Origin of the sequence: Prauserella oleivorans (genome assembly GCF_042685745.1) — a bacterium.
GTDB lineage: Bacteria > Actinomycetota > Actinomycetes > Mycobacteriales > Pseudonocardiaceae > Prauserella_A > Prauserella_A oleivorans.
The window spans coordinates 5173890-5402415 of record NZ_JBHUNT010000001.1; the positions used below are offsets into that span (position 1 = coordinate 5173890).

Genomic DNA, 228526 nt, shown 5'->3' on the forward strand with positions numbered 1-228526 from the left:
TTGCCGTCGCCGAAGCCCGACGCGGCACTCACCACGACGTCCATCCCCGGCTCGCGCGACGCTCCGACGGCGGTGGCGAGCACGTTGAAGAGGGTGCGCCGCGCCTGTTCCGTGACCCCGGCAGGCAGCGGCTGCCTGCTGTGGGTGCTGATGAGCCGGGCGAGCTGGGCCAACGGGGTCGACATGGTTCTCCTTGTTCACTGAGGTTCGATGAGATGGACGGGGCTTCAGAGACCGACGACGGGGGCCATGAGCAGGACGCCGGTGACCAGGACCGCCACGCCGAGCACGTCGAAGACGAACCCGCTCCGGAGCATTCTCGTCATCGGGACCAGTCCGGAGCCGTACACGATCGCGTTGGGCGGAGTCGACACCGGCAGCATGAAGCCGTACCCGGCGGCCGCGGCCGCGACGAGGCCGGGAACCAACGGGTTGACGCCGACGGCCACCGCGATCGGCACGACGATGGGCACGACGATCCCGGCGCTCGCCGTGTTGCTCGTCGTCTCCGAGATGACGAGTCCGGCGACCGCGGCCAGGATGGTGATGGCCGTCAAGGACGAGACGCCGAACCGATCGGCTAGCGCGCTCCCGAGCGTGTCGGCGAGCCCGGTCTCCGACGACAGCGATCCGATCACGGTGCCCGCGCCGAAGAGCAGGATCACGCCCCAGTCGATCTTGGCGGCCTCGGGCCAGCTGAGCGTCGCCGCGCGGCGACCACCGGGGCCTGCGGACTCCCGGCCCAGGGGCAGCAGGAAGAGCACCGTCGCGGCGAAGATCGCGGCGACGCCCTCGGTGACGTGCTCGTGCAGCCACGTCACGATCCCGTTGTCGTCACCGAGAATCAGGCTCGCGACGCCCGGGGCTGTCCACAGGAGCACGGCGAGCGCGAACGCGACACACGTGTTCAGCTCACCGCGGGAGAACCGGCCCAGCTCCGTCCGCTGCCGGACGACGTACTCGCGCGCACCGTCGAGTGTGCTGACCTCGGGCCGGTTGAGCCGGAGCAGCACCAGGCACAGGACGACGAACATGACCAGCACGATCGGCGCGAACAGCAGCACCCACTCCACGAAGTTGATGGTGAGGCCGGTCTGTTCCTCGATCAGGTCGCGGCCGATGAGCTGGTGCGGCGCGCCGATCGGGGTGAGCAGGCCGCCGATCGACGCGCCGTAGGCGATCACGAGCATCAAGGCGACGGCCCAGCGGGAGTGGCGCAGGTCCTGGCCGCCGTTCTCCTGGCTGATCGCACTCACGGCACCGACGATGCCGAGGCCGATGGGGAACAGCATCGCGACGGTGGCGGTGTTGGAGATGAACGCCGAGATCACCATGGCCATGGCGCCGAAGCCGATCACCGTGCGGGCAGGGGATCGCACGACCGCTCCCACCGACAGGACCCGCAACGCGATGCGCCGGTCGAGGCCGTGCACGGTCATGGACCGCGCGATCACGAACCCGCCGAGGAACGTGAAGATCGTGTCGTTGCCGAACGCGCCGAAGACCGTGTCCTCGTCGGCGACTCCGAGGAATACGCACAGCACGATCGCGAGGAGTGCGGTCGCGGCCAGCGGGATCGCCTCGCTCACCCACCAGACGACGACCAGCGCGAGGACGCCGGCGAGTGCTCGTTGTTCCCACGGCAGTCCACCCGTGGTCAGCAGCACGACAGCGAACAACACGGGCCCGAGCACCAGCCCGGCCTGCCCTCTGATCGCGTCGAAACGGTGCTGCCGGTCCGCCGCCGGCGGTGCCGCGTCGTTGCGGTCCCGAGTCTTCATGCGCCCTCCATTGGGTGCCCACGATGCGATATTGCGTTTCGTATTACGGGCACCTTAGGCGGTGGGCCGCCGCCCGCGCAAGCTCGGGCGCAGGGGCGCATCGTTAGGCTGAGCACCGTGAACGCAGGGGAAGACGCCGTGGACGACACCGCCGGGCGCGCGTCCGGAGTGCAGTCGATCGACCGTGCCGTGGCCATCCTCACGGCGTTCTCTCGAGCGCGTCCCGTGATCGGGATCAGCGAACTGGCCAAGCACACCGGACTGTCCCGGGGCACCACCCATCGCCTCGTGAGCGCGCTGGCCGCACACGGCATGCTCGCCCAGGTCCCGGACTCCAGCGCGTACTCGCTCGGCCCCCGCCTGCTGGGGCTGTCCGAGGCCGCCCGCGACCAGTTGTCCCTGGACGTCCAGGCCCGCCCCGTGATGACCTGGCTGCGCGACCGCACCGGCGAGACGGTGGGCCTGCACATCCTCGACTCGCTGCCGAGCCGCCGGACCATCGCGCAGGTGGAGTCGCTGCAGGCGTTGCGCCGGACCTACACCGACCTCGGCGCCGCGAAACCGCCGTACCAGGGCGCGCCCGGCAAGCTGCTGCTCGCCCACGCGCCGGAGGACGTCTCGGCAGGCGTGCTCGCCGAACTCGAGCGCTCCGACGCGGACATCGCCGCCCGACTGAAGGACGAGTTCGCCGACATCCGGCGGGACGGCTACGCCATCTCGCTGCAGGAGCGCGTCCCCGGCGTCGTCGCCGTGGCGGTGCCGGTGTGGGACCACACGAACGCGGTCGTGGCGGCGTTGAGCGTGTCGGTGCCCGCGGTGCGCGCCGGCCGGGAGGAGCTGGTGGCCATGACACCGGCCATGCGGGAAGCCGCGGCGACGCTCTCCTCACGACTCGGGCACAGTCCACAGGAGAACGCGCGCTGACTCACGACGCGGCGTCGAAGCGCTCCTGGAGGTCCTTGCGCGCCTGTCGAGTCACGGCGTGTAACGATCGCCTTGATCGACACGACGGGGTCGATGCCGCGCCCACGTGGGCGCGCATACTCGCGAAAGTCATCCATGAGCATTCCCTCCGCCGTTCGCCCTGCCCGCAATCCACACACCCGCCGGGGCAAGGGGCGCGAATCCACGACCGCCATCGCGATGCTGGCCGGCGCTCTCGCCCTCCTGACCGCGTGTGGCGGTACCCCTCGGACCACCGATGCCCCTCGGCCGACGACACCCGGCCAGGCCGCCGCCGCAGACAGTCCACCGACCACCACGGAGTCGACCTCATCCAGCGAGTCGGTCGACGCCTCCGCGACCGAGGCCGGCGATGCGACGAACGCCTTGACCGGAAACGCGCTTGGCGACGTCGGCCGAGCGTTCACCCTCTCCCCGCCGGGGGAAGAAACCGGCGGCCCCGGCACGACCATTGTCACCCTCACGGAGATCTCGCGCGGCGAACCTGCCTTCGACGGCGAGCCGACCGTGCGGGTCTCCACAACCGTCGAGACCGGAAGCGACGACGCCGTGAACGAGGAGGTGCTCTACTCGTACTTCTGCGACTCGGCGGGCAGCATGGACCCGGACACCGGCGAGGAACTCGACGGCCAGGGCGGGATGATGGTCAGCGAGAATCCTCCCGCCAGGTTCGGCCGGAACATGACCTACTCCTGCACATTCGACGTGGTCGGACTGCACGACCACGGCCTGCTCGTCCTCGGCGACGGCTGGTCGCAGGGCATCGAGTTTCCCTACGACCTCCGCTGACTCACGACGCGGCGTCGAAGCGCTCCTGGAGGTCCTTGCGGCCGCGGTCGGTCAGCGCCCCGAACAGGCGCAGCCGTGCCATGCCGCCGTCGGGGTAGATGTCGAGCCGCACGTGGGTCGCCTCGCGCGCGGCCGGCACGACGAACCGGTGCCGTGTGTCGGGCTGCAGCCGCGTCGTGGGCAGCAGCTCGAACCACGCGTCCCGGTCGTCCATGGCGGCAACCGCGTCCACGTCGGACGTTCCGGACAGGGAAGCCCAGCCGGGGGCGTTGCCGCGAAGGTTGCTGGTGTCCAGCTCCGCGAACCGGACGACGCCGGCGCCGGCGAGCCGCACGATGGCCCAGTCGTTGCCGCCGTCGCGCCTGCGCGCCGTCTCCCAGCCCTCGGCCTGGTTCGCCGCGAGTCCCGCCGCGAGCAGGTTGTTCGGCGACGAATAGAACATGTCACTGCACCCGGTACACACCGCGCCGTTCTCCAGCGCCGCCAGGTCCAGCGCGTCGAGGTCCAGCAGCGCCGGGTCCGGGATCACCTCGCCGTGCACGCGCAGCCGCGCGATCCCGCCGTCCGGATGCATGGTCAGCCGCACGTGGGTGTAGCGGCGCGGCGAGCCGACGGGGAAGAAGTTCTCCGCGTGGCCGGACACCGGCTGCCGCGCGACCAGCGTGTCCCACTCCGCCTGCGCCACCTCGGCCGCGCTCGGATACCCGGGCAGCGCGCACGCCTCCACCGACACGAACGGCGGGTAGTTGCCCTTGAAGAACGCCGTGTCCACGACGACACCCGAGATCACGCCGGGCAGGCCGAGCCGGACGATCGCCTGGTCGTCACCGGGTTCGCGATGCCGCCGCGTCTCCCAGCCGTCGTAGACCTGCCCCTTGGGACCGAACGTCTCCGGCTGGTGACGCGGCGTCCACGGGTTGATCAGGTTCTCCTTCTCGGCGAACAGCTCGTCGCTGGCCCACATGACGGTGCCTCCGGACCGCCGCGACGCCAGATCGGTCAGTGCTGTCCACTCCGGACGATCGGTCACCATGCCTCCTGTGTCGTGCACCCGGACCCGTGTTGTGCGGAACACCCGCACCCGGCTGCCCGGGTCATCGCGCATCCCTGGTCAGCAACCTGCCGTGGGGCTCGTCGCCGGTGATCCGCCTGCCGCGCAGCCAGGTGGAGTGGACCACACCGGCCAGCGGCCTGCCGTGGTAGGCACTGACGGGGTTACGGTGGCGCAATTTCGCCGCGTCCACGACGAACGCCTCGTCGGGCGCGAACACGCAGAAGTCGGCGTCGAATCCCTCGGCGAGACGGCCCTTGCGGCGCAACCCGGCCTGTTCGGCCGGCCGCTGCGCCATCCAGCGCACCACGTCGGTGAGCGTGAACCCGCGCTGCCGCGCGCCCGTCCACACTGCGGGAAGACCGACCTGCAGGCCCGCGATGCCACCCCACGCCTGACCGAAATCGCCGGTGTCGAAGCGCTTCAGCTCGGGCGTGCACGGCGAGTGGTCACTGACCACGCAGTCGATCACGCCGTCGGCAAGCCCCTGCCACAGCCGCTCCCGGTTACCCGCCTGCCGGATCGGCGGGCAACACTTGAATTGCGTGGCGCCGTCTCCGATCTCCTCGGCCGTGAAGCTCAGGTAGTGCGGGCACGTCTCGGCGGTCACCGCCACACCGTCCCGCCGCGCGCGCTCGATGAGCGGGATCGCCTCCGCCGAGGCGAGATGCAGGATGTGCACGCGGGCACCGGTTCGTCCGGCCAGCTCGATCACGCGCGCGATCGCGGTGGTCTCGGCGGCCGGGGGCCGGGAGCCGAGGAAGTCGGCATAGCGCGGGCCGTGCGGCGCGGGTGCGTGCTCAATGGTGTCGGCGTCCTCCGCATGGACGATGAGCAGGCCGTCGAAGCTGCTCAGCTCGCGCATCGCCGCCTCGAGTCCGGCGTCGTCGAGAGGCGGGAACTCGTCGACGCCCGAGTGCAGGAGGAAGCACTTGAAGCCGAACACGCCCGCGTCGTGCAGCGGCCGCAGCTCGGCCCGGTTGCCCGGTACCGCGCCGCCCCAGAACCCGACGTCGACGTGCACGCGCCCGAGCGCCGTCTTGCGTTTGACCTCCAGTGCGGCGACGTCGACCGTAGGCGGCAGGCTGTTGAGCGGCATGTCGACGATCGTGGTGACCCCGCCCGCCGCGGCGGCGCGCGTCGCGGTCTCGAAGCCCTCCCACTCGCTGCGGCCGGGGTCGTTGACGTGCACGTGCGTGTCGACGAGTCCGGGGAGCAGCACGACGTCGTCGCCGAGCTCCACCACCCGCTCGGCCGGGATCTCCGCGTCGTAGGGCTCGACGGTGGCGATCCGGCCACCGGACACGCCGACGTTGCACGCCGTCTCGCCGTCGGGGGTGACGGCCCGGGGTGCCCGGATCACGAGGTCCATCCTGCTCATCTCCCTATTCTGCGAGCGCCACGACCGATTCGGCGAACCGCACCGCGGCGGCGACCGGATCGACCACCGGTACACCGACGGCCGCCCGCACCGCGGGCGCCATCCCCGCCATGCCACCACACCCCAGCACGACGACGTCGGCGTCGGCTCGCTTGGCCACGTCGGTGACCACCGCGAGCGCGTCCTCGCGGCGTCCGACGAGCTCCGGCACCCCGAGCCCGGTCGGCAGCACCCCGGCGCAGCGGCCGTCGAGGTGCAGCGCGTGCAGCCGGTCCTCGACCACCGGCACGGCCTCCTCGGTCGAAGTCACCACGGCGTAGCGCCTGCCGAGCAGCTGGGCCAGCGCGGGCCCGCACTCGGTGATGTCGAGCACCGGCTTGCCGGCGAGCTCCTGCGCGGCCTCCTGGCCCGGCTCGCCGAAGCCGGCCAGCACGATCGCGTCGGCGTCCTGCCCGAGCTCCTCCACGCGGTCGAGCACGCCCATCGCCGAGCGCAGCACCTCAGGGCGGCCGCTGAGCACGACGGGGCCCGAGGCCGGGGCGGTCGCCACGACCTCGGTGCCCGGTGCGGCCGCGCCGGCGGCGACCGCGCCGATCAGCTCGGTGCAGGCCTCGACTCGGTTGGGGTTGACGACGAGGATGCGCAACTGATCACCTCACTGGGCAGGGGCGCCACGCGAATCGTCGCGCTGCGCCGGTAATAGATCACTCCGGCGATGACCACCCCGAGCACCCACGAGAACGGGGACACGACGGAGAACGCCGGCACGAGGGCGAGCACGCCCGACACCACGGCCGCGGGGACGAACGCCTGCAGCGCCACCGGGTTCACGCCCCGGCGGTAGTAGTAGGCGCCCGCGGGCTCGGCGGTGAACAGCTCGTCCAGGTCGATCCGGCCGCGCCGGACGAAGTAGTAGTCGACGAGCAGGATCGCGACCAGCGGGGCGAGGAATGCGGCGAGGCCGCCAAGGAAGTAGTTGACGACGACGGGGTTGGAGTAGAGCTCCCACGGCATCACCAGAATCGCCAGGACCGCGCTGATGAGCCCGCCGCGCTTGAAGGTGAGGTACTTGGGCGCGAGGTTGGCCAGGTCGTAGGCGGGCGAGACGAAGTTGGCGACGATGTTGATGCCGACCGTCGCGGTGATGAACGTCAGCGCGCCGACGACCGTGACCCACGGGTTGTCGATCCGCGCGACGATCTCCACCGGCTCGGTGATCGCCTCGCCGAACACCGCGATCGCGCCCGCGGTGGTGAGCACGGAAGCCAGCGCGAACAGCGAGAAGTTCAGCGGCAGGCCCAGCAGGTTGCCGACCCGGTAGGCGCGATGCGACGTGGTGAACCGCGCGAAGTCGGCGTAGTTGAGGATCAGCGTCATGAAGGTCGCGATCGTCAGCCCCACGGCGGCCACGCTCTGGTGCAGCTGCTGCCCCGGCGAGAGATCGGTGAGGCTGTCGGTGAGCGAGATGTCGAAGTCGGCTTTCACGAGCAACCAGCCCGCGAGGAACAGCATGATGACCCACACGAGCGGTCCGGTGGCCCAGTCCTGGACCTTGCGGATGGTCTCCATGCCACGCGACAGGATGACGAGCTGGATCAGCCACATCAGACCGAACGCCGCCCAGCCCACTGTGGACAGTCCGAGCACGTCGTTGGTGGTGTAGGGCCGCAGGCCCGGCCACAGCTGGACGGCGAGCACGACAAGCGCCACCGAGGCCAGCCAGGTCTGGATGCCGTACCAGGCGATGGCGATGATCGCCCGGACGAGGGCGGGGATGTTGGCGCCGTACACGCCGAAGCTGACCCGGGCCAGCACGGGGAACGGGACGCCCGTGCGATGCCCGGCATGCCCCATGAGGTTCATGCCGGCGTAGACGATGGTGATGCCGACGAGCAACGCGAGAAAGACCTGCCACGCGGTGAGACCGAGCACGAAGAGGCCGGCGGCGAAGGTGTAGTTGCTGATGGCGTGGGTGTCGGCCATCCAGAGCGCGAAGATGCTGTAGGTGCCCCACGTGCGCTTGCCCGCGGGTGCGAGATCGGCGTTGTACAGGTGCGACGCGTAGGAGTGGGGTACTGCCGGACGGTGCTCTGCTGTCGTGCGTGCGGGAGTGGCCATCGCCGTCCTCCGGGCTCGGGTGTGTTCAGCGTAGCGAGAGTGAAGCTATAACTGAACAGTTCGTGAAGGGTTTCCTTCACGTAACAACCCGCCCCAGCGGTGTAACAGCCTCGTAGACTGGCCGCATGCTCCCCGGCGCGCCGCCCGACGACGAGGAACTCGGGGCCCGGATCCGGGCACTCCGCCTCGAGCGCGGAATGTCGCTGCGTGCGCTCGCCACCGCACTCGGCATCAGTCCGAGCGCGCTGTCGCAGATGGAGCGCGGCAAGATGCGGCCGTCGGTGACCCGGCTGTTTCAGATCGTGTCGATCCTTCAGGTGCCGCTGGCCGCGGCCTTCGGCGAGGACGTGCCGGCACCGGCGGCGGCCGAGCCGGTGGAGGTGAAACCCGACGAGGTGGTTCTCGCCCGGTCCGGCGACGTCCCCGCGCTGTCGCTGGGGCACGGCGTGGAGTACCGCAGGCTGACGCCGGTGCCGATCCCGGGGGTGGAGATCTTCGAGTCGGTGTACCCGCCGGGGTCGAGCTCGAGTCAGGACGCCGAGTACCTGCGGCACAGCGGCCACGAGATGGGCAGCGTGCTCTCCGGAACGCTCACCCTCGACATCGGCTTCGAACGCTACGAGCTCGGCCCAGGCGACTCGATCCGGTTCCCCTCGACCACGCCGCACCGCATCCGCAACACGGGCGACGTTCCCGCCGTCGCGGTGTGGGTCAACCTGCCCTAGCCCGCGAACTCACGGGGCCGGTTCGAATTCCACCACGTTGTCCAGCGCGGTACCCATGGCGGCGTTGGCCTCCCGCTCGATCATGATCTCCACGAGCACGGGCCGGCTCGTGCGGTCGGCCTCCTTGCGCGCCCACTCCAGCGCCTGCCGGATCTCGCCGGGATCCAGCACGCGCGTGCCCGAGCAGCCGTAGGCCTCCATGATCTTGACGTTGTCCGTGCCGCGCTCGTCGTAGTGCAGGTCGACCTGGAAGTTCATCTCGTAGCCGCGCTCGGCCTGCCGGATGAGACCCAGGTACTCGTTGTTCAGCATGATGAGCACGAACGGCACGTCGTACTGCGCGGCCACCGCGAGCTCCTCGACGAGGAACTGGAAGGAGTAGTCGCCGACCACCCCCACCACCTCGGCGTCCGGGCGGGCCTTCTTGACGCCGATGGCCGCCGGGATCTCCCAGCCGAGCGGACCCGCCTGCCCGCACACCTGGTAGTGCCGTGGCTTGTGCGCGCGCTGGAACTGGCCCGACCAGATCTGGTACAGCCCGATCGCGGTGACGAAGTAGGCGTCCTCGCCGTAGAACTCGTTGATCTCCTTGAACACCCGCGGAGCCTTGATCGGGATCGAGTCGAAGTCCTCGCGCCGCGGCAGCTCGCGTTTGAGTTCGGCGATGCGGTTGACCCACACCGGCACCCCCGGATCGATCGGCGCGCCCCGATCGTCGATCGCCCGCAGCAACGCCGTGAGGAACGCCCCGGTGTCCGACACGATGCCGAGGTCGGGACCGAAGACCTTGCCGATCTGCGTCGGCTCGATGTCGACGTGGACGAACTTGCGCTCGCCCCGGTAGACGTCCAGCGCGCCGGTGTGCCGGTCGCCGAAGCGCGCGCCGAGCGCGAGCACGAGGTCCGACTCGAGGAACGCCGCGTTCGCCCACCGCTGGGAGGTCTGGATCCCGGCCATTCCGGCGAAGAGCGGATGGTCCTCCGGGAAGCTGCCCTTGCCCATCAGCGTGACGCCGACGGGCACACCGAGCCGTTCGGCGACGGCGCGCAGGGGTTCGCTCGCCTCGCCCAGCACCACCCCGCCACCGGCCAGGATGAGCGGCCGGCGCGCGGCCAGGAGCATGTCCAGTGCGCGCTCCACGCGCGCGGGCGACGGCGTGGGCACGGTTACGGGGAACGGCGCGTCGATGGCCGGGTCCCACTCGATGCGTTCCTTCTGGACGTCGAGTGGCAGGTCGATGAGCACCGGGCCGGGCCGGCCCGACCGCGCGATCCGGAACGCCTCACGGAAGATCCACGGCGCCTGCGCGGCCTCCTTCACCTGCACCGCCCACTTCGTCACCGGCTTGGCGATCTCGACGATGTCCACCGCCTGGAACGCCTCCTGGTGCAACTTCGTCGACACCGCCTGCCCGGTGATGCACAGGATCGGGATGGAGTCGGCCTGCGCGGTGTAGAGCCCGGTGATCATGTTGGTGCCCGCCGGACCGGACGTACCGATCGCGACCCCCACCTTGCCGGTGGTGCGCGCCCAGCCGTCGGCCATGTGCGTGGCGCCTTCCTCGTGCCGGACCACGAGGTGGTCGATGGCGCTGCCCTGCATCGCCTGGTAGAGCGGGAGAATCGCCGCGCCGGGGCAGCCGAACGCGGTGTCGACGCCCTCGGAGACCAGCACGTCGACGACGGCCTGCATTACGGGAACCTTCGCCATGGCACGCCCCTCACCCTCGGCCGGAGAGTTGCTCGGTGACCTTCAGCAGTGCGGAGTGGTCGAGCGAGCCGTGACCCATGGCGCGGGCCGCGGCGACGAGCTGGGCGACGAGCCCGGTCATCGGCAGGGACACGTCGGCCTGCCGGGCCGCGGCGATCGCGATGCTCATGTCCTTGTGGTGCAGGTCGATGCGGAAACCGGGCTCGAACCGGCGCGCCACCATCGACTCGCGTTTGAGGTCGAGGATGCGGTTGGCGGCCAGCCCGCCCGCCAGCACGTCGAGACCCGTCTTCGGGTCGACGCCGGAACCCTCCATGAGCACGATGGCCTCGCTCACCAGCGCGTAGATTCCGCCGACCACCAGCTGGTTGGCCGCCTTGACCACCTGGCCGGCGCCGTGGGGTCCGACGTGGACGATGGTGGTGCCGAGCGCGGCGAACAACGGCTTGGCCGCCTCGAAGTCGGCCGCCTCGCCCCCGACCATGATGGACAGCGCGGCCTGCTTCGCACCTGCCTCACCACCGGAGACGGGTGCGTCGAGCACCCGGATGCCCTTCTCCGCCGCGGCGGCCGCCACCTGGAGCGAGGTCTCCGGGCGGATCGTGCTCATGTCGGCGAGCAGCGTGCCCGGCTTGGCCGATTCCAGGACGCCGCCCGCGCCGAGGACGACCTCTTCCACCTGCGGGTGGTTGGGCAACATGGTGATGACGACGCCGGCGCCCTCGACGGCGTCGGCGACCGATGTCGCGGCGTGCCCGCCCGCGGCCACGAGTCGCTCGACGGCCCCGGGCACCACGTCGTACCCCGTGACGGTGTGGCCCGCGCGGACCAGGTTGGCGGCCATCGGGGTGCCCATGATCCCGAGGCCGATGAATGCGACATCTCTGACCGGTGTCATGACGCTGCCCTTCGCTCGCGCGGCAGCCAGTCGAACGACGACTCGCTGTCGCTGGTCGGCTTGTACTCGAGGCCCACGTAGCCGCGGTATCCGGCGGCTTCGAGCGCGGCCAGGTGACCGTCGAGGTCGACCTGCCCGCTGCCCGGTTCGCCCCGGCCGGGGGCGTCGGCGATCTGGACGTGACCGATGCGCGCCGTGTGCTCGGCGATCACGGAGTCGACGTCGTCGCCGTTGACGGTGAGGTGGTAGAGATCGGCCAGCAGGGTGAGGTTGGTCCTGCCGACCTTGTCGATCACGGCGAACGCGTCGGCCGCCGTGTGCAGCGGGTACTGCGGCGCCGCCGACAGCGGTTCGAGCACCACGGTGGCGTCGAGCGCGGCCGCCTCCTCGCACACCCAGTCCAAGGTGGACAGTGCGAGCTCGTCCTGCGCGGCCGGCTGGACGCCGGGGAGCCGGTTGCCGTACAGCGCGTTGAAAGTGCGGGTGCCGAGCCTGCGCGCGATGTCGAAGGCGACGGCGACGCTGTCGCGGAACTCCCACTGCCGCCCGACCCAGGAGATCAGCCCGCGGTCGCCCGCGGGCATGTCGCCGGCGAAGAAGTTGAGCCCGACCAGCCGCACGCCCGCGTCGGTGACGGCGGAGACGAAGGCGTCCACCTCCGCGTCGCTCGGAACAGCGGTCGAGCCGAAGGGCCACCAGAACTCGATCGCGTCGAAGCCCGCGGCCTTGGCCGCCGCAGGCCGTCGCAGCACCGGCAGTTCGGTGAAGAGCATCGAGAGATTGACGTCGTAGCGCAGGCCGTGGCGCGCGCCCGATTGACCGCCCATGGAACCACACTTCCGATCCACGTTGATCCGACGATATTTCGTAATGTGGAACTTTGTTTTCGTACTATGACAGTAACGGTGTCATCCTGGACTCGTCAACGGGCCCGCGGGGAGATACGTTGCAGGCGTGGAGCTGGAAGCCGAGTTCACGAGCGAGCCGTTCCGGGGCGAGGGGGAGCCGCCTGCCCACGCCGTCAAGGCCCGTGAAGCCGCCGAGCTCGCCGGCCTGCGGACAGAGTTCGGACCCCTGGGCACGTCCGCCCGCGGCGACGCCGACGCCGTGCTCGGCGCCCTCCCCGCGATCGCCCGCGCCGCGCTCGACAGTGGCGCGACCCGGCTCACCCTGCGCGTCCAGCCGCCCGGCAGCACCGCCACCGACCGCCAGGAGACGGGCAGCGTGCTCGACGGGATGGTCCGCGAGGTCGAGGCCGAACTGGGCAGCACGCTGGCCGAACTGGACCGTCCCGGCAAGCAGCGCGCCGTCCGGCTGCTCGAGGAACGCGGCGCCTTCCAGCTGCGGAAATCCGTGGCGGCGGTGGCCGAACTGCTCGGTGTCACCCGCTTCACTGTCTACAACTATCTCAACCGCGGCTGACGAGAATTCAACAAAATGTTGACTCGGCAGCAGGCATCGCCTTAGTTTTCCCGGAATGAGCCAACTCCGGCTGACCGAGTTCAACTCCGCCGATTCCGATCGACTCCGTCCACTGCTGACGGACTGTCTCGCCGTGCCACGCTGGGTGGACACGGTGCTGGCCGGCCGCCCGTATGCCGACCGGAACGCCCTGCTCGCCGCCGCCGACCTGGCACTGGAGCCGGCCGAGATCCACGCGGCGATGGCCGCCCATCCGCGGATCGGCGAGAAGCCGGCCGGTGGTCACTCACGCGCGGAGCAGTCCGGTGTGGACGAGTCGGACGCGGAGCGGTTCCGCGCCGCCAACGCCGAGTACGAGAAGCGGTTCGGGCACGTGTTCCTCGTCTGCGCGAATGGTCGCAGCGGATCGGAACTGCTCGCCATTCTGCAGAAACGGCTCGGTAACACGGCGGAAACAGAACTCACCATCGCGGGCGAGGAACTCGTCAAGATCGCCCGGCTGCGCCTCGACAAGGCGGTGTCCACATGAGTCACTCGACGACCGCCCAGCATCGCAAGGCCACCAAGGCCCAAGGAGCGCAGGCGGAAGGAGTCGGGCCATGAGCCGCCCGACGACGACCGACCGGCATCGCAAGGCCACCAAGGCCCAAGGAGCGCAGGCGGAAGGAGTCAGGCCATGAGCCGCCCGACGACGACCGCCCAGCATCGCAAGGCCACCAAGGCCCAAGGAGCGCAGGCGGAAGGAGTCGGGCCATGAGCCTCGTCACCACACACGTGCTCGACAACGCGACGGGGCGACCCGCGGCCGGGATCCCGGTGCGCCTGGACGCCCGTGACGACGACTGGTCGCCGCTTGCGTACGCGGAGACCGACGACGACGGCCGGATCCGGGAACTCGGCCCCGACAGCCTGCCCGCGGGCGTCTACCGGCTGGTGTTCGACACCGCGTCCTACCTCGGCCCCGACGCGTTCTACCCCGAGATCACGGTCACCTTCCGCATCACCGACCCGGCGGCCCATCACCACGTTCCCGTGCTGCTGAGCCCGTTCGCCTACTCCACCTACCGAGGGAGCTGATCCGCGTGGCCATCACCCTGGGCCCCAACCAGTACGGCAAGGCCGAGGTCCGGCTCGTCACCGTCGACCGCCAAGGTCCGGTGCACCACCTCAAGGACCTGACGGTGTCCACGTCGCTGCGCGGTCACCTCGAGCGCACGCACCTCACCGGCGACAACTCCGACGTCGTGGCCACCGACACGCAGAAGAACACCGTCTACGCGTTCGCCAAGGACGGGGTCGGCGAGATCGAGGACTTCGCGTTGCGCCTGGCCCGCCACTTCACCGGCTCGTTCGAGCACATCACCGGCGCGCGGATCCTGATCTCCGAGCACGGCTGGAACCGCATCGAGGTGGACGGACGGCCGCACGACCACGCGTTCACCCGCGCGAGCGACGAGCAGCGCACCACCGCGGTCACCGTGCAGGACGGCACGGCGTGGGTGGTGTCCGGGCTCACCGGCCTGGTCGTGCTGAAGTCCACCGGATCGGAGTTCCACGGCTTCCCGCGCGATCGCTACACCACGCTCGCCGAGACCACCGATCGCATCCTGGCGACCGCGGTCACCGCGCGCTGGCGGTACCGGGGCGCCGACCCCAGCGGCATCGACTGGAGCAAGTCGTTCGCCGACATCCGCCGGGTGCTGGTCGAGACGTTCGCCACCAAGCACAGCCTGTCGTTGCAGCAGACCCTGTACGCGATGGGCGAGGCCGTGCTCGAGGCCCGACCCGAGGTCGCCGAGATCCGGCTCTCCCTGCCGAACAAGCACCATTTCCTCGTGGATCTGGCGCCGTTCGGACTGTCCAACGACAACGAGGTCTTCTACGCCGCCGATCGCCCGTACGGGCTGATCGAGGGCACCGTGCTCCGCGACGACGAGGACGGCGACGACGCCGGGCTCGCCTGGCACACGCTGCCCGCCTTCTGAGAACCCCTGGAGTCCCATGCACCCCGTCGACCGAAAACCCTCTGTCGCGCAACTGATCGCGGGCGGCCTGCAACACGTCGCGGCGATGTACGCCGGCGTCGTCGCGCCGCCACTCATCATCGGCGCGGCGGTCGGCCTGTCCCCCGGGCAGCTGAGCCTGCTCATCAGCGCGAGCCTGTTCACCGCGGGGCTGGCGACCCTGTTGCAGACGCTGGGCGTGTGGCGGTTCGGCGCCCGGCTACCGCTGGTCAACGGCGTGACGTTCGCGACCGTGGCCCCCGTGCTCGCCATCGTGGAACAGCACGGGCCGCAGGACTCGCTCGGTGTCGTCTACGGCGCGACGCTCATCGGCGGCCTGCTCGTCGTGCTTGCGGCGCCGTTCTTCTCCCGGCTGACGCGGTTCTTCCCGCCGATCGTGACCGGCACGGTGATCACGCTCATCGGGGTATCGCTGCTGCCGGTGGCCGTGGGCTGGATCGCCGACCAGGAGGAGTCCGCCGACGGCACCGGACTGCTGCTGGCGGGCATCACGCTCGCCGCGGTGCTCGCGTTCAACCGCTACCTGTCCGGTTTCTGGAGCCGGATCGCGTTGCTGCTCGGGCTGGTCGTCGGCACGCTGGTGGCGTGGCCGCTCGGTAAGGTCGACACGTCGACGCTCACCGAGGCTCCCGCGTTCGGCATCGCCACGCCGTTCCACTTCGGAGCGCCGGCGTTCGACATCGCGGCGGTGGTGTCCATGGCCATCGTCATGCTCGTGGTGATGGCCGAGAGCACGGCGGACATGCTGGCGCTCGGCGAGGTGGTCGACCGGCCGACGTCCGAGCGGACGCTGGCCGACGGGCTACGCGCCGACGGCTTCGCCACCGCGGTGGCGACGGTGTTCGGCGGCTTCGCGTGCACGGCCTTCGCGCAGAACGTCGGTCTCGTCGCGCTGACGCGCATGGTGAGCCGGTACGTCGTCGCGGCGAGCGGCGCGATTCTGGTGCTGCTCGGCATGTTTCCCGTCACCGGCGGTGTGATCGCGCTCGTGCCACAGCCGGTGCTGGGCGGGGCGGGCCTCGTGTTGTTCGGCAGTGTCGCGGTGGCCGGGGTCCGGACGCTGGCGAAGGCGTCGTTCGAGCGGCCCGCCAACATCACCATCGTCGCCGCCGCGCTCGGCATCGGCCTGATCCCGATCGCGGCACCGGAGTTCTACGCCGGATTCCCGTCGGCGGTGCGCACGATCCTGGATTCGGGGATCAGCGCGGGGTGCCTGGCGGCGGTGGTGCTGAACCTGCTGTTCGGCGAGCGCCGCGCGAAGAATACGCCGGCGCAGCAGCGGGAACCGGAGGTGGCGGCCGAACGCGCGTGAGCGGTCAGGCCGCCGCGAGCATGGCCGACGCGGCGGGGTTCTGGTACGCCCGCCACAGACGATCCGTTCGCCGCACAGGCGCACGACCACGACGAACGGAGCCGACGCCCGTACCCATCGGTGCCGCGGACGGCGGCCACCGTGTCCGCCGTCCGCGTCGCCGTGTCCGCCATCCGCGTCGCCGTGTCCGCCATTCCGGTCGCCGTGCCGGCCCTAACCGGTCAGACCGCCGATCGCGAAGTACACGAGGAACACCGCTGCCAGACCACCGACGAGCCGGCCTGCCTCGCGCGGTCTGCCCTTGCCGAGCTTGATCAGGACGTAGGCGATCAGGCCGGCGCCGATGCCGTTGGTGATCGAGTAGGTGAACGGAATCAGCGCGGCGATCAGGAACACCGGGATCACCACGTCCGGGTCCTGCCACGGGATCCGCCTGCATTGCGACATCATCATCCCGCCGATCACCACGAGCGCGGGCGCCGCCGCCTGCGCGGGCACGACCGCCGCCAGTGGCGTCAGGAACAGGGTGAGCATGAACAACCCGCCCGTGACCACGCTGGCGAGCCCGGTCCGGGCGCCCTCGCCGACGCCGGTCGCCGACTCGAGGAACACCGTGTTCGGTGACGCGCCCGTGGCGCCGCCGGCGACGGCGCCGATGCCGTCGGCAAGCAGGATGCGCCCCATGCCCTCGACCTTGCCGTCGCGCACGAGACCGGCCTCGTCGGACACACTCGTGATGGTGCCCATCGCGTCGAAGAACCCGGACAGCACGAGCGTGAACAGGAACACCGACGCCGTCACCACGCCCGCCGAGGCGAAGCCGCCGAACAGATCGAGGTGGCCGAGCAGACCGAAATCCGGGGTCGCGACGACGTCGGTGGGCACCGCCGGCTCGACGATCCCCCAGCCGTCGACGTCGAACACGGACTCGACGACGATCGCGAGCACCGTCGCCACGGCGATGCTGACCAGCACTGCTCCCGGAACGGCTCGGCTGACCAGCACGATCATCAGCAGCAGCCCAACGCAGAAGATGACGACGGGCCAGCCGACGAGGTGGCCGTCGGTGCCCAGGCGCACCGGCACGGTGGACTCCGCCGAATCCGGTGTCCGCGTCACGAACCCGGCGCTGACCAGGCCGACGAGTGCGATGTAGAGACCGATGCCCACCGTGATCGCCGTCTTGAGCGCCGCCGGGATCGCGGTGATGATCCGCTCCCGCACCCCGGAGACCGCCAGCAACACGATGCAGACGCCTTCGAGCACGACGAGCCCGAACGCCTGCGCCCACGTCATCGCAGGTGCCAGCTGGAACGCCACGATGCCGTTGATGCCGAGACCGGCCGCCAGCGCGAGCGGCGCGTTGCCGATCAGTCCCATGAGCACGGTGGTGATGCCCGCGGCGAGCGCGGTGGCCGTGGTCACCTGCTCGGTGGTCAGCCGTGCGCCGGTGATGTCGGCGGACGCGCCGAGGATGAGCGGGTTGAGCAGGACGATGTAGCTCATCGCGACGAACGTCGTGATGCCGCCGCGGACCTCGCGGCCGAGCGTGCTGCCACGCCGGGAGACACGGAAGAACCGGTCGAGCGGCGACTGCGGCGACGGGGAACGCCGGTCCGCGCGCGGCTGAGTCATGACGACCTCCCACAACAGGGGCGGGGCGGAGCTCCGGGTACCCGCCGCGTGCGCACGGGTGACGCGCACACGGCAGGGTCGGGCGGCCGGCCGCCCGGACGCGGGTGTCGCGCCGGGCCCGGCTGACGGGTGACGGGTGACGGGTGACGGGTGGCCGATGTCTAGACGATGTGCTCCGGGCGTACCGGAACGCGGCCCAGTTCCTTACCGGTCGCCGCCCGGATGGCGGCGACGATCGCCGGGGTGGACGAGATCGTCGGCGGCTCGCCGACCCCGCGCAGCCCGTAGGGCGCGTGCGGGTCCGCCAGCTCCAGCACGTCGATCTTCATCGGCGGCATGTCGAGCACGGTGGGGATGAGATAGTCGGTGAACGACGGGTTTCGGATGATCCCGCCCTCGGTCTGGATCTCCTCCATCACCGCGAGCCCCAGTCCCTGCGCGGACCCTCCCTGGATCTGCCCCAGCACGGCCTGCGGGTTGATCGCCTTGCCCACGTCCTGCGCGCAGTCCAGTGCCACGACCTTCACCAGGCCGAGCTCGGTGTCGACGTCCACGACCGCTCGGTGCGCCGCGAACCCGTACTGCACGTGGGCCAATCCCTGGCCGGTCTCCGGATCCAGCGACTCGGTGGGCCGGTGCCGCCACTCGACGGTCTCGTCGAACACCTGCTCCCCCACCACGTCAGCGAGATCGGCCAGCACACCGTCGCGTGTGGACATCAGCTTGCCGCCGACGACGCTCAGGTCGGACGACGTGCGCCCCAGCGACCCGGCCGCGTGGGCGAGCAGCGCCGAACGCACCTTGAGCGCGGCGGCCCGCACGGCTCCCCCGGTGACGTAGGTCTGCCGCGACGCCGACGTCGAACCCGCGCTGCCGATCGAGGTGTCCATCGGCAGGATGGTCACCCGCTCGACCCCCAGCTCGGTGCGGATGATCTGCCCCAGCACGGTGACCAGGCCCTGGCCGACCTCGCACGCCGCCGTCTGCACCGTCACCGCGGGCTCGCCGCCGAGGAGTTCCAGCCGCACGCGCGCGGTGGAGAAGTCGTCGAATCCCTCGGAGAAGCAGATGTTCTTGATGCCGACGGCGTAGCCGACACCGCGCACGACACCCTCGCCGTGCGTGGTGTTGGACACCCCGCCCGGCAGCAGGCGCAGGTCCGGCTCCCCGGCAGGCTCCTCCGGCAACGGCATGGCCGCCACCCGCCGCACCAGCTCGGCCACCGGCGCGGGCGAGTCGACCACCTGCCCGGTGGGCATGACGGTGCCCTCGCTCATCGCGTTGCGGACCCGGATCTCCACCGGGTCGAGTCCGCACGCCTCGGCCAGCTTGTCCATTTGCGACTCGTAGCCGAACGCCGCCTGCACCGCACCGAACCCACGCATCGCGCCGCACGGCGGGTTGTTGGTGTAGGTGCCCCAGCAGTCGACGGTCACGTTCGGCACGTCGTAGGGGCCGACGCCGAGCGTCGCCGCGTTGCCGCTGACCGCCGCGGTCGTCGACGCGTAGGCGCCGCCGTCGAGGTAGATCCGGGCCTTGACGTAGACGAGCCTGCCGTCGCGGGTGGCGCCGTGCTCGTAGTACATCGTGGCCGGATGCCGGTGCACGTGCCCGAAGAAGGACTCCTCGCGGTTGTAGACCATCTTCACCGGCTTGCCGGTGCGCAGGGCGAGCAGGCACGCGTGGATCTGCATCGACAGGTCCTCGCGGCCGCCGAACGCCCCGCCGACCCCGGCCAGGGTCAGCCGCACCTGCTCCGGCGACAACCCGAGCGCGGCGACGACCTGCTGCTGGTCGACGTGCAGCCACTGCGTCGCGATGTAGAGGTCCACGCCGCCCGAGCCGTCGGGCACGGCGAGCCCCGACTCCGGGCCGAGAAACGCCTGGTCCTGCATACCGACCTCGTACCGTCCGCTTACCACGACCTCTGCGGTGACGTCCGGCGAGCCGTGCCGGATCGGCACGTGGCGCACCACGTTCCCACCGGGGTGCAGCTCGGGTCCCGCGCCCGCGGCGGCCGACTCGGCGCTGGTGACCGGCTCGAGAACCTCGTAGCCCACCTCGATGCGCTTCATGGCCCGCCGCGCGGTCTCCGGGTGGTCGGCCGCGACGAGCGCCACCGGCTCGCCCTGGTACCGCACGACTCCCTCGGCCAGCACCGGCTGGTCGGGGTGTTCCAGCCCGTACCGGTTGACGCCGGGCACGTCCTCGTGGGTGAGCACCGCGTACACACCCGGCACGGCCAGGGCGGCCGAGATGTCGATGCCCGTGATCCGGGCATGCGGGTGCGGGCTGCGCAGGGTGACGCCCCACAGCATGTCCTCGTGCCAGAGGTCGGAGGAGTAGGCGAACTCCCCGCGGACCTTCATCGTGCCGTCCGGCCGGGCCGGGCTCGTGCCGATGCCGCCGGCCTGGCCGACCGACTCCGATGTGGACACTGACGTACTCATCGCAACCTCCCGCTCGCCGCCCGCAGCTCACGCGCGATGGCGGCCTCGTCGGCGGTTCGCAGTTCGCCGTCGGCGACGACGGTCTCGCCACCCACCAGCAAGAGCTTCATCTCCGGCACCGTGCCGAGGACGAGCGCGGCCACCGGGTCGGTGATGCCGGCGTAGCGCAACCCGGCGAGGTTCCACACGGCGAGGTCGGCGAGTTTGCCCGGTTCCACCGAGCCCAGCTCGTCCTGCCTGCCGAGGCAGCGGGCGCCACCCATGGTGCCCATCCACAACGCCTGCCGAACGGTCAGCGCCTGCGGCCCGCCGCGCTGGCGTGCCTGCAGCAGGGCCTGGTGCAGTTCCTCGCCCAGTCCACCGGACTCGTTGGACGCCGCGCCGTCGACGCCGAGCCCCACGGGCGCGCCCGCGTCGAGCAGCTCCCGCGCCGGCGCGATGCCGGTGCCCAGCCTGCCGTTGGACGTCGGGCAGTGCGCCGAACCGGTTCCCGTGGCACCCATGCGGCCGACGGCGTCCGGTGCGAGGTGCACGGTGTGGGCGAGCCAGACGTCGTCGCCGAGCCAGCCGAGCTTGTCGGCGTACTCGGCTGGCGTGCAGCCGAATTCGGCGAGGCACTGCCGTTCCTCGTCGAGCGTCTCGGCGAGGTGGGTGTGCAGCCGCACGCCCTTGCGGCGCGCCAGTTCGGCCGCGTCCGTCATGAGCCGTTCGGTGACCGTGAACGGCGAGCACGGTCCGGCCGCGATGCGGATGCGCGCGTTCGGCGCCGGGTCGTGATAGGTGTCGATGGCCTTCTCGGTGCCCGTCAACGCCGACTCGAGGTCCTCGACGAGGTGGTCCGGCGGCAGCCCGCCGTCGGACTCGCCGCGATCCATGGAGCCGCGCACGAGATGTCCGCGCACACCGACGCGGTGCACGGCGGACACGAGCGCGTCCATCTGGTCGCCGCCGTCGCGGGGGAAGACGTAGTGGTGGTCGGCCACCGTCGTGCAGCCGGTGAGGGCCAGGCGGGCCAGGCCGGCGGACGCGGCGGCGTGCGTGATGTCGGCATCCAGCCTGCCCCAGATCGGGTACAGCTCGACCAGCCACTGGAACAGCGTCGAGTCGGCCGCGAGTCCGCGGGTCGCCCACTGGTAGAGGTGGTGGTGGGTGTTGACCAGGCCGGGTGTGACGAGGCATCCGGTGCCGTCGACGCGGGTGCCCCGGTACCGCGCGGGCGCGGCGCCCTCCCCCACGGCGACGATGTGCTCGCCGTCCACGACGACGTGGCCCGTGCGGTGTTCGGTGCCGGCGGCGTCGACCGTGGCGACGGCGGCGTTGTCGATGATGATCATCGGGCCGTCGCCGCCATCCGCACCGCGTCGAGGATCTTCTCGTATCCCGTGCACCGGCAGAGGTTTCCCGCCAGGGCCTCGCGGATCTCCTCGTCGCTGGGGTTCGGCACGCGCGCGAGCAGGTCGTGCGCCGCGACGACGAGGCCCGGGGTGCAGAACCCGCACTGCACCGCTCCGGCGTCCACAAAGGACTGCTGGACCCGATCCAGCTGCTCGCCGTTCGCGAGCCCCTCGACCGTGCGGACCTCCCGGCCCTCCGCCTGCCCCGCCGCGACGAGGCACGCGCACGCCGGCACGCCATCGAGGTAGACCGTGCACGAACCGCACTCGCCCTGCTCGCACGCGTTCTTCGACCCGGGCAGACCGAGCCGCTCGCGCAGCACGTAGAGCAGGCTCTCGCCCTCCCACACGTCGTCGGCCTGCCGCCGCTCACCGTTGACCGTCACGTTCAGGCGCACGCCCGCTCACCCCTCTTCCGGTAGTCGTTCCACGCCCACGTCAGCGCGCGGCGGGCCAGCACGCTCAGCGCGTGGGTGCGGTAGCCGGCGCTGCCGCGCACGTCGTCGATCGGTTCGGCTGCGCCCGCGACCAGCTCGCCGAACCGGCGGCCGAGGTCCTCGGGCAGCGGCGCCGCGGAGTCCCACGGCAGCTCGGTGGCGAGGAGACGCTCGGCCTCGGCAGCCCGGCGCGGCGTCGGCGCGGCCGAGCCGATGGCGGCGCCGACATAGCCGGGCCGCAGCACGATCGCGAACGAGCACACGGCGATGACCATGGCGTTGCGGGTGCCGACCTTGGCGAACTGCTCCCCGCCGGAGGCCACCGGCAGGCGGATGGCGGTGATGAGCTCGTCGGGCGCGAGCGCGTTGCGCTTGACACCCGTGTAGAACTCCGATGCCGGAATCCGTCGCGTACCGCGCACGGAGGCGACCTCGACCTCGGCGCCCGTGGCGAGCAGCACCGGATGCGTGTCACCGGCGGGCGAGGCGGCGCCGAGGTTGCCGCCGACCGTGCCGCGGTTGCGGATCTGCGGCGAGCCGACGGTGCGGGACGCCATCGCCAGACCCGGCAGCCGCTCGCCGAGTTCGGTGATGACCCGGGTGTAGGGCACGCCCGCGCCCAGGCGGACGTGCCCGTCCGATGTGGACCACTCGGCGAGTTCGCCGATCCGGGTGAGGTCCAGCAGCGCCGCGGGGCGCCGGTGGTCGAAGTTCAGTTCGACCATGACGTCGGTGCCGCCCGCGATGGGCACCGCGTCGTCTCGCTCGGCCTTGAGGGCGAGCGCCTCGCCGAGCGTGGCCGGTCGGAGGAAGTCCACAGCGTTTCTCCTGGTCGTGAGGTGTGTCCCAGTACACACACCGCACGCGCGCACGGCAACGGCGCGCGGACATGAAACAACGGGCCCCCGACGGCGGGGGTTTTGTGTTTTCCTACAAACCTCATGACGCTGGTGAAAACTCTGCTGGAGCTGCCCGGGCTGCGCCTGCGGCTGCGGGCGGGCGGCGACCTGCTCGAGCGCGAGGTCAGCCGGATCTACGTGACCGAGCTGCCCGACCCGAGCCGGTACCTCTCGGCCGGTGAGCTGGTGCTGTCCGGGTTGCTGTGGTGGCGCGAGCCCGGCGACGCGGAGACGTTCGTGGCCGCACTGGCGCGGGCACGCTGTGCGGCGCTCGCGGCGTCGGGCGCCGACACTGGCGGGATACCCGACGATCTGGTCCTCGCCTGCCGCAGGCACCGCATCCCCTTGCTCGAGGTGCCCGCCGATCTGTCGTTCGCGGTTATCACCGAACGCGTCGTGCTCGCACTCGCCGCGGAGACCGACGGTGCCCGCAAACGGTTGCTCTCCGCGGCCGCCGATGACGCATCGCTGCCCGCGTTGCTCGCCTACGGCGCGACGGAACTCGGCGCGGACTGCTGGGTGGTGTCGGCGACCGGCCGGGTCGTCGCCGCCAGCGCCCCGGGCCGTCCCCGGGAACGCACCGTGCTGCCGGTCGGCGGCCGGCATGCCGTGCCGTGGTCGCTCGTGGTCGACGCCGACCTCGGCCCCGGCCCCGCCGAGGTGGCCGACGAGCTGGCGAGTCTCGTGGGACTGGCCCGGGCACGCGAGGACGAGGTGCGCCGCACCCGGATGCGGATCGCCGCGCCGCTCATCCGGCTGCTCGCCGATCCCGCGAGCAGCGCCGCCGAGCTCGCCACCGCGTTCACGGCCACCGGGCTGCCCGCCGACACGCCGCTGCGGGTGCTGCTCGCCCGCACGCCCGGCACGCGGATCGGTGCCGAGGTCCTCGGCGAACTGCTCGCCGACCATCCCGCGACCACGTTCATCGGCGAGGTCGGCGAGACCGGTGCCGACGCCTACGCGCTCGTGCGGGCCGACACGGCGTGGCCCGACGACTGGGTGGGCACGGCCACGGCGACGCTGACGAAGCTGGGCACCGGCCGGATTCTCGTCGGCGCGGGCGGTCCGGCGACGGTCTCCGGGCTGCGCGGCGCGGGTGAGGAGGCCCGGCACGCCGTGCAGGCGGCGGCCCGCCGGTCCGAGCGGGTGGCCGTGGTGTCCGGCGAGGAGATCGGCATGCACCGCTTGCTGCTCGCCGGCGCCCCGGACGAGCTCCGGCGCACCCTGCGCGAGCGGGTCCTCGGCCCGTTGCCGGAACACCCCGAGCTGCTGCGGACCGTGCGGGTGTACCTCGAATGTTCCGGCTCACCCGCGAAGGCCGCCAAGGCCCTCCATGTGCACGTCAACACCCTGCGCTACCGGATCGCGCGCGCGGGCGAGCTGCTCGGCGTGGATCTCACCGATTTCCGTACCCAGGTGGACGTCTACCTGGCGCTGACCATCGACACCTGACCCGCGTGTCCGCTGCCTGCGTCACCGTGTCGGCCATCCACGTCGCCGTGGCGGCCGCCTGCGTCACCGTGTCCGCCGTTTCCGAAGACCGCCCCTACGCGAACGGGCGGATCGTGACACCGGCCTCGAGCAGTCCCTCCCGGACGCGGCGAGCCAGGTCGACGGCTCCCTCCGTGTCGCCGTGCAGGCACAGCGACCGCGGGCGCACGGCGACGACGCTGCCGTCGACGGCGGTCACCGTGCCCTCGGTCGCCATGCGGACGGTGCGCTTGACCACCTCGTCGGCCTCGTGCACCACCGCTCCGGGCTCGCGACGCGACACGAGCCTGCCCTCCGGCGTGTAGGCGCGATCGGCGAAGGACTCGGGCACGGTCGTGATCCCGGCCTCCCCCGCCAGCCGCAGCAGCTCGGAGTCCGGCAGCCCGAGCACGGGCAGTTCGGGATCGTAGCGGCGGATCGCCTCGACCACGGCCTCGGCTTGCGCGGTGTGGTGCACCACGGCGTTGTAGAGCGCGCCGTGCGGCTTGACGTAGCGCACCCGGCTGCCCGCGATGCGCGCGAAACCGTCGAGGGCGGCGATCTGGTAGATGACGTCGTTGACGAGTTCGCGCGGGTCCATGTCGATGAAGCGGCGGCCGAACCCGGCCAGATCGCGGTAACCGACCTGCGCCCCGATCACCACACCGCGCTCGGCAGCCCGCTCGGTGACCCGGCGTAGCACGGACGGGTCACCGGCGTGGAATCCGCACGCGACGTTGGCGCTCGTGACCACGTCGAGCAGGGCCTCGTCGTCGGTGAGCGGCCACACCCCGAAACCTTCACCGAGATCGCTGTTGAGATCGATCACCGTGTCCGTCACGGCTTCAGGGTAGGCGGTCGGCCAGCCGCTCCAGTGCCTGCCGGTCGAGCGTGGTGAGCCGCTCGGCCTCGCTCTCGTTCACGGCGCCGCAGTCGAGCCCGCGGATCAGGTAGACGGCCAGTGCCTGCGCGGTGGCGGGTTCGTCGAGGACGCCGCTGCCGGTGCGCCCGACGTAGTCGCGCAGCCGTTGCGCGGCGGCGGGCACACCCTCGCGGAAGAACGTGTAGGTGGCCGCGAACCGGCTCGGCAACTGGTGGGGGTGCAGGTCCCAGCCCTGGTAGAAGCCGCGTTCGAGCGACCGGCGCACGAGCCGCAGATGCTCGGCCCATGCCGCGTGGACGGCGTTCGCGTCCCCGACCGGCAGCCGGTTGGTGGAGCCGTCGGAGAGCCGCACGCCCCGTCCGGCGGCCGCTACCTGCATGAACTGCTTGGCGAAGTCGGCGGCCGGGTGGTCCATGCTCTGGTACGCACCGCTGATGCCCAGGCCCGCGCTGTAGTCGTAGGTGCCGAAGTGCAGTCCGCTGCACCGGCCGCCGGCGGCCCGGACGATCCGGGGCAGCGCGACCGTGCCGTCGTCCGCGAGCACCGACTGCGCGGTCTCCACCTGCACCTCGAACCGCAACGTCCCCGCGGCGAGCCCGTAGGCCTTCTCCAGCTCGCCGAGCACCTCGGCGGCGGCCTCCACCTGCTCGACGGCCGTCACCTTCGGCAACGTCACGACGAACCCGGGCGGCGGTTCGCCGAGCGCGCCGAGGAACACATCGAGGGTGCGGATGCCGCGCCTGCGCGTGAGCGCCTCGAAGCTCTTGAACCGGATGCCGCAGAACGGCGTCGCCGGGGCGGCCGCGAGCTCTCGTGCCGCGCGCACCGCCTCGGCGTCCTCGATCTCGTCGCCGGGGCGGCCGTAGCCGTCCTCGAAATCGATGCGCAGGTCCTCGATCGGCTGCGTGGCCAGCTTGGCCCGCACCCGGTCGATGACCTCCGGCGACACGTCGAGGGCGGCGCCGTGCTCCTCGAGCACCGCCCGCGCCCGCTCGCCCCACTCGGCGACCAGCCCCGCGTGGTACCGGTTCGCCGGGACGTAGACGGTGTGCACCGGCTGCCTGCCGGCCGGCTCGCCGGGGTACGACGCGGCGACGCGCGCGTCCGCCTCGGCCAGTCGTGCGTCGATCCGCGCGTAGAGCTCCCCGGGGAGCCGACCGGCTTCGCTCATGACCCGGTTACTTGATGCGCTCGTAGGCGGGCAGGGTCAGGAAGTCGGCGTACTGCTCGGCGAGCGCGACCTCCTCGAACAGCTCGACCGCCGGGGTGAGCAGGTCGGCCGGGATCTCGCTCGCGAGCTCCTGCCGGGTCTCGTCGAGCACCTGGCGGACCAGCTCGCGCGTCACCTGCTGCCCGTTGTCCAGCGTGATGCCGTTCTGCACCCACTGCCACACCTGCGAGCGCGAGATCTCGGCGGTGGCGGCGTCCTCCATGAGGTTGTGGATGCCCGCTGCGCCGTTCCCGCCCAGCCAGGAGGCGAGGTAGCGCACGCCGACGTCGACGGCACCGCGCAGCCCCGCCTCGGTGGCCGCGCCACCGGCCGAGGCGATGTCCAGCAGCTGGTCCGCGGTGACCGAGACGTCCTCCCGGAGCCGGTCCACCTGGTTGGGCTTGTCACCCAGGACCTTGTCGAACTCCTCCTTGCACAGCGCGACCATGCCGGGGTGTGCCACCCAGGAGCCGTCGAAGCCGTCGCCCGCCTCGCGGGCCTTGTCGTCGCGGACCTTGGCGAAGGCCTTCTCGTTGGTCTCCGGGTCCTTGCTCGGGATGAACGCCGCCATGCCGCCGATGGCGAACGCCCCGCGCTTGTGGCAGGTGCGCACGAGCAGCTCGGTGTAGGCCCGCATGAACGGCGCCGTCATGGTGACGCTGTTGCGGTCGGGCAGCACGAACTTCTCGCCAGCGTCGCGGAAGTACTTGATGATGCTGAACAGGTAGTCCCAGCGGCCCGCGTTGAGGCCGGAGGCGTGCTCCCGCAGCTCGTAGAGGATCTCCTCCATCTCGAACGCGGCCGGGATGGTCTCGATCAGCACGGTCGCGCGGATGGTGCCGTGCGGGATGCCGAGTTCCTTCTCGGCGTGGGTGAACACGTCGTTCCACAGCCGCGCCTCGAGGTGGCTCTCCATCTTGGGCAGGTAGAAGTACGGGCCCTTGTCGTTGGCGAGCAGCGCGCGCACGTTGTGGAAGAAGTACAGCCCGAAGTCCACGAGCGCGCCGACGGCCTTGCGCCCGCCGAACTCGAGGTTGCGCTCGTCGAGGTGCCACCCGCGCGGGCGGACGACGATGGTGGCGTGCTCGACGTCGTCGCGCAGCGCGTAGTGCTTGCCGTTCGACTCGAGCTCGATGGTGCCGCGGATGGCGTCGGCCAGGTTGACCTGCCCGGACACCACGTTCTCCCAGTGCGGCGTGTTGGCGTCCTCGAAGTCGGCGAGCCAGACCTTGGCGCCGGAGTTGAGGGCGTTGATCGTCATCTTGCGGTCGGTGGGCCCGGTGATCTCCACCCGGCGGTCGCGGAGGGCGGCCGGAGCCTCCGCCACCTTCCACTCGGACTCGCGGATCTCCTTGGTCTCGGGCAGGAAGTCCAGCCGTCCGGTGCGCCTTGCCTCCTCGCGACGCTGCTTGCGGGCCTCCAGCAGCTTGTCCCGAGTGGTCGCGAAGGCGTCGTGCAGGCCGGCGAGGAACTCCAACGCCTCCTGGGTCAGCACCTCGTCGCCGCGCTCGACAGCGCCGCCGAGCACCCGAACTTCAGACATGCGAACACCTCAAACAAGGTCAGTAGGTTGGCCGATCCGGCCGTGGGACTGTCCCCGGCCACCTCAGCGTGACGATCATCTTGTTTTACATCTCGGACTATAGTTTCTACATTGCGGAAGCTCAACGCGAGAGGAGACGGTGTGGCCGCCGAGAGGTCTGGCAACGGCGGGGTGCAGTCCCTGCAACGCGCGTTCGAGCTGCTCGAGCGGCTCGCGGACACCGGAGGGGAGGCGAGCCTGTCCGAGCTGGCGACCTCGTCCGGACTGCCGATGCCGACGATTCACCGGCTCATCCGCACCCTCGTCTCACTCGGGTACGTGCGGCAGAACGCCAACCGGCGCTACGCGCTCGGGGCACGGTTGATCCGGCTCGGAGAGAACGCGAGCCTGCAGTTCGGCACATGGGCCCGGCCGCTGCTGGCCGAGCTCGTGGACGAGGTGGGCGAGACGGCGAACCTCGCCGTGCTGGAACGCGACGAGGTCGTCTACGTCGCACAGGTGCCCTCGAAGCACTCGATGCGCATGTTCACCGAGGTGGGCAGGCGGCTGCTGCCGCACGGCACCGGGGTGGGCAAGGCGATCCTGGCGCACCTGCCCGCGGACGACGTGCGGGCGCTGCTCGGGCGCACGGGCATGCCGTCCTACACCGAGCACACCTACACCGACGTGGACGTCTTCCTCAAACACCTGGAGGACATCGCCGAGCAGGGATACGCGCTGGACGAGAGCGAGCAGGAACTCGGCGTGCGGTGTGTGGCCGTACCGGTGGTGGGCGCGCCGACCCCGGCCGCCGTGTCGGTGTCCGGGCCCGAGGGCCGGTTGACGAAGGAGGCCGTCACCCGCATCGCGCCCGTGGTCCAGCGGATCGCGAAGGACCTGTCCGATCAGCTGGCCACCCGCGAGGAGCCGAGCTGACGATTCCGACCGCGCGTCAGTCGAGCAGGGCGTCGACGAACGCGCTCGGCTCGAACGGCGCCAGGTCGTCCGGCCCCTCGCCGAGTCCGACGAGCTTCACCGGCACGCCGAGCTCCCGCTGCACCTGGAAGACGATGCCGCCGCGAGCGGTGCCGTCGAGCTTGGTCAGCACGATGCCGGTGACATCCACGACCTCGGAGAACACGCGCGCCTGCGCCAGGCCGTTCTGACCGGTCGTCGCGTCGAGCACCAGCAGCACCTCGTCGACCTTGGCCTGCTTCTCGACCACTCGCTTGACCTTGCCGAGCTCGTCCATCAGGCCCGTCTTGGTGTGCAGCCGGCCGGCGGTGTCCACGAGCACCGCGTCCACCTGGGTGTCCACACCGCGCTTGACGGCGTCGAAGGCGACCGACGCCGGGTCGGCGCCCTCCTTGCCCCGCACGACCTCCGCGCCGACGCGCTCCGACCAGGTCTGCAACTGGTCGGCGGCCGCGGCCCGGAAGGTGTCGGCCGCGCCGAGCAGCACCTGCCTGCCCTGGGCGACGAGCACGCGGGCGAGCTTGCCGGTGGTGGTGGTCTTGCCGGTGCCGTTGACCCCGGCGACCAGCACGACGGCGGGCTGCTTCCGGCCGTCGACGGTGTGCGGCAGCGCCCGCACGGACCGGTCGGCGTCGGGCTGCAGGGCCTCGGTCAGCACGTCGCGCAGGGCCGCGCGCGCCTCGTCGGAGGTGCGCACACCCCGCACGGACAGCTCGGTCCGCAGCTTCTCGACGATCTCGGTGGTGGTCGCCGCGCCGAGGTCGGCGACGAGCAGCGTGTCCTCGACCTCTTCCCAGGAGTCCTCGTCGAGGTCGCCGGCACCGAGCAGGCCGAGCAGCCCCTGACCGAGAGCGGAGCGGGACTTCGAGAGCCGGCCGCGCAGTCGTTCGATGCGGCCCGCGGCGGGCGCGACCTCCTCGACCTCCGGGGCGGGAGCGCGCTCGGCCTCCGGAGCCGGCGCCGGCTCGGGCACGGGAGCGGGCGTGGGCTCCGGTGCGGGCTTCTCGACCTTCTCTGGTGTCTCGGGAGCCGGCGCGGTGTCCGGCGCCGCCTCCGCCTCCGGAGCCGGGGCCTGCTCGGGGGCCGGCGCAGGCTCGGAGGGCTCGGGCTCCGGAGGCTCGGGCGCCGTCTCCGGCTCGGCGGGTTCGGCAGGCGGAGCCACCTGCTGATCGGGCAGACCGACGTCGACGATGCCGCGGCGCGGCGCGTCCCTCGGGACGGCGGCGTCGTCGCCCACGCCGGGCTGGCCGTCGACCTCGGTGCGCTCCTCGACCGGATGCGGCGGCAGCTCGGTGTCGGTGCCGCCGCCCGGCGCGAAGGAGATACCGCCTCCGGCCTGGTACCGGCCGCCCTTCGGGAGCTTGCGCTCCTCCTCGCGCTCCCGTTCCAGGCTGATCTTGCGCCTGCGCGAGAGGGTCAGCCCGGCGACGAGCGCGACCAGCAGCACGGCGGCCACGACGACGATGATCCAGATCCAGGTGGTGCTTGACACGCTGCCATCCTCGCATCTACCAAGCCGACGAGCGGGACAACCCCTGAGCGAAGCCGTGGGAAGTCCACGCTCGGAGAACAATTTCGGCCAAATCTTCACCGAACCGCTTGCGCGGGCCGCCGACGTGGACTAGACCACTGCCGTGGCAGATCGCACGGACGCCCTGCGCGTGGCCGGCCTCCTCTCCGGGACGTCGGTCGACGGCATCGACGTGGCCGTCGCCGAGCTCTCCGCCGCCGACGGCGAGCTCGTGCTGACCCCGCGCGGCCAGTGGGAGCTGCCCTACCCCCGCGGACTGCGCGAGGACCTGCTCGCGGCGCTGCCTCCGGCAGGCTGCAGCGTCGAGCAGCTCGCCAAGCTCGACACCCGCGTCGGCCAGGCATTCGCCGCCGCCGTGCGCACCGCCGAGGCGCACACCGGCCCCGCCGACCTCGTCGCGTCGCTCGGCCAGACCGTCTTCCACTGGGTCGAGCACGGCACCGCCCGCGGCACACTGCAGATCGGGCAGCCGGCCTGGATCGCCGAACGCACCGGCCTGCCGGTGGTCGCCGACTTCCGCGTCCGCGACGTCGCGGCGGGCGGGCACGGCGCGCCGCTGGCCAGCACGCTCGACGCCCTCTGGCTCCGCCCGGTCGTGGAGCGCGAGGGACACCCCGCCGCCGCGCTCAACATCGGCGGCATCGCCAACCTCACCGTCGTGCACCCTGGCGGCGAGGTGCTCGCCTACGACACCGGGCCGGGCAACGCGCTGCTCGATCTCGCCGCGACCCGGGTCACCGGCGGCTCCCAGCACAGCGATGTCGACGGAGCGCTCGCGTCGCGCGGCACGGTCCGCCGGGACCTGTTGAACCGGCTGCTCGCCGACCCGTACTACGCCGCCGCACCGCCCAAGTCCACCGGCAAGGAGCACTTCCACGCCGGCTACCTGGGCGAGGCCCTCAAGGGACTGCCGCCGATCGAGGACGCCGACCTCCTGGCCACGCTCACCGAACTCACGGCCACCACCGTCGCCGACGCCTGCGCCCGGCACGACGTGCACACCGTGTTCGCCTCCGGCGGCGGCGTCCGCAACCCGGCACTGCTGCGCGCGCTCGGCGCCCGCCTCACCGTCGTGCCCAGCGACGAGCTGGGCCTGCCCGCGGGCGCCAAGGAGGCCTACCTCACAGCGGTGCTCGGCTGGTTGACCTGGCACGGTCTCGCGGGCAACGTGCCCAGCGCCACCGGTGCCCGTGGCCCCCGATTGCTCGGCAGCATCACCCCCGGCGAGAAGCCGCTCGCCCTCCCGTCCTCACCGCAGCCGCCCGTCTCCCGGCTGCGAGTGGCCAACCCGACCGAGAAACGGTAGGAGAGACCAATGCGCGCACTGGACCTCGCGATCATCGCGATCTTCCTGCTGGCGACCCCGCTGCTGGGCATCGCACTGGGTGGTAAGCAGAACTCGTCCAGCGACTACTTCGTCGGCAACCGCCAGGTCCCGTGGTGGGCGGTCACGTTCTCGGTCGTCGCGACGGAGACCTCGACCCTCACCGTCATCAGCGTGCCCACGGTCGCCTACCTCGGCAACGTCACCTACCTGCAGCTCGCGATCGGCTACCTGATCGGGCGCGTGCTGGTGGCGTTCGTGCTGCTGCCGCGCTACTACGCCGGCGATCTGGTGAGCGCGTACGGGTTCCTCGGCAAGCGGTTCGGCAGCGGTCTGCAGGGCACCGCGTCGGTGACGTTCCTCGTCACCCGCCTGCTCGCGGACGGCGTGCGGCTCTTCGCCACGGCGATTCCGGTGAAGATCGTGCTCGAGGGGCTCGGTCTGGACGTCTCCTACTGGATCATCATCGCCGCGATCGCGGTGTTCTCGGTGATCTACACCTACGTCGGCGGCATCCGCGCGGTGATCTGGGTCGACGTCGTGCAGATGGGCATCTACGTCCTCGGCGCCGTCGCGGCGGTGTTCGTGCTCGCCGGCCGACTGCCGGACGGCTGGCTGGGCGCGGCCGCCGACGAGGGCAAGTTCCAGCTCTTCGAGTTCGGCTCCAACATCCTCACCGACCAGTACGCCTTCATCACCGCGGTCGTCGGGGGTGCGCTGTTCGCGATGGCGTCCCACGGTGCCGACCAGCTCATGGTGCAGCGCCTGCTCGCCTGCCGGACGGTGCGCGACAGCCAGAAGGCCGTGATCGCCAGCGGGCTCGTCGTCTTCGTCCAGTTCGCACTGTTCCTGTTCGTCGGCGCCATGCTGTGGTCGTTCTACGACGGCGCGACGCCGGACGAGCTCGGCCTGTCCAACAGCGACGAGCTGTTCCCGACCTTCATCGTCGAGCACCTGCCGAACGGGCTGGCCGGGTTGCTGATCGCCGGCATCCTCGCCGCGGCGATGAGCACCATCTCCTCGTCACTGAACTCGCTGTCGACGTCCACCATCAGCGACCTGTACCAGCGCTTCACCAAGAAGCAGCCCTCGGACGCGACGGTGCTGAAGCAGGCCAAGCTCTGGACGCTGATCTGGGCGGGCGTGTTCGTGGCGTTCGCCTCGATGTTCACCAGTACCGAGCAGCCGATCGTCGAGGTGGGCCTGAGCATCGCGAGCTACACCTACGGCGCGCTGCTCGGGGCGTTCTTCCTCGGCATCCTTGTCAAACGCGCCCGGCAGGCCGACGCGATCGTGGCGTTCGTCTGCACCATCGTGGTGGCGGCCGTGTTCGTGCTCGGCGTCGAGTTCACAGTGGACGGCGAGCAGGCACCGCTGGCGTTCCCCTGGTACGTCCCGCTGGGTGTGTTCGTGACGCTGCTCGTGGGCGGCCTGCTGTCGCTGCGACACCGCACGCCGGACCCCAAGGCCACCGAGCCTGCGCCTCAGGAGGTCGGCTGACCGGCGAGGTCACGCCTCGATGGGCTCCGCCTGCGCGGCATGCCGCTCGGTACGCATGCGCTGCGAGATCACCTTTGTGATGCCGTCGCCCTGCATGCTCACGCCGTAGAGCGCGTCGGCGATCTCCATGGTCGGCTTCTGGTGCGTGATGATGATGAGCTGCGAGTTGTCCCGCAGCTGCTCCAGCAGTCCGATCAGCCTGCGCATGTTGGTGTCGTCGAGCGCGGCCTCGACCTCGTCCATCACGTAGAACGGCGACGGGCGCGCCCGGAAGATCGCCACCAGCATCGCCACGGCCACCAGCGACTTCTCCCCGCCGGAGAGCAGGGAGAGCCGCTTGACCTTCTTGCCGGGCGGGCGTGCCTCGACGTCGACACCGGTGGCGAGCATGTCGTCCGGCTCGGTCAGCACCATGCGGCCCTCGCCACCCGGGAAGAGCACCGAGAACACGGTCTCGAACTCGCGTGCGACGTCGTGGTAGGCGCTGGTGAAGACCTCGAGAATCTTGTCGTCGACCTCTTTGATGACCGTCAGCAGGTCCTTGCGAGTCGCCTTGAGGTCCTCCAGCTGCGTGGAGAGGAATTTGTACCGCTCCTCCAGCGCGGCGAACTCCTCCAGCGCGAGGGGGTTCACCTTGCCCAGCAGCGACAGGTCCTTCTCCGCGCGCTTGGCACGGCGCTCCTGGGTGGCGCGGTCGTAGGGAATGGGCTGGGGCTCCATCACCGTCTCGCCGCGTTCCTTGGCGGCCTCGTACTCGGCCAGCTCGCCGGGACCGGGCGGCACCGGGACATCCGGGCCGTACTCGGAGACGAGGTCGTCCAGGCCGATGCCGAACTCCTCGGTGATCTTGGTTTCGAGCTGCTCCAGCCGGAGCCGCTGCTCGGCGCGCAGCACCTCGTCGCGGTGCACGGCGTCGGTGAGCTTCTCCAGCTCGCCGGTCAGTTCCCGCACCCGGCTGCGCACCTGCGCGAGCGCGCTCTCCCGCTGCTCGCGCCTGGCCTGCGCGGCATCCCGCTCGGCGGCGGCCCGCTGCAACGACGTCTCGATGCGCTCCAGTGCGATCTCGCCACCGTTGACCACCGCTGCCGCGACCTCGGCCCCGCGCTTGCGCGCGATGCGTGCCTTCTCGGCTCGTTCCCGGGCCTGCCGTTCGGCTTCGGCGGCACGGCGCAGCGAGTCGGCCTTGCCCGCGATGCCGCGGGCCCGTTCCTCCGCGGTCCGCAGGGCGAGACGCGCTTCGACCTCCTCCTGGCGCACCTCGGCCAGCGACTCGGCGGCCTCGTCGCGCTCCGTGGTGTCGGGGTCCTCGTCCACCGGCTGCTCGGCCACAGCCGCCAGCCGCTCCTCCAGCTCGGCGAGCTGCGCGAGCACGTTCTCGCGGTTCTGCTCGACCTTGGCCCGCTGGTTCCGCAGCCGGTCCACTTCGGATTCCGCCGAGCGCGCGGCCTGCTCGAGGCTGCTGAGCCGCTCGCTGGAGCGGGCGCGGCGGACCTTGGCCTCGTTGAGCGCTTCCTTGGCCGCGGCGACCTCGGCACGCCGGTCCTGCTGTTCGGCCCGCGCACCTTCCAGTTCCGCCGACGCCCGCTGCAAGGCACGCTCGGCGGCGGCGAGCCGGTCCTGCGCCTCGTCGACGGCCGCCTGTACCTCGATCACGCTCTCATCGCGCGCCGAACCGCCGACCGCCCAGTGCTCACCGAACACGTCACCGTCGCGCGTCACGGCGGTGACACCGGGATGGGCGGCGACGAGGTCGCGCGCGTCCTCCAGCCGTTCCACCACGGCGACCCGGTCGAGAGCCCGTTCCACGGCCGGCCGCAACGGGTCCGGCGCCGCGACGACCTCGCGCGCCCAGCGCGCTCCGTCCGGCAGCGCGGGCCAGTCCGAGGTGTCCACAGTGGAGCGTGCGGCACCGAGCAGCAGACCGGCCCGGCCGGACTCGTTGTCCTTCAGGTACCGCAGCGCGGCAAGGGCGTCGTCGCCCGCCGCCACCGCGACGGCATCGGCCACCGGGCCGAGCGCGGCGGCCAGCGCGACCTCGTAGCCGGTGTCGACCGTGAGCAGCGCGGCCACCGAACCCAGCAACCCGGGCAGCTCGTCGGCCGCGCCGAGCAGGGCGCCCGCGCCGTCCTTGCGGTTGAGCCCCATCGACAGCGCGTCGACCCTCGCCTTCTCCGAGGCGATGTCGCGCTCGGCGGCACGTTCGGCCTTGACGAGCTCCTCGACGCGCTGTTTGGCGGCGTTGTTCGCCTCGACGGCGCGGTCGTGCCGCTCCTGCAGCCCGGCGTCGTCGGTCTCCTCGACCCCGCCTTCGGCCCGGGCGCGCTCCAGCTCCTCGGCGGCAGCCTCGGCGCGGGCCTCGGCCTCCTCGATGCCGGTGGTGAGCCGTTCGATCTCCTCGGCCGTCGCGTTGTTCTTGCTCCGCAACGCCTCGACCTGCCCGGTCAGCTTGGCGATACCCTCCCGCCGGTCGGCGATGGCCCGCACGGCCGCCATGTGCGCGCGCTCGGCCGCCTGCACGGCCTGTTCGAGGTGTTCGCGCCGCTCGACGGTCTCCGACAGCATCGCCCGCGCCTGCGCGACGGCCTCGTTCAGCTCCTCCTCGCGCTCGGCCGCTCGCTGAGCCTCGGCGAGCAGCTCCTCCGGGTCCCGGCCCGAACCGCCCGGGTCGATCTCCGTGGACAGGTGCCGCTGCCGCTCGACGGCCAGCCGTACGGTGCCACGCAGGCGTTCGGCCAGAGCGGAAAGCTTGTACCAGGTGTCCTGGGCAGCGGCCAGCCGTGGCGCGTCCTCGGCCAGCGCGCCTTCCAGCTCCGCCTGCTCCGAGCTCGCGACCTCGAGTGCCTGCTCCACCTCGGCCCGGCGGGCGCGCGCGGCCTGCTCGTCGGCCTCGTCCTTGGCGATTTCGGACCGCTGGGTCACAAGGTCGTCGGCGTGCAGCCGCAGCTTCGCGTCGCGCAACTCCGCCTGCACGACCTGTGCCTTGCGTGCGATCTCGGCCTGCTTGCCCAGGGGTTTGAGCTGGCGGCGCAGCTCGGTGGTCAGGTCGTTGAGGCGGTCGAGGTTGCCCTGCATCGCGGTGAGCTTGCGCAGCGCCTTTTCCTTGCGCTTGCGGTGTTTGAGCACACCGGCGGCCTCCTCGATGAACGCGCGGCGCTCCTCGGGTTTGGCCTGCAGGATCTCCGACAGCTGTCCCTGGCCGACGATGACGTGCATCTCCCGGCCGATACCGGAGTCCGACAGCAGTTCCTGGATGTCGAGCAGTCGGCACGTACTGCCGTTGATCTCGTACTCGCTCGCGCCGTCACGGAACATGCGGCGGGTGATCGAGACCTCGGTGTAGTCGATGGGCAGCGCGCCGTCGGAGTTGTCGATGGTGAGCGTCACCTCGGCGCGGCCCAGCGGCGCCCGGCCCGCGGTGCCGGCGAAGATGACGTCCTCCATCTTCCCGCCGCGCAGGTCCTTGGCGCCCTGGGTGCCCATGACCCAGCGCAACGCGTCGAGCACGTTCGATTTGCCGGATCCGTTCGGCCCGACCACGCACGTGATGCCGGGCTCGAACCGCAGGGTGGTCGCCGACGCGAACGACTTGAAGCCTTTGAGCGTCAAGCTCTTGAGGTACACGCGGCGCGACCTTTCCCCTCACCGACTCCCTTTTCCAATCGGCAGATGCTACCCGGCACCACCGGCGGGTCGTGGGACGACGGGCCGGGCGAGCTCCACCGCGACCTGCCACTTGTGCCTCACCTGTCACAGGCGCCGCCTGCGTCACCGGCGCCCCAGAGGGGCGGTCAGCGCTCGACGAAGCCGCTCAGCCCGCCCTTGGGCTCGGACCAGTGCTCGGCCACGTGATCCACTCGACCGGGTGGCTCGCCGGAACGCAGCAGCTCCAGCAACCGCTCACAGTCGTCCTTGGGCCCTTCCGCGACCACCTGCACCCTGCCGTCGGCCAGGTTGGTCGCGCTGCCGACGAGCCCGAGCTCGAGCGCCCGGCTGCGCGTCCACCAGCGAAAACCGACTCCCTGCACCATGCCGTGCACCCAGGCTGTCAGCCGGGTCGTGTCCTGTTGCTCCGCCACGGCCCCATGGTGCCGCACGACGGTGGTCGCGCAGAGTTAACCCAGCGCGCTGGATCACTCGCCCGCCGTTACCCGGCGGTGGTACTGTGCCGCCGTCCGCCAATCGGGTTATCTGTACCACTCCGGAGGAGTCCCGCATGACCCCCTCGCCCGGGTCACAGTCGCGCGCCGAGGTCGCGCCACCCCGCGAGTCCACGGGACGTCTGCAGCGCACCGGCTACATCGCGCTCGCCGCCAGCGGTCTGGTGCTGGCGACGGCGTTCGGCGCGGTCGCACAGGTCACGGGCGGCACCGCGGCGCAGGAGTCCGCCGGCGGCGTCCAGTCCAGGTCGGCCCAGGGCACGGGCGGCGGCACCGGCGGCCCCGAGTTGGTGCCGGGCCAGGCGATCCCGGGCCGGACGACCGTCGTCGTCGACGGCGTGGCCGTCACGGGCACCATGCCGGCCTCGTCGACCTCCCCGACCACCGTGGTCAGCGTCGGCCCCGACGGCAGGCCCACCACCACGGTCATCACGCCCACCTCGACCGCGACGAAGCCGGGAACGGGGACAGGGACCTCGTCCCGTTCGGACCTGCCCTCCGGCGGCCCGGACGAGCCGACCTCGACCACGACGCGGCAATCCACGACGACGCCGCCACAGACATCGTCGCCGACCACAACGGCCTCGATGACCGTGTCCCCCACCACGACCACGACATCGACCTCGGATCCAGCCGACACCTCGTCGACCACCCCGTAACCCCCGGCACGGGGACGCCTGGGCAGGCTGAGAAGAGGCTGTGAATTCCGCCCGCGCGGGGACGATCGGGGCCTCGTCGTACGTTGGAACAGTCGTAAGACACCAACAGCGACACCACCCTCGAGGTGACAACGACATGACCACAGCGTTCTCGCAGGCCGCCTTCAGCACCGGAAACCGGGTGCCGCAGCTGCCCACGATGCCGACGGGTTGGCCGATTGGTTCGTACGCCACGTACGAGGAGGCGCAGCGCGCGGTCGATCACCTCGCGGACAACGACTTTCCGGTGCACGACGTCACGATCGTCGGTGTGGAGCCGATGCTGGTGGAGCGCGTCGCCGCGCGGCTCACGTGGGGCAAGGTGCTCGGCAGCGGCGCCGCGTCCGGCGCGTGGTTCGGTCTCTTCGTCGGCCTGCTGCTCGGCATGTTCACCCCGGGCGCCGCGCTTGCCCCGATCCTGATCGGACTGATCTCCGGTGTGGGCTTCGGCATGGTGTTCGCCGCGATCAGCTACGCGGCCACCAAGGGGCGCCGGGACTTCGTCTCGCACAGCCAGATCGTGGCCACGCGGTACGACGTGCTCGCGCAGCCGCGCAGTGCCGAACAGGGCCGCGACATGCTCGCCAGGTTCGCCATGAGCTCGGCCGCCCGGTGAGTCAGGTGCCGCTCGGCATGGTGGACGCAGCGGCGGCACCCGGTCCCGGGTTCCTCCGTCGCGGCCTGCCGAGCCGGAGCAGCTGACGCCACTGGCGGGGATCGTGGGTGGCGGGCGCGGTCTCGGTCAGGAACGCGCGCAGCACCCGGAGAAACCGGTCCGGCTCGGAGTGGTGCGGGAAATGTCCCGCGCCGGGGAACACTTCGAGCCTGCTGGCCGGCATCGCCTGATGAGCCAGCTCCGCGTGTGGGGTGGGCACGACGTTGTCGCGGCCGCCCCACACCAGCATCGTGGGCATGTGCTCGGTGAGATAGCACCGGTCGAGCATGTTGACCACCTGTCCCCGCCAGTCCACCACCGACCGCAGCGTGCGCAGAAACGCTTGCCTGCTCGGGCTTTCGCCGAGCCGGGCGTAGCGATCGAGCACGTAGTCGAAGTCGTCCCCCAGTCCCAGTGCACCCGTGGTCCGGACCAGCTCACGCATTCCCCGGAACAGCGCCTGTGCCACCGGGGTGCCCGCGAGGGGATGAGCAGTTCGGCGCCGGGCGCCGCAGCAAGCCGCAGCAGCGGATGCACCTGCTTGGCCACACCACCTGACGACACCAGCACCAGCCGCTCGCACAGCTGCGGGAACTGATAGGCGAATTGCATGGCCACGCCGCCACCGAGGGAGTGGCCGACCACGCTGACGCGCTCGATGTCCAGTGTCGCCAGAAGGTCCCGCATGCCGCAGGCATAGGCCGCCACGGAGTAGTCCGCACGCGGCTTGTCCGAACCGCCGTGGCCCAGCAGGTCCGGCGCGATCACGGTGAACTCCCCCGTCAACGCGGCGAGCACGTCCAGCCAGGTCGCCGAGTCGTCACCGATTCCGTGGATGAACAGCACCGCGGGGCCGCGCCCCGCCATGCGGTACGCGCGCCGGTACCCGTGGATGACGCGGTACCGCAGGCCGAGCGGGTCCGCCTCTCCGCCCGCGAGGGTGAGATCCGGCCGGTCGTGTGTCCGCACCCGTCCAATGCAGCACGGCGACGTTACCGACCGCGTTTCCGCCGTGTTGCTTCTTCACGGCCCGGGCGTGGCGGCCGGACCGTTCAGCGCCGGACCCGCGGCTTGGGCTGGCAGCGCGGGCAGGAGAAGGACGACCGGTTCATGAACGGGTCCCGCCGGATCGGCGTGCCGCACCGCGCGCACGGCTCACCCTCCCGGCCGTAGACGTTGAGCGACCGGTCGAAGTAGCCCGACTGGCCGTTGATGTTGACGTACAGCGCGTCGAACGACGTGCCACCCGCGACCAGGGCCTCCCCCATGACCGCAGACGCCGCCGTGAGCACGCTCTCGGCCTGCGCCCGGGTCAGCCGCGTGGTCGGGCGCGCCCAGTGCAGCCGGGCCCGCCACAGGGCCTCGTCGGCGTAGATGTTGCCGATCCCCGAAACGAGCGTCTGGTCGAGCAGCGCCCGCTTCACCTCGGTGCGCCTCGACCGCAACGCCGCCGCCGCGGACGGCAGGTCGAACAGCGGATCCATCGGGTCGCGCGCGATGTGGGCGATGGTGGCGGGCACCAGGGTGCCGTCGGACTCGGTGAGACCGGCCAGTGCCAGGCCGCCGAACGTGCGCTGGTCGACGAACCGCAGCTCCGGGCCATCGTCGGCGAACCGGAACCGCGCCCGCAGGTGCTTCTCGTCCGGCGTGCCCGGCGGTTGGACCAGCATCTGGCCGCTCATGCCGAGGTGGGCGAGCAATGCCTCACCGTCGGCGAGTTCCAGCCAGAGATACTTGCCGCGCCGCCGGGCCGCGTCGATCTTGACCCCGCCGAGCCTGCCGGTGAAGTCCTCGACACCCGGCACATGCCGACGGATGGCACGCGGATGGAGGACGTCGACCGAAGCGATGACACGCCCCGCGACGTGCCGTTGGAGGCCGGCGCGGACGACCTCGACCTCGGGCAGTTCGGGCACGGAATCAGCGTAACCGGACGGGCCCTCAGGCCTGCTCGTCCAGCTTGAGTTCCTCGGACAGCGCGCGCCAGGCCGACTCGGCGGCCTTCTGCTCGGCTTCCTTCTTCGTCGTGCCGTCGCCATGGCCGAGGTCGCGGCCACCGACGAACACGGTCGCGCTGAACTCCTTGCGATGATCCGGACCGGTGTCCTCGACCTTGTACTCGGGCACGCCGAGTCCCGCCGAGGCTGTCAGCTCCTGCAGGCTGGTCTTCCAGTCCAGGCCGGCGCCGCGCAGCGGGGCCTCGGCGAGCAGCCGGCCGAAGAGCCGGTGCACGAGCTCCCGTGCGGTCTCCATGCCGTGAGCGAGATACGTCGCCCCGATCACGGCTTCGAGACCGTCGGCCAGGATGCTCGCCTTGTCCCGGCCACCGGTGAGCTCCTCGCCCTTGCCGAGGAGCAGGTGCGCGCCGAGACCGCCCTCGCCGAGCCCGCGCGCGACGCCGGCCAGCGCATGCATGTTCACCACGCTGGCGCGCAGTTTCGCGAGCTGACCCTCCGGCAGGTCGGGATGACGGCGGTACAGGTGATCGGTGACCACCAGCCCCAGTACCGCGTCCCCGAGGAACTCCAGCCGCTCGTTGGGTGGCAGCCCGCCGTTCTCGTAGGCGTACGAGCGGTGGGTGAGCGCAAGGGTCAGCAGCTCGCTGTCGAACTCGACACCGAGCGCCTCGAGCAGTGGTGTGGGATCTGCTGCCGGACGTGCCGGCGACTTACCCCCCATTACCTGCGACCTCAGGCCGGCTCGACAACCTGACGGCCGCTGTACTGGCCGCACGCCGGGCAGGCGACGTGCTGGGGCTTGAGCTGCCTGCACGCGCGGTTGGGGCAGGCCACCAGCTGCACCGGGGTCGCCTTCCACTGGGCGCGGCGCGAGCGGGTGTTGGAACGCGACATCTTCCGCTTCGGGACGGCCACGACTGGTTCTCCTCATCAAGGTCTGCTCGCGGGCGCGAGCCTTGCTTGCCGAATTCGGGGCGAGCTGGTGCTCGTCGGGCGTTACCGGTCCGAGCCGTTCGACTTCTCGCCCGAAGTGTCCTCCAGGCGCTCGACCAGCGCGGCCCACCGAGGGTCTATCGTCTCATGCCCGTGTCCGGGCTCGAGATCGGCCCACTTCACGCCGCATCCGGAGCACAGTCCGGCGCAATCCTCGCTGCACAGCGGCACCAGCGGCAGGGCGAGGACGATGGCGTCGCGGATCACCGGCTCGAGGTCGATCCGGTCGTCGACGACGCGGCTGACCTCGTCCTCCTCCGTGGTCTCGTCGGTGGTGGAGTCCGGGTAGGCGTACAGCTCGGTGACGTCCACCTCGACCTCGTCGGCGATCGGGTCGAGGCAGCGCGAGCACTGGCCGGTGGTCCGCGCGGAGGCCGTGCCCGTGACGAGCACACCCTCGACCACGGACTCCAGCAGCAGGTCGAGGGTGATCGCCGAACCCTTGGGCACGATGATCACGTCGGGCACCCCGAGCGGCTCCTCCACGGTGATGTCGAGCCGCAGCTCACGGCTGGAGCCCGGGCGGCGGCCCAGCTCATGGGTATCGATCAGCCACGGACTGCGCGCACCGGCACGCTCCTGGCTGAAGCTCTCGTCAGGCATCGGATTCTTCGAAGATCGGGGGAAGGGCGGCAGCCGCCGGGCGACGGCGGGTGCCTCGTCCTTCAGGGTACGCGAGCGCGGGAGGTCAGTGCGCCTGGTAGTCGTAGACGGCCCCGCGGCCGCCGGCCAGGTGAGGCGCCCGGAGGTGGTTGCGTCCTGAATCCACGGTGCGCAACGTCGTGGACAGCAGCTCGGAGAACTCGGCGAGCTTGCCGTCCACGTAGGCGTCGCAGTCCGCGCGCTGCCGGTCGGCCTCGGCGTGGGCCTCGTCGACGATCCGGGCGGCCTCGCCGTGCGCGGCCTGGACGACCTCGGTCTGCGCGACCAGCCTGGCCTGCTCGTGCCTGCCTTCCTCGACGGCGCGGTCGTAGGCGTCCCGGCCGGCCTGAATCATGCGCTCGGACTCGGCGCGGGCGCGCTCGGTGAGCTCGCGGTACTCCGCCTGGCCCGCCGCGACGGCGCGCTCGGCCTCCGCGTGGGCGTCGGCCACCAGCTGCTCCGCCCGCGCGCGTGCCTCGGCGACGAGCCGCTCGGCTTCCGCGTTGGCCTCGGCGACCGTGCGCTCGGCCTGCTCGGTGGCCGAGCTGAGGGTCGACTCGGCCTCCGTACGGGCCTTCTGGAGGATCTCGTCACGCTTGTCGAGCACGTCCTGCGCGTCGTCGACCTCGGCCGGCAGCGCGTCGCGGATGTCGTCGAGCAGTTCCAGGGTGTCACCGCGCGGCACCACACAGCTGGAGGTCATCGGGACGCCCCGCGCCTCCTCCACGATCGTGACGAGCTCGTCGAGAGCCTCGAACACCCGGTACACGGCAACTCCCTCGCACCATCGATCCCGTGGGCAGGGCTCCAGTGTGCCCGGTGCGGCGCGAGAAATCGGTGACCGAGCCCGCACGGGCGTGTCAAGCGTCCGAGCGGGCCCTCCCGATCACCCGATCACGCGACGATGAGCACGAAACTCGCGTAGTGGTCGTCGGTGTAGAAGTACTCGCCGCCGTCGCCTGCGACGATGCGCCGGGCCCCGCGGTCGTCGCTGCCGGGCGTCTCGACGGTGTACTCGGCGTAGTAGCCCTCGGCACAGTCGGGCAGCAGGCCCTCGCGGTTGTAGAACGTGCTGCCGTCCTCCGGGTACGGGAACGGGCCGTCCGACTGGATCAGCTCGTAGGTGTCGGTGGCCTCCGGCGGCAGCTCGCTCAGCGGCCCCTGCTCGAAACCGGAGGTGTCGCCACACTCGGCCTGCGCGACGCTGGCCGGGGCGGCGGGCAGGGACTGGGCTCCCGCGGTGACCGCTCCGCCCCCGACGAGGGCGGCCATCAGGGTCAGCAGAACGGCGATGACACGCGATCGGTGGTTGGTCATTTTCGTACCGTAACGAGACCGCGTGAGCGCGACATGGCGAGAACGTGAACTACTCGCGCTCGGCCAGCCTCGCCATCAACCGCTCGTGAACCACCTTCGGCACCATCTGCGACACGTCCCCGCCGTAGGTCGCGACCTCCTTGACCAGCGAGCTGGACAGGAAGCTGTAGGCCGGGTTGTTCGACATCAGCAGGGTCTCGACGCCGGAGAGCTCCCGGTTCATCTGCGCCATCTGCAGCTCGTAGTCGAAGTCGCTGACCGAGCGCAGGCCCTTGGCGATCGCCTGGATGTCGTGCTGCCTGCAGTAGTCCACGAGCAGCCCGTGCCAGGAGTCGACGCGGACGTTGGGCAGTTTGTCGGTGACCTCGCGCAGCATCTCCATGCGCTCGGAGATCGTGAACAAGCCCTGCTTCTTCTTGTTGATCAGCACGGCAACGACGACCTCGTCGAACAGCTGCGCCGCCCGTTCGATGATGTCGAGGTGTCCGTTGGTCGCTGGGTCGTAGGAACCGGGACATACCGCTCGCCGCATGGCGCGGACGCTACCAAGCGCACCCCGCTTACGCGCGGGATGTGACGGAGTACTCGGCCCAGTACAGGGCGGTGTCGCCGTAGCGTTTGGTCCGCACCGGCGCCAGCCCCTCGGGCCAGCTCGGTTCGCCGTCGCGCAGGGCCCGCTCGACGATCACCAGAGCGGTCTGCGTGAGCCAGCCGCGCGCCACCAGGTCACCCAGCACGGCGGTCAGTCGCGCGTCCTCCAGCGCGTACGGCGGATCGGCGACGACGAGGTCGAACGGCGCCGCGGCGGCCTCCGCCACCACGGCTTCGACCTTCCCGTGCCGGACGGTGCCGCCGAGGCCCAACGCGGTGACGTTGGCGCGCAGCACCTCGACCGCGCGCCGGTCGGCCTCCACGAAGAGCACGTCGGCCGCGCCGCGGGAGAGCGCCTCGAGCCCCAGCGCGCCGGAGCCGGCGTAGAGGTCGAGCACCCGGGCGCCGTCGAGTTCCCCCGCCACGTCCAGGGCGTTGAACAACGCTTCCCGCACGCGCTCCGAGGTCGGCCGGGTGCCGCGCGCCGGAACGCGCAGGGTGCGCCCGCCTGCCCGGCCCGCCACGATCCTGGTCACCCCGGCATCCTCGCACCGACTGTGACACTCGGCGGGACCTGGTGCTGCGGTCAGGCCGGAGCGCGTATTGTCGTTCTTCCCCTTCCCGGCGATTTTGCTGCAGGAGCGCTGAGTGTCGGAACCTCGGGTCAGACGGGCCGAGATCGCCATCGAACAGTCCCACGTGGATCGCGTGTACACCCGGCTCGCCGAACTTCGGCAGCAGGCCGAGGCCATGCGGGCCAAGGGCTACGAGATCGGCCACGGCGCCCAGCGAGAGGCCGTGTTCGAACAGGCGTCCATGCTGTTCGAGCGCGACATGATGGTGTTCCACGCCAACCAGACCCTGCAGACGCTCGACGCCGAGTACGAGGGTCTGGTGTTCGGCAGGCTGGACCACACGAGCGGCGAGACCGTCTACGTCGGCAGGCTCGGCATCCGCGACGCCGAGTTCGAGAACCTCGTCACCGACTGGCGCGCGCCCGCGGCCGCCGCGTTCTACCAGGCCACCGCCGAGGAACCGATGGACGTCGTGCGGCGGCGCGTGATCCGCTGCTCCGGCCAGTCGGTGCTGGACGTGGACGACGACGTGCTCATGCCGGAGTCCGTGCCCGCCGACATGCCGGTCGTCGGCGAGGGCGCCTTGATGGCGGCGCTGGGGCGGTCGCGCGGCGAGAAGATGCGCGACATCGTCGCCACCATCCAGAAGGAGCAGGACGAGGTCATCCGGGCCCCGTGGCGCGGCGTGACCGAGATCACCGGCGGCCCCGGCACGGGCAAGACCGCCGTCGCGCTGCACCGGGCGGCCTACCTGCTGTACCGCTACCGGCGCCAGCTCGGCGGCGCGGGCGTGCTCGTGATCGGCCCCTCCGGCGTGTTCACCAACTACATCTCCCGGGTCCTGCCGTCGATGGGCGAGACCAACGTCGAGCTGCGCGCGCTCGGCGAGGTGCTCGACGGCATCGAGGCCACCCGGCACGACCCGGCACCGCTCGCCGCGATCAAGGGGTCGCTGCGCATGCGCAAGGTGCTGCTCAAGGCCGTCCGCGACACCCCACCGGACGCGCCGACCGAGATGCGGATCGTCTACAAGGGCGAGGTCCTCAAGCTGGACGCCAAGGAGCTCGAGAAGGTCCGGCGCAAGGTGCACACGCAGGGCGGGCCGCCGAACCGGTCGCGGGTGCGTGCCGCGGAGACGCTGCTGGAGGCACTGGCCGACAAGGCCGAGGAGTACGCGCGCGCCGACAACCGCACCGTCGACCGCGCCGAGCTCATCACCGAACTCGGCGAGCGCATCGACTTCCACCGGTTCCTCGTCGTGTGGTGGCCCGTGCTCTACCCCGCCGAGGTGCTGCGCTGGCTCGGCGACGAGCGCAGGCTCGCCCGCGCGGCGAAGAACGTCCTGAAGCGAGACGAGATCGCGTTGCTCGCGGCGTCGATGCGGGACCGTTCGCGCGGCTGGACGGTCGCCGACATCGCCCTGCTCGACGAGTTGCGGGTGCTCGTGGGCCCACCGCCGAAGCGGCGGCGGCGCCACCGCGTGGAGCTCGACGCCGAACAGGCCCGGGACTCCCGCGACTCCGCCACCCGGCAACGTCCCGAGCACTACGACGAGTACTCCCACATCGTCGTCGACGAGTCCCAGGACCTCTCCCCCATGCAGTGGCGGATGGTCGGCAGGCGCGGCAAGTACGCGAGCTGGACGGTGGTCGGCGACCCAGTGCAGAGCTCGTGGCCCGACCCCGCCGAAGCCGCACAGGCGCGCGAGCAGGCGTTCGGCGCGAAGACCCAGCACCGGCGCTACACGCTGCGCACGAACTACCGCAACTCGGCGGAGATCTTCGACCTGGCCGCCCGCGTGGTGGCCGGGCATGCCGCCGAGGGCGACCTGCCGCACGCCGTGCGCACGACCGGGCTCACACCGCAGATCCGCACCGTGGACGACACCACGCGCGAGATCTCGGTGCAGACCGCGGCGAAGGAACTGCTCGACGCCGTCGACGGCACCGTCGGCGTGATCTGCGCGATGGACCGCGTGCCCGAGGTCGAGAAGTGGCTCGCCGGACAGGCGGAGGACCGGCTCAAAGTGGTCGGGAGCCTCGACTCCAAGGGGCTGGAGTACGACGCCGTCGTGCTGGTGGAGCCGACCGAGCTCATCACCGAGTCGCTCACCGGCAGGCGCGTGCTCTACGTCGCCCTGACGCGGGCCACGCAGCAGCTGACCGTACTGGCCTCGGACGAGACGTGGCTGGACGGTGGGAATGCGGAGGGCGCCCCGGCGCGTTGATCGGAAACGTGACCTCCCTGCGTGACATCCCCCTGTCCGTGCTGGACCTCGCCCCCGTGGTCAGCGGATCCGACGTGTCCACCGCGCTGCGCAACACCCTCGACCTGGCGCGGCACACCGAGCAGCTCGGCTACCACCGCTACTGGCTGGCCGAACACCACAACATGCCGGGCATCGCGAGCTCGGCCACTGCCGTGCTGATCGGTCAGGTCGCGGGCGCCACCGAACGGATGCGCGTCGGCTCCGGTGGGGTGATGCTGCCCAACCACGCGCCGCTGGTGGTGGCCGAGCAGTTCGGGACCCTGGAAGCGCTGTACCCGGGCCGCATCGACCTCGGCATCGGCCGGGCGCCGGGCACCGACCAGCGGACCGCCTACGCTCTGCGCGGGCGCGCCGGTCTGAGCGCCGAGGACTTCCCACAGCGGCTGGCCGAGCTGATCGCCTACTTCGAGCCGGACCCCGACCGGCCCGTCAACGCCGTCACGGCGGAGGGTCACCGGCCGCCGGTGTGGCTGCTCGGGTCGAGTGGGTTCAGCGCGCAGCTGGCCGGCATGCTCGGGCTGCCGTTCTCGTTCGCCCACCACTTCAGCGCCGAGAACACCCAGCCCGCGCTGCGGCTCTACCGGGAGTCCTTCCAGCCGTCGGCGGTGCTCGACGAGCCGTACGTGATGCTCGGCGCGTCCGTGGTGTGCGCCGACACCGACGAGCGCGCGCAGTGGCTGGCCGCGCCGTACGGGTTGAACTTCCTCAGCCTGCGCAAGGGCAGGCCGATTCCGCTGCCGACCCCGGAGGAGGCGGCCGAGTACCCCTACACCGACCTGGACCGCGCGTTCATCGAGGACCGGATGGCCAGCAACATCGTCGGTTCGCCGGAGACCGTCCGCAAAGGACTGGAGTCCCTGCTCGCGGACACCGACGCCGACGAGCTCGTCATCACGACCATGGTCCACGACCACGAGGACCGGAAGCGCTCCTACGAGCTGGTGGCCGACCTCGCCCGCCGGGCGTAGCAACCCGCGCGGTAGGCCGTGTCGGCCGTTCCGGTAGCCGTGTCGGCCATTCCGGTAGCCGTGTCGGCCATTCCGGTAGCCGTGTCCGCCGCTGGCGTCACCGTGTCCGCCGTTGGCGTCACCGTGTCCGCCGCTGGCGTCCCGCCGACGCGGCTCGCCCGGACCACACCGGGCCAGCCGGCACTCCCCGAACTCAGCAGCGGGAGGAGTCGGTCAGCAGCCGGCCGATCACCTCGAGAACCGGTGTAACTGCCGCGAGTTCGCTCGCATCGACAGTCGCGCACTCGGTGACCGCCGCGCCGACGACCTCGTGGCCGGACACACCGTCGAGGGCGGCGCAGAGCTGCTCGACGGTCAGGCCACCGGGTTCGTGGTAGTAGGTCCCGCCGAACGTGGCGGGATCCAGCACGTCCAAGTCGACATGGAGGTAAACCGGCCCGGAGCCCGTCGCCGCCAGGGTGTCGCGGACGTCGGCCGGATCCGCGGGTGGCGGCACGTGCCGGACGAGTCCGTCCACAACGGCCTGCCGCTCCGCGGCGTCGAACGCCCGCGTGCCCAAGAGCACCGCATGTCCACGCTCCAGCGGCGGGCCGGCTGCGAACTCGGCGTCACCATCGCCGAAGAGCGAACGCAGCACCATCCCGTGGAACGCACCTGACGGTGAGCTCTCCGCGGTGTTGCAGTCCGCGTGCGCGTCGAACCAGACGACGGTGAGCTCACGTCCGTGTCGGAACCGCGCGACCCCCGGCGGAACGAGATCCACGGCACAGTCGCCGCCGATGGTCAACACCGCCCCGTCGGGCGATTCCAGCGCGGACAACTGGGCATCGCGGTTGGTAGTCAACGCGGCTCGGTTGCCGATGCCCGCGACCGTCGGGGACCCGCCCGGCCGGACGGGCAGTTCGCGAACGTCAGCCCCGAGAACGTCGGCCGCCAGAGCGGCCAGCGCCCGGCACCCGTCAGGAAGCCGGGCGGCCGCGCCGTCCCACAACGCACCCTGCCATTGAGGCACCGCGTGTATCTCCACGACGCCGACCGTACCGAGCGACCACGGCCGGTGGGCATTGTTTTCTCCGCGTCGCGCCGGCCCCGCCTACCGGAACGGCGGCCCCGCCTACCGGAACGGCGGACACGGCTACCGGAACGGCAGACACGGTGACGCCGACGGCGGACACGGCTACCTGGATGGCAGACACGGCTACCTGGACCGCGCACACGGACACGCGCCGGACAGTCGGCGAGAGGCGCGGGCGGCTGGTCCAGGCTGCTGCTCCAGGACTGCTGCTGCAGAACGGCTGCTCCAGAACAGTTGCTCCAGAACAGTTGCTCCAGAACAGTTGCTCCAGGACTGCTGCTCCAGGACTGCTACTCCAGGACGATCAGGAGGTCGCCGCCCTCCACCTGCTGCACCGCGTTGATGGCCAGGCGTTGCACGGTCCCGCCGACCTGGGCCGTGATCGCCGCCTCCATCTTCATCGCCTCGATGGTCGCCACGGTGTCGCCCGCCTCGATCGTGTCGCCTTCGGACACCTGAGCCGTCACCACACCCGCGAACGGTGCCGCCACCTGCTTCGGGTCGTTCTTGTCGGCCTTCTCGGCCGCGGGCACGTCGCTGGCCACCGACCGGTCCCGGACCTGGATCGGCCGCAGCTGGCCGTTCAACGTGGACATGACCGTCCGCATGCCGCGTTCGTCCGGATCGCCGATCGCCTCCAGTTCGATGAACAGCCGCACGCCGGGCTCGAGGTCGACGGCGTACTCCTCGCCCGGGCGCAGGCCGTAGAAGAAGTCCTTGCTCGGCAGCACGCTGGTGTCGCCGTAGGCCTCCCGGTGCGCCTCGAACTCCTTCGTCGGGCCGGGGAACAGCAGCCGGTTCAACGTGGCGCGGCGGTTCTCCTCCAGCGCCTGCCGATCCTCGTCGGACAACTCCTGAACCGGCCTGGCCTCAGCCCGACCCTCCAAGGCCTTGCTGCGGAACGGTTCCGGCCAGCCGCCGGGCGGGTCGCCCAGCTCGCCGCGCAGGAAGCCGATCACCGAGTCGGGGATGTCGAACTTGTTCGGCTCCGCTTCGAACTCCTCCGGCGACACCCCGGCGCCGACCAGGTGCAGCGCGAGGTCACCGACCACCTTGGACGACGGCGTCACCTTCACCAGGTGGCCGAGGATCCGGTCGGCCGCGGCGTACATGGCCTCGATCTCCTCGAACCGGTCGCCCAGCCCGAGCGCCTTGGCCTGGGTGCGCAGGTTCGACAGCTGGCCACCGGGGATCTCGTGGTGGTACACGCGGCCGGTCGGCGAGGCCAGCCCGGCCTCGAACGGCGCGTAGATCTTGCGCACGGTCTCCCAGTACGGCTCCAGCTCGCCCACGGCCTGCAGGTCGAGGCCGGTCGGCCGGTCGGAGTAGTCGGTGGCGGCCACGATCGCCGACAGCGACGGCTGCGACGTGGTGCCCGCCATCGACGCGACCGCGCCGTCGACCGCGTCGGCGCCGGCGTTGATCGCCGCGAGGTACGTGCCGAGCTGGCCACCCGCGGTGTCGTGGGTGTGGATGTGCACCGGCAGGTCGAACTCGCGCCGCAGCGCGGTCACCAGCTTCTCCGCCGCGGGCGCCCGCAACAGGCCCGCCATGTCCTTGATCGCGAGCACGTGCGCGCCCGCGCCGACGATCTGCTCGGCCAGCTTGAGGTAGTAGTCGAGCGTGTAGATCTTCTCGGCCGGGTTGGACAGATCCGAGGTGTAGCACAACGCCACCTCGGCCACCGCCGTCCCGGTGGCGCGCACCGCCTCGATCGCGGGACGCATCTGCTCGATGTCGTTGAGCGCGTCGAAGATGCGGAAGATGTCGATGCCGGTGGCGGTGGCCTCCTCGACGAAGGCGTCGGTGACCTCGGTGGGGTACGGCGTGTACCCGACCGTGTTCCGGCCGCGCAGCAGCATCTGCAGGCACAGGTTGGGCATGGCCTCGCGCAGGGCGGCGAGCCGCTCCCACGGGTCCTCGGCCAGGAAGCGCAGCGCGACGTCGTAGGTCGCGCCGCCCCAGCACTCGACCGACAGCAGTTGCGGCAGCGTGTGCGCGACCACCGGCGCGATCGCGAGCAGGTCCTTGGTGCGCACTCGCGTGGCCAGCAGTGACTGGTGGGCGTCGCGGAACGTCGTGTCGGTGACGCCGATGGTCGGTGACTCACGTAGCCAGCGCGCGAAACCCTCCGGGCCGAGCTCGATGAGCTTCTGCTTCGATCCGGCGGGCGGGTCTCCCGCCGGCACCTGCGGGATCTTCTCCACCGGGTCGATGAGCTTCGGCCGCTCGCCGTTGGGCTTGTTGACCGTGACGTCGGCCAGGTAGGTGAGCAGCCGGGTGCCGCGGTCGGCGGGGTGGCGCGCGGTGAGCAGGTGCGGCCGTTCCTCGATGAACGCCGTGGTGACGCGGCCCGCCTGGAAGTCGGGGTCGTCGAGGACGGCCTGCAGGAACGGAATGTTGGTGGCCACACCGCGGATCCGGAACTCGGCGAGGGCCCGCCGCGCGCGGCCGACCGCCGTGGCGAACGTCCGGCCCCGGCAGGTGAGCTTGACGAGCATCGAGTCGAAGTGCGCGCTGATCTCGGTGCCGGAAAACGCCGTCCCGCCGTCGAGCCGGATGCCGGAGCCTCCGGGCGAGCGGTAGGCGCTGATCATGCCGGTGTCGGGACGGAAGCCGTTGGCCGGATCCTCCGTGGTGATGCGGCACTGCATCGCCGCGCCGCGGAGGTAGATCTTCTCCTGCGCCAGCCCGAGGTCGGCCAGCGACTCGCCCGACGCGATGCGCAGCTGCGACTGCACCAGGTCGACGTCGGTGACCTCCTCGGTCACCGTGTGTTCCACCTGGATGCGCGGGTTCATCTCGATGAAGACGTGGTTGCCGTCGCGGTCGACGAGGAACTCGACGGTGCCTGCGTTGCGGTAGCCGATCTGCCGGGCGAACTTGACGGCGTCGGCGCAGATCCGCTCCCGCAGCTCGGGATCGAGGTTCGGAGCGGGCGCCAGCTCGATCACCTTCTGGTGGCGGCGCTGCACGGAGCAATCACGTTCGTAGAGGTGGATGACCTCCCCCTGGCCGTCGGCCAGGACCTGCACCTCGATGTGCCGCGGCTCCACGACGGCCTTCTCCAGGAACACCGTGGGGTCGCCGAAGGCCGACTCGGCCTCCCGAGCGGCGGCCTCGATGGAGTCCCGCAGGTGCCGGGGGTCCTCCACGCGGCGCATGCCCCGTCCGCCACCACCGGCGACAGCCTTGACGAACACCGGGAACCCGAGCTCCTCGGCAGCGGCCGCGAGCTCATCCACATCGGACGACGGCGCGGACGAGCCGAGCACCGGCACGCCGGCTTCGCGCGCGGCGGCGACGGCGCGGGCCTTGTTGCCGGTGAGCTCGAGGATCTCCGCGCTCGGCCCCACGAACGTGATCCCGGCTTCCTCGCACGCGCGCGCGAGGTCGGGGTTCTCGGAGAGGAAGCCGTAGCCGGGGTAGACGGCGTCGGCGCCGGCTTGCCGGGCGGCGTTGACGATCTCGTCGACGGAGAGGTAGGCCCGGACCGGGTGCCCCGGCTCGCCGATCTCGTACGCCTCGTCGGCCTTGAGCCGGTGCAGCGAGTTGCGGTCCTCGTGCGGGAACACGGCAACCGTTCCCGCGCCCAGCTCGTAGGCGGCGCGGAACGCTCGGATGGCGATCTCGCCACGGTTGGCGACGAGCACTTTGCGGAACATCCCGGTCCTTCCTTCCCTCGGATCGGTCGCGAGGCACGTTACCCCGTTTCTCCCGCCCTGCGGGAGTTCACTCCCAGGGTGTGGACTGTGGCGCGGAGTAGGTGACCACGTATACCCACCGCCGCACCAGCGCATCCGCCGTGTGGCGGCGGCCACTCAGGACTTCTCGAGGAACTCCGCGCGTTCCTGGTCGACGACCTCGGAGACGAGGCGGGCCAGCCCCGGGTGGCGTTCCAGAGCGGGATCCGCCCCGACGACGCGCTGGGCGACGTCCCTCGCCCGCGCGATGACGTCCTCGTCCTCCAGCAGCGACAGCATTTTCAGGCCGGAGCGCTTGCCGGACTGCGCGGCCCCGAGGATGTCGCCCTCCCGGCGCAGCTCCAGGTCGAGTTTGGAGAGCTCGAACCCGTCGACCGTCGACTCCACGGCGGCCAGCCGGGCGCGGGTGCTGGTGCCGTCCAGCGCGTCGGTGACCAGCAGGCACAGTCCCGGCACGTTCCCCCGGCCGACGCGCCCGCGCAGCTGGTGCAGCTGGCTGACCCCGAACCGGTCGGCGTCCATGATGATCATCACAGTGGCGTTGGGGACGTTGACGCCGACCTCGATCACCGTGGTCGCCACGAGCACGTCGAGCGTGCCCTCCGCGAAGTCGCGCATCACGGCGTCCTTCTCCTCGGCGGGGAGCCGGCCGTGCAGGACGCCGATGCGCAGGCCGTGCAGCGGACCCTCCTGGAGCTGGGGCGCGAGGTCGAGCACCGCGATGGGCGGGCGGCGATCGCCGGTGTCGGCGGGCGGCTCGTCACCGATCCTCGGGCACACGATGTAGGCCTGGTGCCCCTTGCCGACCTCCTCGACGACCCGCTGCCACGCGCGGTCCAGCCACGCCGGCTTCTCCGCGACCGGTACGACGTTGGTGGCGATCGGCGACCGGCCGGAAGGCAGCTGCCGCAGCGCCGAGGTCTCCAGGTCGCCGTAAACGGTCATCGCCACCGTGCGCGGGATCGGCGTCGCCGTCATCACGAGCACGTGCGGGCTGGTGCCCTCGGCGCCTCGCGAGCGCAGGGCGTCGCGCTGCTCGACACCGAACCGGTGCTGCTCGTCGACCACCACGAACGCCAGGTCCGCGAATGTCACGTGGTCCTGGATCAGCGCGTGCGTGCCGACGACGATGCCCGCCTCGCCACTGGCCGCATCCAGCAAGGCCTGCTTGCGCTCCCTGGCCCCCATCGAGCCGGTGAGGAGCGTGACCCGCGTGGCGGCCTCGGCGCCGCCGAGCTCACCGGCGCGGGCGAGGTCGCCGAGCATCTCGCGCAGCGACCGCGCGTGCTGGGCGGCCAGCACCTCCGTGGGAGCCAGCAGCGCCGCCTGCCTGCCCGCGTCCACCACCTGCAACATCGCCCGCAGCGCCACGATCGTCTTGCCGCTGCCGACCTCGCCCTGCAGCAGCCGGTTCATCGGGTGCCGCGTTCCCAGGTCGGCCGCGATGCGCTCCCCGACCTCGCGCTGTCCCTCGGTGAGCTCGAACGGCAGCTTCTCGTCGAACGCCGCCGCGATGCCGTCCGGCCTGCGCGGGCACGCGGGCGCAGGCCGTGTGCCCGCCGAATGCCGGCGCTGCGCGAAGATCAGCTGGATCGCCAGCGCCTCGTCCCACTTGAGCCGCTCGCGGGCGGCGTCGAGCTCCTCCCAGCTCTCCGGGCGGTGGATGCGGCGCAGTGCGGTGTCGAGGTCGTCGAGGCCGTGCTCGGCGCGCAGCTGTTCGGGCAACGGGTCCTCGACGTGCTCGAGCGTGTCCAGCACCTGCCGCACGGCTCGGGAGATGATCCACGACCCGACACCGGTCGCGGCCGGATACACCGGGATGATCCGCTTCAGGAATGTGTCCATGGTGGACATTCCGTCGTCGTCTTCGTCGAAGAGCTCGTACTCCGGGTTGGACAGCTGGAGCGTGTTGCGGAACGCCGAGACCTTGCCCGCGAACAGACCGGTGCGGCCCGGGCGCAGTTCGCGTTCGCGCCAGGTCTGCTGGCCGAAGAACGCACACGACATCCGGCGGTTGCCGTCGGTGATCGTGACGGTGAGGATCTGCCCCTTGCGGTGCCGCATGGGCTTCTTCGACGACGACTCGACGCGCGCCAGCACCGTGGCGTGCTCGCCGAGCTCGAGCCCGGCGATGTCGGTGAGCTCGCCGCGCCGGGCGTACTTGCGCGGATAGTGCCGCAGCAGCTCGGCCACGGTGTGCAGGTCGAGCGACCTGCCCAGAGCGTCGGCGGTCCGCTTGCCCAGTACCGCGGTCAGCTTGTCACCCAGCTGCGTCATCGGGACAGCTCCGTCATCTCACTCCACACCCATCAGCAGCAGCGCGTCGGTCTGTCCACCGGAATAGCACACCAGTTCGACTTCCGGGTGTTCGGCACGCAGCCGCTCGGTGAGGACGTCCTCGATGCCGCTCGGCGCATCGGCACCGATCAGCACCGTGACGAGCTCCCCGCCCACGGCGAGCATCCGCTCGAGGACCACCATCGCGGCCGCCTCCACCTCACCGGGGGCCTCGATGAGCACGACCTCGCCGTCCACGAAGCCCACCACGTCGCCGGCATGCGCGGTGCCGACCCAGGTGATCGAGTCCTCGGCGGCCACCGCGATCTCGCCACGCCGGGTGGCGGCCGCCGCCTCGGCCATCGCCACGACGTCGGCCCCGGCCTTGCGGTGCGGGTCGTGCACCGCGAGCGCCGCCAGCGCCTGCACCGGCGACGCGCAGGGCACCACGACGATCTCCCGGTCGCTGAGCACCGGGTGGCTCGCCACGCGCTCCGCGGCCGCGGTCAGCTCGACCCCGCCGGGCACCACGGCGACATGCGCGGCAGCGGTCTCGGTGATGAGCCCGAGCAGGTCCTCCGCGGTGGGCTCGGTGCCCGCCGTGACGCCGAGCACGGGCACGCCCTCCGCACCGACCAATTCGGCCAGACCGTCGCCGTGCACGACCGCGACCACGGCTCGCTCCCCTGCCGGGCTCTCGGCGGGCGCGGGCGTCATCAGGGGTTCCACGCGCACCCGGTGCGGCCTGCCGTGCCGCAGGCCGGCCTCCAGCGCGGCCCCGATGTCGGCGCAGTGGACGTGCACCGCGTGGTTGCCCGCGCCGTCCCCGGCCACCGTCACGCTGTCGCCGAGCGCGGACAGCGCCCGGCGCAGCGCGGGCAGTGCCGCGTCGTCGGCCCCGGCGAGCAGGTACATCACCTCCCACGCCTGCGGCGCGGGCAACGCGGCGGGCGGCACGGTGACCGGCCGATCGGGCGCGGTGACCTCGCCCACGACCACCTCCGCGAGCGCGTCCAGCACGGCCACGAGGCCACGGCCGCCCGCGTCGACGACCCCGGCCACCGCGAGAGCCGCCAGCTGCCGGGGTGTCTCGCGGAGCGCGTCGGCCGCCGCCCGGGCCGCGGTGAGGGCGACCTCGTCCAAGGGTCCGTCACCGACGGCCGTCGCGACGGCGTGCAGGACGCTCAGCATCGTGCCCGCGACCGGCCTGGCCACCGCGTCCGTGGCCAGGGCGTCCGCGCGCTTGAGCGCCGCCGCCAGTGCGGGCCCGTCGAGCTCGGCAGTGTCGCCCGCCGACTCGGCCAGGCCACGCAGGACCTGGGAGATGATGACGCCGGAGTTGCCGCGCGCGGCGGCGACGGCACCCCGGGCCAGCACGCCGAGCGCCTCCCCCGCCCCGGTGACCCGGGGCTCCGCGGCCAGCCCGGCGTGCGCCGCGGTGAGGGTGTGCAGCATGTTGGAGCCGGTGTCGGAGTCGGCGACGGGGTAGACGTTGATGCCGTCGATGTCGGCCCGCAGCCCGCCGAGGCTGTGCACGCACGCCGATGCCCACGCGCGCACCGCCGCCGCGTCCAAGCACCGCACCGCGTCGCCCTCCCACACGGGTCGAATGGGGTTTCCCGCGAGCGTAACGACCCGCCTACGAGCGCCGGGAACGCACCGGCTACCCTGTTCGAGTTGCCCGGTGTTCGCCGGGCGGGTTGTGTTTGCCTATTTCTTCGAGGAGTGTTCGACGTGGCTGCCGTGTGCGACGTCTGTGGCAAGGGGCCGGGCTTCGGCAAGTCGGTCTCGCACTCTCACCGGCGCACCAACCGCCGGTGGAACCCGAACATCCAGACCGTGCACGCGAAGGTCGGGCTCTCCCAGCGGAAGCGCCTGAATGTGTGCACCTCCTGCCTCAAGGCCGGCAAGGTCGTTCGGGGCTAACGCCCAGGACTCTGTACCGGAGCCCGGTGGATCATCGATCCGCCGGGCTCCGCTGCTGTTCGGGGTACAGAACCTCCGCCGCCGAGCCGCCCGCGGCGGGCGTGCCGAGGTGCCACCACCCCCGCCGCGCATCCCCGGCCCGGATGTCTACGGAAGCTTCCAGTCGATCGGCGAGGCACCCTGAGCCTGCAGCAGCGCATTGGCCCGGCTGAAGGGCCGGGAGCCGAAGAAGCCGTTGTGCGCGGAGAGCGGGCTGGGATGGACCGACTCGATGCACCGGTCCGCGCCGATCAGCGGTTTGAGCTTGCGGGCGTTGCTGCCCCACAGGATCGCCACGAGCGGCTCGTCGCGGGCCGCCAGCGCCCTGATGGCCTGCTCGGTGATCTCCTCCCAGCCCTTGCCCTGGTGGGAGTTGGGCCTGCCCGGCTGCACCGTCAGGGCCCGGTTGAGCAGGAGCACGCCCTGCTCGGTCCAGGGCGTCAGGTCGCCGGTGGAGGGCGGCGGGTGGCCGAGGTCGTCGCAGTACTCCTTGAAGATGTTGACCAGGCTCTTGGGCAGCGGCCGGACGTCGGGGGCGACGGCGAAGCACAGGCCGATCGGATGCCCCGGCGTCGGGTACGGGTCCTGACCGACGATGAGCACGCGCACGTCGTGGAACGGCTGCTGGAACGCGCGCAGGATGTTCTCCCCGGCAGGCAGGTAGCGCCTGCCTGCGGCGATCTCGGCGCGCAGGAACTCCCCCATGGCGGCGATGTTGGCCTCGACGGGCGCGAGTGCCTCCGCCCAGCCTCGCTCGACGATCTCGTGCAGCGGTCGTGCGGTCACGGCTCGCGACTCTAGCGCGTGCCGCGCACCGTCAGTCCAGGCGGCGCAGTTCGGCGCGGAACCTCTTGGCGCGCTGCACGTAACTGTCCACGACGCGGGCGATCGCCTCCGGCCCGAACGACGTGTTGGGCCGCGTCCTGGCCGGTACGCCGAGCGCGATGTGGCCCGACGGCACGTGTCCCCGGTACGACACCACCGCGCCGGCGCCGACCATGCCGCCGTCCTCGATGACGGTGCCGTTGAGCACCACGGATCCCGACGCGACCAGGCAGCCGCTGCCGATGCGGGCACCCTCGACGTGCACCGCGTGCCCGATGGCCGAATCGGGTCCCAGGATCGTCGGGTCCTCCTCGGTGCAGTGCACGACGCAGCCGTCCTGGATGTTGGACCGCTCGCCGAGCTCGATGTAGCCGTGGTCGCCGCGTAGCACGGTCTGCGGCCACACCGACGCGTACGCAGCGATCCGCACGTCGCCGATGACGGTGGCGTCCGGGTGGACGTAGGCCTCGGGGTGGATGCTCGGCTCCCGGTCGCCGAGTGCGTAGATCGCCATTACCGCTCCTGGGTGTCCGTGAGCTCTTTGGCCAGACAGAGGCTCAGCGCGTCGTTCTTGTACACACCGAACTTGTCGATCTCGGTGTAGCCGGACGAACGGTACAGCGCGATGGCCTCGGGCTGTTTCGTGCCGGTCTCGAGCACCGCCCGCGTCCGGCCTGCGGCCACGGCCGTGCGCTCCAGCGCGGCGAGCATCTGTCTGGCGTAGCCGTTGCCGCGCTCGGACGGGACGACGAACATCCGCTTGAGCTCCGCGTCGCCGGGGCGGAACTCCGGCGGTTCGTCATGAGCTCGCCAGCCACCACAGGCCACGGGCACGTCATCGCGGTAGCCGACGAGGAAGGTGCCGTGGGGCGGGGCGAACTCGTCCGGTGACACGGGTGTCACGTCGGGATCGCCGTACCGGGTCACGTACTCCTGCTGCACGAGGTCGATCAGTTTGGCCGCGTCCGGATGGTCGAAGGGCACCACACGTATCTGCACGCCCTCCATGAAACCGGATCAGCGCCAGTGCTCCCAGCCGGTTTCGTGCTCGTAGGGCTCCCCGTCCACGGTGACGCCGGTGCCGGGCATGAGCACCGTGCCGATACGCAGCCATCCCGCGGGCAGATCCGTGTACGAGGGGAACGTCGCGGCGAGCGCGTGATCCTCCCCACCGGTGAGCACCCAGTGCAGCGGATCGGCGCCGAGCGCGTGGCCGACGTCGACCAGCTTCCGGTCGACGTCGAGCCGTTCGGTGTGGACGTCGATGCCCACCCCGGACTCCTCGGCCAGGTGTCCAAGGTCGGCAAGCAGCCCGTCGGAGACGTCGATCATGGCGGTGGCACCCGCCTGGGCGGCCGCGGGGCCGGCTGCGTAGGGAGGTTCGGGGTAACGGTGTGCGTTGACGACGCCGACCGGGGAGCGGAAGCCGCGGCCCAGCACGGCCAGTCCCGCGGCGGCCCAGCCGAGGCGACCGCACACCGCGACCACGTCCCCGGGCCGCGCGCCCGAGCGGGTCACCGGCTCCCGGCCGCCGAGGTCGCCGAGGGCGGTGACACTGATCACCAGCTGGTCGGCGCGCACCATGTCACCGCCGACGAGACCGACGCGCGCGCGGGCGGCCTCGGCGGAGATGCCGTCGACGAGTTCGGTGACGAGCGCCGATTTCGTGTCGGCGGGGCAGCCGATCCCGACGACGATCGACGTGGGCACGGCGCCCATGGCCGCGATATCGGAGAGGTTCACGGCGACGGCCTTGCGGCCGACCTGCTCAGGTGTGGACCAGTCCAGCCGGAAGTGCACACCCTGCACGAGGACGTCGGTCGTCACGACCACCCGGCCGTCCGGCGCGGCCACCACGGCGGCGTCGTCACCGGGACCGAGCACGGTGCCCGCCGGCTGTGCCCGGTCGGCCGTGACCGCCCGGATCAGCCCGAACTCGCCGACCGCCGCGACCGTTTCGCCGCCGGAGCCTGCGTCGTCCCTGCCCGGCGCTGGATGGGCGTCCACACACACCTCCGGTGTCGCTTGCAGAACTCGTCGGATATCCGATCGTTGCCCCGCCTGCGGTACGTTGCAACGACGTTCCTATCTTGAGCTTGCACAACCCATCCGGACGAAGGGGCGCGCCGTGGTTCACGCATACATCCTCATTCAGACCGAGGTCGGCAAGGCTGCTTCGGTCGCCGCCGAGATCGCCGGCATCCCCGGCGTCACCAGTTCGGAGGATGTGACCGGTCCCTACGACGTGATCGTGCGTGCCGAGGCGGACAACGTCGACGAGCTCGGCCAGCTCGTGGTCGCGAACGTCCAGAACGTGCAAGGCATCACGCGGACCCTGACGTGCCCGGTGGTGCACCTCTGACCGGACTGGAGTCGGCGGCGTGACGGAGACGGGCGCACCTCCCCGGGCGCTGATCGTGGCGGCCGCCGTGGTCGCGCTGGCACTCGCCGCGGTCGCGGGCGTGCTGGGCGTGCTGTCCCGGGGAGCCGACGAACCCGCCGGGGACGGCCCGTTGCCGCTCGTGTCCATTCCCGCGCCGCAGGCGGGCAGCCCGCAGTGCCGCGATCTCGTGGCCGCCGCACCCACCGAGCTGGAGTCGTCCGGCGACCGGCTCGGCAGGCGCGAGCTCGCGAAGCCGGCCCCGCCCGCGGCGATCGCCTGGGGCCAGGACTCCCCGGTGGTGCTGCGCTGCGGTCTCGAACGGCCGCCGGAGCTCACCCGGACCTCGTCGCTGCGCCAGATCAACGGCGTGCGCTGGCTGCAGGTGCCCGGGGACGGCTCCGCGACGTGGTATGTCGTGGACCGGGACGTCTACGTCGCGCTGACGGTCCCGGCCGGAACGGGAACCGGGCCGCTGCAGCAGATCTCCGACACGGTCGCCGGCGCGCTGCGCCCGGTTCCCCTGCGGTTCGGCTGACGTCGCGGCTCAGCGCAGGCCGGTGCCGCGGGCGAGCGCCGTGTCGATCAGGGTGGACAGCAGCGTCGGGTAGTCGACGCCGGTGACCGCCCACATCTTCGGGTAGGCCGAGGTGGCGGTGAACCCCGGCATGGTGTTCACCTCGTTGATCGTCAGCTCGCCGTTCTCGCCGACGAAGAAGTCCACGCGGGCAAGACCCTGGCAGTCCAGCGCCTCGAAGGCGCGCACGGCGCAGGTGCGCAGCCGGTCGATCACCGAGTCGTCGAGCTTGGCGGGGATATCGAGTTCGGCGTCCTCGCCGAGGTACTTGGTCTCGAAGTCGTACCAGGCGTCGGCGTCGTCGGCGAGCACACGGATCTCGGCGGGCAGCGACGCCTCGACGCGCCCGTCCGGGAACTCCAGCACACCGCATTCCACCTCGCGGCCGGAGACGGCGGCCTCGACGAGCACCTTGGGATCGGTCTGACGGGCGAGCGCGATGGCGTCGTCCAGCTGCGACCAGTCGGTGACGCGGCTGATCCCGATGGATGAGCCGGCCCGCGCTGGCTTGACGAACACCGGCAGGCCCAGCCGTTCCCGATCGGCTTCGTCCAGAGTCGACTGTCCACGCCGGATCGTCGCGTACGGGCCGACGGGCAGGTTCTCGGCCGCCAGCAGCTTCTTGGCGTACTCCTTGTCCATGGCGGCCGCGCTGGCGAACACGCCCGCGCCGACGTAGGGGATGTCGGCCATCTCGAGCAGCCCCTGGATGGTGCCGTCCTCGCCGAAGGCACCGTGCAGCACCGGGAAGACGACGTCGACCTCGCTGAGCACCTCGGCCTCGCGGCCCGGTTCGACGCTCACCACGCTCTTGCTCGTGGCGTCGCCCGGCAGCACGAGGGCCTTGCCCGTTTCCACCGAGGGCAGTTCGCGCCCCCGGATCTCGAGGGCCTTGGGGTCGCTCGTGCCGAGCACCCACCCTCCGGCCTGCGTGATGCCGACGGGCACGACCTCGAACCGGTCGGGATCGAGATTGCCCAGCACGCTGCCCGCGGACACACAGGAGATGGTGTGCTCGGTGCTGCGGCCTCCGAAGATGACGGCCACTCGGGTCTTGCGGCTACTCATGAGCGGTCACCCTACCGGGGCCTCGGACGGACCAACTCGACCAGCGTGGCAAGGCAGTCCGCGAGTCCCTCGCGCGAACACCCCGCGTAGCCGACGGCGACGCCGTGTGCCGTGGGCGTGCGGGCGAAGTGGCGGGCGAGACCGTCGAGCAGGATCCCGCGCCGTTTGCCTGCCGCGAGTCGTTCCCGTTCATCCTCGTACGTGGGAAGCGGCACCACGAGGTGCGCGCCGGCGTCGTCGCCGAGCACCGGCACTCCCGCCCGGCCGAACGCGGTGACGAGCATCGACCGGCGCTCCGACAGTTCCCGCCGCAGCCTGCGCAGGTGCCTGCCGAGGTCGCCGTGCCGGGCCAGTTCGACGAGCACGTGCTGGCCTGCCGGGGAGGGCCGGGTGCCGGTGAGCTCGCGATGTTCCAGCACCGCCGTCGTCACCGCGGGCGGCGCCACCATCCAGCCGGCGCCGAGTGTCGGCGTCAGGATCTTGCTCGTGGTGCCCAGGTGCACGACGACGTCGGGTGCCAGCGACGCCAGCAGCGGCAACGGTGCGACGTCGTAGCGGAGCTCACCGTCGTAGTCGTCCTCCACCACGAGGAAGTTGTGGGCCCGCGCCCGCTCGACGAGCTCCACGCGCCGGGACGCGCTCATCCGGCAGCCCATCGGGTACTGGTGCGCGGGCGAGCAATACACGGCCCGGACCCCACCCGGCACCAGGTCCGGGCGCAACCCCTCACCGTCGATCGGCACGGGAGCCACCCGCAGCCCGGCACGTTTGAACGCCTGCACGGCGCGCTGGTATCCGGGTTCCTCGACGGCCACCAGGTCGCCCGGCCGCAGCACGGCGGCCGCCAGCTCGATCACGGCGGCGGTGGTGCCTCCGGTGGCGAGGACGGAATCCGGGCCCGCGTCGAGTCCCCGGTGCCGCAGGAGGTGCTCGGCCACGGCCGCGCGGTACTCGGCAAGCCCGGCGCGGGGCAGGTACGCCGCGGGCGGGGTGTCCGCCGAGGCCCGCCAGGCGCGCCGCCACGCCGCCTTGTCGAGCCCGTCGGCCCACGGCACTCCGGGCAGCAGGGCGAGCCGCGCCGACGGGGCCTCCTCGCGCTCCACGACGGAGCGGCGTTCGGGGCGCGGCGCGGGTGGTGACGTGGTGACGTAGGTGCCGGACCCGTGCTTGCCGAGGATCCAGCCCTCGGCGTGCAGCTGCTCGTAGGCTGCCGCGGTGACGGTGCGGCTCACGCCGAGCCGGTCGGCGAGCGCGCGGGTCGAGGGCAGCCGGTCGCCGCCGCGCAGATGCCCGGACGAGGCCGACTCGCGCAGGGCGTCGGCCAGCTGCACGGCGAGCGGGACGTTCGACTCACGATCCAGCGTCACCGGCAGAGCGGTGTCACCCCGAGGCAAAGTGGCCTCCCGTTTCTCCGCACTTGTGGTCATTTCACCATGCCACCCGCGCTGACATCGTTGTCCCCATGCCGAGATCAGTACCCCTGTCGCCCACCCCACGCAGCACACTCACCCGGAAGAAGCATCGCGCCTCCACGGACCGCGCCGACCTCTACCGCGTACTGGACGAGGCCCTCGTCTGCCATCTCGGCCTCGTCCTGGCCGGCTCCCCCGTCTGCGTTCCGACCGGGTACGGACGGGACGGCGACACTCTCTATCTTCACGGTTCGACCGGTTCGGGCAACATCCGCGCGGCCGCGGAGGGCGCCGACGTCTGCGTCACCGTCACGATTCTCGACGGGATCGTCTACGCGCGCTCGCTCAACAACCACTCGATGAACTACCGCTGCGCGGTGGTGCACGGACGGCCCCGGCTGGTCACCGACGCGGCGGAAAAGCTGCGTGGCCTGCGGATCGTCACCGAACACCTGGCGCCAGGCTCCTGGGACCACGCCCGCGAACCGAACGCGAAGGAACTCGCCTCCGTCGCCGTGCTCGCGCTCGACCTGACCGAGACCTCTGTGAAAATCCGGGCCGAGGGACCGGCCGAACAAGCCGAGGATGTGGACCGGCACGACGTGTGGGCGGGCGTCCTGCCAATTCGGACCGTCGTGGGCCCACCGGAACCCGCGACCTACGTGCCGGACGGCGTCGTGGTGCCCACGCACATCGCGCGCCGGGCCCGCATCTGAACCGGCGTCAGCCCGGCACCGGTCCGGCGATCGGGTCGTTGCGAAACGGCCTGATGGTCCGGGCCGCCGCGCGGTACACGTGCACGCTGATGGCCGGATCCGGCCCCTCGTTGCGCACGTCGTGCACGTAGCCGGGCCCGAACACCCGGGACTGCCCCTGCGCGGGCGTGTGCACCTCGGTCACCACGCGACCGTCGGCGGCACGCCGCGTGACCGACTCCGTGAGCCGTCCGCTCACCACCGTGAACGCGCCGGTGGCGTCGCCGTGGTCGTGCAGACCGGTGTACTGGCCCGGAAGCCAGCTCAGCAGCCACACCTCGTCTCCGTCGACGCGGTCCAGGAGGACGGCGAACCGTTCGTCGGGGTCGTAGCGCAGGAGGTTGCGCCACCGTTCCCGGTCGGCGGCGTACTCCAGGGCCACCCGGACGGGATGGCGCGTGGCCGCGGCGGCGGTGGCGAGAGGGGCGATGGTGTTCTCGGGAACAGCGAACATGACGCGATGAGTCCTTGCGGGAGAAGAAGGAGGTCCTTGGGGCGGAAACGGTGAGACGGCGTCAGGCGGAATGCGGAGCGCTCACCGACAACAGCAAGGACACAGCGCGCAGGCGGCATCGCGGTGGCCGGAGAGCGGCCACCGTACGGAAACGTCCTGCGTCAGCACGCCCGCAAGGAAACCAGTGGATCGCGCAAGCGTCAACCGGATTCCGGAGTGTGAACTCCGCCGGAAGCGTCAGGACCACTCGTGCTTCTGTTCCCGGCCCAGCAGTTCGGCACCGGCCGTCGCCGGGTCGGTCCCCTCGTGGCACACGCGGTACATCGCGTCGGTGATCGGCATGTCGACACCCGCGGTGCGTGCCAGCTCGCGGATCGACCGGCATGACGTGACGCCCTCGGCCACCTGCCCGCCCACGGCGGCCTGCGCCTGCTCCACGGTCTCGCCGCGGCCGATCCGTTCGCCGAACGTCCGGTTGCGGGACAACGGCGAGGAGCACGTCGCCACAAGGTCCCCGACCCCGGCCAGGCCGGCGAACGTGAGCGGGTCCGCGCCGAGCTTGGCGCCCAGCCGGGCCGTCTCGGCCAAACCACGTGTGATGAGCGTGGCCATGGTGTTCGCCCCGAACCCGAGTCCCGCGGCCATGCCGCAGCTGAGTGCGATCACGTTCTTGCACGCGCCGCCGAGCTCGCAGCCGACCACGTCGGTGTTGGTGTACGGGCGGAAGTAGGAGTTGAAACTCGCGCGCTGGACGGCCACCGCACGGTCGTGATCGGCGCACGCCAGAACCGCGGCCGCGGGCTGGCCCTGCGCGATCTCCCGGGCCAGGTTCGGCCCCGAGACCACGACGACCTCGCCCGCGGGCACGTCGGCGATCTCGCTGATGACCTCGCTCATCCGCTTGAGCGTGCCCAGCTCCACCCCCTTGGCGAGGCTGACGAGGATCGCGCCGGGCGGCAGGAGGTCGCGCCAGCTCTTGAGGTTGGTGCGCAGGCTCTGACTCGGCACGGCCAGCACGACCGCGTCGGCACCCGCGAGCGCCTCGGCAGCGTCTGACGTCGCCGTCAGGCGGTCCGGCAGCCGCACGCCCGGCAGGTAGCCGCAGTTGGTGTGCTCGTCGCGGATCTCGGCCGCGACCTCGGGCCTGCGGGCCCACATCGTGACGTCCCGGCCCGCGTCGGCGAGCACCTTGGCGAACGTCGTGCCCCACGAACCCGCGCCCAGCACCGTGACCGATTGCACAGTGACGTCGGACATCTCAGGCGTCGTCCCCCGGCGTGGCAGGCGGCCGCTCCCCGCGGATCTGCACGAGCTGCTCGAGCACCTCCGCCATGATCAGATCGGTGACCTCGCGCAGCACGGCGGGCGTCCGCTCCTTCTCGCGGTACGCGGTCAGATCCAGCGGCCTGCCCACCGAGTGCACGACGGTCTTGCGCGGGAACGGCCGGAACTTCTTGGTGTAGCCGTTGAAGATGTCCTGGGTGCCCCAGCGCGCCGCGGGGATCACCGGCACGTCGTTCTCCAGCGCGAGCCGCGCGACACCGGTGTAGGAACGCTTCGGCCAGCCCTGCGGGTCCTTGGTGATCGTGCCCTCGGGATAGATCAGGATGAGCTTGCCCTCGCGCAGAGCCTGGTGTGCGGCCTTGAGGCTGTCGCCGGCGGAGGCCGTTCCGCGCGACACCGGAATGCTGCCCGCGCCGGTCATGATCTTGCCGAACACCGGGATGCGCGTGAGGCTGTCCTTGGCCATGAACCGCGGCACCCGCTTGTTGCGGTGCACGAACACCGCGTCCACCGCGGGGTCCAGGTGCGAGACGTGGTTCATCACGAGCAGCGCGGGACCCTCCCGCGGAATCCACTCCGTGCCCCGGTAGACACTGCGGCCCATCCATGTGAGCGGATAGAACAGTGCGGCGGCGGCCCCGACCCAGAATCCGCCCTTCTCGCGATTCGCCAAGGCTCCTCCTTCCACATCGCCTGGGCCGATCCTCCCACAGCCGCCCGCGGACCCCGTGAGTCAAGATGGTCACGTGGCCGTTGACCTGATCGTGCCGATGAAGCCGCCGCACGCCGGCAAGTCCCGGCTGCGCGGCGTGCTCGGTGCTCCGGACCGCGCGGACTGCCACGCGGCCCTCGTGCTCGCCCTCGCCGAGGACACGGTCGCCGCCGCGCTCGCGACACCCGGCGTGCGGCGGGTCGTGGTGGTCAGCGGTGATCCCGCCGCGCTGGCGGTGGTGCGAGAGCTCGGCGCCGAACTGCTCGCCGAGGACGCGCCCGCGGGCCTGAACGCGGCGCTGCGCGCCGGGGAGCGATTGGTCCGTGCCGACGACCCGGACGCCGTGGTGGGCGCTCTGCAGGCCGACCTGCCCGCGCTGCGCCCGGCGGAACTGGCCGCCGCGACGGCGGAGGCCGGGCGGCGGAGGGCGTTCGCCGCCGACCGGCACGGCACCGGCACGACGCTGCTGCTCTCCGCGCCGGGCGAACCACTCGACCCCCGGTTCGGCCCCGACTCCGCGCGCGACCACGCCCGCTCGGGCGCCGTGGCGCTCGGGCTCACCGCACCGTCACTGCGGGCCGACGTCGACACGCCCGCGGACCTCGACCACGCCCGGCTGCTCGGCCTGGGCCCCCGCACGACCGCGATCCTTGCCACCACATGTGCTCTCCGCTGACCCCGCTGCTATGGGTGTGGCGCCTGCTATCCCCGCGAAACGCCCAGGTGAGGAACAATGCAGTTGTGAGCAACGACGAGAGCATCCCGACCACCGAGGGCTCTCCGGAGCCCAGGCGCGTCACCACGAACCCGCCGCCGGGAGCCACGGCCACCGACGGCAGGGCGAGCATGCCTCAGGCCGTGCCGTCCGCGCCGCCGGCGGCCACGGGCGTGCCACGGGCCGTGCCCGACAACCTGCCCGACGACCGGTACTTCAACCGCGAGCTCTCCTGGCAGGACTTCAACGCCCGCGTGCTCGCGCTGGCCGAGGACGAGTCGCAGCCGCTGCTGGAGCGGGCCAAGTTCCTGGCGATCTTCGCGTCCAATTTGGATGAGTTCTACATGGTCCGGGTGGCCGGGCTGAAGCGCCGGGACGAGACCGGGCTGTCCGTGCGCAGCGCCGACGGGCTCACCCCCCGCGAGCAGCTGTCCTACATCGCCAAGCGCAACCAGGACCTCGTCGAGCGGCACACCGCGGCCTTCGAGGAGCACGTCCGGCCCGCGCTGGCGGCCGAGGGCATCCGCATCGTGCGCTGGTCCGATTTGGATGCCGACGACCGCGCCCGGCTGTCGCGCTACTTCACCGAACAGATCTTCCCGGTGCTCACCCCGCTCGCCGTCGACCCCGCTCACCCCTTCCCCTACATCTCGGGGCTCTCGCTCAACCTGGCCGTCACCGTGCGGGACCCGGAGGAGGGCACGGAACGCTTCGCCCGCGTGAAGGTGCCCAACAACGTACCCCGGCTCGTCCGCATCGAACGCCAGCGCGACAGTCGCACGGCCACGTTCCTGCCGCTGGAGGAGCTCATCGCCGCGCACCTCGGCGAGTTGTTCAGCGGTATGGAGGTGACCGAGCACCACGTGTTCCGGGTCACGCGCAACGCCGACTTCGAGGTCGAGGAGGACCGCGACGAGGACCTGTTGCAGGCACTCGAACGCGAGCTGGCGCAGCGTCGCTTCGGCCCGCCCGTGCGGCTGGAGGTGGCGCAGGACATGAGCGAGCACATGCTCGAGCTGCTGCTGCGGGAACTCGAGGTGGACCCCCGCGACGTGGTGGAGGTCCCGGGACTGCTGGACCTGTCGTGCCTGACCCAGTTGCTCTCGGTGGACCGCAAGGAGCTCAAGGACCGTCCGTTCGTACCCGCCACCCACCCGGCGTTCGGCGAACGCGAGACGCCCAAGAGCGTGTTCGCGACCCTGCGGGAGGGCGACGTTCTCGTCCATCACCCGTACGACTCGTTCTCCACGAGCGTGCAGCGCTTCATCGAGCAGGCGGCGGCCGACGACAAGGTGCTCGCCATCAAACAGACGCTGTACCGGACCTCCGGCGACTCGCCGATCGTCGACGCGCTCATCGACGCCGCGGAGGCCGGCAAGCAGGTCGTGGCTCTCGTGGAGATCAAGGCCCGGTTCGACGAGCAGGCCAACATCACCTGGGCGCGCACGCTCGAACGCGCGGGCGTCCACGTGGTCTACGGGCTCGTCGGGTTGAAGACGCACTGCAAGGTGGCGCTCGTGGTGCGCCAGGAAGGGTCCACGATCCGCCGCTACTGCCACCTGGGCACGGGCAACTACAACCCGAAGACCGCGCGGCTGTACGAGGACCTGGGGCTGCTGACGGCCGATCCGGCGATCGGCGCCGACCTCACCGATCTGTTCAACGTCCTCACCGGATACTCCCGCCAGGCGACGTACCGCAACATCCTCACCTCGCCCAGCGGCATCCGGCGCGGGATCCTCGACCACATCACCCGCGAGATCGAGCTCGCGCGCGCGGGCCACCAGGCGGGCATCCGACTCAAATGCAACTCCCTCGTGGACGAGCAGGTCATCGATGGGTTGTACCGGGCATCACAGGCGGGCGTGCCGGTAGAGGTCGTGGTGCGCGGCATCTGCGCGTTGAAACCGGGTGTGCCGGGCCTGAGCGAGAACATCACGGTGCGCTCGATTCTGGGCCGCTTCCTGGAGCACTCACGGATCTTCCACTTCCGGGCGGCCGACGCCTACTGGATCGGCAGCGCGGACATGATGCACCGCAACCTGGACCGCCGCATCGAAGCCCTGGTTCAGGTGAAGGACCCCAAGTTGACCGCACAACTCGACGATGTGCTGAGTTCGGCACTGGATCCGCTGACCCGGTGCTGGGTGCTGAGTGCCACGGGCGAGTGGGTGCCCTCCCCCGCCGACTCCTCCCAGGTCCGCGACCACCAGGTCGAGCTGCTGCGCAGGCACGGAGCGACCGGGTGAACGCTGCGCGAACCGACCATGCCGTCACCCTCGCGGCCGGGGCCGTGTTGTGGCGCCCCGCCGGGTCCGGAGAGCTCGAGATCGCCGTCGTGCACCGACCCCGCTACGACGACTGGTCCCTGCCGAAGGGAAAGCTCGATCCCGGCGAGACCCCGCCCGTCGCGGCGGTACGCGAACTCGAGGAGGAAACCGGCTTCGACGCTGTTCTCGGCCGTTTCCTGAAAAGGGTCGAATATCCGCTCGGCACCGGCCGGAAAACGGTCGACTACTTCTCCGCGAGGGCCGGCGAGGGCCGTTTCCGGCCCAATGAGGAAGTCGACGAGCTTCGCTGGTGCTCCCCCGCCGAGGCGGCCGGGATCGTGTCGTACGACACCGACCGGGACGTGCTGCGGGCCTTCACCGAGCTGCCCGCAGACCTGACCTCGGTGCTGCTGGTTCGACACGGCAAGGCGGGCAAGCGGGAGGAATGGGCCGGCGACGACGATCTGCGGCCGCTCTCGGACGCGGGCGCCCGCCAGGCCCAGGCGCTGCGCAGACTGCTGTGGACCTTCCGGCCGACCCGTGTGCTCTCCGCGCCCCTGCTGCGCTGTGTGCAGACAGTTCAGGGGCTCGCCGACGACCTCGGGCTCGAGGTGGTGCAGGAGCCGATGCTGTCGGAGAAGTCCTACCGGTCCGACCCGGAGGGTGGGCGGAAGCGGTTCCTGGAGATCGCCGCCGAGGGCGGCACACCCGTGGTGTGCAGCCAGGGCGGCGTCATTCCAGGCATTCTGAGCGACCTGGCCGAGCGCGAGCGGCTCACGCTGGCATCCACCACATCGGGCGGCGTGGCGGCCAAGAAGGGGTCGGTCTGGCAGCTGTCGTTCGCCACCGGTGAGGGCACCCCACGGCTCGTGGCGGCGAACTACCTGCCGAGCGCGTTGCCCACCCCGGTTCCCACCACGAGCTGAGAACGCGGCAGGGCCCCGCACCGAGCGGTGCGGGGCCCTGCCGAGAAGTGTCGGCGGTTCTCCAGCGTCGCCTTACTTCTTCTTGCGCGCCGCGGTGGTCTTCTTCGGCGCCGCCTTCGAGGCCGTCGACTTGCTGGTGGTGGCCTTCGCGGTCGACTTGGCCGGAGCCTTCTTCGCCGTGGTGGCCTTGGCCTTCGTGGCGGTGGTCTTCGGAGCGGCAGCCTTCGTGGTGCTGCTCTTGGCGGCCGTCCGAGTGGTGCCCGTCGCCCTCGTCGCGGCGGTCCGGCTCGTCGTGGTGCTGCGAGCCGTGGTGGCACGCGAACGCGTGGTGGTGCTGCGCGTCGCGGTCGGACGGCTGGCGGTCGTCCGGCTCGTGCTGGTCCCGCGAGCCGTGGTGCCGGTGGTCGCCTTGGCCTTGGTGGCCTTCGGCAGCTTCTTGGCACCGCTCACGACATCCTTGAACGTCGTACCGGCACGGAACGCCGGAACGTTGGTCTTCTTGACCCGCACGGTCTCGCCGGTGCGCGGGTTCCTGGCGGTCCGGGCCGCCCGGGCGCGCTTCTCGAACACACCGAAGCCGGTGATGTTCACCTTCTCGCCCTTGTTGACCGTCCGGATGATGATGTCGACGAGGTTGTCGACAGCCTGCGACGCGAGCTTCTTGTCGCCCAGGCGCTCGGAGAGCGCCTCGATCAGTTGGGCCTTGTTGGCCATTCCAGTCCTCCAAGAAGAACTACTTGTTACCCGGCCACACCGGCCGACATGCGCACACGGTATTACCAACGCAGCACAAATTCCAAACGGCACGCGGATTTTTTCCTTATCGGGTGCGCTGTTACGTACCCGACAGGCCCCTCGGACGGGGTCTTCCGGTGCCGTCTGGCGTGGTGTCGTCGGCCGGTGGCCGGGTGGGGATTCCCTTGCCGAGCAGGGAATCCCTTGCCTCAGGAGGCCGGGACGGACGTGGTCACGGGCTTGTAGGAGGGCCGCCGCCGCTCGAACTCGGCGATCTCGTCCGCGTGCCGCAGGGTCAGGGCGATGTCGTCGAGTCCTTCGAGCAGCCGCCAGCGGGTGTAGTCGTCGATCTGGAAGGGCGCGGCGAAGTCCTTGGCCCGCACGGTCTTCTCCTGGAGGTCCACCGTGACCTCCGTGCCGGGCTCGTTCTCGAGCAGCTTCCACAGCAGCTCGACGTCCGCCTGCTCGCACTGGGCGGCCAGCAGACCCTGCTTGCCGGCGTTGCCCCGGAAGATGTCGGCGAACCGGGAGGAGATGACGACCCGGAAGCCGTAGTTCATGAGGGCCCAGACGGCGTGCTCGCGGGAGGACCCGGTGCCGAAGTCGGGGCCGGCGACGAGGACGCTGCCCCGGGAGAACGGCTCCTGGTTCAGCACGAACTGCTCGTCGGTGCGCCAGGCGGCGAACAGGCCGTCCTCGAACCCGGTGCGGGTGACGCGCTTGAGGTAGACGGCCGGGATGATCTGGTCAGTGTCCACGTTGGACCTGCGCAGGGGCACTCCGATGCCGGTGTGCGTGGTGAACGGCTCCATGGTGGGTTACTCCAATGCTCGTCGGGCAGGCTCAGTTCAGGTCTTCGGGCGAGGAGAGTGTGCCGCGCACGGCTGTGGCGGCCGCCACGAGCGGCGACACGAGGTGGGTACGGCCACCCTTGCCCTGCCTGCCCTCGAAGTTGCGGTTCGACGTCGAGGCGCTGCGCTCGCCCGGCTTCAGCTGGTCCGGGTTCATGCCGAGGCACATCGAGCACCCGGCCTGCCGCCACTCGGCACCGGCCTCGGTGAAGACCTTGTCCAGGCCCTCCTCCTCGGCGGCCTTGCGCACCCGCATCGACCCGGGGACCACCAGCATCCGCACGCCATCGGCCACCTTGCGGCCCCGCAGCACGGCGGCGGCGGCCCGCAGGTCCTCGATCCGGCCGTTGGTGCAGGAGCCGAGGAAGACCGTGTCGACCCGGATCTCCCGGAGCGGGGTGCCCGGAACAAGATCCATATAGGACAGGGCCTTCTCGGCGGCGAAGCGCTCGTTCTCGTCGGTCATCGTCGCCGGGTCCGGCACGGACTCCGACAACGGCAGCCCCTGGCCGGGGTTGGTGCCCCACGTCACGAACGGCGTGAGCTCGTCGGCGTTGATCGTCACCTCGGCGTCGAACACGGCGTCGGGGTCGGTACGCAGCTCGCGCCACTCGGCGAGGGCGGCGTCCCAGTCGGCGCCCTTCGGGGCGTGCGGCCGGTCCTTGAGGTAGGCGAAGGTGGTCTCGTCCGGGGCGATCATGCCCGCGCGGGCACCGGCCTCGATGGACATGTTGCAAATGGTCATGCGGGCTTCCATCGACAACGACTCGATGGCGCTGCCGCGGTACTCCAGGACGTAACCCTGGCCGCCGCCCGTGCCGATCTTCGCGATGACCGCGAGGATGATGTCCTTGGCGGTGACGCCGGGACGCAGCTCGCCGTCCACGTTGATCGCCATCGTCTTGAACGGACGCAGCGGCAGGGTCTGCGTGGCGAGCACGTGCTCCACCTCGGAGGTGCCGATGCCGAAGGCCATCGCGCCGAACGCACCGTGCGTCGAGGTGTGGCTGTCGCCGCACACCACGGTCATGCCGGGCTGGGTGAGACCCAGCTGCGGCCCGATCACGTGGACGATGCCCTGTTCGGCGTCGCCCATGGGGTGCAGGCGGACGCCGAACTCCTTGCAGTTGCGGCGAAGTGTGTCCACCTGGGTGCGCGAGACCGGGTCCGCGATGGGAAGTTCGATGTCCACCGTGGGCACGTTGTGGTCCTCGGTGGCGATCGTGAGATCCGGCCTGCGGACCTTCCTGCCGGCCAGGCGCAGACCGTCGAAGGCCTGCGGGCTGGTGACCTCGTGCACGAGGTGCAGGTCGATGTAGAGCAGATCCGGCTCGGCACCTTCGCCGCGGCGCACCGTGTGCGCGTCCCACACCTTCTCGGCGAGTGTGCGGCCCCGCTTCTGTGCCATCAGGGCTCCTCCATGAGCATAGCGGGAGCTCGGGAGTCCGCGTCCCACTATCTGGACATCCCAAACTCCGAGATTGTAGTATCGCTTCGTGGGACAGCATAACCCTGACAACCAGCAGAGCGGTATCGGCGTCTTGGACAAGGCTGTCGCCGTACTGCGGGCCGTGGCCGAGGAGCCGTGCGGTCTGGCGGAACTATGCACGCGGACCGGGCTTCCCCGTGCGACCGCGCACCGGCTCGCCGTGGGGCTGGAGGTGCACCGGTTGCTGCGGCGTGGTCCGGATGGCCGCTGGCGTCCGGGTGCGGCGCTGGCGGAGCTGTCCGGTGGCACGACGGATCCGTTGCTGGATGCCGCGAGCGTGGTGTTGCCGAAGCTGCGCGACATCACCGGCGAGAGTGTGCAGCTGTATCGCCGGGACGGGGTGCAGCGCGTGTGTGTGTCCACGGCGGAGCCACCGAGTGGCCTGCGCGACACGGTGCCGGTGGGCGCGCGGTTGCCGATGACGGCGGGTTCCGGCGCGAAGGTGCTCACGGCGTGGGCCGACGCGCACACGCAGCGGGCGATACTGGCGGAGGCGGTGTACGGCGAACGCACGCTGCTGGAGGTGCGGCGGCGTGGCTGGGCGCAGAGTGTCGCGGAGCGCGAGCCGGGCGTGGCGAGCGTGTCGGCTCCGGTCCGGGATTCGTCGGGAACGGTTGTGGCGGCGGTGTCGGTGTCGGGGCCGGTGGAGCGGATCGGGCGGAAGCCGGGTGCCCGGTGGGCGGCGGATCTCCTGGCTGCCGCCGAGGCGCTGCAGGAGCGCCTGTAGCCCGGCGAGCGGAAACGTCACTAGATCCCATCCGCGTGTCCGCCGCTCCGGTAGCCGTGTCCGCCACCCCCGTCACCGTGTCTGCCACTCAGGTAGCCGTGTCCGCCACCCCCGTCACCGTGTCTGCCACTCAGGTAGCCGTGTCCGCCACCCCCGTCACCGTGTCTGCCACTCAGGTAGCCGTGTCCGCCACCCCCGTCACCGTGTCTGCCACTCAGGTAGCCGTGTCTGGCCCCCTCGCGTAGCGCTGCGTCGCCCCGTTGGGGCCACTTCGGTGGCGTGTCGGCAAACCCGTGCCGGGTGACTGCTGCGTGGGGCGCCGTGTCGCCATCGGCGCGGCGGTGACGGCCGCTCGGGAGTTGGCGGGGATCGACCGCTTTCGGAAACCGACTGTGCGCCGGCCGGATTCGCGATGGGCCGGTCCCTCCGGCCGACCCGTGCGCGGTTGCCGTTCGGCTGATGTGGAGGGAGCGAGCGCTCCTTCGGGTCCCGGCTCGCCGACGAGCCACCCCGTGTCCGGCAACGGCACCGCCCGAAATCTCAGCGGTCCACGCGGGGCGCTGCCCCGCAAGCCGGGAGCGCCAACTGGAACGGCCGCCACAGCGACGCAGACAGCAGACACGGCAACCGGAACCGCACACACCACGACACAGACGGCAGACACGGCGACATGGACGGCGCACACGGGCCGGACGGGACCCGCAAACGAGAAAGCCCCGTATCCGCGATTTCCGCAGATACGGGGCTTCCGGTTTCGAGTACCCCCGATGGGATTCGAACCCACGCTACCGGCGTGAGAGGCCGGCGTCCTAGGCCGCTAGACGACGGGGGCTTGCTCTGTGTTGCTGAAGAAGAACTTACCAGATCGGTTTTTCCTCTTCGCAGCTGGGGTACCAGGACTCGAACCTAGACTAACTGAACCAGAATCAGTCGTGCTGCCAATTACACCATACCCCAACGAGTGCCTCGCCTGAGCGCGCTCCGGCTCAGCACCCCGTTGGAAAGAAAGCATAGACCACGGCCCAACCGGCTCCGCACCGGGGCCACGGTTCTACCGCTGCGCGGGCACGCCCACGCGCACGAACTCGGAAACGAGCAGCTGGGGAAGCTCGCTGAGGCTGGACAGGACGTGGACGCCGGGCGGGACCTCCGCGGCGACCTGGCCGCGGTTCAGCCACACACCACCCAGGCCGGCGTCCCGCGCCCCCAGCGCGTCGGTCCGGAGTTTGTCGCCGACGTGGACCGCCTCGGAGGGGTCGCAGCCGAGCTGGAAGCAGACAGAGTGGAACATCACAGGATCGGGTTTGGCGACGCCGACTTCTCCGGCGATGGCGACGTGGTCGAAGAAGCGGGCGAGCCCCAGGGTGGCGAGCTTCTCGCGCTGGTGGGCGCCCGAGGCGTTGGTCACAGCCGCGAGCTGAACGCCCGCGGCGACCAGCCAGTCGAGACACGGCAGCACGTCGTCGAACAGCCGCCAGGATCGCCGCAGCAGTTCCTTCCGGCGCGTTTCGAAGGCGAGCGCCTCGCCGTGGTCGGCGGTGATGCCGAGAGCGGCGAGGAACGCCTGGGTGCGTCGGACGTGCATGTCGGCGTAGCCGAGGTCGCCGGAGACGACCCTGGCCACGTGTTCGTCGGTGATCCGCTCCCATTCCGACCACATGTCGGCGCGGCCGATCAAGGCCGCGAGCGATCTTCGGCCCGCGGCCGAGAAATCGATGAGCGTGTCATCGATGTCCAGGCAGACGAGCCGGAGTTCGGGAGGCGCCCACGGCGCGGCGTCCTCGTGGTCGGAAACGGTTTGCGGTGCTGTCGGGGAGCCAAGCGCAAAAGCCACCCCGCGAGGCTAGGGGTTTTTGGACGTCCTCGACTCTGCTAAGGAGGTGATAGCGCCGAATCTGTTTCGGTCCAGCAGCTCTACGCTCCGTTGCCCGGGAGAGCACGACGCAGCCGCCCGAGTGACGCCTCGCGGCCGAGGAGCTCCATCGACTCGTACAGCGGCGGCGACACCGTACGCCCGGTGACGGCGACGCGCACGGGCGCGAAAGCCTTACGGGGCTTGAGGCCGAGTCCCTCGACGAGCGCGTCCTTGAGCGCCTGCTCGATGGCGCCGGTCTCCCAGGACGGCAACTTTTCCAGCGCTTCGACCGCTGCTCGCAACACCGGTTCCGAGTCGGGACCGAGCGCCTTGGTGGCCGCCTGCTCCTCGGGCGCGAACTCGGCCTCGCCGATGAACAGGAACCGCAGCAGGTCCGCCGCCTCGGAGAGCACCGTCACGCGCTCCTGCACGAGTGGTGCGATGGCGTCGAGCTTCGCGAGCTGCTCGGCATCCGGCTCGGCGGGCAGGACACCAGCCTCGGTCAGGTACGGAACGACGCGGCGGACGAACTCGTCGTGGCTGAGCGCACGGATGTGCGTCGCGTTGATGGCCTCGGCCTTCTTGACGTCGAACCGCGCGGGGTTGGCGCTCACCTTGGTGATCTGGAAGGCCTCGACGAGCTCGTCGACGGTGAACACGTCGCGGTCGTCGGCGATCGACCAGCCCAGCAGCGCGAGGTAATTCAGCAGGCCCTCGCGGATGAACCCGCGGTCGCGGTAGTTGAAGAGGTTGGACGAGGGGTCCCGTTTGGACAGTTTCTTGTTGCCCTCGCCCATCACGTAAGGCAGGTGACCGAACTCCGGAACGAACTCGGCGACGCCGACGCGCTCCAGCGCCCGGTACAGCGCGATCTGCCGGGGCGTCGACGGCAGGAGATCCTCGCCGCGCAACACGTGGGTGATGCGCATGAGCGCGTCGTCGACGGGGTTGGTCAGTGTGTAGAGCGGCTGGCCGTTGGCCCGCACGAGCACCGGGTCGGGAATGGTGCCCGCCTTGAACACGATCTCGCCGCGAACGAGGTCGGTCCAGCCGAGGTCCTCGTCCGGCATCCGCAGCCGCAGCACCGGCGTGCGGCCTTCGGCCCGGAAGGCCGCCTTCTGCTCCTCGGTGAGGTCGCGGTCGTAGTTGTCGTAGCCGAGTTTGGGGTCCTGGCCGGCTTCCCGGCGCCGCTGTTCGACCTCCTCGTTGGTGGAGAAGGCCTCGTACAGCTCGCCCGCCTCGAGCAGCTTCGCGGCGACGTCGCGGTAGATGTCGCCACGCGCGCTCTGCCGGTAGGGGCCGTAGTCGCCGCCGACCTCGGGGCCCTCGTCCCAGTCCAGGCCGAGCCAGCGCAGCGCGTCGAGCAGTGCCTGGTACGACTCCTCGCTGTCGCGGGCGGCGTCGGTGTCCTCGATGCGGAACACGAGGCTGCCACCGTGATGCCGGGCGAAGGCCCAGTTGAACAACGCGGTGCGGATCAACCCGACGTGCGGGATCCCGGTGGGCGACGGGCAGAAGCGAGCGCGGACGGCCTTGGTCTCAGTCATAGCCCATCCAGAGTATCGCTCTTGACTTGCCCTCGTTCGGCGTGCATCGTCGAATTATTCAACAAATGTTGAAAAGAGGGCGGAACGATGACCGAACGTACGACCTGCGTGGTCGCGGGTGGCGGACCTGCCGGAATGGTGCTGGGGCTGCTGCTCGCCCGAGCCGGCGTCGAGGTGACCGTGCTCGAGAAGCACGGCGACTTCCTGCGCGACTTCCGCGGCGACACGGTGCACCCGTCGACCATGCAGCTGCTGGACGAACTCGGGCTCGGCGAGCCCTTCGCGAAGCTGCCGCAGACCCGGCTGGAGGAGGTCGCCTTCCCGGTCGGCGAGCACGACCGGGTCACGATCGGCGACCTGCTCCGGCTGCGCCTGGTCGGGACACGGCACCCGTACATCGCCATCGCCCCGCAGTGGGACCTGCTGAACCTCCTCGCCGAGGCGGCAGCCGAGGAACCCACGTTCACACTGCGCATGCGCACCGAGGTGACCGGGCTGATCCGCGAGGGCGGCCGGGTGACCGGCGTCCGATACCGGGCCACCGAGGACGGCGGAAGCCGGAACGGCGAGATCCGCGCCGACCTCACCGTCGCGGCCGACGGGCGCTGGTCGCTCGCACGGCAAGAGGCGAACCTGGTGGCGAAGGAGTACCCGGTGCCGATCGACGCGTGGTGGTTCCGGCTCGGCCGCCGGACCGGCGAGACGCCGGACGTCCTCACCCCGACCATGCGGCGAGGCCGGTTCGCGATCGTGATCCCCCGCGAGGGGTACCACCAGATCGCCTACATCGGTCGCAAAGGCGCCGACCCGCAGTTGCGGCAACGGGGAATCGAGGCGTTCCGGGACGACGTGGCCGAGGTGATTCCGGGACTCGCCGACCGGGTCGGTGAACTCGCCTCGATGGACGACATCAAGCACCTCGACGTCCGGCTCAACCGGCTGCGCCGATGGCATACCGACGGCCTGCTGTGCATCGGCGACGCCGCCCACGCGATGTCACCGGTCGGCGGCGTGGGCATCAACCTGGCCGTGCAGGACGCCGTCGCGGCGGCGACCCTGCTGGCCGAACCGCTGCGCCGCGGCACGCTGACGACGGCCGATCTCGCGAAGCTGCGCACCCGCAGGCTGCTGCCGACGGTGCTGGTGCAGTGGTTGCAGCGGTTCCTGCACCGCATGGTCGTCGAACCCGTGGTGACCGGACGGCGGATGGGGCCGCCGAAACCGGTCGTGGAGTTCCTACGCCGGGTACCGCAGGCGTCGTTCGTTCCCGCCTACCTCATCGGTATCGGGGTTCGCCCCGAGCATGCGCCGGCGTTCGCCCGGCGAACCGGGTAGGCGCCCTTCGACGATTGCCTGCGCGGCCGGGAACCGGTGTTCTGCCCGGGGCCCGTACAGCTAGGCGTTCTGCACGGGGTTGGTGAGGGTGCCGATGCCCTCGATGGTGATGGAGACCTGCTGGCCGTCGGTGATGGGCCCGACACCGGCCGGTGTGCCGGTGAGGATCGTGTCACCGGGCAGCAGCGTCATCACCGAGGAGATGAACTCGATCAGGTCGGGGATCTTGTGCACCAGCGCGGAGGTCCGGGCGTCCTGTTTGACCTGGCCGTCCACCTCGGACCGCAACGCGAGGTCGCTCGGGTCGACCTGGGTCTCGATCCACGGCCCCAGCGGGCAGAACGTGTCGAAGCCCTTGGCGCGGCCCCACTGCCCGTCCGACTTCTGGAGGTCGCGGGCGCTCACGTCGTTGGCGATGGTGTAACCCAGGACGGCCTGGGCGGCACGCGAGGCGGGAACGTTCTTCACGGGCTGACCGATGACGACGGCGAGCTCGCCCTCGAAGTCCACCCGCGACGACGCCTTCGGCAGCCGGATGGCGGCGTTGGGGCCGATGACCGTGGTGGACGGCTTGAGGAAGATCATCGGCTCGGCCGGCACCTCGTTGCCCATCTCCTGCGCGTGGTCGGCGTAGTTGCGGCCCACGGCGATGATCTTCGTGGGCAGGATCGGCGCGAGCAGCCGGACGTCGGCCAGTGGCCAGCGCCGTCCGGTGAAATTCGGCGTGCCGAACGGGTGGTCGGCGATCTCGGCGACGGTGGCGTCAGCACCGTCGCCCTCGACGGAGACGAAGGCGACACCTTCCGGATGAGCGATTCGAGCCAAGCGCACGTTGCCATCGTAGCTGCCACGCGGAGCGTGTCCGTCCGGGTGGCGGTGGGAGACGGGCGGGCCGCCGCCCACCGCCCTGCCCACACTCACCCCACGGCGCGGTGTCCCCGGCCGCGGCCGGGGACACCCGGCCTCACGGCGTGAGCGTGCCTGCCCGCAGGCTCTTGTGCACGATCGCGTCGCGCAGGGCCAGCCAGCTGGCCTCGACGATGTTCTCGTGCACCCCCACGGTGGTCCATTCCTGCTCGCCGTCGGAGGACTCGATGAGCACGCGGGTGACCGCGTCGGTGCCCTGGTGGTTCACCAGGATGCGGACCTTGTAGTCCGACAGCTCCACGCTGTCCAACCAGGACAGGTGCGGCAGCAGTGCCTGGCGCAGCGCGGCGTCCAGCGCGTTGACCGGACCGTTGCCCTCGGCGGTCGCGATCACCCGCTCGCCACCCACATGGACCTTCACCGTCGCCTCGGCGATCACCTCGCCGTCCGGGCGGTGATCGAGCACCACGCGGTACGACTCGAGCGTGAACGGCGGCTCTCCCAGCGGCGTGCCGTCGGTCCCGGCGACCTCTCGGCGCAGCAACAACTCCAGCGACGCGTCGGCGGCCTCGAACGACCAGCCCTCGGCCTCGAGGTCCTTGACCTTCCGCACGGCGTTGGTGAGTGCCTCGGGCCGGCCGGCAAGGTCGACCCCGAGCTCGCGTCCCTTGAGCTCGAGGCTTGCCTTGCCGGCCATCTCGGTGACCAGTACCCGCATGTCGTTGCCGACCAAAGCAGGATCGATGTGGTTGTACAACAACGGATCCACTTTGATCGCGCTCGCGTGCAGCCCCGCCTTGTGGGCGAAGGCCGACGACCCGACGTAGGCCTGGTGGGTGTCGGGTGCGATATTCGCGATCTCGGCAAGGGCATGGGAGACGCGGGTGAGCTCGGCGGCGCCCCCGCTGGGGAGGACCTCCATGCCGAGCTTGGCCACCAGGTTTCCCGTCACGGCGAACAGGTCGGCGTTGCCCGCCCGTTCGCCGTAACCGTTGGCGGTGCACTGCACGTGCGTGGCACCCGCCTGCACCGCCGCGATGCTGTTGGCCACCGCGCAGGACGTGTCGTCCTGGCAGTGGATGCCCAGCCGCAGGCCGGTGCGGTCTGCGACCTCGCGCACCGTCTCGGCGAGGCCGAGCGGCAGCTGGCCGCCGTTGGTGTCGCACAGCACCACCACGTCGGCGCCCCCTCGGCCCGCGGCGTCGAGCACACGCAGTGCCGTGTCCGGGTCGTAGGCGTAGCCGTCGAAGAAGTGCTCGGCGTCGAGGAAGACCCGCCTGCCCTCGCCGACGAGGAACGACACCGTGTCCTCGACCATCGCGCACGCCTCGTCGACGTCCACCCGCAGCGCACGCTCGATGTGCCGGACGTCGGACTTGGCGACGAGCGTCACCACGGGTGCCTGCGAGTCGAGCAGCGCGCGCACCTGCGGGTCCTCGGCGGCCTTGACCCCGGCCTTGCGCGTGGAGCCGAACGCCACCAGCACGGCGTGCTTCAGGGTCAGTTCGCCGGCGGCGGCCCTGGCGAAGAACTCGGTGTCCTTGGGCATCGCACCCGGCCAGCCGCCCTCGATGAAGCCCACGCCCAGCTCGTCGAGCAGGCGGGCGACGGCGAGCTTGTCCGCCACCGAGTACGAGATGCCTTCGCGCTGAGCGCCGTCGCGCAGCGTCGTGTCGTACAGGTGGAAGTCGTCGCCGAGCGGGGTACCGGCTGGTTCCGTGCGGGTCACGGGTTTCTCCTCGGAGCCGTTTCGTTCTGGTCGTCCGCGTGTCGTGGCAACAAAAAAGACCCCCCGCGGATGCGAGAGGTCTGCGCGCCGGGTGCTTGGGGCACTTACCCGGCGCGCCTGCCGATAATGATCACGCGAAGCGTCTGCACGTCACGCATCATGCCACACTCCCGACCGCTGCCCAACGTGTGGGCACCTATCTCAGAGAGTGGACGCGTCCAGGGCTCAGTCCTGCTGCCTGCGTTCGGCGCCCTGCTCCGCCGCGTAGCCCGCGTCGTCCTCGCCTGCCGTGCGGCCCACGGCGGGCGAGGACTCACCGGCCGGACGTGTCTTGGACACGGCGGGATCGGTAGCCGCGTCGGCCTCCGGAGCTGTCGACTCCGCGGGCTGCCGCCGGGCGAGCAGCCTGCGCAACCATGCCTTCATGCGCACAGGGTTCCCCGCCGGGCCGCGACCACACCCCGCAACGACGAGGGCACCCCGGCCCGGTGGACCGAGGTGCCCTCGCGACGTGGTGGCGGGTCAGCCCGCCTGGCGGGCGTTGGACGACACCAACGCGGCCAGCCGGTCGCCGATCGCCTGCGTCGAGCCCGGCGACGCCTGGTCGCGGGTGGCGAGGTCGAAGGCCACCGACGCCTCGATCCGGCGCGCCGCCTCCTTCTCGCCGAGGTGGTCGAGCAGCAGCGACACCGACAGCACGGCGGCGGTCGGGTCGGCCAGGTTCTGCCCGGCGATGTCGGGAGCGCTGCCGTGCACCGGCTCGAACATGCTCGGGTTACGGCCGGTGATGTCGAGGTTGCCGCTGGCGGCGAGGCCGATACCGCCGGTCACCGCGGCGGCCAGGTCGGTGATGATGTCGCCGAACAGGTTGTCGGTGACGATCACGTCGAACCGGCCCGGGTCGGTGACCAGGTGGATCGTCGCGGCGTCCACGTGCGAGTAGGCGACGCTGACCTCGGGGTGCTCGAGCGAGACCTCCTCGACGATGCGCGACCACAACGACCCCGCGTGCTCCAGGACGTTGGTCTTGTGCACCAGCGTGAGGTGCTTGCGCGGACGCTCCTCGGCGCGCTTGAACGCGTCGGAGACGACCCGGCGGATGCCGAACGCCGTGTTGAGGCTGACCTCGGTGGCGATCTCGTGCTCGGTGTCCTTGCGCAGCAGGCCGCCGTTGCCGGCGTACGGGCCCTCGGTGCCTTCCCGGACGACGACCATGTCGATCTCACCGGGGTCGCCCAGCGGCCCGCGCACACCCGGGTACAGCCGCGCCGGGCGCAGGTTGACGTGGTGGTCGAGTTCGAACCGCAGGCGCAGGAGCAGACCGCGCTCGAGGATGCCGCTGGGCACGCTCGGGTCGCCGACGGCGCCGAGCAGGATCGCGTCGTGCTGACGGAGTTCACCCAGAACGGATTCGGGCAGCAGTTCGCCCGTCGCGTGCCAGCGGGACGCGCCGAGGTCGTAGTTGGTCGTCTCGGCGTTCGGCACGACCTCGCCGAGTACCTTGAGTGCCTCGGCGACCACCTCGGGCCCGATCCCGTCGCCGGGGATCACAGCGAGCCGCATCCACACACCTCCGTCAATCGGGGGCCACCGTCGCCGGCGGGTACCCCATTCGCATCGAACTCCAGCGACGGCAGGTTACCGGCCGTCGACAATCGACCGAAGCACGACCACCCCAACGCCGCAGTCGCGGGACGGCATCCCACCCACTGGTGGCGCTCCGCTGTCCCGGGCGTCGCCGGAGGGCGGCCCAGCCGGCCGGCACCGGCCGCCGGTCGGCGGCATGCCCGCTGACGGCCTTCGCGCGCTCGCCCGAGCCGTTGTGGTGGCTCAGCGCGAGCAGCCCGAGCACGGGCTCGTCCCGCTCCGGCTCCTCCGCTCTCGTGACGACCAGGAACGCCCGGGCTCGCCGAGACAGGACAGCGCGGGTTCGCCGGGACCGTGGACCGTGCAGGCCGGGCTCACCGCGTCGACGAGCCCGGTCTCGGAGTCGCCGTAGAACCCGGCGACGCCCACGGTGTCGGTGATCCATGGTCACGGCGGACGCACCGGTGACCGGTACGCCTGGCTGCCCACGCCGGTGGTCTCGACCGCCGGGTCCGGAATCTTGCGCAGGCGCCGGGATCGTCTTGCGTTGGGTCAGGGCGACGTGCGCGCGCTCCCCCCGGCGGGCACGAACACCGGCCACCGCGACAGATCGAACCGAACACGGGGCATCGTGGTCGCGGCCCGGTAAGCCACCGAGTACTCGCTGCTCTGGTCGCCCTTGTTGACCACCGGATCGTCTTGCGCGGTGCCATCGGCCGGTCCACTTCGACCGTTCCGATCGGAGCGCTCCCCCGTCGGTCAGCGTGGACGCCAGCACATCGTCACATGCGTCTGCCGCAGGAGCGCCGCCACACCTGCCGTGTGCGGCGCGGCCATCAAGGTGCCGGACGACACGGCGCGCCCCGGACCCGTTGCCGGAGAGCGCCGACATGAGGGTGTCGCCGGATGCGGCGACGTCCGGTTCGATCGCCGGGCCGCGCATGCCACGTGCGGTGACCACGCTCGACGTGTCCACAATGGAGTAGTCCTCGACGGGAGGGCCGGCACGTTGCCCGCGAGCCCGACGACGAAGTGATCCACGGACGAGCTAAAGACCACCGGCCGCGTGCCGGCAACGCTGAGCGCCTCCGGGGTGCTACCGGGTGACCCGCGCACGTCGTAGAGGTCGCCGCGGCCGCGAGACGGCGAGCTCGACGACGATCAGACGGATGACGTCCGGTCGGGACCCGACCACAGGGGGCACACGAGCCGGGTCGTGCGTTATGCGAATGTGATCGCGCGGATGGCCTTCGCGTTGACGGTCGCCCCGATCGGCTCGAGCAGGTGCGCGTCCACCGTGCGGTCGACGCGGAGCAGCATCACCGCGTCGGAGCGGTCCGTGGTCTGGCTGATCTGCGCGGCCTCGATGTTGATCCCGGCCTCGCCCAGCAGCGTGCCGACGCGGCCCATGATGCCCGGCCGGTCCGGGTACTCCATGAGCAGCATGTGACCCTCGGCGCGGATGTCGAAGTGCCGGCCGTTGACCTCGACCAGCTTCTCGATCTCCTCCTTGCCGGTGACCGCACCCGACACCGTGTGCACGGTGCCGTCGGCCTGCACGGCGCGAACGGTCAGCTGGCTGCGGTAGTGCGGGCTCTCCGGCTCGGTGGTGACGCTGACCTCCACGCCGAGCTCCTCGGCCAGCCGCGGCGCGTTCACGAACGTCACCTGGTCCTCGACCACGTTCGAGAAGACGCCGCGCAGCGCCGCGAGCTGCAGCACGCTGACGTCCTCCCCGGACAACTCGCCGCTGGCCACCACCGACACCGACTGCGGCGCCTGGGAGCTGAACGCCGAGAGGACGGTGCCCAGCTTCTGCGCCAGCGGCAGGTACGGCCGGACCTCCTCGGTGACCTTGCCGCCCGCGACGTTCACGGCGTCCGGCACGAAGTCGCCGCGCAGCGCCAGCAGCGTCGAGCGCGCGACGTCGGTGCCCGCGCGGTCCTGCGCCTCGACCGTGGAGGCACCGAGGTGCGGGGTCACCACGACATTGGGCAGCCCGAACAGCGGGCTCTCGGTGGCCGGCTCCTTCTCGAACACGTCGATGCCCGCGCCGCCGACGTGTCCCTCGCGGATCGCGGTGGCCAGCGCCTGCTCGTCGACCAGGCCACCCCGGGCCGCGTTGACGATGATGACGCCCTTCTTCGTCTTGGCGAGGGCCGCGGCGTCGATGAGGCCCTTCGTCTCAGGCGTCTTCGGCAGGTGGATCGAGATGGCGTCCGCCCGCTGCAGCAGCTCGTCGAGCGACACGAGCTCCACGCCGAGCTGCGCGGCGCGGGCGGCGGAGGTGTAGGGGTCGTAGGCGATCAGCTTGGTGTCGAACGCGGCGAGCCGCTGCGAGACCAGCTGACCGATCTTGCCGAAGCCCACCACGCCGATGGTCTTGCCGTTGAGCTCGACACCGGTGTAGGCGCTGCGCTTCCACTCGCCCGCCTGCAGGCTCTGGTCGGCGGCGGGAACGCGGCGGGCCACCGCCAGCAGCAGCGCGACGGCGTGCTCGGCGGCGGAGACGATGTTGGACGTCGGCGCGTTGACCACCAGCACGCCACGCTCGGTGGCGGCGGGAACGTCGACGTTGTCGAGGCCGACACCGGCGCGCGCGACGACCTTGAGGGTGTTCGTGGCGTTGAGGACCTCGGCGTCGACCTTCGTGGCGGATCGCACCAGGAGCGCGTCGGCGGTCTTCACGGCGTCGAGCAGGGCGGGGCGGTCGGTGCCGTCCACGTGCCGGACTTCGACCTCGTCGGAGAAGACGCTCACCGCGGAGGGAGCGAGCTTTTCGGCGAGGAGAACGACTGGCTTGGTGGAATTGGTCACGATGCGCCTTTCATAGCTCGGCTGTCGTTCGAGTCGCGGAGTCCGTGTCGCAGACGCGCTCCGGGGACACGGCGCTGTGCCCTCGACAGCCGCAGTCTAGCTTCCGGCGTTAACGCGGCCGCAATCCGTCCACAACGAGAGACAGCAGCCGATCGAGTGAGCCGTCGTCGTGCGTGTGCTCGCTCGCCCACGCGACGGACTGCACGAGCAGGACGAAGTCGTCGGGGTCGAGATCGGCGCGGTACTCACCGCTCTCCTGCGCCCTGCGCAGCAGCCTGCCCGCCGACTCCCGCGAGCGGCGGCAGGCGGCGAAGAGCTGGGATCCCTCGTCCTTCAGCGCGTGCGCCATGTGCCGGACGAGCCCGTGGAACGTCGTGGCCGTCTCGGCGAAACCCCTGGCCCAGATCCGCACGGCCTCCGCGGGCGAGGGGTGCCGGAGCAGGTGCTCGGCCGTGGCGGCCAGCGAGTCGAACCGGGTGCGCAGCAGGGCCTCGATGAGCGCGTCCCGGCTCGGGAAGTGCCGGTACAGCGTCCCGATGCCGACACCCGCCGCCTTGGCGACATCCTCCAGCGAGGCGTCGACGCCGTGCCGCGCGAAGAGATCCGTCGCCTCGACGAGCAGGCGTTCGTAGTTCCGGCGTGCGTCGGCTCTCATGGGCCGGCGGCCGGTCGTGCGCATGGCGTCCTCCGAGGTCGTCGGGTACAGGAACCGGAGGTCTCCTCCAACCCTAGTGGGTGACACGCCGCCGCTCAGCCGGTCGCGGGCCGGTCGAACTCGCCGTCCCGCACCCCGGCCAGGAAGGCGTCCCATTCAGATGGTGTGAACACCAGTACCGGCTGCTCCGGGCGGGCCGAATGCCGCAGCGCCACGTACGTGACCCCGTCGCTGTGCGGGACGAACGCGTACTCGACCGTCTCGCCCCGCGGCTGCACGCGACGCCACTGCGCGGCCCGGAGGTCCAGGGTCTCGGCCAGGCGAGCCTTGTCGGTGGGGCCGTCACCCTCGGTGCCTCGCGGAGTGTGCTCCGTCATAGGCCGCCACCGTAGTCACGACATCGGAAAGCCCCCAAGGGCGCTCCCTCGGGGGCTTTCCGGGACGTCGTCGCCGTCGCGTCAGGCGGTCTCGGTGATCGGCCGGTCCACCCACGACATCAGACCGCGCAGCTTGGCACCGGTCTCCTCGATCGGGTGCTTCTCGCCGGCCTCGCGCAGCTTCGCGAAGTTCGGCCGTCCGGCCTCGTCCTCGCCGACCCACTCGCGGGCGAAGGTGCCGTCCTGGATCTCGCGCAGGATCGCCTTCATGTTCTCCTTCACCTCGGGCGCGATGACCCGCGGGCCCCTCGTGAGGTCGCCGTACTCGGCGGTGTCGGAAATCGAGTACCGCATGCGGGCGATGCCGCCCTCGTACATGAGGTCGACGATCAGCTTGAGCTCGTGCAGCACCTCGAAGTAGGCGATCTCCGGGGCGTATCCGGCCTCGGTGAGTACCTCGAAGCCGGTCTGCACGAGCGCCGACGCGCCACCGCAGAGCACCGACTGCTCACCGAAGAGGTCGGTCTCGGTCTCCTCCTTGAACGTCGTCTTGATGACGCCCGCGCGCGCACCGCCGATGGCGGCGGCGTAGGAGAGCGCCAGCGCCTGCGCGTTGCCGCTCGGGTCCTGCTCGACGGCGATCAGGCACGGCACGCCCTTGCCGTCCACGAACTGCCTGCGCACCAGGTGCCCCGGGCCCTTCGGCGCCACCATCGCGACATCCACATTGGACGGCGGCTTGATGAGGTCGTAGCGGATGTTGAAGCCGTGGCCGAAGAACAGCGCGTCGCCGTCCTTCAGGTTCGGCTCGATGTCCTCGGCGTAGATGAAGCGCTGCTTCGTGTCCGGCGCGAGGACCATGATCAGGTCGGCCTCGGCGGACGCCTCCGCCGGGGTGAGCACCCGCAGGCCCTCCTCCTCGGCCTTGGCGCGCGACTTCGACCCCTCGGGCAGACCGATGCGGACATCGACCCCGGAGTCGCGCAGGCTCAGCGCGTGCGCGTGACCCTGGCTGCCGTACCCGATCACGGCGACCTTGCGACCCTGGATGATGCTCAGATCGGCGTCGTCGTCGTAGAAGATTTCGACTGACATGAGGGGTGGTACTTCCTTTCGGTTTTCTTCGCTTGGCTCAGCGGGGGCGGGCGGGCGACGTCAGCGCGTCGCCGTCGCCGTGATCGACCGGGCACCCCGGCCGAGGGCGACCATGCCGGATTTCACGAGCTCGCGCACACCGTACGGTTCCAGCATGCGCATCAGCGCGTTCAGCTTGTCGTGCGTGCCGGTGGCCTCGATGGTGAGCGCCTCGGGCGAGACGTCGACGACCTTCGCCCGGAACAACTGCACGGCCTCCAGGACCTGACTGCGCACGGTGGCGTCGGCCCGGACCTTCACGAGCAGCAGATCCCGCTGCACGGAGCTGGCCGGGTCGAGCTCCACGATCTTGATGACGTTGACGAGCTTGTTGAGCTGCTTGGTCACCTGTTCGAGCGGTTGCTCTTCGACGGCGACCACGATCGTCATCCGGGACACCTTGGGGTTCTCCGTGGGCCCGACGGCGAGGGACTCGATGTTGAAGCCCCGGCGGGAGAACAGGCCGGAAACGCGGGCGAGCACGCCAGGGACGTTCTCGACCAGGACGCTGAGCGTGTGCATGCTCATGAGCGTTCGTGCTCCCTTCGTTCATCGGTCCGCGACGGCGCCGGTGCGCCTGCGGACCGGGTCGACCCCGGCGTTCGGTGCGTCGGCTCCACGGTGCTCATCGCGACACCTCGTCGTCGTCGAAGAGCGGCCGGATGCCGCGCGCGGCCATGATCTCGTCGTTGCTGGTGCCTGCGGCCACCATCGGCCACACCTGTGCATCCTTGCCGACGACGAAGTCGATCACGACAGGGCGGTCGTTGATGGCCATCGCGCGCTTGATGACCTCGTCGACCTCTTCCTTCGTCTCGCAACGCAGCCCGGCGCAGCCGAGTGCTTCGGCCAGCAGCGCGAAGTCGGGAATGCGGTGCTTGTGGGTGCCGAGGTCGGTGTTGGAGTACCGCTCGGAGTAGAAGAGGTTCTGCCACTGCCGGACCATGCCGAGGTTTCCGTTGTTGATGACGGCGACCTTGATCGGCGCGCCCTCGATGGCGCACGTGGCCAGTTCCTGGTTGGTCATCTGGAAGCAGCCGTCGCCGTCGATGGCCCACACCTGCTTGTCCGGGCGGCCGAACTTGGCGCCCATCGCGGCGGGCACGGCGAAGCCCATGGTGCCGAGGCCACCGGAGTTGATCCACGTGCGCGGGTTCTCGTACTTGATGAACTGCGCAGCCCACATCTGGTGCTGGCCGACTCCCGCGGCGTAGTACGCGTCGGGCCCGACGAGTTCACCGATGCGCTCGATGACGTACTGCGGCGCGAGCGTGCCGTCATCCGGCCACTCGTAACCGGCGGGGAAGGTGTCGCGCCACGCGTCGATCTGCGTCCACCACGCGGTGAGGTCGGCCCGGTCACCACGGTCGTGCTCGGCCTTCACGGCCTCGATCAGCTCGCGGATGATCTCGGCGCAATCCCCCACGATCGGCACGTCGGCCTTGCGGTTCTTGGAGATCTCGGCCGGGTCGATGTCGGCGTGCACGACGGTCGCGTCGGGCGCGAACGAGTCCAGCCTGCCGGTGACCCGGTCGTCGAACCGGGCACCGAGCGCCACGAGCAGGTCCGACCGCTGCATGGCCGCCACCGCCGCCACCGAACCGTGCATGCCGGGCATGCCGAGGTGCTGGCGGTGCGAGTCCGGGAACGCACCGCGCGCCATGAGGGTGGTCACCACGGGAATGCCCGTCAGCTCGGCGAGCTCGCGCAACTGTTCGGACGCCTCGGCCTTGAGGACGCCGCCCCCGACGTAGAGCACCGGACGGCGCGAGGCGGAGATCAGCCGGGCCGCTTCGCGCACCTGCTTGCCGTGCGGGCGCAGCGTCGGGCGGTAGCCGGGCAGCCGGGTCTCCGGCGGCCAGGAGAACGAGGTGGTCTCCTGCAGCACGTCCTTCGGGATGTCCACCAGCACCGGTCCCGGCCGGCCGGTGCCCGCGAGGTGGAACGCCTCGGCGATCACCCGCGGGATGTCGGCCGGGTCGGTGACGAGGAAGTTGTGCTTGGTGATCGGCATCGTGATGCCGCAGATGTCGGCTTCCTGGAACGCGTCGGTGCCGATCAGGCCCCGCGTCTGCTGCCCGGTGATGGCGACCACCGGCACGGAGTCCATGTTGGCGTCGGCCAGCGGCGTCACCAGGTTCGTGGCGCCCGGGCCGGAGGTGGCCATGCAGACACCCACCTTGCCGGTCGCCTGCGCGTACCCGGTGGCCGCGTGCCCCGCGCCCTGCTCATGCCGGACGAGGACGTGGCGGACCTTCGTCGAGTCGAGCAGCGGGTCGTAGGCGGGCAGGATCGTCCCGCCCGGAATGCCGAAGACGACCTCCACCCCGACCGCCTCGAGCGAGCGCACGAGCGACTGTGCTCCCGTCACCCGCACGGGTGTTCCTGCGGGCGGCGCCGGCTTCGGACGGCCTCCTGGCTGACTGGGCTGACTCGATGCCGCCGGGCCGGGCCCGGCGTTCGATTCCGATCGCGAGGTCGCGCTTGTCATCGATTTCTGCCTCGTGGGTTCTTGGTGCTGGCGGGTTCTTCGGTTGTCACCGGTCGGGTCCGGACATCAAAAAACCCCCGCCGACCATGGTGGTCGCACGAGGGTCGCGCGTCGACGCAGAAGTGACTTCCTAAGCGTCGACGCGCTTGGGAAGTACGAGAATGATCTGCGGTGTCACGGCGATGACGGTAATCGCTGTGTGTCAAGAGTGTCAACTCTGCGAGATGGTGATTCCGGATACTGGAACCCCGCGCCGGCGGCGTGCCCCGGAGTCGGTCACCGGGCGCCGGCGGTGGCACCATCGTGGTGTGGCAGAAGAACCCCGGCGGGACACCCCACCGCACGCCGTCTTCCGCATTCCGGCGACGGCTTTGCTGAGCGTCATCATCCTGCTGTTCTGCGTGACCCCGGCCGCGTTCGCGCTGCCCGGGCTCCAGGTGCTCTACCTCATTCCCATCGGGGTCACGGTGTGGGTGATCCGCACCCGCACCACCGCGACGGCCGAGGGGCTCACGGTGCGGACGGTGTTCACCACGCGGACGCTGCCCTGGAGTGCGCTGAAGGGGCTCGCCATCACCCCGAAGTCGAAGGTGCAGGCCGTGCTCTCCGACGGCGGCAAGGTCGCGCTGCCCGCCGTGCGCACCCGGCACCTGCCCGTGCTCTCGCTCGTGAGCGGCGGACGGATCGCCGACCCGTCCGGTGTGCTGACCGGGGAACAGCCGGCCTCCTCGGGCGAGTCCGAGGCCGCCGAGACCGCCAGGGCCGCCGGGGACGGCGACTCCGAGCCCGCCGGCGCCGTCGAGCGCCAGGCCTGACCCCGCACAATCCCCGTCGCGACAGGAAAACCGGCCGCGCTGGTGGCAGGCCCCACCCGAGTGGGGTTCACTGGACAGAGGTACGTGCTCCCACTCCGCGAGGAGGGCGCCATGACCGCCGACGCCGCGACGGGAACGACCTCACGAACGGACCACACCCCGCGCACGGCGACCGTGCGCCTGCCGTTCGTCACCGCCGAGTTCCGGGCTCCCGATGTGCATCTGCCGCGCTTCCCCAGGCCGCGTCTGCCCAGACCACGGGTGCTGGACCGCGACGAGATCACCGCCGCGGCCCGCACGGCGGGGACCTACCTGCCCTCGCCGCGCAAGGCCGCCTACTTCGGCGGTCTCGCGGTGCTGGCGGCTCTGGAGGTCATCGAGTGGCCCGTGGCGCTGGCCATCGGGGTGGGCACCGCCGTCGCCGCCCGGGAGGGCGCCGGCCAGGAGACCGGACCCCGCCGCAGCGCGCTGCCGCAGGGTGAGACGGCCGTTCCGGCAGCCGTGCCCGCCGCCGCGGCCGGACGGAAACGCAAGCCGGCCGCCAAACGCGGCACCGCCACCACCTGACCCGGTCCGACGGTTCCCGACGCGAGTCCATCCCGCCACACGTCAGCGCGGCCGGGCGCTCGCGGCCGATCACCCCGGCACCACGCCCTGACGCCTCACGGCCACCAGCCGAGGCGAGTCCGTCTCGAGTTCCCCCGGGCTTCATCCGGACGCAACCTGCCGTTGCCGTGCGGCTTGTCCCGCCGAGCGACCGTGGCGGGCGTACGACCCCACTGTGTCAGGAGTCCACGATGGCCGAGTTCTTCGCAGGCGTCCTCGCCAGGATCGGCGCCCACCTGCTCGAGTCGCTCGTCCTGCACCTGGCGGGCGCGCTCTTCGGCGCCGCGATCCACCCGAACACCGCCTCCGCCTGAGGCCGGGCGCACGGCGCCTTCTTGTCCACATCGCGGGAAATCCCGCCACCATGCGGGCGTGATCGACGCCGGGCGTAACCTGGCGACCATGCCTGCTCTGCGCTCCCGTACCACGACCCACGGCCGCAACGCCGCCGGGGCCCGCTCCCTGTGGCGTGCGACCGGGATGACCGACAGCGACTTCGGCAAGCCGATCGTCGCGATCGCCAACTCCTACACCCAGTTCGTGCCGGGGCACGTCCACCTCAAGGACCTCGGCGAGATCGTGGCCGACGCGGTGCGCGAGGCAGGCGGCGTCGCGCGGGAGTTCCACACCATCGCCGTCGACGACGGCATCGCCATGGGCCACAGCGGGATGCTGTACTCGCTGCCGTCGCGCGAGATCATCGCCGACTCCGTGGAGTACATGGTCAACGCGCACCAGGCCGACGCGCTCGTGTGCATCTCCAACTGCGACAAGATCACGCCCGGGATGCTCAACGCCGCGATGCGGCTCAACATCCCGACCGTGTTCGTCTCGGGCGGGCCGATGGAGGCGGGCAAGGCCGTCGTCGTCGACGGTGTCGCGCACGCCCCGACCGACCTCATCACGACGATCTCCGCGTCCGCCAACTCCGCTGTGGACGACGAGGGACTGGCCACCGTCGAACGGTCGGCCTGCCCCACCTGCGGCTCGTGCTCGGGCATGTTCACCGCCAACTCGATGAACTGCCTCACCGAGGCGCTGGGGCTGTCGCTGCCCGGCAACGGCTCCACGCTCGCCACCCACGCCGCCCGCCGGGACCTCTTCACCGGCGCGGGCCGGATCGTGGTCGAGCTGGCCAAGCGCTGGTACGAGCAGGACGACGAGAGCGTGCTGCCGCGCTCGATCGCGTCGAAGAAGGCGTTCGAGAACGCCATGGCACTGGACATGGCGATGGGCGGTTCCACCAACACGGTGCTGCACATCCTCGCCGCCGCGCAGGAGGGCGAGGTCGATTTCACCATCGACGACATAGACCGGATCGGCCGTCGCGTGCCGTGTCTGTCCAAGGTGGCCCCCAACTCCGACTACCACATGGAGGACGTCCACCGGGCGGGCGGAATCCCGGCCATCCTCGGTGAGCTCCACCGCGCGGGACTGCTCAACACCGACGTGCACGCGGTTCACTCCCCCTCGCTGGTGGAGTGGCTGTCCACGTGGGACATTCGCGGGGAGTCGCCGTCACCGGAGGCCGTCGAGCTGTTCCACGCGGCGCCGGGCGGCGTGCGCACCACGGAGGCGTTCTCCACGGACAACCGCTGGTCCTCCTTGGACACCGACGCCGAGAACGGCTGCATCCGCGACATCGCGCACGCCTACACCGCCGACGGCGGGCTCGCCGTGCTGCGCGGGAACCTCGCCGAGAACGGGGCCGTCATCAAGTCGGCCGGCATCGACGAGGAGCTGTGGCACTTCCAGGGCCCGGCCCGGGTGGTCGAGAGCCAGGAGGAGGCCGTGTCGGCCATCCTCGGCAAGCAGGTGCAGCCGGGTGACGTGCTCGTCGTGCGGTACGAGGGCCCGGCAGGCGGCCCGGGAATGCAGGAGATGCTGCACCCCACGGCGTTTCTCAAGGGCGCCGGGCTCGGCAAGGTGTGCGCGCTCATCACCGACGGGCGGTTCTCCGGCGGGTCGTCGGGCATCTCGGTCGGCCACATCTCGCCTGAGGCGGCCGCGGGCGGCGTGATCGGCCTGGTGCAGGACGGCGACCAGATTCTCATCGACGTGCACGAGCGCAAGCTCGAACTGCTCGTGGACGACGAGGTGCTCGCCGAGCGCCGCGCCAAGATGGAGGCCAGCGAGCGGCCGTGGCAGCCGGTGGACCGGCAGCGCCCGGTGACCGCCGCGCTGCGCGCCTACGCGCGCATGGCCACCTCGGCCGACACCGGCGCGGTCCGCGACGTCACCAAGTAGTTTCGGCTTTTCGCACGCGAACGGGCGCCCCACGACCGTGAGGCGCCCGTTCGTCGTTGTCGCAGGTCAGCGGAAGAGCACGATCACCACCGTCGACGCCGCCGCGGCCAGCAGCAGACCCAGCACCCCGAACGTGCCGGGTTTGCGCCGCCACGGCGTGTTCTTGTCCAGCGCCGCGCGGCCGGACCCGGTGAACAGCAACGCCAGCGCCGTGACGCCGAGGAACAGTTCGTACTCGAAGCCCAGCCCGTCGGCACTGGTGAAGAAGCCGCCGTTCGCCTGGTACTTCACGTAGACGATGTTGGCCGCCACGCCGAGGATGGCCGCGGCCCCCAGCTGCGTGAACAGCCCGAGCACCAGCAGGACGCCCCCGCCGACCTCCGCCAGCGCCGTGATCCACGCCAGCAGCGTGGTCTGGTCCCTGTAGCCCATGCCGGCGAGCGCCTGCGCGAACCCGTCGATGCCCTGCCCGCCGAACAGGCCGAAGAGCTTCTGCAGGCCGTGCGCGCCCATCGTGATGCCGAGGCCGAGCCGGAGCACCAGCAGACCGATGTCCAGGCCGGCGTGCCAGCGGTCGGGTTCGGCGCCCGCGGTGCCGGGCTCCTCCACGTCGGCCAGCAGGCTTGCCGAGCCCGCTCCGGCGGGGTCGGCGGAGAAACCGGAGCCGTCGAACGCGCCGGCGTCGAACTTCGTCGTGGGGGAATCGAACTCGTCGCGAGTGCTCATGCGCGCGCAGAGTAGAGCATTCGCGCCGGCGACGCGTCCGATTCGCGGCACTCCCACGCGATCCGCCCGTGAAGACTGCGGCTCAGTACTCGCCGTGCACCAAGTTCTCGGGGAGCTCGCCGTCGACGTAGCGCCGCAATTCGGCCACCACGACGGCGTAGGACCGCGCCCGCGAGCCACGCACCGCACCGGCCACGTGCGGGGTGAGCACGAGGCCGGGCACGGTCCACAACGGATGGCCCTCCGGCAGCGGCTCCGGGTCGGTCACGTCGAGGGCGGCGCGCAGGCGGCCGGCCGACAGCTCGGAGCACAACGCGTCCGTGTCGACCACGGGCCCGCGCGCGGCGTTGACGAGCACGGCACCGTCGGGCATCGCGGCGAGGAACTCCGAATCGACCATGCCGCGCGTGCGCGAGGTGAGCGGCACCAGCAACACCACGACGTCGGCAGCGCCGAGCAGGCCGGGCAGGTCGTCGACGGCATGCACACCCTCACGGGCGGAGAAGCCGACCATCGTGACCCGGACGTCGAACGGTTCGAGTTTGCGGCGCAGCTGCCGTCCGACATCGCCCGCCCCGACGACGAGGACCCGCTTTCCCTGCAGCGTGTCCGTGCCGTGCGGCGCCCACCGACCGTCCCGGTGGGCCTGGACGAAGCTGTCCAGTTCCCGGTACATCGACAGCAGCACGGCCACCACCCATTCGGCGGTGCTGCCGCCGTGGGCGCCCCGGCAGGTCGACAGCAGGACGCCGGGCGGCAGGATGTCGATCCAGGCCTCGGCGCCCGCGCTGAGCAGCTGGATCAGCCGGAGTCTCGGCAGGCCGGCGAGCACCGGGCCCGCCTGCTGGGCCAGGCCCGGCCCGGGGATGAGGACCTCGGCGCCGGCGGCCTCGTCCGGCAGCGGCTCACCGACCGTGTAACGCACCGGCCGCAGGCCGTCGACCTCCCCCAGGGCCGCCATGCCGTCGTCGTCGGGGACCAGCACCGTGATCGTCACGGCTCCCATCGTGGCCCATGCCCACCGCCCCGCTTACCCGAGGCTCACGAGCCGCCGCCTACGCTCGGACACCGTGCGGACTCGGCCGGCGAGAAGGTCGTGGCCGCTGGCCCTGCTGGCCAGCGGCGCGCTCCTGCTGTCCGGCTGCGCCGAGTTCGACGACAGCGCAGCGGGACAGAACTGGACGCCCGCGCCGGAGCTGACCCCCGAGGCGGGCCCGCAGCCCGAGCTTCCCGAGGCCGGCACACCGGCCGTGCCCAGCGAGCCGTCGCCGTCGGAGACGTCGGTGCCCCCGCCGAACGGCTGCACCGACTTCGACAAAGCCGTGATCGCGACGTGCCTGGACACCGTCGCCGCCGTGGCCGCGTTGCCCACCGACGGTTCGGTGATCAGTGCGCTGGCCGGGGAGCGGCGCAGCGGCCGGGTGTTCCTCGTCGGGAGCGAGGGCGACAAAACGGAGTTCGCCCGCATCGACGTCGATCCGAGCGGCGACGGCGGCCTGACCGGTCTCGCGCTGTCTCCCACCTACGCCGAGGACGGCCTCGTCTACGCCTACATCACGACGCCCACGGACAACCGGGTCGTACGGTTCGCGCAGGGCCAGCCGGCCAAACCGGTGCTCACCGGCATCCCGAAGGGCCCGAGCGGCAACCGGGGCGCACTGCTCGCCGACGGCTCGGGCGCGCTGCTCGTCGCCACCGGCAACGCGGGCAACCCGGCCACGGCACGCGACCCCGGCTCGCTGGCGGGCAAGGTGCTGCGAATCGACGGCAGCGGCAAGCCCGCCGAGGGCAACCCGACGCCCGGCTCGCCTGTGCTGGCATCGGGGCTGACCACGCCTGGCGGGCTGTGCAAGACCACCGACGGCGCACGGCTGTGGGTCACCGATCAGGGCCCGCGGCAGGACGCGCTGTACCGCATCGAGCGGGGCAAGCCGCTGACCGTGCCGGCGTGGACGTGGCCGGACAAACCGGGCGTCACCGGCTGCGCCGACTGGACCGACGTCATCGCCGTCGCCACGGAGGGCGCGGGCAACGTCCAGAACCTGCCGCTCACCGAGGACGGTTCCGTGGGCGGCAAGCCACAGACGACGATGGACGGCGACAACGGCTCCAGCTACGGCAAGCTCGGCTCGCTGGATCCCGTGACGCCGGACGTGGCCGTCGCGGGCACGATCAACAAGGACGGCGGCGAACCGGTGTCCAGCGACGACCGGGTGGTGCTCATCGTGCGCCAGCCCGCCTCCGGTTCGGGTCGCGACTGACGGATCCGGTGACTGGGCAGGGCCACGGCGTGCCGCACCCGGACGGTCTCACGGCGGAGTGCGAGCTGCTGGTCGCGGCGGACGCGGCGACGGTGTGGGAGCTCGTGACCGACATCCACCTGCCGGCCCGGTTCAGCCCGGAGCTGCGGCACGTGCGGTGGCTCGACGACGCCGCCGGCCCGCGGCTGGGCGCCACCTTCGAGGGACACAACGAGAACGGGCTGCTCGGTGCGTGGCGGACCGTGTCCGTGGTGACCGAGCTGGACGCCCCGCGCGCGTTCGAGTGGGCCGTATGCGACGCGGACGGACGTTTCGGCCCGCCCGTGGTGGACCCGGCGAGCCCGATGGCCCGGTGGCGGTTCGACCTCACGCCCGCGGACGGCGGCACCTCGCTGCGTCATTGGGTGCGGCTGGGCCCGGCGCGGTCGGGGATCAGCCTGGCCGTCGACCGCGCGCCGGACCGCGCGGGGGAGATCGTCCAGCAGCGGCTCGGCATGCTGCGGAACGGCATGGCGAGCACCCTGCGCGGGGTCAGGGACCTCGCGCAGGACGCGGACCGGCCGTGATCCGGCGTCAGGTCGTCAGCGCCTGCGCGGGACCTTGCGCGGACGGCGAGACTCCTCCCGCAGCGCCCGGACGTCCAGGACGGCGGCGACGAGCGAGGCGACCACCGCCAGGGCACCGAGGTAGCGGCCCGCGCCGGCCCCCACCGACACGCCGCTCGCGGCGAGCAAAGCGCGTTCCTCGCTGCCGAACTGCCAGTCGATGAGCACCCAGCCGAGCACGACCGACACCAGCGCCACCGCCGCGGCGACCAGCCACAGCTGCGGCAGCCCACCGGTGCGCACGACGGGGATGCGGCCGACAGCCACCACCGTCACCCCGGCGGCGAGCACCAGCAGCGGCGGGAACCAGCCGAAGAACGTCGACCGCCACACCGACCGGCTCACGTCGTCGGCGGGCAGTTCTGCCAGCGCGGCCTGCACGTCGGGGTTGCCGGAGCTCAGCACCGTCCACGGCAGGAACAGCGCGACCAGGGCGAGCAGCCCCGCACCGAGACCCACCCACTCACGCCACGAAACCCGGCTCAGCATGTGTCCACCACTCCGCGCAACCTCACGACGACCCGGCAACCCGTCCCGTGCCGAACACCCGGCATCGCGGCACACCGTCCCCGCGACTCGGAAACCCCTGGTGCACGCACGCGACCGGCACCGCCGGGGGTTCTCGGCGTCGTCCTCGGGAGGACAGCGCCGCCGTGGTGAATGGGTCATTCACCAGAAGGCGATCCCGGAGCGAGGAAAGCGCCGAGCTTCCCTACCCGCGCCGCACATCAAGCCCCGACGCGTTCCAAAATCAACTCGCGAACGCGTTTGGCGTCGGCCTGCCCCTTGGTGGCCTTCATGACGGCGCCGACGATGGCGCCCGCGGCCTGCACCTTGCCGCCGCGGATCTTGTCCGCGATGTCCGGCTGCGCGGCCAGCGCCTCGTCGACGGCGGCGAGCAGCGCGGAGTCGTCCGACACGACCTTGAGGCCACGCTTCTCCACGACGTCGTCGGGCTCGCCTTCACCGGCCAGCACGCCCTGCACGACCTCGCGGGCGAGCTTGTTGGTCAGCTCGCCGGCCTTGACCAGCTCGATGACCCGCGCCACCTGCACGGGCGTGATCGGAAGGTCGGCGAGCTCCACCTCGCGTGTGTTGGCCTGCTGGGTCAGGTACTGCACCCACCAGCTGCGGGCCTCGCCCGGGTCGGCGCCCGCGTCGACGGTGGCCGACACCAGGTCGGCGGCGCCGGTGTTGACGAGGTCGCGCAGTTCCTCGTCGGTGAGGTTCCATTCGGCCTGGATGCGCTTGCGGCGCTCCCACGGCATCTCCGGGATCGTGGCGCGCAGCTCCTCGACCCACTCACGCGACGGCGCGATCGGCACCAGGTCGGGCTCCGGGAAGTACCGGTAGTCCTCGGCGGTCTCCTTGGTGCGGCCCGGCGACGTGCTGCCGTCGGACTCCTGGAAGTGCCGGGTCTCCTGGGTCACGGTGCCGCCGGAGGCGAGCACCGCGGCCTGCCGGGTCATCTCGTAACGCACGGCCCGCTCGACACTGCGCAGCGAGTTGACGTTCTTGGTCTCGGTGCGGGTGCCGAACTCGCTCGTGCCCTTCGGCATGAGCGAGACGTTGGCGTCGCAGCGCAGCGAGCCCTGATCCATGCGGACGTCGGAGACGTCCATGGCGCGCAGCAGGTCCCGCAGCGCGGTCACGTACGCGCGCGCGACCTCGGGCGCCCGCTCCCCCATGCCGACGATCGGCTTGGTGACGATCTCGATGAGCGGCACGCCGGCGCGGTTGTAGTCGAGCAGCGAGTGCTCGGCGCCGTGGATACGGCCGGTCGCACCGCCCACGTGCAGCGACTTGCCGGTGTCCTCCTCCATGTGCGCGCGCTCGATCTCGACGCGCACCACCTCGCCGTCGTCGAGCATCACGTCGAGGTGGCCGTTGAACGCGATCGGCTCGTCGTACTGCGAGGTCTGGAAGTTCTTCGGCATGTCCGGGTAGAAGTAGTTCTTCCGCGCGAAGCGGCACCACTCCGCGATCTCGCAGTTCAGCGCGAGGCCGATGCGGATCGCCGACTCCACGGCCTTGCCGTTGACCACCGGCAGCGAGCCGGGCATGCCGAGGCAGGTCGGGCACACATGCGTGTTCGGGTCGCCGCCGAACCGGTTGGGGCAGCCGCAGAACATCTTCGTGTTGGTGTTCAGCTCGACGTGGACCTCGAGCCCCAGCACCGGGTCGTATCGTTCGACGACCTCGGCGTAGTCCATGACTTCAGCCGTCGCGGTCACTTGGCGGCCACCTCCAGTTCCGGAAGCTTGTCGAGCACCGGCCCACGGGCCACCTCGTAGGCGGCGCCGACGCGGTAGAGCCGGTCGTCGGCGAGCGCGGGTGCCATGATCTGCAGGCCGACGGGCAGACCGTCCTCGTCGGAGAGTCCACTCGGGACGCTCATCGCCGCGTTGCCCGCCAGGTTGGCCGGGATGGTGCACAGGTCGGCCAGGTACATCGCGAGGGGGTCGTCCACGCGCTCGCCGATCCGGAACGCGGTGGTCGGCGTCGTCGGCGACACGAGGACGTCCACCTGCTCGAAGGCGGCGGTGAAGTCGCGGGTGATGAGCGTGCGCACCTTCTGCGCGGAGCCGTAGTAGGCGTCGTAGTACCCCGACGACAGCGCGTACGTGCCGAGCATGATGCGGCGCTTGACCTCCGGGCCGAACCCGGCCTCGCGGGTCAGCGACATCACCTCCTCGGCGCTGTGCGTACCGTCGTCGGCGACGCGCAGGCCGTACCGCATCGCGTCGAACCGCGCCAGGTTCGAGGAACACTCGCTCGGCGCGATCAGGTAGTACGCGGGCAGCGCGTAGACGAAGTTCGGGCAGGACACCTCGACGACCTCGGCGCCGAGATCCCGCAGCTGCGCGACGGCCGCCTCGAACGACCGCAGCACACCCGCCTGGTAGCCCTCTCCCGCGAGTTCGGTGACGACTCCGATCTTCACGCCGGTGAGGTCGCCGCGCGCACCCTCCCGCGCGGCGGCCACGACGCCCGGGACGGGCGCGTCGATGGACGTCGAGTCGAGCGGGTCGTGCCCGGCGATCACCTGGTGCAGCAGCGCCGCGTCGGTCACTGTCCGCGCGCACGGGCCCGCCTGGTCCAGCGACGAGGAGAAGGCGACGAGGCCGTAGCGGGACACACCGCCGTAGGTCGGCTTGACGCCGACAGTGCCGGTGACGGCGGCGGGCTGGCGGATCGAGCCGCCGGTGTCGGTGCCGATGGCCAGCGGCGCCTCGAACGCGGCGAGCGACGCCGAAGACCCGCCACCGGACCCACCGGGGATGCGGTCGCGATCCCACGGGTTGCGGGTGGGACCGAACGCCGAGTTCTCCGTGGACGAGCCCATGGCGAACTCGTCCATGTTGGTCTTGCCCAGGATCGGCACGCCCGCCTCGCGTAGCCTGCGCGTCACCGTGGCGTCGTACGGCGGGAGCCAGTTCTCCAGGGTCTTGGAGCCGCAGGTGGTCGGCATGCCCTCGGTGGTGAGCACGTCCTTGAGCGCGAGCGGCACACCCGCGATCGGCGAGACCGGTGCACGGCCCTCGGCCACGTCGGCGTCCACCCGGCGCGCCGCGGCCAGCGCGCCCTCGGCGTCGACATGCAGGAACGCGTTGACGGTCCCGTCCACCTCGCCGATGCGGTCCAGATGCGCCTGCGTCACCTCGACGGAGGTGACCTCGCCGGAGTGGATCTTCTCGGCGAGCTCGGCGGCGGACAGCCTGGTCAGATCGGTCACTGTTCCTCCCCCAGGATGCGCGGAACGCGGAACCGTCCCTCTTCGGCCGCGGGTGCCCCTGCCAGAGCCTGCTCCTGGCTGAGCCCGGGCCTGATCTCGTCCGGCCGGAACACGTTGGTCAGCGGCACGGCGTGCGAGGTGGGCGGGATGTCGTCCCGGGCGACCTCACCGACCTTGGCCACCGCATCCAGGATCTGGTCGAGCTGGCCCGCGAAGGTGTCCAGCTCGTCGTCGGTGACCGCCAGCCTGGCCAGCTTGGCGAGGTGCGCGACTTCGTCGCGGGAAATGTTCGACACGCGGGTGACTCCGGTGGGGGTGTACTCGAACCGCAGGTCGGGCACCTGCGGATATCGGCCTTCTCCCAGGCAGTCTATGGCGTTACGCCTCGCCGGTTCGACGGGGTTGCCGCCTGCGGTGTCGGCGCCGCCACGCCGACGGCGGCTACATCCCGCGCCCGGGTTCTGTCACAATCACCGGTCGGCATAGCGCTCCACGGCAAGGAGGGAGTGCCCCGAGAGACGACAGGTCTGAAAGCTGCGGTGAGCTGCTTGAATGAGGTGAACAGGCCGCCTGCGGCGGGCCGCCGGCCCGGCGTGGAGCGGTACCGGACGAGAACCGAAGGGAGCGCACGGTGTCGTTCCTGATCCGCGTGCAGCTTCCGGACAGCCCGGGGACCCTCGGCGCGGTCGCCACCGCCCTCGGCATGGCCGGTGCCGACATACTGAGCGTCGACATCGTCGAGCGCGGCGATGGCATCGCCGTCGACGACCTGGTCGTGGAGCTGCCGTCCGGGCGTCTTCCGGATGCGCTCATCACCGCGGCCGAGAGCGTCGAGGGCGTCGAGGTCGATGCCGTGCGCCCGTACGCCGGGATCCTGGACACCCACCGCGAGCTGGAGCTTGTCGAGGAGATCGCGGCACAGCCCAAGCACGGGCTGGCGCTGCTCGCGGACGGCGTGCCGAAGATCGTGCGCGCCGGCTGGTCGGTGGTCGTGCAGCACACCTCGGGCGGCGTGGAGCGGCTGGCCGCGTCCGGCGCCGCGCCGGAGACGCCGATCAAGCAGGTGCCGTGGCTGCCGCTGGAACGCGCCACGGTGCTGGACGGCGACGAGCAGTGGATTCCCGAGACCTGGCGCGAGCTGGGCACCGAACTGGCGGCGACACCGCTGGGCAAGCCAGACCGGGTGCTGCTCGTGGGCCGTCCCGGAGGCCCGGGGTTCCGGGCGGCCGAGGTCGCGCGGCTGGCCCATCTGGCGGGCATCGTGGCGGTCGTGCTCGACGCGTAGGCCTCGTGCCGGGCGAGCGCTCCAGCGACGACGAGGCCGGCGCCGAGGCGCGGGCAGCCGAAGCGAGCGGCAACGGGCAGGCCGACCGTGCGGACGAGTTCGAACGCCGGATGACCGTCCCGGTGCTCGTGGCCGCGCTGGCGTCCATTCCCGCGGTGTTCCTGACTCGGGCCGCCGGGACGGCGTCGGTGATCGGCTACGTCCTCAACTGGGCGTCGCTGGGCGTGCTCGTCGGTGAATCCGCGGTCCTGCTGTGGCTGTCGGGCAGCGTGCGGGTGTGGCTACGGCGGTATCGATGGCAGCTCATCGTGGTGGCCGCGACCGTGCCGGCCGTGGTGTTCGTGGTCGGTCCCGTCCAGCTGCTGCGGCTGGTCCAGGCGCTCTACGTCTTCCGCGCGCGGCGGATCGTCCAGGCCGGCCAGGTCGTCGTCCACCGGCTCGGGCTCGGCGCGCGCCTCGGCCGCTGGGTCTTCGCCGCGGTGGTCGTGCTCGCGGCTTTGTTCGTCACGATCGTGCTGGCCGACCCGCACTCCCGCAGCCGACACATCGTGGACTGGATCGTCGCCCGGATCGGGCTCGTGCCGACCATCCTCGTGGGGCTCGCCGTGGCGGGGGCCGCGTACCTCGTGGTGCGGCGGACCACCCGGGCCCGTCGGCGCCGTTGACGTGCAGCCGGATAAGCCGGGGCCGGCCCGCCCTGCTCGCGAGTCCACGGCACTGCTGGAGACCGGCGAGCCCCTGCCGGAACCCGCTACAGCGTGAGCCCGTAGGCATAGAGCGTCACGCCGGGGACGGGTTCCCAGTCGCGGTCGGGCAACCGCGTGAAGCCGAGCCGGGCGTAGAGCCGGTGCGCGGACTTCATCAGATCGAGGCTGCACAGCACGACCCGGGTGGCACCGAGGTCGCGGGCCCGGTCCAGCACCGCGCGCGTGAGCGCCTCGCCGACACCGCGTCCGCGGGCCTCCGGCGCCACGGCAAGCATGCGGAACTCGACCTCGCCGTCGCGGGAGATCTCCGCATACGGCGTGCCGGGCGGCGCGACGGTGACCGTTCCCAGCAGGGTGCCGGACGCGTCGACCGCGGCCAGGAGTTCCGCCTGCTCGGCACGCTGGGCGGCATCACGCAGCTCGGCGGCATAGGACTCCCCGGCGGCGTGCAGGAGCAGCCCGTCGGCCTCGTACGCGGCCAGGGTGAGCGCGCCCAGCGCAGCGAACTCGTCCGGCCGGGCCGGGCGCACCACGATGTCACTCAATCGGACACCTCCGCGACCTCCCTCGCCGCGTCCGGGCCGCGGTCGAGCAGCACGCGGAAGCCGTCCTCGTTCAGCACCGGCACCTTGAGCTGCACCGCCTTGTCGTACTTGGAGCCGGGCGCGTCGCCGACCACCACGAACGCCGTCTTCTTCGAGACCGATCCGGCCGCCTTGCCGCCGCGCGCCATGATGGCCTCCTTGGCTTCGTCGCGCGAGAACGACTCCAGCGAGCCGGTGACCACGATCGAGAGCCCCTCGAGGTTGCGCGGTACGGAGCTGTCGCGCTCCTCCTCCATCCGCACACCGGCGCGCCGCCACTTCTCGACGATCTCGCGATGCCAGTCCACCGCGAACCATTCCCGCACCGCTTTCGCGATGGTGGGACCGACGCCGTCGACGCCCGCCAGCTCCTCCTCGGTGGCGTTGTCGATGGCCTCGAGCGAGCCGAACTCGCGCGCCAGCGCCTGCGCGGCCGTGGGACCGACGTGCCGGATCGACAACCCGACGAGCACCTTCCACAACGGACGGTCCTTGGCGGAGTCGAGATTGGCCAGCAGCCGCTGACCGTTGGCGGACAGTTCCCCCGCCTTCGTCACGAACAGCTCGACCTGCTTGAGCTTCCCCTCGTCGAGGGAGAACACGTCGCCCTCGTCGGTGACCACACCCGACTGCAGCAGCGCGCTCGCCGCCTCGTAGCCGAGCACCTCGATGTCGAACGCTCCGCGCCCGGCGAGGTGGAACAGCCGCTCCCGCAACTGGGCGGGACACGTCCGCGCGTTCGGACAGCGGATGTCGACGTCGCCCTCCTTCTGGCGCGCCAGCTGGGTGCCGCACTCCGGGCAGTGGGTGGGCATCACGAACTCGCGTTCGGAGCCGGTGCGCACGTCCACCACCGGGCCCAGCACCTCGGGGATCACGTCGCCCGCCTTGCGGATCACCACACGGTCGCCGATGAGCACGCCCTTGCGCTTGACCTCCTCGGCGTTGTGCAGCGTCGCCATCGCGACCGTGGAGCCGGCGACCTTGACCGGCTCCATCACGGCGTACGGCGTGACGCGCCCGGTGCGGCCGACGTTGACGCGGATGTCGAGCAGCGTCGTGGTGGCCTCCTCAGGCGGGTACTTGTACGCGATGGCCCAGCGCGGCGCCCGCGACGTGGCCCCGAGCCTGCGCTGCAGGGCGACCTGATCGACCTTGATGACCACGCCGTCGATCTCGTACTCGGCGTCGTGCCGGTGCTCGCCCCAGTACTCGATGTGCTCGACGAGCCCCCCGGCCGTCTCGATCACCTTGCTGTATTGCGACACCGGCAGCCCCCACGCGGCCAGCGCGTCGTAGGCCTCCGACTGGCGTTCGGGGTCGAAGCCCTGCCGCTTGCCCAGGCCGTGACACAGCAGCCGCAGCGGACGCGAGCGCGTGACCTTCGGGTCCTTCTGCCGCAGTGAGCCCGCGGCGGCGTTGCGCGGGTTGGCGAACGGCGGTTTGCCCGCCTCGACCAGGCGGGCGTTGAGCTCGGCGAACTCCTCGACGCGGTAGTAGACCTCGCCGCGCACCTCGACCAGGTCCGGCACCGGGAAGCGGTCGCTGGGAGTGAGCCGCTCGGGGACGTCCTGCAGCGTGCGGACGTTCAGTGTCACGTCCTCGCCGGTGCGGCCGTCACCGCGCGTGAGAGCCCGGGTGAGCTTGCCGTGCTCGTAGAGCAGATTGATGGCCAGACCGTCGATCTTCAGCTCGCACAGGTACCGCGTGGAGCCGCCGACCTCCTTCTCGACCCGGTCGACCCAGGCCCGCAGCTCCTCGAGGTCGAACGCGTTGTCGAGGCTGAGCATCCGCTCGAGGTGGTCGTGGGCGGTGAACTCGGTCGAGAACGTCCCGCCGACCTTCTGGGTGGGCGAGTCGGGCGTCGCCAGCCCGGGGTACTCGCGCTCCAACTCCTCGAGCTCGCGCAGCAGTGCGTCGAACTCGCCGTCGGTGATGGTCGGCGAGTCCAGGACGTAGTACCGGAACTGGTGGCCCTTGACCTCTTCGGCCAGTGCGGTGTGCCGCTCGCGCACGTCCGAAGGCACGTCCTTGATGTCCTCGGCCACGTGTCCACCGGACAGGTCTTGACTGGTCACATCGTCGAACTCTAGTTGCCCCCACCGACATTGCCGCCCAGCCCGCCGTGGGCTGACCGTGTGCGCCGTTCCCGTAGCCGTGTCCGCCGTCTGCGTCGCCGTGTGCGCCGTTCCGGTAGCCGTATCCGCCGTCTCCGCGGGGCGACGGGGGTTTTCGCGTCACCAGCGCAACGGCGAAACCGACGCCGGGGAACTCAGCGGCCCTCTCCGGCATCGCAGCCGAGGCCACGAACCAGCTCGCGGAACTCCAGCAGGCCGATGGCGTTGGCGGGCTCGGCCACCGCCGTCTCCACCCGCCGGAGCCGCTCGGCGGCGAGCCGCTCCCCCAGCGTCGCGTCGAGCGGCAGGAAGGTCATCGTCGTCCGGGCAGCCTCGGTCAGCTCGCCCAGCGCCGGGTGGTGCACCGCGACGTCCACCACCTGCTCGGCCTCGTCGACCTGCGCCACCACCCGGACGTCGGCGAGGTCGATGCGCACGCCGGCCAGGTTCACGGCGACACCGGTCGGATCCGGCACGGGCGGCACCGAGTCGTGGTACTCCCAGATGGCGTCATCCGGCGGTGCGGCGGCCTTCCACGCGTCGGTGTAGGGACGCAGGGCCGGATCCTCCTGGCCACTGACGACGAGCGCGTAGATCGCCCGCTGGCCGCGGTCGAGCGCGAACTGCAGGTCCGGGTGCACGCGGGCGACGACATCGACCAGCAGGCTCTCCGCGCGCTGCGGCTCCCCCTCACCGAGCGCGGAGCTGATCTCCGGCAGCAGCTCGGACCACGTACGCCAGAACTCGGCGGCCGCCGCCTCCGGATCGTCGGGGACGGGTTGCTCGGGCCACGGTGTGCGCGGGTCGGGCGGCTCCTGCTCACCCCGGTTCCCGCGTCGAAACCATCCCATCTGCCTGTTCCTACCAGCCTTCCGGTGGCTCGACGAACGCTTTGCCCAGATCGCGCGTGAGCGACAACGCCCTGCGCATCCACTCGCCGGTCGCGCCGGCGAGCCCGCACGCGGGGGTGGGCACGGCGCGCTCGGCGAGGATGGAGCGGTTGAACCCGAGCCGGTCGACCAGCCGGAGCGCCGGCCCGGCGACCTCGCGCAGTGTCACCGGCGTGGCGGGCGCCTCGGTGGGCACGAGCCCGAGCACGAGCTCCGTACCGCCGTCCCACGCCTCGCCGATCTCGTCGAGCAGGCTGCCCGGGGCACCGTCGAGCAGGGTCGCGTCGAGCGCGAGCGCGCCCGCCCCGGCCGACCGCAGCAGTGAGACCGGTGGCCTGCGCGCACAGCAATGCACGATCACCGGGTTGCCGGTGACCTTCTCCGCGCCCGCGACGACCGTGGCGAGCAGGTCCCGCGCCTCGGGTTCGGGCACGGCGTCGACCGTGCCGTACCCGGACGGCGTCGGCAGGGCTCCCGCGAGGACGTCGGGCAGGGTCGGCTCGTCCAGCTGCACCACGATCCCGGCGCCGGTCCGCTCGGCCAGCTCGGAGACGTGCGCGGCGAGGCCCTCGAGCAGTGACGAGGCGAAGTCGCGCGTCGCGCCGTGATCGGTCAGCACGCGATGGCCCCGGGCCAGCTCGACGCCCGCTGCCAGCGTCCACGGGCCCGCCAGCTGGGTCTTGACCGCCGGCGGGCGCGCACCCGCACGGTCGGCAGCGTCGGAGAACGCGTCGATGTCCCAGCGCATGAGGTCCACGGCGCGCCGGTGGTCCCGGCCCGGCCTGGCCGCGACGCGGTAGCCGCTCGGCACCACCTCGACGGCGAGGTCGACCAGCAACGCGGCCGTGCGCCCGATGACGTCGGCGCCGACACCGCGGGCGGGCAGCTCCGGCAGATGCGGGAACTCGGGCAGCTCGCCGAACACGATGGCGGCCGCCTCGGCGGCGTCGGTGCCCGGCATCGAGCCGATGCCGGTGCCCGCGCCGTGCGGCCATGCTTGCTCAGTCACGTCCGAGATTGTTTCCCATCACCGCATCGGGAACACAGCACGGGCCGGGTACCGTCATTGCTGCCGAAATCGCTGCGAGCAAAGGAGGTGAGACGCATGAGAGTGGCACTGGCCCAGACCGACTGCCTGCTCGGCGACGTGGAGGGAAACCTGGCCGATGCCGAGCGGCTCATCAAGGACGCCGCCGCCGAACACGCCGATCTGGTCGTCTTCCCGGAACTGAGCCTGACCGGTTACGCACTCGGTCAGCTCGCCGACGACATCGCGCTGTGGCCCGACGACCCGCGTCTCGCCGACCTCTCGCGGCACGGTCCCGACGTGGTCATCGGCCTGCTCGAGGACGGCCGCATCCGCAAGCACAACTCCGCGCTCTACTACTCCGGCGGCGAGCTGGTGCACAACCACCGCAAGCTCTACCTGCCGAACTACCTGATCTGGGAGGAGCGCAAGCACGCCAACCCGGGCCAGCACATGCGGGCGTTCGACACGCGCCACGGCCGGTTCGCCACGCTGATCTGCAACGACGCGTGGCAGCCGATGCTGCCGTGGCTCGCCGCGCAGGACGGTGCCGAGTTGCTGATCGTGCCCGCCAACAGCGCCGCCCGGCTCACGGGCGGATCGTTCGACCCCGCCGAGTACTGGCACGATCTGCTCACCTTCACCGCGCGCATGCAGCAGTGCTGGGTGGTGTTCGTGAACCGGGTCGGTGACGAGGCCGGTGTCCGTTTCTGGGGCGGCTCGCGGGTGGTGGACCCGTGGGGCTCGGTGGTGGCGAGTGCGCCGAACTGGGACTCCTCGCTCACGGTCGTCGACATCGACCTGTCCGCGATCCGCAGGCGCAGGCGCGAGATCCCGCTGCTCGCCGACGCCCGGCTCGGCCTGCTGCGCCGCGAACTGGACCGGCTGATCAACGAAAGCGGCAGCGACTGACCTCCGGCCCACTCGACTGACCGAGCGACGGATGTCGTGAACTGTGTCTCACAGCACTGCGGCCGGTCGCGAAGTGCTGGTCTGATCGAAGGGCTCAGCACTGTTGCGAACGGACAGCGAGGTCAGGCAGTGGAACCGCTCGATGACGACAACTCCCGCCACTGGGCCGAACCGGGTGTCTACCGGGTGGCGCCCGGGGTCTACCGGATTCCGCTGCCCCTGCCCAACGACGCCCTGCGCGCGGTGAACGTCTACGCGATCACCGACGGCGACTCGCTGGTGCTGATCGACTCAGGCTGGGCGCTCGACGAGGCGGAGGACCAGCTGGCGGCCGGGCTGAAGGGGCTCGGTGCGGAGCTGGGCGACGTGAGCCAGTTCCTCGTGACCCACGTCCACCGCGACCACTACACGCTCGCCGTGACGCTGCGGCGGAAGTTCGGCGGCAGGATCGCGCTGGGCCTGCTCGAGGAACCGTCGCTGCGGATCGCAGGCGAGCCCGGCGCGCTCACCATGGGGGCGCAGGTACGGCTGCTGAAGCGGGCAGGCGGCGACACGGTGATCGCCGAACTGGCCGAGATGTTCGCCGACCGGTCGCCCGGCACGGCCGCCGAGCTGTGGGAGAACCCCGACGAGTGGCTCACCCCGGGACGGCGCACGGTGCTGCCCGGGCGTGACCTCGACGTGGTGCACACACCCGGGCACACGGCCGGGCACGTGGTGTTCGCCGACGGCGCCGCCGGCCTGCTCTTCTCCGGCGACCACGTCCTGCCGCACATCACGCCGTCGATCGGGTTCCAGCCCGCGCCGTCGGAACTGCCGCTGCGCGAGTACCTCGGCTCCCTGCGGGTGGTGCGGGATATGCCGGACCTGCGGATGCTGCCGGCGCACGGTCCGGTGTCGCCGAGCGTGCATGCTCGGGTGGACGAGCTGCTGGCACACCATGATCAGCGGCTCGACCAGACGATGGAGACCATCGCGTCCGGAGCGGAGACGGCCTACGAGTCGGCGACACGGCTGGCGTGGACACGTCGGGAACGCAAGCTCACCGAGCTGGATCCGATGAACCAGATGCTCGCCGTGCTGGAAACCGGCGCGCACCTCGACCTGCTGGTGGCCCAGGGCAGGCTGGCCGCGGCCGACGACGACGGCGTCCGCCGCTACACCCTCGCCTCAGCGGCGAGCAGCTCGGCGAGCCGGTGCGCGCCCGGGGCCTCGACGGGGAAGTGTCCCGCGCCGTCGAGCGGCACGTAGTCCTTCGGCGCGCTCGGCTCGACGAACCGGTGCTGCTCCCCGACAGTTCCGCATCGCCCGACCCGGCACAGCTTGCCGAGATGCTCACCCGGACGCTGCCCTCGCTCAGCGTCCCGCGAGCCGGTCGCGGAGCTCCCGCTTGAGGATCTTGCCGGAGGCGTTGCGCGGCAGGTCGTCGACGAAGTGCACGCGCTTGGGCACCTTGAACGACGCGAGCCGGTCCTTGACCCACCGCGTCAGCTCGTCCTCGGCGACGGCCTTGTCCTTGGGCACCACGACGGCCGTGATCGCCTCGATCCACTTCTCGTCGGGCAGCCCGACCACGGCGACCTCACCGACCGCCGGGTGGGTGTAGAGCGCGTCCTCGACCTCCCGCGAGGCGACCATGACGCCGCCGGTGTTGATGACGTCCTTGATGCGGTCGACGACGAAGAGGTAACCCTCCTCGTCGAGGCGCACGAGGTCGCCGGAGTGGAACCAGCCGCCCGCGAAGGCCTCCTCTGTCTCCTCCGGCTTGTCCCAGTAGCCGAGGCAGAGCTGCGGCGAGCGGTAGACCACCTCGCCGAGCTCGCCGGGTGCGACGTCGTTGCCCTCGGCGTCCACCACGCGCGCCTCGACGAACAGCACCGGACGCCCGGCCGAGTCGGGGCGCGCCTCGTGGTCCTCGGGACGCAGCACGGCGGCCAGCGGGCCGATCTCGGACTGGCCGAAGCAGTTGTAGAAACCCAGCTCCGGCATCGCCTGGCGCAGGCGCTCCAGCACGGGACCGGGCATGATCGACGCGCCGTAGTAGGCCTTGCGCAACGCCGAGAGGTCCTGGGCGCCGAAGTCGGGGTGGTTGGCGAGGGCCACCCACAGCGTGGGCGCGGCGAAGAAGGCACCGTGCCGGTCCGCCGCCAGCCCGCGCAGGATGTCGGCCGGGTCGGGAATCTCCAGCAGCGTGTTGGTGGCGCCGACAGCCAGCCACGGCAGCAGGAACACGTGCATCTGCGCCGAGTGGTAGAGCGGCATCACGTGCAGCGGATCGTCGCCGTCGGTCAGATCCAGATCGACGATGCAGGAGAGGTACTCGTGCACGAGCGCCCGGTGGGTCATCATCGCGCCCTTGGGCCGCGAGGTGGTGCCGGACGTGTAGAGCAGCTGCACGAGGTCGGTGTCGGCCACCTCGGCGTCCACCGTGGGCACCTCCCCGGCGCTCGCCACCGCCAGCAGCGAGCCGTCGCTGTCGCGCAACGGGAGGATGTGCTTGAGCGGGAGCCCGAGCTCGTCGACGTTGCCCCGCAGCGCCGGGTCGACGAGAGCCACGGTGCTCCCCGACTGCTGGAGGAGGTAGGCCAGCTCGTCGCCGGTGAGGTTGTAGTTCACCGGGACGTGCACGAGCCCCGCGCGGGCACACGCGAGGAAGCCGAGGAGGAACGCGTCGGAGTTCTTGCCGTAGGCGGCCACGCGATCGCCGTGCCGCAGGCCGAGCGAGAGCAGGTGCGCGGCGGCGCGCGTGACGGCCGCGTCGAGCTCGGCGTAAGTCCACGTCCGGCCGGCGAACTTCAGCGCCACGCGATCGGGCACCCGGCCCGCGCTGCGCCGCAGGATGTCGGAGACCGTGCTGGACCGGACAATGCTCGTCATCGAGTTCCTCCCGCGGGGCGAGGGTTGTGGCTACGCCGTCGGGGCGATCTTCGCACTCTCCAGCCCACGGTCGCCAGGTGCCTCGTCCGGCTTCGCAGCGGGTCGCCGGGCCCCGGGATCGTCGCCGACACGGCGAGGACCGCAGCCGGTGACGCGAGCCTCAGGCCGTGGCCGCGATCTTCGCACTCCCCAGCACGAGGTCACCGGCACCGGCGTCGGGCCGGTACAGCACCGCGACCTGACCCGGCGCGACCCCGCGCAGCGGCTCCCGCAGCTCGATCCGGACCTCGTCGCCGACGGCCTCGGCCACGGCGGGCGCGGTGCCGCCGTGCGCGCGGACCTGCACGACACACTCGGTGGGCCCGTTCAAGGGCCGCTCGCCCGGCCAGATCGCCCGGTCCGCCCGGATGCTCGTGACCGACAGCTGCCGCGCCGGGCCGACCTTCACGGTGCCCGACACCGGCTCCAGCGCCAGCACGTAGCGGGGCCTGCCGTCCGGGGCGGGCGCGTCGATGCCGAGGCCCTTGCGCTGGCCGACGGTGAACCCGTGCACGCCGGTGTGCTTGCCCAGCACGGCGCCGGTCTCGGCGTCCACCAGATCGCCGGGCCGCTGCCCGAGCCGCGACTCGAGGAACTTCTTCGTGTCGCCGTCCGGGATGAAGCAGATGTCGTGGCTGTCCGGCTTCTGCGCGACGGCGAGGCCGCGCTCGGCCGCCTCGGCGCGCACGTCGGGCTTGCGCGAGCCGCCGAGCGGGAACATCGCGTGCCGCAGCTGCTCCGGGGTGAGCGAGGCGAGCACGTACGACTGGTCCTTGTCCTCGTCGGCGCTGCGCCGCAGCTCCGGCACACCGTCCACAACGGACAGGCGCGCGTAGTGCCCGGTGCACACGGCGTCGAAGCCGAGTGCCATGGCCTTGTCCAGCAACGCCTCGAACTTGATCTTCTCGTTGCAGGTCACGCACGGGTTGGGGGTGCGCCCGGCGGCGTACTCGCCGACGAAGGTCTCCACGACCTCCTCGGTGAACCGCTCGGCGAAGTCCCACACGTAGAACGGGATGCCGAGGATGTCGGCCGCACGACGCGCGTCGTGGGCGTCCTCGACGGTGCAGCAGCCGCGGGATCCGGTCCGCAGCGTGCCCGGTTTGGCGGACAGCGCGAGATGGACACCGACGACGTCGTGCCCGGCCTCGACGGCGCGCGCCGCGGCCACCGCCGAATCCACTCCCCCGCTCATCGCGGCCAGTACGCGCATCGCCTACACCTCCTGCTTCTGCTTGCGCAGGCCGGCGAGCCCCGCCTGCCTCGCCCGGTCGACCACACCCCGCAGCTCACGCGCCAGCGCGTCCACGTCGTCGCGGGTGGACGTGTGCCCGAGGGAGAACCGCAGCGACCCGCGGGCCGCCGCCTCGTCCGCGCCCATCGCGATCAGCACGTGGCTGGGCTCGGCCACCCCGGCGGTGCACGCGGACCCGGTGGAGCACTCGATGCCCTTGGCGTCCAGCAACATGAGCAGACTGTCGCCCGCGCAGCCGGGGAAGGTGAAGTGCGCGATGCCGGGCAGCCGTTCCCCGCCGCTGCGGTCGGCGGGCACGCCGTTGAGGACGGCGTCGGGCACCTGCTCGAACACTGCGGCGATGAGGTCGTCGCGCAGCTTGGCGAGTTCGTCGGCCGTCGCCTGCCTGCGCTCGACGGCGGCCTGCACGGCCGTGGCGAACGCGTGGATCCCGGGGACGTCGAGGGTGCCGGAGCGCACCTCGCGCTCCTGTCCGCCGCCGTGCAGGAGCGGTACGCAGGGCGTGCCGCGGTCCAGCAGCAGCGCGCCGACGCCGTAGGGGCCGCCGATCTTGTGCCCCGTGAGGGTGAGGGCGTTGGCCCCGCTGGCGGCGAAGCCGACGTCGGTGCCGCCGACGGCCTGCACGGCGTCGGTGTGCAGCGGGATGCCGTACTCGGCGCACAATGCGGCGAGCTCGGGCACCGGGTTGATGGTGCCGACCTCGTTGTTGGCCCACATGACGGTGGCGAGCGCGACGTCGTCGGGTCCGGCCTCGATGGCCGCCCGCAGCGTCTCCGGGTGCACCCGGCCGTGGCGGTCCACGTCGAGCCAGGTCAGCTCGGCGCCCGCGTTGTCGGCGAGCCAGCGGACGGCGTCGAGGACCGCGTGGTGCTCGACGGCGCTGACCAGAACACGGCGCCGGGCCGGCTCGGCGTCCCGTCGTGCCCAGTAGATGCCCTTGACGGCGAGGTTGTCGCTCTCGGTGCCGCCCCCGGTGAAGATGACCTCGGACGGGCGGGCGTCGAGCGCCTCGGCCACGGCCTCCCTGGCCTCCTCCACCATGCGCCGTGCCCGGCGGCCCGAGGAATGCAGCGACGACGCGTTGCCCACGGTGGACAGCGCGTCACTCATCGCCGCTATGGCGTCCGGCAACATGGGGGTGGTCGCCGCGTGGTCGAGGTAAGTCATCGCCTGTCCAGGGTAGTCGTGCCCGGACGGAGACGGCTGCGGCACTGCTCACGGGCTGCCGAGCCCGGTCAGGACGGCACCGACCGCGGCGAGGGCGGCGAGCGTGCCGGCCGGCGCCACCGGGGCCGGGTCAGGCGCGGCCACCGGGGAGCACGCCGACGACCAGCGCGGACAGGGCCCGGCACGAAGCTGACACGGCCGGACTCGCGCGGGCCGAGGCGGCGCATCAGCGGTCCCGGCGTCGCGACGGGAGGGAACCCGCACCGCGCCGGCCCCGCGGTGCTCCTCCGGCGGGACAATCGGAGACGTGCAGAGAACCATCGACTGGGACGACTCGGGCGGCGGCGCGGTCGTGATCATCGACCAGTGCGCACTGCCGGGCACGTACCGCACGCTGCGGCTGTCGACGCCCGAGGAGCTCGTCGGCGCCATCAGGCGGCTGGCCGTGCGCGGTGCACCGGCGCTCGGCGCGGCGGGGGCGCTGGGCGTGGTGCTCGCCGCCCGCGTACACGGCGGTGACCGCGGCGCCGTCCACGCCGATGCCGAGCGGATCGCGGCCGCCCGGCCGACGGCGGTGAACCTCCGCCGGGGCGTCGAACGCGCGCTCGCCGCGCTGCCGGAAGGCCCTGAGGCGGTGCTGGCCCAGGCGCTGGCGATGCTCGACGAGGACGCCCGCGTGAACCGAGAGGCGTCCCGCCACGCCGCCGACCTGCTGCTGCGCGAGGTCGGCAGGCGGCCGCTGCGGCTGCTGACGCACTGCAACACCGGACGGCTCGCGGCCGTCGAGTGGGGCACCGCGCTCGGCGTCGTGTGGCACCTGCACGCGGACGGGCAGGTCGAGTACGTCCTCGCCGACGAGACCCGGCCGCTGCTGCAGGGATCGCGGCTCACGGCGTGGGAGCTGGCCGAGGCCGGCGTGCGCTACCGGGTGCTGCCCGACTCGGCCGCGGCCTCCGCTCTGGCGCGCGGCCTCGTGGACGCCGTCGTGGTGGGAGCCGACCGCATCGCCGCCAACGGCGACGTCGCGAACAAGGTCGGCACCTACCCGCTCGCTCTCGCCGCCGCCCACCACGGCATCCCGTTCGTCGTGGTGGCACCGTCGTCGACAGTGGACACCGCGCTGCCGGACGGCACCGCCATCGTGATCGAGGAACGCGCGGCGGACGAGGTGACCTGCGTGGCGGGCGTTCCGGTGAGCCCGGACGGCGCCGAGGTGTTCAACCCGGCCTTCGACGTCACCCCGGTGGACCTCGTGACGGCCGTGGTCACCGAGGACGGCGTGCTCGCCGGCCGGGCGCGATAGGCAGCGGCCTCCAGGGCAGGCGCGCCCGGGGACACGGCGAGGGCGACGGCACCGCCTGGAACCGGCTGTCTACTCGGGACCGATCCCGGCCCTACGCTGAGGTTGACGCCGGGTGGACACCGTGCCACGCTGCGCCCTCGCGCTGGGGCGCAGCTGGTGGCGAGCTGTCGCGAGGAGGACGACGATGACCGAGTACCTGACCGAGACCGTCTTCACCTGGGGCGCGACACCGCTGAAGTTCGGCGCGGGCGCGGTGGACGAGATCGGCTGGGACCTCGCGCAGCTCGGCGCCCAGCGGGTGCTGATCGTCACCGATCCGGGGGTCGCCGCCACCGGCGTTCCGCAGCGCGTGGCCGACGCGGCGAAGGCGGGCGGGCTCACCGTGGAGATCTACGACCAGGCCCACGTCGAGCCGACCGACCGCAGCATCACGGAAGCCGTCGAGTTCGCCCGGCAGTCCACGTGGGACGGTTTCGTCGGCGTCGGCGGCGGCTCGTCGATCGACACGGCGAAGGCCGTCAACCTCCTCACCACCTACCCGGCCGACCTCTTCGACTACGTCAACAAGCCGATCGGCCAGGGCAAGGCACCGGACGGGCCACTCAAGCCGCTCGTCGCCGTACCGACCACGGCGGGCACCGGCTCCGAGACCACTCCGGTGTGCGTGATGGACTTCCTCGGCCTGCACGTCAAGTCCGGCATCAGCCACCCGAGGCTGCGTCCCAGCATGGCCGTGATCGACCCGCTGCTGACGCTGTCGATGCCGCCCGAGGTGACCGCGGCCAGTGGCATGGACGTCCTGTGCCACGCGCTCGAGTCCTACACCGCCAAGCCCTACCACTCCTTCGCCCGGCACCGGCCGGAGAACCGCGTCGCCTACAACGGCTCCAACCCGATCTCCGACGCCTGGACCGAGCAGGCGCTGCGGTTGCTCGCGCGTTCGTTCCGCAAGGCCGTGCTCAACGGAGGCGACCTGCAGGCCCGCACCGACATGATGCTGGCGGCGACGTTCGCCGGCATGGGATTCGGCAACGCCGGCGTGCACATCCCGCACGCGTGCGCCTACCCGATCGCCGGCCGCGTGCGCGAGTACCGGCCCGCGAACTACCCGCAGGACGCCCCACTCGTGCCGCACGGCGAGTCGGTGTCGCTGACGGCCCCGGCCGCGTTCCGGTTCACGTTTCCCACCGATCCGGGCAAGCACCTGCGGGCCGCGGAGATTCTCGACCCGAGCGCGCCGCGGCAGACCGACGAGCGCGACCAGTTGCCCGCGGTGCTGACGGCGCTGATGCGCGACATCGGCATCCCGAACGGTCTCGGCGGCGTCGGCTACGGCGAGGCGGACATCCCGGCACTGGTCGAGGGCACCATGCAGCAACAACGGCTGCTCGCCGTGGCACCGAGGGCCGTGCGCGACGAAGACGTCGCCGCGATCCTGGCCGGCTCGATCGAGAACTGGTGAGGCCCATGACCGACCGGACCGGCTTCGTCGTCGATCTGCGTTCCGCCGTCACGGGCGACGTCGAGGCGGGGACGACGGCGCGCGCGATCTTCAGCATGGACGCCTCCAACTACCGGCACGTTCCCACCGCGGTCGTCTTCCCGCGCAGCACCGCCGACGTCGAGGCCGTGCTGCGGGTGTGCCGCGCACACGGGGTGCCGATCACGGCGCGTGGCGCGGGCACGAGCATCGCCGGGCAGGCCCTCGGCGAGGGCGTCGTCCTGGACTACACCCGCTACCTCGACCGGATCCTCGACATCGACCCGGTGAACCGGACCGCGCGCGTGCAGCCGGGCGTCGTGCTCGACACGCTGCGGGCGCACGCGGGCAGGCACGGCCTGACGTTCGGACCCGACCCGTCCACCCACAGCAGGTGCACGATCGGTGGCATGATCGGCAACGACTCGTGCGGCTCGCACTCGGTGGCGTGGGGCCGCACGACCCACAACGTCGTCTCCCTCGACGTGCTGACGGCCGACGGCACGCCGGTGACGCTCGGGCCGTCGCTCGACGCGGACACCGGCCGGGCAGGCGAGCTCACCCGCCGGCTGCGGGCCCTGGTGCGGGACAACCTCGCCCTGCTGCGGCAGGGATTCCCGGCCCTGCCGCGCCGGGTGTCCGGCTACGCCCTCGACCAGCTGCTGCCCGAGAACGGCTTCAACGTCGCCCGCGCGCTCGTGGGCTCGGAAGGCACGTGCGCGCTGCTGACCGAGGCCACCGTGCGCCTCGTGCCCGCCCCGCCCGCACGGGTCCTCGTGGTGGCCGGGTACGCCGATGACGTGGCCGCCGCCGACGCCGTGCCGCACGTGCTGCCGCTGAAGCCGTTGACGATCGAGGGCATGGGTGCCGATCTCATCGACGCGCTGCTGGTGCGCGGCAGGCGCCCGGCCGCGCTCGACCGGCTGCCGCGTGGCGGTGGCTGGCTGTTCATCGAGATCGGCGGCGACGACCCGGCGGATGCGGTGCAGCGGGCCGAGGAGGTCGCGGCCACGCTGCGGCGCGAGACGGGCGCCGACGCGGTACTCGCCGACGACCCCGCCGATCAACGGCAGCTGTGGTCCATTCGCGAGGCCGCGTCCGGTATCGCGACCCGGGTGCCCGGCAGCGCCGGGGAGAGCCTGGAGGCGTGGCCCGGCTGGGAGGACGCCGCGGTGCCGCCGGAGCGGCTCGGCTCCTACCTGCGTGCGTTCCGGGCGTTGCTCGCCGACCACGGGTTGCGCGGCATCCCGTACGGCCACTTCGGCGAGGGCTGCGTGCACGTCCGCATCGACTTCGCGCTCACCACCACCGAGGGCAGGCGCCGCTTCCGGACGTTCATGGAGGAGGCCGCCGACCTCGTCGTCGCGCACGGTGGGTCGCTGTCCGGGGAGCACGGCGACGGGCAGGCGCGCGCGGAGCTGCTGCCGCGCATGTACCGGCCGGAGATCCTGCGCTTGTTCGAGGCGTTCAAGGACATCTGGGATCCGGACAACCTGCTGGGTCCCGGGGTGCTCGTCCGGCCGCGGCCCTTGGACGCCGACCTCCGGTTCGACGGGCCGGTCCGCGCGCTGCCGGTCACGCTGCGCTACCCGCACGACGGCGGCAGCCTCGCCACCGCGAGCAGGCGGTGCGTCGGCGTCGGCAAGTGCGTCGACACCTCGAGCGGCGTGATGTGCCCCAGCTACATGGTCACGCGCAAGGAGGAGCACTCCACGCGCGGACGTGCGCGGCTGCTGTCGGAGATGATGCGCGGCGAGACGGTGACGGACGGCTGGCGCTCCACGGAGGTGCGGGACGCCCTCGACCTCTGCCTGGCGTGCAAGGGATGCCTGTCCGACTGTCCGGTCAATGTGGACATGGCTTCCTACAAGGCGGAGTTCCTGCACCAGCACTACGCCCGCAGGGTGCGGCCGGTGAGCCACTACTCGCTCGGCTTCCTGCCGTTGTGGTCGCGGCTGGCCTCGGTGATGCCACATGCGGTCAACGCCGTGCTCGCCTCGCGGCTGCCCGCGAAGGTCCTCAAGCGGCTGGGCGGGATCGCGCCACAACGGTCGGTCCCCGAGTTCGCGCCCACCACCCTGCGGAAGGCGCTGCGCGGCCACCGGGCCAGGGGCGACCGGCCGAGGGTGGTGCTGTGGCCGGACACGTTCACCAACCACTTCTCCCCCGAGATCGGCACGGCCGCGGCCCGCGTCCTGGACTACGCCGGCTTCGACGTGGTGCTGCCGCGCTCACCGGTGTGCTGCGGGCTCACCTGGGTCTCCACCGGCCAGCTCGGCATCGCCCGGCGGGTCCTGCGCCGGACGCTGCGCGTGCTGCGGCCCGAACTCGACGCCGGCACCCCGATCGTCGGCCTCGAACCGAGCTGCCTTTCGGTGCTGCGCCACGACATCCACGACCTGCTCGAGCCCGCCGAGCCGCGCGGGCTGCCGGAGAGCGCGTTCACGCTGGCGGAGTTCCTCGAGAAGCACGCGCCGGACGTGGAGTTCCCGGCGGTGGACCGCGAGGCCATGACGCAGCAGCACTGCCATCAGCACGCCGTGATCGGCAACGCCGCGGAGGAGCGCTTGCTGCGCAAGGTCGGCGTGGCCAACCGGACCCTCGACTCCGGCTGCTGCGGCCTCGCGGGCAACTTCGGGATGGAACGTGGCCACTACGAGGTGTCGGTCGCGGCGGCCGAGCGCGTGCTCGTACCGGAGATCGAGGCGCATCCGGACACGATGGTGCTGGCAGACGGGTTCAGCTGCCGCACCCAGATCGCCGATCTGACCGGACGGCGAGCGCTGCACCTGGCCCAGCTGCTCGACGACGCGATCACCGAGTCGTCCCGCTGAGCGGAACACCCGGCTTGCCCGGCGCCGGGCCTGCGGCGACTGTTGCCGCATGGACGCGAACGCCGTGAGCGAGGTCGCGGGCCGGCTGCTGCAGGCCTACGAGACCGGCAAACCGATTCCCCCGATCATCGACGACCACCCGGCCGCCACGGTGACCGACGCCTATCACATCCAGCAGGAGCAGGTGCGCGCGTGGACGGCGCAGGGCGAGATCGTCAAGGGCCACAAGGTGGGCCTGTCGTCGGCGGCCATGCAGGAGCAGATGGGTGTCGACCAACCCGACTACGGCCACCTGCTCAGCGGGATGTTCCACCTGGAGCACCAGCCGATCCCTATGGCGCGGTTCCTGCAGCCGCGGATCGAGCCGGAGGTGGCGTTCGTGCTCGGCCGCCAGCTCACCGGGCCGGGCGTCACGGTGGCCGACGCGGCGCGCGCCGTGGAGTTCGTGCTGCCCGCACTGGAGATCGTCGACTCCCGCATCCAGGACTGGACGATCTCGATCGTCGACACCATCGCCGACAACGCCTCCTCCGGCGGCGTGGTGCTCGGCAGCAAGCCGACGCCGCTCTCCGCCGTCGACCTCCGGCTGACCGGCTGCACGCTGCACAAGTCGGGCGAGCTCGTGGCGACCGGGGCCGGCGGCGCGGTGCTCGGCTCCCCGCTCAACGCGCTCGTGTGGCTGGCGAACACCCTCGGTCCGCTCGGCATCGGGCTGGAGCCCGGCCACGTGGTGCTACCCGGTTCCATGACCCGCGCGTTCCCGGTGCTGCCTGGGGAAACGGTCGTCGCGACCATGGCCGAGCTGGGGACGGTCACCGCGGTCTTCGACACGCCCGAATGAGACGTTCTCCACAAAATCCCTAACTTTCGGCGTGTCGTGGGATTGAATTATGGGCAACCAGCCGGTATAGGCCGGGAAGCGAGACGCAAGGAGGCACGGATGCCTCAGGCCAGCAACGACGCCGATCTGAATCATCGTGAACGCGCCACCCTGATGGCCATCGCCGAGGGCGGCGCGGAACTCACGAGCAGCTGTGAACCCGACCTGTTCATCGACGGGCTCGCGTGCTGCGATCAAGCGACCGTGCACAGTCTCGCCCGGCGTGGCTATATCGCCCCGGCCTTCACCGCCCGCAAGGGCCAGCGTGTGCCCGCGGTACTCACCGAGGCGGGTCGCGCCGCACTCGGCCTGGCCGCGACCGCCGCGGCCTGACCGGGTGGTTCGACCACCGATCGCCGACGTATCGTCGCTGGTCAGCGGCTCGCCGGAAGATCAACCATCTGACGCGCCCCGCGTCAATCCCGCAGTGTTGTTTCCCACGTGCGACCGCTGACCATTCCCGATAACGGCGATTTCACATTACTGTCATAAGACCGGCAAACCCCGGGAGCCTTTCGCGCGCGCCGGATCAGCAGGCGAACCCTGCGCACCGGCCGGTACGCGCTGCGCTCACTGACGAGCCGCACGCAACAGCCGCACAACGGAGTGTGGTCGACACGTCGATGTCGCATGCCCACTTCGGGCTGACCGCCATCGGCAAGTCCCCTACTGACCATCGCGACACCAGGCCGGACCGTTAACCGACCGGGCTCACCCGATCGGTTAACCGCCCGGCCTGATCGTGCCGAGCCAAGGAGGGCGGCAAGCCGTGACCCGCCACGCACCGCACAAGCCGACCGAGGGCTTGTACGACGAGCAGTACGAGCACGACGCCTGCGGCGTAGCCTTCGTCGCCGACCTCTCCGGTCGCAAGGACCACGAGATCGTGCGCAAGGCGCTGGTCGCCCTGCGCAACCTGGAGCACCGGGGCGCCCGCGGCGCCGAACCGGAGACCGGCGACGGCGCCGGCATCCTCATCCAGGTTCCCGATGCCTTCTTCCGCGAGGTCGTCGACTTCGATCTGCCCGAGCCGGGCGCGTACGCCGTCGGCACCGCGTTCCTGCCGCTGGACGAGACCGGCCGCGGCAAGGCCATGTCCGCCATCGAGCGCATCGCCGCCGAAGAGGACATGCGCGTACTGGGCTGGCGTGACCTGCCCGTCGACACCGAGCACGTCGGCGCCACCGCACGCACGACCATGCCCTTCTTCGCCCAGGTGTTCCTCGCCCCGCAGCGCGAGGACGTCACCGGGCTCGCGCTCGAGCGGGCCGCGTTCGTGGTGCGCAAGCGCGCCGAGCACGAGCTGGTGGACTCCGGCGTCTACTTCCCGAGCCTGTCCGGCCGCACCATCGTCTACAAGGGCATGCTCACCGAGCCGCAGGTCGAGCGGTTCTTCCTCGACCTGACCGACCAGCGCGTCACCAGCGCCATCGGCCTGGTGCACTCGCGCTTCTCCACCAACACGTTCCCGTCGTGGCCGCTGGCACACCCGTACCGCTATGTGGCGCACAACGGCGAGATCAACACGCTCAAGGGCAACCGGAACTGGATGGACGCGCGCGAGTCGCAGCTCGCGACCGACCTCATCCCCGGCGACCTGCGGCGGATCTACCCGATCATCACGCGCGGCGCCAGCGACTCCGCCTCGTTCGACGAGGTCCTGGAGCTGCTGCACCTCGGCGGCCGCTCGCTGCCGCACGCCGTGCTGATGATGATCCCGGAGGCGTGGGAGAACCACGAGGAGATGGACCCCGCGCGCCGGGCGTTCTACGAGTTCCACTCCACGCTCATGGAGCCGTGGGACGGCCCCGCGCTCGTGTCGTTCACCGACGGCACGCAGATCGGCGCGGTGCTCGACCGCAACGGCCTGCGGCCCGCCCGCTACTGGGTCACCGAGGACGGTCTCGTCGTGCTGGCGAGCGAGGTCGGCGTGCTCGACGTCGAGCAGTCCTCGATCGTCCGCAAGGGCCGGCTCGAGCCGGGCCGCATGTTCCTCGTCGACACCGCCGAGGGGCGGATCATCGAGGACGAGGAGATCAAGGGCGAGCTCGCCTCGCAGCACCCGTACGACGAGTGGCTCGACGCGGGTCTGCTCCACCTCGACGAGCTGCCCGAGCGCGAGCGCGAAGTGCCGACCCACTCGTCGCTGGTGCGCAGGCAGCAGGCGTTCGGCTACACCGAGGAGGAGCTCGGCGTTCTGCTGGAGCCGATGGCCCGGACCGGTGCCGAGCCGATCGGCTCGATGGGCAACGATTCGCCGCTGGCCCCGCTGTCGAGCAGGCCGCGGCAGATCTTCGACTACTTCACCCAGCTCTTCGCGCAGGTCACCAACCCGCCGCTGGACGCGATCCGCGAGGAGCTGGTGACGGCGCTGGGCACGCAGCTCGGGTCGGAGCCGAACCTGCTCGACGCCGGCCCCGAGCACTGCCGCAAGATCGTGCTGCCGTTCCCGGTGCTCGACAACGACGAGCTCGCCAAGCTCGTGCACGTCAACGACGACGGCACCCTGCCGGAGTTCCAGTCCTACACCGTCAAGGGCACCTTCGAGGTCGCGGGCGGCGGCGAGGCGCTGGTGCGCAGGCTCGACGAGATCCGGGCCGAGGTTTCCGAGGCGATCGCGGGCGGCGCGCGGCTCATCGTGCTCTCCGACCGCGGTGTCGACGCCACCCACGCGGCCATCCCGTCCCTGCTGCTGACCGGCGCCGTGCACCACCACCTCGTGCGGGAGAAGAGCCGCACGCAGGTCGGACTGATCGTCGAGTCCGGCGACGCCCGCGAGGTGCACCACATCGCGCTGCTCATCGGCTACGGCGCGGCCGCGGTGAATCCCTACCTGGCGATGGCGACCGTCGAGGAACTCGCCGAGCAGGGCAAGATCCCCGGCGTCACCGCCAAGGAGGCCACGCGCAACCTCATCAAGGCGCTCGGCAAGGGCGTGCGCAAGACCATGTCGAAGATGGGCGTGTCCACTGTGGCCTCCTACACCGGCGCGCAGATCTTCGAGGCGATCGGCCTCGGCGACGAGGTCATCGAGAGCTGCTTCACCGGCACCACCTCGCGGCTCGGCGGCGTCGGCTTCGACCTGCTCGCCCGCGAGGTCATCGAGCGGCACCGCCGGGCGTTCCCCGCCGACGGCATGCGGCCGAGCCACCGCGAGCTGGAGACCGGCGGCGACTACCAGTGGCGGCGCGAGGGCGAGCCGCACCTGTTCAACCCGCAGACGGTGTTCAAGCTGCAGCACTCCACGCGCACCGGCCGGTACGAGATCTTCAAGGAGTACACCAGGGCGGTCGACGAGCAGGCGGAGCGGCTGATGACGCTGCGCGGCCTGTTCGGCCTCAAGGAGGGCGTGCGCCCGCCGGTGCCGATCGAGGAGGTCGAGCCGGTCTCGGAGATCGTCAAGCGGTTCGCCACGGGCGCCATCTCCTACGGATCGATCTCGGCCGAGGCGCACGAGACGCTGGCGATCGCGATGAACCGCCTGCACGGCAAGTCCAACACCGGTGAGGGCGGCGAGGATCCCGAGCGGCTCTACGACCCGGAGCGGCGCAGCGCCATCAAGCAGGTCGCGAGTGGACGGTTCGGCGTGACGAGCGAGTACCTCGTCAACGCCGACGACATCCAGATCAAGATGGCGCAGGGGGCCAAGCCCGGCGAGGGCGGACAGCTGCCCGGCGGCAAGGTGTACCCGTGGATCGCGAAGACCCGGCACTCCACGCCGGGTGTCGGCCTGATCTCGCCGCCGCCGCACCACGACATCTACTCGATCGAGGACCTGGCGCAGCTGATCCACGACCTGAAGAACGCCAACCCGCGGGCGCGGATCCACGTCAAGCTGGTGTCCGAGGTCGGTGTCGGCACGGTCGCGGCGGGCGTGTCGAAGGCCCACGCCGACGTCGTGCTGATCTCGGGGCACGACGGCGGCACCGGGGCCTCGCCGCTGTCGTCGATCAAGCACGCGGGCGGTCCGTGGGAGCTCGGTCTTGCCGAGACCCAGCAGACGCTGCTCGCCAACCGGCTGCGCGACCGGATCGTCGTGCAGACCGACGGCCAGCTCAAGACCGGCCGCGACGTCATCATCGCCGCGCTGCTCGGCGCCGAGGAGTTCGGTTTCGCGACGGCGCCGCTGGTGGTGTCGGGCTGCATCATGATGCGGGTGTGTCACCTCGACACCTGCCCGGTCGGGGTCGCCACGCAGAACCCGGCGCTGCGCGAGAAGTTCAACGGCAAGGCCGAGTACGTGGTGAACTTCTTCGAGTTCATCGCGCAGGAGGTCCGGGAGTACCTGGCCGCGCTCGGGTTCCGCTCGATCGCCGAGGCGGTCGGCCACGCGGAGCTGCTCGACACCCGCGACGCCGTGGAGCACTGGAAGGCGTCCGGTCTGGACCTGTCGCCGATCTTCCACGTGCCGGAGCTGGAGCCGAGGGCGTCGCGGCACCAGGTGGTGGCCCAGGACCACGGTCTGGACAAGGCGCTGGACAACACGCTGATCCAGCTGGCCGAGGGCGCGCTGAGCTCGGGCGACAAGGTGCGCCTCGAACTGCCGGTGCGCAACGTCAACCGCACGGTCGGCACCATGCTCGGCTCGGAGCTGACCAAGCGGTGGGGCGGCGAGGGCCTGCCCGACGACACCATCGACATCACGTTCACGGGCACGGCGGGGCAGTCGTTCGGCGCGTTCGTGCCGAGGGGCATCACGCTGCGCCTGTTCGGGGACGGCAACGACTACGTCGGCAAGGGACTGTCCGGCGGGCGGATCATCGTGCGCCCGCCCAAGGACGCCCGCTTCGCCGCCGAGGACCACATCATCGCGGGCAACGTCATCGGCTACGGGGCCACCAGCGGTGAGATATTCCTGCGCGGCAAGGTCGGCGAGCGGTTCTGCGTGCGCAACTCCGGTGCGCTGGCCGTCGTCGAGGGCGTCGGCGACCACGGCTGCGAGTACATGACCGGTGGCCGCGTCGTCGTGCTCGGGCCGACGGGCCGCAACTTCGCGGCAGGCATGTCCGGCGGCGTGGCCTACGTGCTCGACCTGACGATCGGCCGGGTCAACCGGGAGATGGTGGACCTCGACGAGCTCGACGACCACGACGTGGAGTTCCTGCTCGAGGCGGTGGAGCGTCACTACACCGAGACGGAATCGGCGGTGGCCCACGCGCTGCTCACCGACTGGGAGTCGGCGCTGCCCCGCTTCTCGAAGGTGATGCCGAAGGACTACAAGCGGGTCCTGCAGGCGCGCGCCGCCGCGGAGCGCGACGGCAGGGACGTCAACGCAGCGATCATGGAGGCGGCTCATGGCTGACAATCGCGAAGCCCACGCCATGACCGCCGACGGGGTGCGGGTCACCCGCAAGACACAGGAGGCGGCTCATGGCTGACCCCAAGGGATTCCTCACGACCAAGCGGGAGACGCCGAAGTCGCGTCCCGTGGACGTCCGGATCAAGGACTGGCGCGAGGTCTACGAGGACTTCGAGCGGTCCAAGCTCACCCAGCAGGCGGGCCGCTGCATGGACTGCGGCATCCCGTTCTGTCACCAGGGCTGCCCGCTGGGCAACCTGATCCCGGAGTGGAACACGCTGACGTGGCGGGACGACTGGCGCGACGCCATCGAACGTCTGCACGCCACGAACAACTTCCCGGAGTTCACCGGCACGCTGTGCCCGGCTCCGTGCGAGACGGCGTGCGTGCTCGGGATCAACGACGACCCGGTGACCATCAAGCGGGTCGAGATCTCGATCATCGACCGCGCGTGGGACGAAGGCTGGGTCACGCCGCAGATCCCGGAGACGAAGACGGGCAAGAAGGTCGCGGTCGTCGGCTCCGGGCCGTCCGGGCTCGCGGCGGCCCAGCAGTTGACGCGGGCCGGGCACGACGTCGTGGTGTTCGAGCGCGCCGACGCGATCGGCGGGCTGCTGCGCTACGGCATCCCCGAGTTCAAGATGGAGAAGCGCCGGCTCGACCGCAGGCTGGAGCAGATGCGCGCCGAGGGCACGCAGTTCCGCACGGGCGTGAACGTCGGCGTGGACATCACGGCGGACCAGCTGCGGGAGGAGTACGACGCGATCGTGCTCGCCGGTGGCGCGACGGCATGGCGGGACCTGCCGGTTCCCGGCCGTGAGCTGCCGGGTGTCCACCAGGCGATGGAGTACCTGCCGTTCGCCAACCGGGTCGCCGCGGGCACGCTCGACGAGCCTCCGATCAGCGCGGCGGGCAAGGACGTCGTGGTGATCGGCGGTGGCGACACCGGCGCCGACTGTGTCGGCACGGCGCACCGGCAGGGCGCTCGGTCGGTGACTCAGCTGGAGATCATGCCGAAGCCGCCGGAGTCGCGTTCGGACGCTCACCCGTGGCCGACCTACCCGATGATCTACCGGGTCTCCTCGGCGCACGAGGAGGGCGGCGAGCGGCTGTACTCGGTGAACACGCAGGAGTTCCTCGCCGACGACGAGGGCAACCTGCGCGCGCTGCGGCTGGTCGAGGTCCGCAACGAGGGCGGCAAGTTCGTCCCCGTGGAGGGCACCGAGCGGGAGCTGCCCGCCCAGCTGGTGCTGCTCGCGATGGGCTTCGTGGGCCCGCAGCGGGAGGGTCTGCTGGAGCAGCTCGGGGTGGAGCTCGATGAGCGCGGCAACGTCGCGCGCGACGCCTCGTTCAAGACGAGCCTGGACAAGGTGTTCGTGGCGGGCGACATGGGCCGTGGCCAGTCGCTGATCGTGTGGGCGATCGCCGAGGGCCGCTCGGCGGCCGCGGGCGTGGACGCCTACCTGACGGGCCGTGACCTGCTGCCCGTACCGATCGCACCGACGGATCGCCCCATCTCGTAACGGGTGCCGACGGGAGTGGCCGGCACACGCGTGTCGGCCACTCCCGTCGCCGTGTCCGCCGCTGCGGTGCCGAGAGCTACGCCAACCGCCAACACGACGACACAGAGCGCAGACACGGTGACACAGGAAGCAGACACGGCGGAGGCCACCGTCCGGTGCTGGACGGTGGCCTCCGCTGTGGGTGTGGTCAGGCCGGAACCGGCGCCGCTCCCAGGTTCTCGAGGTTGCCCGCCTTGGCTTCGGCGACGAGATCGTTCCACTGGTCCAGGCTCATCTGGATGCGCTGGCCGAAGTCGTCGGTGATGACGACGCGCTTGTCCTCCGGTGCGTCGTGGTCGTAGTACAGCTCGGGGCAGCCGCAGTTGCAGTTGCCGCAGAACGTGGCGACGTGGTGCATGGCCATGTGGAGTCCTTTCCGACGACAGTGCTGGAGTGCCGGGGACGCCGGGCAGGTGGTCCCTCCTCGGGCGGACCTGCCCGGCGTGGTCCGACGCCGAGCAGGTCGCGAGGGAGCGCGGCCGGGTTCCGGCGCAGGGCCGCGATCACCCTTTCGTGCGTCTACTTCGGAGATATCCGGGCGGCGACACCGGAGAACACTCGCCGGCACGCGTCGCAGACGATCACGTTGACACCCGGCGGACTGCGCACATAGCCTCGACGAGCTACCGCGATGTCGGCCGGAAGCCGGTGAGAATCCGCACGGTCGCGCCACTGTAACCGAGTTCGCTCGGGAGTCAGACCCGCCGGCATCGCCACCGTTTCCGAGCGGGCCGCGTCAAGCCCGAGGAGGTTGCCGATGTCGCAGGCGAGCGTCACCGCCGTCCCGAATCCGCGCCAGATCCGCATTCCGCTCCGGGAGATCCTGCCGTGGGCGATCTTCGCGAGCGTGCTCGCGGTGCTGATCCTCTTCTTCGTCAGCACCGAGGCGGGCGCGGTCGAGCTGTTCGCCACGGACGGGTTCGTCCACGAGTTCGTCCACGACGGCCGGCACCTGCTGGCCTTCCCCTGCCACTGAGCGGGGGAGACCATGATGAGGACCTTGCTGGTCCGCGGCATGCTCGCGGGCCTGGCCGCGGGTGTGCTCGCGACCGTGTTCGCCTACGTCGCCGGCGAACCCTCCGTGGACGCCGCGATCGGGCTGGAGGAATCGGCGCACGCCGCACACGGTCACCACCACGGTGAGGACGCGCTCGTCGACCGCGGCACGCAGCGCAGCCTCGGCCTGTTCACCGGCATCGCCGGGTACGCCGTCGCGATGGGCGGGCTGTTCGCCATCGTCTTCGCCGTCCTGCACGGCCGCGTGACCACGACGCTGCGGCCCCGGGTGTCCGCGGTGCTGCTGGCGGCGAGCGCATTCGCGGTGGTGGTGCTGGTGCCGTTTCTGAAGTACCCCGCGAATCCGCCGGCGGTCGGCCAAGACGGCACGATCGGTGACCGCACGGCGCTGCACTTCGGGTTCCTCGCGCTGTCCCTCGTGGCGGCGCTCCTCGCCGCGGCGACCAGCCGTACGCTGGCCGACCGGTTCGGCGCGGGACCGGGTGCACTGCTCGGCATCGGCGGCTATGTCGCCGTGATGGCCGTGTGCGGCGCGCTGCTGCCCGCGGTCGACGAGGTGCCGCCCGAGTTCCCGGGCTCGCTGCTGTGGGACTTCCGGGTGGCCTCGCTGGGCACGCAGGTGGTGCTGTGGGGCACGCTCGGCCTCGTGTTCGGTCCGCTCGCCGACCGGGTGCTGCGTCCGGCTCCCGCCGAGGTCGCGGCAGGTCAGCGATAAGCCGCCCCGACGGCGACGGCCAGCGCCGCCAGACCCACCAGCCGCGACAGCCGCACCGACCGCCGAAGATCCGCAGGTCTCGGCGCGGGACCGTCGCCGAGCGTCCCGCGATCCTCGGTCCGGCCGCCGTAGCTGTTCGTGCCGCCGAGCCGGACGCCGAGCGCGCCGGCGAAAGCGGCCTCGACCGGTCCGGCGTTCGGGCTGGGGTGGCGGGCCGCGTCGCGTCGCCACGCACGCAACGCCCGCGCCGGCCTGCCGCCGACGAGCGGCGCCGCGACCGCCGCGGCCAGCGCGCTCAGCCGCGCGGGCACCAGGTTCGCGACGTCGTCGGCGCGAGCGGCTGCCCAGCCGAACCGTTCGTGCCGGGGCGAGCGGTGGCCGATCATCGCGTCGAGTGTGTTGAGCGCGCGGTAGCCGAGCAGACCGGGGATTCCGGCGAGCCCGCCCCAGAAAAGTGGCGCGACGACGGCGTCGGAGGTGTTCTCGGCGATCGACTCGGTGGCCGCGCGGGCCAGGCCCGTGCTGTCGAGCGGGTCGGCGTCGCGTCCGCACAGGTGCCCGAGGCGGGCGCGCGCAGCGGGGACGTCGCCGTCGTCGAGCAGTTGCGCCATGATCGCGCCCTCCCGCGCCAGGCCGGTGCCGCCGAGCACGGTCCACGTCGCGGCGGCGGTGACGGCGAATCGCGCGAGCGGGCGGGTGCGCGTCCCGGCCTGGAGGAGCGCTCCGGCGGCCGTCGCCGCGCCCGCGCACACGCCTGCATAGACAGCTCCCCGGCGCCTCGAGTCGGCCCACATGCGCTGTTCGAGCGCCCCCGCCGCCCTGCCGAACACGGCGACCGGATGCCCGCGCCGTGGATCTCCGAAGACCACGTCGGCGGCGTAACCTGCGACGATTCCCGCGGCGGTGACAGCTTGGGCACGGAACACAGCGCGCACCCTAGCCGGTGGGCAAGAATGCCGACCATGATGAACGATCCGAGGCGACGGCTCCTCGAGTTCGTGGCCGATCGGCTGGAGACCGGCGCGGCGTTGCTGCGTGGTTACGGCCGCCGTTTCCCGGGCCCCAGCAGGACGCTGGTCCTCGGTGGCGTGCGATCGGGCAAGTCGCGCCACGCCGAGCAGTTGATGTCCCGCTATCCCCACGTCACCTACGTTGCCTCCGGGCTGCCGCCCAGCGACGACGACCCGGAATGGGCGGCCCGGATCGCCGCCCACCGCGCTCGCAGACCCGCGCACTGGCGCACGGTCGAGACCGCCGATCTCACCTCGGCGCTGCGCGAGTCCACCACACCCGTGCTCATCGACTGCCTCGGCACGTGGCTCTCCCGCGTGCTGGACGAGGTGGGTGCCTGGCACCAGCAGGACGGCTGGCAGCAACGCGTGGACGAACGGCTCCTGGCGTTCGTCGACGCGTGGCGGCAGGCCACGGTGCCGGTGGTGGCGGTGAGCAACGAGGTCGGCAGCGGCGTCGTGCCGCACACCGCGTCCGGCCGCATCTTCCGCGACGTCCTCGGCGCCCTCAACACCGAGGTGGCGTCGCATTCCGAGTCGGTCCGGCTCGTGGTGGCCGGGCGCGCACTGACGTTGACGTGACAAGGAGAGGCGCATGAGCCGTGATCGCGCCGCGCACGACCGGCCGGAAGGAGCAGGAGAGCCGATGACCTACGCCATCCCCGCGCTCGACGAACGGGCCCGCAGCGAGGCACAGGAGCGTCTCGACGGACTGGTCAAACCGCTCGGGGCGCTCGGCAGGCTGGAGGAGCTGGCGGCGTGGCTGTGTGCCGCGCACGGCACGGTGCCGCCGCGGCCGCTGGACGACGTGCGCGTGGTGGTGTTCGCGGGCGACCACGGTGTGTCGGCCTCGGGCGCGGTGTCGGCGTATCCGAGGGAGCTCACGGCATCGATGGTGCGGGTGTTCCTGGCCGGCACCAGCGGCGTGAACGTCCTGGCCCGGCAGGTGGGCGCGCGCGTGCGCGTGCTCGACGTCGCCGTGGACGCCGACCTCGACGACGTACCCGAGGAGGTGCGTGCGGCGAAGATCCGTCGCGGGTCCGGCTCGATCGACGTCACCGACGCCCTGGAACCCGGTGAGGCCGCCCGTGCCTTCGCCGCGGGCAGACGGGTCGCGGACGACGAGATCGGCTCGGGCGCGGACCTGCTGATTCCCGGCGACATGGGCATCGGCAACACCACGGTGGCCTCGGCGCTCGTGGCCGCCGTGCTCGGGTTGCCCGCCGACGACGTCGTGGGCACCGGAACGGGCATCGACCAGGCGGGCCGGGCGCGCAAGGTCGCGGTGATCGAGCGGGCGCGAGCGCGCGCAGGCGAGCGGGTGAGCGACCCGTTCGAGTTGGTGACCGCGCTCGGCAGCGCGTGTACCGCAGCGACGGCGGGCTTTCTGGTGCAGGCCGCGGTGCGCGGGGTGCCGGTGGTCCTGGACGGCGTGTTCCCGTGCGCGGCGGCGCTCGTCGCCCGCGAGATCGCACCGGAGGCCGCCCGGTGGTGGCTGGCCGGGCACCGCTCGACCGAGCCCGCGCAGGCGTTCGCGCTCAAGGCGCTCGGTCTGGACCCGATCCTCGACCTCGGCCTGCGCCTCGGTGAGGGCAGTGGCGCGGTACAGGCGGTGCCGGTGCTGCGCAACGCGCGCGCGGTGCTCACCGAGATGGGCCGGCTCGCCGATCTTGCGTGACGCACTGCGCATGGCGCTGGGCACGCTGACGGCGTTGCCGGTGCCCGCGCCGGGCACGATCGACAGGCGGGTCGCCGGTGCGGCGATGCTGCTCGCTCCCGTGGCCGCCGTGGTGCCCGCTGTGCTCGCGGGGGCGGTGGTGTGGGTCGGCGGGCTGGCCGGGGTGCCTGCGCTGGTCGCGGCGGCGCTCGCGGTCGGTGCGGTGGCGCTCGCGACGCGGGGCCTGCACCTCGACGGTCTCTCCGACACCGCCGACGGGCTGGGCGCCTCCTACGACCGCGAGCGCGCGCTGGAGATCATGCGGCGCGGCGACGCGGGACCGACCGGGGTGGCGGCGCTGCTGCTGGTGGTGCTGGTCCAGATCGCTGCGCTGGCCGGTGCGGTGGCCCAGGGACACGGGGTCGTCGCGGCGGCGCTCGGAGTCGTGGCCGGGCGCGCGGTGCTGCCGCTGTGTTGCGTGCGTGGCGTGCCGCCGGCGCGGCCGGAGGGGCTCGGCGCGGCGGTCGCCGGTGCCGTGCCGGTGCCGGTCGCGGTGGTCGTCGGCGGCGCGGTGGCCGGGCTCGCGGCGCTGGCACCTGGGCTGCCGTGGTGGCAAGGGCCCGTCGCCGTCCTGGCCGGGTACGCGGCGGCGGGTGTGCTGCTGTGGCGGTGTGTGCGTCGGCTGGGCGGCGGCACGGGCGATGTGCTGGGGGCGTGCGTCGAGGTGGCCACCGCGGCCGCGCTGGTGGTCACGAGCACCTGATCTCCTCTCGCGCAAAGGCGTTACCCGCCGATTAGCTGGCGGCCGGTGCGACGCAGTTCGCCCGGGACCTCGCGTAAGCCGGTCAGGAGGCGAGCACCTGGCCGAGCGCGGCGAGGAAGCCGTGCATGTCGGCCCGCACCGCGATGCGCAGCCAGTCCGGCCCCAGGCCTGGGAACGTGTCGCCCCGGCGCACGGCGTAGCCCGCCTCCCGCAGCGCCAGCCGCACCCGGTGACCCCCGGTAATCCGCACGAGCACGAACGGCGCCCTCGGCACCCCGGCCACCTCCACTCCGAGCGAGCGCAGCCCGGCGACGAGCCGTCCTCGGTCGCGGTCGGCGGCGCGCGCCAGCGAATCCGCCTCCGCGACCGCCTCCGGACGGCTGCACGCCACCATCGCCACCGCCGCCGGGGTCGACACCGACCACGGCGGCTGCACCGCGCGCAGGCGCTCGACGACCTCCGGCTCGGCGAGCACGTACCCCGCCCGCAAACCCGCGATGCCCCACGTCTTGGTGAGGCTGCGAATCACGAGGACCCCGGGAATCCGGTGTGCCGCAAGACTTTCCGGCTCGCCCGGCACGGCGTCGAGGAACGCCTCGTCCACCACGACCAGCCTGCCCGGGCGGCACAGCCCGCGCAGCGTCTGCGCGGGATGCAGCACGGAGGTGGGATTCGTCGGATTGCCGACGACCACGAGATCAGCCTCCTCCGGCACCCGATCCGGATCGAGCACGAACCCGTCGGCCGCGGACAACAGCACGCGCGTCACCGGCCGGCCCGCGGCACGCAACGCCGCCTCGGGCTCGGTGAACTGCGGATGCACCACCACGGCACACCGCGGCCGCCAGGCCGACGCCAGCAGCGTGAACGCCTCCGCCGCACCGGCGGTGGGCAGCACGTCGGCCGGGTCGCGGCCGTGCCGCGCGGCGAGCGCTTCCGTGGCGCCCCGGACGTCGGGGTAGGCGGCGAGGCCGGCCACGCAGTCGCGCAGTTCCCGCAGCAACCATTCCGGCGGCTCGGCCAGCCGGACGTTCACCGCGAGGTCCACCAGACCCGCGCCGACCTCCCGGTCCCCGTGATGCAGCAGGTCAACCATGCCGTCGTCCACTGTGGACAGCCTGCGCGAAGCGGCGGGCCAGCCCGGGGTGACCGGCCCAGTGCAGGTGGAGGTAGGAGGCGTGCAGGGTCGGCGTGGCGAATCCCTCCGGCTCGCCGGACCACCGCCACGCGGGCGAGGGCCCCGACCGCGGCGTGACGACGGTGCGGTGGAACTCGTGGCCGCGCACCTGCTCGCCCGCCGCGGCGAGGACGTTGTCGTGCACGGCCGTCGCCGTGCGGTATCCGAGCGCGCCGCCGCGGGTCATGCGTGCGGTCGCGTCGAGCGCGCCGACCATCGGCAGTCCGTCCAGCTCCCGGCACAGGTACAACAGCCCGGCGCACTCGGCGACCACGGGCATCCCGGCCGCCAGGGCACCTGCCAGCTCGCGCCGCAACGACTCGTTCGCCGACAGCTCCTCCAGGTGCGCCTCGGGGAAGCCGCCACCGAAGTACAGCCCTGCGCATCCGGGCGGCAGCGTCTCCTCACGCAGCGGGTCCAGGTCCACGAGGTCGACACCCTGCGCGGCGAGCAACTCCGCCGTCTCCGTGTACCGGAACGTGAACGCCTGCCCTGCCGCGGCCGCCACCACCGCCCGTGGCCCCTCTCGCTCGGGCCCCGCCGACCACGGCGTGCCGCCCAGCCGCGGCGCACCCCGCGCCACCCGCACCACGGCGTCGAGATCGACCCCGCCCGCGACCCACTCGGCGAGCTTCGGCAGCAGTCGCCGTGATTCGGGCTCCCGCTCCCCCGCGGGCACCAGGCCGAGGTGCCTGCTGGGCGCGTGGATGTCGTCGCTGCGCCGCAGGGCACCGAGCACGGGGATGCCGGTCGGCGCGAGCGCGGCGCGGATCTCGTCCTCGTGCCGCTGCGAGCCGAGCTTGTTCAGGATCACGCCCGCCAGCTCGATGCGCGGGTCGTAGTGGGCGAAGCCGAGCACGGTCGCGGCGACGCTGCGGCTCGCGGCGCTCGCGTCCACGACGAGGACGACGGGTGCGTCCATCAGCCGCGCGACGTGCGCGGTGGACGCATAGCCCTCCGTGCCGAGCGCGCCGTCGAACAGCCCCATGACGCCCTCGATCACCGCCACCTCGGCGGCGCGGGAACCGTGCAGCAGCAACGGAACGACGCGGTCCTCGCCCTGCAGGAACGGGTCCAGGTTGCGGGCGGGCGTTCCCGTGGCCAGCGCATGGTAGCTCGGGTCGATGAAGTCGGGACCGACCTTGTGTCCCGAGACGGCCGTGCCCCGGCGGCGCAGGGCGGCCATGAGTCCGGTCGCGACGGTCGTCTTGCCGTGTCCCGACCCCGGCGCCGCGATGACGACCCTGGCTACCATTCGATGCCCCGCTGACCCTTCTGGCCCGCGTCCATCGGATGCTTGACCTTGGTCATCTCGGTCACCAGGTCGGCGGCGTCGAGCAGGGCCTGGGGTGCGTTGCGGCCGGTGATCACGACGTGCTGGCGGCCGGGCCGCTCGCGTAACGTGGTGACCACGTCGTCGACGTCGACCCAGCCCCAGTGCAGTGGATAGGTGAACTCGTCCAGCACGTAGAAGTCGTGCCGCTCGCCGGCGAGCCTGCGCTTGATCTCCGCCCAGCCCTCGCGGGCGCTCTCGGCGTGGTCGGCGTCGCTGACCCGCTTGCGGGCCCAGCTCCAGCCCTCGCCCATCTTGTGCCACTCGACCGGGCCGCCCTGGCCGGTCTGCTCGTGCAGGCCGCCGAGCGCGCGGAACGCCGCCTCCTCCCCGACTCGCCACTTGGCCGACTTGACGAACTGGAACACGCCGATGGCCCAGCCCTGATTCCACGCGCGCAGCGCCATGCCGAACGCGGCGGTGGACTTGCCCTTCATCGGCCCGGTGTGGACGGCCAGGATCGGGCGGTTGCGCCGCTGGCGCGTGGTGAGCCCGTCGTCGGGCACGACCCCCGGTTTGCCCTGCGGCATCAGACAGCCCTCCGGTCTCCTGCGGACGTCATCAGGCGGCCCTCCGTTTCACCTCGCGGGTCAGCGCGTCGGCCGCCACCTCACCGAGCGGGACGTGCTCACCACCGAGCCTGGCCGCGAGCCGTGCGGCGAGCCCGAGCCGCATGCGCCCGCTCTCGCAGTCCATCACGACGCTCGACACGCCGGTGCGCGCGAGCAGGTCGGCCGCGGCGTGGGAGCGCGCGACGGCGTCCGTGCCGCTGGTCGCGCGGCCGTCGGTCACCACCACGAGCAGCGGCCTGCGCCTCGGGTCGCGCAAGGCCTCGACGCGCAACACGTCGGCCGCCCTCAGCAGTCCCTCGGCCAAGGGGGTTCGCCCGCCGGTCGGCATCGCCTCGAGCCGGGCCGCCGCCACGTCCACGCTCGCCGTCGGCGGCAGCGCGACCTCCGCGCCCGACGCCCGGAACGTCACCAGGCCGACCTTGTCGCGCCGCTGGTAGGCGTCCAGCAGCAGCGACAGCACCGCGGTCTTGACCTCGCGCATCCGTGCCTTCGCCCCCATCGAGCCGGAAGAGTCCACACAGAACAGCACGAGGTTGCCCTCCCGGCCCTCCCGGCGGGCGTACCGCAGATCGTGCGGCCGGAGCACCAGAGCTGGGCCACCACGGCCGCGTGCTCGCTGATGCGGTGCGGCGGCCCGGACGGTCGCGACCAGGTGCGGCACACCGCCGCGTTCCCCGGCCGGGCGTACCCCGACCGTCCGGCCCCGGTCGCCGACCGCCCGCGAGCGCCGACCGTGCGCACCCGACCCGGTGCCGGAGACGCTGAACAGCCGCGCCCGGTACGGCGTCCCCGCACCGACCTGCCGCTCCCCCGTGTGTCCGCCGTTCCCGTCGCCGTGTCTGCCGTCTGTGTCGCCGTGTCTGCCATCTGTGTCGCCGTGTGCGCCGTTCCCGGGCTCCGGTGCGCCGCCCCCACCATCCGGACCGCCACCATCGGGCCCGTCACCGCCGGGTCCCGGACCACCACCGCCATCCGGACCGTCGCCGTCACCGTCCGGCCCGTCGTCAGGAGGTCCCGGTGTGGGCGGCTGGGCATCACGCAAGGCCTGCTCCAGCTCCTCGGAGTCGATCCCCGGCGCGTCGAACGGGTTACGCCTGCGCCGATGCGGCAGCGCCAGCCGGGCCGCCACGCGGATGTCCTCTGTGGACACGGTGTCGCGGCCGCACCAGGCGGCGTGTGCGGTGGCCGTGCGGGCGGTGACGATGTCGGCGCGCATGCCGTCGACGTCGAACGCCGCGCACACCTCGGCGATCTGCAGCAGCGACTCGTCGGTGAGCGTCACGGACGGCAGGAGGCGCTGCGCGGCGGCGATCTCGGCGGCCAGCGCCGCGTCGGAATCGGCGTAGCCGGCGGCGAAGGCGTCCGGGTCGGACTCGTAGGCCAGCCGCCGCCGTACCACCTCCGCGCGCTCGGCCGCGTCCCGGCTGGAGGCGACCTCGACGGTGAGCCCGAAGCGGTCCAGCAACTGCGGCCGCAGCTCACCTTCCTCCGGGTTCATGGTTCCGATGAGGACGAATCGGGCCGCGTGCGACACCGAGACACCCTCGCGCTCCACGGTCACCCTGCCCATCGCCGCGGCGTCGAGCAGCGTGTCGACGAGGTGGTCGTGCAGCAGGTTGACCTCGTCGACGTACAGCAGGCCACGATGCGCGCCCGCCAGCAGGCCCGGCTGGAAGTCGGTGACGCCGTCGCGCAGGGCACGTTCCAGGTCGAGCGAGCCGACCACGCGCTCCTCCGCGGCACCCACGGGCAGTTCGACGAGCCGGGCCGGCCGCCGGTGCGCGGCCGGGTCCGTGGCGTGCGGGCCGTCGGGGCAGCCGGGATCGGGCCGGGCGGGGTCGCACGAGAAGCGGCAGCCGTCCACCACGTCGACGTCGGGCAGCAGGCCCGCCAGCGCGCGCACCATGGTCGATTTCGCGGTGCCCTTCTCGCCGCGCACCAGCACTCCGCCGATGGCGGGCGAGATGGCGCACAGCACGAGAGCCAACCGCAGCTCGCCCATTCCGACGACTGCCGTGAACGGGTACGGCCGCATCCGCACACTCCCTTGCTCGACGGTGGGTGTCCTCGCCCACGCTGCGCCAGCACGACAAGGCGACCACCGAAGCTCTGACTCCTGGCCCGACAGACCAGTCACAGTGGCGGGACCGTCCCGGATTCGCACCGGGTTCCACGACGATCGCGGTGCGATCATCGCACACGTTCCACCGGCCTCAGGTGTTCGCCACGACACAGCTACCGTGCGTGGACGTGACGATCGTGGTGGTGGGCATCGGCGCCGACGGGTGGGCTGGGCTGCCGGAATCCGCTCGCGCCGAGGTGCGGGCGTGCGACGTGCTGTTCGGCGGACGCAGACAGCTTGACCTGGTGCCGGACGGCCCGTACGAGAAACACGCGTGGCCGAGCCCGTTGCTGCCCGCGCTCGACGGCCTGCTGGCCGAGCACGCCGGGCGCCGCGTCGGTGTCCTCGCCAGCGGCGATCCGCTGCTGTCCGGGATCGGCGGCACGCTGGTGCGAAGGCTGGGCGCCGAGCGGGTGCGGGTGCTGCCCGCCGTGTCGTCGGTGGCGCTGGCACGCGCCCGGCTGGGCTGGACCGCCGAGGAGACCGAGGTGGTGAGCGCCGTCGGCCGCGACGTGCACCGCGTGCTGCGGGCCGTCGCGCCGGGGCGGCGGCTGCTCGTGCTCAGCGCGGGTGCCGACACGCCCGCTCGCGTCGCCGCGCTGCTGACCGACCGCGGCTACGGTGCGAGCAGGCTCGCCGTGCTCGAGGAGCTCGGCGGGCCGGACGAACAGCGCCGCGACGGCACAGCCCGCGACTGGCCGCACGCGCCCGGCGCGCCGCTGAACGTGCTCGCCGTCGAGTGCGCGGGCGGGCCCGCGTTCTCCCTGCTCGCCGGGCTACCCGACGACGCCTTCGAGCACGACGGCCAGCTCACCAAACGCGATGTGCGCGCCACCGCCCTCGCCCGGCTCGCGCCGCTGCCCGGCGAGCTGCTGTGGGACGTCGGCGCCGGGGCGGGCAGCATCGCCGTCGAGTGGTGCCGCGCGCACCCGGCCAATCGCGCGGTGGCCGTCGAGTCGCGGCCCGACCGCGCCGAGCGCATCGGCCGCAACGCCGCCCTGCTGGGGGTGCCGGACATCCGCGTGGTCACCGGCGCGGCACCGGAGGCGCTCACCGGGCTGCCCGAGCCGGACGCGGTGTTCGTCGGCGGCGGCGTCAGCGCGCCCGGGGTCCTCTCCGCGTGCTGGCAGGCGCTACGTCCGGGCGGCCGGCTCGTCGCCCACGCCGTGACGCTCGAGGCCGAGCAGGCACTCACGCGCGGCCACGCCGAGCACGGCGGCGAGCTGACCCGCATCTCGGTCGAGCACGCCGCACCGCTCGGCGGCCTCACCGGCTGGACCCCCGCCCGCACCGTGACGCAGTGGACCGTCACGAAACCGCCGACCGTCGACCACAGTGGAGTGACCAAGCAGTGACCGTGCATTTCATCGGCGCCGGCCCGGGCGCCGCCGACCTCATCACCGTGCGCGGGCAGCAGCTGCTCGCCCGCTGCGCCGTGTGCCTCTACCCGGGGAGCCTCACGCCCGCCGATCTGCTCGCGCACTGCCCACCGGACGCGCGCCTCGTCGACACGGCCGACCTCACGCTGGACGAGATCGTCGCCGAGCTGGTGGGCGCGCACGAGGCCGGCGCCGACGTGGCGCGGCTCTGCTCCGGTGACCCGGCCGTCTACAGCGCCGTCGCCGAGCAGATGCGCAGACTCGACGCGGCCGGGGTGCCCTACGACGTCACTCCCGGCGTGCCCGCGTTCGCCGCCGCCGCCGCGACGCTCAAGCGCGAACTGACCGTCCCGACCGTCGGCCAGAGCGTGATCCTCACGCGCACCCAGGCCCGCTCGACCGCCATGCCCGAGGGCGAGGACCTCGCCACCCTCGGCAAGTCCGGCGCCACGCTGGCCCTGCACCTCGCGGTGAACCGGATCGAGCAGGTGGTGGCCGAGCTCCTGCCGCACTACGGCGCCGACTGCCCCGCCGCGGTGGTGGCCCAGGCCAGCCAGCCCGGCGAGACCGTGCTGCGCGGCACGCTCGGCGACATCGCCGCCCAGGTCCGCGAGGCGGGCATCACGCGGGCGGCGATGATCCTCGTCGGCCGGGTGCTCGCCGCCGAGAACTTCCCGGACAGCTTCCTGTACTCGGCGAGCCGGGAACGCAGCGCACGCGGCAGCTAACCGGCGCGCCCCACGATCGTGCCCGCGCGGTCGATGGCCACGACGTCGACCTCGACCGGAGCATCCCCGAGCACCTCCGCCGCCTGCCGGCGCGCCCGCTCGGCGACCAGCTCGCCCAGCGCCAGCCCCTCGGCGTGGGCGAGCTCCAGCGCGTGCAATGCCGTGTTGGCGTCCCGGATCGGCCCGGCCAGCTGGGGGTGTCCGGCGTCCGCGGCGAGTCCGGCGAGCAGTCCGAGATCGACCTGGGAACGCTTGGAGTGCAGGTCGAGGTAGCCGGCGGCGAGTTTGGACAGCTTCGCGAACCCGCCGGCCAGGGTCAGCCTCGGCACGGGATGCCGCCGCAGGTACTTGAGCACCGCGCCCACGAAGTCGCCCATGTCGAGCAACGCCGTCTCGGGCAACCCGTACAGCTCGGTGACCACGCGTTCCGACGTCGAGCCGACCGCGCCGGCCACGTGCCGGTGTCCCAGCGCCCGCGCGACGTCCACGCCGCGGCGGATGCTGTCGATCCACGCCGAGCACGAGTACGGCACCACGACGCCGGTCGTGCCCAGCACGGAGAGCCCGCCGACGATGCCCAGCCGGGGGTTCCACGTGTGCCGCGCCATCTCCTCACCGTGCGGGATGGCGATCTCCACCACCACGTCGCCGGACCCGCCGTGGGCCGCCGCGACACGCTGCACCGCCTCGGTCATCAGCCTGCGTGGCACCGGGTTGATCGCGGGCTCCCCGACCTCCAGCGGCAGCCCCGGCAGCGTGATCGTTCCCACGCCCGGGCCCGCGCGGAACGTCACGCCGCTGCCTGTCGCTGCCGGGGTCACGGTGGCGACGACGAGCGCCCCGTGGGTGACGTCCGGATCGTCGCCCGCGTCCTTGACCACGCCCGCGCTCGCGCGGCCGTCGCCGAGCTCCTCGGTAGCGAGCGCGAACGCGGGCCGCCTGCCCTTGGGCAGCAGCACCTCGACCGGGTCGGGGAACTCACCGGTCAGCAGCGCGGTGTAGGCGGCGGTGGTCGAGGCCGTCGCGCACGCGCCCGTCGTCCAGCCGTAGCGAAGTTCGGTCACACTGTCTCTCCATGGGAAGTATCGCCCCGCGGGTGCTCATCCTCGGCGGCACCTCCGAGGCCCGGGCGCTCGCCGCCGGTCTCGCCGGGCACGGCGTGCCGGTGACGTCGTCCCTCGCCGGTCGCGTGGCCAGGCCCCGGCTGCCCGAGGGTGACGTCCGCATCGGCGGCTTCGGCGGTCCGGACGGCCTCGCGCGGTGGCTCGCCGACGAGGGAGTCGCCGCCGTGGTCGACGCCACGCACCCCTTCGCCGAGCGGATCTCCGTCTCCGCCGCGCTCGCCACCCAGCGTGCCGGGGTGCCGCTGCTCCGGCTCGAACGCCCCGGCTGGCAGGCGGGCCCCGGCGACGACTGGCGCTGGGCCGACACCCTCGACGACGCCGCCGCGCTGCTGCCCGACCTCGGCACCCGCGTGTTCCTCACGAGCGGTCGGCAGGGCCTCGCCGCGTTCGCCCACCTCGACGCGCTCTGGTTTCTCGCGCGCTGCGTCGACCCGCCGGAACCCCCGCTGCCCCGCCACCTCGAGGTACTGCTCAGCCGCGGTCCGTACCGCATCGAGGACGAGACCGCACTGCTGCACCGGCACCGCATCGACGTGCTGGTGACCAAGGACAGCGGAGGCAGCATGACCGAGGCCAAACTCGTCGCGGCGCGCCGCGCCGGCATACCGGTCGTCGTCGTGCGCCGGCCGCCGCGGCCTGCGGCCCCGCATGTCCCCGACGTACCCTCGGCACTGCGCTGGGTGCTCGACCGGGTGATCACCTAGCCCCGCGAGAAGGAACTCTCCGCTTCCCGCTAGCGTGACATTCGATGCGGCCAGCCACCTCAACCTCGACCGAAACCCCCGGCGGTGCGCCGGAAAGCACCGCTGTCCCTGCCACGAGCACGGAGAAGCGCACCCGCTTACAGAGGTGGCTCGCGGCAACGCTCGGCCTGATCGCCGCCGCGTGTGCCATCGCCTACCCGTTCCTGCCGGTGGTACAGGACACCGCCCGGATCGTGTGGCCGGTGTCGGGCAACACCGAGCAGGTGAACGCGCCGCTGGCCGGGTACTGGGCCCAGCACCTCGAGGCGGGCATCCCGTGCGCCACGGTGCAGTCGGTCGACCAGCGCACACCCGGTGACGCACTGCTGTTCGCCACCGTGCCGTCGGCCCGGCTCGGCTACGGCGCGGGCCTGCAGCTGCGCGTGGACGACGGGCTGCTCGTCGCCGTCAGCCGCGGTGAGCAGGTGGTGCGCCAGCCGTTGCCGCAGAACAACTGCGACGTGCTGGTGGATTCCGACGCCAACCGCACGACGATCTCGGTCGGCGGCACGCCCGTGTACCAGCAGGACGGCGACTACCGGCCGCGCGTGGTCGGCATCTACACGAGCATCGAGGGCGGGCGCGACCCGATCGACGGGCTCAACGTGTCGATCACGCCGGACACGCGGTACCAGTCCTCCCCGACCGTGCTCAAGATCGTCGTCGGCGCCGTCGGGGTGCTCGCGATGATCGGCTGCCTGTTCATGGTGAACCGGCTCGACCGGGGGGTGGCGCGCCGTGCGCCACGCTGGGCCCCGGTGGGCTGGTGGCGGCTCACCGGGCGGGACGCACTCGTCATCGGCGTGCTCGGCGCGTGGGTGTTCATCGGGCCGGTGACCTCCGACGACGGCTACATCCTGTCGATGGCCCGCGTCACCGAGGACGCCGGATACCTCACGAACTACCACCGGTGGTTCGGCGTCGCGGAGGCTCCGTTCGGCTGGTTCTACCACGTCTACCAGGCGATGTCGCACGTCAGCGTGGTAGCGCCGTGGATCCGCGTGCCGTCGTTCCTGCTCGGCGTCATCAGCTGGCTGCTCATCAGCCGCGAGGTGATGCCGCGCCTGGGCAAGGCCGTGCGGTCGAGCCGCGCGGCGGGCTGGGCCGCGGCCACGGTGTTCCTCGTGTGGTGGCTGCCCTACAACAACGGCACCAGGCCCGAGCCGGTCGCCGCGGTCGGCTCGCTGCTGGCCATCTGCGCGGTGGAGCGAGCGCTGGTCACCCGCCGCCTGCTCCCGGTGTGCCTCGGCCTGCTGGCCGCCGCGTTCACCCTCGCCGCCACGCCGACCGGCCTCATCGCGGTGGCACCGTTCCTGGTCGCCGCCAAGCCGCTGTTCCAGCTGCTGCGCCAGCGGGCACGCGGTGCGGGCTGGCTGCAGGTGCTGGCACCGATCCTCGGCTCCGGCGTGCTGGTGCTGTTCGTGGTGTTCGCCGACCAGACGTGGGCCACGGTGCTGGAGGCGACCCGCCTGCGCAACGAGGTCGGGCCGAGCCTGTCGTGGTTCCAGGAGCTGGTCCGCTACCAGCAACTGTTCAGCAACACCGCGGACGGCTCCGCCGCGCGCCGGTTCCCCGTGCTGCTGCTCCTGCTCTGCACGGTGACGTGCCTGGTGGTGCTGCTGCGGCGGGGCCGGATCCAGGGCGCGGCACTCGGACCCAGCCGCAGGCTCATCGGCACCGTCGCGCTGTTCGTCCTGATGATGGCCCTGACACCGACCAAGTGGACGCACCACTTCGGCGCGTTCGCGGCGATCGGCGCCGCCATGGCGGCGCTCACCGCGCTCGCCACGAGCTCGTCGGTGCTCCGCTCGAAACGGAACCAGGCTGCGTTCGTCGCGGGGCTGCTCGTGATCGGTGCGCTGTCGGTGACCGGGTCGAACGCGTACTGGTTCGTGTCCCGGCTCGGCGTGCCGTGGTGGAACATGCCGCCGCAGCTGTTCGGGTTCAAGCTCTCCACGCTGCTGTTGTTCGCGGCGGCGATCGCGGCCCTGGTCGCGTTCATCGAGAACATCCGGATGCAGCGGCCCGGGCTCCCGCCGCCCCCGTCGGAACGGCGATCGGCGCTGTACCGCGGTTCGCTGGCGTTCGTCGTGGTGTGCGGCCTGGTCGTGGCGGCCGAGGTCGGCACGATGGTCAAGGCCATCCACGAGCAGCGGAACAGCTACAGCCTCGGGGCCGCCAACATCGAGCACCTGTCCGGCTCGAGCTGCGGGCTGGCCGACCACGTGATGGTGGAGCGCGACCCGGTGTCGAGCATGCTCCCGCAGCTGCCCCGCAGGCAGCAGCGCACCGCGGAGGACCCGCAGCGCACCCAGCCGCAGCCAGGCGGCCTGCCCGTGCCCGACGAGGGCAACGGACCGACGCAGGCCGGGTTCCACAGTCAGCCGCTCGCCACCGGCGATCCGCTGGCCGAGCCGCCGCACGGGTTCACGCCGAGCACCGTGGACATGTGGAGCAGCTACAACGAGACCGCCAATCCCACCGGCAGGCTGCGCACCGACTGGTACGACCTCAGCGGACGGCATCCGGGCGGCCAGGTGGTCGTGGCCGTGTTCGCGCCGCCGGGCAAGGCCGTGAAGACGGAGTTGCAGTTCGGCGAGTGGACGCCGGAGGGCTTCGAGGTCATCGACCGCAAGGACGCCCTGATGCCCGGTACCGGCGCCAACGCATGGGTCGACGTCCGGATCAACCTCGACGACGTGCCGCAGCGGGCCACCGCCGTCCGGATCGCCGCCACCGACGACGACCTGACCGAGGACGGCTGGGTCGCCGTGACCGCGCCGCGCCTGCCCACCTTCACCACGCTGACCGACCGCGTCGGCGACCAGCCGGTGTACATGGACTGGCCCGCGTCGTTCGTCTATCCGTGCCTCAACCCGATGAAGGTGCGCGACGGCATCGCCGAGATGCCCGCCTACCGCATCACGTCGGAACCGCTGGCCAACGAGTCCAACTGGGCGAGCGGTGTCTCCGGCGGGCCCCTGGGCAACCTCGAGGAGGTCGCCGAGCAGCCCGAGGTCCCGAGCTACCTCGCGGGCACACCCGCTCACCCGTGGGGTGCGCTGTACGAGGTGCGCCCGTACTCGCAGGGCAACGAGCCGACGATCATCCGCGGCGAGGAGACCCACCCGGGCTGGTGGTCGCCCGGTCCGGGGCCGCAGCAGCCGAACGGCTCCAGTCCGAGCCGCTGACCGTCCGCCGAGGCGGTCCTCCGAACCGGGAGGGCCGCCTCAGCGGCGGTGCCAGGACAGCAGCTCCGACACGGGCAGCCGACCGGTCGGGATCGCCGGCGAACCAAGCTGGTCCGCCGGCGGCGGAGCGGGACGTCCGACCGACAGCGCGTGCCGCGGCAGCCACGGCCCCGTGACACGCAGCAGCTCCGCGGCCCGGCGGACGTTCTCGTCCGGGTAGAACGTCGCCAGGCAGGTGCCGAAACCAAGCGCCGACGCGGCGAGTGTCAGAGACTGGCTCACCCGCCCCACGTCGAACTCCGTGTCGCGGTAGGTGTTGTCGTGCGCGAGCAGCACCAGCACCAGCGGCGCGGCCGCGAGGTGCTGTGCGTAGGCGCCCAGACTCGCCAGTGCGGCCCGGGTGCGCGGATCGGTGACCGCCACGAACCGCCACGGCTGCCGGTTGCGCGCCGAACCGGTGAACCGGGCGATCTCCACGATCCGCTCGACGTCGGCTTCGCTGACCGGCTCGTCGGTGAAGTGCCGCCGCGAGCGCCGGGCGATCAGCGCGCGCAGGCGCTCGGCGATGTCCATCGGCGGCCTCTCAGTCGTAGCGGCGAGGTGTCCAGACGATCCGGGAACCGTCGGGCTGCTCCCGCACGCGAGTCCGGGACGACCCGACGATGAGCAGACAACGCATGTCCACCTCGCCCGGGTCGAACCCGCCGAGCGTCTCGACGCGCACCGACTCCTCGGGTCCGCCGACGTCGCGTGCGATCACCACCGGCGTCCCCGGCGAGCGGTGGCGCAGCAGGACGTCCCGTGCGGCGGCGAGCTGGGTGGTGCGGCTGCGGGAGGCCGGGTTGTAGAGGGCCACGACGAGGTCGGCGGCGCCCGCGGCGTCGAGCCTGCGTTCGATGATGTCCCACGGCTTGAGCCGGTCGGACAGCGACAGCACGCAGTAGTCGTGACCGAGCGGGGCGCCCACCCGGGACGCCGCGGCCTGCGCCGCCGTCACCCCCGGGACGACCCGCACCGCCACGTCCGCGAACTCGGGGTCCTCCGCCTGTTCCAGCACCGCGGACGCCATGGCGAACACACCCGGGTCGCCGGACGACACGACGGCCACGGTCGCACCGTCGCGGGCGAGCCGCAGCGCCTCGCGGGCGCGGTCGGCCTCGACGCGGTTGCCGGAGGCGTGCCTGCGCTGCCCAGCACGCTGCGGCACCTTCGCCAGGTAGGGGCCGTAGCCGACGAGGTGCTCGGCCTCGGCCAGCGCCTGCTCGGCCTCCGGCGTCAGCCACTCCGGGCCCGCGGGCCCGAGGCCGACGACGACCACGTCACCGACCGGCGCCCCGGCCCTCCCCGCCGGTGCCTGGCCGGCACCTGTCGTGCGCGCGGCGTAGGCGGGGCTCGGGACGACCGCGAGCGAGAAGTACGGCACGGTCTCGGGGTCGACCTCGGCGAAGGGCTCCACCCGTTGGGCCTGCCACGTGGCACGCTCGACGTAGAAGGCCTCGTCCAGCCGTCCCGCCTCGGCCAGCGCGTCGCGGACGGAGCCGAAGGTGCGGCCGAGCTTGAGCACCGCGGCCGCCTCGGTGTCGGCCAGCCGCCGCGCGAGCTCCGGCGCGGGCAGTGTGCCAGGCAGCAGCGTGAGCACCTCGTCGCGCTGGACGAGTGGCCTGCCGAGTACCGCGGACGCGGCGCTCACCGACGTCACGCCGGGCACGACGTGTGCCTCGTAGCGGTCGGCGAGCCGCTCGTGCATGTACATGTAGGAGCCGTAGAAGAACGGGTCGCCCTCGCACAGGAGGACCACGTCGCGGCCGGCGTCGAGGTGTTCGGCGAGCCGCTTGGCGGCGAGCTCGTAGAACTCCGCGATGGCGCCCTCGTAGCCGCCGGGGTGGTTCGTCGTCTCGGTGGTCACCGGGTACATCAGCCGCTCTTCGAGCTGGCCCTCGCGCAGGTAGGGCTCGGCGACCGACCGCGCGATGCTGCGCCCGTGCCGCGCGCAGTGGTAGGCGACGACGTCGGCCTCGCCGATGAGCCGGGCCGCCCGCACGGTCACCAGCTCCGGGTCGCCGGGGCCGAGCCCGACCCCGTACAGCACGCCGGTGCTCACACCTCCTCCTGTGTCTTGCGGGACACCCTCCCCTGCTGCGGCGGAAAAGCGTGCCGCAGCGGGGTGTCCATGAGCGACGCTCCGCGAATTGGCGCTCACGACACCTCCTCCTTCGAGGCGAGGGCGTTGACCGCCGCCACGGCGAGTGCGCTGCCACCCCGGCGGCCGCGTACGGCCAGGAACGGCGCGGGTGCGCGCTGGATGAGCAGGTCCTTCGACTCGGCCGCCCCGACGAAGCCGACCGGGACACCGATGATCGCGGCGGGCGCGCCGACGCCCTCGTCGAGCAGTTCGAGCAGGCGGAACAGCGCCGTCGGGGCGTTGCCGACGGCGACGACCGAGCCGGGTAGCCGGTCGCGCCAGAGCTCGAGCGCAGCCGCCGACCGGGTGGTGCCGAGGCGTTCCGCCAGCGCGGGTACCCGCTCGTCACCGAGGGTGCAGAGCACCTCGTTGTCCGCGGGCAGCCGCCTCCGGGTGATGCCGCTGGCGATCATCTTCGCGTCGCAGAGCACCGGAGCACCCGCCTCGAGCGCCGCCCGGCCCGCCTCGACGACATCGAGGCTGTAGGCGAGGTCCTCCACGAGATCGACCATCCCGCAGGTGTGGATCATCCGGACCGCGACCCCGGCGACGTCGTCGGGCAGGATCGCGAGATCCGCCTCGGCGCGGATCGTGGCGAACGAATGGCGGTAGATCTCCGCGCCGTCGCGGATGTAGTCGATCACTGGTGTCCTTTCCGTGCGATCAGTGCCTCGGCAAGCCGTTCGACGGTGACGAACGTGCCGTCGACCCGGTAGCCGCCATCGGTGGCGACCACGTCCACGTGGGGGCCGCGGGGCCGCCCGCAGCGGCGTTCGCAGCCCGCGACGTGCGCCGTCACCCCGGCCGCCGCGATGCCGTGCGCGTCGGCACGGACGTCGGCCCGGGACTTGGCGCATCCGGGCGAGCCGATGCACGCGCTCACCCCGAGTGAGGGCGCCGCGGGGTCCGTCACCAGATCCGTGCCGTCAGCGGCTCCCGGACGGGCGAGCACCACGGTCCGCCACGGTGTGACGACGACGTCGCCCAACTCCCGCAGCACCGCCGCGGAGAGCCGGCCGAACGGGGGCGCGGCGACGACGATCCCGCCAGCGACCGGGCCGACCGGCGGCGGACCCTCCGACGACGATCCGGCGACGTCGGCAGGTGTCCCGAACGGGTGAAGCGCGCTGAGCACCGGTGCCGGGTCGGCCTCGCGCAGCCGCCAGGCGGTGCCGCGGGTACGGACGAATGCGGCGGCCGCTGCCACGAGCGCGGCGACCGCCTGGCCGGTGGGCACCCGGAACGTGGTGTCGGCGCCGTCGAGCAGCAGCGCGCCGCTGTCCTCGTCCAGCGCGCGCCAGCACAGGTCGGCTCCCTCTCCGGCCACGTCGCCGCGCCCGTCGTCGAGCGCGAACAGGAACCGTCCGGGCAGCCGGGCCAGGTCGGGTCGCGCGCAGATCGCCCGGTCCAGCGCCGACACCAGCGGGCGGATGTCGGCACGCCCGCCGTGCAGACCCGACAGCGGCGAGCCGAGGATGTTGCGTACCCGCTCGTGCCCGGGTGCGGGCAGCAGGCCTGCCTGCGCGAGGCGCGTGACCAGCTCGTCGACGTCCCGGATCGCGCGGAGTTGGAGGTTGGCGCGGGAGGTGAGGTGCACCGAACCGTCGCCGAGGTCCTCGGCACACGAGGCGACCACTCGCGCCTGCTCCCCGCTCAGTGCGCCGCCGGGCAGCCGGATGCGCGCGAGCGGGCCGTCTGCGGCGTCGTGCGTGGCGAGCACCCCGGGGCAGGCGTCGGCACGGAGTCGGGTCGGCGCGGGCACGGCACAACTGTAAGAGGTGGCGGCAATGGTCCGCTGGCGCCGTGTGTCACGCGGAGGTGGCGTTCACGCTCCATTCGCACCGCGCGTTGCGCGAGATCACCTTGACGCCGCCACGGCGGGGCCCGGAGAGTGAGGTGCCAAGGAGGGCTACCGTGATCTTGCTGCTGTCCACGTCGGACACCGATCTGCTGAGTGCGCGAGCCAGTGGCGCCGACTACCGGCTGGCCAACCCGGCCAGGCTCGACCTGGCCGAGTTGCCCGCTTTGCTCGCCGATGTCCCGATCGTGGTGGTGCGGATCCTCGGCACCGAGCGCACGTGGCCCGAGGGCTTGCGGCAGGTACGGGACAGCGGCGCCCACGTGGTGGTCCTGGGCGGGGAACAGGCGCCGGACGCCGAGCTGATGGCGTTGTCCACCGTGCCCGCGGGCATCGCGACCGAGGCACACGCCTACCTCGCATACGGTGGGCCCGCCAATCTCGCGCAGCTGCACCGGTTTCTGTCCGACACGCTCCTGCTGTCCGGCGACGGGTTCGAACCGCCTGCCGAGCAGCCGTCGTGGGGTGTGCTCGACCGGCCGTCCACCGGCGACGGCCCGGTCGTCGCGATCCTCTACTACCGGGCGCACCAGCTGTCCGGCAACACGGCGTTCGTGGAGACACTGGCCGAGCAGGTCGAGGCGGCGGGTGGGCGCGCGCTGCCCGTCTACTGTGCCTCGCTGCGTTCCCGCGAGCCGGAGATGATGGCCGAACTGCGCAAGGCCGACGCGCTGCTGGTGACCGTCCTGGCGGCGGGCGGTACGCGTCCGGCGGACGCCGGCGCGGGCGGCGACGACGAGTCGTGGGACGTCGCCGAACTCGCCGCGCTCGACGTGCCGACACTGCAGGCGCTGTGCCTCACCAGCGACCGGGCAACGTGGCAGGACAACGACGAAGGCCTCTCGCCGCTCGACGCGGGCAACCAGATGGCGGTGCCGGAGTTCGACGGCAGGCTCATCACGGTTCCGTTCTCCTTCAAGGAACTCGACGCCGACGGTCTGCCCCGCTACGTCCCGGATCCGGAACGCGCGTCGCGCGTGGCACGCATCGCGCTGGCCCACGCGCGGTTGCGGCACACTCCGCCGGAGCAGCGGAAGGTCGCCGTGATGCTGTCGGCCTACCCGACCAAACACTCCCGCGTCGGCAACGCCGTCGGCCTCGACACGCCGGCCTCAGCGGTGCGGCTGTTGCGCCGCATGCGGGAGCTGGGCTACGACCTCGGCCCGGACGCCTTCCCCGGCGTCGAGCCCACCGGCACCGATCAGCCCGACGGCGACGCGCTCATCCACGCGCTGATCGAGGCGGGCGGGCAGGATCCGGAGTGGCTGACCGACGAGCAGCTCGCGGGCAACCCGATCCGCGTGCCGGCCGCGCGATACCAGGAATGGTTCGGCGCGCTTCCGGAAGACCTGCGCGCGGCGATGGTCGAGCACTGGGGACCGCCGCCCGGCGAACTCTATGTCGACAACGACGACATCGTGCTCGCATCGCTGCGGGCGGGCAACGTCGTGCTGATGATCCAGCCACCACGCGGTTTCGGCGAGAATCCGGTGGCCATCTACCACAATCCCGACCTTCCGCCGAGCCACCACTACCTGGCCGCCTACCGGTGGCTGGAGGAGGAATTCGGCGCGCACGCCGTCGTGCACCTGGGCAAGCACGGATCGCTCGAATGGCTGCCGGGCAAGACGGCGGGGCTGTCGGCCTCGTGCGCACCCGACGCGGTGCTCGGCAACCTGCCGCTGATCTACCCGTTCCTCATCAACGATCCCGGCGAGGGCGCACAGGCCAAACGGCGCGCACACGCCACGATCGTGGACCACCTCGTGCCGCCGATGGCACGGGCCGAGAGCTACGGCGACATGGCGCGGCTGGAGCAACTGCTCGACGAGCACGCCAACATCGCCGCCATGGACCCGGCGAAGCTGCCCGCCATCCGGCAGCAGATCTGGACGCTGATCCAGGCCGCGAAACTCGACCACGACCTGGGCATCGAGGAACGGCCGCACGACGCGGAGTTCGACGACTTCCTGCTGCACGTCGACGGCTGGCTGTGCGAGGTGAAGGACGCGCAGATCCGCGACGGCCTGCACATCCTCGGTGAGGCACCGACCGGCGAGGCGCGGGTCAACCTGGTGCTCGCGATGCTGCGTGCGCAGCAGATGTGGGGCGGCGCGAAGGCCGCCGTGCCGGGCCTGCGGTCAGCGCTCGGTCTCGCCGAGGACGCGCCGATGTCCGAAGTGGACGCCGTCGAGCACACGGCGCGCCTGCTGGTGGAGGGCATGGAGGCACGCGACTGGTCGCCGGACGCGGTCGGCACCGTGTGCGCCGAGGTGCTCGGCGCGCCGCGCGCCGAGGTCGCCGACGTCCTCCGGTTCGCCGCCACGGAGATCGTGCCGCGCCTCGCGGGCACGAGCGGGGAGATCGACGCCGTGCTGCACGCCCTCGACGGCGGGTACATCCCGGCCGGGCCGAGTGGTTCGCCGCTGCGCGGACTGGTCAACGTGCTGCCCACCGGCCGCAACTTTTACACCGTGGACCCGAAGGCCATTCCGAGCCGGCTGGCCTGGGAGACCGGGCAGGCGCTCGCCGACTCGTTGCTGCGCCGGTACCGGGACGACACCGGTGAGTGGCCGCGATCGGTGGGCCTGTCGGTGTGGGGCACGTCGGCCATGCGCACGTCCGGGGACGACGCCGCGGAGGTGCTCACGCTGCTCGGCGTGCGCCCCGTGTGGGACGAGGCATCACGGCGGGTCACCGGCATCGAGCCGGTCCCGCTCGACGAGCTGGGCAGGCCACGTATCGACGTGACCGTGCGGATCAGCGGGTTCTTCCGCGACGCGTTCCCGCACGTGGTGAACCTGCTCGACGACGCCGTGCGCCTGGTCGCCGCGCTCGACGAGCCGGAGTCGCGGAACTTCGTCCGCGCCCATGTGCGCGCCGACCTCGCCGGCCACGGCGACGAGCGCCGCGCGACCACGCGCATCTTCGGGTCCAAGCCCGGCTCCTACGGAGCGGGCCTGCTGCCGCTGATCGACGCCGGCAACTGGCGCGACGACTCCGACCTCGCCGAGGTGTACGCCGTGTGGGGCGGCTACGCCTACGGCCGCGGCCTCGACGGCGCACCCGCACGTGAGGACATGGAGGCCTCCTACCGGCGCATCGTCGTCGCGGCGAAGAACACCGACACGCGTGAGCACGACATCGCCGACTCCGACGACTACTTCCAGTACCACGGCGGGATGATCGCCACCGTGCGCGCGCTGACCGGCAGCGCTCCCGCGTCCTACGTCGGTGACAGCACGAGCCCCGATTCCGTGCGCACGCGCTCGCTGTCCGAGGAGACGAAACGCGTGTTCCGGGCCCGGGTGGTGAACCCCCGCTGGCTGGCCGCCATGCGCAGGCACGGCTACAAGGGCGCGTTCGAGCAGGCCGCCACGGTCGACTACCTGTTCGGCTTCGACGCGACCGCGGGCGTCGTGGACGACTGGATGTACGAGAAGCTGACCGAGTCCTACGTGCTGGACAAGGAGAACCAGGACTTTCTCGCTCAGGCCAACCCGTGGGCGTTGCGCGGCATCATCGAACGGCTCAGCGAGGCCGCCGAGCGCGGGTTGTGGGAGGAGCCGGATCCGGAACTGCTGTCCCGCATGCAGGAGGTCTACCTTCGCATCGAGGGTGACCTGGAAGGCGGCGAGTCATGAAGCTGCACGAGCGGATCGCGCCGGCCCGGCTGCCGTGTCCGCCGCTCATGTCACCGTGTGCGCCGTCTGCGTCGCCGTCTCGGCCGTCCACGTCACCGTGTGCGCCGTCTGCGTCGCCGTCTCGGCGGTACCCGTCCCGACGCGCCGCCCGCCCGCGAGCACGGTCAGGACTGCGGCACGACGGGTGCGGCTGTAGCGGTGCCCGACGCCGACCGCACAGCTGTCCGATGTGGACCGGACCCCACCGGCTCCGCGCGTGACGGGCCGGCGTCAGCCGCAGACGGCGCCCTTCGCGGCCGAGCCGACCAGCTTCGCGTACTTCGCCAGCACACCGGTGCGACGCGGCACCTCGGGTTGCCGCCAGCCCTCGCGGCGACGTACCAGCTCCGCCTCGTCCACGCCGAGGTCCAGCGTGCGCGTGGCCATGTCGAGCACGATCGGGTCACCGTCGCGCACGAACGCGATCGGACCCCCGTGCGCGGCCTCCGGAGCGACGTGCCCGATGCACAGCCCGGTGGTGCCGCCCGAGAACCGGCCGTCGGTCAGCAGCAGCACGTCCTTGCCGAGTCCGGCACCCTTGATGGCGCCGGTGACCGCCAGCATCTCGCGCATGCCCGGACCGCCCCGCGGGCCCTCGTTGCGGATCACCACCACGTCACCGGCCTTGAGCTCACCCAGGGCGTCCATCGCGGCCTGCTCGCCGTCGAACACGCGCGCCGTGCCCTCGAACCTCGCCCGGTCGAACCCGGCGCTCTTCACCACCGCACCCTCGGGCGCGAGGCTGCCGTGCAGGATCGTGATCCCCCCGGTCGGGTGAATCGGCTCGGTGAGCCGCCGGATCACCGTGCCGTCCAGCTCGGGCGGGGCCAGCTCGGCCAGGTTCTCCGCCAGCGTCCTCCCGGTGACGGTGAGGCAGTCGCCGTGCAGCAGGCCCGCGTCGAGCAGCGCCTTCATCACCACCGGCACCCCGCCGACACGGTCGACGGCGGTCATCACGTGCCGCCCGAACGGCTTGACGTCGGCGAGGTGCGGCACCCGGTCGCCGACGCGGGTGAAGTCGTCGAGCGTCAGCTCCACCTCGGCCTCGTGGGCGATCGCCAGCAGGTGCAGCACAGCATTCGTGGAGCCGCCCAGCGCCATCACGACGGCGATGGCGTTCTCGAACGCCTCCCGCGTGAGGATGTCGCGGGCCGTGATGCCCTTGGCCAGCATGCCCACCACCGCCTCGCCGCTCGCGCGGGCGAACCGGTCGCGACGCCGGTCTACCGACGGCGGGCTCGCCGACCCCGGCAGCGACATGCCCAGCGCCTCGGCCGCGCACGCCATCGTGTTGGCGGTGTACATGCCGCCGCACGCACCCTCGCCGGGGCAGATGGCCCGTTCGATCTGGTCGACCTTCTCGCGCGTGATGAGCCCCCGCGCGCACGCGCCGACGGCCTCGAACGCGTCGATGATCGTGACCTCTTCGCCATCGACCGTGCCGGGCAGGATGGAGCCCGCGTAGAGGAACACGGCGGCGACGTCGAGGCGCGCGGCGGCCATCAGCATGCCCGGCAGACTCTTGTCACAGCCGGCGAGCAGGATGGTGCCGTCGAGCCGTTCGGCCTCCATCACCGTCTCCACCGAGTCGGCGATCACCTCGCGTGACACGAGCGAGAAGTGCATTCCCTCGTGGCCCATGGAGATCCCGTCGCTGACGGAGATCGTGCCGAACTCCAGAGGGTAGCCGCCGCCCGCGTGCACGCCCTGCTTGCTCGCCTCGGCGAGCCGCTGCAGCGACAGGTTGCACGGGGTGATCTCGTTCCACGACGAGGCGATGCCGATCTGCGGCTTGCCGAAGTCGTCGTCGCCCATGCCGAGTGCGCGGAGCATGCCTCGCGCGGCGGCGCGTTCGATGCCGTCGGTGACCTCGCGGCTGCGCGGCTTCAGATCTGGTTCGGCCATGGCCCGATCATCCCCCACAGCGGGCCGGGCGGCACAATGCCAGCGTGGCTGAAACGGTGACCATTGCCCAGAAAATCGCCGACGAGCTCGGTGTCCGCCCGGCTCAGGTGCAGGCCGCTGTCGACCTGCTCGACGGCGGCTCGACCGTGCCGTTCATCGCCCGTTACCGCAAGGAGGTGACGGGCGCGCTCGACGACACGCAGCTGCGCACGCTCGAGGAGCGCCTACGCTACCTGCGCGAGCTGGAAGAGCGGCGCACGGCGATCCTCGACTCGATCGCGTCGCAGGGCAAGCTCGACGACGAGCTCAGGGCACGCATCCTGGCCGCCGACTCCAAGGCGCGGCTGGAGGACATCTACCTGCCGTACAAGCCGAAGCGCCGCACGAAGGCCCAGGTCGCCAGGGAGGCCGGGCTGGAACCGCTCGCCGACGGCCTGCTGGCCGACCCCGGCACGGACCCGCAGGCGGCCGCGGCCGTGTTCGTGGACCCGGACAAGGGGGTCGCCGACGCCGCCGCCGCGCTCGACGGCGCGAGGGCCATCCTCGTGGAACGCTTCGCCGAGGACGCCGACCTGATCGGCGAGCTGCGCGAGACGATGTGGTCGCGTGGCTGGATGACGTCGAAGGTCCGGCCCGGCAAGGAGACCGAGGGCGCCAAGTTCGCCGACTACTTCGACTTCGCCGAACCGTTCACCAAGCTCCCCTCGCACCGCGTCCTGGCGCTCTTCCGCGGCGAGAAGGAGGAGGTGCTCGACCTCGCGACCGAGCCGGAGGAGCCCGCCGACCCGGACGCGGCGCCGCGCACGGGACCGAGTGACTACGAGGTCCGCATCGCCCAGCGGTTCGGGATCGCCGACGAGGGCAGGCCCGCCGACAAGTGGCTCACCGACACGGTGCGCTGGGCGTGGCGGACGAAGATCCTGCTGCACCTGGGCATCGACCTGCGCATGCGGCTACGGCAGGCCGCCGAGGACGAGGCGGTGCGCGTGTTCGCCGCGAACCTGCGCGACCTGCTGCTCGCCGCGCCCGCGGGCACGCGCGCCACGATGGGTCTCGACCCGGGTTACCGGACCGGGGTCAAGGTGGCGGTGGTCGACGGCACGGGCAAGGTGGTCGCGACCGACACCATCTACCCGCACAAGCCGCAGAACCGCTGGAACGACGCACTGGTCACGTTGGAGAAGCTGGCGCGGGAGCACCAGGTCGAGCTCATCGCCATCGGCAACGGCACCGCGTCGCGGGAGACCGACAAGCTCGCGGGCGAACTCGTCAAGGCCCGGCCGGAGCTCGAGCTCACCAAGATCGTGGTGTCGGAGGCGGGCGCGTCGGTGTACTCGGCGTCCGCCTACGCGGCGCAGGAGCTGCCCGGTCTGGACGTGTCGCTGCGGGGTGCCGTGTCGATCGCGCGGCGGCTGCAGGACCCGCTCGCCGAACTGGTGAAGATCGACCCGAAGTCGATCGGTGTGGGCCAGTACCAGCACGACCTCGCCGAGTCGAAGCTGTCGCGTTCGCTCGACGCCGTGGTGGAGGACTGCGTGAACGCCGTCGGCGTCGACCTCAACACCGCCTCGGTGCCGCTGCTGTCCCGGGTGTCGGGCATCGGCACGTCGCTGGCCGAGAACATCGTCGCCCACCGCGACAGCCACGGCCGGTTCCGCAGCCGCAACGACCTCAAGGAGGTTCCGCGGCTCGGGCCGAAGGCGTTCGAGCAGTGCGCGGGCTTCCTGCGGATCCCGGACGGCGACGACCCACTCGACGCCTCCAGCGTCCACCCCGAGGCGTATCCGGTGGTGCGGCGCATCCTCGACGAGACGGGAGTGGGCATCCGCGAGCTCATCGGCGACACGCGCACCCTCAAGAGCCTGAAGCCGGAACGTTTCGTCGACGAGACGTTCGGTCTGCCCACCGTCACCGACATCCTCGCCGAGCTGGAGAAGCCGGGCCGTGACCCGCGTCCGGAGTTCAAGACGGCGACCTTCGCCGAGGGCGTCGAGACGATGGCGGACCTCAAGCCCGGCATGCGGCTCGAGGGCGTGGTCACCAACGTCGCGGCGTTCGGCGCGTTCGTGGACATCGGCGTGCACCAGGACGGCCTCGTGCACGTCTCGGCGATGTCGCACGACTTCGTCAAGGACCCGCGGGACGTGGTCAAGCCCGGCGACGTCGTGAAGGTCAAGGTGCTCGACGTCGACGTGGCCCGCAAGCGCATCTCGCTCACTCTGCGGCTCGACGACGAGGCCAAGCCCGGCGGCGGCGAGCCGCGCGGGCAGGGCGGCGGCCGCGGCGGGCGTCAGGGTCGGGGCAGGCCGCAGCAGCGGCAGGGCGGCAGGCAGCGTGACGACCGGAAGCCACCCGCCGGAGGCGCGATGGCGGAGGCGCTCCGCAAGGCCGGTTACGGAAAGTGAGCCCGGCCGGGCAATCACATGGCGAGCGGCGCGGTCAGGCCTGACAATGGGGCAGCGAGCCTCCGCCCCGGACGGGCGGCGGTCCAGGCACGGCAGACGAGCGGCGCCTCCGCGTGACGCCGACGGAGACGGCACCCGCTCGAGCGGCGCGAACGCCTCCGCCTGCGCGGTGGCGGGAGACGGGAGGGAGCATGACGTCGACCGGAGGTTTGAGCCCCACTACCCGCGCACGGCTCGAGCGTGAGCTCGAACAACTGCGTGAGCAGCGGGAAACCCTCGCCCCGAGGCTGGGTGAGGACCCGCTGGGCGACAGCGCCGACCAGGCCGACCTGCTGGAACGCGCCGAGGTGGTGTCCCGGCTCGACCGGCGCATCGCCGAGGTCTACGACCTGCTGCACGGCGGGCCCGCGAACGACCTGGACGAGTCGGCGCTGCCGTCCGGCACGAAGGTGCGGCTGAAGTTCGACGACGGCAGCGTGGAGGACATGGTGGTCGTCGGGGTCGCCGACGAGGCCGAGGACGACCTGTCCACCCTCACCGCCGACAGCCCGCTCGGCCGCGCCATCGCCGGACACAAGAAGGGCGACACGATCACCTACCGCACACCCGGTGGCGAGGTGTCCGCGGAGATCGTGAAGCTCTCGGTGCCGAAGAGCTGACCACCCCCCTGGCCCGCGGCGCCCGCTTCCGCACGGGAGTGGGCGCCGCGGCACTGGTCAGACCAGGTCGCGCGGCACCGTGTGGTGCCAGTTGCGGGAGAACAGGCGCTGCTCGCCCTCGTAGCCGTCGAGCCGCGCGTGCAGGTGGAATTCCGTCGAGGTGCACGTCAGTACCGTCCTGGTGACGGTGGTGGCGGACCAGTCGCCGCGGGAGAACGTGAGCGTCCACTCGGTCTCGCCGCGCGCGGACTGGAAGTCGTCGGCCACCGAGCTGTACCGCTCGTAGGCGCGTCGGCTGACGTCGAGATCGATGTCCTCGTAGTGGGCCGTGCCGCCGTCCTTGACGATCTCCAGCGCCGACTCGTAGTCGACGAGGTCACGCTGCACGGTCCAGCGGTGCTCGCCCGGCTTCACGTTGGTGGTGCGGATCGGTTCGGCGCCCTCGGGCTCGCCGAACGGGTCCAGGCGGTCCTCCCCGTCGACCGTGCGCACCGGCAGGATGAGGCGGCTCTGACCCGTGTGCACCGTGAGGCAGGCCTGTTCCGGCGGCGGCCACGCGAGTGGCCAGTACGACGACGAGAGCGACAGCCGGATCTTGTGCCCGGGCGGGAACGCCTGCGCGACCACGTTGAGGTCGATGCTCACGCGGTAGCGCCTACCGGGCTCCAGCGGCTGCGGATCGTCGTGGCCGTCGCGGTGGGTGAGGTTGAGCAGCCCGTACGTCACCCGGGTCGCCCGGCCGTCCGGGCGCACGTCGGAGAGCCGCGCGGCCACCATCGCGACGGGCCGGTCCGCGGAGACCTCGAGGTCCACGACGGGCGAGCCGAGGATCTCGCAGCGCTCGGTGAGCGGGTCGGTCTCGAACACGAGCGACCCGCCGTCCTCCTCGCGCTGGTCGTAGGGCAGGTCCGGGGGCGCGTTGTAGGAGGCCCACTTGCCGGAGAACTGCCCGACCGACAGCGGTGACTGCACGGTGAGGTCCTCGGCGGGCACCTGCTCGCCCTCCTCGGCGAGGCGGTGCCGGGTCAGCGGCAGGTCGACCGGGGTGACGTTGGGCGAGGGCCACGCGTCCTCGCCGATCCAGCGGCCCGGACGGTCCTCGTAGGACGTCGACGGTGGCACGCTGTCCTGCATCCAGGTGAGCAGCATGGGCCCGTCGAGTACGCCGTTGTCGATGTCGCGCAGCCAGTGGTCCCACCAGCGCACCAGCTCCTGCAGGTAGCCGATCGCCGGCCCCGGCTCGCCGAGGTGCGGGTACTTGTGCGACCACGGCCCGACGAGGCCCCTGCGTGGCACGTCGAGGTTCGCCAGCAGCCGAGACACGGCGTTGGAGTAGCCGTCGGCCCAGCCGCTGGAGGCGAGCACCGGCACCTGCACGTCGCTGTAGTTCTCCGACACCGACGCGTGCCGCCAGTAGTCGTCGCGGCGCTGGTGGTTGAGCCACTCGTCCACCCACGGGCCCGCCGCCTCGATGCGTTCCCGCCACATGTCGCGCCACCGGTCGCCGACCAGCGCCGGATCGGGCGGCAGCGTACTGTAGGCGAACATCGTGCCTGCCTCGGCGAGGTTGTCCGAGAGCATGCAGCCGCCCATGTAGTGGAAGTCGTCGGCGTAGCGGTCGTCGGTGAACGACGCGATGGCGATGGCCTGCAGTGTCGGCGGTTTGCGTGCCGCCACCTGCAGCGCGGCGAAACCGCCCCAGGAGATGCCCATCATCCCGGTGCGGCCGTTGCACCACGGCTGCTCGGCGATCCACTGCAGCACGTCCTCGGCGTCGCGCTGCTCCTGCTCCAGGTACTCGTCGGTGAGCACGCCCTCCGACTCCCCCGTGCCGCGGATGTCGACCCGGACGCACGCGTAGCCGTGTCCCGCGAGGTACGGGTGGTGGATGGAGTCCCGGACGGCGGTCAGGTCGCGCTTGCGATACGGGATGTACTCCAGGATGCCGGGCACCGGATCCACTTCGGACGAATACGGCCGCCAGATCCGCGCGGCCAGCCGCGTGCCGTCGGAGACGGTGATCCAGACGTGCTCATCCTCGGTAACCTCGTACGGCAGCGAACCGACCGCTCGCACCGGGTGGGCCTCCCTCCGTCGTTCACTCGTCGAACTCGAAGCGCAGTGCGCCGATGACCCGCTGGTACTTGTCCTCGAGATCGGCCTCGTCGCGGGCGCCGACGAACACGTGCGCGAGTTCGTAGCTGTAGCTGTCCTGCCCCGGCATGTCCGACAGTCGCTGCCCCTCCTCGGGCACGATGTCGATGATGACACCGGGGATGTCGTCCTGGATGCGCTGGATCTCCTCCTCGGTGGGCACGCGGCGCACCACGGCGTCCCCGTCGAACCGGCGGTGGTACCACTTGGCCGCGATACCGTACTCGCCCTGGCCGGACGGCGCCTTCGGGTCCTCGCCCAGGCCGAGCTTCACCATCGTGTCGTGGTTGGGGATGCCGTCGACGCATTCGAACATCTCGGCGTGCGACTGCGAGTGGCGGGGGTTGATCTCCAGCAGCGCCACGTCGCCCACGTCGGGCCGGCAGAAGAACTCGATGCTGAACGTGGAGTTGTCCATGCCGATCTGCCGGATGACGCGCTTGGAGACGTCGACGAGGCGGTCCACGGACTCCTTCGGCAGCTGCGAGGGGTACTGGTGACGCAGGAACGACGAGCTGTCCGGGTAGTTGAGCGAGTCCAGCACGCCGTAGACGACGACCTCGCCGTTGTAGACGTAGCCCTCGGTGGCGCACTGCACCCCGGACAGCGCCTCCTCGGCGAGACAGGCCTGCCCACCGACGCCGGCGATCTCGGGTGGCAGGTCGAGCCGTTGCATCATCTGCTCGAACGGCTTGCCGACGCGGCCGATGCCCTCGCGGATCTCCGCCACGGCGGCGTCGAACTCCGTGTCGTCGGCGACGCGGAACGCCAGCTCCGAGGAGTAGGACTTCACGGGCTTGAGCCACATCGGGTAGCGCACGCCCTCGGGCGGGCGGGGGTCGTCCTGGTCGAGGTCGACGATGCCGAAGTTCGGGTACTCGTCGATCGCCTGCTGCTGTTCGAGCCTGCTCCAGTATTTGTGCTCACACTTGACGATCGACTCCAGCGACGGACCGGGCAGTCCGTAGCGCCGGCACAGGATCGCGCGGAGCGCCGAGATCGGGAAGTCCCAGTAGCCCACGATCGCGTCGATCGACCCGTCGAACGAGTCGAGTTGCGACTGGGCCTTGTCCAGGAGTTCCTCGAAATCGACCTCGCCGATCTGGGTCTCCTCCTGCGTCAGCAGGCCGTGGAACCGGTAGCGGTCGGCGTTCGGGATGTCGGCGAGGGTCCGGGTGTTCTCCTCGTCCAACGCGAGCACGAAGATGTTTTTCACGCCACCGGGGGTGTCCGGGTCAGCGGGTGGCTAAACGTTGCGCCGCGTCACCGAAGCCCGCGGCGAGGTCCGCGAACGCGGCGTCGAGCACCTCACAGAGATCGCTGCGGGGGTCGCCGAGCCAGTGTTCGTAGGCGGCCAGCGCGGCGCCGAGCGCGGTGTAGGCGATGGCTTGCGGGCGCAGCGCGGTGAGCGGCTCGCCCAGGCGGGCGGCGGCGAACTCGGCGACGACGGCCCGCCAGTCGCCGTAGCGCAGGGTGGAGTGCGCCTGCAGCGCGGGCACGCGCAGGATGAGCTCCATGCGCCTGCGGTGCCGGGGCACCTCGTCGGCCGATACGCGGTTGAACTCCACCACCACGGCACGCACCGACTGCATGAGCGCTTCGCCGGCGGGACGGTTGCGGAACTGGGCGCGCATGTGCTCGAGCTGCTCGGTGAACGCTCCCCACACGACGTCGTTCTTGGACTCGAAGTAGCGGAAGAACGTGCGCCTGCCGATGCCCGCGGCCTTGGCGATGTCGTCGACGGTGGTCGCCTCGAAGCCGTCCCGGTCGAACAGTGCGAAGGCGACCTTCTCCAGCTCGACCTGGCTGGTCGACCGGCGCCGGCCGGGCCGACCGGGTGAATCCGCCGCGTTGCCCACGATGACCCTTCCATTTGACACCGAGTGCCATTATTCTCGTGTCCGCTGTCACACAAGGACGTGGGAGGTAGCTTGCCATGAGCGATGACATGACGGTCACCACCGCCGAGGCGGACGTCGAGCAGGACCTGCTGGTCGAAGAGGTCTCGATCGACGGCATGTGCGGTGTCTACTGAGCTGTTCGACCCGGACCGGCCGTACCGGCTCTCTCCGAGTGTCGCTCTGCGGCCGGAACCGTTCGGGGCTCTCGTCTACGACTTCACCACCCGCAAACTCTCCTTTCTCAAGACCCGGCTGCTCGTCGACGTCGTGCACGCACTGGCCGACGCGCCCGACGCACGCGCCGCCTTGGCCTCGGCCGAGGTGCCGGAGGCCGAGCACGCGCGGTATCTCGACGCCCTCGCGGGGCTCGTCTCCGCGGGCACGATCGAAGTCAGAGGTGGCTAGATGAAACTGGTCGAGCACTTCCGGCACGGGCTCGACGCACCGATCTGCCTGACGTGGGAACTCACCTACGCGTGCAACCTGTCGTGCGTGCACTGCCTGTCGTCCTCGGGCCGCCGCGACCCGCGGGAACTGTCCACTGAGGAATGCAAGGCGATCATCGACGAGCTGCAGTGGCTGCAGGTGTTCTACGTCAACATCGGCGGCGGCGAACCGACCGTCCGCTCCGATTTCTGGGAACTCGTCGAGTACGCCGTCGCCCACCAGGTGGGCGTCAAGTTCTCCACCAACGGCGTGCGGATCACCCCGGAGCGGGCCCGCTGGCTGGCCGGCACCGACTACGTGGACGTGCAGCTGTCCCTGGACGGCGCCACCGCCGAGGTCAACGACGCCGTCCGCGGGCCCGGATCGTTCGACACCGTCATGCGCGCGATGCAGAACCTGCGCGACGCCGGCTTCACCGGGTTCAAGATCAGCGTCGTGATGACCCGGCACAACGTCGGCCAGCTCGACGAGTTCAAGCGGATCGCCGACGAGTTCGGCGCGCAGTTGCGCATCACGCGGCTGCGGCCGTCCGGGCGGGGCGCCGACACGTGGGACGAACTGCACCCGACCGCCGACCAGCAGCTCGAGTTGTACGACTGGCTGGTCGCCCACGGCGAGAACGTGCTCACCGGCGACTCGTTCTTCCACCTCAACGCGCTCGGCTCGACGCCGTTGCCGGGGCTCAACCTGTGCGGGGCCGGCCGCGTGGTCTGCCTCATCGACCCGATCGGCGACGTCTACGCCTGCCCGTTCGCCATCCACGACGAGTTCCTCGCCGGCAACGTCCGCGACGAGGGCGGCTTCACGTCGGTGTGGCGCACCTCGGACCTGTTCGCCCGGCTGCGGACACCCCAGACCGGCGGTGCCTGCACGTCGTGCTCGGCCTACGACTCGTGTCAGGGCGGCTGCATGGCGGCGAAGTTCTTCACCGGGCTCCCGCTCGACGGCCCCGATCCCGAGTGCGTCCGGGGCAACGGGGAACGGGCGCTGGAACTGGTCGGAGCCGGTGCCGCGATACCGAAGCCGGACAAGGACCATTCGCACCGCGGCCGCAAGGGGGTGCCTGTCGCCATCGGGTGGGGACCGCCCGAGGCCGAGCGCCTGCCCGACCGCGCGTGCGACACCAGCCCGCTCGCCGGAATGCCGGCGCCGAGAGGAACGAAGTAATGGCCAGCACGAAGGATTGGTTCGAGACCGTCGCCGAGGCGCGGGAGCGAGCCCGCAAGCGCCTGCCGAAGTCGGTGTTCCTGGCTCTGCACGCCGGCTCGGAGGCCGGCCGCACGCTCGCCGACAACACCGCCGCGTTCGCCGAACTCGGCCTGCGGCCCCGGATCGCGGACCTGCCCGCCACCCGCGAACAGGCCACGACGGTGCTGGGCCAGGAGATCTCGATGCCGGTGATCTGCTCGCCCACCGGCGTGCAGGCGGTCGACCCCGGCGGTGAGGTCGCCGTCGCGAAGGCGGCGGCGGCGTCGGGGACGGCGATCGGGCTCAGTTCGTTCGCCTCGAAGCCGATCGAGGACGTGGTCGCCGCCAACGACAAGACCTTCTTCCAGGTCTACTGGCAGGGTTCGCGGGACAGCATGATCGCGCGGATGGACCGCGCCAAGCAGGCCGGCGCGAAGGGCCTCATCGTCACGCTCGACTGGGTTTTCGCCACCGCCCGCGACTGGGGCGCCCCGCCGATTCCGGAGAAGGTGGACCTCAAGGCGGCGATCACGTTCGCCCCGCAGGTGCTCGTCAAACCGGGCTGGCTCGCGCGCTACGTCCGGACACGGCGCCTGCCGGACCTCACCACGCCGAACCTCGCCGAGGCCGGCGCGCAGGGGCCCACGTTCTTCGGCGCCTACGGCGAGTGGATGGGCACGCAGCCGCCGACCTGGGCCGATCTGGCCTGGTTGCGCGAGCAGTGGGACGGGCCGTTCATGATCAAGGGGATCTACCGGCCCGACGACGCCAAGCGCGCCGTCGACATCGGAGCCACCGCGATCTCGGTGTCCAACCACGGTGGCAACAACCTTGACTCCACCCCGGCGTCCATCCGCGCACTGCCCGGTGTCGCCAACGCCGTGGGCGACCAGATCGAGGTGCTGCTCGACGGCGGGATCCGGCGCGGCAGCGACGTCGTCAAGGCCCTCGCTCTCGGCGCCAAGGCCGTGCTGGTGGGCCGCGCCTACTTGTGGGGACTGGCCGCCAACGGTGAACGCGGTGTCCACAATGTCCTGGAGATCCTCCGGCAGGGCATCGACAGCACGCTCTACGGCCTGGGCCGCAAGTCCATCCACGAGCTCTCGCCCGAGGACGTCGTCGTGCCCGGCGACTTCACCCGGGGCATGTAGGGGCCGTGGGCGTCGCACTGGTCACCGGCGCGGCGCGCGGGATCGGCGCGGCGGTGGTGCGCCGGCTCGCGGCCACCGGCTGGCGCGTCGTCGCCGTGGACGTCTGCGCCGACGACCCGGCTCTGCCGTACTCGCTCGGCACCCGGGAACAGCTGGCCGTCGTGGCCGCCGAACACCCGGACGTGGTGCGCGAGGTGGTGGCCGACGTGCGCGATGCCGAGGCGCTGCGCTCGGCCGTCGCCCTGGCCGAGCGGGAGTTCGGCGGGCTGGACGCGGCCGTCGCGGCGGCGGCCGTGATGGCGGGCGGGCAGCCGTTGTGGGAGACCACCGATGCCCAGTGGGAGGCGTTGTTCTCCGTCGGTGTCACCGGCGTGGCCAACCTCGCCCGGGCCGCCGTCCCGGCCCTGCTGCGCCGGCCCGAACCCCGGCAGGGCCGGTTCGTCGCGCTCGCCTCGTCCGCCGCCCACCACGGCCTGTGGCATCTGGCGGGGTACAACGCGGCCAAACACGCGGTGGTCGGGCTCGTCAAGGGCCTGGCCACCGACCTGCGCGGCACGGGAGTGTGCGCCACCGCCGTCTCCCCCGGTTCCACCCGGACGGACCTGCTCGACGCGACGGCTCGGCTCTACGATCTCGGCGACGTCGAGGAGTTCGCCCGGCACCAGCTCGTCGAGCGGCTCCTGGAGCCCGAGGAGGTGGCGGCCGTGGTGGCGTTCCTGTGCTCACCGGAGTCGTCGGCGATCACCGGCTCGGTCGTGCACGCCGACGGTGGGTTCCAGCCGTGAAGCCCGGCACCAGGTTCGTTCTCGATGCCTCGGTCCGTCGCCGGGGCGCGCTCCTCATCGGCGGATCGCCCCTGCGGCTCGTGCGGCTGGGCGCGGCCGGCTCCCGGCTGCTGGCCCGGTGGCTGGACGGCGAGGCGTTGTCGGACTCCCCCGGCGAGCTCCGGCTGGCCCGCAAGCTGGTGGACGCCGGCCTGGTGCACCCGCAGCCCCCGCCCGGGCCCAAGCCCGCCGACGTCACGCTCGTCGTGCCGGTGAAGGACAACGCCGAGGGGGTGCGGCGCCTGGTCGAGGCGACGCCCGAGGTCGGCGCGAGGATCGTCGTGGACGACGGCTCGCGGGAATCGCCGCCAGGGGCGTCCGTGCGCCATCCGCATCCGCTCGGCCCGGCCGCCGCGCGCAACGCGGGCTGGCGTCGCGCCGAGACCGACCTGGTCGCCTTTCTCGACGCGGACACCGTCCCGGAGCCCGGTTGGCTGGACGCGCTGCTGCCGCACTTCGGTGACCCGGCGGTGGTGGCGGTCGCGCCGCGGGTCCGCAGCGCCGCGCGGCCGGGATCCGTCGGCGCCTACGAACGCACGCGGTCCGCTTTGGACCTCGGTGCCCGGCCCGCGCCCGTGCGGCCGATGAGCCGGGTGAGCTACGTGCCGAGCGCGGCACTCGTCGTGCGCCGCTCGGCACTGTCCGCTGTGGACGGCTTCGATCCGGACTTGCGATTCGGCGAGGATGTCGACCTGGTCTGGCGGCTGCTGGAGATCGGTGCGGTGCGCTACGAGCCCGCCGCCGTGGTGGTCCACGAACCGCGTGCCACGGTGCGGTCGTGGCTGCGTCAGCGGTTCGACTACGGCACGTCGGCGGCGCCGCTCTCGGCGCGGCATCCGGGGCGGCTCGGCCCGGCACGGCTGTCCGCGTGGGTGGCGCTGGCGTGGGTGCTGCTCGCGGCGGGACGTCCGTTGGCGGGTGCGGTGCTCGCGGCGGGCGGCGCGGCGTCGCTGACCCGGAGACTGCGGGACATCCCGGCGGCCGAGTCGCTACGGCTGGCGGCGCGCGGTCAGCTCGGCGGAGGCAGGCTCCTCACCGAGGCGGTCCGGCGCGCGTGGTGGCCGCTGCTGCTGCCGACCCGACGGGGCCGCCGAGTCCTCGCGGCGGCGTTCGCGCCGTGTGCCGTGCGAGCGCTGGGCAGGCCGCCGGCGTGGCTTGCGCTGCGGATCCTGGACGACCTCGCCTACTGCGCGGGCGTGTGGGCCGGCTGTGTGCGGCACCGGACGGCGGCTCCCCTGCTGCCGCGGTTCACCGAGGCCACGCCGCGATGACGGCGCTGGGCGGCCGCCGGTGGCCGGAGGTCGGTGCCGCGGTGCTCGCCGTGCCGATCGGCGCCACCGAGCAGCACGGCCCGCACCTGCCGCTCGACACCGACACCACCATCGCGGCGGAGCTGTGCCGCCGCCTGGCCGCCCGGGTGCCGGACCTGCTCGTGGCACCCGCGCTGCCGTACGGCTCCAGCGGCGAGCACGCCGGATTTCCGGGCACCCTCTCCATCGGCAGGCGGGCACTCGAACTCGTGCTGGTGGAACTCGCCCGCTCCGCCGACCATTTCCGCGGCGTCGTGTTCGTCAACGGCCACGGCGGCAACCTCGTTCCGCTGCGCGACGCCGTGCGGCTGCTGCGGTCCGAGGGCAGACGGGTGCTCGCGTGGTCGCCGAGCGGCTCCCCGGACGACACCCACGCCGGCCGCAGGGAAACGTCGGTGCTGCTGCGGTTGCGGCCCGCCGACGTCCGGTCCGATGTGGCCGAGCCCGGCAACACGGCACCGCTTTCCGAGCTCATGGAGCGGCTGGCGCGCGACGGCGTCCGCGCCGTGAGCGCGAACGGCGTGCTGGGCGACCCGGCCGGGGCGAGCGCCGCCGAGGGCGAACGGTTGCTGACGTCGTGGACCGAGTCCCTGGTCAGCGCCGTCCATCGGTGGCAGGCGGGTGACGTTACCCTCGCAGGAGGCACGCACGGTCAGTGACGAAGGTGGTGACGCGATGCCGCCGACCCGGGGACAGGGCAAGCCGGTGCTGAGCAGGCGGCGCGAGGTCAGCCACATGAGCGCACGGTCGGTGCTGATGACCCTGCTGGGCGAGTTCGTGCTGCCCCGGGACCGTCCGGTGTGGACGTCGGTGCTCGTCGACGCGCTCGGCATGTTCGACGTCGAGGAGAAGTCGGCCCGGCAGGCGCTCGCGCGGACCGCCGCCGAGGGCTGGATCGCCTCCGAACGGGTGGGCAGGCGGGTGCGCTGGTCGCTGACCGAGCCGGGCCGGGTGCTGCTCTCCGAGGGCGCGCGACGCATTTACGACTTCGGCAGCGCCTCCCGGTCGTGGGACGGCCGGTGGCTGGTGGTGTTGGTGTCGGTGCCGGAGGCCCGGCGCGACCTGCGGCACCAGCTGCGCACCAAACTGACCTGGGCGGGTTTCGGTTCGCCCGCGCCCGGTGTGTGGGTCACCCCGCACCCGTCGCGGGAGGAGGAGGCCCTGGGGATCCTCTCCGGACTGGGGCTGCACGACGCCATCTCGTTCGTCGGGCCGTACGGCGCGATCGGGGACGAGAGCTCGATGGTGGCCACGGCGTGGGATCTGCGGGGGCTGGTGACGCGCTACCAGGAGTTCGTCGAGGTGTTCGGCTCGCTCGCACCGAAGGACGACGACGCCGTGCTGGACGCCCAGACCCGGCTGGTGCACGAGTGGCGCCGGTTCCCGTTCCTGGACCCGCAGCTGCCGTCGGTGCTGTTGCCGGAGAACTGGAGCGGAGCCCAGGCCGCCGACCTGTTCCATCGCAGGCACGCCGAGTGGAACCCGGTGGCCCAACGCCGATGGGACGAACGGGTCGCCGACGTCGAGGCGGCTTAGGCACCCGGTACCACCGGCCGACATGGGCGGCACACACGGCGACGTGAGCGGCCGACACGGCTACGTGGACCGCAGACACGCACGGGTCAGACACCCAGGCCCGGGAACAGCTTGGCGGCATTGCCGGCCAGCACGGCGCGGAGCACGTCGTCCGGCAGGCCGAGGCCGATCAGGGCGCGCACGTTTCGGGCGGTCCCCGGCACGCCGGGCCAGTCGGTGCCGAAGACGAACTTCGTGGCCAGCCGCGCGAAGTCCACGCGCGCGTAGTACTCCGGCAGCTTCTTCGGCGGCAGTCCGGCGAGGTCGAGCCACACGTTCTCCTTGGCCAGCGCGAGGAACGCGGCCACGTCGTACCACCAGCCGCGCCCGCCGTGCGCCAGCACGAACTGCACACCCGGGAAGTCCTCCACGACGTCGAGCAACAGCTGCGGGTCGCCGAACGTCGCCCGCGCGCCGGGGAAGCTGCTGGTGCCCGAGTGCAGGATCACCGGGACACCACGTTCGTCGCACACGCGATAGGCGGCGTAGAGCTCCTTGTCGGCGGGCGAGAACGCGCCGTGCACGGGGTGCAGTTTGAGTGCCACCGCTCCGAGGCCCAGCTGTCGCTCCACTTCGGACGCCAGCGGGTGGTGCAGATGCGGATTCACGTTGGCCACGAGCCGGAACCGCGTGGGGTTGTGCCGCACGAGCGGAAGGTTGTCCTCGATCGGCTGGATCCCCGTGGCGCGGGGGCTGTACTCGCTGAACAACAGCACCCGGTCGGCACCCTCGGCCTCGAACAGCGCGTCGAGCCGCTCCGGCACCGGGTTGCCGTCGGCGTCGTAGGCGTCCCGCCACGGGTGCGGCCCGGAGAACTCCTCGGCCCACTCCAGCCACGCGGGTTTGAGCGTCGGGAGCCGGGGCGCGTGCACGTGGGCATCGACGACCGGGTAGCCGTCGATCATCGGGCGCCCACCGCCTGGTCGGCGGGTTCGCGCGCGGCCACGAGGTCCCGCAGGATGTTGCGCCGGATCTTCCCGGTCGCGGTCTTCGGCAGCTCATCCAGCTCCACGACGGCGCGTGGCCGTTTGAACGAGGCGAGGCCGTCGCGGCACCACTGGATCAGCGCGTCGGCGTCCACGTGCCGACCGGGCACCGGCACCACGCAGGCGATCGGCTTGTCCAGTCCGTCCCCGTCCGGGACCGCGACCACCACGGCCTCGGCGACGTCGGGATGTTCGAGGATCCGCTCCTCCACCTCGCTCGGGGTCACCCAGATCCCACCCGCCTTGATCATGTCGTTGAACCGGCCCAGGCACGAGTAGGTGCCGTCGGCGTTGCGGACGTAGGTGTCGCCGGTGCGCATCCACTCGCCCAGGAACACTCTGCGCGAGGTCTCCGCCCGGCACCAGTACCCGGTCGCAGCGCTGTCACCACGCACGTAGAGCTCGCCGGGCAAGCCGATGCCGTCGATGACGGCGCCGTGCTCGTCGCGGATCTCCACCTCGTAGCCCGGCACGGGGATGCCCGAGGAGGCGGGGTGGACCTCGCCGGGCCGGTTCGACATGAAGATGTGCAGCATCTCGGTGGAGCCGATACCGTCGAGCACCTCGACCCCAAACTCCTCGCGCATCCCGTGGAACATGCGCGCGGGCAGGGCCTCCCCCGCCGAGACGCCCTGGCGCACCGAGGCGAACACGTCGCGGGGCACGTCGCTCGCCAGCAGCGGCCCCCAGAAACTCGGGGTGCCGAACAGCAGTGTCGGCCGGTCGGTCATCGCCCGCGCCGCCATGAGCTGCGGTGTGGGCCGGGCCGGTTCCAGCAGCGCGGTCGCGCCGACCGAAAGCGGGAAGAACATCGAGTTGCCGATGCCGTAGGCAAAGAACAGTTTCGCGACGGAGAGGAACCGGTCGGCAGGCGTGATCCGCAGCACCTGCTGCGCGTAGCTCTCGGCGACGAACCGGATGTCGGTGTGCCGGTGCATGGCCGCCTTCGGCGCTCCGGTGGTGCCGGAGGTGTACAGCCACAGCGCCGGGGAATCGCCCCACGTCGCGTACGGCTCCCGCAGCGAGCCCGCGGTGCGCAGGCGCTGCCAGTCGTCGGTGAGCACCACGGTCTCGACGTCCGGTGCCTGTTCCACGGCGGTCCGCACCTGGCCGGCGAACTCGGTGGAGCCGAGGACGACCCGGGTGCGGGAGTCGGCGATCAGCTTCGCCAGCTCGCCGCCGGTGAGCATGGTCGAGCAGGGCACGGCGACGGCGCCGAGGTACATGGTCCCGAGGATGGCGGTGAACAGCTCGACCTCGTCGGTCATGCACATCAGCACGCGTTCCTCGGGACGTACCCCGAGCGCGCGCAGACCGCCCGCGACCAGCCGCACCTCGTCGTCGAGCTCGGCGTAGGTGAGCGTGCGGGTGGTCGAGACGACGGCCGTGCGCGCGCCGTTCCCCGCGGCGACGTGCCTGCCGACGAGGTATTCGGTGGCGTTGAAGGTGGTGGGACGAGCGGTCGACGCTGACATGGGCCCGCCTTAGGTCAGGTAGACGTATTCGTAGTCGAAGGGCTTTCCGTTGATGCCGTTGGTCGGTGGCGCCACCCAGCTCGCGATCTTGCCGCGCTCGTAGACCGGGTGCATCAGCGAACGTACGAACGCGAGGTCGGCGTCGGTGGGCAGCCAGTGCTTCCGATTCGCCTCCCAGGTCTGCTCGTCGACGATAGTGCCGTCGGGCGTGACGTGGTAGCCCGCGTTGACCCCGACCTTGCGGTTGAATCCGGGGTGCGGCAAGGCGAAGCGGTAGTCGATGCCCGCGTCGGCGAGGATCCTGTTCCAGCGCTTGACCCCGGTGCGGCAGTCGGCGATGTATTCCTCGCGCAGATCGAGGTTGAGCAGCAGGATCGCCTGCAGCTCCTCCTCGGTCCAGGTGCCGTCCTCACGCGGGCGCCGCAGCGTGGCGCTGTCCTCGGTCAGCGTGTGGTCGTCCTTGCGGCGGGTCTCCATCCAGCGTCCCTTGAGGCCGCTGGTGTAGTAGTTCGCGGCGTTGGTGGAGGTCTCGCTGCCGAAGAGGTCGAGCGACACGCTGAAGTGGAAGTTGAGGTAGCGCTGGATGATGTCCAGCGGGATGCCGCCGTGCGGAGCGATGTCGTCGGTGTCGTGCTCACGGATCAGCTCGGCGCTGCGGGTCACCACGCGGTCGACACCGGTGGTGCCGACGAACATGTGATGCGCCTCCTCCTTGAGCATGAACTCACACGTGCGCGACAGCGGGTCGAACGCGGACTCCTTCAGCGTGCCCAGCTGGTACTTGCCGTCGCGGTCGGTGAAGTAGGTGAACATGTAGAAGGCCAGCCAGTCGGCCGTCTCCTCGTTGAACGCACCGAGAATCCGGGGCGAGTCGGGGCTGCCGGAGTTGCGGTACAGCAGCGCCTCGGCCTCCTCCCGGCCCTCGCGGCCGAAGTAGGCGTGCAGCAGGTACACCATCGCCCACAGGTGCCTGCCCTCCTCGACGTTGACCTGGAAGAGGTTGCGCAGGTCGTACAGGCTCGGGGCGGTGAGCCCGAGCAGCCGCTGCTGTTCCACCGAGGCGGGTTCGGTGTCGCCCTGGATGACGATGAGCCGCTGCAGGTCGGCGCGGTACTCGCCGGGCACCTGCTGCCAGGCCGGTTCGCCCCGGTGCTCGCCGAACGCGATCCGCCGGTCCGGGTCCCGCTCGGCGAGGAAGATCCCCCACCGGTAGTCCTCGGGAACGACGTGGTCGAAATGCGCCCACCCTTCGCGGCCGACGCTGACGGCCGTGCGCAGGTACACACCCTGCGTCTCCAGCGTCGGCCCCATCTCGGCCCACCAGTTCATGAACCGGGGTTGCCAGCCCTCCAGGGCCCGCTGCAGCCGCCGGTTCGAGGCGAGGTCGACGTTGTTCGGGATCTTGGCGTCGTAGTCGATGCGCTCCGGCATGGTCTACACCCGCTTCCGGTCGAAGACGGCTTTCTGCCCGGTGCCGTACCGCCGCAGCGCTCCCTCGGCACCGGCGGCGTTGGGCCGATTGAAGATCCAGTTCTGCCAGGCGGAGAGCCTGCCGAAGATCTTGGTCTCGACGGTCTCCGGTCCGACGAACCGATGGTTGGCCTCCATGCCCGTCAGCGCGTCGGGCGACAGTGCCCGGCGGCCCTCGATGACGAGCCGGATCTCGTCCTCCCAGTCGATGTCGTCGGGCGCGTCTGTGACCAGCCCCAGCTCGGCCGCGTCGCCCGGGCTCAGCGGTCGGCCGGTCTCGCGGCGCAGCCACGCGAGGTGGTCGTCGTGGCCGTAGAACCGGGACTCGAGGCGGGAGAGCCCGTTGCCCATCGGGAACGCGCCGAAGTTGGCCTCCGAGAGCAGGATCGAGGCTCGCTCCTCGCTGTCCTCGTCCTCGATGGGCGGGCCGTCCAACATGTACTGCCGGTCGCACGCGAGCGCGAGCTCCAGCAGCAGCCCGGCGAAGCAGCTGCCGGGCTCGATGAGCGCGACGAGGCTGCGGCTGGTGACGTCGAGACGTTTCAGGGTGCGCTTGTAGTAATGGGTGATCTCGCGGCACAGCCAGTCCTCGGCGGCGTGGCCGAGCACCGCGTGTTCGTGGGCGAGCACGGCCTCCGGGTCGCCCTCGGTGCGGATGACCCAGGTGCCGAGCTCGGGCTCGTTGGTGCGCAGGCGCAGCACGGCGTCGTCGAGTTCGCGGGTCATGGCCAGCAGCCAGGTGCGCGCGCCCTCGGCGTGCACTGCGTCCACATCGGATGGTGCGACGGAGCGAGGGCCGCGGACGGTGAGCTCGACGCTGCCCGCCGCGCGGTCGTAGCGGGCCGACACGTGCGGGTACTCCAGACCCTCCGATGACTCCTCCCGGCTGAGCGGGGTGAGCGTGACGCCCCGGGCACCGGCCGGGCGGTCGCTGCGTTCGGCCAGGTCGAGCGCGCGGCGGGCGACCACGTCGGTGAACTCCCGCCGAGGTGCGAGTTCGTCGACGAGACCCCAGTCCACCGCGGTCTTGCCCTTGATGCCGTCGCTGCGGGTGGCGAAGACGTCGGCGAGGTCCTTGCGCACCTTGCGCTTGTCGACCACCCGCGTCAGCCCGCCCGTGCCGGGAAGGACACCGAGCAGTGGCACCTCGGGCAGGGCCACGGTGGAGGAGTTGTCGTCCACCAGGACGATGTGGTCACAGGCGAGCGCGAGCTCGTAGCCGCCGCCGGCGCAGGACCCGTTGACCGCGGCGAGGTAGGTCTGTCCTGAGTGCTCGGTCGCGTCCTCCATACCGTTGCGGGTCTCATTGGTGAACTTGCAGAAGTTCACCTTCCACTCGTGTGGCGAGCCCGCGAGCATCCGAATGTTGGCGCCCGCGCAGAAGACGTTGTCCTTGCCGCTGGTCAGCACCACCGTGCGCACCTCGGGATGCTCGAACCGCAGCCGCTGCACGGCGTCGTACAGCTCGATGTCCACGCCGAGGTCGTAGGAGTTCAGCTTGAGCTCGTAGCCCGGGACGAGCCCGCCGTCGGGGTCGACGTCGAGTTCCAGCCAGGCCAGCGGAGGCTCCACGCGAAGCCGCCAGTGCCGGTAGGTGTCCGGGTGCCGGTCGAACGACACGGCAGGCCGAGGTGGCGGGGTCGACGGTGAATCGGTGTGCACGACATCGGTGGCGGTCACGTCATTCAGTTTCGACGCGACTCCACCCGAGCGTCAAGGTTTTGTAGAACTAGATCTTCGAGTGCTTGCCCGCGGCCTCCTGGAACGCCTCGCGTGGCTCCTCCCGCGAGTCCAGGTTCACCACGTCGTGCCCGAACGGCATACCGACCAGCCAGTCGCCGAGCACGCGGATCGTGCGGTTCCAGGTGGGAATCTGCATGGCGTAGTAGGCCCGGCGCGCCGCCCACGCGAGCGGCCCGTGGACCTTGCGGCCCAGCACCTCACCGACCGCCTTGTTCTTGCCGAGCGTCACGAACTCGCCCCGGCTGCGATAGGCGAACGGCTGCAGCGGGCCACCCCGCACGCGCGCCACGAGGTTGTCCCCGATCCGGCGCCCCTGGCGCACCGCGAACTGGGCCGTGGGCGGGCACAGACCACCGCGCACGGTGTCCGGCACGGCCGCGCAGTCGCCCGCGGCCCAGATGTCCGGATGGCCGTGCACGCGCAGCGTTTCGTCCACCTGGATGCGCCCGCGCTCGTCCACGGGCAGGCCGATCTCGTTCGCCAGCGGCGACGGCCGGGTGCCCGCGACCCACACGAGCGTTCCCGCGTCGAACTCGTCGCCGTCGGAGAGTTCCATGTGGCCCTTCTCCCCCGACTTCAGCTGCGTGCCGAGCCGGACGTCGATGCCGCGGCCGCGCAGTTCCTCCACCGAACGGTCGGCGAGGTCCTTGCTCACCGTCGTGAGAATGCGGTCCATCGCCTCGACGAGCACCCACCGCATCTCGGCAGGCTGGATCTCCGGGTACCCGGCCAGCACGTCGACGGCCATGTCCTGCAGTTCCGCGATGGCCTCGACACCGGTGTAGCCGCCGCCGACGAACACGAACGTCAGCGCGCACCGGCGCAGCTCCGGGTCCGTCGTGGCCGAGGCGATCTCCAGCTGGCGCAGCACGTGGTCGCGCAGGTGGGCGGCCTCGGCGAGCGAGTTGAACCCGATGCCGAAATCGGCGAGGCCCGGCACCGGCAGCAGTTTGGCCACCGCGCCCATGCCGAGCACCAGCTCGTCGTAGGGCAGCTCCAGGGCCGGCCCGGCCTCCGGTTCCACGGAGACCGTCCGGCGTTCGGTGTCGACGGCGCTCATCCGGCCGGCGACGAACCGCGTGCCGCCGAGCACCGCACGCAGCGGCACGACGGCGTGCCTCGGTTCGAGCGTCCCCGACGCGACCTCGGGCAGCAGTGGCCGGTAGACCATGAAGTTCTCCGGGTTGACCAGCGTCACCTCGGCCTCGCCGCGCCGGAGTCGTTGCTGCAGCCGCACCGCCGCGTACAGGCCGACGTAGCCGCCGCCGATGATCACGATCCGTTTCGACACGCGAAAAGCCTCCTACCCGCCGTTGACGAAGATCACCAAGTAGGCGATGAGGAACCCCACGACGACCACCACGACCGCCGCGATGACGACGATCCACGTGACCGACATCGACTTGGACTGCCGGGGTTCCTGATGCGACAGACCGGATGTCGCCCCCGACTCCGGGGGCGTGTCGCCGGGCTGCACGCCACCGCCCTCGTCGAGCCCCGGAGTGTTGGCCGGATCCGGGTCCGGTGGTGGCGTGGTCATCGAACTGCCTCCTGACGAGGTCCTGGGTCGCCCACCGGGTACACCCCGGCAGGCCGGGGCAAACCTGCGTTTCGCCGCGCCGGCCGGGTGGTAGGCCGAACGGACGCACGGGAAGGAGGCTCGACATGCACCGCGAGAGCGACCAGAACAGCCCGCGCGAAGACGACGAGATGAAGGCGGAGCTGCAAGGCATGCTGCAGGGCAACCGGCCCAGTCGCGCCGAGGAATGGCGCGACCCGGAACCGCCCGCGGACGACGACCCGGCAGTGCCGCCGCTCGGCGAGCGTGAGGAGCCACGCTCCTGACGCCCGAGTGCCGGCGGGCGGGCAGCGGTCCGGCCCGGCAGCGACACGGGTGACGACATCCCGGCGACAACCCCGCTCCCGGCGACAACGCGGGACGCCGGCCGGCCCGCCGCTCGGTGACGGTCCCGGGGTGCGCAGTCCCGAGCCCGGGCCGCGGCGGGCAGCCGATGCCGTGCTCCGGGCGCCTCAGACGCGCGGGCCCGGGATCGCGGGCCGATCGGATGCGTCGACGACCACCGCGTCGAGTTCGGCGGCCCGCTTCAGCACCTCGGTGGTCACCCGCTGGAGGTGTTCTCCGAGCGCCCGGAGGCCGTCGGCGGGCAGTTCCCCGCCGTCCTGCCGGTCGAGGAGCTCCACGACGGCCTCCCCGAGGCGAGCGTTGACAGCGGACAGATGTGCGAGCAGTTCGCGGTCGCGGCGGATCATCCCAACCCCCTCTGCGCACCCTGCGCGTTCAGGTAGCACGCTACCTCACCATAGCACCCAGGCTCCGGTGTGGCACCGGCCGATGCGGCGTGCGGCCACTGACGGCCGGATGTCCGGTATCGACCAGTTCGGGATACCCGGTGCTGCTGGGACGGATACGGCCGACCCAGCCCCGAAGGGGTGAAATCCCTGCTCAGTACCCGCGCACGCGCTCGAGGCGCACCCGGACGGCGACCGGGTACTGCGCTGCGAACGGTTCGACGCCGCCGACGACCAGTTCCATGGCCTCGGCGTACTTGTCGAGGTAGGCGGGCATGTTCGACGGCAGCACCTCGTCGTCGGCGATCTGCGCGGTGCCCTTGATCACCACGATGTCACCGCCGCTTCCGTCGGAGTTGAAGTGCAGCGCGACCTGGGGGCGCTGCCGGATGTGCTCGAGCCGGTGGGCGTCCGGACGGGTGTAGACCAGCACGGTCTCGCCCTCCCAGAGGAACCACACCGGGTTCGGCTGCGGCGCCCCGTCCGCGCCGACGGTGGTGAGCCAGACGACCTCCTCGGTCCGGAGTCGTTGCCGGACCCGGTCGCCGAACTGCGTCCCCTCCGCCGGAAGCACATCGACTGCCATGGCGCCCACCGTAGCCACTAGAGTCCGCCAGATGCCGGACCTGTTCGCCACCACCGAACTCCCGGGACTCGACGGCGAGATCCGCACCGCGGAGCCGGACCTCGCCGCCGCGGCACAGGACTGGGGACGCCTTGTCCAGGCTCGGCCCCAGGCGGTGGTCCGCCCGGCCACACCCGCCGACGTGGCTGCCGTGGTCCGATTCGCCGCCGACCGCGGCATTCCCGTCGCCGCGCGCGGCTCCGGGCACTCGCCGTTCGGGCAGAGCCAGGCCGAGGGCGGGATCGTGCTCGACATGACGAGCCTGGCGCGGGTGTATCCGGGCGCGGGCGACGAGGTGGTGGTGGACGCCGGGGCACGCTGGCACCGAGTGCTGCGCGCGACGCTGCCCCGCGGCCTGACCCCGCCCGTGCTCACCGACTACCTCGAACTCACCGTCGGCGGCACCCTGGCCGTCGGCGGCATCGGCGGCGCCAGTCACGAGCACGGCGCACAGACCGACACCGTCACGGCACTCGACGTCGTCACGGGCACGGGCGAGCTGGTGCGCTGCTCGGCCGAGCGAGAGCCGGAGCTGTTCGACGCCGTCCGCGCCGGGCTGGGACAGTGCGGTGTCATCACGCGCGCGACGATCCGGCTGCGCCCCGCCCGGCAGCGCACGCGCCGGTGGAAGCTCTCCTACGCCACGCTCGCCGGCTTCCTCGCCGACCAGCGCCGCGTGGTCGGCGACGGCCGCTTCGACTACGTCGAGGGGCAGCTCCTGCCCGGCGAGCCGACCGGCACCTGGCGCTACGTGCTCGACGCGGCGAGCTTCTACTCCCTGCCCGACGCCCCGGACGAGCAGGCGCTGCTCGGCGACCTGTCCTTCGACCCGGACACGGCGGAGGCGGAGGACACCACCTACCACGAGTTTCTCGACCGGATGGCCGATGGCGAGGCGGAACTGCGGGCGGAGGGCAGCTGGTTCCACCCGCACCCGTGGGTCACGGTGTTCCTACCCGACGGCGAGGTCGAGACCGTGGTCGCCGAGGCCCTCGCCGCGACCACGCCGGACGACCTCGGCGCATCCGGGCTCGTCCTGCTCTATCCCGTGCGCCGCGACCGGCTCGCCACTCCGCTGCTCCGCGTGCCGTCCACCGAGCTGGTGTGGCTGTTCGCCCTGCTGCGCACCGCCCGGCCCTACGATCCGGCCGGTCCGGCCAGGATGGTCGCCGGCAACACCGAACTGGCCGAGAGCGTGCGGGCGCTGGGCGGCACGGTGTATCCCGCAGGCATGCTGCCGATGTCGCCTCCGCAGTGGGAAGATCATTTCGGCGAGGCCTGGAAGACTTTCGAGTCGGCTCGGCAGCGCCATGACCCGCGTGGTGTACTGGCGCCCGGGCAGGGAGTCTTCGGCTCACGATGACTCCTTCCGGCGCGGAGAGGCAGGAGGCTCGAACGTGGTGAGCGCGGAGCGCGACGACGCACTGCGGGCTGTCGAGGGAAGTCTGGACCGGCCGTCGGCCGCCAGGGTCTACGACTATTTCCTCGGCGGGAACACGAACTACGCGATCGACCGGGCATTCGCGGAGAAGGTGCGCGAGCGCATCCCGCTGATCGGCGAGTACTGCAAGACCAGCAGGCAGTTCCTGGCCCGCGCGGTACGCCGGTGCGCGGGCGAGCTCGGCATCCGGCAGTTCGTCGACATCGGATCCGGGCTGCCGACGGCGGGCAACGTGCACGAGGTCGCCGACGACGCCCGGCCCGAGCACGACACCCGCGTCGTCTACATCGACAACGAACCGATCGCGCTTGCCCACTCGACGTTGCTGCTGGCCGATACCGCAGACCCCGAGCGGCACACGGCCATCGCCGCCGACCTGCTCCAACCGGACCAGCTCTGGGAGCGCGTCCGGGCGACCGGGCTGGTCGAACGGGACCAGCCGGTGGCGCTGCTCGTCAACGCGGTCCTGCACTTCATCAAGGACGAGCAGGACCCCGACGGCATCCTGGAGTTCTACCGCGGGGCGCTGCCCTCCGGGTCGGTCATCGTGCTCTCGCAGATGACCAACGAGAACCCGGCGAGCGACGAGGAGCGGCAGGCGCTGGCCGACCTCGTCGACTACTACGAGAACACCACCAACCCCGGCCAGCTGCGCACGAGCAGCGAGTTCGCCCGTTTCTTCGGCGACTGGGAGCTGCTGGACCCGGGCCTGGTATACGCGCCGGCCTGGCATCCCGATGCGGACACGCTGTTCGCCGCCGTGCCGTCGGAGTCGCGGGTCATCGGGGGCGTCGCGCGCAAGCCGTGAGCTGAAAGCGCTTGCGCCAGGCGGGTGGACAAGCCGGAAAAAAGCACTCGTCCCCTGGCAGCCTCGGCCGGGCGGCGCGATCATGGCCGTATGGGGCTGCCCGACACGGCACGTGATGACCAGTCAGCCGCCTACGCCGCGCGCGTGGACGCCCTGCGCGCCCAGCTCGCCGCCCTGCCCGACGGCTCGCCGGTGCGGCTGGCGAAGCGCACGTCGAACCTCTTCCGGCCGCGGACGGCCGGCGGCACGGGCCTGGACGTGTCGGCGTTCGACCACGTCCTCCGCGTCGATCCGCACGCCAGGACGGCCGAGGTCGAGGGCATGGTCACCTACGAACGGCTCGTCGACGCCACGCTGCCGCACGGCTTGATGCCCCTGGTGGTGCCGCAGCTGAAGACCATCACGCTGGGTGGCGCGGTGACCGGGCTCGGCATCGAGTCGTCCTCGTTCCGCAACGGCATGCCGCACGAGTCCGTGCTCGACATGGACATCCTCACCGGCGACGGCGAGATCCTCCACGTCACCCCCGGCAACGAGCACCGTGACCTGTTCTTCAGCTTCCCCAATTCCTACGGCACGCTCGGCTACGCCCTGCGGCTCACCATCGAGCTGGAACCCGTGCGGCCCTACGTCCGGCTGGAGCACGTGCGGTTCTCCGACGCGCGGCAGTTCTTCGCCCGGCTCGACCGCGCGTGCCGGGAGCGCGAGGCCGACTTCGTCGACGGCACCGTCTTCGGTCCCGCCGAGATGTACCTGACCCTCGGCACGTTCACCGGCGAGGCGCCGTTCACCAGCGACTACACGTGGCTCGACATCTACTACCAGTCCATCCGGGAACGCGACGTCGACTACCTGCCGGTCCGCGACTACCTCTGGCGCTGGGACACCGACTGGTTCTGGTGCTCCCGCGCCCTCGGTGTGCAGAACCGGCTCGTGCGGCTGCTGGTGGGTCCCAGGCTGCTCCGCTCCGATGTGTACTGGAAGGTCGTCGCGTTCGAACGCAGGCACCAGGTGCTCGGCCGGATCCAGCGCGCACTGGGCAAACCGGATACCGAGTCGGTGGTGCAAGACATCGAGGTGCCCGTGCAGAAGGCGACGACGTTCCTGGACTTCTTCCACCGCGAGATACCCATCAGTCCCGTTTGGGTGTGCCCGCTGCGGCAACGCGACGGCCGACGGTGGCCACTGTACGAACTGGACCCGGACACGCTCTATGTCAACTTCGGATTCTGGGCGACGGTTCCGCTCGAGCACGGCAGGCCGCAGGGCAGCCACAACCGGCTCATCGAGCGGACCGTGACCGAGCTCGGCGGCCGGAAGTCCTTGTACTCGGAGAGCTTCTACGACCGCGAGACCTTCTGGCGGTTGTACAACGGCGAGACCTACCAGGCGCTCAAGCGTCGTTACGACCCGCGAGGGAGGTTGCTGGACCTGTACGGCAAGTGCGTTGAAGCGAGGTGAGAACCCCATGCCCCACGGAGAACTCGGACGGATCTTCGGCCGGTTCCTCGACACGGGCGAACCCGTGGCCGTCACCGCGTACGACGGCAGCGTGATCGGCGACCAGAACTGTCCGCACAAGCTCCACATCCGCTCCCCCATGGCGCTGAGCTACGTGCTCTCGGCGCCGGGTGAACTCGGCCTCGCCCGCGCGTACGTCACCGGGCACCTCGACATCAGCGGCGACCTCTACGCTGTGCTGCGCGCGCTCACCGCGGTGATCGACGGCCTCTCCACCACCGAGAAGCTGTGGGTGCTGCGCCAGATCGGCTCCCGCTACCTACGGCCGGTGCACGTCCCCGTCGAAGAGGCCCCCGGCCGCGCGCGCCGGGTGCTGCGGGGGCTGCGGCACTCGAAAGCACGCGACAGCGTCGCCATCGCCCGGCACTACGACGTGTCGAACCGGTTCTACGAGCTCGTGCTCGGACCGTCGATGGCCTACACGTGCGCGTGCTTCCCCGAGCCGGATTCGACGCTCGAGCAGGCGCAGTTCCACAAGTTCGACCTGGTGTGCCGCAAGCTCGGCCTGCGCCCGGGCATGCGGCTGCTCGACGTCGGCTGCGGCTGGGGCGGCATGGTGGCGCACGCCGCCGAGCACTACGGCGTGCAGGCGCTGGGCGTGACCCTCTCCCGGCAGCAGGCGCAGTGGGCGCAGAAGGACATCGTCGCGCGCGGCCTCGCCGACCGGGCCGAGGTACGCCACCTCGACTACCGCGACGTCACCGAGACCGGGTTCGACGCGATCTCCTCCATCGGGCTCACCGAGCACATCGGGGCGCGCAACCTGCCGTCGTACTTCCGGCTCCTGGCCTCGAAACTGCGTCCCGGCGGGCGGCTGCTCAACCACTGCATCACTCGCCCGCACACGTACGAGCCGAGCCGCACGGGCCCCTTCATCGACCGGTACGTCTTCCCGGACGGCGAGCTCGAGGCCGTCGGAACGATCATCTCCGCGATGCAGGACAACGGGTTCGAGGTACGGCACTCGGAGAACCTGCGGGAGCACTACGCGCGCACGCTCACCGCATGGTGCGCGAACCTGGACGCCAACTGGACCGAGGCCGTGCGAGAGGCCGGGGTGCAGCGCGCCCGGGTGTGGGCGCTGTACATGGCGGCGTCGCGGCTGTCGTTCGAGCGGCACAAGATCGAGCTGCAGCAGGTGCTGGGGGTCAAGGTGGACGATCGGGGCAACGCGGGTATGCCGTTGCGCCCCGATTGGGGAGTGTGACACCCCGCGCGGTCCGGCATTGCCGCTGATGTGCGTGCCGGCACCTGTCGCTCGACTCGCGTCATGCAGGTCGCCCGCGCCGAGGTGCGCCAGGGAGTTACGGTGCTGTCGTGACCGAGCATCTCAGCATTCCCACGCCTGCCGGTTCCTTCGACGCCATCGCGGCAGGCCCCGAGGACGGCAGGCCGGTGTTGCTGCTGCACGGTTTCCCCGAGGCGGCGCTCGAGTGGGAGCACCAGGTGGCGCGGCTCGGTGGCGAGGGCTACCGCGCCGTGGCGCCCGACCAGCGGGGATACTCACCCGGTGTCCGCCCGGACGACGTTTCCGACTACGGCATGGAACACCTCGTCGGGGACGTCATGGCGATGGCCGACGCACTCGGCTGGGGGCGGTTCGACCTGGTGGGGCACGACTGGGGCGGCGCGGTCGCGTGGTGGGCCGCCGACCGGCACCCGGACCGGCTGCGCACGGTCACGTCCGTCTCGACGCCCCACCCCGGCGCGCTGGTGCACGCGCTGCGCACGGACGAGGACCAGGCGATGCGGTCGCAGTACATGCGCGACTGGCGCAGCAGCACCACGGAGAAGCGGATGCTCGCCGACAACGCCGACGCGCTGCGCCGCATGTTCGAGTGGAAGGTCCCGCGCAGCCGCGTCGACGAGTACCTCGCCCGGCTTTCCGAACCGGGCGCGCTGACCGCCGCGCTCAACTGGTACCGCGCCGGCAGGCCGAGCGACCCGATCGGCAAGGTCGGCGTGCCTGCGCTGTACGTGTGGAGCACCGAGGACGTCGCATTCGGATCGACGGCGGCCCTGGCGACGGAGCAGTGGGTCACCGGGACGTACGAGTTCCGGATGGTCGAGGACGTCACCCACTGGGTGCCCGAGGAGGTGCCCGAGCTGCTCACGGGTCTGCTGCTCGACCACCTCGGGCGGCATTGACCAGGCACGAGGGAGCCCTTCGCCGTCTTCGCCGTCTCGGAGCTCGGTCAGTCGAGGCAGAACTCGTTGCCTTCGATGTCCTGCATCACGAGGCACGACTCGTTCTCGCCGTCGGCAAGCAGCAGGCGCACACGGACCGCGCCGAGCACGACGAGCCGTGCGCATTCGGCCTCAAGCGCGGCCAGGCGCTCTTCGCCCACGAGCCCGGTACCGACTCGCACGTCAAGATGCAGCCGATTCTTGACGACCTTGCCTTCGGGAACGCGCTGAAACTACAGCCGCGGGCCCACTCCTGAGGGATCCACGCAGGCGAACCATGAACCTTGCTCCTCCGCAGGCCGGGAGCTGTGGAAGTCGTTCCAGGTGGCGAACCCCTCCGGTGGTGGCGGTACGACGTAGCCCAGCACCTCGCACCAGAAACGAGCGACGCGCTCGGGGTCCGCACAGTCGAAGGTGACCTGGACCTGCTTGATCGACGACACCGGCGGACGCTAGCAGGTGAGGCTGCCGCTGTTCTTGTGGTTTTTCCGTGGCTGGGAGGACGGCGGCGCTACGGGAGCCGATGAGGCTGGTGCCGGGGGCGTGGTCAGTCGCGGTCCGGCTCGATGTTTGCTCGCTCGTCGAATACGGGAGGTCCGGCGGGGCCATTTTTCTGGTTGCCTTGGTTGGTTGGGTGGTTGGGTTTCAAGCACGCCTTCGGCGCGCCGTGGGAAACTGCCACTCCACGCATCACCTCTCATTGTCTGATCGCTGGCGGCAGTTCCCCACGGAACGGATCTCGTGGTCACATCCCGTTGTTTGCGGCTCACCCTCTCGGTTCGTGGTTTTCCGGTAGAATTGTTGGCATGGGGGAAAATTCTATCGAGCGCGTTGTCGAGCTGGAGCGGGAGATCGCCGCGTATTCCGGCTCGTGTGGGGATGCTGCCGATGGCGTCGGAAGTGGCGCTGGGGTTGGCGATTTCGGAGAATTCTGCCCGGATCAAAGTAGGGTTGGCACGGGATTTGGTGACGCGACTTCCGGAAACGTTGGGTGCGTTGTCGCGGGGCACGATCGATCTGTACAAAGCCTCGAAAATCTCGGAACCGACAGCGGTCTTATCTGATTCGCGGGCGCGGGAGGTGGATGCGCTGGTCTCCGGGCGGTTGGTGGGGCGGGGTCCGGCGTCGATTCGGCGGATGGTGAATCGGGCGGTGCAGAAGGTGGATCCGGAGGGTGCTGCGGCGCGGGCGGAGGCGCGGCGGCGGGAACGGCGGGTGGAGTTGCGGCACGGCGATGATGCGATGGCCACGCTGACCGCCGAGGTGGCCTCGGCGGCCTATGCCCGGATCGATCGGTGTGCCCGCGCGCTGCGCAACGCCGGGGACGGCCGGACCATGGACCAGCTACGGGCCGACGTGTTCGCCGATCTGCTGCTCAGCGGGACTCCGGGCGAGGCATCGGTGCGGGCGGAGGTGTTCGTGTACATCGACGTCGCCACCCTGATGGCCGTGTCATGACAACTGTGTAAGCCGCGGATGGACCAAGATCAGCTTGTCCGACGCGATCCAGAAAGGATCCATCTGTGACCGAGAACACACCTACTCAGGCTGGGGATTCCGCGGCCGGTAAGGCGCTCGCCGGCGCGTTGTCATCGGAGGCCCTTGATGCTTTGGTGAAAGACGCCTACGCCAATGGCGGCGCGTTGGGTGCCCAGGAATTGCTGAATCGCATGACCAAGGCCGTGCTGGAGCGCTCGCTGGAAACCGAGATGACACATCACCTCGGCTACGAGAAAGGCGACCCGGCCGGCGCCGGGAGTGGTAATTCACGCAATGGCAAGTCGACGAAAACGGTGTCCACGACGAACGGCCCGATCGAGGTCGCAGTGCCGCGGGATCGGAATGGCTCGTTCGAGCCCGCGATCGTGCCGAAACGCGCCCGACGTCTCGGCAACATCGACGAGGCGATCCTGTCACTGTATTCACGTGGCATGACCACCCGCGATATTGAATCCCACCTGCACGAAGTATACGGCGTGAACGCGTCGCGGGAATTGATTTCCAATGTCACCGAGGTCGTGGTCGACGAGATCGCACTCTGGCAATCCCGCCCGTTGGACGAGGTGTATCCCATCCTGTACGTGGACGGGCTGCGCCTGCGGATCAAGGACAAGGGCGTGGTCACCACCAAGGTCGGCTACTTGGCCCTCGGCGTAGACGTCGAGGGCCGCAAACACGCCCTCGGGCTCTGGATCGCCGACACCGAAGCCGCGAAGTTCTGGGCCAAGGTCCTCACCGACCTACGCAACCGCGGCGTGAAAGACATCGTGATCGCCTGCTGCGACGGACTGACCGGACTGCCCGACGCGATCCGCTCGGCGTTTCCCGACACCGTGATCCAAACCTGCGTGGTACACGTGATCCGCAACGCCATGCGCTTCATCTCCTACAGCGACCGCAAAAAGGTCGCCGCCGGAATGCGCGACATCTACACCGCCCCCACACTCGAGGCCGCCGAGATCGCACTGAAGAACTTCGACAAAGAATTCGGCACCCAATACCCCGCCGCCGTCCAGGTATGGCAACACGCCTGGAACGATTTCACCCCGTTCCTCGACTACCCACCCGAACTACGCCGGGTCATCTACACCACAAACCTCATCGAGAACATCAACTTCCAACTCCGCAAACTCACCAAGAACCGCGGACATTTCGACAGCGACGCCGCCGCAACGAAACTCCTCTACCTCGGACTACGCAACATCACCAGCCACCGAGGAGGACCATCAGGAACAGGCACATGGGGCTGGAAACAAGCACTCAACACCCTCGTCACCCTCTTCCCCAACCGCATACCACTCCACTAAGATAAGAAACACATCATCCGTGGCTTACACGGAAATCATGACAGTGCCACCCTGATCGGGCTCGCCGAGAACCCTGCCGAGCTCGCGGGGCACGGCCCGCTGCCCGCCTCGATCGCGCGGGCGATCGCGTTCGACCCCAACTCCACCTGGCGGCGGATCATCACCGACCCCCACACCGGGGCGCCTGTCGATGTCGGCCGCACCCGCTACCGCCCGCCCGCCGTCACCGCCGACCACGTCAAGATCCGCGACCGCGAATGCCGCTTCCCCACCTGCCACCGACCCGCCCACGACACCGACCTCGACCACGTCATCCCATACCAGCGCAACGGCGACACCAACACCGGCAACCTCATCGGGCTGTGCCGACGTCACCACCGCACCAAACACACCCCCGGCTGGCACTTCCACCTCACCGACACCGGCAGCCTCCACATCACCACCCCGACCGGCCACACCTACCGAACGCCCCGACAGTACGAACGACGGCGCCGCGAGAGCACCCAGCGGCACCCCCGCTTGCCCTCGCGCACGCCGCTGGTTGGGTTGCGCGCGGGAGCTGCCGCGGGGCGTACCAGGTAAGGGTTCCGGTGGGCGGCAGGGTCGCCGGGTGGTGGTTCCGATGGGCTGACTTGGCGGTCGGTAATCCTCGCCGCCGGGACCACCCCATCAGCGCGGCTCGGCTGTTCGACGTCCCGGCTCCTTCATCCTCCCAGCGGTTCGGCTGTTCGGCCGTTCGGCCTCCGCACCCCGTCGCCTGTACGACCGTTCGGCTCATCGGAGTGCACCCAGACCCGCACGAGTTGTCGTGCCAATCGAACGCCGGCGTCCGGCCCGCCAGATCTGCTCACCCGATTCAGCGCTTGCACTCCGCCCTCACACCACGAAGAATCGCGAATCACGTTCACATTCTGTCCACGGGGTAGGTGGAGCATGACAAAGAGAGCCCGCGCGTTCGCCGTCGCATTGCTCGTGGGCTGCGGGCTGCTCACCGCCCCGGCCGCGGCGGCCACGGGCCCCGCCGAGAACGACCCGGCCACGGAGGCGGCACAGCGACCCAGCCCCGCACCGGAAGCGAGCCCGCCCGCGAAGCCCGGCCTGGCGACCCAAACCGTCCCGGCAACCGAGAAGGGAACGGCCGACACCAGCCCCGAGGCCGGCGACCCGGCAACCTCAGCAGGCAGCCCGACAACCGCAGCCGGCCCGGCAACCCCCGGCCTCCGCCGGCCCGACACCCCACCCGAGACCGGCGGACGAGCTCGCCCCTACCTCGTCGGCCGGGGAATCGCGGACGCGACGGGCGAGGTCGCCGAGGTCGGCATGATGGGCTACGGCCGCCTCGACCAGCAGGCGCAGGGTCTGCACAACCGGCTGCGCTCCCGTGCCTTTGTCATCGCCGACCCGCGGACGGACGAGCGCGTGCTGCTCGTCGTGGTGGATGCACCGATGATCTTCGACAGCGTCCGGCAGGCCGTGCTCCGCCGCCTCGCCGAACGCTACGGTGGCACTTACCACGAGCGGAACGTCCTGATCACCGGCACGCACACCCACTCGGGCCCCGGCGGTCACTCCCACCACCTGCTCTACAACCTGACCACGCTCGGCTTCCACGACAAGACGTTCAACGCCGTCACCGACGGCATCGTCGAGTCGGTCGAGCGCGCGCACGCCGACCTGGCACCCGCCTCCCTGACACTCACCCACGACGAGCTCACCGACGCGAGCGTCAACCGGTCGCGCGCGGCGTTCGAGCGCAATCCCGAGCGGGACAAGGCGTTCTTCCCCGGAGCCATCGACCCGCAGACCTCGCTGCTGCGCATCGAGCGCGACGGCACGCCGGTGGGTGCCATCAACTGGTTCCCGACCCACGCCACGAGCATGTCCGGCGACAACAAGCTCATCAGCGCCGACAACAAGGGCTACGCGGCCTACCACTGGGAACGCGAGGTCGAGCACGTCGACTACCGCTCCGACATCGACCCGGACTTCATCTCCGCGTTCGCCCAGACCAACGCCGGCGACATGTCGCCGAACCTCGACCTGCAGCCGCCGACCACGCCGGCGGACTTCGCCGCGACCGAGGAGAACGGTCTGCGCCAGTATCGCGCGGCGGCCGGCCAGCTCGACGCGAGGGGCACGCCGGTCACGGGCGGTGTCGACTCCCGCCTCGTCTACATCGATCTGTCTGATGTAGAGGTCCGGCCGGAGTTCACGGGAGACGGAAAGACGCATCGCACCTGCGATCCGGCCGTCGGTGCCGCGATGGCGGCAGGCAGCATGGAGGACGGTCCGGCCTTCCCCGGCTTCGCTGAGGGTGAGAATCCGCTGTGGGACGCCGTCTCGCACTCCGTGCTCTACACGGCCTCACCCGCGTTGAAGCAATGCCAGGCACCCAAGGGCGTGTTCGTGCCGATCGGCGCGATGAACGCGACGTACCCGTGGGTGCAGGAGATCGTGCCGGTGCAGCTGGTGCGCGTCGGGCAGCTCTACCTCATCGGCATCCCCGGCGAGGTCACGATCACCGCGGGCCTACGGTTGCGCCGGACCGTCGCCGAGACCGTGGGCGCGGACGTGCGGGACGTGCTCGTCGCCGGGTACAGCAACGCCTACTTCCACTACGTCACGACGCCCGAGGAGTACGACGCGCAGCATTACGAGGGCGGGAGCACTCTGTTCGGCCGCTGGCAGTTGCCCGCACTGCAGCAGACCGCGCACGACCTGGCGGCCGCCATGCGCGACGGTCGCCACGTGCCGATCGGCGAGCGGCCGGCCGACCTGGCTGGAAGGCAGCTGCGGCTGCAACCCGGAGTGTTCCTCGACGCCCCGCCGCTGGGCAGGTCGTTCGGTGACGTCCTCACCCAGCCACGACCGTCCTATGTGCCCGGCGAGCGGGTGGAGGCCGTGTTCGCGGGCGCGCACCCGGGCAACGACCTGCACCGCGGCGGGACGTACCTCGAAGTCCAGCGCTGGACCGGCAACTCCTGGCGGACCGTGGCGGACGACGGTGACTGGTCGACGACGTTCCGCTGGGCCAGGCACGGCATCGCGGCCTCGCGCGTGACGATCGACTGGGACGTGCCCGACGACGCGGCGGGCACCTACCGCATTCGCTACCGCGGCGACGCCAGGAACGCGCTGGGCCGCGTCACCGCGTTCACCGGCACCACGAACGCGTTCACGGTTGGACGCTGAGGCTGCGGAGGCTGCTCCGTTAGGACCAAACAGGGTGTAGCCGCGCCTGTCCGGGTGCTACTTTGGGTATCTCCCCGACTACTCGGAGGGACCGACAACTCCACCCACGCCGGCCGTGAGGGGGCTCGTTGAACTCGCTCGAATCCTGGCTGGAGAAAGCATACGACGCGGTCTCGGCGTTGCTGTCCGACATGGCAGGCGACCCGTGGGGGCGATACTCCCCGTCGATCTACGAGACGGGCAGGCTGGTCGCGCTCGCCTCGTCCCTGCCGGGGCATGAGGCGCGCGTGCGCTTTCTGCTGGAGCGACAGCGATCGGACGGTTCCTGGGGCGGTCCCGCCGAGTACGGCCTCGTGCCCACACTGAGCGCCACCGACGCGCTGCTCACCGAAAGCCGCAGACCCGGAGCCGGAACCCCGGTCACCGATGCCGCCGAGCGCGGCCTGCGGGCGCTCGCCGCGCGACCGCCCGGCAGTGGGCTGCCCGACACGGTGGCGGTGGAGATCATCGTGCCCGCGCTCGTCGACGAGGTGAACGCCCGGCTCCAGCGGGCTGGCCGTGCGCCGCTGCCCATGCCGCCCGGCACGTACCCGGACCTGTTCGACGAGCTGCGCACCGCCGTGACGCAAGGGCATACGCTGCCGGAGAAGCTGTGGCATTCCCTGGAGACCCTGGGCCCGGTGGCCCGGCGGGCGTCGTTCGTCCGTCCGGTGCAGGGCGGGATCGTCGGCTGCTCCCCGGCCGCGACCGCCGCCTGGTTCGGTGACGAGGCGCTGCGCGACGCGGCGCTGCCCGCCGTGCAGTACCTGCGGGCGGTGCAGGACGCCGACGGTGGTGTCCCGGTGGCCGCGCCGCTGGCCCTGTTCGAACGCGCCTGGGTGCTATCCCTCCTCGCCGAGACGGGCATCGACTTCCGCGTGCCCCGCGAGCTCGTGGACAGCCTGCACGCGGCGTTCGGGGAGGACGGCGCCGCGGGCGGGCTCGGGCTGCCGCCCGATGTGGACGACACCGCCACCGCGCTGCACGCGCTGGCCCTGCTCGGCAGCCCGCGCTCACTTCAGTGCCTGTGGCCGTACTTCTCCGGCGAGCACTTCGTCACCTTCCCCGGCGAACGCACGCCATCGACGACGTCCAACGCCCATGCGCTGCAGGCCATCGGCGCGTCGCTGGTGCCGGATCTCCCGGATCGGGAACGTTACGCCGCCGCCGCACACGCGGTCACCGAGTGGCTGTGCGCGAATCAGCAGGCCGACGGCTGCTGGTTCGACAAGTGGCATGCCTCGCCGTACTACGCCACGGTGTGCGCCGCGACGGCACTGGCCGCCTACGGCGGTGCGACGGGTGCCCCGGCCGTGCGCAGGGCGGTCGGCTGGCTGCTCGCGACCCAGCGGCCGGACGGATCGTGGGGTCACTACGGGCCGACCATCGAGGAGACCGCCTACGCGGTGCGGACCCTGGTGCGGACCGCCGCGGGTGAGGTCACCGAGCACGCCCACGCGGCCGCCGCGCGCGGTGCCGACTACCTGCTCGCCCACGCCGACGACGCAGACCACCCGCCGCTGTGGCACGACAAGGACCTCTACACGCCGCTGCGGATCGTGCGAACCGAGATTCTCGCCGCGCTGCACCTGGCCCACACCACGCCGGGTGTCGCGCAGAGACTGGCGGTGTCCTCCCTCGAGGCCCGGTGATGCGCACACACCTGCGCATGGCACTGCGCCAGCTGTCCTTTCTGGACAGTCTTGCCGACGCGCCCGCGCGGTATGCCGAGCTGGCGACCGAACCGGTGCCGAAGCTACTCGTGTGGCACCCCGACGCCCTCGACTGGCTCTTCCGCCACGACCACGAGCTCGGCCACCCCGGCAGCCGGTCCATGCGCCCGGTGCTGGGGCCGAAGTCTCTGTTGTGGACCGACGGGCCGCGCTACACCGCCTACCGCAGGCTCCTCGGCCCGCCGCTGGGCACGCGCAGGCTCGGTGACTACCGCGACGTCATCGACGACGCCGTCGAGCGCGCCCTCGCCGAGCTGACCCCGGGCACCGTGTTCGCACTCCCCGACTGGACGCGCCGCGTGACGCTCGAGATCGCCGCGCGCATCGTGCTGGGAACTGCCGAGGACGCGGTGCTGGGGCAGTTCACCCGCTGGCTCGACCGTGCGCTGGGCTCGCCGTCGCGATCCCTCGCCTACCGGATCGCGAGGGGCGGCCTGCCGCCATCCACGCCCGAGTTCGACCGGGTGCTCGTCGAGCGGGCCCGCGCGACGGCGGGGACCCGGCCGCCCACGCTGGCCTCCTTGCTGCTCGCCGAGGACAGTCCACTGGGCGAGCTCGACGACGGCGAGCTGCGCGACCAGATCGTCTCCCTGCTGTTCGCGGGCCACGAGACCACGGCGTCGGCCACCGCGTGGACGCTGTACTGGCTGCACCGGCACGACGACCTGCGGCACGACGTCCTGGCCGAGCTGCGGTCCACATCGGATACCGGAGCCGACGCGGCGGCGGTGCCGCTGTTGCAGGCGGCCGTGCTCGAGGCGCTGCGGCTCACCCCGCCCGTACCCGCCGCGGGCAACCGAACGCTGCCCGACGAGGTCGAGCTGCTCGGCAGGCGGCTGCCCGCGGGCACCGTGCTCTCCCCCAGCATCTACCTCGCCCATCGGCAGCCGGACGCTTTCCCGGGCCCGCACCGGTTCGAGCCGACCCAATTCCTGGGCAAGCGGGTGCCCGCGCAGCGATACCTGCCCTTCGGCGGCGGTGCCCGGCACTGTCTCGGCGCGAACCTCGGCCAGCTCGAGGCGCGCGTCATCACGGCCGCGGTGCTGCGCAGGCGAGACCTGCGCTGCGTGAACCCGCGCGCCGGGGTGCCGAAGCTGCGCGGGCACGCGATGGCACCGTCGGCCCGGCTGCGGATGGAAGTGACGGCGTGCCACGACTGACGCCGCACGCACCACTGCGGCACGGCTGGCGCGACGTGGCGGCGGTGCACCGGCTCGAGTACCCGTTCTCGATCAGCTACGTCTGCTACGCGGTGTGGGGCGCCTGCTTCGCCTCCCCCGGCGCCGGCGGGCTCGTGGCCGGGCCGGTCGTGGCCGCCGCGGTCGCGGCGTTCGTGCTGACCGTGGCGGGCCTGGCACTCAACACGGCCGTCGACATCCGGACCGACGAGCGGCATGCCGAACGGCACGAGCTCGCCGGCGCGGCGAAACGCCTCGGCGGGCGCCTGCCCGCCCTGCGCTGGGCGATCGGCGAGATGGCGGTCGGGCTGGCCGCCGCGCTGGCCGTGTCGGTGTGGGTGGGCCATTGGGCGCCGGTCTGCGTGGCCGCGGGGATCGTCGTGCTGCACGTGCTCTACAACGTCGAGCCGGTACACCTGAAACGCCGAGGGCTCGCGGGGCCACCGGCCTTCTGCGCGGCCGTGATCGTGCTGCCGTGCCTGCTGACCCACACCGCCGTGACGCCGGTCGTCGAGCCGTCCGCGTGGCTCGTGTACTTCGGGCTGGGGGTGCTCGCCGCGGGGCGCTTGCTGTGGTGGTCGGTGCCGGACATCAAGGCCGATGCCGAGACCGGCATGGCGACGGCACCGGTGCGGTACGGCGCGGCGCGGGCCGTCCTGCTCGGGTGCACGGTGATGGTCGCCGGTCTGGTGGTGACGACGTGGGGACTGTCGTGGCGGGCGGGGGCCGTCGCCGCGGTCGCGGGGACGGCAGCACACTGGGTGTTCGTGGGCGTCGCGGCGACGATGCTCGGCGTGCTGGCACGCGGCTCCGTTCCCGACTCGGGGCGCATGCGCACCCGGTCGATGTCGGTGATGCTCGTCGGCGATCTGGCGCTGACCGTGGTGGCGCTGGCCAGCGCCTGAGCGCGTCAGGGTTTGCGGCCGACCCCCACGTGCATGAGCACCTGGTCGGGGTTGCGGTCCACCTCGTCCTCGGAGTCCGGATGCCACAGCGTGATCGGTACGACGCCGGGCTCCACGAGGTCGAGACCGGTGAAGTACCCGGCCAGCACCTCGCGCGGGCGCAGGTTCACCGCGGGCCGCGAGCCCAGCATCATGCGCTCGAACAGCTCGAAGGCCTCGACGAGCCGGTCGTTCTGGGCGCAGTGCGAGATCGCGAAGAAGCTTCCCGAGGGCACCGCGTCGACGTAGCGGGCGACGAGGTCGGCGGGCTGTTCGGCGTCCCGGAGGTGCACGAGGGCCTCGATCATCAGCACACCCAGCGGCCGCGCCGGGTCGAGCAACCCGGTCTCGGCCGCCGCGGCCAGCACGCGGTCCGGCTCGCGGAGGTCCTCGTCGAGCAGGACCGCGTTGCCGGTGCCGGCCAGGACGTCGCGGGCTACCGCCACCACACGCGGGTCGTTGTCGACGTACACCACGCTCGCCGAGGGCGCGAGCTCGTGGACATGCCCGCACGTCGGAATCCCGGAGCCCAGGTCGAGGAACTGCGTGATCCCCAGCTCGGTGAGGTGCCGCACGATCCGGCCGAGCAGCGCACGCTGTGTGCGCACGAGGTACGGGATGTGCGGGGCGACGACCGCGAACTTGTCGGCCAGCTCGCGGTCGGCGGGCTCGTGGTGGTCGCCGTCGAGCCAGTAGTCGTTGATCTGGGCGATGCCGGGCAGCTCCGGACCGTCGTAACCAGGCTGGTCCGGGGACTCGGTCGTGTGAACGGGGAGAGCCACTCTTGGTACGCCTCCTCGGGTGCTGGCCCGCTCGGTTTCCAGCGATCTCGTGCCGCGCGGAGGGCCAGATTCTACTGCGTGCCGACGCAGCGTGGTCGTTCACGTTCGAGGAGTTTTCCCTTGGCACACAAGGGAAATGCATACCGCGGCACAGCGCGGTGTACAGCGTCACAATGTCACAGCGTTAAATGGCCCGCCCGGGACCGGTCAGCGTCGGCCGGGGACGAACTCCTGCATCTTCGTCTTCGCGCCCTGCACCAGCAGGTGCCATGCGTTGGGGTCGCCCTTGACGAGTGCCTCGGCCGTGGACTTCATCTGCTCGAACGTCGCGTGCGGCGGGATCGGCGGCACCTCCGGGTCGCAGCGGACGTCCAGCAGCACCGGACCGCTCGCGGTCAGCGCCCGGTCCCACGCGTCGCCGAGCTGCGCCGGGTCGTCGACGCTCACCGCGTCGAAGCCGAGCGCCGAGGCGAACGCGGCGTAGGAGATGTCCGGCAGCGACTGCGACTCCTCGAATTTCGGCGCCCCGCCCATGGCCCGCAGCTCCCACGTGACCTGGTTGAGGTCGTCGTTGTGGAACACGCACACGACGAGACGCGGGTCGGCCCACAGGTCCCGGTACCGCGCGATGGTGATGAGCTCGGCCAGGCCGTTCATCTGCATGGCGCCGTCGCCGACGAGCGCGACCACGGGCCGGTCCGGGTAGGCGAACTTCGCGCCGATCGCGTAGGGCACGCCGGGCCCCATCGTGGCGAGCGTGCCGGACAGCGACGCGCGCATCCGGCCGCGGATCTTGAGGTTGCGGGCGTACCAGTTGGTGGACGAACCCGAGTCGCCGGTGACGATGGCGTTGTCCGGGATCCGCGCCGACAGCTCGTGGACGACGCGCTGCGGGTTCACCGGCTTGGCCTCGAGCATGGCCTGCTGCTCCATGGTCTCCCACCACGCCGCCACGTTGTCCTCGATCCCCTGCCGCCACGAGCGCTCGGTCTTGCGCCGCAGCAACGGGATCAGCGCGCGCAGGGTCGCCTTCGCCTCGCCGACGAGACCGACCTCGACGGGGTAGCGCATCCCGACGATGCCGGCGTCCAGATCGATCTGCACGGCCCTCGCCTGCCCGAACTCCGGCAGGAACTGGCTGTAGGGCATGTTGGAGCCGACGATCAGCAGCGTGTCGCAGTCCCGCATGAGCTCGTACGTCGGCCGCGTGCCCAACAGACCGATGGAGCCCGTGACATAGGGCAGGTCGTCGGGCAGCACGTCCTTGCCCAGCAACGCCTTCGCGACTCCGGCGCCGGTCAGCTCGGCGACCTGCTCGAGCTCACCGGCGGCGTTGCGCGCACCCTGACCGAGCAGGATCGCGACCTTGCTGCCCGAGTTGAGCACCTCGGCGGCGCGGGCGAGCTCGTCGTCGGGCGGCACCACCACGGCATGCGGCGTGCTCGGCGGGCTCGAGGGCACCTGCTTGAACTCGTGCTGCGGCGGGCTGTACTCCTGCTCCTGCAGGTCGCCCGGGATGATGACCGCCGTCACCGTGCGCTGGGCGCGGGCGGTACGGATGGCGCGGTCGAGCGCGTTGGGCAGTTGTTCGGCGGCGTTGACCTCGACGAGGTAGGCGGACGCGACGTCCTTGTACAGGGACTGCAGGTCCACCTCCTGCTGGTAGCTGCCACCCATCGCGGTGCGGGCGGTCTGCCCGACGATGGCCACCACCGGCACGTGGTCGAGCTTGGCGTCGTAGAGGCCGTTGAGCAGATGGATCGCCCCGGGCCCCGAGGTCGCCGTGCACACGCCGACGGCGCCGCTGAACTTCGCGTAGCCGACGGCCTGGAACGCCGACATCTCCTCGTGCCGGGACTGGACGAACCGCGGCTGGTTACCCGCCTTGCCGAAGGCGGCGACGATTCCGTTGATGCCGTCGCCCGGGTAACCGAAGACGTTCTCGACGCCCCACTCGCGCAACCGTCGCAGCACCTGGTCACCGACCGTCTCGGCCATGTCGCCTCCTCCTCGCCTGCAATGCTGTTCCGGGGCTACCCGCCGGGGCGGTCGTCAACCCGTCCGTACGATGGGCGCGTGAGGCACATCCACGCGGGCAAGGTCAGGGATCTCTACGAGGACGACGGAGACATCCTCCTCGTCGCCTCCGACCGGATCTCCGTCTACGACGTCACCCTGCCCACCCCGATCCCCGGCAAGGGCGCGCTGCTGACACAGCTGTCGCTGTGGTGGTTCGAGCAGTTCGGCCACCTGGTCCCCAACCACGTGCTCTCCGCGACGGACGTGCCCGCCGAGTTCGCGGGCCGCGCCCTGCGCTGCCGGCCGCTCACCATGGTGAAGGTCGAGTGCATCGCGCGCGGCTACCTGTCCGGCTCGGGGCTGCGCGAGTACCGGAAGTACGGCACGGTCTCCGGCGTCGCCCTGCCACCCGGTCTCGACGAGGGCAGCAAGCTGCCCGAGCCGATCTTCACACCGACCACCAAGGCCGACGCCGGGCACGACGAGCCGATCACCTTCGACGACGTGGTGGCGCAGGAAGGCCGGGACACCGCCGAGCGGCTGCGGGAGCTGACTCTGGCGATCTACCGCAAGGGGGCCGAGCACGCGGCCGGGCGGGGCATCATCGTCGCTGACACGAAGGTCGAGTTCGGCTGGGCCGCCGACGGCACGCTGACGCTCGGCGACGAGGTGCTGACCTCGGACTCGTCCCGGTTCTGGCCTGCCGACGAGTGGGAACCGGGCCGCCCGCAGCACGCGTTCGACAAGCAGTTCGTCCGCGACTGGGCGACCTCCACCGGCTGGGACAAGACCCCGCCGGGGCCCGAGGTGCCACCGGAGATCGTGGACGCGACCCGCGCGCGCTACATCGAGGCCTACGAGCGGATCACCGGCCGCACCTGGCAGGGCTGAGCGGCCGCCGCGGCTAGGACTCCTCGGCCGGCGCTGCTCCGCCGGTCCGGCGCGGTGCCGCCTCGGCCGCCAGCGTGTCGCCACCCCAGCCGGCTACGTGGGCGCACGCCGCCCCGGCCAGCACCAGCGCGGCAAGGAACACCAGCCCGAAGTTCAGGGTCACCAGGCCGAGGACGGTGAGCGCGGCGGCGAAGAGGTCGAGACCGCGGCGCAGCACGCGCACGCTCACCCAGCGCTGGGGCGGCGCCCCGCGCTCGAACGCGCGCGCCAGCTCCGGATCGTCGGACTCCATCCGCTGCCGGATGCGGTCGAGTTCCTGCCGTTCGTAGTGACTCAACATACGTGGGCTCCTGGCACTCACTGTCGGGCACGGACGAGCCGCGCCCAGTGCGGTCTTGCCGTACGGCTACCCCGCCGCCGCCGCGGCAAACGACTCGCGCCGTTTCCCGAAGTGTGGAAACGGTTACCCGCACGCCATGTCGAGTCCGCGCGTCCGGTTCACCGCGGGCGTGCTTCGCCGCGCGGCGATGGTGTCGGCCCAGCTGCTGCTGGTCTTCGCCGCGCTGTGGGCGCTGCGCAACATCGTGGGACACCTCAGCTATGTCGTCGTCCCAGCCTCGGTGGCGCTGCTGCTGACCGCGTTCCTGCACCCGCTGGTCACGTGGCTGACCCGGCATCGCTGGCCCCGCAGCCTGGCGGTCCTGACCGCGCTCGTCGCGGGGCTCGCCGTCGCGGGCGGCATCGTCACGTTCGTCGTGCTCTCGATCGTCAACAACTTCGACGAGCTGCGCAGACGCGTGTCGCAGTCCGTGGCGCAAGTGGACGAGTGGCTGACCTCGGGCCCGCTCAACGTCGAGGGCCAGCTCTTCGACCGGGTGCGCGGCTGGCTCGCCGGCAACCAGCAGCAGTTGTTCTCCCAGGCCCTCGGCGCGTTCAACACGGTGGCCGACGTCCTGATCGGTGTGCTCGTCTCGGCCGTGCTGCTGATCATGTTTCTCTACGACGGGCCGAAGATGTGGGCGTTCCTGCTGCGGCCGTGGCGCCCGGAGACGCGCGAGGTCGTCGACGACGCGGGCCGCCGCGCCTACCACAGCGTCGTGGTATACGTGTGGGTGACAGCGCTCGTGGCCCTCATCGACGCGATCGGCATCGGCATCGGGCTCGCCGTGGTGGGCGTGCCGCTCACCGTTCCGCTCGCCGCGCTCGTCTTCCTCGGCGGATTCATCCCGTACGTGGGCGCCGTGGTGTCCGGGTTCGTCGCGGTCGCCGTGACGCTGGTCAGCAACGGGGCGGTCGCGGCGCTCATCATCCTGGGCATCGTGCTGGGAGTCCAGCAGCTCGAAGGTCACGTGCTCCAGCCGGTGCTGCAGGGCAACCTCTCCCGACTGCATCCGGCCGTCGTGCTGGTGGCGCTGCTGATCGGTGGCACCGAGGGCGGCATAGCCGGCGTGCTGCTCGCCGTCCCGGTGGTCGCCGCGGTGCGCGCGGTCGTGCTCGCCATCGCCGACCACCACGGACCCCGGGAACCCGCGCCCCCACCGGCCGAGGACAGCGGCGACACCGGCGAACCGTCCGGACAACCCGCAGCCGAGGAGTCCCCGCCCCGTACCGGACCGCGCGCCGAGCCGACGTAACACCGGCATCACGCGCACCCGGTGGACCGGACCACCGTGGTGATCGTCCGGTAACGCGCCGGGACGACTTCCGGCAACAGTGGCTTCCTAGCGTGTTCCGCCGGAGACGGGATACGCACCTGTATCCCGATCCGGATCCCGGTCCCCATCCGGAAAGGCAAACGCTTGTGAGCACACCAAGAACGTGGGGCCGCGTGCTGCGCGCGGCCTCCCTCGCCGTCACGGCCACGCTGCTGCTGGCGTCGTGCGGCAGCCGTGTCGACGACGCGGGCGGTGGCGGGTCGTCCGCCGAGTCGTGCGTGGACACCTCGGGCGGCTCCGTCAAGATCGGGTTCCTGAACTCGCTGTCCGGCACCATGGCGATCAGCGAGAAAACCGTGCACGACTCGCTGCAGCTCGCCGCGAAGCAGATCAACGCCCAGGGCGGCGTGCTCGGCAAGCAGCTCGAGGTCGTCAGCGAGGACGGCGCCTCCGAACCGACCGTGTTCGCCGAGAAGGCCAACAAGCTCATCAGCTCAGACTGCGTGGCCGCGGTGTTCGGCGGCTGGACGTCCTCCTCGCGCAAGGCGATGCTGCCCGTGTTCGAGGGCGCGGGCTCACTGCTGTTCTACCCCGTGCAGTACGAGGGTCTCGAGGCCTCGCCGAACATCTTCTACACCGGCGCCACCACCAACCAGCAGATCGTGCCGGCCCTGGACTACCTCAAGCAGCAGGGCACGAAGTCGCTGTTCCTCGTGGGCTCCGACTACGTCTTCCCGCGCACCGCCAACAAGATCATCAAGGCGTACGCGAAGGCCAACGGCATGCAGATCAAGGGCGAGGAGTACGCGCCGCTGGGCCACACGGACTTCTCCACGATCACCAACAAGGTCAAGGCGGCCGGCGCCGACGCCGTGTTCAACACGCTCAACGGGGACTCGAACGTCGCGTTCTTCAAGGAGTACCGCAACGCCGGGCTGACCGCCGAGCAGATGCCGGTGGTGTCGGTGTCGATCGCCGAGGAGGAGGTGAGCGGCATCGGGCTGCAGAACCTCGTCGGCCAGCTCACGTCGTGGAACTACTACCAGACCGTCGACACCCCGGCGAACAAGGAGTTCGTCAAGGCGTTCAAGGACGCCTACGGCGCCAACCGGGTGACCTCCGATCCGATGGAGGCGGCGTACACGTCGCTGTTCCTGTGGAAGGCGATGGTGGAGAAGGCCAAGTCCTTCGCCACCGACGACGTCACCAAGGCCGCGGACGGCGTCACGTTCGACGCGCCCGAGGGCACCGTGACGGTGAACGGCGAGAACCACCACATCGCCAAGACGGCGCTGATCGGCAAGGTCGGCGAGGACGGCCTCATCCACACCGTGTGGAGCTCCGGCAAGCCGATCGAGCCGGACCCCTACCTCGAGAGCTACGACTGGGCCAAGGGCCTTTCCGCAGGCTGACCACCGTCCGGCGGGGTCGTGGGCCTCGGCGCGCCCGTCGCCCACGACCCCCCGCTGAAGGGAACCCTCGTCGTGGACGCATTGTCGAACCAACTCTTCGCCGGGCTCTCGCTCGGCTCCGTCCTGCTCCTCGCCGCGCTCGGACTCGCCCTGACGTTCGGGCAGATGGGCGTCATCAACATGGCACACGGCGAATTCATCATGGCCGGCGCCTACACCGCGTACGTGGTCCAGGGCGTGATCTCCGACGCCGGATTGTCGTTGTTCGTCTCGATTCCGCTCGGCTTCGTCGTGGGCGGGCTGCTCGGTGTGCTGCTGGAGGCCAGCCTGCTGCGCCGGATGTACCACCGTCCACTCGACACACTCCTCGTGACGTGGGGGGTGGCGCTCATCCTCCAGCAGCTCGCGCGGGACATCTTCGGCGCGCCCAACGTCGAGGTCCGGGCCCCGTCGTGGTTGTCCGGCAGCGTCGACCTCGGGGTGGCGCAGGTGCCGTCGGCGCGGCTGTTCATCCTCGTGCTGTCGATCGTCGCCGTCGTCGCGCTCGGCATCGCCCTCAAGGCCACATCGCTGGGCAGGCGGATCCGCGGCGTCGTGCAGAACCGCGACCTCGCCGAGACCGTCGGCATCGACACGCGCTCCACCGACCGGCTGACGTTCTTCATCGGCTCCGGGCTCGCGGGTGTGGCGGGCGTCGCGCTGACCCTGCTCGGCTCGACCGGCCCCACCCTGGGCACGAACTACATCGTCGACGCGTTCCTCGTGGTGGTCGCGGGCGGCATCGGCCAGATCAAGGGTTGTGTAATCGCCGCGTTCGGGCTCGGGTTGCTGCAGGCGGCCTTCGAGTACTCCACGACGGCGAGCCTGGCGAAGGTGGCGGTGTTCGTGGTGGTCGTGATCTTCCTGCAGGTGCGTCCACAGGGGATCTTCAGCGTGCGGACGAGGAGCCTGGTGTGACGGCGATGTCGGCGAAACTGAAGGGAAATCCGGCGACCCTGCTGGGCTTCGCCGCCCTCGCGGTGGCGTTGCTCGTGGTGGCACCGGCCGTGCTCTCGGACTTCCGGCTCTCCCTGCTCGGCCGGTTCGTGTGCTTCGCGATGGTGGCGGTCGGCATCGGACTCGCCTGGGGCCGGGGCGGCATGCTCACCCTCGGCCAGGGGGTGTTCTTCGGTCTCGGCGCGTATGTGATGGCGATGCACATGAAGCTCGACGACGCCGGCCCTGGCGGCGTACCGGACTTCATGCTGCTCTACGGCTCGGGCGAGGTGCCCGGATGGTGGGAGCCGTTCCGCTCCCCGGTGGTGACCGTCCTCGGGATCGTGCTGATTCCGGCACTGGTGGCGTTGCTGCTCGGCACTGCGGTGTTCCGCCGCCGGGTGCGGGGTGCGTACTTCGCGATCCTGTCGCAGGCGCTGGCGGCGGCGTTCGCGATCCTGCTCGTCGGGCAGCAGGCCGGCATCGGCGGCACCAACGGGCTCAACGGGTTCCGCTCCTTCTTCGGCTTCGACCTCTACGACCCGGTCAACAAGCGGATGCTGTTCTACTTCGCGGCCGGGGCGTTGCTGGTGATGCTGCTGATCGCCTGGCAGCTCTACCGCTCCCGCTACGGCGAGCTGCTCGTAGCCGTGCGCGACCAGGAGGAACGGGTGCGCTTCCTCGGCTACGACCCGGCCGCCGTCAAGACGGTGGCCTACGTGGTGGCCGCAGTGATGGCCGGCATCGCCGGAGCGCTGTTCGTGCCCATCGTGGGCATCATCTCGCCCGCGAACGTCGGTGTGGTGCCCTCGATCGGCTTCCTCATCGGGGTGGCGATCGGAGGCCGGACGACGTTGTTCGGTCCCGCACTCGGCGCGATCGCGGTGGCCTGGGCGCAGACGACGTTCTCGGAGAGCTTCCCGTCGTTCTGGACCTACTTCCAGGGAGCGCTGTTCGTGTTCGTGGTGGCGTTCCTGCCGGGCGGACTGGCCTCGCTCGGCGTGTTGCGCAGGCGCCGGCGGGCGCGGGCGCCGTCCCGCCCCGACCCCGTACCGGCCGAACAGGAGGCGACCGTATGAGCATGACCGCCGACTACCTCGAACTGTCCGATGTGCGCGTCACCTTCGACGGGTTCCGCGCCGTCGACGGGGTGTCCATGACCGTCCTGCAGGGCGACCTGCGATTCCTCATCGGACCCAACGGTGCGGGCAAGACCACGCTCGTGGACGCCATCACCGGCCTCGCGCCGGCCACCGGGTCGATCCGGTTCGGCACCACCGAGCTGATCGGCCGCAAGGTGCACAAGATCGCCCGCCTCGGCATCGGCCGCACGTTCCAGACGGCCAGCGTGTTCGAGGAGCTGACCGTGCTGCAGAACCTCGACATCGCCGCCGGTTCGGGGCGGGGCCCGCTGACGCTGCTGCGGGCGCGGACGTCGGTGCCCGCGGTGGTCGAGGAGACGCTGGAGACGGTCGGGCTGGCCGCGCACGTCGGGCGCAAGGCCGGTGAGCTCTCGCACGGCCAGAAGCAGTGGCTCGAGATCGGCATGCTGCTGGTGCAGAACTCCAGGGTGCTGCTGCTCGACGAGCCCGTGGCGGGCATGAGCGGCGAGGAACGCGAGCAGACCGGCGCGCTGCTGCGCCGCGTCGGCGCCGACCGGACCGTGGTCGTCGTCGAGCACGACATGGACTTCATGCGCACCTTCGCCGACTCGGTGACCGTGCTGCACGCCGGCACGGTGCTGTCCGAGGGCAGCGTGGCGCAGGTCCAGGCCGACCAGCGGGTGCAGGAGGTCTACCTCGGCGAGGCGGCCACCACGAAGGCGCTCGCCGCGGTCGCCGAGAGCCCGCCGAGCATGGACGAGACCCCCGCGGCCGCGGAACGCGAGGAGGACCGGTGATCGAACTCGTCGACGTCCATGTCGGCTATGGCCGCACCAGCGTGGTGCACGGGGCCACCGTGGACGTGCCGCGCGACGGCGTCGCCGCCGTGATGGGGCACAACGGTGCGGGCAAGACGACCCTGCTGCGGGCGGCGGTGGGCTTGCTCAAGGTGACCTCCGGCCGGGTCCTGCTGGACGGCGAGGACGTCACGCGGCTGCGCCCACACGAGCGGGTCGCGCGCGGGCTGGCCTACGTGCCGCAGGGCCAGCAGTGCTTCCCGCAGCTGACGACCGCGGAGAATCTGTACCTGGTGGCCGACACCCGCAGGAACGGCAAACGGCTCGTCGCCGAGGCGCTCGACCTCTTCCCCGCGCTGCGCGAGGCGATGTCCCGCAAGGCCGGACTGCTCTCCGGTGGTCAGCGCCAGCAGCTCGCGATCGCGCGGGCGCTCATCACCGAGCCGCGGCTGCTCATCCTGGACGAGCCGACCGAGGGCATCCAGCCCTCGGTGGTGTCCGAGATCGAGGAGACGATCCTGAACCTGACCACGCGCGGCGGCCTGTCGGTGCTGCTGGTGGAGCAGCACGTCGGGTTCGCGCTCGCGGCGGCGAGCCGGTACTACGTCCTGGAGGCCGGGCGGATCACCTCGTCCGGCGAGGGCGGCACCGGCGCCCAGGACGAGGTGCGGGCAGCCATGGCGATCTGACCATGACGCGGGGGTCACCACTGGGGGAACGGGTCTACGTCCGGCTGCGTGCGGCGCTGCTCGACGGCACGCGGCCGGTCACGGAGCGGCTCACCGAATCGAAGCTCGCCCGGGAGCTCGGGGTGTCCCGCACGCCCGTGCGCGAGGCGCTGACGCGGCTGGTCTCCGACGGCCTCGTGCGGCGTGAGGACTACGGCTACTCGGTGGTGCTGCCGAGCCTCGCCACGCTGCGCGACCTGCACGAGGTGGCCGTCGCGGTCGAACTGCGCGGCATCGAGCGCTGCCTGGAGAACCCGGCGCTGCGGCACGACGCGGCCGCGCTGCGGCGGGAACTGGCCCGCTGGTACGCCCTGCGCGAGGCCCCCGCCCCGGCACCCGCCGAGTTCGTGTGCCACGACGAGCGGTTCCACACCACGCTGCTCGCCGCGTCCGGCAACACCGAGCTCGTGGCCGCCCTCACGGCCGTCCACGGCCGGACCCGGCACGCGCGGATCCACTTCGGACCGCTGGCCGAACACCCCGAGACGGCGATCGGCGAGCACATCGCGATCGCCGAGCGCCTTCTCGGCGGCGAGCTGGAGGCGGCACGCGAGCTACTGCACCGCCACCTCGAGGCGGCGGTGCCGCCACGCCTGCGCTGACCTCGCGCAGGGACTCAGGTCAGCGCCAGCGACGTCTGCGGGTCGAAGACGTGCAGCTCACCGAGCTCGCGGACACCCACGCGGACCTGCTCGCCGAGCCGCGGCGGGGTCCGGCCGTCCACGCGCACCACCATGCGCTGCCCGCCCGCGCCCTGGCCACCCGCGCCGACGACGCCGTGCACGTACGCGTCCGCACCGAGTTCCTCGACGAGCTCGACGACCATGTCGAAGCCGTCGTCACCGGCACCGGCCAACCGCAGCGACTCGGGACGCACGCCGACGATCACGTCGTCGCGCTCCCCCGCCTTCGCCACCGCCTCGCGCGGCAACGCCAGCCGCAGCCCACCGAGGGTGACGCCGCCGTCCTCGAGCGGCAGCCGGACGAGGTTCATCGCGGGCGAGCCGATGAACCCGGCGACGAACGTGTTGGCAGGGTGGTCGTACAGCTCGCGCGGCGACGCGCACTGCTGCAGCACGCCGTCCTTGAGCACCGCGACGCGGTCGCCCATCGTCATGGCCTCGACCTGGTCGTGGGTGACGTAGATGGTGGTGGTGCCGAGCCGCCGCTGCAGCGCGGCGATGTTCGCGCGGGTCTCCACGCGGAGCTTCGCATCCAGGTTGGACAGTGGCTCATCCATGAGGAACACGCTCGGCTCGCGCACGATCGCCCGGCCCATCGCCACCCGCTGCCGCTGCCCGCCCGAGAGCGCCTTCGGCTTGCGGTCCAGGTACTTCGTGAGGTCGAGCATCGCCGCGGCCTCCTCGACCCTGGCCTTGATCGTGTCCTTCGGCATGCCACGCAGCTTGAGCGCGAACGCCATGTTCTCGGCGACACTCATGTGCGGGTACAGCGCGTAGGACTGGAACACCATCGCGATGTCGCGGTCCTTCGGGGGCAGGTCGCTCACCGCGCGGTCGCCGATGCGGATCTCGCCCTCGTCGACGTCCTCGAGCCCGGCAACCATGCGCAGTGCCGTCGACTTGCCGGAGCCGGACGGTCCCACGAGCACCAGGAACTCGCCGTCGGCGATGCTGAGGTCGAGTTGGTCGACGGCCCTGACCGGCGACGCACCGGAGTAGACACGGGAGGCTCCCGCGTAGACGACTTCGGCCATGACTGCAAGCTCCTTACTTGACGGCGCCCATCGACAGGCCCCGGACGAGATGGTTCTGCGCGATCCAGCCGATGATCATCACCGGCAGCGAGGCGAGGAGCGCGGCCGCCGACAGCTGGGCCCAGTACAGGCCCTCGCTGGTGATGAAGCCGGACAGGAACACCGGCACCGTGCCCGCGCGCGCGGCGGTGAGGTTGACGGCGTAGAAGAACTCGGTCCACGAGAAGATGACGCAGATCAGCGCGGTCGCCGCGATGCCGGGAGCCACGACGGGCAGCACGACGCGGTACAGCATCGTCGGCAGGCCGGCCCCGTCGACCCGGGCCGCCTCGATCATCTCCTTCGGAACCTCGAGGAAGAACGAGCGCATCATCCACACCGCCAACGGCAGGTTCATGGCGGTGTAGAGGATGTTCAGCGCCCACACGTTGTCCAGCAGCTGCGTGTTCTGCGAGATGACGTACAGCGGGATGATCGCCGCCACGATCGGCAGCATCTTCGTGGACAGGAAGAACCCCAGCGCGTTGCTCGTGCCCTTCACGGGAGCCAGGGACAACGCGTACGCGGCCGGGATGGCCAGCACGAGAACGGCGATGGTCGACACGACGGTGACGAACGCCGAGTTCGCCAGGTAGGGCAGGAAACCGCGCTCGAACACGCCCGCGAACTGCTCCCACGTGGGGGCGAAGAACAGCTTCGGCGGGTCGGTGTAGGCGTCGGCTTCGTGCTTGAACGACGTCAGCACCATCCACACGAGCGGGGACACGAACAGTATCGCGACCAGCCACGTGAACGCCGTCAGCGAGATGCGGCCCAGCCTCATTTGACCCCTCCGCTCACGTCGAAGGCCCGGAACATCAGACGCAGCGCGAACGTCGCCACGATCAGCGTCAGGATCACCACGATCACACCCATCGCCGACGACTGTCCGACGTCGAAGCCCTCGAACGCGCGCTGGTAGATGTAGAACGGCAGGTTCGTGCTCGCCGTACCGGGCCCGCCCTGGGTCATCAGGTAAATGGCGTCGAACGAGTTGACGATGTAGATCGCGCCCAGCAGTGCGGCCAGCTGCAGGTACCGGCTCAGCTGCGGCAACGTGATGGACACGAAGGTGCGCCACCGCCCCGCACCGTCCACTTGCGCGGCCTCGAGCACCTCTTTGGACTGTGCCTGCAGCCCGGCGAGGATCAGCAGCGTCATGAACGGCGTCCACTGCCAGATGACCTGGGTCATCACCGACGCGAGCGGGAACTCCGACAGCCAGTCGATGTCGGTGCCGAACACGAAGTTCAACAGCCCGTACACCGGGTCGAACATCGTCGTCTTCCACAGCAGCGCGCCGGCGGCGGGCAGGATGAGGAACGGCGTGATGATGAGGGTGCGCACCACACCGCGGCCTGCGAACTTGCGGTCCAGCAGCAGCGCGAGCCCGAGCCCGAGCAGCATCGACACCAGCACGCACACGACCGTGAGCACGACGGTGTTGAGCATCGCCCCACGGAACGTGCTGTCGGCGAAGACGTCGATGTAGTTCCGCAGGCCCACGAAGTGCTGGGAGCCCGGCCGGACCAGGTTCCACGACTGGAACGAGTAGACCACCGTGACCAGGAACGGGACCTGCGTCACCGCGATCGTGAACACCAGCGCGGGCAGCAGTGGCGCGCGCCGCCGCCACGCACCGCCCTCTTTCGGTGTGCGTGGCCTGCCCTCCGCCCGGGGAGCCGCGGACGGGGCGGCCTGTGTCGTCGTCGTCGTCATCGGGTCTCCCGATAGGCCTGGCCGACCGTCTCGGCGTACTCCTGCGACTGCCGCAACGCCTCGTCGACCGTCTTCTGCCCCGCGATGGCCGCGGAGAGCTGCTGGCTCACCCGGGTACCCAGGTCCTGGAACTCGGGGATGCCGACGAACTGGATGCCGGGGTAGGGCACCGGTTCGGTCATGGTGTTCTCCTGGCTCGCGTGCCGGATGCCCTCGAGGGTCGGCTGGGCGTAGGCCTTCGCCGCGTCCAGGTACTCGGGGATGGCATACGTCGACTGGCGGCAGCCCGGCGGCACGCGGTTCCAGCCGAACTCCTCACCGACCATGCGCACGAAGTTCTTGTCGGTCATCCAGCGCATGAACTCCCAGGCAGCCTGCTTGTTCTCGGTGACCTTGGGCATCGCCAGCGACCAGGTGTAGAGCCAGCCGCTCGCCGGCGTCTTGTCGACGGGCGCGGCGACGTAGCCGGACTTGCCGACGACCGTGCTGCTGGCCGGGTCCTCGTTGGTGCCGGCCATGACCGTCGCGTCGTACCACATCGCGGCCTGGCCCTGGGCGTAGCGCGTGCCGCACTCGGAGAACCCGGCGCTCGACGCGCCCGTCTCGCCGTGTTCGCGGACGAGGTCGACGTAGAACTCGGCGGCCCGGCGGAATTCCGGCGAGGTGAGCTGCGCGTTCCAGTTCCGGTCGAACCACCGGCCGCCGAAGGTGTTGACGACCGTGGTGAACGGCGCGAGGCTCTCGCCCCAGCCGGGCTTGCCGCGCAGGCAGATACCGGCGATGCCGGCCTGGTCGTCGTCCAGTTTGGCCGCGAAGTCGGCGATCTGCCGCCAGGTGGGGTTCTTCGGCATGGTCAGCCCGGCCTTGGCGAACAGGTCCTTGCGGTAGGCCAGGAACGACGACTCGCCGTAGAACGGCACGGCGTACATCGAGCCCTGGTGCGACAGCGACTCGCGGATGCTCGGGATGAAGTCGTCCTGGTCGTAGCCGCGGCTGGCGTCGATGTAGGGCTCGAGGTTCTCCAACCACCCGTTGGCGGCCCACTGCTGGGTCTCGTAGTTGCTGATCATCACGACGTCGAACTCGCCGCCCTGGGTGGCGGTCGACGCGGTGATCTTCGCGCGCGCCTGGTTCTCCGGCAGCGACACGAACTTCAGCCGCACCCCGGGATGATCGCGCTCGAACCGGTCGGACAACGCCATGGCGTCGTTCATCTGCGGGTTCGCGACGATGGCGATCACCAGGGTCTGGCCACCCGCGCCGAGCGCGCCCGCGCCCGCGCAGCCCGAGAGCGTCAGCAGGGCCGCGAGCAGGATCAGCGGCAGCCGGCGACGTCGCCCGCTGCCGATGGTGCTACGCATCGTCGGTGCCTCCCGGGACGACCTGGACCTTCAACCCCGCGCCGCTGCGCATGAGCTCCAGCGCGTCGGGGTAGCGCTCGAGGGGCAGTGTGTCGGTGAGCAGGGCTGCGGTGTCGATGGCGCCGGACGCCACGAGGTCCAGCGCGGCACCGTAGCTGTTCAGCACGGCCATCGATCCGACCACGGTGATCTCGTCGTTGTAGATGCGAAACGGCGAGAGCGACACCCGCGCCTGCTCCGGTGCCACGCCGAAGACGAGCAACCGGCCGCCGCGGCGCAGCTTGTCGAACGCGGCCTCGATCGCGGGTGCGGCGCCCGTGCAGTCGGCGGCGGCGTCGAAGGTCTCGCCGTCCAGTTCGGACACATCGCTCGCGACGGCGTGCGCGCCGAGTGCCGTGGCCCTGGGCAGACGGCCCGCGTTGCGGTCCACCACCGTCACGGACGCGCCCGAGCGCTGCAGCAGCTGCTGCATGATGAGGCCCATCGTGCCCGCGCCCATCACCAGGAACCGCTCTCCCGCCTCGACACCGACGCGCCGGACGCCGTGGACCGCGCACGACACCGGTTCCACCAGCGCGCCCTGCTGGTAGGTGAGGTGGTCGGGCATGCGGTAGCAGTTCGCGGCGGGCACGGCGACGTATTCGGCGAAGGCGCCGTCCACGGTGTCGCCGGTGGCGCCCCAGTTGGCGCAGAGGTTGCCGTGACCGGCCCGGCACGGCGTGCAGTAGCCGCAGAACAGCGACGGGTCGACGGCCACGCGGTCGCCCACCTTCCAGTCGCCCGGCACGTCGGGGCCGAGCTCCACGATCTCGCCGGCGAACTCGTGGCCGGGCACGATCGGGTACGGCGTCGGCGGGAAGTGCCCGTCGGCGATGTGCAGGTCGGTGCCGCAGATGCCACACGCCCCCACCTTCACGACGACCTGACGCTCCCCCGGCTTGGGATCCGGTACGTCACCGACTCCGACCGATCCCGGCCGGTCGACGATCGCCGCGCGCATGCCATCACCTTCCTATGCTCATATGAGCTGTTTACACGTCGTTCACTTCGGGAACGTGGGGGCATTGAACGACTTTTGCTGCTGGTCCGTCAACCGACTGATCGCTATACTGCTCATATGAGCACGAAGAACCGGGGTTGGGGACTATCTGATTCGGTTCAGGCGGCCACGATCGCCCACCGGTTCTACGTCCTGGGCGAGTCCAAGCTGGAGATTGCCGAGGCGTTCGGCCTCAGCCGGTTCAAGGTCGCACGCATCCTGGACACGGCTCGGGAGCGCGGCCTGGTCCGGGTCGAGTTCGACCTCCCGGTACCCGTCGACCCCGCGTTGTCCGAGGAGCTGCGCTCGGCGTATGGCCTGGACCGGGCAATCGTGCTCGAACGAGCGGAACGCCGGGTGACGCGCGCGGAACAGCGCAGGCGGATCGGCGCACTGGCCGCTCAGCTGTTGTCGGAGATCGCGACCCCGGATGACGTCATCGGGCTGTCGTGGGCCCGGTCGGTGAACGTGATGACCGAACAGATCACCTCCCTGCCACGCTGCCCGATCGTGCAGCTGTGCGGAGTGCAGGCGGGCACGGATATGCGCGACCGGTCAGTGGAGACGGTGGGCAGGCTGGCCAGGGTGTCCGGCGGTGCGGCCTACCCCATCTTCGCGCCACTGGTGCTGCCCGACCGGCGCACCACCGAGACACTGCGCAGGCAGCCCGGGATCGCCGAGACGTTCGGCCAGTTTCACCACCTCACGAAGGCCGTCGTGAGCATCGGGGCGTGGCGGGAGAACGAGTCGACCGTGTACGACGCGCTGTCCCCCGCCGAACGCGACGCCATCAGCAAGCGCGGCGCGAAGGCCGAGGTGGCGGCCCGGCTGTTCGACGCCGACGGCAACGCGCTCTCCACCGGCCTCGCCCACCACGTGCTCGCCATCAGCCATGATGAGCTGCGCCGGGTCCCCGAGGTGATCGCCCTGGGCTACACCACCCCGAAGGCCGAGGCCATCGATGCCGTCCTGCGCTCGGGCCTGGTGACCACGCTGATCACCGACGCCGAGGCCGCCACCGAGGCGTTGCGCCTGGCCGCCGCGCGCGGGTAGCCGGGTTGCCCGCGAAGGGACTCTGCGAAGACCACCATTTCGAACAACCCGTGAAACGAAATACCGACATCACACACCGAGAATCATTTCACCGCGTTAATTTCGAGATGCGCGAATAGTGCCCGTCGATTTCACATTCCGGGAGTGATGAGCCGATCCTCTACAAAACCCGGATGACGCCTTACGGTCCGGATCATGACCGTCACGCAAGGAACGGCTCGCCGGACCACGCCGCGCTCGGCTGCGATCGGCAGCATGATCGGCACGACGATCGAATGGTACGACTTCTACCTGTACGCCACCGCCACCGCGCTGGTTTTCAAGCCCCTGTTCTTTCCGGGGGTTTCGCCGACGGCCGGAACGCTCGCGACGTTCGCGACCTATGCCGCCGGTTTCGGCGCCCGGCCGATCGGCGCGATCGTGTCGGGACACCTCGGCGACCGGGTCGGCCGGAGAACGGTGCTCGTCGGCGCGTTACTGCTGATGGGTCTCGCCACGGCCGCGATCGGAGTGCTACCCACCTACGCTCAGGCAGGCGTGCTCGCCCCGGCGCTGCTCGCGGTGCTCCGGCTGCTGCAGGGGCTCGCGGTCGGCGCGGAATGGGGCGGCGCGGCGTTGCTGTCGATCGAGCACGCTCCGCGTGGCAGGCGTGGGCTCTTCGGCAGTTTCACCCAGATCGGTTCGCCGGCGGGCATGTTGCTGGCGACCGGGGTGTTCGCCGGTGTCCGCTCGATCGCGGGTGAGGACGCGTTCGTGGCGTGGGCGTGGCGGATCCCGTTCCTGCTCAGCCTCGTGCTCGTCGCCGTCGGACTGGTCATCCGGCTGCGGTTGACCGACGCCGCGGTGTTCCAGGAGCTCAAGCATCGTGGCGACGTCGCCCGCCGGCCGGTGGTGGAGGTGCTGCGGACACAGCCGCGCAACGTCGCGCTGACCACGGCGCTGCGGCTCTCGCAGATCGCGCTCTTCGTGCTGCTGACGACGTACTCGCTGACCTACCTGCAGGACCACCCGGCCGGTGCCGGCGACGCCGGGCTCGTCGCCGTGATGATCTCGTCCGCGCTCGGGCTCATCAGCACACCGCTGTGGGCGCATCTGTCGGACCGGATCGGACGCAAACCCCCATACCTGTTCGGCGCCGCCGCTGGGATCCTGGCTCTGGTGCTGTTCTTCCTGGCAGCCGAGACGGGCTCGACGGTCGCCGTCGTGCTGGCGATCGTGTTCGGCATCAACGTCGCTCACGACGCGATGTACGGGCCGCAGGCGGCCTGGTTCGGTGAGCTGTTCGACACGCGGGTGCGCTACAGCGGCGCTTCGCTCGGCTACCAGATCGGCGCGGTCCTCTCGGGTGGATTCGCGCCGCTGATCGCGGCGTCACTGCTCGTCGCGGGCGGCGGCACGCCGTGGCTCATCGTGGGCTACTTCGCCGCGTTGTCGCTGCTGACCTTCGGTGCGGCCTATGTCGCCGCGGAAACCCATCGCGAGAGGCTCGGTGAGACGGAATGAGCAGGATCTACCTCAACGCCTTCGACATGGCCTGCGTCGGCCACCAGTCGGCCGGGCTCTGGCGGCACCCCGACGACCAGGGCTACCGCTACACCGATCTCGAGTACTGGACCACGCTGGCCCGCACGCTCGAGTGGGGCGGTTTCGACGCCGTGTTCCTGGCCGACGTCCTCGGCGTGTACGACGTGTACGGCGGCTCCCGCGATGCGGCGGTCTCCGATGCCGCACAGTTCCCGGTGAACGACCCGGCCATGGCCGTCTCGGCGATGGCCGCGGTGACGGAGACGCTCGGCTTCGGCGTGACGATGTCGCTGACCTACGAGCAGCCTTACTCCCTCGCTCGCCGGCTGTCCACGCTGGACCATCTGACCAGAGGCCGGGTGGCCTGGAACATCGTCACCTCCTACCTCGAGAGTGCGGCCGCAAATCTGGGTCTGGAGCGCCAGATCCCGCACGACGAGCGCTACGAGATCGCCGAGGAATACGTCGACGTCTGTTACCAGCTCTGGGAAGGGTCCTGGGAGGACGACGCGGTGGTACGGGACGTCCGGCGCGGGGTCTACACCGACCCGGCGAAGGTGCACGACATCGAGCACAAGGGCCGGTACTTCACCGTGCCGGGACCGTTCCTCTGCGAACCCTCGCCACAACGGACTCCGGTGCTGTTCCAGGCCGGCACCTCACCGCGGGGTGTCGAGTTCGCCGGCGCGCACGCCGAAGCCGTCTTCGTGTCCGGGCCCACGACGGCGGTGGTCCGGCCGTCGGTCGACCGGGTGCGCGCGGCAGCGGCGGCGTGCGGCCGTGACCCGCGCGCGATCAAGGTGTTCGCCATGCTCACGCCGATCGTCGCGGAGACCGACGAGCAGGCGCGGGACAAGCTCAGGTCCTACGAACAGCTGGTGAGCGTGCCGGGCGCGTTCGCCTTGTTCGGTGGGTGGACCGGGGTCGACCTGGCCGAACTCGATCCGCACGAGCCGCTGCGCTACGTCGACTCCGACGCGAACCGATCGGCACTCGCGTCCTTCACCACCGCCGATCCCGACCGCGAGTGGACACCACACGACCTGGCTGCCGAGATCGGACTCGGCGGGCGCGGACCCGTCGTCACGGGCACGCCCTGCGCGGTCGCCGACGAGCTGGAACGCTGGACGGAAGAAGCCGACGTCGACGGGTTCAACCTCGCCTACGTCACCACGCCGGGCACCTTCCTGGACTTCGCCAGGCTGGTCGTGCCGGAGCTACGCAGGCGCGGCCGGGTGCCGGAGCGGCAGCAACCCGGCACCCTCCGGGAGAGGCTCGGTGGCGCAGGTCCCAGGCTGCCTGCGGACCACCCCGGCGCCGCCCACCGGCGCTGACCACGTCGCCACGAGGAGGAACCCATGTCCGTCACCGACGAATTGATCGCCAACAACGCACGGTACGCCGAGTCGTTCTCCGGCCCGCTTCCTCTTCCGCCCTCCAAGCACGTGGCGGTGGTCGCGTGTATGGACGCGCGGCTCGACGTCTACGGGGCGCTGGGCCTGCGGGAGGGCGAAGCGCACGTGATCCGGAACGCGGGAGGCGTCGTCACCGACGACGAGATCCGGTCGCTGTCGATCAGCCAACGGCTGCTCGGTACGGAGGAGATCATCCTCATCCACCACACCGACTGCGGCATGCTCACGTTCACCGACGACCAGTTCAGGGCCTCGATCGAGCGTGAGGTCGGCATCAAGCCGCCCTGGCCGGCCGAGGCGTTCAGTGATGTCGAAGCCGACGTCCGCCAGTCCGTGGCGCGCATCAAGGCGAGCCCGTTCGTACCGAAGCGGGACTCGGTGCGCGGCTTCGTCTTCGACGTCGCGACGGGCAAGCTGACCGAGGTCGAGTAGGGCTGCCGTCGCCGGCGCGCGGGCACGGCGAGCCTCCCGATGTCGCCCCGCACCGGCGCTGAGCACGGCCGTTACAGTGGACGGTGATGAAACGTCCCGTCTCCCCGCTGCCGCAACGGCACGGGCTGGACGCCGCCCGGCTGCGGCTGCCCGACGACGGGGCGTGGGCGACCGTGCGCGATCACCTGGTCGAGCGCTTGCACCGGCTCGACCCCGCACGGATCGACCAAATGCTGCGTGAGCAGCGCATCGTCGGGCTCGACGGTCCGATCACGCCCGAGACCCCGTTCGTGCCGGGCACGTTCATCTGGTTCCACCGGGACCTGCCCGACGAGGTGCCGGTGCCCTTCGACATCGGGATCGTCCACCGCGACGACAACCTCGTCGTGGCCGACAAGCCGCACTTCATGGCCACGATCCCGCGCGGCAAGCACGTCATGCAGACCGCGCTCGTCCGGCTCCGGGACCAACTCGGCCTGCCCGAGCTGAGCCCGGTGCACCGGCTCGACCGCGTCACGGCGGGCCTGCTGATGTTCACCACGAGGCGTGAGCTGCGCGGCCCGTACCAGACGATGTTCCGGGACCGCCTGGTGCACAAGGAATACGAGGCGATCGCGCCGTACGACCCCGACGTGGAGCTGCCGCGGACCGTCCGCAGCCGGATCGTCAAGGAACGCGGCATCGTGACGGCCCGGGAGGTGCCGGGCGAGCCGAACGCGGAGACGCGCGTGGAACTCGTCGAGCATCGCGCCGGCCTCGGCCGGTACCGCCTGCTGCCGGCCACCGGGCGGACCCATCAGCTGCGGGTGCACATGGCCTCGCTGGGCCTGCCGATCCTCGGCGACAGCTTCTACCCGGTGCTGACGGAAACCCCGCTGGACGACTTCAGCCGCCCGCTACAGCTGCTCGCCAAGGTGCTGGAGTTCACCGACCCGCTCACCGGCGCGCGCCGCCGGTTCGAGAGCAACCTGACCCTCGACGCCTGGCGCCCCTGACCGGCACCCCGCACCGTGTCGGCCGCCCACGTCGCCGTGTCTGCCGTTCTCGTCGCCGTGTCGGCCGCCCAGGTCACCGTGTCTGCCGTTCTCGCTCGGCGCGGGGCCCCGGCCGGGTTGCCGATCCCGTCGGCGATGGTAGCGAGCCAGGCGTCGTAGGTGGGCAGCGCAGAACTCGGGCAGCGCAGAACTCGGGCCCGGGCAACCCGGCCGTCGCCAGGTGCACGGCGTCGAGCGACCGCAGCCGATCGACGTCACCGACCCAAAGCAGCACGGATGTGCTACCGCGGAGCCGCGTCAGCCTCGTTCGATCCGGTGGCCGACCACGTCCGGGCCCGGGTGGGCGGCGCCGGAACCGTCACGACGTGGATCGGGCTCGGGCAGCTCGACCGGGTCGCCGTTCTTCGCCGCACCGGCCGGCCGCGGCCCGACCCACGCGACCCGCAGAGCCGTCTCCCCGCTGAGGAATCGCTGTGCTCGCACGCCCGCCGTCGCGCGTCCCTTCGCCGGGTACTCCGTGAACGGCGTGACCTTCACACTCGCGCCGGTCGCCGTGACGACCATGGGTTCGCCGTGCTCGTCGTCGTCCGTGCGCACCGCGCCGAAGAACACCACCTCGGCGTCGGCGGGCAGCTTGATACCGGCCATGCCGCCGCTCTTGAGCCCCTGCGGACGCACCAGCGACGCCGGGTAGCGCAGCAGCGAGCCCGCCGACGACACGAACGCCAGCTCCTCCTGGCCGTCCTTCAGCCAGGTCGCACCGACCACCTCGTCGCCGTCCTTGAGGTTGATGACGTCGAACTCCTCCGCCCGCACGGGCCAATCCGGCGAGCACACCTTCACCACGCCACGCCGGGTGCCGAGCGCGAGCCCCGGAGACCCCTGCGCCTGCTCACCCAGCGGCGCGATGCCGACGACCCGTTCGCCCTTCTCCAGTGGCACGAGTTCCTTCGCGGCCATCCCGCCGCGCAGCGACACGGTCCCGACGTGCTCGGGCAGCACCGGCAGCGGCAGCACGTCCACCTTGAACGCCCGGCCGGCGCTGGTCACCAGCAGCACCTGACCACGCGCGGTCGTGTGCACCACCGCCGCGACCGCGTCGTGCTTGGCCCGCCCGCTGCGTTTGCGGCTCTCCGGCGCCTCCTCCGACTCGGCCGCCGTCCTGGCCACCAGACCGGTCGAGGAGAGCACCACCTGGCACGGGTCGTCGGCGACCTCGAGCGGCCCGGCGGGCTTCGACGCGGCCAGCACCTCCTTGAGGTCGCCGTCGATGAGTGCCGTGCGCCGCGGTGTCGGGAAGTCCTTGGCGATCTTGGCCAGCTCGGCCGAGACGACCTTCTTCAGTTCCTTCTCGTCGTCCAGGATCTTCGACAGCTCGGCGATCTCGTCGCGCAGCCTCTGCTCCTCCTGCTCGAGCTCGAGCTTGTCGTACTTCGTCAGCCGCCGCAGCGGAGTGTCCAAAATGTAGGTCGCCTGGATATCCGAGAGCTTGAACCGCTTCATCAGGCCTTCCTTGGCGGCCTGCGCGTTCTCACTCTGCCGGATCAGCCGGATGACCTTGTCGATGTCGACGAGCGCCTTGAGCAGACCCTCGACGAGGTGCAGCCGCTCCTCCCGCTTGCGCCTGCGGTACCGCGTCCGCCGGGTGACGACGTCGTAGCGGTGCCGCAGGAACACCTCGAGCAGCGCCTTGAGCCCGAGCGTCTGCGGCTGCCCGTCCACGAGCACGAGGTTGTTGATGCCGAAGGAGTGCTCCAGCGGCGTGAGCCGGTAGAGGTCGGCCAGGAGTGCCTGCGGATTGACGCCGACCTTGCACTCGATCACGAGCCGGGTGCCGTTCTCGCGGTCGGTGAGGTCCTTGACGTCGGCGATGCCGGTGAGCCGCTTGGTCTTGTTGACCTCCTCGGTGATCCGCTCGATCACCTTCTCCGGCCCCACGCCGTACGGCAGCTCGGTGACCGTGATCCCCTGCCGGCGACTCCCCTCGATCGGCCCCGTGTGCACCGTCGCCCGCATCCGGACGACGCCCCGGCCGGTCTCGTAGGCCTTGCGCACCTGGTCGAGCCCGAGCAGCTGGCCGCCCGTCGGCAGGTCCGGGCCGGGCACGAACTCCATCAGCTTGTCGAGCGAGGCGTTGGGGTGGTTGATGAGCCAGCGGGCGGCGGCGATGACCTCGCTCAGGTTGTGCGGGATCATGTTCGTCGCCATGCCGACCGCGATGCCGGACGTGCCGTTCACCAGCAAGTTCGGGAACGCCGCAGGCAGCACGGTCGGTTCGAGGAGCTCGCCGTCGTAGTTCGGCCGCATGTCGACGGTCTCCTCGCCGAGCTCGCCGACGAGCAGCATCGCCTCGGGCGACATGCGTGCCTCGGTGTACCGGGAAGCGGCCGGTCCGTCGTCGGGCGAGCCGAAGTTGCCGTGCCCGTCGACGAGCGGGACGTTCATCGAGAAGTCCTGCGCCAGGCGCACCATGGCGTCGTAGATCGCGGTGTCGCCGTGAGGGTGGTAGCGGCCCATCACGTCACCGACCACACGCGACGACTTCACGTACGCGTGCGTCGGCCGGTAACCGTTCTCGTGCATCGAGTACAGGATCCGGCGGTGCACGGGCTTGAGGCCGTCGCGTGCGTCCGGCAGCGCACGCGAGTGGATGACCGAGTACGCGTACTCCAGGTAGGAGTCCTCGATCTCGGTCTTCAGGGAGTTGTCGAAGACGTTGGCGCCGGCCTGGTCGAAGGCGGCCGGATCGACGCGCGTCGTCGGGTTCTTGCGGCGTGCCATGGTTGCTACGGCTCCTAGATGTCGATCGCGGCCTGGTCGACCCGCTCGGACGACGAGACCAGCCAGTTCCGGCGCGGCTCCACCTTCTCGCCCATCAGCAGTTCGAGAGCGGCCTCGGCGGCCTCGGCGTCGTCCAGCGTGATGCGGCGCACCGAGCGCGTGGCGGGGTTCATCGTGGTCTCCCACAGTTCGTCGGCGTCCATCTCGCCGAGCCCCTTGAACCGCGGAACGGGCTTCTTGACGGTCTTGCCTGCCTGCTCCAGTTCGGCGACCTTCGCCTGCATCTCGCGCTCGGTGAAGGTGTAGTGCGTTTCCTCTTTGCGGCCCTTGGTGACGACCTTGTGCAGCGGCGGCATGGCGGCGAACAGCCTGCCGTGCTCGATCACCGGGCGCATGTACCGGGCGAACAACGTGATGAGCAGTGTCCGGATGTGCGAACCGTCCACGTCGGCGTCGGCCATGAGGATGACGCGGCCGTAGCGCATGGCCGAGATGTCGAAGGTCCGCCCCGTGCCCGCGCCGAGCACCTGCACGATCGAGGAGATCTCGGCGTTCTTGAGCGCGTCGCCGAGCCCTGCCTTCTGCACGTTGAGGATCTTGCCGCGCAGCGGAAGCAGTGCCTGGTACTCCGACACGCGGGCCTGCCGCGCGGAGCCGAGCGCGCTGTCCCCCTCGACGAGGAACAGCTCGCTGCGCGCGACGCCGGTCGACCGGCAGTCGACGAGCTTGGGCGGCATCGCCGCACCTTCGAGCGCCGTCTTGCGCCGTGCGGCCTCCTTCTGCTGCTTCTGGGCCAGCCGTACGCGCGAGGCGTCGACGATCTTCTGCAGCACCGTCTTGGCCTCGGCCTTGGTCTTGCGGTTGTCCGTCCACGCCTTGACGTGCTGCTCCACGATGCCCTGCAGCACCTTGGTGATGCCGGCCGTGGACAACTCGTCCTTGGTCTGCGAGGTGAACTGCGGCTCGGGGATCTTCACGTGGATCACGGCCGTCATGCCCTCCTGGATGTCGTCCAGGGTCGGCAGGTCCTCTTTGGGCTTGAGCAGGCCGCGGGTGCGGGAAATGGCGTCCTGCAACGACTTCGTCAGCGCGCGGTCGAAGCCGCGCCGGTGCGTTCCACCGTGGACGTTGCGGATGGTGTTGGTGAAGCACTCGATCGTGCGCTCATAACCGGTGCCCCAGCGCAACGCCACCTCCACCTCGGCATGACGTTCCACATTGGACCGCATCACGCCGTTCTCGTCGGCGGCGTTCTCCTTGTACGTGCCCTCACCGCGGACCATGATGGTGCCGCACACGGCCCGGTCGCCCGTGGGCGCGAGGAACTCGACCATGTCGGCGAGGCCGTTGGGGTAGTGGAAGGTCTCCTCGTTGATGGCGCCCTCGGTGGCGGTGCGCAGCACGTAGGTGACACCGGGGACGAGGAACGCGGTGTGCCGCAGCTTCGTACGCACCGCCTCGACGTCGAGCGCGGCGCCGGACTCGAAGTACCTGGGGTCGTGCCAGTACCGGATCACGGTGCCCGTGGATTCGCTGCGCTTCATCTTGCGCACGAACCGCAGCCCCGACTGCGGCGTGAACTTCGCCTTCGGGCCGGGCCCGTCGAACACCCCGGGCACGCCCCGCGCGAACGACATCTCGTGCACCTTGCCCGCGTTGCGCACCGTGACGTCGAGGCGCAGGGACAGCGCGTTGACCGCCGAGGCGCCGACTCCGTGCAGACCACCCGAGGTCTTGTAGCCGGACCCGCCGAACTTGCCGCCCGCGTGCAGCCGCGTGAGCACCAGCTCCACACCCGACAACCCCGACTTGGCGTGCTTGCCTGTCGGGATGCCGCGGCCGTCGTCCTCCACCTCGACACTGCCGTCGGCGTGCAGTGTCACGACGATGCGGGTGGCATGACCGGCGACACCCTCGTCGGTGGAGTTGTCGACGATCTCGGTGAAGAGGTGATTGACGCCGCGGCTGTCGGTGGACCCGATGTACATGCCGGGCCGCTTCCGAACCGCTTCCAGCCCCTCCAGGTGAGTGAGGTCGTCGGCCCCGTAGAGGGTTTCAGCAGAAGCAGTCACAGGGTTGTCTCTCCCGATCTCGTTACGCCGGAGCATGCGGCTGGAGCGACGCACAGTGTCCGTCACCGTGCCGCGCGACCAGCGCACCACCGTAGTGCAGGGTATCCGTCCGCCCTGACATCGACGCCGCGGCCGCCGCACGCCGCGCCGGAAGGCACGGACGCTGTGACGGGTTTCATGCCCGCTCGAACTCGGCACGCACACCCAGCAGCCGGACCGGACGGTCCAGTTCGAAACGATCCAGCACGCTCAGCGCGGCACGTTCGAGCACGACGACATCGGTGGTCGGTGTTTCCAGGGTAGCGCTGCGGGTCTGGGTGAAGAACGGCGCGAACCGCACCTTCACCGCCACCCGGACCGCCGGCCTGCCCTCGGCGAGCACGTCCTCGGTGACCCGGCCCGCCAGCTCGCGCACGGCCGCCTCGATGTCGGCGCGCTCCGTGAGGTTGGTCTGGAACGTCGTCTCCCGGCTGCGCGAGCGGGCGACGTAGGGGGTGGCGGTCACCTCGCGGTCGCCCCAGCCGTGGGCGAGCGCGCGGAAGTACGGCCCCATCGTCGGCCCGAACCGGGCGGCCAGCTCGGCGCGGTCGGCTGCGGCGAGCTCGGCGACGGTCGTGATGCCCAGCTCGGCGAGCTTCCTCGTGGTCCGGCCGCCGATGCCCCACAGTGCGTCCGGTGGCCGATGTGCCATCACCTCGGCCCAGTTGGCACTGGTCAGCCGGTAGATTCCGGCCGGTTTGGCGAACCCGGTGGCGATCTTGGCGCGCATCTTGTTGTCGCCGATGCCCACCGAGCAGGACAGTCCGGTGCGCTTGCCCACGACGTGCCGGACGGTCCGGGCCAGGGCTTCCGGGTCGGCGGTCCGGGCGCCCAGGAACGCCTCGTCCCAGCCGATCACCTCGACCACCACGGGAAGCTCCCGCAGGACCGCCATCACGCGCTCGGAGACCTCTTCGTACGCGGGCGGGTCCGACGGCAGGAACACCGCGTCCGGGCACTTGCGCGCCGCCGTGCGCAGGGGCATGCCCGAGTGCACGCCGAACGCCCGCGCCTCGTACGACGCGGTCGCCACCACCGCGCGCTGTGCCGGGTCGCCCTTGCCGCCGACCACCACCGGCTTGCCCCGGAGTTCGGGGTGCCGGGCGATCTCGACGGCGGCGATGAACTGATCGAGATCGACGTGCAGGATCCAGTCCGGAGTGGACACCGAAGCCGGCTGCGTCACGGTATCCAGTATGCGGGCCGGGCGGATCTCGCGACAGATCGAGGTGAATAGGACGCCGAGGAGGCCGGGTAGGCCTGCGAGTGGAAGGGCATGACCGAGAACCGAGGAGGTGCGAAGAATTGGCTCAGCTGGTTCGCGAGCTCATGACGGACCGTCCGGTGACGCTGTCGGCGGACACTCCGGTGCAGCAGGCCGCCACCACGATGCGTGACGCCGGCATCGGTGCCGTGCTGGTGATGGACGGCGACGAGATGTGCGGCATCGTCACCGACCGCGACATCGTGGTGCGGGCGCTGGCCGACCGCAGCGACCTCTCCGGCTGCACCCTGCGTGAGGTGTGCAGCGAGCGACTGGTCACGGCCAGGCCCGACGAGGAGGCAGGCAACGCCATCGCCCGGATGCGGGAGCACGCCGTGCGCCGGATTCCCGTCCTGGACGGCGAGCGGCCCATCGGCATGTTGTCGATCGGCGACGCCGCGACGGACCGGGACCCGAACTCGGCTCTCGCCGACATCAGCGCCGCGCGGGGCAACACCTGACGCGGAAGGCCCGCCTGGGTCTTGTCCGGCACCGGACCCCGGGCGGAACACACGACGACACAGGCGACCATGGAGCTCCGGCTCTATGGTCGTCGTCGTGTCGGTGCGTGAACTCGTCGTGCTCGGTACGGGCAGCCAGGCGCCCAGTCGGACCCGCAACCACAACGGCTACCTGCTGCGCTGGGACGCCGAGGGCCTGCTCTTCGACCCCGGCGAGGGCACGCAGCGGCAACTGCTGTTCGCCGGTGTGCCCGCGAGCGCCATCACACGGATCTGCCTCACGCACTTCCACGGCGACCACTGCCTCGGCGTTCCCGGCATCGTCCAGCGGCTCTCGCTCGACGGCATCGCCGGGCCCGTGCACGCCCACTACCCGGCATCCGGCGGGCACTTCTTCGCCCGGCTCCGCCACGCCACCCCGTTCCACGAGGTCACCGAGCTCCGGGAGGAACCCGTGGAGCGGGACGGCCTCGTCGCGACAGGACCGTTCGGCGAGCTGCGGGCGCGCCGGCTCGATCATCCCGTGGACGCCTTCGGCTACCAGCTCGTCGAACCGGACGGCAGGCGGATGGTGCCGGAGCTGCTCGCCCGGCACGGCATCAGCGGCCCCGACGTCGGGGAGCTCCAGCGCCGCGGCTCGCTGCGCGGGGTGTCGCTGGCCGAGGTGAGCGAGCACCGGCCGGGTCAGCGGTTCGCGTTCGTCATGGACACCCGCTTGTGTGATGCCGCGTTCGCGCTCGCCGACCAGGCTGACCTGCTCGTGATCGAATCCACATTCCTCACCGAGGACAAGAGACTGGCGCGGGACTACGGCCACCTCACCGCCGCCCAGGCGGCCCGGGTGGCCGCCGAGTCCGGGGTCCGCACCCTCGTGCTCACGCATTTCTCACAGCGGTACACGGAACCGGAAAGGTTTCACGACGAGGCAGCCGAGGTATTCGGCGGCCGGATCGTGGTAGCGACCGACCTCACGCGGGTCGCCGTACCACGGCGCCGTTGACGACGGAATAACGAGCCGTCGCGACGGCGTTCATTCGTGTGCTTGCTTGCATCAGGGCAAGTATCCCCGCCGTGAAAGGAGGCGGCACGCCATGGAAAAGATGAACTGGCGGCACCGTGCCGCCTGCCGTGACGAGGATCCCGAGCTGTTCTTCCCGGTGTCCGACATGGGACCGGGCGCGCAGCAGACAGCGGAGGCGAAGTCGATCTGCGCCCGCTGTCCGGTCCGTGACCAGTGTCTGTCGTACGCCTTGGACAACGGTCTCGACTTCGGGGTGTTCGGCGGTCTGACGGAACGCGAACGTCGCGAACTGGTGCGTCGCCGGAACCGGACGAACCAGCCGCACGCGGCCTGAGAAATTCGCGGCTCCGCGAATCGGTGACCGAGCTCACCGATTCCGGGGAACATCGGCCCCCGGGTCGATGTTGAAAAGAGTGACCGGCACGCGACAGTGTCCCCGGGCCTCACCAATTTGCCTTCGCGGAATACCGTTCGGCTGGAGCCGCGTCGCGCCATTCGCCGAGAGGCGACCGGCGTGTCGGTCACCATTTACGAGGAGAATCCCGCCACGCGTTGCCGTGGCGGGATTTTCTTTGTCGCGGCAGTGTCCGGTGTGCTCGCAACACCACCGGTGTCGCGCACCTGCCCGGTGCCCTACTCTGTGGCGAAAGAGACACGACGCGCGCACGCCCACGTGCTGGGGGTCGGCCACGCTGCAGTGTCGCCGCCGCGGCTCTCGTAGTTCCGTCCTCGGCCCATCGGGCAGATCCAGGAGGCGACACGGTGGCACCGCAGCAAGGCCAGGGAGCATTCAACGCCGCGACCGGGCGCAGTCTCGAGAGCGACAACGGCAAACCGCGCTACCTCGAGTACCAGCGGGAGCTCATCCGGCCGCACTGCGGACGCTCCGTCCTCGAGGTGGGTGCGGGGCTCGGCGAGTTCGCCTCCGGCTTCACCGGGTGCGAGCGCTATGTCGTCACCGATGTCGACCCGGATGCCGTCGGCCAGATGAAGTCCCGCTTCGCCGACCGGCCCGAGGTGGAGGTCCAGCAGTTCGACGTCGACGGCTCGGCGCGGCTGGAGCAGCCCGTGGAGTCGCTCGTCGCGATCAACGTCCTCGAGCACATCGCCGACGACGTCGCCGCGCTGAAGAACCTGGCGGACTCCGTGACGGCCGGCGGCAACATCATCCTCTTCGTGCCCGGATACCAGCAGCTCTACGGCGAGTTCGACCGGATCGTCGGGCACTACCGCCGCTACACGCCCGCGACCGTGTCGGCCGCGGCCGAGCGGGCGGGACTCACTGTGGCCCTCGCCCGCCCGGTGAACTTCCTGGGCGCCTTCGCCTGGTGGGCGGCGGTACGCAAGGGCGGTGCCGGTGCGCCCAACCCCAAGCTCGTCTCCATCTACGACCGGTTCGTCGTGCCCGTGACGCGCGCCATCGAGCAGCGCGTCAAGATCCCCTTCGGCCAGTCCGTACTCTGCGTCGCGAGGAAGAACGCGGCGTGACGCCCGCTCCCCTCCCGGCCCGGGTCGCCGGCCACGCACCAGGAGCGGCCCGCCGCGGGCCCTTCCACTCGGGATGAAAGTCGCGTCGCGATTGCGCGGGACCTCCGCACGGTGTAGCCCGGAGGTGAGTTGTCCGGGTGGCTGAGGAGGGGACCACTGATGGAGATCGTGCCTGTCGACACACCGTCACTGGGCGACCGCAGTTATCTGGTGCACGACGGGGAGGTGGCCTTCGCCGTCGACCCGCAACGGGACATCGACCGGATGCTCACGCTGCTCGAAGACCGTGGTGTGCGGCTGCTCGGAGTGTTCGAGACGCACATCCACAACGACTACGTGACCGGCGGCTACGCACTCGCCCGGATGACGGGTGCCGCCTACCACGTCAACGCCGAGGACCCGGTGACGTTCGAGCGGACGCCGATCCGGGACGGCGACGAGGTCAGGATCGGGTCCCTGCGGGTGCGCGCGCTCGCCACGCCGGGGCACACGTTCACACACCTCGCGTACGCGGTGACGGCGCCGGGCGAGCCGCCCGCGGTGTTCACGGGTGGCTCGCTGCTGTTCGGCTCGACGGGCAGGCCCGACCTGCTCGGCCCCGCTCACACCGGCGAGCTGGTGCACGCGCAGTACGCGTCGGCGCGGCGGCTCGCGGCCGAGCTGCCGGACGAGACACGTGTGTTCCCGACCCACGGGTTCGGCAGCTTCTGCTCGGCGACGCCGACCTCCGGGGACGAGTCGACGATCGGCCGGGAGAAGCGGATCAACCCGGCGCTGACCGAGGACGAGCAGTCCTATGTGAACTCGCTGCTGGCGGGTCTCGACGTGTTCCCCGCCTACTACGCGCACATGGCACCCGCCAACATGGCGGGCCCGGACGCGCCCGACCTCACACCGCCGCATCGCGCGGACGCCGCCGAGTTGCGCAAACGCATCGACGCGGGCGAGTGGGTGGTGGACCTGCGCACCCGCACGGCGTTCGCGGCGGGCCACGTCGCGGGCACGTTGAACTTCGGGATCGACGGCGGCTTCGCGACCTATCTCGGCTGGCTATTGCCGTGGGGAACCCCGCTGACGCTGCTGGGCGACACCCCGGACCAGGTCGCCGCCGCACAGCGCGAACTGGTCCGCATCGGGATCGACAGGCTCGAGGCCGCCGCCACCGGCGATGTCCGGGAGTGGGCGGCCGAGAGCGAGCTCCGGTCGTTCCCCACGGCGTGTTTCGCCGACCTCGCCCAGGTGCGGCACCACCGGCAGGTGGTGGTGCTCGACGTCCGCAGGCAGTCCGAGTGGGACGCCGGGCACCTGGACGACGCGGTGCACATCCCACTGCACGAGCTGCTCGACCGGCTCGACGACGTGCCGGACGGCGAGGTGTGGGTGCACTGCAAGTCGGGGTACCGCGCGGCCATCGCGGCCTCGGTGCTCGACGCGGCGGGCCGCCGGGTGGTGGCGATCAACGACGACTTCGCGTGAGTGACGCGGCTCAGGTCGTCTCGTCGGACCGGCGGCGCTCGATGAACGTGTCGGGCGCCGACTCCGGCACCTCCGTGCGCAGATCCGAGTCCCGCAGCACCTCGCGCGCCTGCGCTTCCGGGTCGGCGCTGCCGCCGGCCTCCTCCTCCGGCAACAACTCGGACCGCGACTGAGCGCGCTCGCCGACGGCGTTGCGATCGTCGAACACGGCGGGCCGGTCGAGGTCGTGCTCGCGCCGGAGTTGGTCCTCCTCGGCGGTGGTGAACTCCGTCTGGCCCAGGTCGAGGGGTTCGTCGCGCTCGGACATGGCCGCCGGGTACCCGGGGTCCCTGCGCTCCACACGACGTTGCCACCCGATTCCTACCCGAGGTAGGATCGAGGTGTGAAAATGAGTGTGAGCTTGCCGGACGAGGACGTGCAGTTCCTCGACACCTACGCGCGCGAGCACGACATCGGGTCGCGCTCGGCGGCGCTGCACCGCGCGATCACGCTGCTCAAGGCTTCCCAGCTCGCCGACGCCTACGCCGAGGCTTGGGAGGAATGGGAGCGCTCCGGCGAAGCGGAGGCCTGGGAGCCCGCCACGGCCGACGGCCTACGTTCCTGATGCGCCGCGGCGATATCTACCTCGCCGACCTGGAGCCGGTGCGGGGCGCCGAAACCAACAAGCGCCGCCCCGTGGTGATCGTCAGCAACGACGGTGCCAACGCGACCGCCGCCCGGCTGCATCGTGGCGTGCTCACCGTCGTTCCCCTCACGTCCAACACCCGGCGTGTCTACCCGTTCCAGGTGCTGCTGCCCGCCGCCGACGCGGGCCTGCAGCACGACTCCAAGGCCCAGGCCGAGCAGGTCCGCTCGATCGCGGTGGAACGCTTCGGCGCCCGGCTCGGCCGCCTGACGCCGAAGCTGCTGCAGGAACTCGACGACGCCCTGCGCCTCCACCTGAATCTCTGACGCCGTCAGCTCCGGAAGGCGGCGCAGGCCACGGCCACGTACGACTTCTCCGGCGCCCGCCACGCGACCTCCACCCACCGATTGTCGGTCACCTGCGTGTCGTCCGGGCCCACACAGCTGTACGTGCCGCCGACGACGTACGGACCGCACGGCTGCTCGGGCGACTCGGCATGGACGCAGGTCGTGTAGTTGTCGCAGGTGAGCGTGACCAGCTTGTCGGCGGCCATGGTGGTGCCGTCGCGCACGTTGAGCTTGCACGCGTTGTTCGGCGTGGCGTGCACGAGCGCGGGTTCGAGCTCCTCGGCCGCCGCGGGCACCACGGTCAGGGCACCGATGGTTCCCGCACAGACGGCCAGCACGGCAGCGCGCGACAACATCCTCACGATGGACGTCCTTCCACTGGGTTCAAGATCGACTTCACCCAGCGTATCCGGATGGACGCGCAGCGCTCCATCACCGAGTCGGCTGGTGGCCCCGGTCGCAGACACCTGCCCGCGCACAGCCCTGCTTACGTCCCGCGTGGGTAAGAGGCGGTGTGCTCCAGCACCCGGACCTTCGGCATCGGCTCGGTCTGCAGGGCGTCGGACATGTTCAGCTTGCCCTCCTGGAGCGCCCGGAACAGGCCGGCCACGACGTCGTTGAGGTCGTCGGCCTCCACCTCGTACACGGCGATGTAGGGCCCGCCGTCCCCGAGTGGCGCGAACCGGCGTCCGGCGAGGAAACCCGGCAGCGCGCACACCTCGGGCAGGTGCACCTGGTCGTACCACTCGTTGAACTCGGCCTCCCGTTCCGGCGAGCTGGGTCGCGTCTCGACGTACACGATTCCCTTCGGCATGGCAGCACTCCTTTGTCGGCCTGCTTCGGCCAACGCACTCTCGCACGACCTCTGCCCGGCAGGCGAGCCGCCGGACGGGCGGCGCGGGTTTGAAAGGGGTCGCGCAGGGTATCCGGGCCGAGGCTGGGCGAGTTGGCAAGAAGGCGGGAGTCGTTGACGCTGGCGGAGAAGACGGAGGTCATCCGGCTCGGGCTGGTCGCCGACCCGGATACACCACGACAGATCGCGGAACGCCTCGCGGAGTCACTGCCCGAGGAGCTCTCCGGCGAGCGCGAGTGGCAGATCGACGTCGAGACCGATCCCGTAACCGCCGGCCTCCGCGAGACCTGGGAGATCCTCGACCTCACCGAGCAGAAGCGGCGCGAACACGGCTGGCACTACGCCATCTGCATCACCGACCTGCCCGTTCGCACCAGCAGTGGTCCGCTCGTCGCGGAGGTCGACCACGACCAGGGCACGGCGGTCGTGTCGGTTCCCGCGCTCGGCGGTTTCCAGCCTCGGCGCCGGGTCGGTCAGGTGATCCGGCAGGTACTCGACGACCTGAGGGGCGAGCACGGGGAGCGTCCCGGCGAGGAGACGGAGGAGCTGCGGCACGGCCTGAGCAGCTCCCTGACCCGGGTGGTCGCGCCGATCCGCCGGCGAGCGGTCACCGAGCCGCGCGGGGCGGTCGACGTCCAGTACGTGTCGACCCGCACCCGCGGGCGCGTGCGCCTGCTGACCGGGATGGTGCGCACCAACCGGCCCTGGCGGCTGATCTTCGGTTTGTCGCGGGCACTGGCCGCCGCCGTCGCGACGAGTGCCTTCGGCCTGTCCTCCACCACGATCTGGATGATCGGCGACCAGCTCGGGACCACGAACAAGATCATGGTGATGGTCGCCGCGGTCGCCGCCCTGGTGTTCTGGCTCATCGCGGCCCACGACCTGTGGGAGACCAGGCGCAGCGCCGTCGACCGGGAACTGGCGTGGCTGTACAACGCGTCGACCCTGCTGACACTCACCATCGGCGTCGTCGTGCTGTACGCGATCCTGTTCGTGGTGAACGTCGTGCTGGCGACCCTGATCGTGCCGTCGTCATTGCTGTCCAGCACGGTCGGGCGGACAGCCGGCCTGGGCACCTATCTGTCCGTGGCCTGGGCGTTCACGACACTCGGGGCGATCGCCGGCGCACTCGGGTCGAGCCTCGAAACCGATCACGCGGTGCGCCAGGCCGCGTA

At 71.2% G+C, this 228526-nt stretch carries 205 protein-coding genes, 2 tRNA genes, 2 pseudogenes and 1 riboswitch (2 of these 210 only partly in view); of the genes and pseudogenes, 96 read left to right on the top strand and 113 right to left on the bottom strand.

Going from position 1 to position 228526, the window contains the following annotated elements; translation table 11 throughout:
• Both ACFSZT_RS25480 and ACFSZT_RS25485 read right to left on the bottom strand, forming a co-directional pair.
• Positions 1 to 185, bottom strand: the start of a protein-coding gene (locus ACFSZT_RS25480) for an MmgE/PrpD family protein (protein ID WP_377384860.1). Its footprint begins 1801 nt before the window's first position; the window shows 185 of its 1986 coding nt (coding positions 1-185); it begins with the start codon at positions 183 to 185; its stop codon lies off the left edge, out of view.
• A gap of 42 nt (positions 186 to 227) precedes the next feature.
• Positions 228 to 1781, bottom strand: a complete 1554-nt coding sequence (locus ACFSZT_RS25485; RefSeq protein WP_377384858.1) for an SLC13 family permease — start codon at positions 1779 to 1781, stop codon at positions 228 to 230.
• Positions 1782 to 1898: 117 nt separating this feature from the next.
• Between ACFSZT_RS25485 and ACFSZT_RS25490 the strand changes: the two genes are divergently transcribed.
• Entirely contained in the window at positions 1899 to 2705 is an 807-nt protein-coding gene (locus ACFSZT_RS25490; RefSeq protein WP_377384856.1) for an IclR family transcriptional regulator, read from the top strand.
• Positions 2706 to 2840: 135 nt separating this feature from the next.
• Positions 2841 to 3533, top strand: coding sequence for a hypothetical protein (locus ACFSZT_RS25495; RefSeq protein ID WP_377384854.1), 693 nt, complete (start codon positions 2841 to 2843; stop codon positions 3531 to 3533).
• Between the two features lies 1 nt (position 3534).
• Here ACFSZT_RS25495 and alc read toward each other — a convergent pair whose 3' ends face one another.
• The 4 genes from alc to ACFSZT_RS25515 form a co-directional block, all read right to left on the bottom strand.
• Entirely contained in the window at positions 3535 to 4566 is a 1032-nt protein-coding gene (alc, locus tag ACFSZT_RS25500; protein ID WP_377384852.1) for an allantoicase, read from the bottom strand.
• Positions 4567 to 4627: 61 nt separating this feature from the next.
• Entirely contained in the window at positions 4628 to 5956 is a 1329-nt protein-coding gene (gene allB, locus ACFSZT_RS25505; RefSeq protein WP_377385252.1) for an allantoinase AllB, read from the bottom strand.
• 13 nt (positions 5957 to 5969) lie between these two features.
• Complete coding sequence (locus tag ACFSZT_RS25510; RefSeq protein WP_377384850.1) at positions 5970 to 6611, bottom strand: aspartate/glutamate racemase family protein; 642 nt, start codon at positions 6609 to 6611, stop codon at positions 5970 to 5972.
• Positions 6560 to 8083 carry an NCS1 family nucleobase:cation symporter-1 gene (locus ACFSZT_RS25515; protein ID WP_377384848.1) on the bottom strand — a complete coding sequence of 508 codons (1524 nt, stop codon included), beginning with the start codon at positions 8081 to 8083 and terminating at the stop codon, positions 6560 to 6562. Before ACFSZT_RS25515 ends, ACFSZT_RS25510 begins: the two co-directional genes overlap by 52 nt.
• Before the next feature lie 125 nt (positions 8084 to 8208).
• Between ACFSZT_RS25515 and ACFSZT_RS25520 the strand changes: the two genes are divergently transcribed.
• A complete protein-coding gene (locus ACFSZT_RS25520; RefSeq protein ID WP_377384846.1) occupies positions 8209 to 8808 on the top strand; it encodes a cupin domain-containing protein in 600 nt (199 codons plus the stop codon).
• Between the two features lie 9 nt (positions 8809 to 8817).
• Here ACFSZT_RS25520 and gcl read toward each other — a convergent pair whose 3' ends face one another.
• The 3 genes from gcl to ACFSZT_RS25535 are packed head-to-tail and all read right to left on the bottom strand — an operon-like array spanning position 8818 to position 12243.
• The gene (gene gcl / locus ACFSZT_RS25525) at positions 8818 to 10518 is read right to left on the bottom strand and encodes a glyoxylate carboligase (RefSeq protein ID WP_377384844.1); all 1701 of its coding nucleotides are present in this window, start codon (positions 10516 to 10518) and stop codon (positions 8818 to 8820) included.
• Between the two features lie 10 nt (positions 10519 to 10528).
• Entirely contained in the window at positions 10529 to 11416 is an 888-nt protein-coding gene (locus ACFSZT_RS25530) for a 2-hydroxy-3-oxopropionate reductase (RefSeq protein ID WP_377384842.1), read from the bottom strand.
• On the bottom strand, positions 11413 to 12243 hold the full coding sequence (locus ACFSZT_RS25535; RefSeq protein WP_377384840.1) for a hydroxypyruvate isomerase family protein: 831 nt from the start codon (positions 12241 to 12243) through the stop codon (positions 11413 to 11415). The genes ACFSZT_RS25530 and ACFSZT_RS25535 overlap by 4 nt, the downstream gene beginning before the upstream one ends.
• A 127-nt stretch (positions 12244 to 12370) precedes the next feature.
• Between ACFSZT_RS25535 and ACFSZT_RS25540 the strand changes: the two genes are divergently transcribed.
• From ACFSZT_RS25540 to ACFSZT_RS25560, 5 genes are all read left to right on the top strand, one after another.
• Positions 12371 to 12838 carry a helix-turn-helix domain-containing protein gene (locus tag ACFSZT_RS25540; RefSeq protein WP_377384838.1) on the top strand — a complete coding sequence of 156 codons (468 nt, stop codon included), beginning with the start codon at positions 12371 to 12373 and terminating at the stop codon, positions 12836 to 12838.
• A 55-nt stretch (positions 12839 to 12893) separates the two neighbouring features.
• Positions 12894 to 13367, top strand: a complete 474-nt coding sequence (gene uraD / locus ACFSZT_RS25545; RefSeq protein WP_377384837.1) for a 2-oxo-4-hydroxy-4-carboxy-5-ureidoimidazoline decarboxylase — start codon at positions 12894 to 12896, stop codon at positions 13365 to 13367.
• A 224-nt stretch (positions 13368 to 13591) separates the two neighbouring features.
• Positions 13592 to 13915 (top strand): hydroxyisourate hydrolase, encoded by a 324-nt coding sequence (uraH, locus tag ACFSZT_RS25550; RefSeq protein WP_377384835.1) that lies wholly within the window; start codon positions 13592 to 13594, stop codon positions 13913 to 13915.
• A gap of 5 nt (positions 13916 to 13920) precedes the next feature.
• Positions 13921 to 14823: a factor-independent urate hydroxylase gene (gene pucL, locus ACFSZT_RS25555; RefSeq protein ID WP_377384833.1), complete on the top strand. Its 903-nt coding sequence runs from the start codon at positions 13921 to 13923 to the stop codon at positions 14821 to 14823.
• A gap of 16 nt (positions 14824 to 14839) precedes the next feature.
• Positions 14840 to 16174, top strand: coding sequence for a nucleobase:cation symporter-2 family protein (locus ACFSZT_RS25560; RefSeq protein WP_377384831.1), 1335 nt, complete (start codon positions 14840 to 14842; stop codon positions 16172 to 16174).
• Between the two features lie 213 nt (positions 16175 to 16387).
• Here ACFSZT_RS25560 and ACFSZT_RS25565 read toward each other — a convergent pair whose 3' ends face one another.
• From ACFSZT_RS25565 to ACFSZT_RS25585, 5 genes are all read right to left on the bottom strand, one after another.
• On the bottom strand, positions 16388 to 17809 hold the full coding sequence (locus ACFSZT_RS25565; protein WP_377384829.1) for an NCS2 family permease: 1422 nt from the start codon (positions 17807 to 17809) through the stop codon (positions 16388 to 16390).
• Positions 17810 to 17970: 161 nt separating this feature from the next.
• Entirely contained in the window at positions 17971 to 20259 is a 2289-nt protein-coding gene (pucD, locus tag ACFSZT_RS25570; RefSeq protein ID WP_377384828.1) for a xanthine dehydrogenase subunit D, read from the bottom strand.
• On the bottom strand, positions 20256 to 21593 hold the full coding sequence (locus tag ACFSZT_RS25575) for an 8-oxoguanine deaminase (RefSeq protein WP_377384827.1): 1338 nt from the start codon (positions 21591 to 21593) through the stop codon (positions 20256 to 20258). Before ACFSZT_RS25575 ends, pucD begins: the two co-directional genes overlap by 4 nt.
• On the bottom strand, positions 21590 to 22051 hold the full coding sequence (locus tag ACFSZT_RS25580; protein WP_377384825.1) for a (2Fe-2S)-binding protein: 462 nt from the start codon (positions 22049 to 22051) through the stop codon (positions 21590 to 21592). Before ACFSZT_RS25580 ends, ACFSZT_RS25575 begins: the two co-directional genes overlap by 4 nt.
• Complete coding sequence (locus tag ACFSZT_RS25585; RefSeq protein WP_377384823.1) at positions 22042 to 22908, bottom strand: FAD binding domain-containing protein; 867 nt, start codon at positions 22906 to 22908, stop codon at positions 22042 to 22044. Before ACFSZT_RS25585 ends, ACFSZT_RS25580 begins: the two co-directional genes overlap by 10 nt.
• Before the next feature lie 123 nt (positions 22909 to 23031).
• On the opposite strand from ACFSZT_RS25585, the gene ACFSZT_RS25590 reads away from it, so the two are divergent.
• On the top strand, positions 23032 to 24441 hold the full coding sequence (locus tag ACFSZT_RS25590; protein WP_377384821.1) for a PucR family transcriptional regulator: 1410 nt from the start codon (positions 23032 to 23034) through the stop codon (positions 24439 to 24441).
• A gap of 94 nt (positions 24442 to 24535) precedes the next feature.
• Here ACFSZT_RS25590 and ACFSZT_RS25595 read toward each other — a convergent pair whose 3' ends face one another.
• Genes ACFSZT_RS25595 through aceB form a run of 3 tightly spaced genes read right to left on the bottom strand, consistent with a single transcriptional unit; the run spans position 24536 to position 28095 of the window.
• On the bottom strand, positions 24536 to 25300 hold the full coding sequence (locus ACFSZT_RS25595; RefSeq protein ID WP_377384819.1) for a LamB/YcsF family protein: 765 nt from the start codon (positions 25298 to 25300) through the stop codon (positions 24536 to 24538).
• A 4-nt stretch (positions 25301 to 25304) separates the two neighbouring features.
• Positions 25305 to 26513 carry a DUF6986 family protein gene (locus tag ACFSZT_RS25600; protein ID WP_377384818.1) on the bottom strand — a complete coding sequence of 403 codons (1209 nt, stop codon included), beginning with the start codon at positions 26511 to 26513 and terminating at the stop codon, positions 25305 to 25307.
• 7 nt (positions 26514 to 26520) lie between these two features.
• The gene (aceB, locus tag ACFSZT_RS25605) at positions 26521 to 28095 is read right to left on the bottom strand and encodes a malate synthase A (RefSeq protein WP_377384816.1); all 1575 of its coding nucleotides are present in this window, start codon (positions 28093 to 28095) and stop codon (positions 26521 to 26523) included.
• Positions 28096 to 28236: 141 nt separating this feature from the next.
• On the opposite strand from aceB, the gene ACFSZT_RS25610 reads away from it, so the two are divergent.
• Complete coding sequence (locus ACFSZT_RS25610) at positions 28237 to 29010, top strand: IclR family transcriptional regulator (protein WP_377384814.1); 774 nt, start codon at positions 28237 to 28239, stop codon at positions 29008 to 29010.
• A 16-nt stretch (positions 29011 to 29026) separates the two neighbouring features.
• Here ACFSZT_RS25610 and ftsY read toward each other — a convergent pair whose 3' ends face one another.
• Complete coding sequence (gene ftsY, locus ACFSZT_RS25615; protein WP_377384813.1) at positions 29027 to 30541, bottom strand: signal recognition particle-docking protein FtsY; 1515 nt, start codon at positions 30539 to 30541, stop codon at positions 29027 to 29029.
• Between the two features lie 142 nt (positions 30542 to 30683).
• On the opposite strand from ftsY, the gene ACFSZT_RS25620 reads away from it, so the two are divergent.
• Positions 30684 to 31886: an anhydro-N-acetylmuramic acid kinase gene (locus tag ACFSZT_RS25620; protein WP_377384811.1), complete on the top strand. Its 1203-nt coding sequence runs from the start codon at positions 30684 to 30686 to the stop codon at positions 31884 to 31886.
• Between the two features lie 9 nt (positions 31887 to 31895).
• Complete coding sequence (locus ACFSZT_RS25625; RefSeq protein WP_377384809.1) at positions 31896 to 33404, top strand: sodium:solute symporter; 1509 nt, start codon at positions 31896 to 31898, stop codon at positions 33402 to 33404.
• A 9-nt stretch (positions 33405 to 33413) separates the two neighbouring features.
• On the opposite strand, the gene smc is transcribed toward ACFSZT_RS25625, so the two are convergent.
• The 3 genes from smc to ACFSZT_RS25640 form a co-directional block, all read right to left on the bottom strand.
• Positions 33414 to 37025, bottom strand: a complete 3612-nt coding sequence (smc, locus tag ACFSZT_RS25630) for a chromosome segregation protein SMC (RefSeq protein WP_377384806.1) — start codon at positions 37023 to 37025, stop codon at positions 33414 to 33416.
• A 167-nt stretch (positions 37026 to 37192) separates the two neighbouring features.
• A complete protein-coding gene (locus ACFSZT_RS25635; RefSeq protein ID WP_377384804.1) occupies positions 37193 to 37480 on the bottom strand; it encodes an acylphosphatase in 288 nt (95 codons plus the stop codon).
• A gap of 217 nt (positions 37481 to 37697) precedes the next feature.
• Positions 37698 to 38201 (bottom strand): hypothetical protein, encoded by a 504-nt coding sequence (locus ACFSZT_RS25640; RefSeq protein ID WP_377384803.1) that lies wholly within the window; start codon positions 38199 to 38201, stop codon positions 37698 to 37700.
• Positions 38202 to 38356: 155 nt separating this feature from the next.
• Between ACFSZT_RS25640 and ACFSZT_RS25645 the strand changes: the two genes are divergently transcribed.
• Positions 38357 to 38875: a general stress protein gene (locus ACFSZT_RS25645; protein WP_377384802.1), complete on the top strand. Its 519-nt coding sequence runs from the start codon at positions 38357 to 38359 to the stop codon at positions 38873 to 38875.
• Position 38876: 1 nt separating this feature from the next.
• On the opposite strand, the gene ACFSZT_RS25650 is transcribed toward ACFSZT_RS25645, so the two are convergent.
• The 10 genes and pseudogenes from ACFSZT_RS25650 to rsmD all read right to left on the bottom strand — a co-directional run bounded on the left by ACFSZT_RS25650 (position 38877) and on the right by rsmD (position 44951).
• Positions 38877 to 39383 carry an alpha/beta fold hydrolase gene (locus ACFSZT_RS25650; protein ID WP_377384800.1) on the bottom strand — a complete coding sequence of 169 codons (507 nt, stop codon included), beginning with the start codon at positions 39381 to 39383 and terminating at the stop codon, positions 38877 to 38879.
• Positions 39383 to 39781, bottom strand: a pseudogene (locus tag ACFSZT_RS25655) (alpha/beta fold hydrolase); the annotation flags it as partial. The pseudogene ACFSZT_RS25655 and the gene ACFSZT_RS25650, both read right to left, overlap by 1 nt.
• Positions 39782 to 39966: 185 nt before the next feature.
• A complete protein-coding gene (gene mutM, locus ACFSZT_RS25660; RefSeq protein ID WP_377384799.1) occupies positions 39967 to 40830 on the bottom strand; it encodes a bifunctional DNA-formamidopyrimidine glycosylase/DNA-(apurinic or apyrimidinic site) lyase in 864 nt (287 codons plus the stop codon).
• A 25-nt stretch (positions 40831 to 40855) separates the two neighbouring features.
• Positions 40856 to 41593: a ribonuclease III gene (rnc, locus tag ACFSZT_RS25665; RefSeq protein WP_377384798.1), complete on the bottom strand. Its 738-nt coding sequence runs from the start codon at positions 41591 to 41593 to the stop codon at positions 40856 to 40858.
• Positions 41594 to 41604: 11 nt separating this feature from the next.
• On the bottom strand, positions 41605 to 41787 hold the full coding sequence (gene rpmF / locus ACFSZT_RS25670; protein WP_377384797.1) for a 50S ribosomal protein L32: 183 nt from the start codon (positions 41785 to 41787) through the stop codon (positions 41605 to 41607).
• 81 nt (positions 41788 to 41868) lie between these two features.
• A complete protein-coding gene (locus ACFSZT_RS25675) occupies positions 41869 to 42468 on the bottom strand; it encodes a YceD family protein (protein WP_377384795.1) in 600 nt (199 codons plus the stop codon).
• An 85-nt stretch (positions 42469 to 42553) separates the two neighbouring features.
• Complete coding sequence (locus tag ACFSZT_RS25680) at positions 42554 to 43276, bottom strand: DivIVA domain-containing protein (protein ID WP_377384794.1); 723 nt, start codon at positions 43274 to 43276, stop codon at positions 42554 to 42556.
• A gap of 125 nt (positions 43277 to 43401) precedes the next feature.
• The gene (locus ACFSZT_RS25685; protein WP_377384793.1) at positions 43402 to 43824 is read right to left on the bottom strand and encodes a ribonuclease domain-containing protein; all 423 of its coding nucleotides are present in this window, start codon (positions 43822 to 43824) and stop codon (positions 43402 to 43404) included.
• Positions 43825 to 43873: 49 nt separating this feature from the next.
• Positions 43874 to 44356: a pantetheine-phosphate adenylyltransferase gene (coaD, locus tag ACFSZT_RS25690; protein WP_377384792.1), complete on the bottom strand. Its 483-nt coding sequence runs from the start codon at positions 44354 to 44356 to the stop codon at positions 43874 to 43876.
• A gap of 28 nt (positions 44357 to 44384) precedes the next feature.
• On the bottom strand, positions 44385 to 44951 hold the full coding sequence (gene rsmD, locus ACFSZT_RS25695; protein WP_377384790.1) for a 16S rRNA (guanine(966)-N(2))-methyltransferase RsmD: 567 nt from the start codon (positions 44949 to 44951) through the stop codon (positions 44385 to 44387).
• 112 nt (positions 44952 to 45063) lie between these two features.
• Here rsmD and ACFSZT_RS25700 point away from each other — a divergent pair, with 112 nt between their 5' ends.
• Together ACFSZT_RS25700 and ACFSZT_RS25705 are read left to right on the top strand one after the other, a co-directional pair.
• On the top strand, positions 45064 to 47217 hold the full coding sequence (locus tag ACFSZT_RS25700) for a HelD family protein (RefSeq protein ID WP_377384788.1): 2154 nt from the start codon (positions 45064 to 45066) through the stop codon (positions 47215 to 47217).
• Positions 47218 to 47225: 8 nt separating this feature from the next.
• Positions 47226 to 48227, top strand: coding sequence for an LLM class flavin-dependent oxidoreductase (locus ACFSZT_RS25705; protein WP_377384787.1), 1002 nt, complete (start codon positions 47226 to 47228; stop codon positions 48225 to 48227).
• 193 nt (positions 48228 to 48420) lie between these two features.
• Here ACFSZT_RS25705 and ACFSZT_RS25710 read toward each other — a convergent pair whose 3' ends face one another.
• From ACFSZT_RS25710 to ACFSZT_RS25725, 4 genes are all read right to left on the bottom strand, one after another.
• Complete coding sequence (locus tag ACFSZT_RS25710; protein ID WP_377384786.1) at positions 48421 to 49254, bottom strand: arginase family protein; 834 nt, start codon at positions 49252 to 49254, stop codon at positions 48421 to 48423.
• Positions 49255 to 49592: 338 nt separating this feature from the next.
• The gene (locus ACFSZT_RS25715) at positions 49593 to 52967 is read right to left on the bottom strand and encodes a pyruvate carboxylase (RefSeq protein WP_377384785.1); all 3375 of its coding nucleotides are present in this window, start codon (positions 52965 to 52967) and stop codon (positions 49593 to 49595) included.
• A gap of 156 nt (positions 52968 to 53123) precedes the next feature.
• Positions 53124 to 55283, bottom strand: a complete 2160-nt coding sequence (gene recG / locus ACFSZT_RS25720; RefSeq protein ID WP_377384784.1) for an ATP-dependent DNA helicase RecG — start codon at positions 55281 to 55283, stop codon at positions 53124 to 53126.
• 18 nt (positions 55284 to 55301) lie between these two features.
• Positions 55302 to 56867 (bottom strand): DAK2 domain-containing protein, encoded by a 1566-nt coding sequence (locus tag ACFSZT_RS25725; RefSeq protein WP_377385250.1) that lies wholly within the window; start codon positions 56865 to 56867, stop codon positions 55302 to 55304.
• A gap of 150 nt (positions 56868 to 57017) precedes the next feature.
• Between ACFSZT_RS25725 and rpmB the strand changes: the two genes are divergently transcribed.
• Positions 57018 to 57209: a 50S ribosomal protein L28 gene (gene rpmB / locus ACFSZT_RS25730; RefSeq protein ID WP_006237435.1), complete on the top strand. Its 192-nt coding sequence runs from the start codon at positions 57018 to 57020 to the stop codon at positions 57207 to 57209.
• 147 nt (positions 57210 to 57356) lie between these two features.
• Here rpmB and ACFSZT_RS25735 read toward each other — a convergent pair whose 3' ends face one another.
• Genes ACFSZT_RS25735 through ACFSZT_RS25750 form a run of 4 tightly spaced genes read right to left on the bottom strand, consistent with a single transcriptional unit; the run spans position 57357 to position 60080 of the window.
• Positions 57357 to 58034 (bottom strand): uracil-DNA glycosylase, encoded by a 678-nt coding sequence (locus ACFSZT_RS25735; protein WP_377384782.1) that lies wholly within the window; start codon positions 58032 to 58034, stop codon positions 57357 to 57359.
• A 31-nt stretch (positions 58035 to 58065) separates the two neighbouring features.
• Positions 58066 to 58587 carry a gamma carbonic anhydrase family protein gene (locus ACFSZT_RS25740; RefSeq protein ID WP_377384781.1) on the bottom strand — a complete coding sequence of 174 codons (522 nt, stop codon included), beginning with the start codon at positions 58585 to 58587 and terminating at the stop codon, positions 58066 to 58068.
• A complete protein-coding gene (locus tag ACFSZT_RS25745) occupies positions 58587 to 59072 on the bottom strand; it encodes a GNAT family N-acetyltransferase (protein WP_377384779.1) in 486 nt (161 codons plus the stop codon). Before ACFSZT_RS25745 ends, ACFSZT_RS25740 begins: the two co-directional genes overlap by 1 nt.
• A gap of 18 nt (positions 59073 to 59090) precedes the next feature.
• Positions 59091 to 60080 carry a thiamine-phosphate kinase gene (locus ACFSZT_RS25750; protein WP_377384777.1) on the bottom strand — a complete coding sequence of 330 codons (990 nt, stop codon included), beginning with the start codon at positions 60078 to 60080 and terminating at the stop codon, positions 59091 to 59093.
• 121 nt (positions 60081 to 60201) lie between these two features.
• On the opposite strand from ACFSZT_RS25750, the gene ACFSZT_RS25755 reads away from it, so the two are divergent.
• Together ACFSZT_RS25755 and ACFSZT_RS25760 are read left to right on the top strand one after the other, a co-directional pair.
• The gene (locus tag ACFSZT_RS25755; RefSeq protein ID WP_377384776.1) at positions 60202 to 60435 is read left to right on the top strand and encodes an Lrp/AsnC family transcriptional regulator; all 234 of its coding nucleotides are present in this window, start codon (positions 60202 to 60204) and stop codon (positions 60433 to 60435) included.
• A gap of 19 nt (positions 60436 to 60454) precedes the next feature.
• Entirely contained in the window at positions 60455 to 60991 is a 537-nt protein-coding gene (locus ACFSZT_RS25760) for a DUF3515 domain-containing protein (protein WP_377384774.1), read from the top strand.
• 9 nt (positions 60992 to 61000) lie between these two features.
• Here ACFSZT_RS25760 and ACFSZT_RS25765 read toward each other — a convergent pair whose 3' ends face one another.
• Positions 61001 to 62098 (bottom strand): D-alanine--D-alanine ligase family protein, encoded by a 1098-nt coding sequence (locus tag ACFSZT_RS25765; protein WP_377384772.1) that lies wholly within the window; start codon positions 62096 to 62098, stop codon positions 61001 to 61003.
• A gap of 11 nt (positions 62099 to 62109) precedes the next feature.
• Positions 62110 to 63492 (bottom strand): MocR-like pyridoxine biosynthesis transcription factor PdxR, encoded by a 1383-nt coding sequence (pdxR, locus tag ACFSZT_RS25770; RefSeq protein WP_377478404.1) that lies wholly within the window; start codon positions 63490 to 63492, stop codon positions 62110 to 62112.
• A gap of 68 nt (positions 63493 to 63560) precedes the next feature.
• Here pdxR and ACFSZT_RS25775 point away from each other — a divergent pair, with 68 nt between their 5' ends.
• Positions 63561 to 64226, top strand: a complete 666-nt coding sequence (locus ACFSZT_RS25775; protein WP_377384768.1) for a pyridoxamine 5'-phosphate oxidase family protein — start codon at positions 63561 to 63563, stop codon at positions 64224 to 64226.
• Between the two features lie 7 nt (positions 64227 to 64233).
• On the opposite strand, the gene ACFSZT_RS25780 is transcribed toward ACFSZT_RS25775, so the two are convergent.
• From ACFSZT_RS25780 to ACFSZT_RS25790, 3 genes are all read right to left on the bottom strand, one after another.
• A complete protein-coding gene (locus ACFSZT_RS25780; protein ID WP_377384766.1) occupies positions 64234 to 64719 on the bottom strand; it encodes a cysteine dioxygenase in 486 nt (161 codons plus the stop codon).
• A 237-nt stretch (positions 64720 to 64956) separates the two neighbouring features.
• Positions 64957 to 65976, bottom strand: coding sequence for an NAD(P)H-dependent glycerol-3-phosphate dehydrogenase (locus tag ACFSZT_RS25785; RefSeq protein WP_377384765.1), 1020 nt, complete (start codon positions 65974 to 65976; stop codon positions 64957 to 64959).
• 1 nt (position 65977) lies between these two features.
• Positions 65978 to 66676 (bottom strand): lysophospholipid acyltransferase family protein, encoded by a 699-nt coding sequence (locus ACFSZT_RS25790; protein WP_377384762.1) that lies wholly within the window; start codon positions 66674 to 66676, stop codon positions 65978 to 65980.
• Positions 66677 to 66749: 73 nt separating this feature from the next.
• On the opposite strand from ACFSZT_RS25790, the gene cofC reads away from it, so the two are divergent.
• The 3 genes from cofC to ACFSZT_RS25805 all read left to right on the top strand — a co-directional run bounded on the left by cofC (position 66750) and on the right by ACFSZT_RS25805 (position 70626).
• On the top strand, positions 66750 to 67391 hold the full coding sequence (gene cofC, locus ACFSZT_RS25795; RefSeq protein ID WP_377384760.1) for a 2-phospho-L-lactate guanylyltransferase: 642 nt from the start codon (positions 66750 to 66752) through the stop codon (positions 67389 to 67391).
• A 65-nt stretch (positions 67392 to 67456) separates the two neighbouring features.
• Positions 67457 to 69679 (top strand): RNA degradosome polyphosphate kinase, encoded by a 2223-nt coding sequence (locus ACFSZT_RS25800; RefSeq protein WP_377384759.1) that lies wholly within the window; start codon positions 67457 to 67459, stop codon positions 69677 to 69679.
• Entirely contained in the window at positions 69676 to 70626 is a 951-nt protein-coding gene (locus ACFSZT_RS25805) for an NUDIX hydrolase (protein WP_377384757.1), read from the top strand. Before ACFSZT_RS25800 ends, ACFSZT_RS25805 begins: the two co-directional genes overlap by 4 nt.
• A gap of 72 nt (positions 70627 to 70698) precedes the next feature.
• On the opposite strand, the gene ACFSZT_RS25810 is transcribed toward ACFSZT_RS25805, so the two are convergent.
• From ACFSZT_RS25810 to leuC, 3 genes are all read right to left on the bottom strand, one after another.
• Positions 70699 to 71340 carry an HU family DNA-binding protein gene (locus ACFSZT_RS25810; protein ID WP_377384755.1) on the bottom strand — a complete coding sequence of 214 codons (642 nt, stop codon included), beginning with the start codon at positions 71338 to 71340 and terminating at the stop codon, positions 70699 to 70701.
• Positions 71341 to 71570: 230 nt separating this feature from the next.
• A complete protein-coding gene (leuD, locus tag ACFSZT_RS25815; RefSeq protein ID WP_377384753.1) occupies positions 71571 to 72173 on the bottom strand; it encodes a 3-isopropylmalate dehydratase small subunit in 603 nt (200 codons plus the stop codon).
• Between the two features lie 31 nt (positions 72174 to 72204).
• Positions 72205 to 73620: a 3-isopropylmalate dehydratase large subunit gene (leuC, locus tag ACFSZT_RS25820; RefSeq protein WP_377384751.1), complete on the bottom strand. Its 1416-nt coding sequence runs from the start codon at positions 73618 to 73620 to the stop codon at positions 72205 to 72207.
• 88 nt (positions 73621 to 73708) lie between these two features.
• On the opposite strand from leuC, the gene ACFSZT_RS25825 reads away from it, so the two are divergent.
• Positions 73709 to 74428 (top strand): IclR family transcriptional regulator, encoded by a 720-nt coding sequence (locus tag ACFSZT_RS25825; RefSeq protein ID WP_377384750.1) that lies wholly within the window; start codon positions 73709 to 73711, stop codon positions 74426 to 74428.
• 759 nt (positions 74429 to 75187) lie between these two features.
• On the opposite strand, the gene ACFSZT_RS25830 is transcribed toward ACFSZT_RS25825, so the two are convergent.
• The 4 genes from ACFSZT_RS25830 to gltX form a co-directional block, all read right to left on the bottom strand.
• Positions 75188 to 75260, bottom strand: a tRNA-Glu gene (locus tag ACFSZT_RS25830).
• Between the two features lie 53 nt (positions 75261 to 75313).
• Positions 75314 to 75385: transfer RNA gene (locus ACFSZT_RS25835), tRNA-Gln, on the bottom strand.
• 94 nt (positions 75386 to 75479) lie between these two features.
• Positions 75480 to 76262, bottom strand: coding sequence for an HAD family hydrolase (locus ACFSZT_RS25840; protein WP_377384748.1), 783 nt, complete (start codon positions 76260 to 76262; stop codon positions 75480 to 75482).
• A gap of 80 nt (positions 76263 to 76342) precedes the next feature.
• Positions 76343 to 77830: a glutamate--tRNA ligase gene (gene gltX, locus ACFSZT_RS25845; protein WP_377384746.1), complete on the bottom strand. Its 1488-nt coding sequence runs from the start codon at positions 77828 to 77830 to the stop codon at positions 76343 to 76345.
• Positions 77831 to 77917: 87 nt separating this feature from the next.
• On the opposite strand from gltX, the gene ACFSZT_RS25850 reads away from it, so the two are divergent.
• Positions 77918 to 79165: an FAD-dependent oxidoreductase gene (locus ACFSZT_RS25850; RefSeq protein ID WP_377384744.1), complete on the top strand. Its 1248-nt coding sequence runs from the start codon at positions 77918 to 77920 to the stop codon at positions 79163 to 79165.
• A gap of 60 nt (positions 79166 to 79225) precedes the next feature.
• Here the strand turns inward: ACFSZT_RS25850 and ACFSZT_RS25855 are convergent, their stop codons facing one another.
• The 4 genes from ACFSZT_RS25855 to ACFSZT_RS25870 form a co-directional block, all read right to left on the bottom strand.
• The gene (locus ACFSZT_RS25855; RefSeq protein WP_377384743.1) at positions 79226 to 79996 is read right to left on the bottom strand and encodes a fumarylacetoacetate hydrolase family protein; all 771 of its coding nucleotides are present in this window, start codon (positions 79994 to 79996) and stop codon (positions 79226 to 79228) included.
• A gap of 133 nt (positions 79997 to 80129) precedes the next feature.
• Positions 80130 to 81761, bottom strand: a complete 1632-nt coding sequence (gene cimA, locus ACFSZT_RS25860) for a citramalate synthase (RefSeq protein WP_377384742.1) — start codon at positions 81759 to 81761, stop codon at positions 80130 to 80132.
• Between the two features lie 225 nt (positions 81762 to 81986).
• A complete protein-coding gene (locus ACFSZT_RS25865; protein WP_377384740.1) occupies positions 81987 to 82187 on the bottom strand; it encodes a hypothetical protein in 201 nt (66 codons plus the stop codon).
• Positions 82188 to 82283: 96 nt separating this feature from the next.
• Positions 82284 to 83324, bottom strand: a complete 1041-nt coding sequence (locus ACFSZT_RS25870; protein ID WP_377384738.1) for a 3-isopropylmalate dehydrogenase — start codon at positions 83322 to 83324, stop codon at positions 82284 to 82286.
• Between the two features lie 220 nt (positions 83325 to 83544).
• Between ACFSZT_RS25870 and ACFSZT_RS25875 the strand changes: the two genes are divergently transcribed.
• Positions 83545 to 83760: a hypothetical protein gene (locus ACFSZT_RS25875; RefSeq protein WP_377384736.1), complete on the top strand. Its 216-nt coding sequence runs from the start codon at positions 83545 to 83547 to the stop codon at positions 83758 to 83760.
• Between the two features lie 347 nt (positions 83761 to 84107).
• On the opposite strand, the gene ACFSZT_RS25880 is transcribed toward ACFSZT_RS25875, so the two are convergent.
• The 7 genes from ACFSZT_RS25880 to ACFSZT_RS25910 form a co-directional block, all read right to left on the bottom strand.
• A complete protein-coding gene (locus ACFSZT_RS25880; RefSeq protein WP_377384734.1) occupies positions 84108 to 84464 on the bottom strand; it encodes a S8 family serine peptidase in 357 nt (118 codons plus the stop codon).
• 105 nt (positions 84465 to 84569) lie between these two features.
• Positions 84570 to 86165 carry a phosphoglycerate dehydrogenase gene (gene serA / locus ACFSZT_RS25885; protein WP_377384732.1) on the bottom strand — a complete coding sequence of 532 codons (1596 nt, stop codon included), beginning with the start codon at positions 86163 to 86165 and terminating at the stop codon, positions 84570 to 84572.
• A gap of 109 nt (positions 86166 to 86274) precedes the next feature.
• Entirely contained in the window at positions 86275 to 86820 is a 546-nt protein-coding gene (locus ACFSZT_RS25890) for a TetR/AcrR family transcriptional regulator (RefSeq protein ID WP_377478363.1), read from the bottom strand.
• Between the two features lie 95 nt (positions 86821 to 86915).
• Entirely contained in the window at positions 86916 to 87197 is a 282-nt protein-coding gene (locus tag ACFSZT_RS25895) for a DUF397 domain-containing protein (protein ID WP_377384728.1), read from the bottom strand.
• Positions 87198 to 87278: 81 nt separating this feature from the next.
• Positions 87279 to 88292 (bottom strand): ketol-acid reductoisomerase, encoded by a 1014-nt coding sequence (ilvC, locus tag ACFSZT_RS25900; protein ID WP_377384726.1) that lies wholly within the window; start codon positions 88290 to 88292, stop codon positions 87279 to 87281.
• Between the two features lie 60 nt (positions 88293 to 88352).
• On the bottom strand, positions 88353 to 88859 hold the full coding sequence (gene ilvN, locus ACFSZT_RS25905; RefSeq protein ID WP_377384724.1) for an acetolactate synthase small subunit: 507 nt from the start codon (positions 88857 to 88859) through the stop codon (positions 88353 to 88355).
• 97 nt (positions 88860 to 88956) lie between these two features.
• Positions 88957 to 90708 (bottom strand): acetolactate synthase large subunit, encoded by a 1752-nt coding sequence (locus ACFSZT_RS25910; RefSeq protein ID WP_377384722.1) that lies wholly within the window; start codon positions 90706 to 90708, stop codon positions 88957 to 88959.
• Positions 90709 to 91130: 422 nt separating this feature from the next.
• On the opposite strand from ACFSZT_RS25910, the gene ACFSZT_RS25915 reads away from it, so the two are divergent.
• The 4 genes from ACFSZT_RS25915 to ilvD (ACFSZT_RS25930) all read left to right on the top strand — a co-directional run bounded on the left by ACFSZT_RS25915 (position 91131) and on the right by ilvD (ACFSZT_RS25930) (position 94490).
• Complete coding sequence (locus ACFSZT_RS25915) at positions 91131 to 91637, top strand: PH domain-containing protein (RefSeq protein ID WP_377384721.1); 507 nt, start codon at positions 91131 to 91133, stop codon at positions 91635 to 91637.
• Between the two features lie 111 nt (positions 91638 to 91748).
• On the top strand, positions 91749 to 92204 hold the full coding sequence (locus ACFSZT_RS25920) for a hypothetical protein (protein ID WP_377384719.1): 456 nt from the start codon (positions 91749 to 91751) through the stop codon (positions 92202 to 92204).
• Between the two features lie 230 nt (positions 92205 to 92434).
• On the top strand, positions 92435 to 92557 hold the full coding sequence (locus ACFSZT_RS25925; protein ID WP_377384717.1) for a hypothetical protein: 123 nt from the start codon (positions 92435 to 92437) through the stop codon (positions 92555 to 92557).
• A gap of 88 nt (positions 92558 to 92645) precedes the next feature.
• Positions 92646 to 94490, top strand: a complete 1845-nt coding sequence (gene ilvD, locus ACFSZT_RS25930; RefSeq protein WP_377384715.1) for a dihydroxy-acid dehydratase — start codon at positions 92646 to 92648, stop codon at positions 94488 to 94490.
• 66 nt (positions 94491 to 94556) lie between these two features.
• Here ilvD (ACFSZT_RS25930) and ACFSZT_RS25935 read toward each other — a convergent pair whose 3' ends face one another.
• Together ACFSZT_RS25935 and ACFSZT_RS25940 are read right to left on the bottom strand one after the other, a co-directional pair.
• Positions 94557 to 95216, bottom strand: coding sequence for a DoxX family protein (locus ACFSZT_RS25935; protein WP_377384713.1), 660 nt, complete (start codon positions 95214 to 95216; stop codon positions 94557 to 94559).
• A gap of 82 nt (positions 95217 to 95298) precedes the next feature.
• A complete protein-coding gene (locus tag ACFSZT_RS25940) occupies positions 95299 to 96222 on the bottom strand; it encodes a 2-hydroxyacid dehydrogenase (protein ID WP_377384711.1) in 924 nt (307 codons plus the stop codon).
• Positions 96223 to 96286: 64 nt separating this feature from the next.
• On the opposite strand from ACFSZT_RS25940, the gene ACFSZT_RS25945 reads away from it, so the two are divergent.
• Both ACFSZT_RS25945 and ACFSZT_RS25950 read left to right on the top strand, forming a co-directional pair.
• On the top strand, positions 96287 to 97477 hold the full coding sequence (locus ACFSZT_RS25945; protein ID WP_377384709.1) for a PQQ-dependent sugar dehydrogenase: 1191 nt from the start codon (positions 96287 to 96289) through the stop codon (positions 97475 to 97477).
• An 8-nt stretch (positions 97478 to 97485) separates the two neighbouring features.
• A complete protein-coding gene (locus ACFSZT_RS25950; protein ID WP_377384707.1) occupies positions 97486 to 98043 on the top strand; it encodes an SRPBCC family protein in 558 nt (185 codons plus the stop codon).
• A 15-nt stretch (positions 98044 to 98058) separates the two neighbouring features.
• Here ACFSZT_RS25950 and ACFSZT_RS25955 read toward each other — a convergent pair whose 3' ends face one another.
• The 4 genes from ACFSZT_RS25955 to gatC form a co-directional block, all read right to left on the bottom strand.
• A complete protein-coding gene (locus tag ACFSZT_RS25955) occupies positions 98059 to 98571 on the bottom strand; it encodes a hypothetical protein (protein WP_377384705.1) in 513 nt (170 codons plus the stop codon).
• Positions 98572 to 98810: 239 nt separating this feature from the next.
• Positions 98811 to 100316, bottom strand: a complete 1506-nt coding sequence (gatB, locus tag ACFSZT_RS25960) for an Asp-tRNA(Asn)/Glu-tRNA(Gln) amidotransferase subunit GatB (protein WP_377384703.1) — start codon at positions 100314 to 100316, stop codon at positions 98811 to 98813.
• Positions 100313 to 101818, bottom strand: a complete 1506-nt coding sequence (gatA, locus tag ACFSZT_RS25965; RefSeq protein ID WP_377384701.1) for an Asp-tRNA(Asn)/Glu-tRNA(Gln) amidotransferase subunit GatA — start codon at positions 101816 to 101818, stop codon at positions 100313 to 100315. The genes gatB and gatA overlap by 4 nt, the downstream gene beginning before the upstream one ends.
• The gene (gene gatC / locus ACFSZT_RS25970; RefSeq protein WP_377385248.1) at positions 101815 to 102114 is read right to left on the bottom strand and encodes an Asp-tRNA(Asn)/Glu-tRNA(Gln) amidotransferase subunit GatC; all 300 of its coding nucleotides are present in this window, start codon (positions 102112 to 102114) and stop codon (positions 101815 to 101817) included. The genes gatA and gatC overlap by 4 nt, the downstream gene beginning before the upstream one ends.
• A gap of 335 nt (positions 102115 to 102449) precedes the next feature.
• Here gatC and ACFSZT_RS25975 point away from each other — a divergent pair, with 335 nt between their 5' ends.
• Positions 102450 to 103103, top strand: coding sequence for an ACT domain-containing protein (locus ACFSZT_RS25975; protein ID WP_377384699.1), 654 nt, complete (start codon positions 102450 to 102452; stop codon positions 103101 to 103103).
• 5 nt (positions 103104 to 103108) lie between these two features.
• A complete protein-coding gene (locus ACFSZT_RS25980) occupies positions 103109 to 103768 on the top strand; it encodes a hypothetical protein (protein WP_377384697.1) in 660 nt (219 codons plus the stop codon).
• 86 nt (positions 103769 to 103854) lie between these two features.
• Here ACFSZT_RS25980 and ACFSZT_RS25985 read toward each other — a convergent pair whose 3' ends face one another.
• From ACFSZT_RS25985 to ACFSZT_RS26000, 4 genes are all read right to left on the bottom strand, one after another.
• Positions 103855 to 104355: a GNAT family N-acetyltransferase gene (locus ACFSZT_RS25985; RefSeq protein WP_377384695.1), complete on the bottom strand. Its 501-nt coding sequence runs from the start codon at positions 104353 to 104355 to the stop codon at positions 103855 to 103857.
• Positions 104352 to 106472: an NAD-dependent DNA ligase LigA gene (ligA, locus tag ACFSZT_RS25990; protein WP_377384693.1), complete on the bottom strand. Its 2121-nt coding sequence runs from the start codon at positions 106470 to 106472 to the stop codon at positions 104352 to 104354. Before ligA ends, ACFSZT_RS25985 begins: the two co-directional genes overlap by 4 nt.
• 194 nt (positions 106473 to 106666) lie before the next feature.
• Positions 106667 to 107362, bottom strand: coding sequence for a hypothetical protein (locus tag ACFSZT_RS25995; RefSeq protein ID WP_377384691.1), 696 nt, complete (start codon positions 107360 to 107362; stop codon positions 106667 to 106669).
• Positions 107363 to 107372: 10 nt separating this feature from the next.
• Positions 107373 to 108410 carry a methionine synthase gene (locus ACFSZT_RS26000; protein ID WP_377384689.1) on the bottom strand — a complete coding sequence of 346 codons (1038 nt, stop codon included), beginning with the start codon at positions 108408 to 108410 and terminating at the stop codon, positions 107373 to 107375.
• A 96-nt stretch (positions 108411 to 108506) separates the two neighbouring features.
• Here ACFSZT_RS26000 and ACFSZT_RS26005 point away from each other — a divergent pair, with 96 nt between their 5' ends.
• A complete protein-coding gene (locus tag ACFSZT_RS26005; RefSeq protein ID WP_377384687.1) occupies positions 108507 to 109340 on the top strand; it encodes a nitrilase-related carbon-nitrogen hydrolase in 834 nt (277 codons plus the stop codon).
• Positions 109341 to 109469: 129 nt separating this feature from the next.
• A complete protein-coding gene (locus ACFSZT_RS26010; RefSeq protein WP_377384685.1) occupies positions 109470 to 110591 on the top strand; it encodes an MBL fold metallo-hydrolase in 1122 nt (373 codons plus the stop codon).
• 105 nt (positions 110592 to 110696) lie between these two features.
• Here ACFSZT_RS26010 and ACFSZT_RS26015 read toward each other — a convergent pair whose 3' ends face one another.
• From ACFSZT_RS26015 to ACFSZT_RS26025, 3 genes are all read right to left on the bottom strand, one after another.
• Entirely contained in the window at positions 110697 to 112217 is a 1521-nt protein-coding gene (locus ACFSZT_RS26015) for an acyl-CoA synthetase (protein WP_377384683.1), read from the bottom strand.
• Positions 112218 to 112377: 160 nt separating this feature from the next.
• Positions 112378 to 113469: a tRNA 2-thiouridine(34) synthase MnmA gene (gene mnmA / locus ACFSZT_RS26020; RefSeq protein ID WP_377384681.1), complete on the bottom strand. Its 1092-nt coding sequence runs from the start codon at positions 113467 to 113469 to the stop codon at positions 112378 to 112380.
• Positions 113470 to 113472: 3 nt separating this feature from the next.
• A complete protein-coding gene (locus ACFSZT_RS26025) occupies positions 113473 to 114678 on the bottom strand; it encodes a cysteine desulfurase family protein (protein ID WP_377384679.1) in 1206 nt (401 codons plus the stop codon).
• 307 nt (positions 114679 to 114985) lie between these two features.
• Here ACFSZT_RS26025 and mtnA point away from each other — a divergent pair, with 307 nt between their 5' ends.
• The 7 genes from mtnA to ACFSZT_RS26060 all read left to right on the top strand — a co-directional run bounded on the left by mtnA (position 114986) and on the right by ACFSZT_RS26060 (position 127997).
• Entirely contained in the window at positions 114986 to 115981 is a 996-nt protein-coding gene (gene mtnA / locus ACFSZT_RS26030) for an S-methyl-5-thioribose-1-phosphate isomerase (RefSeq protein ID WP_377384677.1), read from the top strand.
• Positions 115982 to 116165: 184 nt separating this feature from the next.
• Positions 116166 to 117443: a hydroxyacid-oxoacid transhydrogenase gene (locus ACFSZT_RS26035; RefSeq protein ID WP_377384675.1), complete on the top strand. Its 1278-nt coding sequence runs from the start codon at positions 116166 to 116168 to the stop codon at positions 117441 to 117443.
• A gap of 5 nt (positions 117444 to 117448) precedes the next feature.
• Positions 117449 to 120295, top strand: coding sequence for an FAD-binding and (Fe-S)-binding domain-containing protein (locus ACFSZT_RS26040; RefSeq protein WP_377384673.1), 2847 nt, complete (start codon positions 117449 to 117451; stop codon positions 120293 to 120295).
• A gap of 49 nt (positions 120296 to 120344) precedes the next feature.
• Positions 120345 to 121136 (top strand): 2-keto-4-pentenoate hydratase, encoded by a 792-nt coding sequence (locus ACFSZT_RS26045; RefSeq protein WP_377384671.1) that lies wholly within the window; start codon positions 120345 to 120347, stop codon positions 121134 to 121136.
• 99 nt (positions 121137 to 121235) lie between these two features.
• Positions 121236 to 121508 (top strand): hypothetical protein, encoded by a 273-nt coding sequence (locus tag ACFSZT_RS26050; RefSeq protein WP_377384669.1) that lies wholly within the window; start codon positions 121236 to 121238, stop codon positions 121506 to 121508.
• Positions 121509 to 121944: 436 nt separating this feature from the next.
• Complete coding sequence (gene gltB, locus ACFSZT_RS26055) at positions 121945 to 126477, top strand: glutamate synthase large subunit (RefSeq protein ID WP_377384667.1); 4533 nt, start codon at positions 121945 to 121947, stop codon at positions 126475 to 126477.
• 68 nt (positions 126478 to 126545) lie between these two features.
• Entirely contained in the window at positions 126546 to 127997 is a 1452-nt protein-coding gene (locus ACFSZT_RS26060) for a glutamate synthase subunit beta (protein ID WP_377384665.1), read from the top strand.
• A 187-nt stretch (positions 127998 to 128184) separates the two neighbouring features.
• Here the strand turns inward: ACFSZT_RS26060 and ACFSZT_RS26065 are convergent, their stop codons facing one another.
• Positions 128185 to 128400, bottom strand: a complete 216-nt coding sequence (locus tag ACFSZT_RS26065) for a hypothetical protein (protein WP_377384663.1) — start codon at positions 128398 to 128400, stop codon at positions 128185 to 128187.
• A gap of 393 nt (positions 128401 to 128793) precedes the next feature.
• On the opposite strand from ACFSZT_RS26065, the gene ACFSZT_RS26070 reads away from it, so the two are divergent.
• Positions 128794 to 129012, top strand: a complete 219-nt coding sequence (locus tag ACFSZT_RS26070; protein ID WP_377384661.1) for a CbtB domain-containing protein — start codon at positions 128794 to 128796, stop codon at positions 129010 to 129012.
• 12 nt (positions 129013 to 129024) lie between these two features.
• Entirely contained in the window at positions 129025 to 129768 is a 744-nt protein-coding gene (locus tag ACFSZT_RS26075; RefSeq protein ID WP_377384659.1) for a CbtA family protein, read from the top strand.
• Here the strand turns inward: ACFSZT_RS26075 and ACFSZT_RS26080 are convergent.
• Positions 129759 to 130694: a cobalamin biosynthesis protein gene (locus ACFSZT_RS26080; RefSeq protein ID WP_377384658.1), complete on the bottom strand. Its 936-nt coding sequence runs from the start codon at positions 130692 to 130694 to the stop codon at positions 129759 to 129761. The genes ACFSZT_RS26075 and ACFSZT_RS26080 overlap by 10 nt on opposite strands.
• A gap of 36 nt (positions 130695 to 130730) precedes the next feature.
• Between ACFSZT_RS26080 and ACFSZT_RS26085 the strand changes: the two genes are divergently transcribed.
• From ACFSZT_RS26085 to ACFSZT_RS26095, 3 genes are all read left to right on the top strand, one after another.
• Positions 130731 to 131360 carry a bifunctional adenosylcobinamide kinase/adenosylcobinamide-phosphate guanylyltransferase gene (locus tag ACFSZT_RS26085; protein ID WP_377384656.1) on the top strand — a complete coding sequence of 210 codons (630 nt, stop codon included), beginning with the start codon at positions 130731 to 130733 and terminating at the stop codon, positions 131358 to 131360.
• Between the two features lie 64 nt (positions 131361 to 131424).
• The gene (gene cobT / locus ACFSZT_RS26090; RefSeq protein WP_377385246.1) at positions 131425 to 132456 is read left to right on the top strand and encodes a nicotinate-nucleotide--dimethylbenzimidazole phosphoribosyltransferase; all 1032 of its coding nucleotides are present in this window, start codon (positions 131425 to 131427) and stop codon (positions 132454 to 132456) included.
• On the top strand, positions 132446 to 133198 hold the full coding sequence (locus ACFSZT_RS26095; protein ID WP_377385244.1) for an adenosylcobinamide-GDP ribazoletransferase: 753 nt from the start codon (positions 132446 to 132448) through the stop codon (positions 133196 to 133198). Before cobT ends, ACFSZT_RS26095 begins: the two co-directional genes overlap by 11 nt.
• An 82-nt stretch (positions 133199 to 133280) precedes the next feature.
• Here the strand turns inward: ACFSZT_RS26095 and cobC are convergent, their stop codons facing one another.
• From cobC to ACFSZT_RS26115, 4 genes are read right to left on the bottom strand one after another with little or no spacing between them, the layout of a single operon-like run.
• Positions 133281 to 134294, bottom strand: coding sequence for an Rv2231c family pyridoxal phosphate-dependent protein CobC (gene cobC, locus ACFSZT_RS26100; protein WP_377384654.1), 1014 nt, complete (start codon positions 134292 to 134294; stop codon positions 133281 to 133283).
• Positions 134287 to 135630: a cobyrinate a,c-diamide synthase gene (locus ACFSZT_RS26105; protein WP_377384652.1), complete on the bottom strand. Its 1344-nt coding sequence runs from the start codon at positions 135628 to 135630 to the stop codon at positions 134287 to 134289. Before ACFSZT_RS26105 ends, cobC begins: the two co-directional genes overlap by 8 nt.
• Positions 135624 to 136238: a cob(I)yrinic acid a,c-diamide adenosyltransferase gene (gene cobO / locus ACFSZT_RS26110; protein WP_377384650.1), complete on the bottom strand. Its 615-nt coding sequence runs from the start codon at positions 136236 to 136238 to the stop codon at positions 135624 to 135626. The genes ACFSZT_RS26105 and cobO overlap by 7 nt, the downstream gene beginning before the upstream one ends.
• A 31-nt stretch (positions 136239 to 136269) precedes the next feature.
• Positions 136270 to 138315, bottom strand: a complete 2046-nt coding sequence (locus tag ACFSZT_RS26115) for a putative cobaltochelatase (RefSeq protein WP_377384648.1) — start codon at positions 138313 to 138315, stop codon at positions 136270 to 136272.
• A gap of 10 nt (positions 138316 to 138325) precedes the next feature.
• Positions 138326 to 138479, bottom strand: a riboswitch (adenosylcobalamin (AdoCbl) riboswitch).
• A 51-nt stretch (positions 138480 to 138530) separates the two neighbouring features.
• Here ACFSZT_RS26115 and cbiE point away from each other — a divergent pair.
• Positions 138531 to 139757: a precorrin-6y C5,15-methyltransferase (decarboxylating) subunit CbiE gene (cbiE, locus tag ACFSZT_RS26120; RefSeq protein ID WP_377384646.1), complete on the top strand. Its 1227-nt coding sequence runs from the start codon at positions 138531 to 138533 to the stop codon at positions 139755 to 139757.
• The gene (gene cobM / locus ACFSZT_RS26125; RefSeq protein ID WP_377384644.1) at positions 139754 to 140509 is read left to right on the top strand and encodes a precorrin-4 C(11)-methyltransferase; all 756 of its coding nucleotides are present in this window, start codon (positions 139754 to 139756) and stop codon (positions 140507 to 140509) included. The genes cbiE and cobM overlap by 4 nt, the downstream gene beginning before the upstream one ends.
• On the opposite strand, the gene ACFSZT_RS26130 is transcribed toward cobM, so the two are convergent.
• Positions 140506 to 141573, bottom strand: a complete 1068-nt coding sequence (locus ACFSZT_RS26130; RefSeq protein WP_377384642.1) for a cobalt-precorrin-5B (C(1))-methyltransferase — start codon at positions 141571 to 141573, stop codon at positions 140506 to 140508. The genes cobM and ACFSZT_RS26130 overlap by 4 nt on opposite strands.
• 11 nt (positions 141574 to 141584) lie before the next feature.
• Between ACFSZT_RS26130 and ACFSZT_RS26135 the strand changes: the two genes are divergently transcribed.
• A complete protein-coding gene (locus ACFSZT_RS26135; RefSeq protein WP_377384640.1) occupies positions 141585 to 142337 on the top strand; it encodes a cobalt-precorrin-6A reductase in 753 nt (250 codons plus the stop codon).
• A 44-nt stretch (positions 142338 to 142381) separates the two neighbouring features.
• Entirely contained in the window at positions 142382 to 145567 is a 3186-nt protein-coding gene (locus ACFSZT_RS26140; protein WP_377384638.1) for an arabinosyltransferase domain-containing protein, read from the top strand.
• A 39-nt stretch (positions 145568 to 145606) separates the two neighbouring features.
• Here ACFSZT_RS26140 and ACFSZT_RS26145 read toward each other — a convergent pair whose 3' ends face one another.
• From ACFSZT_RS26145 to ACFSZT_RS26160, 4 genes are all read right to left on the bottom strand, one after another.
• Complete coding sequence (locus tag ACFSZT_RS26145) at positions 145607 to 146140, bottom strand: nitroreductase family protein (RefSeq protein WP_377384636.1); 534 nt, start codon at positions 146138 to 146140, stop codon at positions 145607 to 145609.
• Between the two features lie 10 nt (positions 146141 to 146150).
• Entirely contained in the window at positions 146151 to 147668 is a 1518-nt protein-coding gene (locus ACFSZT_RS26150) for a precorrin-2 C(20)-methyltransferase (protein ID WP_377384634.1), read from the bottom strand.
• A 95-nt stretch (positions 147669 to 147763) separates the two neighbouring features.
• Positions 147764 to 148393 carry a precorrin-8X methylmutase gene (locus ACFSZT_RS26155; protein WP_377384632.1) on the bottom strand — a complete coding sequence of 210 codons (630 nt, stop codon included), beginning with the start codon at positions 148391 to 148393 and terminating at the stop codon, positions 147764 to 147766.
• Positions 148390 to 149511: a precorrin-3B synthase gene (locus ACFSZT_RS26160; RefSeq protein WP_377384630.1), complete on the bottom strand. Its 1122-nt coding sequence runs from the start codon at positions 149509 to 149511 to the stop codon at positions 148390 to 148392. Before ACFSZT_RS26160 ends, ACFSZT_RS26155 begins: the two co-directional genes overlap by 4 nt.
• A 152-nt stretch (positions 149512 to 149663) precedes the next feature.
• On the opposite strand from ACFSZT_RS26160, the gene cobN reads away from it, so the two are divergent.
• Entirely contained in the window at positions 149664 to 153251 is a 3588-nt protein-coding gene (gene cobN / locus ACFSZT_RS26165; protein WP_377384628.1) for a cobaltochelatase subunit CobN, read from the top strand.
• Between the two features lie 270 nt (positions 153252 to 153521).
• Here the strand turns inward: cobN and ilvD (ACFSZT_RS26170) are convergent, their stop codons facing one another.
• Entirely contained in the window at positions 153522 to 155195 is a 1674-nt protein-coding gene (gene ilvD, locus ACFSZT_RS26170) for a dihydroxy-acid dehydratase (protein WP_377384627.1), read from the bottom strand.
• 44 nt (positions 155196 to 155239) lie between these two features.
• On the opposite strand from ilvD (ACFSZT_RS26170), the gene ACFSZT_RS26175 reads away from it, so the two are divergent.
• Both ACFSZT_RS26175 and ACFSZT_RS26180 read left to right on the top strand, forming a co-directional pair.
• Positions 155240 to 157600, top strand: a complete 2361-nt coding sequence (locus tag ACFSZT_RS26175; RefSeq protein ID WP_377384625.1) for a Tex family protein — start codon at positions 155240 to 155242, stop codon at positions 157598 to 157600.
• 191 nt (positions 157601 to 157791) lie between these two features.
• Positions 157792 to 158259, top strand: coding sequence for a GreA/GreB family elongation factor (locus ACFSZT_RS26180; protein ID WP_377384623.1), 468 nt, complete (start codon positions 157792 to 157794; stop codon positions 158257 to 158259).
• Between the two features lie 57 nt (positions 158260 to 158316).
• Here the strand turns inward: ACFSZT_RS26180 and ACFSZT_RS26185 are convergent, their stop codons facing one another.
• From ACFSZT_RS26185 to mftR, 3 genes are read right to left on the bottom strand one after another with little or no spacing between them, the layout of a single operon-like run.
• Positions 158317 to 160335 (bottom strand): CocE/NonD family hydrolase, encoded by a 2019-nt coding sequence (locus ACFSZT_RS26185; RefSeq protein ID WP_377384621.1) that lies wholly within the window; start codon positions 160333 to 160335, stop codon positions 158317 to 158319.
• Between the two features lie 22 nt (positions 160336 to 160357).
• Positions 160358 to 161629: an ATP-grasp domain-containing protein gene (locus ACFSZT_RS26190; RefSeq protein WP_377384619.1), complete on the bottom strand. Its 1272-nt coding sequence runs from the start codon at positions 161627 to 161629 to the stop codon at positions 160358 to 160360.
• 19 nt (positions 161630 to 161648) lie between these two features.
• A complete protein-coding gene (gene mftR / locus ACFSZT_RS26195) occupies positions 161649 to 162293 on the bottom strand; it encodes a mycofactocin system transcriptional regulator (protein ID WP_377478366.1) in 645 nt (214 codons plus the stop codon).
• A gap of 56 nt (positions 162294 to 162349) precedes the next feature.
• On the opposite strand from mftR, the gene mftA reads away from it, so the two are divergent.
• From mftA to ACFSZT_RS26235, 8 genes are all read left to right on the top strand, one after another.
• Positions 162350 to 162448 (top strand): mycofactocin precursor MftA, encoded by a 99-nt coding sequence (mftA, locus tag ACFSZT_RS26200; protein ID WP_377384615.1) that lies wholly within the window; start codon positions 162350 to 162352, stop codon positions 162446 to 162448.
• A complete protein-coding gene (mftB, locus tag ACFSZT_RS26205) occupies positions 162438 to 162719 on the top strand; it encodes a mycofactocin biosynthesis chaperone MftB (protein ID WP_377384614.1) in 282 nt (93 codons plus the stop codon). Before mftA ends, mftB begins: the two co-directional genes overlap by 11 nt.
• Positions 162720 to 163928, top strand: a complete 1209-nt coding sequence (gene mftC / locus ACFSZT_RS26210; protein ID WP_377384612.1) for a mycofactocin radical SAM maturase — start codon at positions 162720 to 162722, stop codon at positions 163926 to 163928.
• Positions 163928 to 165100, top strand: coding sequence for a pre-mycofactocin synthase MftD (gene mftD, locus ACFSZT_RS26215; RefSeq protein ID WP_377384610.1), 1173 nt, complete (start codon positions 163928 to 163930; stop codon positions 165098 to 165100). Before mftC ends, mftD begins: the two co-directional genes overlap by 1 nt.
• 5 nt (positions 165101 to 165105) lie before the next feature.
• Positions 165106 to 165885 (top strand): mycofactocin-coupled SDR family oxidoreductase, encoded by a 780-nt coding sequence (locus ACFSZT_RS26220; protein WP_377384608.1) that lies wholly within the window; start codon positions 165106 to 165108, stop codon positions 165883 to 165885.
• Entirely contained in the window at positions 165882 to 167195 is a 1314-nt protein-coding gene (gene mftF, locus ACFSZT_RS26225) for a mycofactocin biosynthesis glycosyltransferase MftF (protein ID WP_377384606.1), read from the top strand. The genes ACFSZT_RS26220 and mftF overlap by 4 nt, the downstream gene beginning before the upstream one ends.
• Positions 167192 to 167893 carry a mycofactocin biosynthesis peptidyl-dipeptidase MftE gene (gene mftE / locus ACFSZT_RS26230; RefSeq protein WP_377384604.1) on the top strand — a complete coding sequence of 234 codons (702 nt, stop codon included), beginning with the start codon at positions 167192 to 167194 and terminating at the stop codon, positions 167891 to 167893. The genes mftF and mftE overlap by 4 nt, the downstream gene beginning before the upstream one ends.
• A 76-nt stretch (positions 167894 to 167969) precedes the next feature.
• Positions 167970 to 168770 carry a PaaX family transcriptional regulator gene (locus ACFSZT_RS26235; protein WP_377385242.1) on the top strand — a complete coding sequence of 267 codons (801 nt, stop codon included), beginning with the start codon at positions 167970 to 167972 and terminating at the stop codon, positions 168768 to 168770.
• An 86-nt stretch (positions 168771 to 168856) separates the two neighbouring features.
• On the opposite strand, the gene ACFSZT_RS26240 is transcribed toward ACFSZT_RS26235, so the two are convergent.
• Genes ACFSZT_RS26240 through ACFSZT_RS26265 form a run of 6 tightly spaced genes read right to left on the bottom strand, consistent with a single transcriptional unit; the run spans position 168857 to position 176023 of the window.
• Positions 168857 to 169714, bottom strand: a complete 858-nt coding sequence (locus ACFSZT_RS26240; RefSeq protein ID WP_377384601.1) for an amidohydrolase family protein — start codon at positions 169712 to 169714, stop codon at positions 168857 to 168859.
• On the bottom strand, positions 169711 to 171270 hold the full coding sequence (locus tag ACFSZT_RS26245; RefSeq protein WP_377384599.1) for a benzoate-CoA ligase family protein: 1560 nt from the start codon (positions 171268 to 171270) through the stop codon (positions 169711 to 169713). Before ACFSZT_RS26245 ends, ACFSZT_RS26240 begins: the two co-directional genes overlap by 4 nt.
• Positions 171271 to 171279: 9 nt before the next feature.
• On the bottom strand, positions 171280 to 172701 hold the full coding sequence (gene boxB / locus ACFSZT_RS26250; RefSeq protein ID WP_377384597.1) for a benzoyl-CoA 2,3-epoxidase subunit BoxB: 1422 nt from the start codon (positions 172699 to 172701) through the stop codon (positions 171280 to 171282).
• Positions 172702 to 172704: 3 nt separating this feature from the next.
• Complete coding sequence (gene boxC, locus ACFSZT_RS26255; RefSeq protein ID WP_377384595.1) at positions 172705 to 174420, bottom strand: 2,3-epoxybenzoyl-CoA dihydrolase; 1716 nt, start codon at positions 174418 to 174420, stop codon at positions 172705 to 172707.
• A gap of 49 nt (positions 174421 to 174469) precedes the next feature.
• On the bottom strand, positions 174470 to 175774 hold the full coding sequence (locus tag ACFSZT_RS26260) for an NAD(P)/FAD-dependent oxidoreductase (RefSeq protein WP_377384592.1): 1305 nt from the start codon (positions 175772 to 175774) through the stop codon (positions 174470 to 174472).
• A 12-nt stretch (positions 175775 to 175786) separates the two neighbouring features.
• Positions 175787 to 176023 (bottom strand): DUF6480 family protein, encoded by a 237-nt coding sequence (locus ACFSZT_RS26265; RefSeq protein ID WP_377384590.1) that lies wholly within the window; start codon positions 176021 to 176023, stop codon positions 175787 to 175789.
• Positions 176024 to 176148: 125 nt separating this feature from the next.
• Here ACFSZT_RS26265 and ACFSZT_RS26270 point away from each other — a divergent pair, with 125 nt between their 5' ends.
• Positions 176149 to 176328 (top strand): hypothetical protein, encoded by a 180-nt coding sequence (locus ACFSZT_RS26270; protein WP_377384588.1) that lies wholly within the window; start codon positions 176149 to 176151, stop codon positions 176326 to 176328.
• Between the two features lie 186 nt (positions 176329 to 176514).
• On the opposite strand, the gene ACFSZT_RS26275 is transcribed toward ACFSZT_RS26270, so the two are convergent.
• On the bottom strand, positions 176515 to 176754 hold the full coding sequence (locus ACFSZT_RS26275; RefSeq protein WP_377384586.1) for a hypothetical protein: 240 nt from the start codon (positions 176752 to 176754) through the stop codon (positions 176515 to 176517).
• A gap of 193 nt (positions 176755 to 176947) precedes the next feature.
• Positions 176948 to 177379: a TIGR03667 family PPOX class F420-dependent oxidoreductase gene (locus tag ACFSZT_RS26280; RefSeq protein WP_377384584.1), complete on the bottom strand. Its 432-nt coding sequence runs from the start codon at positions 177377 to 177379 to the stop codon at positions 176948 to 176950.
• A 31-nt stretch (positions 177380 to 177410) separates the two neighbouring features.
• Between ACFSZT_RS26280 and ACFSZT_RS26285 the strand changes: the two genes are divergently transcribed.
• The 5 genes from ACFSZT_RS26285 to ACFSZT_RS26305 all read left to right on the top strand — a co-directional run bounded on the left by ACFSZT_RS26285 (position 177411) and on the right by ACFSZT_RS26305 (position 183336).
• Positions 177411 to 178781: an FAD-binding protein gene (locus ACFSZT_RS26285; RefSeq protein WP_377384582.1), complete on the top strand. Its 1371-nt coding sequence runs from the start codon at positions 177411 to 177413 to the stop codon at positions 178779 to 178781.
• Positions 178782 to 178815: 34 nt separating this feature from the next.
• Positions 178816 to 179667 (top strand): SAM-dependent methyltransferase, encoded by an 852-nt coding sequence (locus ACFSZT_RS26290; RefSeq protein WP_377384580.1) that lies wholly within the window; start codon positions 178816 to 178818, stop codon positions 179665 to 179667.
• Between the two features lie 90 nt (positions 179668 to 179757).
• Positions 179758 to 181128 (top strand): FAD-binding oxidoreductase, encoded by a 1371-nt coding sequence (locus ACFSZT_RS26295; protein WP_377384578.1) that lies wholly within the window; start codon positions 179758 to 179760, stop codon positions 181126 to 181128.
• 7 nt (positions 181129 to 181135) lie between these two features.
• Positions 181136 to 182395 carry a class I SAM-dependent methyltransferase gene (locus ACFSZT_RS26300; protein ID WP_377384576.1) on the top strand — a complete coding sequence of 420 codons (1260 nt, stop codon included), beginning with the start codon at positions 181136 to 181138 and terminating at the stop codon, positions 182393 to 182395.
• Between the two features lie 110 nt (positions 182396 to 182505).
• Positions 182506 to 183336: an alpha/beta fold hydrolase gene (locus tag ACFSZT_RS26305; protein WP_377384574.1), complete on the top strand. Its 831-nt coding sequence runs from the start codon at positions 182506 to 182508 to the stop codon at positions 183334 to 183336.
• Between the two features lie 47 nt (positions 183337 to 183383).
• Here ACFSZT_RS26305 and ACFSZT_RS26310 read toward each other — a convergent pair.
• A pseudogene (locus ACFSZT_RS26310) lies at positions 183384 to 183818 on the bottom strand (VOC family protein).
• A gap of 436 nt (positions 183819 to 184254) precedes the next feature.
• On the opposite strand from ACFSZT_RS26310, the gene ACFSZT_RS26315 reads away from it, so the two are divergent.
• From ACFSZT_RS26315 to ACFSZT_RS26345, 7 genes are all read left to right on the top strand, one after another.
• Positions 184255 to 184833, top strand: coding sequence for a DUF222 domain-containing protein (locus tag ACFSZT_RS26315; protein WP_377385241.1), 579 nt, complete (start codon positions 184255 to 184257; stop codon positions 184831 to 184833).
• Between the two features lie 65 nt (positions 184834 to 184898).
• On the top strand, positions 184899 to 186182 hold the full coding sequence (locus ACFSZT_RS26320) for an IS256 family transposase (RefSeq protein WP_377478200.1): 1284 nt from the start codon (positions 184899 to 184901) through the stop codon (positions 186180 to 186182).
• A gap of 243 nt (positions 186183 to 186425) precedes the next feature.
• Positions 186426 to 186764, top strand: coding sequence for an HNH endonuclease signature motif containing protein (locus ACFSZT_RS26325; RefSeq protein WP_377478406.1), 339 nt, complete (start codon positions 186426 to 186428; stop codon positions 186762 to 186764).
• 351 nt (positions 186765 to 187115) lie between these two features.
• A complete protein-coding gene (locus ACFSZT_RS26330; protein ID WP_377388046.1) occupies positions 187116 to 189374 on the top strand; it encodes a neutral/alkaline non-lysosomal ceramidase N-terminal domain-containing protein in 2259 nt (752 codons plus the stop codon).
• Positions 189375 to 189502: 128 nt separating this feature from the next.
• A complete protein-coding gene (locus ACFSZT_RS26335; protein WP_377388044.1) occupies positions 189503 to 191065 on the top strand; it encodes a prenyltransferase/squalene oxidase repeat-containing protein in 1563 nt (520 codons plus the stop codon).
• Positions 191062 to 192306 (top strand): cytochrome P450, encoded by a 1245-nt coding sequence (locus ACFSZT_RS26340; protein ID WP_377388042.1) that lies wholly within the window; start codon positions 191062 to 191064, stop codon positions 192304 to 192306. Before ACFSZT_RS26335 ends, ACFSZT_RS26340 begins: the two co-directional genes overlap by 4 nt.
• The gene (locus ACFSZT_RS26345; RefSeq protein WP_377388040.1) at positions 192294 to 193229 is read left to right on the top strand and encodes a UbiA family prenyltransferase; all 936 of its coding nucleotides are present in this window, start codon (positions 192294 to 192296) and stop codon (positions 193227 to 193229) included. Before ACFSZT_RS26340 ends, ACFSZT_RS26345 begins: the two co-directional genes overlap by 13 nt.
• A 5-nt stretch (positions 193230 to 193234) precedes the next feature.
• On the opposite strand, the gene ACFSZT_RS26350 is transcribed toward ACFSZT_RS26345, so the two are convergent.
• Together ACFSZT_RS26350 and ACFSZT_RS26355 are read right to left on the bottom strand one after the other, a co-directional pair.
• Positions 193235 to 194050, bottom strand: a complete 816-nt coding sequence (locus ACFSZT_RS26350; protein WP_377388038.1) for an SAM-dependent methyltransferase — start codon at positions 194048 to 194050, stop codon at positions 193235 to 193237.
• Between the two features lie 207 nt (positions 194051 to 194257).
• Positions 194258 to 196048 (bottom strand): thiamine pyrophosphate-requiring protein, encoded by a 1791-nt coding sequence (locus tag ACFSZT_RS26355; RefSeq protein WP_377388036.1) that lies wholly within the window; start codon positions 196046 to 196048, stop codon positions 194258 to 194260.
• 21 nt (positions 196049 to 196069) lie between these two features.
• On the opposite strand from ACFSZT_RS26355, the gene ACFSZT_RS26360 reads away from it, so the two are divergent.
• Complete coding sequence (locus ACFSZT_RS26360; RefSeq protein ID WP_377388034.1) at positions 196070 to 196960, top strand: phosphoribosylaminoimidazolesuccinocarboxamide synthase; 891 nt, start codon at positions 196070 to 196072, stop codon at positions 196958 to 196960.
• Positions 196961 to 196973: 13 nt separating this feature from the next.
• Here ACFSZT_RS26360 and ACFSZT_RS26365 read toward each other — a convergent pair whose 3' ends face one another.
• The gene (locus tag ACFSZT_RS26365; RefSeq protein WP_377388032.1) at positions 196974 to 197300 is read right to left on the bottom strand and encodes a DUF3040 domain-containing protein; all 327 of its coding nucleotides are present in this window, start codon (positions 197298 to 197300) and stop codon (positions 196974 to 196976) included.
• A 136-nt stretch (positions 197301 to 197436) separates the two neighbouring features.
• Here ACFSZT_RS26365 and ACFSZT_RS26370 point away from each other — a divergent pair, with 136 nt between their 5' ends.
• The 7 genes from ACFSZT_RS26370 (at position 197437) to ACFSZT_RS26400 (ending at position 204232) form a co-directional block, all read left to right on the top strand.
• On the top strand, positions 197437 to 198594 hold the full coding sequence (locus tag ACFSZT_RS26370) for an AI-2E family transporter (protein ID WP_377388030.1): 1158 nt from the start codon (positions 197437 to 197439) through the stop codon (positions 198592 to 198594).
• A gap of 167 nt (positions 198595 to 198761) precedes the next feature.
• A complete protein-coding gene (gene urtA / locus ACFSZT_RS26375) occupies positions 198762 to 200027 on the top strand; it encodes an urea ABC transporter substrate-binding protein (RefSeq protein ID WP_377388028.1) in 1266 nt (421 codons plus the stop codon).
• Between the two features lie 72 nt (positions 200028 to 200099).
• Entirely contained in the window at positions 200100 to 200984 is an 885-nt protein-coding gene (gene urtB, locus ACFSZT_RS26380; protein ID WP_377388026.1) for an urea ABC transporter permease subunit UrtB, read from the top strand.
• 5 nt (positions 200985 to 200989) lie between these two features.
• A complete protein-coding gene (urtC, locus tag ACFSZT_RS26385) occupies positions 200990 to 202081 on the top strand; it encodes an urea ABC transporter permease subunit UrtC (protein ID WP_377388064.1) in 1092 nt (363 codons plus the stop codon).
• Positions 202078 to 202902: an urea ABC transporter ATP-binding protein UrtD gene (urtD, locus tag ACFSZT_RS26390; RefSeq protein ID WP_377388024.1), complete on the top strand. Its 825-nt coding sequence runs from the start codon at positions 202078 to 202080 to the stop codon at positions 202900 to 202902. Before urtC ends, urtD begins: the two co-directional genes overlap by 4 nt.
• Complete coding sequence (gene urtE, locus ACFSZT_RS26395) at positions 202899 to 203591, top strand: urea ABC transporter ATP-binding subunit UrtE (RefSeq protein WP_377388022.1); 693 nt, start codon at positions 202899 to 202901, stop codon at positions 203589 to 203591. Before urtD ends, urtE begins: the two co-directional genes overlap by 4 nt.
• Before the next feature lie 2 nt (positions 203592 to 203593).
• Positions 203594 to 204232, top strand: coding sequence for a GntR family transcriptional regulator (locus tag ACFSZT_RS26400; protein ID WP_377388020.1), 639 nt, complete (start codon positions 203594 to 203596; stop codon positions 204230 to 204232).
• Between the two features lie 14 nt (positions 204233 to 204246).
• On the opposite strand, the gene ACFSZT_RS26405 is transcribed toward ACFSZT_RS26400, so the two are convergent.
• Genes ACFSZT_RS26405 through ACFSZT_RS26425 form a run of 5 tightly spaced genes read right to left on the bottom strand, consistent with a single transcriptional unit; the run spans position 204247 to position 209466 of the window.
• Entirely contained in the window at positions 204247 to 205347 is a 1101-nt protein-coding gene (locus ACFSZT_RS26405; RefSeq protein WP_377388018.1) for an ABC transporter ATP-binding protein, read from the bottom strand.
• Positions 205348 to 205360: 13 nt separating this feature from the next.
• The gene (locus tag ACFSZT_RS26410) at positions 205361 to 206170 is read right to left on the bottom strand and encodes a carbohydrate ABC transporter permease (protein ID WP_377388016.1); all 810 of its coding nucleotides are present in this window, start codon (positions 206168 to 206170) and stop codon (positions 205361 to 205363) included.
• A complete protein-coding gene (locus ACFSZT_RS26415) occupies positions 206167 to 207105 on the bottom strand; it encodes a carbohydrate ABC transporter permease (RefSeq protein ID WP_377388014.1) in 939 nt (312 codons plus the stop codon). The genes ACFSZT_RS26410 and ACFSZT_RS26415 overlap by 4 nt, the downstream gene beginning before the upstream one ends.
• On the bottom strand, positions 207102 to 208466 hold the full coding sequence (locus ACFSZT_RS26420; RefSeq protein ID WP_377388012.1) for an ABC transporter substrate-binding protein: 1365 nt from the start codon (positions 208464 to 208466) through the stop codon (positions 207102 to 207104). The genes ACFSZT_RS26415 and ACFSZT_RS26420 overlap by 4 nt, the downstream gene beginning before the upstream one ends.
• Positions 208459 to 209466, bottom strand: a complete 1008-nt coding sequence (locus ACFSZT_RS26425; protein ID WP_377388010.1) for a zinc-dependent alcohol dehydrogenase family protein — start codon at positions 209464 to 209466, stop codon at positions 208459 to 208461. Before ACFSZT_RS26425 ends, ACFSZT_RS26420 begins: the two co-directional genes overlap by 8 nt.
• Positions 209467 to 209583: 117 nt before the next feature.
• On the opposite strand from ACFSZT_RS26425, the gene ACFSZT_RS26430 reads away from it, so the two are divergent.
• The 5 genes from ACFSZT_RS26430 (at position 209584) to ACFSZT_RS26450 (ending at position 214924) form a co-directional block, all read left to right on the top strand.
• A complete protein-coding gene (locus ACFSZT_RS26430) occupies positions 209584 to 210558 on the top strand; it encodes a sugar-binding transcriptional regulator (RefSeq protein WP_377388008.1) in 975 nt (324 codons plus the stop codon).
• A 195-nt stretch (positions 210559 to 210753) separates the two neighbouring features.
• Positions 210754 to 212061, top strand: coding sequence for an MFS transporter (locus ACFSZT_RS26435; protein WP_377388006.1), 1308 nt, complete (start codon positions 210754 to 210756; stop codon positions 212059 to 212061).
• On the top strand, positions 212058 to 213416 hold the full coding sequence (locus ACFSZT_RS26440; protein ID WP_377388004.1) for an LLM class flavin-dependent oxidoreductase: 1359 nt from the start codon (positions 212058 to 212060) through the stop codon (positions 213414 to 213416). The genes ACFSZT_RS26435 and ACFSZT_RS26440 overlap by 4 nt, the downstream gene beginning before the upstream one ends.
• 24 nt (positions 213417 to 213440) lie before the next feature.
• Positions 213441 to 213929: a beta-class carbonic anhydrase gene (locus ACFSZT_RS26445; protein WP_377388002.1), complete on the top strand. Its 489-nt coding sequence runs from the start codon at positions 213441 to 213443 to the stop codon at positions 213927 to 213929.
• An 86-nt stretch (positions 213930 to 214015) separates the two neighbouring features.
• Entirely contained in the window at positions 214016 to 214924 is a 909-nt protein-coding gene (locus tag ACFSZT_RS26450) for an RluA family pseudouridine synthase (protein WP_377388000.1), read from the top strand.
• 297 nt (positions 214925 to 215221) lie between these two features.
• Here ACFSZT_RS26450 and ACFSZT_RS26455 read toward each other — a convergent pair whose 3' ends face one another.
• The 3 genes from ACFSZT_RS26455 to ACFSZT_RS26465 all read right to left on the bottom strand — a co-directional run bounded on the left by ACFSZT_RS26455 (position 215222) and on the right by ACFSZT_RS26465 (position 220984).
• Positions 215222 to 217705, bottom strand: coding sequence for a DNA gyrase/topoisomerase IV subunit A (locus ACFSZT_RS26455; protein WP_377387998.1), 2484 nt, complete (start codon positions 217703 to 217705; stop codon positions 215222 to 215224).
• A 14-nt stretch (positions 217706 to 217719) separates the two neighbouring features.
• A complete protein-coding gene (locus ACFSZT_RS26460; RefSeq protein ID WP_377388062.1) occupies positions 217720 to 219813 on the bottom strand; it encodes a DNA gyrase/topoisomerase IV subunit B in 2094 nt (697 codons plus the stop codon).
• 139 nt (positions 219814 to 219952) lie between these two features.
• Positions 219953 to 220984, bottom strand: coding sequence for a DNA polymerase IV (locus ACFSZT_RS26465; RefSeq protein ID WP_377388060.1), 1032 nt, complete (start codon positions 220982 to 220984; stop codon positions 219953 to 219955).
• 137 nt (positions 220985 to 221121) lie between these two features.
• Here ACFSZT_RS26465 and ACFSZT_RS26470 point away from each other — a divergent pair, with 137 nt between their 5' ends.
• The 5 genes from ACFSZT_RS26470 (at position 221122) to ACFSZT_RS26490 (ending at position 225526) form a co-directional block, all read left to right on the top strand.
• The gene (locus ACFSZT_RS26470) at positions 221122 to 221541 is read left to right on the top strand and encodes a CBS domain-containing protein (RefSeq protein ID WP_377387996.1); all 420 of its coding nucleotides are present in this window, start codon (positions 221122 to 221124) and stop codon (positions 221539 to 221541) included.
• Between the two features lie 97 nt (positions 221542 to 221638).
• On the top strand, positions 221639 to 222541 hold the full coding sequence (locus ACFSZT_RS26475) for a ribonuclease Z (RefSeq protein ID WP_377388058.1): 903 nt from the start codon (positions 221639 to 221641) through the stop codon (positions 222539 to 222541).
• Between the two features lie 91 nt (positions 222542 to 222632).
• Positions 222633 to 222896 (top strand): WhiB family transcriptional regulator, encoded by a 264-nt coding sequence (locus tag ACFSZT_RS26480; protein WP_377387994.1) that lies wholly within the window; start codon positions 222633 to 222635, stop codon positions 222894 to 222896.
• Positions 222897 to 223324: 428 nt separating this feature from the next.
• On the top strand, positions 223325 to 224050 hold the full coding sequence (locus tag ACFSZT_RS26485) for a class I SAM-dependent methyltransferase (RefSeq protein ID WP_377387992.1): 726 nt from the start codon (positions 223325 to 223327) through the stop codon (positions 224048 to 224050).
• Between the two features lie 159 nt (positions 224051 to 224209).
• Positions 224210 to 225526, top strand: a complete 1317-nt coding sequence (locus ACFSZT_RS26490) for a rhodanese-like domain-containing protein (RefSeq protein WP_377387990.1) — start codon at positions 224210 to 224212, stop codon at positions 225524 to 225526.
• Between the two features lie 10 nt (positions 225527 to 225536).
• On the opposite strand, the gene ACFSZT_RS26495 is transcribed toward ACFSZT_RS26490, so the two are convergent.
• The gene (locus ACFSZT_RS26495; RefSeq protein WP_377387988.1) at positions 225537 to 225833 is read right to left on the bottom strand and encodes a hypothetical protein; all 297 of its coding nucleotides are present in this window, start codon (positions 225831 to 225833) and stop codon (positions 225537 to 225539) included.
• A gap of 81 nt (positions 225834 to 225914) precedes the next feature.
• On the opposite strand from ACFSZT_RS26495, the gene ACFSZT_RS26500 reads away from it, so the two are divergent.
• Complete coding sequence (locus ACFSZT_RS26500) at positions 225915 to 226130, top strand: antitoxin (RefSeq protein WP_377387986.1); 216 nt, start codon at positions 225915 to 225917, stop codon at positions 226128 to 226130.
• Positions 226130 to 226477: a type II toxin-antitoxin system PemK/MazF family toxin gene (locus ACFSZT_RS26505; protein ID WP_377387984.1), complete on the top strand. Its 348-nt coding sequence runs from the start codon at positions 226130 to 226132 to the stop codon at positions 226475 to 226477. Before ACFSZT_RS26500 ends, ACFSZT_RS26505 begins: the two co-directional genes overlap by 1 nt.
• A gap of 5 nt (positions 226478 to 226482) precedes the next feature.
• Here ACFSZT_RS26505 and ACFSZT_RS26510 read toward each other — a convergent pair whose 3' ends face one another.
• Positions 226483 to 226854 carry a hypothetical protein gene (locus ACFSZT_RS26510; RefSeq protein WP_377388056.1) on the bottom strand — a complete coding sequence of 124 codons (372 nt, stop codon included), beginning with the start codon at positions 226852 to 226854 and terminating at the stop codon, positions 226483 to 226485.
• A 131-nt stretch (positions 226855 to 226985) separates the two neighbouring features.
• Positions 226986 to 227312: a hypothetical protein gene (locus ACFSZT_RS26515; RefSeq protein ID WP_377387982.1), complete on the bottom strand. Its 327-nt coding sequence runs from the start codon at positions 227310 to 227312 to the stop codon at positions 226986 to 226988.
• 132 nt (positions 227313 to 227444) lie between these two features.
• Here ACFSZT_RS26515 and ACFSZT_RS26520 point away from each other — a divergent pair, with 132 nt between their 5' ends.
• Positions 227445 to 228526: the 5' portion of a hypothetical protein gene (locus ACFSZT_RS26520; protein ID WP_377387980.1), read on the top strand. 76 nt of this gene lie beyond the right edge of the window; the window shows 1082 of its 1158 coding nt (coding positions 1-1082); its start codon is at positions 227445 to 227447; its stop codon lies off the right edge, out of view.

What these genes read in the sequence shown, in the direction of transcription:
- cobO (WP_377384650.1), bottom strand. Translation starts at nt 136,238, where the DNA reads ATGCCGCAGGGCAAACCGGGGGTCGTGCCCGACGACGGGCTCACCACG.
- pucD (WP_377384828.1), bottom strand. Translation starts at nt 20,259, where the DNA reads ATGAGTACGTCAGTGTCCACATCGGAGTCGGTCGGCCAGGCCGGCGGC.
- gltX (WP_377384746.1), bottom strand. Translation starts at nt 77,830, where the DNA reads ATGACTGAGACCAAGGCCGTCCGCGCTCGCTTCTGCCCGTCGCCCACC.
- ACFSZT_RS25495 (WP_377384854.1), top strand. Translation starts at nt 2,841, where the DNA reads ATGAGCATTCCCTCCGCCGTTCGCCCTGCCCGCAATCCACACACCCGC.
- ACFSZT_RS25675 (WP_377384795.1), bottom strand. Translation starts at nt 42,468, where the DNA reads ATGCCTGACGAGAGCTTCAGCCAGGAGCGTGCCGGTGCGCGCAGTCCG.
- ACFSZT_RS26400 (WP_377388020.1), top strand. Translation starts at nt 203,594, where the DNA reads ATGACGCGGGGGTCACCACTGGGGGAACGGGTCTACGTCCGGCTGCGT.
- rnc (WP_377384798.1), bottom strand. Translation starts at nt 41,593, where the DNA reads ATGGGGGGTAAGTCGCCGGCACGTCCGGCAGCAGATCCCACACCACTG.
- ACFSZT_RS26370 (WP_377388030.1), top strand. Translation starts at nt 197,437, where the DNA reads ATGTCGAGTCCGCGCGTCCGGTTCACCGCGGGCGTGCTTCGCCGCGCG.
- aceB (WP_377384816.1), bottom strand. Translation starts at nt 28,095, where the DNA reads ATGTCTGAAGTTCGGGTGCTCGGCGGCGCTGTCGAGCGCGGCGACGAG.
- ACFSZT_RS26015 (WP_377384683.1), bottom strand. Translation starts at nt 112,217, where the DNA reads ATGACGAGCATTGTCCGGTCCAGCACGGTCTCCGACATCCTGCGGCGC.
- ACFSZT_RS26140 (WP_377384638.1), top strand. Translation starts at nt 142,382, where the DNA reads ATGCGGCCAGCCACCTCAACCTCGACCGAAACCCCCGGCGGTGCGCCG.
- ACFSZT_RS25590 (WP_377384821.1), top strand. Translation starts at nt 23,032, where the DNA reads ATGACGCTGGTGAAAACTCTGCTGGAGCTGCCCGGGCTGCGCCTGCGG.
- ACFSZT_RS26330 (WP_377388046.1), top strand. Translation starts at nt 187,116, where the DNA reads ATGACAAAGAGAGCCCGCGCGTTCGCCGTCGCATTGCTCGTGGGCTGC.
- uraH (WP_377384835.1), top strand. Translation starts at nt 13,592, where the DNA reads ATGAGCCTCGTCACCACACACGTGCTCGACAACGCGACGGGGCGACCC.
- ACFSZT_RS26265 (WP_377384590.1), bottom strand. Translation starts at nt 176,023, where the DNA reads ATGACCACGCCACCACCGGACCCGGATCCGGCCAACACTCCGGGGCTC.
- ACFSZT_RS26065 (WP_377384663.1), bottom strand. Translation starts at nt 128,400, where the DNA reads ATGGCCATGCACCACGTCGCCACGTTCTGCGGCAACTGCAACTGCGGC.
- mnmA (WP_377384681.1), bottom strand. Translation starts at nt 113,469, where the DNA reads ATGCGCGTACTGGCCGCGATGAGCGGGGGAGTGGATTCGGCGGTGGCC.
- ACFSZT_RS25920 (WP_377384719.1), top strand. Translation starts at nt 91,749, where the DNA reads ATGACCGCCGACGCCGCGACGGGAACGACCTCACGAACGGACCACACC.
- ACFSZT_RS26060 (WP_377384665.1), top strand. Translation starts at nt 126,546, where the DNA reads ATGGCTGACCCCAAGGGATTCCTCACGACCAAGCGGGAGACGCCGAAG.
- uraD (WP_377384837.1), top strand. Translation starts at nt 12,894, where the DNA reads ATGAGCCAACTCCGGCTGACCGAGTTCAACTCCGCCGATTCCGATCGA.
- ACFSZT_RS26460 (WP_377388062.1), bottom strand. Translation starts at nt 219,813, where the DNA reads ATGCTCCGGCGTAACGAGATCGGGAGAGACAACCCTGTGACTGCTTCT.
- ilvD (WP_377384715.1), top strand. Translation starts at nt 92,646, where the DNA reads ATGCCTGCTCTGCGCTCCCGTACCACGACCCACGGCCGCAACGCCGCC.
- ACFSZT_RS25940 (WP_377384711.1), bottom strand. Translation starts at nt 96,222, where the DNA reads ATGGGAGCCGTGACGATCACGGTGCTGGTCCCCGACGACGACGGCATG.
- mftC (WP_377384612.1), top strand. Translation starts at nt 162,720, where the DNA reads ATGAAACTGGTCGAGCACTTCCGGCACGGGCTCGACGCACCGATCTGC.
- ACFSZT_RS25865 (WP_377384740.1), bottom strand. Translation starts at nt 82,187, where the DNA reads ATGAAGGCATGGTTGCGCAGGCTGCTCGCCCGGCGGCAGCCCGCGGAG.
- ACFSZT_RS25530 (WP_377384842.1), bottom strand. Translation starts at nt 11,416, where the DNA reads ATGACACCGGTCAGAGATGTCGCATTCATCGGCCTCGGGATCATGGGC.
- ACFSZT_RS25645 (WP_377384802.1), top strand. Translation starts at nt 38,357, where the DNA reads ATGACCACAGCGTTCTCGCAGGCCGCCTTCAGCACCGGAAACCGGGTG.
- mftE (WP_377384604.1), top strand. Translation starts at nt 167,192, where the DNA reads ATGACGGCGCTGGGCGGCCGCCGGTGGCCGGAGGTCGGTGCCGCGGTG.
- ACFSZT_RS26145 (WP_377384636.1), bottom strand. Translation starts at nt 146,140, where the DNA reads ATGGACATCGCCGAGCGCCTGCGCGCGCTGATCGCCCGGCGCTCGCGG.
- ACFSZT_RS26315 (WP_377385241.1), top strand. Translation starts at nt 184,255, where the DNA reads ATGCTGCCGATGGCGTCGGAAGTGGCGCTGGGGTTGGCGATTTCGGAG.
- ACFSZT_RS26235 (WP_377385242.1), top strand. Translation starts at nt 167,970, where the DNA reads ATGAGCGCACGGTCGGTGCTGATGACCCTGCTGGGCGAGTTCGTGCTG.
- allB (WP_377385252.1), bottom strand. Translation starts at nt 5,956, where the DNA reads ATGGACCTCGTGATCCGGGCACCCCGGGCCGTCACCCCCGACGGCGAG.
- ACFSZT_RS26275 (WP_377384586.1), bottom strand. Translation starts at nt 176,754, where the DNA reads ATGATCCGCCGCGACCGCGAACTGCTCGCACATCTGTCCGCTGTCAAC.
- ACFSZT_RS25875 (WP_377384736.1), top strand. Translation starts at nt 83,545, where the DNA reads ATGCCCGCTGACGGCCTTCGCGCGCTCGCCCGAGCCGTTGTGGTGGCT.
- ACFSZT_RS25765 (WP_377384772.1), bottom strand. Translation starts at nt 62,098, where the DNA reads ATGAGTAGCCGCAAGACCCGAGTGGCCGTCATCTTCGGAGGCCGCAGC.
- ACFSZT_RS26285 (WP_377384582.1), top strand. Translation starts at nt 177,411, where the DNA reads ATGCCGGACCTGTTCGCCACCACCGAACTCCCGGGACTCGACGGCGAG.
- ACFSZT_RS25890 (WP_377478363.1), bottom strand. Translation starts at nt 86,820, where the DNA reads ATGAGAGCCGACGCACGCCGGAACTACGAACGCCTGCTCGTCGAGGCG.
- ACFSZT_RS26415 (WP_377388014.1), bottom strand. Translation starts at nt 207,105, where the DNA reads ATGACGACGACGACGACACAGGCCGCCCCGTCCGCGGCTCCCCGGGCG.
- ACFSZT_RS25785 (WP_377384765.1), bottom strand. Translation starts at nt 65,976, where the DNA reads ATGTCCGACGTCACTGTGCAATCGGTCACGGTGCTGGGCGCGGGTTCG.
- ACFSZT_RS25515 (WP_377384848.1), bottom strand. Translation starts at nt 8,083, where the DNA reads ATGGCCACTCCCGCACGCACGACAGCAGAGCACCGTCCGGCAGTACCC.
- ACFSZT_RS26365 (WP_377388032.1), bottom strand. Translation starts at nt 197,300, where the DNA reads ATGTTGAGTCACTACGAACGGCAGGAACTCGACCGCATCCGGCAGCGG.
- ACFSZT_RS26115 (WP_377384648.1), bottom strand. Translation starts at nt 138,315, where the DNA reads ATGCGGCCGTACCCGTTCACGGCAGTCGTCGGAATGGGCGAGCTGCGG.
- ACFSZT_RS25485 (WP_377384858.1), bottom strand. Translation starts at nt 1,781, where the DNA reads ATGAAGACTCGGGACCGCAACGACGCGGCACCGCCGGCGGCGGACCGG.
- ilvC (WP_377384726.1), bottom strand. Translation starts at nt 88,292, where the DNA reads ATGTCAGTCGAAATCTTCTACGACGACGACGCCGATCTGAGCATCATC.
- ACFSZT_RS26025 (WP_377384679.1), bottom strand. Translation starts at nt 114,678, where the DNA reads ATGACTTACCTCGACCACGCGGCGACCACCCCCATGTTGCCGGACGCC.
- ACFSZT_RS25925 (WP_377384717.1), top strand. Translation starts at nt 92,435, where the DNA reads ATGGCCGAGTTCTTCGCAGGCGTCCTCGCCAGGATCGGCGCCCACCTG.
- coaD (WP_377384792.1), bottom strand. Translation starts at nt 44,356, where the DNA reads ATGCGGCGAGCGGTATGTCCCGGTTCCTACGACCCAGCGACCAACGGA.
- alc (WP_377384852.1), bottom strand. Translation starts at nt 4,566, where the DNA reads ATGGTGACCGATCGTCCGGAGTGGACAGCACTGACCGATCTGGCGTCG.
- ACFSZT_RS26480 (WP_377387994.1), top strand. Translation starts at nt 222,633, where the DNA reads ATGGAAAAGATGAACTGGCGGCACCGTGCCGCCTGCCGTGACGAGGAT.
- ACFSZT_RS25715 (WP_377384785.1), bottom strand. Translation starts at nt 52,967, where the DNA reads ATGTTCCGCAAAGTGCTCGTCGCCAACCGTGGCGAGATCGCCATCCGA.
- cobC (WP_377384654.1), bottom strand. Translation starts at nt 134,294, where the DNA reads ATGGTTGACCTGCTGCATCACGGGGACCGGGAGGTCGGCGCGGGTCTG.
- cobT (WP_377385246.1), top strand. Translation starts at nt 131,425, where the DNA reads ATGACCTACGCCATCCCCGCGCTCGACGAACGGGCCCGCAGCGAGGCA.
- ACFSZT_RS25535 (WP_377384840.1), bottom strand. Translation starts at nt 12,243, where the DNA reads ATGGGCGGTCAATCGGGCGCGCGCCACGGCCTGCGCTACGACGTCAAT.
- ACFSZT_RS26040 (WP_377384673.1), top strand. Translation starts at nt 117,449, where the DNA reads ATGACCGACCGGACCGGCTTCGTCGTCGATCTGCGTTCCGCCGTCACG.
- leuD (WP_377384753.1), bottom strand. Translation starts at nt 72,173, where the DNA reads ATGGAGCCGTTCACCACGCACACCGGCATCGGAGTGCCCCTGCGCAGG.
- gcl (WP_377384844.1), bottom strand. Translation starts at nt 10,518, where the DNA reads ATGGCGAAGGTTCCCGTAATGCAGGCCGTCGTCGACGTGCTGGTCTCC.
- ACFSZT_RS26505 (WP_377387984.1), top strand. Translation starts at nt 226,130, where the DNA reads ATGCGCCGCGGCGATATCTACCTCGCCGACCTGGAGCCGGTGCGGGGC.
- urtD (WP_377388024.1), top strand. Translation starts at nt 202,078, where the DNA reads ATGAGCATGACCGCCGACTACCTCGAACTGTCCGATGTGCGCGTCACC.
- boxB (WP_377384597.1), bottom strand. Translation starts at nt 172,701, where the DNA reads ATGCCGGAGCGCATCGACTACGACGCCAAGATCCCGAACAACGTCGAC.
- ACFSZT_RS25560 (WP_377384831.1), top strand. Translation starts at nt 14,840, where the DNA reads ATGCACCCCGTCGACCGAAAACCCTCTGTCGCGCAACTGATCGCGGGC.
- ACFSZT_RS26360 (WP_377388034.1), top strand. Translation starts at nt 196,070, where the DNA reads ATGCTGTTCCGGGGCTACCCGCCGGGGCGGTCGTCAACCCGTCCGTAC.
- ACFSZT_RS25565 (WP_377384829.1), bottom strand. Translation starts at nt 17,809, where the DNA reads ATGACTCAGCCGCGCGCGGACCGGCGTTCCCCGTCGCCGCAGTCGCCG.
- ilvD (WP_377384627.1), bottom strand. Translation starts at nt 155,195, where the DNA reads ATGGCCGAACCAGATCTGAAGCCGCGCAGCCGCGAGGTCACCGACGGC.
- ACFSZT_RS25520 (WP_377384846.1), top strand. Translation starts at nt 8,209, where the DNA reads ATGCTCCCCGGCGCGCCGCCCGACGACGAGGAACTCGGGGCCCGGATC.
- ilvN (WP_377384724.1), bottom strand. Translation starts at nt 88,859, where the DNA reads ATGAGCATGCACACGCTCAGCGTCCTGGTCGAGAACGTCCCTGGCGTG.
- ACFSZT_RS26085 (WP_377384656.1), top strand. Translation starts at nt 130,731, where the DNA reads ATGATGAACGATCCGAGGCGACGGCTCCTCGAGTTCGTGGCCGATCGG.
- ACFSZT_RS26355 (WP_377388036.1), bottom strand. Translation starts at nt 196,048, where the DNA reads ATGGCCGAGACGGTCGGTGACCAGGTGCTGCGACGGTTGCGCGAGTGG.
- ACFSZT_RS26420 (WP_377388012.1), bottom strand. Translation starts at nt 208,466, where the DNA reads ATGCGTAGCACCATCGGCAGCGGGCGACGTCGCCGGCTGCCGCTGATC.
- ACFSZT_RS25810 (WP_377384755.1), bottom strand. Translation starts at nt 71,340, where the DNA reads ATGGCCAACAAGGCCCAACTGATCGAGGCGCTCTCCGAGCGCCTGGGC.
- ACFSZT_RS25740 (WP_377384781.1), bottom strand. Translation starts at nt 58,587, where the DNA reads ATGGCGATCTACGCACTCGGCGACCGGGAGCCGAGCATCCACCCCGAG.
- ACFSZT_RS26445 (WP_377388002.1), top strand. Translation starts at nt 213,441, where the DNA reads ATGTCCGTCACCGACGAATTGATCGCCAACAACGCACGGTACGCCGAG.
- urtC (WP_377388064.1), top strand. Translation starts at nt 200,990, where the DNA reads ATGTCGGCGAAACTGAAGGGAAATCCGGCGACCCTGCTGGGCTTCGCC.
- ACFSZT_RS26105 (WP_377384652.1), bottom strand. Translation starts at nt 135,630, where the DNA reads ATGGTAGCCAGGGTCGTCATCGCGGCGCCGGGGTCGGGACACGGCAAG.
- ACFSZT_RS25625 (WP_377384809.1), top strand. Translation starts at nt 31,896, where the DNA reads ATGCGCGCACTGGACCTCGCGATCATCGCGATCTTCCTGCTGGCGACC.
- ACFSZT_RS26510 (WP_377388056.1), bottom strand. Translation starts at nt 226,854, where the DNA reads ATGTTGTCGCGCGCTGCCGTGCTGGCCGTCTGTGCGGGAACCATCGGT.
- ACFSZT_RS25995 (WP_377384691.1), bottom strand. Translation starts at nt 107,362, where the DNA reads ATGGGATGGTTTCGACGCGGGAACCGGGGTGAGCAGGAGCCGCCCGAC.
- ACFSZT_RS25780 (WP_377384766.1), bottom strand. Translation starts at nt 64,719, where the DNA reads ATGTTCGCTGTTCCCGAGAACACCATCGCCCCTCTCGCCACCGCCGCC.
- ACFSZT_RS26180 (WP_377384623.1), top strand. Translation starts at nt 157,792, where the DNA reads ATGACGTCGACCGGAGGTTTGAGCCCCACTACCCGCGCACGGCTCGAG.
- ACFSZT_RS26045 (WP_377384671.1), top strand. Translation starts at nt 120,345, where the DNA reads ATGGACGCGAACGCCGTGAGCGAGGTCGCGGGCCGGCTGCTGCAGGCC.
- ACFSZT_RS26450 (WP_377388000.1), top strand. Translation starts at nt 214,016, where the DNA reads ATGAAACGTCCCGTCTCCCCGCTGCCGCAACGGCACGGGCTGGACGCC.
- ACFSZT_RS26455 (WP_377387998.1), bottom strand. Translation starts at nt 217,705, where the DNA reads ATGGCACGCCGCAAGAACCCGACGACGCGCGTCGATCCGGCCGCCTTC.
- ACFSZT_RS26240 (WP_377384601.1), bottom strand. Translation starts at nt 169,714, where the DNA reads ATGATCGACGGCTACCCGGTCGTCGATGCCCACGTGCACGCGCCCCGG.
- ACFSZT_RS25575 (WP_377384827.1), bottom strand. Translation starts at nt 21,593, where the DNA reads ATGATCATCATCGACAACGCCGCCGTCGCCACGGTCGACGCCGCCGGC.
- ACFSZT_RS26035 (WP_377384675.1), top strand. Translation starts at nt 116,166, where the DNA reads ATGACCGAGTACCTGACCGAGACCGTCTTCACCTGGGGCGCGACACCG.
- ACFSZT_RS25685 (WP_377384793.1), bottom strand. Translation starts at nt 43,824, where the DNA reads ATGACCAACCACCGATCGCGTGTCATCGCCGTTCTGCTGACCCTGATG.
- ACFSZT_RS26490 (WP_377387990.1), top strand. Translation starts at nt 224,210, where the DNA reads ATGGAGATCGTGCCTGTCGACACACCGTCACTGGGCGACCGCAGTTAT.
- ACFSZT_RS26405 (WP_377388018.1), bottom strand. Translation starts at nt 205,347, where the DNA reads ATGGCCGAAGTCGTCTACGCGGGAGCCTCCCGTGTCTACTCCGGTGCG.
- ACFSZT_RS26295 (WP_377384578.1), top strand. Translation starts at nt 179,758, where the DNA reads ATGGGGCTGCCCGACACGGCACGTGATGACCAGTCAGCCGCCTACGCC.
- ACFSZT_RS26495 (WP_377387988.1), bottom strand. Translation starts at nt 225,833, where the DNA reads ATGTCCGAGCGCGACGAACCCCTCGACCTGGGCCAGACGGAGTTCACC.
- ACFSZT_RS26515 (WP_377387982.1), bottom strand. Translation starts at nt 227,312, where the DNA reads ATGCCGAAGGGAATCGTGTACGTCGAGACGCGACCCAGCTCGCCGGAA.
- ACFSZT_RS25870 (WP_377384738.1), bottom strand. Translation starts at nt 83,324, where the DNA reads ATGCGGCTCGCTGTGATCCCCGGCGACGGGATCGGGCCCGAGGTGGTC.
- ACFSZT_RS25775 (WP_377384768.1), top strand. Translation starts at nt 63,561, where the DNA reads ATGCCGAGATCAGTACCCCTGTCGCCCACCCCACGCAGCACACTCACC.
- ACFSZT_RS26440 (WP_377388004.1), top strand. Translation starts at nt 212,058, where the DNA reads ATGAGCAGGATCTACCTCAACGCCTTCGACATGGCCTGCGTCGGCCAC.
- ACFSZT_RS26280 (WP_377384584.1), bottom strand. Translation starts at nt 177,379, where the DNA reads ATGGCAGTCGATGTGCTTCCGGCGGAGGGGACGCAGTTCGGCGACCGG.
- ACFSZT_RS26425 (WP_377388010.1), bottom strand. Translation starts at nt 209,466, where the DNA reads ATGCGCGCGGCGATCGTCGACCGGCCGGGATCGGTCGGAGTCGGTGAC.
- ACFSZT_RS26245 (WP_377384599.1), bottom strand. Translation starts at nt 171,270, where the DNA reads ATGTCAGCGTCGACCGCTCGTCCCACCACCTTCAACGCCACCGAATAC.
- ACFSZT_RS25850 (WP_377384744.1), top strand. Translation starts at nt 77,918, where the DNA reads ATGACCGAACGTACGACCTGCGTGGTCGCGGGTGGCGGACCTGCCGGA.
- ACFSZT_RS26135 (WP_377384640.1), top strand. Translation starts at nt 141,585, where the DNA reads ATGGGAAGTATCGCCCCGCGGGTGCTCATCCTCGGCGGCACCTCCGAG.
- ACFSZT_RS26270 (WP_377384588.1), top strand. Translation starts at nt 176,149, where the DNA reads ATGCACCGCGAGAGCGACCAGAACAGCCCGCGCGAAGACGACGAGATG.
- ACFSZT_RS26050 (WP_377384669.1), top strand. Translation starts at nt 121,236, where the DNA reads ATGCCTCAGGCCAGCAACGACGCCGATCTGAATCATCGTGAACGCGCC.
- ACFSZT_RS25935 (WP_377384713.1), bottom strand. Translation starts at nt 95,216, where the DNA reads ATGAGCACTCGCGACGAGTTCGATTCCCCCACGACGAAGTTCGACGCC.
- leuC (WP_377384751.1), bottom strand. Translation starts at nt 73,620, where the DNA reads ATGGCACAGAAGCGGGGCCGCACACTCGCCGAGAAGGTGTGGGACGCG.
- ACFSZT_RS26410 (WP_377388016.1), bottom strand. Translation starts at nt 206,170, where the DNA reads ATGAGGCTGGGCCGCATCTCGCTGACGGCGTTCACGTGGCTGGTCGCG.
- ACFSZT_RS26005 (WP_377384687.1), top strand. Translation starts at nt 108,507, where the DNA reads ATGAGAGTGGCACTGGCCCAGACCGACTGCCTGCTCGGCGACGTGGAG.
- ACFSZT_RS26500 (WP_377387986.1), top strand. Translation starts at nt 225,915, where the DNA reads ATGAGTGTGAGCTTGCCGGACGAGGACGTGCAGTTCCTCGACACCTAC.
- recG (WP_377384784.1), bottom strand. Translation starts at nt 55,283, where the DNA reads ATGACGCAGCTGGGTGACAAGCTGACCGCGGTACTGGGCAAGCGGACC.
- mftD (WP_377384610.1), top strand. Translation starts at nt 163,928, where the DNA reads ATGGCCAGCACGAAGGATTGGTTCGAGACCGTCGCCGAGGCGCGGGAG.
- ACFSZT_RS26075 (WP_377384659.1), top strand. Translation starts at nt 129,025, where the DNA reads ATGATGAGGACCTTGCTGGTCCGCGGCATGCTCGCGGGCCTGGCCGCG.
- ACFSZT_RS26300 (WP_377384576.1), top strand. Translation starts at nt 181,136, where the DNA reads ATGCCCCACGGAGAACTCGGACGGATCTTCGGCCGGTTCCTCGACACG.
- ACFSZT_RS25955 (WP_377384705.1), bottom strand. Translation starts at nt 98,571, where the DNA reads ATGCTGAGCCGGGTTTCGTGGCGTGAGTGGGTGGGTCTCGGTGCGGGG.
- ACFSZT_RS25895 (WP_377384728.1), bottom strand. Translation starts at nt 87,197, where the DNA reads ATGACGGAGCACACTCCGCGAGGCACCGAGGGTGACGGCCCCACCGAC.
- ACFSZT_RS26430 (WP_377388008.1), top strand. Translation starts at nt 209,584, where the DNA reads ATGAGCACGAAGAACCGGGGTTGGGGACTATCTGATTCGGTTCAGGCG.
- ACFSZT_RS26435 (WP_377388006.1), top strand. Translation starts at nt 210,754, where the DNA reads ATGACCGTCACGCAAGGAACGGCTCGCCGGACCACGCCGCGCTCGGCT.
- ACFSZT_RS26070 (WP_377384661.1), top strand. Translation starts at nt 128,794, where the DNA reads ATGTCGCAGGCGAGCGTCACCGCCGTCCCGAATCCGCGCCAGATCCGC.
- ACFSZT_RS25600 (WP_377384818.1), bottom strand. Translation starts at nt 26,513, where the DNA reads ATGAGCGAAGCCGGTCGGCTCCCCGGGGAGCTCTACGCGCGGATCGAC.
- mftA (WP_377384615.1), top strand. Translation starts at nt 162,350, where the DNA reads ATGAGCGATGACATGACGGTCACCACCGCCGAGGCGGACGTCGAGCAG.